Consider the following 229853-nt stretch of genomic DNA (forward strand, 5'->3'; position numbering starts at 1 on the left):
GCCCGTATAAGGCCTGCACGAATCGAGAAGGGGAGAACAGACATGAGCATCAGCTATCACGACATCCAGGCGTTCCTATACCGCGAAGCGCGCCTGCTCGACGACCGCCAGTGGGACGCTTGGCTCGAGTGCTACCACCAGGACGCCGAGTTCTGGATGCCGGCCTGGGATGATGACGATCAGTTGACCCGGGACCCGCAAGCCGAGATTTCACTAATCTATTACCCGAACCGAGAGGGGCTAGAGGACCGGGTCTATCGGATCAAGACCGAGCGTAGCGGGGCGAGCACTCCCGAGCCCCGCACTACCCATCAAGTCACCAATCTCGAGGTGCTCAAGGAGCATGGCGACACGGTGGAGTTGCGCTTCAACTGGCACACCTTGAGCCACCGCTACAAGAAGACCGACAGCTACTTCGGCAGTGCCTTCTACACCTTGGATGTGTCGGGGGAGGCGCCGCTGATCACCCGAAAAGTCGTGCAACTCAACAACGACTACATCCATCAGGTCATCGACGTTTATCACGTCTGAACGGGTCACGCAGACCCGGTGTGGGAGGAGATTCGACCATGAGCTACACCATTGCACTCAACTTCGAAGACGGCGTCACCCGCTTCATCGGCTGCAAGGCAGGGGAGACGGTCCTCGATGCGGCTTATCGCCAGAAGGTCAACCTGCCTATGGACTGCTCCGACGGCGTATGTGGCACCTGCAAGGGCCACTGCGAGCAGGGCGAGTTCGACATGGGGGACGAGTACCTCGATGACGCGCTCTCTGACGAGGAGGCCGCCGAAGGCCAGGTGCTGACCTGCCAAATGGTGCCATCTTCGGACTGCGTCATACAGGTGCCGGTGGCCTCCAGTCTATGCAAGACCCAGGTTGGCAAGATCGACGGGACTCTGGCCGTGGTCGAGCAACTCTCCGAGGACAGCATTGAGCTGGCTGTGGACCTAGACGAAGGGGCCGAGCTGGCCTTCCTACCCGGCCAGTACATCCACATCGACGTGCCGGGCAGCGATCAGCACCGCTCCTATTCCTTCAGTTCTAAGCCAGGAGAACAGCGCGCCACCTTCCTGATCCGCAACATCCCCAATGGCCTGATGAGCGGCTACCTGACCCAGCTGGCCAAGGTCGGCGATCGCCTCTCTCTCACCGGGCCGCTGGGCAGCTTTTACCTTCGCGAGATCACCCGCCCGGTGCTGATGCTGGCGGGCGGAACGGGCCTCGCGCCCTTCCTCTCCATGCTTGAGCAGCTGGCTCAGAAACAGGAAGAAGAGCAGGGCAGCGGCCAGCCGATGCACCTGATCTACGGCGTCAACAAGGATCATCACTTGGTCAAGGTCGATGCCCTGGACGTCTTCGCCGAGAGGCTGCCGACCTTCACCTACTCCACCGTGGTAGTGGATGAGGCCAGCAAGCATCCGCGCAAGGGCTATGTCACCCATCACATGGACGACGAGGTGCTGCAAGGCGGTGATATCGACGTCTACCTGTGTGGGCCGCCCCCGATGGTCGATGCTGTACTCAAGCACTTCGACAAGGAGGGCATCGTGCCGCAGAGCTTCCACTACGAGAAGTTCACTCCCAATCAGGCACCGGGAGAGATGTCATGAGCGCGCAACGCTTCGACGGCTTACGTTTTCAGGGCTCACGTTTCCAGGACAAGGTCATGGTGATCACCGGCGCCGCCCAGGGGATCGGGCGGCGGGTGGCCGAGCGGGCCGGCGCGGAAGGTGCACGTCTGGCTTTGGTGGACCGTTCAGAGCTGGTTGAAGAGGTCGTGGATGGCCTGCGTGCTCAGGGCGTGGAGGCTATCAGTGTGTTGGCCGACCTGGAGACCTGGAGCGGGGCCTCTGACGTCATGGCCAAGACAGCCGAGCATTTCGGCCGTATCGATATCCTGATCAACAACGTAGGCGGGGCCATCAACTTCAAGCCATTCACCGAGTTCAGCGAAAGCGAGATAGCCGCCGAAGTCCAGCGCTCGCTGATGCCGACGCTGTGGTGCTGTCGAGCAGTGTTGCCGATCCTGGTTGAGCAGGGTGGTGGCGTGATCGTCAATGTCTCTTCAGTGGCGGCCCGAGGCATCCATCGAATTCCCTATTCGGCGGCGAAGGGAGGCGTCAATGCGCTGACCGAGTCTCTGGCCTTCGAGTACGCCGAGCACGGTATTCGCGTGGCAGCCGCCGGCATCGGCGGGACCGAGGCGCCGCCGCGCAAGATTTCCCGCGGCACCCCGGAGCCTAGTAACGCGAAGGAACGGGCCTGGTTTCAGGCGCATATCGACCAGACCAAGCAGAGCTGCCTGATGAAGCGCTACGGCACGCTCGACGAGATGGCCGCACCGATTCTGTTCTTGGCCTCGGACGAGGCGAGCTACATCACCGGCAGCGTACTGCCGGTCGGCGGTGGCGATCAGGGCTGAGCCCTAGACCTCTGACCATCCGAGGCCTGCCGCAGCCACCAAAAAACGACAACGACAAGAATCCCCTGGAGCACATCATGAAACATCTCGAGAGAGGCGTCGGCCTAGCGTCGGCGCCGCGGGACTTCCTGCGCGACCTGAATGCCGACAACCTGAGCGCCGGCTTGGTCGCCGGTATTTTCGGTCTCAGCGCGGGCATCATTCATATCAGTGCCGGCACGGCAGCCGGGCTACCCAAGGATTTCACCCTGCTATGGGTGATTAGCTACCTCTTCATCAACGGTCTGTTCGGGCTGCTGCTTCCGGCCTACTATCGGCTGCCCCTGCCGATGGCCAACTCCATTCCCGGGGCCCTGCTGTTCGCTGCCATCATTCCCGTGGTGGGGCTCAATGAGGCCCTGGGGGCAACACTGATGGCGGGGGCCATTTCGGTGGTGGTTGCCTTGGCCGGCTGGATGAGCCTGGTGATGCGGCTCATCCCTATGCCCATTGTCATGGGGATGGTGGCCGGGGTGCTGCTCAAGTTCGGCACCAACATGGTGATGCCACTGCAGAGTGCGTTGATACCAGCGCTGGTGATGATTCTGGCCTTTTTCTTCTCGGCGCGCTTCCTGCGTCGAGTTCCTCCTCTGGTGGTGACGCTGGCGGTGGGCGTTATCTATATGGCCTTCTCCGGTGCCGATTTCTCGAGTGTGGAGTTTTCGTTCCGCATGCCCGAGTTCATCGCGCCGGCATTCTCCATGGACGCTTTTTTGGCCTACGGCCTGCCGCTGGCATTGATCCTAGTGGGCATGGAGACGCCCGCCGGCGTGGGGTTGGTCAAGGGCATGGGCTTTAAGGAGGTGCCGGCCAACGCCATCACCTTCGTCGGAGGCATTGGCACCATGGTGTCTGCCTTTTTCAATCTCCACAGCACCTGCATCGCCGCGCCGATGACCGGAATCTGCTCATCCCCTGAGGCAGGAAACCACGACAAGCGCTGGGTGGCGGCGGTGATCGTCGGCATCATCTTCGTGATTGCCGCACCCTTCTATGGCTTCGTGTTCAGCCTGATCGAAGCGATGCCGAGCTATTTCATCGCCATCATTGCCGGCTTGGCCCTGCTGAGGGTGATCAGCTCGGCGATGCACATCACCTTCTCCGGCAAGCATGAGGTAGGGGCGATGTTCTCCTTCCTGATCGCCGTGTCGGGCCTGCAGATCTTTGGCATCGGCGCTTCGTTCTGGGCGCTAATCCTGGGTGCGCTGATCTCGATGCTGGTGGAGTTCCAGGACTTCGACTTCTCTCAGGAACGCGAGGCCCTTCGCAAGCGCTTCCCAGCTAAGAGAGTGGGCTGACCGATAGTGCCGGCGTCTGGACGTCGGCGCTTTTGCATGGCGCTTCTTCCTTGGCCCGCGGTTGCTTGGCAGCGCGGGCATTTTTGCTGTGCGTTGCGCGAAGGGCGCATCGCTACTCGTTGCGAGGATTCTTGTGATGTTCAAGGACTGGTCGATACCCGCCGTCACCGCCGGTTTTGTGGCGGTGCTGGTGTCTTACTCCGGGCCACTGGTGATCTTCTTTCAGGCCGCCCAGAGCGCCGAGATCTCGAGTGCCATGATGACTTCCTGGGTCTGGGCGATCTCGCTTGGCGCTGCCGTCTCGGGCATTCTGCTTAGCTTGTGGTTCAAGGTCCCGGTGGTCACCGCCTGGTCGGCGCCTGGCACGGCGTTGCTGGTCACGCTGTTTCCCGACCTGTCGTTAGGCGAGGCGGTGGGCGCCTACCTGGTGGCGGCAGCGGCGATCTTCGTGATCGGCGTGACCGGCTCCTTCGATCGCATCATTCGGTTGATCCCGCCAGGCATCGCCAGCGCCATGATGGCGGGCATCCTGTTCCAGTTCGGCGTCGGGGTCTTCGTGTCGTTGGAGTCGGTACCGGCCCTGACCATCGGCATGATTCTCGCCTACCTGGTCTTCAAGCGGTTAAGTCCGCGCTACAGCCTCGTGCTGCTGCTGGTGGTTGGCGTTATCCTGGCGGTGATGCTTGAAGATGCCAGCCTCAGGGGCGTGACGCTGCGCCTAGCCGACCCGCAGTTCATTCACCCAGAGTGGAGCTGGAATGCCACCCTTAGCCTGGCCATCCCGCTGGTGCTGGTCAGCCTGACCGGGCAGTTCCTGCCGGGCATGGCGATCATGCGAAGCTCCGGCTATAACATCTCGGCCAAGCCGATCGTCACGGTGACCAGCTTGACCTCCTTCGGCACCGCCTTCTTTGGCGGTATTACCACCGTGATCGCGGCCATCACCGCGGCCATTTGCACCAGCAAGGAGGCCCACGAGGACCCAGACAAGCGCTATGTGGCCGGGGTCGCCAATGGGATCTTCTACTTGATCGGTGGCACCTTTGCCGGGACCATCGTGGCGCTGTTCACCTCGCTGCCGGGCGAGTTCGTCGCGGTGCTGGCGGGGTTGGCGCTGATCGGGGCCATCACCAGCAACATCAGTGCCTTCGCCGCCCATAAGGATCACCTGGAGGCCTCGGTGATCACCTTCATTTCCACGGCGTCCGGCATGAGCTTCCTGGGGTTGGGGTCGGCCTTCTGGGGGGTGGTAGTGGGCGCCCTGGCCTACAACGTCCTGCACCGGCGCTTCGCTCGGTGCGAGTCGACGCAAGTTTCCGACAGCGTGAGATAAGCGTCCCGACCGAGCCGGAGGCTCGCCTGGGCCTCACGGCTTGGCGAAAATCTGGCGGATCAGCTCGCGCAGCCAATGGTTGCCGGTATCCTGGTGGCAGCGCCGTTGTCAGAAGAAATTGATCAATGCCTCGTGGAGGTCGACCGGGTAAGGATGTTAGACGAGAGTGAATTTGTCCCGGTTGGCCTCGGCCAGCTTGTTGGTGACGTGACCACCAGGTCGGTGGCACCGACGATGAGGGGGCGGCGACGAAGTGTGGCACCTCGAACCGTACCGGTCTGGCGACCCCGCTTTGGGCGAGCAGCTCCTCGGCCCTGACATGCCCGTTGCCTCTGACAATCGCTATGGCAGGCTGGGCGGCCTCATCTCGCTGCTCTTCGAGACCAAGGACTTTGAGTTCATCTGCCGAGCCGCCTGGGGCGGGCCTCTTCTTGATCATGTGACCTGAAACCTTGTGGTGCTTCATGGCCCGCGACTGCTAGGCAGCGCGGGCTATTTTCATCTGGCGGCGTGCGGGCTGATGCCCAGGCATGTGGCATGGGGCCTTAACGTGATGCGTTGCCGCTGCACGGGGATGCCAGCAGAGCGATCGGCTTCCTTGCTTCGGATGTTCAGTATGATCAGGTTGGGATTCGTCACCAGCGGCATGCCGGCGATCATGATTGGAAGCGTTGGTTAAAGTTGTTGAAATTTTCTAGTTCTTTTTTATCACCGAAGGCGACGGTCATCTTTGATCAGAGATGATACTTTTCGAGCATATACCATGGTCTACGTATGGATTCGTTGTCTTAAGCATGCCTGTCAATATAGTTCATTGTTATCAATGGTTTATATTTTATTTCCGGGCTGGTGATAAAAAAGTCCAGATTGGATATTTCTTCACGTTGGTCACGTTGCCCGTATGCAAAATTGACAGCTAAGATGTTGTGGACAGTTGGGTCGCCAGCCCGGGTTTTAATTATTAAGACAACAAGAAAGGTTATTGTCATGTTTAAAAAGAAAGTTCTCAGCGTAGTGGTAGCTGTAATCTTTTCAGGAGCTGTATATGCGGAAGATACAGTAAGAATTGGTATTACACAGAATAACGTCGGTGTGGACAGTTATCAGACCACCTATGAAAAGGCATTCGAAGAAGCGGCCGCGGCAAATGATAGCGTCGATGTTGTCGTCCTTGATGCCGGCGGCGATGTGGCGCGACAGATCGGCCAGGTTCGCAATCTGATCCAGCAGCAAGTCGATGCCATCATCATTTGGCCAACTAATGGCCAGGCGGTGATCCCTGCCATTCGACAAGCTCACAAGGCGGGCATTCCGGTGGTGGTTACCAACTCCAAGATCGCCGAGGCCGGCCTCGAGTACATTGCCGCCTTCTCGGGACCCGATAACGTCCAACAGGGAGCCTCCTCCGCTGAGATGATGTGTGAAGCCTTGGGTGGCAAGGGACAGATCGTTCAGATTGCCGGGCAGCCCGGCTACACCACTGCAATGGAGCGGTCTCAAGGTTTTGAGGACCGGTTGGCAGAGGCCTGTCCCGACGTAGAAATCGTGGAGACCCAGCCCGCGGACTGGAACCGCGAAAAAGCCCAGCGGGTCATGGAGAATTTCCTCACCAAGTATGACGTCATTGATGGTGTCTATGCCGGCGACGATAACATGGGGGTTGGTGCTCTGAACGCAGCCAAGAGTGCCGGCAGAGCAGGGGATATCGCCTTCATCGGTGCCACCAACTTCGCTGTGGGTTACGAGGCCATCGAGCGAGGCGAGTACTACGGCTCCATTTACCAGTCTCCGGTTGATGATGCCGAAGCGGCTCTTCAGACGGCACTCGATGTATTGGCCGGTAAAGAGGTTCCGAAGATGAACTTCTTCGAGACTCCCAAAATCACGGCCGACAATCTGGCCGAGTTCGACAAGCCGGTGTTCTAAAGGCTCCCGCCGAGGTGCATGGGGTCTGAGGACCTCATGCACCGTAGCGCTTCGCCAAAGAAAGTCCGTTGGTCATGAAGGATGGCTCTGCAGTGCTCTGCTCTTTCTCCGCTATAGAAGCAGTACTTGGAAAGCCAACCCACTGAACGGACAACCGGTGACCTTAGGAACAAGGTTGCGCCCATATAGGTGAGTGACATGGCTTCTGCAGAACACACCAAGCAAGGCTTCATGCTCAGCAAGAAACACAAAGCAGGTCTCCTGAACTTCCTATCCGCTCAGGGAATTCTAGTGTTCTTCTTGATTTGCATGTTTGCATTCTCATTGACTTCCGAACAGTTTCTTTCTCAGTCAAACATCATGACCGTGGTCCGGCAGGCGTCGATCATCGGTATCATCGCGGTTGGTGTCACTGTGGTGATTATCGGCGGCAACCTCGACCTATCGGTGGGGTCGATGCTCTCGTTCTCCACCGTCCTGGTGGTGGATCTTCATGACAAGATCGGTCCGATCGGCGCCATTCTGGTGATGTTCGCGATGACCCTGATGCTCGGGGCCTTGAATGGTTTCCTGGTGGGGTTCATGCGGCTCAATTCGCTCATCGTGACGCTGGCGATGCTATCGGCGATTCAGGGCCTGGTGCTGATCTACAGCGGTGGTCAGAACGTCGACATCGCCAATCAGAGCGAGACATGGTTCGGCGTGTTTGGGCAGGGGTACCTGCTGGGTATTGCCGTACCGATCATTATCTTTTCCGTGCTGGCCATCATCGTCCAAGTCGTTATGTCCTTCACCGGCTACGGCCGGCGTATCTTCGCCATTGGTGGCAATCCCATGGCAGCCGTCTATTCCGGTATTCGCAAAAACTGGTGTGTGTTCAGCACCTACCTGATCTCGGCCTTTTGTGTTGCCTGCGCCGCCCTGGTGCTCGGGTCGCGTGTAATGGGCTCCCAGAACAACGTGGGGCAGGGCTACGAGTTGCTCGTGCTGGCCGGGATTATCCTCGGCGGCACCAGCCTGCTGGGTGGTGCCGGCAGTATCTGGAAGACGGTAATCGGGGTGCTGATACTTGGCTTCATCCAGAACGGCCTGCTGCTGATGGGCTACCCCTACTACACCCAGTGGCTCGTGACCTGGGTCATCATCATCCTCGCGGTATGGCTGGACCTTGCCAATAAGCGCAAGCGTCTGCTGACCCGCCACTCCTGACAGGGTGAATACCATGATTGATATGAAGCGTTTCATGAGCGGCAGCTCGTTCATCCAGCCGATTTGGGTCTTCGTCGTCGCCATCACCATCTTTTTCAGCGTCATGTCCGACTATTTCCTGTCGGTGGGCAACCTGGCAAACATCCTCGTCCAGACCTCCACCATCGGGCTGATCGCTCTGGGCATGACCTACGTGATGATCAACGGCAACATTGATCTCTCCGTGGGGGCCACCCTGGGGTTGGCGGCGTCACTTTCGGTGGGGCTGCAGGACTACGGCCTGACCGTGGCGGTGCTGGCCGCCATTGCTACAGGCGTGGCGTTGGGGGCCCTCAATGGTCTGCTCGTCTGGAAGACGGGGGTCAACGCCTTCATCGTCACCCTCGGCGCGATGATTGGGGTGCGAGGGCTGATCTTTGTCTATACCGAAGAGCAGTCTTTCTACGCCAGCAACTTCGCCTTTTCTGACTTCGGTGCCAGCACCATCGGCCCCATCCCCGTGCTGGCCATCATCTTCCTGCTTTGCACCCTGGTGATGCACCTGGTGCTCAGGAAAACTGGCCATGGCCGTAACACCTTCGCCGTGGGGGGCAACCCCGAGGCGGCCCTGGATGCCGGCATCCGGATCGGCCGAAACATGATGATCAACTTCATGATTGTCGGCTTCTTCGCGGCCCTGGCCGGTGTCCTGCTGGCCACTCAGATGGGGGCCTCGACGCCTAACCTTGGCCGGGACTACGAGCTCTGGACCATCACAGCTGTTGTGCTCGGCGGCACCAAGCTTACCGGCGGCTACGGCAGCATTACGGGCACCCTGGGGGGCGTGCTGGCTATCGGAGTCCTGCGCAACGGTATGAACATGATGCAGGTGCCGGCCTTCTACGTGCTGGTCATCCTCGGGGTGATCCTGATCTCCGTGCTGATCATCGATCAGCAGATCAACCTCAAGTCTTCCAAGGGGGTGCAGGCATGAGCACTGCAACTGTGACACATACCTCAGGGGCGCCTGGGCGGGGAGATACCCCCATCCTCTCGCTGGTGGACATCACCAAGAAGTTTCCAGGGGTGATCGCGCTCAACAAGGTCAGCTTCGATGTTCGGGCCGGTGAGGTCCATGCATTGCTTGGTGAAAACGGTGCGGGAAAGTCCACGCTGATGAAAGTGCTGGCCGGCAAGCACAAACCCAATGGTGGCCAGATCCTGCTCGAGGGGGAAGAGAAGGTCTTCGATAATCCCAAGCGCGCCAAGAAGAGCGGCATCGTGCTGATTCATCAGGAGCAGTCGCTGGTGCCGGAGATGTCGGTGGCCGAAAACATCTTCCTGGGCAGCCTGCCCAAGAAGTGGGGCAACTTGGTCGATTGGAAGACCCTGCACCGGGAGAGCACGGAAATCCTCAACCGTCTGAAGTGCTCCTTCAGCTCGAAGGACATGGTAAGCGATCTCTCTATCGCCAAGAAGCAGATGGTCGAAATCGCACGAGCCCTTGTGTTCACACCAAAAGTGGTGGTCTTCGATGAGCCGACGGCGTCGCTTACCGACCACGAAAAGCCCGTGCTATACGACATCATCAATACCCTGCGTGAGCAGGGAGTCGGCATCGTCTACATCTCCCACCGTATGGACGAGATATTCCATCTTTCGCAGCGGATCTCGGTGCTTCGGGATGGTGAGTACAACGGCACAGTGAACACTGCTGATACCAATGAGGATGAGGTCACCAAGTTGATGATCGGCCGCAGCCTCGAACTGGACCATGACAGCAAGCCGAAGGATTTCGGCAAGAACATGCTCGAGTTGCGCGGCCTTACGGTCGACGGGGTGTTCAAGGATGTCAGCTTCAATGTCCGCAAGGGCGAGATCGTTGGTATGTACGGCCTGGTCGGGGCCGGGCGCTCGGAGGTGGCGGAAACCATCTTTGGCCTGCGCAAGCCCTCGGGTGGCGAGATCCTGCTCGATGGCCAGGTCGCACAACTGCGGTCTTCCCACGATGCAGTCGCCCAGGGGATCGCGCTGGTCCCGGAGGATCGCAAAGACCAGGGATTGATCCTCGGGATGAACTGTCGCGACAACATGACCCTTGCAGGCCTGGAGAGCGTTTCCACGAGAGGGTTCATGAAGGCCGCTGCAGAGAAGCAGGTCTACGACAAGTATCAGCAGGCGATGAAGATCAAGACGCCCAGCTGGCGACAGAAGGTCGGCAACCTCAGCGGCGGCAACCAGCAGAAGATCGTCATCGGCAAGTGGCTGCATACCCACCCCAAACTGCTGATTCTCGACGAGCCGACCCGTGGCATCGATGTCGGTTCCAAGGCGGAGATCCATGCCCTTATCAAGGAACTGGCCAGAACTGGGTATGCGGTGCTGGTGATCTCCTCGGAGATGCCCGAAGTCCTGGGCGTCAGTAATCGCATCATCGCCATGTACGACGGGCAGGTGACCGCCGAATTCGATGGCGATGCTGTGTCAGAGGATGCGCTGGTGCAGGCCATCACCGGGCAGTACGTGACAAGTGCCGGCACGTCGGTCGATCAGCCAGCCGCCTGATGCCCGCTCCGTGGCTCATCCAATCAACAAGGACAACATCATGATGCCGTTTATCTACAATGGCCTGCCTTCTCGGGTCATCTTCGGCCAGGGCACCCTGGCCCGGGTGGCGGAGGAGGTCCAGGCGCTGGGCTGCCATCGGGTGCTGGTGCTTTCCACGCCCGAGCAGGAAGGTCAGGCACGCCAGGTGCTGGAACAGCTCGGTGAGCTGGGAGCAGGTGTCTTCGCCGGGGCCCGCATGCATACCCCGGTAGAGACAACCGAGGAAGCCATGCACGATCTGGCCTCGCTTGGCGCCGATGGTGTCGTGGCTATCGGGGGCGGTTCCACCATCGGGCTTGGCAAGGCGATTGCCCTGCGCACCGATCTACCCCAGGTCGTCATTCCCACCACTTATGCCGGTTCCGAGATGACGCCGATCCTCGGTGAGACGAAGGACGGCCTCAAGACCACCCAACGGACCTTGAAGGTACTGCCCGAGACGGTCATCTACGACGTCGACCTGACGCTCGGGCTACCCGTGGGTATGTCGGGCACCAGCGGTATCAATGCCATCGCCCATGCCGTGGAAGCCCTCTATGCCAAGGATCGCAACCCGATCGTCTCGATGATGGCGGAGGAGGGCATAGCGGCCTTGGCACGCAGCCTGCCGACGATTGCCGGCACCCCCGGCGACGCCGGGGCACGCTCTGATGCCCTCTATGGCGCCTGGCTGTGCGGCGCCTGTCTCGGCTCGGTGGGCATGTCACTGCATCACAAGCTCTGCCACACCCTGGGCGGCTCCTTTAATCTCCCGCATGCCGAGACCCACACCATTGTGCTGCCCCATGCCGTGGCCTACAACGCCGCAGCCGCCCCGGAAGCGATGGTGCGCATCGCCCGGGCGCTGGGCACAGCGGATGCCGCTGCGGGGCTCTACGACTTGGCGCGATCCGTGGGGGCCCCCCTCGCCCTGCGGGACATTGGCCTGGAGGGGGGCGACATCGAACGTGCCACGCAGATTGCCACCGCTAACCCCTACTGGAATCCCCGTGAGATCGAGGCCAATGGCATCCATCGGCTGCTGGATGATGCCTATGCCGGTCGTCGCCCCGAAACCCTGGAGGCTACCGACGCATGAAGATATTGCTGACCAATGCCACCGTACTGACCCTTGATCCGGCCATCGGCGATCTGACCCAGGGCCAGGTCCTGGTGGAAAACGACCGCATTTTAGCCGTGGGGCACGATTTGTCCGCCGAGGATGCCGAGGTCGTCGACTGTCGCGGCGGCATCCTGATTCCGGGGCTGGTCAATGCCCATATGCATACCTGGCAGACGGCCCTGCGCGGTGTCGCCGCCAACTGGACGCTGCTGGAATACTTCGGCCATGTGCACCGTGGCCTGGCGACACTGTTCACCCCAGAGGACATCCATGTCGCAACGCGGTTGGGTGCGCTGAATCAGCTCAACTGCGGAGCCACCACCCTAGGAGACTGGTGTCACAACAACCCCACGCCTGAGCATACCGATGCCGCCGTCAGGGGGCTGCAGGAGTCGGGTATCCGCGCCGTCTTCTTTCACGGCTCGCCCAAGCCGGATCCCAAGCCCGGCCAGCCCCATTTCAGCGAGATTCCTCATCCCCGCAGTGAGGTGGAGCGGCTGCTGGCTGGGCCGCTGGGGGATCCGCAGGGGCGGGTGACCCTGGGCCTCGCGATCCTGGGGCCGCACTATTCGACCCTGGATGTCTCGCTGCACGACTTCGAACTCGCCAAGGAGTTCGGGCTGGTGGCCTCCATGCATCAGGGCGGCGGTGAGGCCGTGAGCCCCGGTGGCTGGGATGTTATCGAGGAGCGTGGACTGCTGGGGCCGGACATCAACATCGTGCACGGCCAGAGCCTGGATGATGGCCAACTGGCCCGCTTCTGCGAGCAGGGTGTGACCTTCTCCATTGCCCCTGAGAACGAGATGACCCAGGGACACGGCTTCCCGATCACTGGCCATGTTCGCCGCCATGGCGGCGTCGTGTCGCTGGGGGTGGATCTCGAATCGGTGATCTCTGGCGACATGTTCGCCGTGGCGCGTGCAGCACTGGGGATGCAGCGCTCGCTGGACAACGACGCCTCGCGCCGGGAACAGGGCAGCATCCCCGCCACTTCTACCGTGCGCACCCGCGAGGCATTGGAGTGGATCACTCTCCACGGCGCGCGGGCTCTGGGCCTCGATGACCGCATCGGCAGTCTCACCCCCGGCAAGCAAGCCGACATCGTGCTGCTGGACAGCAACCTGCTCAACATGCAGCCGGTTAGCGACCCGGTGTCCAGCGTCGTCATGCAGGCGAGTCTCGCCAATGTCGACAGCGTCATGGTCGCGGGGGAATTTCACAAGCGACACGGCCGGTTGGTGGCCGATGTCGAGGACGGTCTGCGTGAACTTGAGGCGTCCGGCCATCGCATCTACGCCGAACTGCAGGCACGGCAACAACACGAGGAGACAGCCCAATGACAACCACACACAAGGTGGCCTGGGTGGGCCTGGGCAAGCTCGGTCTGCCCATGGCGGCCCGTATCGCTGCCGCAGGACATGAGGTTCATGGCTTCGACCTCAGCACCGAACGCATGGCGCTGGCCGAGCAGGCCGGCATCACACCTCATCCTGACCTGGCCAGCGCCATCGACGGCTGTTCCCTGGTGCTGGTCTCGATTCCCGATGACCGGGCTTTGCTGGGGCTTTGCCTCGAGGCTGGGGATCTGATCGGCAAGATGGCTCCGGGGGCCACGCTGATCGAGACCAGTACCGTGAGTATCGAGGCCTCCGCTAAGGTGGCGCGCGCTGCAGAAGCCCGCGGTATCGCCTATCTGCGCAGCCCAGTGTCGGGCAATCCGGTGGCGGCCGAAGCCGGCACCCTGTCGGCCATGGTCTCCGGTCCCCGCGAGGCGCTGGATGAGGCCGTTGTGGTGATGCAGAGCTTCACCAAGGCCCAGTACTGGCTGGGTGAGGAGGAGCAGGGTCGCTATGCCAAGTTGGCGATCAATCTCATGATCGCGGTCAGCGCCGGGATGCTGGGTGAGTCCTTGACCCTGGCCCGCAAGGGCAATATCGGCTGGGACGATATGCTCGAGCTGGTCGCCGATAGCGCCGTGGGCTCGCCGATGGTGCAGTACAAGGTGCCGCCTCTGAGTCAGCGAGACTTCACCTCTACCTTTTCGGCCGCCCAGATGGCCAAGGATCTCGACCTGATTCTCGGCTGTGCTCATAGCGCCGGCGTGCCGGTGCCTCTCGCTGCCCAGATGCGCGAGGCTTATACCTCCTTGATCGGCACGGGGTATGGCGAAGACGACTATATCGCCACGGTGCATCATACCGAGCGCCTCGCCGGACTGCCGGCCATCGAGCCCGCCGCTGACACAAGGAGAGGGTAATGCCATGCGCAACCTGAACGCAGATAACATCACAGAGGCGGTGATCGAGGAGTTCTCCGGCTGTCAGGATGAGCGATTGAAGACGATCCTGAATAGCCTGGTAACGCACCTGCACGCCTTTCTGCGTGAGGTGGAGCCCACGGAGAAGGAGTGGACCCAGGCCATCGACTTCCTGACCCGGACCGGCCAGATGTGCGACGACAAGCGCCAGGAGTTCATTCTGCTCTCCGATACCCTTGGAGTGACGATGCTGGTCGATGCCATCAACCACCAGACCTCGGACCCGATGGTCTCGGAAAGCACCGTGCTGGGGCCTTTCTATGTCGCTGACCCGCCCGAGGTCGCCCGAGGCGAATCCATCGACTGGAACGTCGCAGGCGAGCCCTTTTTCGTTGAGGGGCGGGTTCATGATGAGCGCGGCGAGCCACTGGCCAATGTTGTCATCGACGTTTGGCAGTCGGACAGCGAAGGCTTCTATGACGTCCAGAAAGAGCTCGAGAGTGCGTCACTGCGGGCCCGGTTTACCACCGACGATCAGGGGCAATATGCCTTCTGGACGGTAACGCCTTCTCCTTATCCCATCCCTACGGATGGCCCCGTCGGCAAGATGCTGGAGGTCACCGGTCGACATCCCTATCGGCCCGCCCATGTGCACTTCATGCTGATGGCAGAGGGGTTCGAGACCCTGGTCACTCAGGTGTTCGCCGAGAACGACCCCTACCTCAATTCTGATGCCGTTTTCGGCGTCAAGGATTCTCTGGTTACGGAGTATGAGCTGTTTCCGCCAGGCAAGGCACCGGATGGACGCTCGATGGACGTTCCCTTCCGCCATCTGAAATATGATTTCGGCTTGAAGGCAAGCTGAGAGTGCGACACACAATAACCCACTGTTCTACCAGAGGTATGTCATATGACCGCCATTGACCAGAATGCTATCGAGACGCTGTTTACCGCTGCCCGGACACATAACGTCTGGCTGGATAAGGACGTGAGCGACGATAAGCTTCGCGAGCTCTATGAAGTGATGCACTTCGGCCCGACCTCGATGAATTGCCAGCCTCTTCGGATACTGTTCCTGAGAAGCCAGGAAGCCAAGGAAAGGCTCAAGCCAGCACTGCTTCCCGGCAACCAGGATAAGACCATGAAGGCGCCAGTGGTGGCCTTGCTGGGCTACGACACGAAATTCTATGAGCATCTGCCGCGAATGTTTTCTCACAACAAGGATGCCAAGTCGCTGTTCGAGGGCAAGACCGACTTCATCAACACCACGGCCTTTCGCAACAGCTCCATCCAGGGCGGCTACTTTATCCTGGCCGCTCGCGCGTTGGGACTGAGTGCCGGGCCGATGTCCGGCTTCAACAATGCGGCCGTGGATGAAGAGTTCTTCCCCGATGGCCAGGTGAAGAGCAACTTCCTCTGCAATCTGGGATACGGCGATGCCTCGGCGCTCTTCCCGCGCCAGGATCGGTTTGAGTTCGATGAGGTCTGCCAGGTCCTCTGACAGGGCGGACAGGCTGCCACCTCCGCCTGGGTGGACTTGAAGTGGCAGCCGAGCACAGCAAGTTCTTCCGATGTGGGCCGTGTTTGCACGGCCCTTTTTTCATTCCGTTCCGGAAAGCATGAGGCGTCAAATGGTGTATGACTGGCAGTTCATTATCCTGATGATCGTGGCGGTGTTGATCACCGGCATCTCGAAGTCGGGATTCGCCGGAGGCGTCGGGGTGGTGGCCGTGCCCCTGATCTCGCTGAAGGCGAGTCCGGCCTATGCCGTGGCTGTCATGCTGCCGCTGTTGATCGTCATGGATGCTTTCAGCCTGCGTGCCTGGTGGCGATATCGTGTCGGCTCGCTACTGTGGCTGATGTTCCCTCCGGCTGTGCTGGGCGTCGCGATCGGCTATCTGACGTACGGGCTCTTCGATGATGACCTGCTCAAGGTGCTGCTGGGGGTCTTCTCGATCCTGTTCGGCCTGTGGGGGGTGTTCAAGCCCTTCCGTGGTCGCGTGATGCCATCCTGGATAGGCGGGCTCTGTGGGGGGATCGCCGGTTTCACCAGCTTCATCGCCCATGCTGGTGGTCCGCCGCTGAACTTCTACCTGCTTCAGTCCAGGCTATCCAAGGAAGCGTTTCTGGGCACGGCCGTGGTCTTTCTGGCCGCTGCCAATCTCGTCAAGCTGGTGCCATACAGCTTGCTCGGTTTTCTCAACGTCGAGAATCTGACGCTGGCCCTGCTGATGATCCCCGTCGCCTGGCTCGGGGTACGACTGGGGCTTGTCATTCAGAAGCGTCTGAGTGGGGAGCTATTCTTCCGGATCATTCTCACGCTGCTTATCCTGCTGGGCATTCGGCTGATCGTCGATGGTGCAGGATGATGATTGCCGGCAGGGGAGGTGAGAGGTACTTTCGATACAGAGTCCATTGATATGCTTGAGGTGAGAATGATCGATGAATCGGTCGCGGGGCATCCGGAGGGGCCCTACGACACACTGCCCCAGATACCCATGTCGAAGCTCTCGAATACGGAGCTTGCGAGGTTCATCGACTTCATCGAACAGCTCGAGGAGGAAACCGAGCAGTCACTCTCCATCAACCATGGCTACCGGGAGATGCGCATGATGACCCATATCATGCGCAACCACCTGGTGGGGCGGCTCACGACGCCCACTTCTCTGGCCGATGCCTCTGGTCTGTCCTACGGCACTGCCAAACGAGGTATCGAGAGTATACTCAAGCGCGGCCTGATCGTGTCGCGTCCCCGGATGAAGTCGGGCAAGACGGTGTCACTCCATCCGTCTGCGGCACTGATCGACGAATGGGAAGCCTATGCGATTCGGATCAAATCCTTACTGGGAACAACCTTTGGTGTGGATGCTGGCTCTGGCCAGGACAGACGTATCTTGCTGGGAAAGGCCGACGAGACCTCCGCCGTCATACCGCCGCCCGCCGTTCTCTCTCAGCGCCTCGAGCTGAAAGGAGGGCTGCGTGTATTGGTTCATGCCGACCCGACGTTCATGGCCATGCACAACCTCAAGCGGCAACTGGAGGCGGTGTTTGGGGTGGATATCAAGAACAAGGCGAAGTCGATCGATGGTCTACGGTCGGAAATCCTTTCCAACGCGCGCCTGGCAAAGTCCCGGTACGATGTCATCGCCTGTGACCTCCCCTGGTTCGGTGAGTTGGCGTCTCAGGATATGCTGCTGCCCCTAGACCCCTTGCTGGCGCGGGATGGCCATGACCTGTCCGACTTCCACCCCATGGCCATTCAGAGTTCGCAGTATGCCGGCAAGCAGTACGGTATTCCGGTCCAGACGACGCCAGAGCTTCTGTGTTATCGAAAGGATATCTTCGAGCGAGAACATCTGGATCCCCCGACCACCACCGAAGAACTGATCAAGGTCGCCAGGCGCTTGCACGATCCCGGTAAGGGGCGCTACGGCATTGCCTGGAACGCTGCGCGGGGTACGCCGCTGGGCCATACGTTTGCCTTCCTGATGGCGAAATATGGCCAGCCGATCATCAACCTTCGAAGCACCCGGGACGGTTATGACTTCCAGCACGTGTCCGGCGAAGAGTATCGGCCGATGTTCCAGTCGGATGAGGCCTTTCGCGCCTGTGAATACATGCTGGATATCCTGAAATATTCGCCACCGAACATCCTCAACATGACCTGGTACGAGCGTGCCAAGTCCTATGCGTCGGGCGAGTCCTGCATGGCCTACAATTACACGTTGCTTGCTCCCCTTTTCGAGCTCAATCAGGCGTCTCCTGCTTGGGGGAATACCGGATATCTTCCCCACCCGGTCGGTAACCATGGCGCTCCTATCACCCCGATCGGCGGCTATGCACTGGCCATTCCGTCCAACCTGTCCGAGGAGCGCGTGGAAGCGGCCTGGAGCGCCCTGAAAACGTTGACTTCTGCCGGCCTGTCGAAGCTCTACATCATGAACGGTAGCCTTGTCACACCGCGCTTCAGTGTCAGTCGCGACCCTGAGGTTTCATCATTGTCACCGCTCATCGATGTGGTAGATGGGATGGCACGAAAGGACATTCTCCAGGCCTGGCCGCGTCCCCCGGTGCCAGGAATAACCGATCTGATCGGCATTGCCGGGCATGAACTATTCGAAATGCTCGACGGGCGCCGCTCCATCAAGAAGGCCCTGTCCATGGCACAGGACAGGGCCGATCGATTGATGCGCGACAGGGGGTACTACTGAGCCACCCGCCGGGTTGCCGGTGGCATCACTGCATGATCATGCCACCGTCGATCATCAGCAGTTGGCCGGTCATGTAGTCCGACTCCGGGCTAGCCAGGAAGGAAGCGGTGCCCACTACATCTTCCGGGTAGGAGTAGCGTTTCATCAGAATCATCTTCTCGGCAAGCTCGTCCATGGACTGGCCCTGCTTGTCGAACTTGCCGATGCTGACCAGATCCTTGTCCAGCTGCTCCCACAGTTCAGTACGCACGACCCCGGGGCCATAGCCATTCACGGTGATATTGTGATCCACCAGCGCTTTGGCGCCGCCGTTGATCATCGCCAGCACGGCATGCTTGCTGCAAGCATACGGCACCACATCGTCGAACGCTTGACGGGAGAGAATGGAGCCGACATTGATGATCTTGTAGGGGCCGTTCTCCTTGCCCTGCTCGATCATCTGCTTGCCGGCCTCCTGCATGCCGATCAGGCAACCCAGGGCATTGACGTCCATGATCTGATGCCAGTTTTCTTCTGTGATGTCCAAGAACATCAGCGGCTTGTTGATGCCGGCATTGTTGACCATGACGTTGAGGCTGCCAAAGGCATCGACGGTGGCCTTGACGGCGGCCTGCATCTGGTCACGCTCGGTCACGTTAAGCTTCACGGCGATGGCTTTGCCACCCTTCTCCTTGATGCGTGCCACGACCTCGTTGCATCCGTCGATGTTGAGGTCTGCCACGCACACATTGGCGCCCTGTTCAGCATAATGTTCAGCAACGGCGGCCCCCATGCCACGCGCAGCACCTGTGATCAGGCAATTTTTTCCTTCAAGTCGAGTCTTGTCCATGGTGTCACCTCGGAAGTCTTGTTGTGGGTCTCTCCATATCACCGGTGGCCCTTTTCTCGTGGCGCATGGAGCCTTTGTCTACAAGGAGTTCTGATAACGCGAGCTGTAGCGTGAGCGATACGTTTTGTTTCCTTGCTGACTCGTATTGTCAGCAGGCCAGCCTGGCAATGACAGCTGCCCCCACGGCCAATTTGACCAGATTGGATTTTTCTGAAGGCGACACGAGGTGTGCGGTCGATCTTGTGAACAGAAAGGTGCTGACTTGCAGTGAGAAACGGCCAATGACGGCCAGTAAGCCGCCTTATCACCAAGCAAGCCGTGGTGGCGTCGCCTGGGTTAAATGGCTTACCGAGCAAAAGTCCTGCTAGATACTGATTGATGCGTTGATGGCAGCAAGCGTCAACTGACGCTGGCGCTTATCTGTCGGGCCTTTTCCTGCAGCAGTGGCAGGTACTGGCGGATCAGAGTGTCATAGTCGATGCGGGCTGCATTGGTACTGATGTTGATTGCGCCCAGCAGTCTGTCGTTGGCATCGAAGGCCGGCACGGCCACCGAGCGCAACCCGGAGTCGAGTTCCTGGTCGGCGATCGCGTAACCCTGCTTGCGCACGTCGAGGATGCGGCGCTTGAGTTCGGCCTTATCGGTGATCGACTTGTCGGTGTGCGGTTCGAGAGCCACCTGCATCAGAAAGGCGTCAAGATCGGCATCCGGCAACTGGGCCAGTAGCACCCGTCCCATGGAGGTATGGGCCGCGGGCAGGCGCGTGCCCACCGAGAGCGTGATGGCCATGAGCCGGTGCCTTGACGAGGAGCGGGCCACATAGGTGACATCTTCGCCGTCCAGCACGCCCAGCGATGAGGATTCGCCGCACTCGGTGGTGATGTCCTCGAGAATCTGCTGGATCACGCTGCGATAGTTGTTGGCGGAAAGAAACGCATAGCCGAGGTTCAGTACCTTGGGGGCTAGCTCGAAGTGGCGCTGCTGCTTGCGGACATAGCCCAATGCATGGAGCGTTAAAAGAAAGCGCCGGGCCCGAGCCCGGTTCATTCCCGTCTTGCTGGCCACCTCGCTCAGGGTCATGCGAGGGGTGGTGTCATCGAAGGCCAGGATCACCTCCATTCCGCTAGCCAGTGCCGTGACGAAGTCGCGGTCATCCGGACTTATCATGTCTTCCTGCATTCAGTTTCCCTCTGCCTGATGGTGGTGTCTGCGGATACTGACCTTCGCTCGAATCTAGCACATATGTTCGCCTGGCGAACATTTTTGGCCCCTTCCTTGTCAGGCCGTTCTTCCCGTCGAGCCTATACTTTGGTCGCGTTTCGACAGATCTGTTCAGAGTAAAAAACATTCTGCTGGCAGTGGGTTATCACACGCTATCCCGTCATAAGGGGGATGGGCGATGTCTCCCTGCGTTTGACGCTTGCCGGCGTTGGCGCTAGATTCGTTCGCAAAGCAAACATATGTACGTATAGCGAACTTTAGTTGACTGCTTCTTAGGAACGGTCTTCGAGTCCACCACCAGAGAGGTGCATCCCCATGGCCGAGTTTCTCAGCCTGCATGACGCGGTCGCGCAATACGTCGAGGACGGCGCTACCGTGGCCATGGAAGGCTTTACCCATCTGATTCCCTTTGCCGCGGGTCACGAGGTGATCCGTCAGAAGAAACGTGACCTGATCCTGATACGGATGACTCCTGACCTGATCTACGATCAGTTGATCGGCGCGGGGTGCGCGCGGAAGGTGATCTTCTCCTGGGGGGGCAATCCCGGCGTGGGTTCACTGCACCGCCTGCGTGATGCAGTGGAGAACGGCTGGCCTCACCGGATAGAGATCCTCGAGCACAGCCATGCGGCCATGGCCTGTGCCTTCGAGGCCGGCGCCGCTGGCCTGCCGCTGGCGGTGCTGCGCGGCTATGTGGGCAGCGAGCTGCCCAACGTCAACGATCAGATCAAGTTCATCGACTGTCCGTTTACCGGCGAGCGCCTGGCGGCGGTGCCGGCGGTGCGTCCGGATGTCTCCATCGTCCACGCTCAGAAGGCCGACCGGAAGGGCAACGTGCTGGTGGAGGGCATCGTCGGTGTGCAGAAGGAGGCCGTGCTGGCAGCGAAGAAGAGCATCGTCACCGTCGAGGAGATCGTCGAGGACCTGACCGCTGAATCGGGCTACCACCCCAACACCTGCATCATCCCGGGCTGGGCCATCGATGCCATTGCCGTAGCCGAGAAGGGCGCGCTGCCTTCCTATGCCCACGGCTACTACCCGCGCCACAACCGCTTCTACAAGGAGTGGGACGCCATCGCCCGCGACCGCGACACCTTCACGAAGTGGCTCGACGAGAACGTCTTCAACGCAGCAGGGGTATCCGCATGAGCATCGAATACACCTCGGCCGAGATGATGAGCGTCACCGCCGCCCGGGCACTCGAAAACGGCATGACCTGCTTCGTCGGCATCGGCCTGCCCTCCGAGGCCGCCAACCTGGCCCGCCTGACCCATGCCCCCGACGTGGTGCTGATCTACGAGTCCGGCACCCTGCAAACCAAGCCCGACGTGCTGCCGCTCTCGATCGGTGACGGCGAACTGTGCGAGTCGGCCCTGACCACCGTCGCGGTGCCGGAGATGTTCCGCTACTGGTTGCAGGGCGGCAAGGTCGACGTGGGCTTCCTGGGTACCGCGCAGATCGACCGCTTCGCCAACCTTAATACCACCCTGATCGGCGACTACCAGGCACCCAAGGTGCGCCTGCCGGGCGGCGGCGGGGCGCCGGAGATCGCCACCAACGCGGGCGAGGTCTTCATCACCCTGAAGCACTCCAAGCGAGCCTTCGTGAAGGACGTGGACTTCGTCACCACCCTGGGCTTCGGTCGCGACGGCAAGGGCCGCGACGGCGTGCCGAACATCGGCAAGGGGCCCACTCGCCTCATTACCGATCTCTGCGTGATGAAACCCGATCCTGAGACCAAGGAGCTCACGGTGGTGTCGCTGCATCCAGGCGTGAGCCGCGAGGATGTGATTGAGGCCACCGGCTGGGAGATCCGCTTCAGCGGCGAGCTTGAGAGCACCCCAGAGCCCTCCGAGCTTGAGCTTAAGATCCTGCGCGAGCTGAAGGACAGAACCGAACGCCAGCACGCCGGCGAGTAAATTCACGCTATAACGGCCATCGCTCGCCGCGTTCTATCGGCGAATTCCAGGAGCCTAAATCATGAGCGACGTATTCCTTTGTCATCCGCGGCGCAGCGCCGTGGGCCGCTTCGGTGGCACGCTGGCAAGCGTACGCCCCGACGATCTTGCCGCCAGCATCTTCAAGGCGGTACTGGCCGAGGCCCCCGGTCTCGATCCAGCGGCCATCGATGATGTCTTCATGGGCTGCGCCAACCAGGCCGGCGAGGACAATCGCAGCGTGGCGCGTATGTCGCTGTTGCTGGCTGGCCTGCCAACTTCCGTGCCCGGCACCACCCTGAACCGCCTGTGCGGCTCCGGCATGGATGCGGTGGGCACCGCCTTCCGTGCCATCAAGGCCGGCGAGATGGAGCTGGCGCTGGCCGGCGGCGTGGAGTCGATGTCCCGGGCGCCCTACGTAATGGGCAAGGCCGACGGCGCCTTCTCACGCGGCCAGCAGATCGAGGACACCACCATCGGTTGGCGCTTCATCAACCCGCTGATGAAGCAGGCCTATGGCGTTGACTCGATGCCCGTGACCGCCGAGAACGTGGCCGAGCAGTTCGCCATTGCACGCGCGGACCAGGACGCCTTCGCCCTGCGCTCCCAGCAGAAGGCCGCCGCTGCCCAGCAGGCGGGGCGCTTTGCCGAGGAGATTACCGCCATCGAGATCCCGCGCCGCAAGCAGACGCCGCTGATCTTCGACCAGGACGAGCACCTGCGCGAAACCAGCCTCGAGAAGCTGGCGAGCCTGTCCACACCGTTTCGCGACGGCGGCAGCGTGACCGCCGGCAATGCCTCCGGCGTCAATGACGGCGCCGCCGCCATGCTGGTGGCAAGCGCCGCTGCGGTGGAGCAGCACGGCCTCACGCCGATGGCGAAGATCCTTGGCATGGCCACCGCCGGCGTCGAGCCGCGGATCATGGGCTATGGCCCGGTGCCCGCGGTGAAAAAGCTGCTCGAGCGTACCGGCGTGTCGCTCGACGAGATCGACGTGATCGAGTTGAACGAGGCGTTCGCCGCCCAAGCGCTCGCCTGCATGCGCGACCTGGGGCTCAAGGACGACGACCCGCGGGTCAACCCCAACGGCGGCGCCATTGCGCTTGGCCATCCGCTGGGCATGTCCGGTGCGCGCCTGATGCTGACCGCCGCCCATGAGCTGCAGAAGACCGGCAAGCGCTATGCCCTGTGCACTATGTGCGTGGGCGTGGGGCAGGGTATCGCTACGCTGATCGAGCGGGCCTAAGAGAGCCCGAAGGGCGATACGGAAGCCGACATCAGGATTTGTCGGTTAGTCCCGTGGCAACGAACGGAGAGATTGATATGGCATTTCTAAACATCCACGGCCGCAGCGTGGCTTATCGGCTGTTAGGTTCTGAGGCCAATCCCCTAGTGATGTTGGCCCATCCTCTGGGCATGAGCCAGGCGGTGTGGGACGACATCCTACCGGTGTTGCTGCCACGCTACCGGGTGCTGACCTGGGACTTGCCTGGCCATGGCGCCAGTCAGGCTTGGGGCGAGGGGCCGATTACTCCGGGCGACCTGGCGGGCGAGGCATTGGCACTGGCTGAGCATGCCGGTGCCGATCGCTTCCACTTCGCCGGGACTTCCATCGGTGGTGTGGTGGGCCAGTCCCTAATCGAGTACCACGCCCAGCGCTTGCTTTCGGCGACGTTGACCAATACCGGTGCGGTGATTGGTAACGCCGAGCTGTGGAATACCCGTGCCAGTCGCGTGCGTCAGGAAGGCTTAGCGGTAATGTCCGAGGAAATCGTACCGCGTTGGTTCGCCCCGGCCTGCTTCGAGTCCGAGCCGGCACTCAAGGACGGCTGGTGCACCCAGATGGGCCGCGGCGACGACGATTCCTACGCCAAGCTTTGCGAGATGCTGGGCCGCGACGTCTTCACCGGCAAGCTATCTGGGAAGGGTGTGAAGGTTCAGCTATTCGGCGGCAGCGAGGACATGGCGACCCCGCCGGCGACCCTCAAGGCCCTGGCCGTCGAGCTCGACGGCGCGCTGTTGGAAATCCTCGAGGGAGTGGGCCATGTGCCTTCCGTAGAGGTGCCGGCGCAGTTTGCCGAAAGGCTGATTGCTGTGATCCAGGCGGCGTAGGTGCTCTGCCGACGCTATATTTCTCTAACCATCACATCATTATCTCGCACCTTAAATGCGTTGCGGGGTAAGTGAGGTCACATGTCCAATCCCTGTATCATCTGCGTTGCCATCACCGGCAGCCTGCCGCGCAAGGAAAACAATCCTGCCGTTCCTGTCACCATCGAGGAGCAGATCGAGAGCACCCAGGCGGCCTTCGAGGCTGGGGCCAGCATCGTCCATTGCCATGTGCGCAATGACGACCAATCGCCGACCTCAGCCCCCGAGAAGTTCGCCAGATTGATGGAAGGCCTCAAGAAGCACTGCCCGGGGATGATCATCCAGCTCTCCACCGGCGGGCGCTCTGGGGCTGGCGAGGAGCGTGGCGCCATGCTGCCACTGAAGCCTGACATGGCAAGCCTCGCAGTGGGTTCCAATAATTTCCCCACCCGGGTCTACGAGAATTCCCCGCAGTTGGTGGAGTGGCTTGCCGGCGAGATGCTGAAGTACGACATCAAACCCGAGATCGAGGCATTCGACCTGTCGCATATCCATCAGGCGGTGAGCCTCTCCAAGCAGGGCAAGCTCAAGGCCCCGCTCTATGTCCAGTTTGTGATGGGGGTCAAGAACGCCATGCCAGTGGACAAGCCGACCTTTGATTTCTATGTGGAAACGTTGCACCGGCTCGCTCCGGACGCTCACTGGTGTGGTGCCGGCATCGGCGCCAACCAGCTGCTGCTCAACGAGTGGTCGATCGCTGCGGGCGGGCACACTCGCACGGGTCTCGAGGACAACATGCGTCTCGATCGTGACTCCCTGGCACCCTCCAATGCAGCGCTGGTCGAGCGTACTGTGGCACTTTGCGAGCAATATGAGCGTCCTGTGGCCACCTGGCAGCAGGCCCGAGAGATCCTCGGTCTTAGAATGGCCTGATGGGGCAAACGTCCGGTGACAGCTAAACGATCCTGACTAGGGGCTGGCATCCATTAGGTGCCGGCCTCTTTCTTTCCGCGGGGCGTCGGTACCCGGCTGACACTAGTTCAAGTAGGCGAGCGCCACGGCCGCTTCGGTGTTGATGGCAAGGTGTCATCCAGATGTGAACGGCAGTTCGGCTCATTCAAGGATAATGCCACGAGCCATCCCCCGCGTTTGGTCCGCTGATGATTATGGGGTATACCGGACAGATGAGCCGCACAGGCTGCAATCTCGAGTAGAAAAAGCCAAAGACCTAATCATGGTATGCCGAGCTCGAATTAGGTAGCCGCGGAATGGGTTGCATTAGTAACTCTGGCTTTCCAACTCAAATCGTAGGTAACGTTTTATCTCATGTTGAATCAGCGCGCATTGGCGTATCTATGTGAAGTAGTGCGTAGAGGGTCATTTCGACGAGCAGCAGATCATCTGAATATAGATGTGTCTGTGGTCAGTCGTCAGGTAAAAGCACTTGAAGAATCTCTGGACGTGGCCTTGCTTCATCGCCACTCATCTGGTGTCCAGGTGACAGAATCAGGTCAGTTTCTGGTTGATCATTTTCAAGGCCAAGTGTCTGCCGAGAAGGTAGTGCTATCGAAACTTCAGGAGCTACAGGGTTTAGTCAGTGGGCAGGTCAGCATCGCGGTGGGAGAAGGCTTCATCGCTGACCTGGTTTCCGAGCCGTTGGAGTCCTTCATGACGGCTTATCCAGGTATTGAACTCGACGTCACCATGGCGGGAATGGATGAGGCCATAGACCTGGTCATCCAGGGGCATGTGGATTTTGCCTTGCTTTACGCCCCGCCCGTTGACGCACAACTGATATGCCACGTTGAAACCAGGCATCCCCTTGACCTGATCGTTCCCGCTGGCCATCCGCTGATGGCATTGAAACGGCAAGTATTACTGCAAGACATTGAAAGATATCCGCTGGGGCTGATGAACAACCCGTTTGGTATGCGTCATCTTGTCAATGCGGTTGCTCATCAAGAGCGCATTCCCTTACAGGCGCGGCTTCACACCAATTCGGTGGCGGTACTCAGGAATTTTGTGGTGTCAGGGATCGGTGTCACCTTCATGCCGCAGCTTACCGTCATTGACGCACTCGATAATGCAGAGATCGGCATTCTGGAAATGGCGCACCCGGCTCTTAATGGTGCTACGGCTCAGATTGTCAGCCGCCAGGGCCGCGAGCTAACGGTATCGGCGGAAGCATGTCTTCAGCATTTGCAGCGAGGTATGCGCTTTTTTAACAGCGATGCACCGCGGCTGTTGTCGTAATCGCAACACCTAGTGTATTGCAAAGGCAACAGAGGTGCTCATAGCCTGACATGCAAGGCCACATGGGTGAGCCGATGACATAACTATACAAGATCCTTCACAGAGGAGTCCGACATGGACCTGTCTCGGAAATTTGCGCTTACCACTCTTGCCTCAGCCTGTGTCATGGCATCCCTAGCCACGAGTGCCCAAGCCGCAACCACGGTAAATCTGAGCTATAACGGTGCTCCTGACGCTGATAAGAATGCCGTCCATGCTTTCGCCACCAATCTCAAACAGCTGGTCGCCGAGAAAACCGACGGCGAAATCGAGCTAAAGCTGTACCCCAATAGCATGCTGGGTGAAGAGCAGGAGCGCATGGAGCAGGTGATGAACTCGCCTAGCCTCAACATCGCCTCTTTTGCGGGCATGTCGCCGGTAGTGCCGGAGATTTTCGTCAGCGCCATTCCCTTCTTGTTCGATGACTTTGCCTCAGCGCGTACCTTCTTTGACGAAGGCCAGTATTGGAACAATGTTGAGGCGGCGCTGCGCGAGCGCACTGGTGCAGAGTTATTGGCCGTGGTCGAAGAGGGCGGTTTCCTGGCATTCACCAACGATGAGAAGCCTATCTCTTCGCCCGCTGACTTCGATGGCCTGCGTTTCCGTGCGATGGACCCAAGCCAGGTCGCGCTGTATGAAGCCTTTGGGGCGTCCGGTACCCCGATCCCCTGGACCGAAGTCTACATGGCCCTCAAAACCGGTGTCGCAGACGGTCAGATGAATCCGCCGATGTATATCATCCTCGGCAGCCTGTACGAAGTGCAGGATTACTTGACCCTGGCGAACATCCAATATTCCGACCAGTTTTTGGTAGGCAATGGCGCCATGATCGACGGTTGGGATTAGGAAATGCGAGCGAACTTCATGGAGGCCGTGGCCGAAGCCAACACCATGGCGCGTGAGCAAAATGAAGCTAAAGTCGATGGTCGTATCGCTTATCTCGAAGAGCAGGGAATGGAGGTGATCCGCCCGACAGAGGAAGAACTCAATGCCTTCCGAGAACAGGGTCAGCCAGCGTACCTAGAGTGGCTCTCCGAGCAGGGTATCGAACAGAAGTGGATCGATATGGCGCTTGAAGATGCCGGCATGAACGCCCTCGGCAAGTAAGCAGTGTTGCGCCGCTCCTTGGGCGGTGCAGTTTGGCATAGCACTCGCGGGCAGAGAGAGGAATTCTCTGCCCGTTGCAGTTGGGACTCTTACTTCTATGTTATCTCTACGCTCTCGGAGCCTTCTGGTGAGCCAGAAGGCCACTCTGTGGCTTGCCAGTAGCTTGTTGCTCATCGACTTGCTGGCCATTCTCTACGGCGTCTTCATGCGCTACATCGCGGGCGGCGCACCGATATGGACTGATGAGCTTGCACGGTATCTCATTATCGCCAGTGTGTTGCTGGCAGCGGGTGCTGTCTGGGTCGAAGGCGGGCACATGCGTGTGGCGCTTATAGAGCGACTTCTTCCATCAGGCCTATGCCGGATGCTGAACGTTTACCAATGGCTTCTGACACTCAGTTTGGCCATTGGTGGTGCAGTGGTGAGCTACCGCTACGCGATGTCAGTGTCGATGTTTACCAGCTCTGGGCTGGGGATCAGCCGCACCATTCCGATGCTGTCTGTTCCAGTTGGCTTTGCCCTGCTTGCCTGGCAGGCATTGCTCTATGGCCCCGCACCGCTCAAGACACTCGCGGAGGAAGTCGAATGACACTCACCATGTTGGGGGTCTTCCTGGCCCATGTTTTGCTGGGGCTGCCTCTTTTCATTGCCTTGCTGACGACTGCTTTGGTCGGCTTCCTATTCGTTGATTTCAGCATGGTACCTCGCATGATGCCGCAGCAATTCTTTAGCGGTATCAACGTGTTCTCCCTGATGGCGATTCCGTTATTCATCCTTGCGGGTAACCTGATGAATGCCAGTCGCCTGACCGATCGGCTGATGGGGCTGGCGCGGCTACTGGTTGGCCATTTCCGCGGGGGGATGGGGCACGTCAATGTCGTATCGAGTGTGTTTTTCGCCGGTGTGAACGGCTCTGCCGTCGCCGATACCTCTGCACTCGGTTCGTTGCTTGTGCCCGCGATGCGCAAGGACGGCTATTCGACTGCGTTCGCGGCCGGTTTGACGGCCGGTAGCTCGCTGATCGGGCCAATAATTCCGCCCAGTATCTTCATGATTCTCTACGCCTCCCTCACCAACACGTCTGTGGGTGACCTGTTTCTGGCGGGGGTGATACCCGGACTGATTCTGGGCGTTGCCTTCATGGGGATGAACGCCTGGTATGCCTGGCGACACGGGATGCCCAAGCAAGGCGGTTTGCCATCAGTACGAGAGCTTGGGGTGGCTGCACTGGGCGCTCTGCCGGCGTTGGTCGCGCCCTTCATCATCGTGGCGGGTATCGTCATGGGGTTTGTCACGCCGACGGAGTCTGGCGCACTCACTGCACTCTATGTGGCGCTCTGCGGCATGGTGCTGGGTAATCTGACGCTGCGCGATTTCTGGCAGGCGATTGTCGAAACCACGCGCCTCACCTCGGCGATATTTTTGATCATGGCGGCATCGGCGACGATAAGCTGGCTGCTGTCATACGCTCAGGTGCCGACCCAGTTTGTCGAGTTGCTCACGCCCTACATCGCAGACCCTATCGTTATTCTGCTGATGCTCAGTGGCATCACCTTCGTGACCGGTATGTTCATGGAAGAGGTGTCGGCCTTGATGCTTTTGACGCCGATCTTCTCCCCGGTCGCCATGATGGCAGGTATCGACCCGGTGCACCTGGGCATCATCATCACGCTCAACATCACCATCGCGTTGATTACTCCGCCGATGGGGGCGTGTGTGTACGTTGCCGCCGCCGTGAGCCGGCTTGAAATCGTGTCGCTGTTTCGGACGATCTGGCCGTTTGTGCTCATGGCTATTGGGGTTCTTCTGATTTTAATTGTGTTCCCGTCGCTGACGCTCTGGTTGCCGACGGTCTTAGGGTAAAGAACGATGCCAACATTGAAAGAAAGGGCAAATAAGTCCTTTGCGACACCTATTCCCCACATGGGCGAGCCTGACTGGTCCAAAGTGAGCCAGATTCCGATCAATGAGAGTGATGAGCCATTGGTGCCTCTCGGTCTGGCACCTCTGCCCATCAAGGTGTTTCCGGTATATGCCAAGCAAGGGGTGCCCGGCGCTGTCGATGAGTGCTACGTCAGGGAGACCACCTATCGCCGTCTTCTCCAGGTGGCACGTTCACTTCCCGACGGCATGGGGCTGGTGGTACTGGATGGCTGGCGCCCCTGGCGGGTGCAGCAATACTTATTCGATACTCTCTACGAGTCATTGCGAGCACATCACAGCGATTTGAGCGAGGCAGAACTGACGGTACGTACTCGCGAGTTTGTGTCGGTACCTAGCCGCAGCCAGCAAGCCCCCAGCCCTCACCTGACCGGTGGGGCGGTGGATGTCACGCTATGTGATGCTGATGGGATCACGCTCGACATGGGGACGTTGTTTGATGAGGCGGTGAGCGAATCACATACCGTGTCGCTGGAAGAGGTCGAGGCCCCGACCGAGCGACAGCGTGTCGCCAGAGACAATCGACGCTTGTTGTATAACGCGATGGCAGCCCAAGGCTTCACCAACCTCCCAAGCGAATGGTGGCATTACGATTGCGGTGACCAGCTCTGGGCCTATCATAGTGACCAACCTGCTGCTCGTTACGGACCGGCTGAGCTAGAGACCGTCGAGGACCGTTGGCGGAAACAGCTATAGGGTGAAAGTTGCCAGCGCTTTTTCCGTCAATGAAAAAGGGCGCGAGGCCAGAATGTGGCGCCCGCGCCCTGTGCCGGGTTTCAGGTTCCAATGTCGGAAGATTAAAGATCCTGGCTGGTAGGCCGGAAGAGAATCTCGTTGATGTCCACGTCTTCAGGCTGGCTCATGGCGAACTCTACCGCGCGTGCGAAGGAGTCGGCAGGAATTGCGTGCTGCTTGTAGAAGTCGTGGACCGTATCGGACACATCCTGCTCCGAGATGCTGTCGGGAAGCTCGGTCGCGACGGCGCCGGGGGAGAGAATGGTCGAGCGGATGTTGTAAGGCTTGACCTCCTGGCGAAGCCCCTCCGAGATGATGCGAACGGCATGCTTGGTCGCTGAGTACACAGTGCTGCCCGGTCTTACCTTATGCCCGGCTACCGAGGAGACGTTGATGATCTGCCCGCTCTTCTGAGTCTGCATATGCGGTAGCACTGCGGCGACGCCGTAGAGTACGCCTTTCATGTTTACGTCGATCATCCGTTCCCACTCATCTACCTTGAGGCGATCAAGGGGCGAGTGGGGCATCACGCCGGCGTTATTGAGCATGACGTCGACTCGGCCGTGCAGCTCGATGGCACGGTTGACCAGCGCCTCTACCTGCTCGCGGTCGGTTACGTCGGTGCGCACGATAGCGTCATCGCCCAGCGAGAGCTCGTCGGCGATGGCCTGCAGCCGCTCCATGCGGCGCGCACCCAGCACCAGCTTGGCGCCTCCCTGAGCCAACCGGCGTGCCGTGGCCTCTCCCAGACCGCTGCTCGCGCCAGTGATGACGACGACCTTATCCTGAATACCTTGCATGCTATGTATCCTCTGGCTGGTATGGATGAATAGTGTCGATCAGCGATTTGCTCGCTGTTGCAGATGCTTTCTTGCAGTTTTCCTCATGAATGGACAGTGTCGGCCGCTACCAAGTTCTCGTCTAAGCACTGCGTTGTCAGGGGGAGAGGTGAGCACCCGAGGTACAAGAGTGACAGGGCGATGAATCAGTAGACGTCCTCACGGTAGCGTCCCTGGGCCTTGAGCGTTGCGACATCCATTCCCAGCGGTGCGATGACCTCGTTCAGCGCCGCCATTACGCTGGCCGCCATCTCCCGGCCGCCGCAGACCAGAAACTGTGCGCCCCTCTGGATCAATTTGCGCAGTTCTGCACCATCAACTGAGATCTTGTCCTGCACATAGGAGCCATCGCTGACGCGGGAGAAGACGGCGTTCAACTCTGTCAGGCGCTTGTCCTTCAGGAAGACTTTTAATTCCGATTCATAGAGGAAGTCGGACGTTGGGCAACGTCCACCCCAATACAGGTGCATGGGGTGGTGCGCCCTGTTGTGGCGAATGAAACCGACCAGTGGTCCGATGCCGGTCCCCGCACCGATCAGCACGATAGGCGCTTTGCCGGCGGCGGGGCGGAAATTCGGATTGGGGTGGATAAAGGCGTTGATGCTGCCCCCTACCGGCAGCGCCAGGAGGAAGTTCGAACATATGCCTCCGGGATGTTGACGCACGCAGATCTCAAGCGAGCTGTCTTTCGAGGTGGAGGCCAGTGAATAGAAGCGCGGCACGTGACTGTCCGGGGGCAGGATGCCGACCAGGTCGCCGGCCTCGAAAGAAGGCAGGCCGTTTCGACCGAATAAGCCCTTCAGTAGGCCTTCCTGGTTGCTACTTTCGGGCGCCCTGAAGCGCAGCACGGCGGTCCGAGCCTGGACTTCGGCGCCATAATCCGCCCGTTCGGCGAGCTCCAGTATGGTGGCGCGGGGATGTTTGGGGGTGTGGGCCAACGTCAGCTCGGTGTTGATCGCCTTGCCTACTGCATGGCCCCAGCGGGTGAACGCCTGGGGCGACTGCCGGTTGATGGTGTCGAACGGCAGCAGCAGTGGCCAGCCCTTGGCGGCGAACGTCGCGTCGACCTCTTTGGCGAACCCGCAGAAGTGAGGGAACTGCCTATCACCGAAGCCCAGTACGGCCACCGGTAGTTCGGGCGTATTGGACATCTTCTGAAGCTTTGCCAGGAACCGGGTGGCGGATGCCGGCGCATCGCCATCTCCGTAGGTCGCGGTGAGAATGAACAGCTGTTTCGCGTCGCGATAGTGGCTGGCCATTTGGTTCATGGGAGCGGTATGCACGCGGTGGCCGGCTTGCACTAGGTTGTCGTGCAGGTTCCTGGCGAATCCCCAGGTCGTGTTGCCTTCGCTACCGACAAGAATCACGCTATCCGCGGCGTTTGGTCCGCTGTTGGCGACGAGTTTGGGTTTTGACTGCTGGCGCTTCCACCAGATGAACGGTCCCGTAATGGCCATCACCGGGACCGTCAGGGCGGCAAGGCCGAGGAGCATGCCCAGCCACCAAAGCCCTTCACCGGTGTGAAGCATATAGATGAATTCATAGAGTTTGTGAGTCGAGTCATGGGCCTGGTAAGAGAGCCACTCACCGCTTGCCTGGTCGATATAGCCGGCGCCTTGTCGGGTTCCCAGGGAGTACATGCCTGTCGGATCGTCTCGGTATGGGTAGACAAGCTCTCGCAGGTCGCTGAGGTCCGTGGCCTTCAGGGCCGCTAAGGTATCGATAGGCGCAGGGGGACCGCCGTTGACCTCCATCGGTATGTCGGGCTCGGCCGCCGTGCCCGCGGGGGCCAGGCTAAAGGTGGTTGCAGACAGGTAGGACCCGGTCAGGCCCGACAGAAACAGGCCGATAACCGCCGCCCGGCCGAGTTCTATATGCAGTCGCTGGCTCAGGGTGCCGCGCACCGGGCGAAGCAATTGGCGCCATCCGCCCAGACGAGTGGCCAATAGCATGGCGCCGGAGATCGCTAGCACGACCATCGCCAGCGCGGTGATGCCCGCCACTGCGCGACCGGGCGTGTCGAGCAACAGGGAGCGATGCAGGTTCTTGACCCAGCGTGTGAAAGACGATGGCTCATAGGCCGCAATGGCCTCTCCTGTGCGTGGGTCCACACGATCGGCCCCCATCTGGCCATCTCGGCTGTAATAAACGATGAGGGTGCCCGAGGGCGTGCGCTCGAGCTGTTCGGCGCCGGGGTAATGCGTTGCAACCTTGCCTGCCAGCTCGGCGACGCTCATCTGCCCCGCGGCGGGCACCACGGCGCCCACCCGATCGAGGACCGGGTTGAGCGACAGAATCGCCCCGGTTATCGAAAGAACGATCACGAACAGGGCGGCGATCAGGCCCGGTAACGAATGAAGCTGGCGTAACATGATGGCGGTGTCTCTTGTTCGGTCAGAAGGTGTAGCCCAACGACTGCACGTAACCGCGGCCAGCCACCGGTTTGCCTGCGCCCTCGGTGGTCAGCGGCATGACAACGTCGGCGCGATTCTCGCGCATGTCCTCGACGGCGGTATCTACCCGTACCTCATACCCCGCGTCGATCAGCTCATCGGCGATGTCGGCCGTGAATTGCAAGGTGTGTCCGCTACTGATGCTGGCCCCGGTCAGGCCGTCGTATTCACTGCTGCTCATGCCGCTGCCTCGAGCCCAGTCACGCAGATGTTTGTAATATCTCGATTTTTGACCGGCAACCCAGAGGGTCTCCTGGTACTGGCCCTTGGCATCGGTGAGGTAGAAGGCCGCATAGGCGCCATCTCCGCGGTAGCTTTTCAGTTCAGCGGTGAAGGTGACTTCGCGGGCCTGGGCGAGGGCAGGCAGCGTGATGGCGGTGAGGGCAAGAGCAAGGGTGAGCGTTTTCATCGTCTGTTCTCTTTGTCATGTTGAGAAGAGGTCGGTCGTAAAGGGCTGTGGTGTATAGGGCTATGAAGCTTGGGGCTAAGATTGAAGGGCTATGGCTCAAGGGCTATGGCTCAAGGGCTATGGCTCAAGGGCTATGGCTCAAGGGCTATGGCTCAAGGGCTATGGCTCAAGGGCTATGGCGAGAAGAAGATGGTGAATACGACCAATCTATCCTCGGTGTCTGAAAGCTGCCTTAAGGCCGGCAGATAAAGTCTTCAGGTCTGCGCCTACCTGATCTTGCGATGCCTTAGCTGAGGCAGGGCCCAGAGGTGCCGGCACGGCGTGGCGAGTCACTCGTTGCGAGGGGATGGGGAGCCGCTGACGATGCCGCTGTTGGGAGCGGTGCGGGCATGAGTGCGCAGACGCCTGTCTTTTCTGTCGTGATCATTGTCGTCGGCGTGCTCGTGATGCTCGTCGTCATCTTCATCGTTATCGTCGTCGTATTCGATTTCCAACTCGCGCAGCCGTAGGGATGCTGGGGAATACTTCGCCTCGACCCTGTTGCCATGTTGATCGAAGCCTCTGACCTCGTAGCAGCCGTCATCGATCCTGATGCGGCGTACCTTCCAGCCTTCCGCCTTGAGGGCCTGTCGAAGCACATCCCGGGGCTGCCACTCGGCGATCGGATCACGACAGTCGTCGTCGGCGAAGCTCGTTCCGGCCGCGAGGCTGGCGGTAAACGCCGCGGCTAGGGTCGTGGTAACCCGCAGTAGCATGTTCATGATCATCTCCGGATATGGCTTGCGGTCACGATAGGCGGACTTCCTGACGGCAACCTGAAGACACAACACTGTTCCTGCCGGGAGCAGACATCCCCGGCAGCTTTCAGCTCATGTAGATATCGTCGCGGACGGAAGGGGAGGGAGAAGTGAACCGTGCGAATACTGCTGATCGAGAGTGAGCGCCATGGGTTGCACCAGTCGCTCACTCGACGGTCAGCAGCATCTTGATGGCCTGTTCCTTTGCCGCTTCGCCAAAGATATCGTAGGCCTTCTCGATCTCGTCGAGCTTGAAGCGATGGGTCACCAGCCCTGCGGGCTCGACGCCGCCGCTCTCGACGACCCGCATTAGCACCGGAATGGTGTCGGTGTTGACCAGGCCCGTGCGCAGGGTGATGTTCTTGATCCACAGGTCCTGCAGCCGGAGGTCGACGCTCTTGCCATGCACGCCGATATTGGCGATATGGCCGCCTGCACGAACGATGCGCTGGCAGATATCAAACGTCTCGGGGATGCCCACCGCTTCCATGGCCACGTCCACGCCTTCGCCGCCGGTAAGCTTTTCAATGGCCTCGATCGGGTCATGGGCAATGGTGTCGGTGGCGCCGAGCTGCTTCGCCATGGCCAGGCGATTCTCATCGGGGTCGATCATGATGATTCGCGCTGGAGAGTAGAATTGCGAGGTCATCAGCGCTGCCAGGCCAATAGGGCCAGCGCCGACGATGGCGACGGTATCGCCGAGCGTGACCTCGCCGTTCAGCGCGCCAATCTCGTGCCCGGTGGGCAGGATGTCGCTGAGCATCACCGCCGCCGCGCGATCCATCTCCTTGGGTAGCGGATAGAGGCTGTTATCCGCGTGCGGGATACGCACGTACTCAGCCTGGGTGCCATCGATCAAGTGTCCGAGGATCCAGCCGCCGTCGCGGCAGTGGGAGTAGACGCCGCGCTTGCAATAGTCGCAGCGCCCGCAGGAGGTGATGCAGGAGATCAGCACCTCGTCGCCAACCTGGATATTGCTCACGCCTTCACCGACTTCTTCGACCACCCCCACGCCTTCGTGACCCAGGATGCGCCCGTCCGTCACCGCAGGGACATCGCCCTTCAGGATATGCAGGTCGGTGCCGCAGATGGTGGTATGGGTGATGCGCACCACAGCGTCCGTAGGCTTGTTGATCGCCGGGCGCGGCTTGTCTTCCCAGCGGCGTTTGCCGGGACCATGGAATACCAATGCCTTCATGACGCTTCCTCCTTGGATGAAAAGCAACCGGTGCAGCGGTTGCCAACGACCACCCACTTAGCATGGTACGAGGCGTCCATGGCCGCCTTGATACACATCAAGGCAAGCCCCTGAGTAAAGTGACTCTGCAAACGTGCACCCATGCATGCTCGCCGCCGTCCAGTCTCTCTGAGCTCGTATCTCGTTGACCGCGTTGCATGGGGTGGCAACGGGCCCTTGGCAGTGGGTCCTTGATGACGAGTAGCCCTCTCGCTTGAGCCAGTGCCAGCGCCCATCGAGCCTTGGCGGTAACCTGCCTGGTGCGCACTTTTGTCCCAGCGCGGGAACCCGCAATAGGCTGTATCATCACTGCATGATATTGCCGGCTCGATGGGGGCCCTGTGTTCAAGCGATTCATTCCCTTGCTGATCCTGGTCTTGGGTGGATTGGTATTCTTCTACCTCAAGATGACGGCGCCGGCTCCGGCTGAGGTGAGCGCACAGGAGCGGAGCTGGCGCGTGACGTCGATGCCTGTCGAATTGGCGTCGCATCGGCCGGTGGTGCCGCTGTATGGCAGCGTGGTGGCGCCGGACCTGATCACCGTGACCGCGCCTCTGGCGGCGCGAGTGGCGATGCGGCCGGTACATGATGGCCAGCGTGTGGCCGAGGGCGAGCTGTTGGTGGCGCTTGACGAAGCCGATGTACAGCCGCCGCTGACCCAGGCGCGTGCTGAGGTCGCTGATCTCGACGCGCAGATAGAGAGCGAACAGATCGGCTATGCCAATGATCAGCAGGCACTGCGTCGGGAGCAGGCGATTCTCGATAATGCGCTGCGCCGTCTTGAGCGGGCTCAATCACTGGCCTCGCGCAATCTCCTTTCCCAGTCTGAGCTCGATGACGCCCGTGACGGCGAAGACCAGGCGAAGCTGACCGTGGCCAATCGTCAGCGCCTGCTCGACGAGCATCCGACCCGCCTCAGACGACTTCAGGCCCAGCTCGAGCGTGCCCGTGCAGGCCTTGAAATCGCCGAGCGAGATGCCGCGCGCAGTCACGTCATGGCACCCTTCGATGGCGTGGTTACGCGTATTGAAGCCGCTCCCGGCGATCGTGTCGCCAGCGGTGCGGCCTTGCTGAGCATCTATCCGGTGACAGGGCTTGAGTTGCGGGCTCGGGTGCCCAACCGCTATCAGGACGACATTCTTACCGCGCTGCGCGAGGGTCTGCCGCTTCGGGCCAGGGTCTCCGAGCGAGACATCGAGTTGCGCCTGGAGCGGCTGGCCGGGGAGGGCGATCCTGCCGGCACCGAGGCGATACTGTCAGTCGCAACCTCTCTCAAAAACCCTCTCACGACTTCTCTCGCGACCACCGTCGAACGCGGCTTGCTGCGCCCCGGTAGCATGCTCTCCGTGCTGCTCGAACTGCCCCCGGTGGCCAACACCCTGGCCGTGCCCTACAGCACCCTCTACGGCAATGACACCCTCTATCTGGTGAATGATGACGACCGCCTCGAGCGGCTGAGCGTGACCGTGCTGGGGGAGACGGTCCCGGGGGCGGCTGAGCAGGATGACGCTGAAAAGGATGAAACTGTAACAGATGACACAACGATGTCCTCTGGAGAGCGCTGGCTGCTAGTGGCAAGCGGAGCGCTTGCCTCTGGGCAGCGTGTGGTGACGACTCACCTGCCCAACGCTGTGGACGGTCTGCTGGTCGATGACGGCAACTCGACGGCGGCGAGCAGCGGCGAGGAGTCGACGCCTTGAGTCGGCGCCGCGGCATCATCGGTTTCTTCGTCCACCATAAGGTGGCCGCCAACCTGATCATGCTGATGATGCTGCTGGGCGGGACCCTGGCGTTATTGCGCATGAACATCCAGTTCTTCCCGACATTCGCGCTGGATGTGGTCAGCGTGCAGGTGGTCTGGAGCGGTGCCTCGGCGGAAGACGTCGAGGAAGGTATTACCGTGCCCCTTGAGCAGCGCCTTAAGAGCGTGGAGGGACTCAAGCGCATGAGCTCTACCTCCGCCCAGGGCGTGTCGAGTCTGACGCTGGAGTTCAACGAGGGCACCGATCCGGTCATTGCGCTGGATGACGTTCGCCAGCAGGTCGATGAGTTCACCAATCTACCCGCCGATGCCGAGCGACCTCAGGTGATTCGGGTCGCCCGCTATGATCCGATCGCCAGGCTGTTGATACATGGCGACCTGGCCCCCGCAGAACTGCGCCGGCTGGCGCACCGCTTCGAGAATGAACTGTTGCAGGCCGGTATCGACCGGGTGGAGATCAGTGGCCTGCCGGAGCAGCAGATCAGCATCGAGGTGCCTGCCGAGCGGCTGATGGCGCTTGAACTCAGCCTCGATCAGATCGCTGAACGGGTGCAGGGCATGTCCCGGGATCTGCCGGCGGGGCTGATGGGACAGCAAGACAGCACCCGCGAGCTACGCTCGGTAGAGCAGCGTCGCGATCCCCAGGCCTTCGCCGAGCTGCCTGTTATTGCCGATCAACGGGCACAGCTGCGCCTGGGCGATATTGCCACCCTGCGCCAGGAGCCTCAGGACGGCCAGACCACTCTGTCTCGCTCCGGGGTCCCGGCGGTTGAGCTGCTGCTGCAGCGTGCCGAGGACGGCAACTCCCTCGATGCAGCCTGGGTGCTTGAGCAGTGGCTGGCCGATACCCGTCCGACCTTGCCGCCGTCGGTGACCATCGAAGCCTATGACGAGAGCTGGCAGCTGATTGATGATCGTATTTCACTGCTGGTCGGCAATGGCCTGGGAGGGCTGTTGCTGGTCATGGTGCTGTTGTATCTGTTCCTGCCAGGAAGGGTAGCCTTCTGGGTGGCGGTGGGGATTCCCACTGCCTTTTTGGCGGCGTTGGCGGTGCTGTGGGGCATCGGCGGGTCAATCAACATGATCTCGCTGTTTGCGCTGATCATGGCGCTGGGGGTCATCGTCGATGATGCCATCGTGGTCGGTGAGGATGCCGATGCCCACTACCGCCTCGGCGAAGCGTCGCATCTCGCTTCGGAAGGCGCGGCCAAGCGCATGGTATGGCCGGTACTGGCCTCGTCCTTGACCACCGTGGCGGCCTTCATGCCGCTGCTGGTGGTCGGCGGAGTGATCGGCAACATTCTCGTCGATATCCCCTTGGTGATGATCTGTGTGCTTGCAGCGTCTTTGCTCGAATGCTTCATCGTGCTGCCGGCGCACCTGCGTCATGCCTTTCAACCGGCACCGGTGGGCAGCCGCCCACACTTGATCACGCGGCTGCGCGAGCGCTTTGATAAGGGCTTCGAGCGCTTTCGAGAGGGGCCTTTTCGGGCCTTTTCTGTGTTCACGCTGCGCCATCGCGCCGGGACCATTGCCTCCGGCTTGGCTGTGATGCTTGTCACCATTGGGCTCTTGGCCGGTGGGCGGATCAGCTTCGAGTTCTTCCCGACGCCTGAATCAAGCATCCTCTACGCCAATGCCAGCTTCGTCTCCGGCACCGACCGTGAACGGGTGGATCGTTTCCTTGGCCATCTGGAAGACACCTTGGCTGAGACCGAGCAGGCCTTCGATGTGCCGCTGGTGGTGCACGCCGTGACACTGCACGGCAGCAGCCTCGATGATGGCGGAGGCAGTCGAAGCGGCGACCAGGTCGGCGCGATGCGGCTGGAGCTGGTCTCTCCGGATGCCCGCGAGGTGCGCAATGCCGAGTTCATTGCCGCCTGGCGTAAGCGAATTCGCCTCCCGGCGGGACTTGATAATCTGAGCATCAGCGAGCGTCGCGCGGGGCCCCCGGGAGAGGACGTCAATATCCGCCTGAGCGGTGGTGACCCGGCGGTTCTCAAGCAGGCAGCGACGTCGCTAGCCGCCTCGCTGTCCAACCTGCCCGGGGTGCTGAATACCAATGACGACATGCCCTGGGGGCGAGAGCAGCTCATCTATTCCTTGAGCCCCCGGGGCGAGGCGCTGGGTCTGACCACGGAATCGCTAGGCAGGCAACTGCGTTCGGCCTTCGACGGGCGTTTGGTTCAGAAGTATCAGAATGGCGCCGATGAGATCGAGGTGAAAGTCCTGCTGCCTCGAGAACAGCGTGAGCGGCTGAGTACCCTGTCGCGTCTGCCGATTCGCCTCGAGGATGGACGCTTCGTGCCGCTCGATCAGGTGATGGATATCTCCTATCGCCAGGGTTTCGAGGCGCTGCGGCATGCCGACGGCCAGCTCGCTGTCGAAGTGACTGCTGTCCTCAATCAGGCCGTTACCTCCGCTGACCAGGTGCTGGCCAGCCTGGAGGCCCAGGTACTGCCGCAGCTGGCTCAGGAGCACCGCCTGCGCTACAGCTTCGAGGGCCGCTCGGCGGATCAGCGCGACACGCTGGGCGATATGCGCACCGGCCTGATCATGGGGCTGGCGCTGATGTTCGTGGTGCTGGCCTGGGTCTTTGCCTCTTGGAGCCTGCCGCTGATCGTGATGGCGATCATTCCGTTTGCGCTGGTGGGAGCGCTGCTGGGCCACTGGGCGTTGGGCATCAACCTGACGATTCTCTCGCTGTTCGGGCTGTTTGGGCTCTCTGGCATCGTGGTCAATAACGCCATCATCCTGGTGAGCTTCTACCGCCAGCAGCGGGATAAGGGCCTCGACATTGATACGGCGCTGGTGGAAGCCGCGGTACAGCGGGTAAGGGCCGTGCTGCTGACCTCGCTGACCACCATTGGCGGCCTTATGCCGCTGCTGTTCGAGACTTCGCTTCAGGCGCAGTTCCTGATTCCGATGGCGGTCTCCATCGCCTTCGGCCTGGGCTTTTCGACGCTGCTGGTGCTGGCAGTGATCCCGGCGCTGCTCTCGTATCTGGAACAGTGGCGGGCCTCGCGGGCTCCCTCAACGCCGCAGTCATCCACCTTGCCTCAGTCAACGTCCAGCGAATAAGGCGTCGCCTCCCACCTTGGTCGGGGGTGTCTTGTCGTGGGCTAGACGACTGGTCTAAATTATTTCCCATGACTGACATCACCACCATTCGCCGCCGTGGCAGGCCGCCCAGAGTGCCGCGAGGCAATCCGAATACCCGTGAGGCGTTGATTCGCAGCGGGTTGGAAGTGCTTACCGAGCAGGGCTTCCGGGCAGCCGGCATCGACGGCATCCTCAAGCGCGTCGGTGTGCCCAAGGGCTCCTTCTATCACTACTTCCCCAGCAAGGAAGTATTCGGGCGTGCCGTGCTTGAGCAGTATGCGACCTTTTTTGCGCGCAAACTCGACCGTCACTTGCGTGATGAGTCCTTGCCGCCGCTGTCACGCATCAATGCTTTTGTCGAAGATGCCAAGAAGGGCATGGCCCGACATGGTTTTCGTCGCGGTTGCCTGGTGGGCAACCTGGGACAGGAAGTCGGCCTGTTGCCGGACAGCTACCGTGCCGCGCTCGAGCAGGTCCTCGGCGACTGGCAGCAGCGCCTGGCGGAGTGCCTTGACGAGGCACGCAAGATTGGTGCGCTGGCGCCCGATGCGGATTGCGATGCCCTGGCGGACTACTTCTGGATCGGCTGGGAAGGAGCCGTCATGCGTGCAAAGCTGAAGGAATCGCCGGACCCGCTGGACACCTTCGTGACCGCCTATATGGCGGGATTACCTCGCCGACGTGACTGACGCCGGTACTCGATCGACGGGTCGAGTTTTTTTTACCCAAGATTAGACGATCAGTCTAAAAGGAGGAGTGATGTTCAAGGCCATCCTGATCGAGAAGGACGATGCCGGCTATCGCGCCGGACTGACGGAGTTGGATGACGCTCAGCTACCCGAGGGCGAGGTGACCGTGCGGGTGGAGTACAGCACGCTTAACTATAAGGATGCCCTAGCCATTACCGGCAAGGGGCCGGTGGTGCGTCGCTTTCCCATGGTGCCGGGGATCGATCTGGCGGGGACCGTCGAGGCAAGCGACTCAGCAAGCTTCAAGCCGGGTGATCGTGTGCTGCTCAATGGCTGGGGCGTCGGTGAGGGCCACTGGGGCGGGCTTGCCCAGAAGGCGCGCCTCAAGGCCGACTGGCTGATCCCGTTGCCCGAGGCCTTTTCGACCCAGCAGGCCATGGCGATTGGTACGGCGGGCTATACCGCCATGCTCTCGGTGATGGCACTCGAGCGCCACGGGCTGACCCCCGCTTCAGGGCCGGTGCTGGTCACTGGGGCCAATGGCGGGGTGGGCAGCTTCTCGATCGCCTTGTTGGCAGCGCTTGGCTATGAGGTCATGGCCTCGACCGGGCGACCGGAGGAGGCGGACTATCTCAAGCGCCTGGGGGCCACGGATGTCATCGATCGGGCTGATCTCGCTGAGGCAGGCAAGCCACTGGCCAAGGAGCGCTGGGCTGGCGCCATCGATTCGGCGGGCAGCCACACCTTGGCCAACGTCTGTGCCGGCACTCGCTATGGCGGAGTAGTGGCGGCCTGTGGGTTGGCTCAGGGCATGGACTTTCCGTCGACCGTGGCGCCGTTCATCCTGCGTGGCGTGACCCTTGCTGGCATCGATAGCGTAATGCGCACCCGCGAGGATCGTCTGGCCGCCTGGAACCGGTTGGGGGAGACCCTGGATACTGCGATTCTTGATGAAATAGCCCACGAGATCGATCTTGGGGAAGCCATCGAAACGGCGGCTCAACTGATCGAGGGTAAGGTACGTGGGCGCATCGTGGTGGATGTGAACCGCTAAGGCGAGTTCGCGAACCTGAAACCGAAGCCCTTTAGACGAGGCCTCCAGGCTATCCCTTCAAGACAGCCCGTTAAAAAACAGCGCGCGGCAGATGCCGCGCGTGTTGCGTGCCTTTCGAAAAGGCAAAGCATAAAGGGCACGCTGAATGCATCGCCTTGAGAGGTGCGCCTGCTCATTCACTCCGAATTGAGCCTGGCCGCCTGGTGTTCGGCTTCTTCCTGAGTCTCGAAGCGATCCACGACCAGTCGAGCGGCATGCTGGCTCGGTGCCCGATTGTCGACGACCCACCATTCGGCCGGCGTGTCGGGAGGATCGGATACGCTGATGGCCTTGAAGACCTTGTAGTTCGGCATCTCGGTAGCTCCTGCATCATCGATAAGGGTTCGCTGCGCAGCGCTTGAAGTATAGGCCCGCCCGGTAGCGACATGGCCGGCTTGGCGTGCTCTGGGTCAAGCTTTATGCAAATTGAGCAACGCAGGCTCGCGAGACAGTGGCAACAGGTGTGGGCCGAGCTAAGCCCCGAGAATGGCAGGTGTCGCATGAGTGCCGCTTGCGCCGAGAGGGGGCTGGCAACCTTATTGCCAGACATCGTCGCCCCCCCCCGGCATTATCGCTTGAGGGTGACCGAGACCGTCTGGCCGCTTCGTACGCTGACCTGGTGAATGATCGGGCGGCCGTTCAGGGCGCCGACCCGGCCGGCGACGTAGTAGTCACCCGCCGGCAGGCCGTTGACCACGAAATTGCCGTCGGCATCGGTGCGCGCATAGTGCGTGTATTCCCGGGCGCGCGGGTCGGCCGGGGCGATAGCGCGCCCGGAGAGTACGACCTCGGCAGCTTCTGCCGAGTAGGTGGTGATGGGCGCGATGGAGACCGTTTCGCCGGCCCCGGGGACCAGGTTTCCTCGAGAATCGTGTTGATAGAGCCGGCCGCGAATGCTGGCATTGCCGGTTTTCTCGAGGGCGGCATATTCACCCTCGGGAAAACGTACTTGCCGGGGGATGCGGCCATCCTGTGGAGGTTCTTCGGGCGCTGGCAGTTCCTCGATACTGGGCTCACCACTGGGCGTCGTAGGCCATTGCGGGGCGATCTGGCAGCCCGCAAGCATCAGGGCAAGCATTACCACCAAGCTCCATCGCATCATGTCCCTTCCTCCTGAGTGTCTGAAACCGCAGTATATCCATCGCTGCCGGGTGTCACGAGGTGTCGTTGAATGGCGTCAGTGGCCGGCTGCTAGGGTGTTTGACGCCTGCACGCCTGTTGTTCGAACATCGAAGACGCTTGAAAAATAACCGCTTGGCGATCAGCCAGTGGCGTTGAATCCTGATGCGCGAATCAACCTTATGTTCTTGCGTCGCGAACTCTGACGCGGCATCCTTGGTCGAATGTATGATTATCAACAAAGGGAGCATCGACAGATGGCCTATCAAGACACTCATGTAACACAACGCCAGGAGAGTGCCGTCAGCGCCAACAAGGTGCTGCGTAACACTTACGCGCTGTTGGCCATGACGCTGCTGTTCTCTGCTCTGACCGCCGGCGCTGCCGTGGCCATGGGCGTTCAGCAGATGAATATCCTGGTCTTCTTCATCGGCGCCTACGGGCTGATGTTCCTGGTGCACAAGACCGCCAATTCGGCCATGGGCCTGCTGGCGACCTTCGCCTTCACCGGCTTCATGGGCTTTACCCTGGGGCCGATCCTTAGCGCCTACCTGACGCTGCCCAATGGCGCGGCCCTGATCATGAATGCGCTTGCCATGACGGGCGCGACCTTCGTTGGCCTGTCAGCAGTGGCGCTGATTACTAAGAAAGATTTCGGCTTCCTGGCCAACTTCCTGACGGCCGGTGCCATCGTGCTGATTCTGGCCATGGTGGCGGGTATCTTCTTCCAGATTCCGGCGCTGTCACTGGCGGTGTCTGCAGGCTTCGTGCTGTTTTCGTCAGCCGCCATCCTGTTCCAGACCAGCGAGATCGTGCATCGCGGTGGCGAAACCAACTACATCCTCGCGACCATTACTCTGTACGTCTCTATCTACAACTTGTTCATCAGCCTGCTGTCGATTCTCGGCATCATGAGCAACGACTGAGTTCGGCAGGTGATTCGTTCTTGGCCCCGCCGATTCGGCGGGGCCAAGTCGTTTCTGGATGCGTCGTTTTAGTTGAGTGGTTCCCGGCCAAGCCTCTGGCATGGTGGGTACCAGAGCATGTCGTTTTCGGGAGGGCATTCCTGAGCGTCTGCTCAGCAAAACAGATCCTTTAGAGCCTATTATACGTTGGCCTTTTCAAGCGCCATTTGCTGCGAGGAAACCATGCGCTATGCATTGCTGGTTCAGGGGGCGCCCTACAGTTCACAGGCATCCCATTCGGCCCTGCGGTTTGCCCGGGCAGTGGTCGAGCGTGGCCACAGCCTGGATACGGTGTTCTTCTATCACGACGGTGTCTACAATGCGGCTCGCCTGGCGGCGCCGCCACAGGATGAGCCCCACCTGGGTGATGCCTGGCGCGCGCTGCATGACGAGTACGGTACCGAATTGCTGGTATGCATCGCCGCCGCTCTTCGCCGTGGCCTGCTCGACGAACGAGAAGCGGCACGACACGGCAAGTCCGGGCATAGCCTTGAGCCTCCCTTCGAGTTGACCGGGCTTGGCCAGTTGGTGGAAGCGGGATTTAGCCATGATCGCTTGGTCACTTTTTCACCGTGAATATAGCCGAGCGATGAATGGGTCTGAGATAACGGCTGACGGAACAGATGCAGCGCTCAAGGGGGGGGCATGAACGAGACAGAGAGCTCGATAGACGAGAGCGTAGTTGAAGGCGTAGCCGAGGGCGACCTGCTGGTCATTCTGCGCCATTCGCCACACGGCTCCAGTTGGCTACGGGAAGGCCTCGATACTGCGCTGGTGGCCGCCGCCTTCGGGCAGCGGGTGTCGCTGCTGTTTTCAGGTGATGGCGTGTTGGCGCTGTTGACCGGCCAGCAGGCGGGAGCGCTTGGCCAGAAGGGCACCCATGGCGTGATCGATATGCTGGCCATGTATGATATCGAGACGCTGCTGGTCGATGCTCGTGCCCTGACAAGCCGAGGCCTGGGCACTGACGACCTGATGTTGCCGGTATCAGTGGTGGAGGGCGATGCCTTGCCAACGCTGCTCGGTCGCCACCGCTTGGTGCTGAATTTCTGAGCGCGTCGCCATGCCTGCATGGCGGTTTCTTTCGGTTATTTGAATCCAGCCACTGTCTCCCGGTTACGAAAAAACTGCCACTGGGTACCGGCTACAAGGAGAGCCTTTCGCATGATCCTGCACCTTCTCAATCGCTCGCCTGCGACCGGTGGAACCGTCGATGACGCCCTGGCGGCGATGGGCCCCGATGATCGGCTGCTGCTAATCGAAGATGGCGTATTGGGCGCTCTGCCTGCCCAGGCGTCGCTTTTCACGGGCCTTGCAGGGCGGCTCTTTGCCCTGCGGGAGGATCTTTCTGCCCGCGGCTTGCTAGACCGCTGCGCTGATCAGGTGAATATCGTTGACGTTGGGGGCTTCGTGACCCTGACCGAAGAAGCCGACAAGACAGTGAGCTGGTACTGATGGCCTCTAGTGAAATATACCGTTATCTTCCGGTGCTTGATAAGGAAGTTGCCCTGGATCCTGAAGGGTTTCTGGTCGACATGGGGGACTGGTCGCCGGCGGTAGCCGAGGCGCTGGCGGCAGAGGAGGAGCGCACCCTCACTGCTGAGCACTGGGAGGTAATAGAGGTGCTGCGCGATTTCTATGCGCGCTACGAAATGGCGCCGGCCATGCGCCCGCTGGTCAAGGCCGTGGGGCTGGCGCTGGGCGCCGAAAAGGGCAAGTCGCTACACCTGATGCGATTGTTCCCGGATAGCCCGGCCAAGGTCGGGGCACGGCTTGCCGGGCTGCCCAAGCCAGCCAACTGCCTGTGAAGGTTTCCGAGACACGTCGCTGGCGAGCAGGTGCCAATGAGGGGGCGGAAGCAGACGTCAGCGTCAAGGAGTCAGCGCCATGAACTTTCTCGCCCACGCTTGGCTGTCTCACCACGGCAGCGATGACTTTCTGTATGGCAACCTGATCGCCGACGGCGTCAAGGGCAGTGACCTGAGCGCTTGGCCAGCGTCGGTGGCCGATGGAATTCGCCATCATCGCCGTGCCGATGCCCTCGTTGATCGCCATCCTTGCACGAGAGCCGCGCGGGGCAGGGCACCCGAGGGTCGTAGCCGATACGCGGGTATCGCCCTCGATCTGGTCTGGGATCACTTCCTGTCGCGCCTGCTGGCCGACGACCCTGCCCAGCAGGCGCTGATTCTGCGCTGCTATCGGCTGCTCGATGCCCAGCAGGCGCCTGATCGACTGGCGTCGATGGTGCCGGTGCTGGTCGAGCAGGACTGGTTGACCCGCTACGCGGACTTTACCTTCACCTGTCGCGCCATCGCGGGCATTGGTCAACGTCTGAGCGGTCCCAATCGCTTGGCCGAATTGCGCCCCTGGCTGGAAGCCGACTACTCGCAGCTGGAGGCCGACTTCCGCTCGCTTTGGCCGGACATGGAGCACGCGTTGAGGGCGCCTGGTGTCAGGCTTCCGTGAGCCACAGGCAGTCGATGAGATCGCCCGGAGTCACGCTTGAATGGGCAGGTATCACGGCCAATGCGTTCGCTGTCACACAGGAAGACAGCACTGCCGAATTCTGATCGGCAAAGGCGCTGGCAACGATTCCCTCGGGTAAGAAGCGCAGGTCGACGCGCATGTAATGTCGCCGTGCCTTGGTGTGAGTCGTGAAGTCGGCGCTGACCCTGAGCCTTGGCAGCTTGGATAAGGCCGGACAGCCCAGCAGGGCGCCGAGCAGCGGACGCAGGTAGATCCAGGCGCCGACGAAGCTCGATACCGGGTTGCCGGGCAGGCCAACCAGCCGGGCCTCGCCGTTGGCATTCGGCAGTCGCCCAAGCGCCAACGGTTTCCCTGGCCGCATGGCCAGCCGCCACAGATCCAGCTGTCCCAACTTCTCCAGGGCCGCTTTGACGTGGTCTTCTTCCCCGACGCTGACGCCACCGGTGGTGATCACCACATCGGCCTGCTCGGCGGCTTCGCTAAGCAGTTGGCAGGTGGTATCGAAATCATCGGCGACGCGCTTGGCCATGACCACCTCGCCGCCAAAGCGCTCGATCAGCCGTCTCAACATGGGGCGGTTGGAGTTGTAGATCTGCCCTGGGGCTAGAGGCTCGCCCGGGTCGATGATCTCGTCGCCGGTCGACAGCAGGGCGATTCTCGGCCGGCGGCGCACTTTGATCTCGGTAATGCCTTGACCTGCCAACTGGCCAAGGGCCGCGGCCTCGAGTCGTGTACCGGCGGCAAGCAGCTTGGCGCCAGTGCTGACATCGCGTCCGCGACGGCGAACGTTATCGCCAGTGGGAATGTCATCGGGCATCCTGGCCCGGTCGCCGTCGCGTTCGACGCGCTCCTGCATCACCACACAGTCTGCGCCCGCTGGCAGCTCGCTGCCGGTGAAGATGCGCGCGCAGGTGCCCACTTCCAGCGGTGCGGCCTGAGAGCCCGCGGCAATCCGTTGGCTGACCTTCAGCCACTGGCCGGCGTCGGCGGCTCGCAGAGCGTAGCCATCCATGGCGCTATTGTCGAAGGCCGGCACGTCCAGGCGCGCAGCGACTTCATCCGCCAACACGCGTCCGGCTGCTGCCGTGCAGGCCAGTGGCTCACTGGCCACTGGCACCACGCCCTCGAGCAGTGCGGACAGCGCGTCTTCGACGCTCTGTAGCTCGCTTGTCGGGTCAGCCATGAGTGCCTCGCTCTGGGAGCACGAGATTGGCCTGGGGTGATAGATCGCTGCACGGCTTATGTTGGATACGTGCTTTAACCATGGGTGCCTCGCTCCGGAATCACGAGATTGGCCTGGGGTGATAGATCGCTGCACGGCTTATGTTGGATACATGCTTTAACCATGAGTGCCTCGCTCCGGGATCACGAGATTGGCCTGGGTTGATAGATCGCTGCACGGCTTATGTTGGATACATGCTTTAACCATGAGTGCCTCGCTCTGGGATCACGAGATTGGCGTAATTGCACGGCTTATGGCTGCCATCCAACTGCTCCTTGAGAATGCCGTCCCAGGCGGTACGGCAGGCGCCAGTGGAACCGGGCAGGCAGAACACCACGGTGGCATTGGCGAGCCCGCCGAGACAGCGGCTCTGGATGGTCGAGCTGCCAATTTCCTGCCAGGACAGGTGGCGGAAGAGCTCACCGAACCCTTCGATGCGTTTATCCAGCAGCACGTCGACCGCTTCTGGAGTTGAGTCGCGGCCGGTGAAGCCCGTGCCTCCGGTGGTCAACACCACCTGTACGTCGGGCGCGGCAATCCAGGCGGCGACCTGGGCGCGGATCACGTAGACGTCGTCTGGTAGAATGCGCTTTTCGACCAGCTCATGGCCGGCCGCTGTCAGGCGCTCGACCAGTGCCTGGCCGCTGCGGTCAGTGTCTTCGCTACGGGTATCGGAAACGGTGAGTACCGCGATGCGCAGGGGTTCGAAGCCGGGGCGACGCTCGCTCATGCCTTATCCTTCTTGTCCTGATTGCGGGCTTCCAGAGCGGCCAGCTGCTCGGGGCTTGCCGGCGCCTGATGGTGCGCTTTCCATTCGCGGTAGGGCATGCCGTAGACATACTCACGGGCTGCTTCGTAGTCGAGTTCGGCGCCGTGTTCGTTGGCGGCGGTCACTAGCCATTTGGACAGGCAGTTGCGGCAGAAATCGGCAAGAATCATCAGGTCGATGTTCTGCACGTCCTTGTTGTCATCTAGGTGCTTGAGCAGGCGGCGAAAGGCGGCCGCTTCGAGTTCGGTGCGGGTCGCGTCGTCGAGATGTTGCATGGTCATGACTCCTGCTGGGGGCGCCGCTGGGCGCTAGATCGGTGATATCTCAAGCATAACAAAAGACACCGCCGGTGGGCGGTGTCTGTTGGTGGCGGTAAGGGTCGCTGCCGGGGTTTCTAGCTGGGGGTGCCGGGCGGCTGAGTGGCTTGACCGTTCTGGTTAGCTTCTGTCGAAGGGTCAGGGGTGACGGCTTGATCCTTGACCTCTTCGTACCACAGGTTGTGGTGCTCCTTGGCCCAGGTTTCGTCGACGTAGCCGGTGGTCATGCCTTCCAGAGCGCCTTCGGTACCGATGGTGCCGATATAGATATGCCCAAGGGAAACTGCCGTCAGCGCCAGGGCGCCCAGGGAGTGGATGACGTTGGCCCACTGCATGGTGTCCCGGCCTTGCCCATAGTTCGGGAAGTCCATTACCAGGCCACTGGCGATCACCAGAACGCCCGCTGTGGCCAGCAACCAGAACCAGGCTTTCTCACCGCCGTTAGCGAATTGGGCGTCGACGTGCTCCTTGCCGATCATGCCACCGCCCTTCTTGAACCACTCCCAGTCAGTCTTGTTGGGAATGTTCATTTTCAGGAACTTGGCCAGGATGACGATCAGCAGGAAGCCGAATATCGGTCCCAGGTAGTTATGCAGCAGCTTGGTACCCGACATCATGGCGGCCCAGATGGCGTCGCCAAACAGAGGGTTGAACACGAATTTGCCATACAGCAGGTTGAGCCCGGTCAGCGCCAGGACGACGAACAGCGTCGCGACTGTCCAGTGCAAGGCGCGCGACAGTGTTGACCAGCGCAGCAGCTTGCGCCCGCTGCGCGGTTCCTGGAGGTCCTTGCGACCGACGATCAGGTAGAACACCAGGATCAGAGCGGCCATTCCGCCGACGGCGATCAGGCCGAAGGGCGAGACCCAACGGTTGCGAATCTGCCGCCAGGTCTCGCCGCTCGGGTTGACCAGGCTGTAGGTGGAATCGTGGCGCGTGTCGATGAAGTTTTCGCCGCTCTTCACCTGTCGCCAGATCTCGGCATCGACCGGTGGCACGGCGGTGGCCAGTTCGCCCTCGGTATCGGCGCCCTGAGCCAACGCCTGGCCGGCAAGCAACAGGCTTGTCACCAGCAGCAGGAGCAGGGTCAGCCGCCGGCCAAGGGCCAGGCATGCGTTGTGGGTGTGCATAGGGCCTCCTTACTCCTGACGGGTCGCGTCAACGGCGAGGTTATCCATCGAGGTTTGCGGGCCGACTCGCTGGGTTGATGACCATGCGCCATCTTCGTGTCCGCGCTGAACCACCCGCTGACGGAAGATGTCCGCTACTGTCTGAGCATCACCGGCGATCAGTGCCTTGGTGGAGCACATCTCGGCGCACAGTGGCAGTTTGCCTTCATCAATGCGGTTGGCACCGTACTTCTCGTACTCCTCTTCCTTGGAGTCAGCTGGTCCACCGGCGCAGAAGGTGCACTTGTCCATCTTGCCGCGCTCGCCGAAGGCTTCGGTGCCCGGGAACTGCGGGGCGCCGAAGGGGCAGGCGTAGAGGCAGTAGCCGCAGCCAATGCACAGGTCCTTGTCATGCAGCACGATGCCATCGTCGCGTTTGAAGAGGGTCTCGGTCGGGCACACCGCGATGCAGGGAGCGTCGTCGCAGTGCATGCAGGCCACCGAGATCGAGACTTCGGTGGGCTCGCCGTCGTTCAGCGTCACCACGCGCCGGCGCTGGATACCCCATTCCACTTCGTTGGCGTTCTTGCAGGCGGTCACGCAGCCGTTGCATTCGATGCAGCGTTCTGCGTCACACATGAATTTCATCGTCGCCATGGTTATCTCCTCACCCCCGGGTCCGGTCATGCCCGGGGGGATGTCTTATAGGTATTCGGGACTCAGCTGGCCCGCTCAATGCGGCACAGGGTGCACTTGGTTTCCTGCATCTGCGTCACGCTGTCGTAGCCATAGGTGGTCGCGGTATTGGCGGCCTCGCCCAGTACATAGGGCGCCGAGCCCTCGGGATAGCGGTCATGCAGGTTCTCGCCCTGGAACATGCCGCCGAAGTGGAAGGGCATGAACACCACTTCTCGAGCGACGCGCGGGGTGATCATGGCCTTGACCTTGACGCGTCCGCCTTCGGCACCCTCGACCCAGACCATCTCGCCGTCCTTGATCGCGAGATCATTGGCCAAGGCCGGATTGATCTCGACGAACATCTCCTGCTGCAGCTCGGCCAGCCAGGACATCGAGCGAGTCTCCTCGCCACCGCCTTCGTACTCCACCAGGCGACCCGAGGTCAGAATGATCGGATAGCGGCCGGTGACATCTTTCTGCTGAATACTCTTGTAGAGCGTCGGCAGTCGGTAGTGAGAGGCGACGTCGTCCCAGGTCGGGTAGTCGGTAACCAGATCGCGCCGGCTGGTATAGAGCGGCTCGCGATGCTTGGGAATGGGATCCGGGAAGGTCCAGACGTTGCAGCGTGCCTTGGCATTGCCGAAGGGCGCGCATTCATGGGCAATAGCCACGCGCTGGATGCCACCAGACAGGTCGGTTTTCCAGTTCCGGCCCTCGGCAGCTTGCTTTTCGGCAGGCGTCAGATCATCCCACCAGCCCAGGTCCTTGAGCATGTCGGCGGTAAATTCCGGGTAGCCATCATCGAGCTCTGAGCTTTGGCTGAAGGAGTTGTCTGCCAGCAGCGAGACCCCGTCGCGCTCTATGCCGAAACGGGCGCGGAACGTCAAGCCGCCCTTCGAGACCGGTTTTGAGGTGTCATAGAGGATCGGCGTGCCGGGATGGCGCATCTCGGCGGTGCCCCAGCAAGGCCACGGCATGCCGTAGTAATCGCCATCGGCAGGGCCACCCTCGGCCTTCAGGTCGTTGAAGCTGAAAGTGTGCCAGTTCTGCTGATGCTGCTTGATGCGCTCCGGGCTCTGGCCGGTATAACCGACTGTCCACATGCCGCGGTTGAACTCGCGGGTGATGTCTTCGATCAGCGGTTCCGTGCCGTTGACTTCGATGTTCTTGAACAGCTCGTCGGCAAAGCCCAGCTTGCGAGCCATCAGGTACATGATCTCGTGGTCAGGCTTGGATTCGAAGCTCGGCTCGATGACCCGGTCGCGCCATTGGATGGAGCGATTGGTGGCGGTCACGCTACCGTAGGTCTCGAACTGTGTGCTGGCCGGCAGCAGGTAGACACCGTCGGTGCGCCCGTTCATGACCGCGGCCACGGTCGGGTAGGGGTCGACGATGACCATCATCTCGAGCTGCTGCATAGCCTTCTGCATTTCCGGTCCGCGAGTCTGCGAGTTGACCGCGTGGCCCCAGTAGAACATCGCTTTGAGCTTGGAGCGCTGGGAGATCTGGTCTTCTTTCTCGAGTACGCCGTCGATCCAACGAGAGACGGTGATGCCGCTTGAGTACATCGGCTTGCCGTCGGTGTAGTCGGATTGATCGAAGCGGCTCTTGAGCCACTCGTAGTCCAGGCCCCACACATCGGCCCAATGCTTCCAGGCACCTTCCGCGAGGCCGTAGTAGCCCGGCAGCGAGTGTGACATCAGACCGAGGTCCGTGGCGCCCTGAACGTTGTCGTGGCCACGGAAGATGTTGGCCCCGCCGCCAGACTTGCCAATGTTGCCAAGCGCCAGTTCGAGGATGCAGTAGGCACGCGTATTGTTGTTGCCGGTGGTGTGCTGGGTGCCACCCATGCACCAGACCACGCAGCCGGGGCGGTTATCGGCGATGGTTTTGGCGGTGTCATACATGGCCGCCTCGGGGACACCGGTGATGTTTTCGACGACTTCAGGTGAATAGGCCGCGACTTCGGCGCGTACCTCGTCCATGGCATAGACGCGCTGATTGATGTATTCGCTATCTTCCCAGCCGTTCTCGAAGATGTGCCACAGAAGGCCCCAGATGAAGGCGACGTCAGAACCCGGGCGCAGACGCACATACTTGTTTGCCTTGGCGGCGGTGCGAGTGAAGCGCGGATCAACGACGATGATTTGCGCCTTGCTGCGCTCCTTGGCCAGCAGGATGTGCTGCATGGCGACCGGGTGGGCTTCGCTGGGGTTGGAGCCGATGAACAGGATCGACTTGCTGTTCTGGAGGTCATTGAGCGAGTTGGTCATCGCTCCATAGCCCCAGGTGTTGGCGACCCCGGCAACGGTGGTCGAGTGACAGATGCGCGCCTGGTGGTCGGTGTTGTTGGTACCGGCCAGGGCGGCGAACTTGCGCATCAAGTAGGCTTGTTCGTTGTTGAATTTGGCCGAACCCAGCCAATAGATGCTGTCTGGGCTGTAGGTCTCGCTGAGCTCGAGGACCTTGTTGCCGATTTCTTCGATGGCGTCGTCCCAGGAAAGCCGCTGCCATTCGCCGTCGACCAGTTTCATCGGATACTTGAGGCGACGGGTGGAGTGACCATGCTCGCGCAGCGAGGCACCCTTGGCGCAGTGGGCGCCGCGGTTGATGGGGTGGTCGAAGGCCGGTTCCTGGTGCGTCCAGATGCCTTCCTGAACCTCGGCATAGACGCCACAGCCGACAGAGCAGTGCGAGCAGATGGTGCGTTTGGTTTCCACCGGCGAATCAAGGACTGGCGTCTTGTCGGCGGCATCCGCCGAGCGGACCATCGAATGGCCCATGAAGCCAGCGCTGGCGATGCCACCCGTGGCGAGGGCGCTGCGCTGCATGAACTGCCGGCGTGAAATGCCCAGGCCATGACTGGCCTTGGCGGTGTTGGAAGTACGCGTCAATCGCATGGTGTCGATCCTCTTGGCCGAAAGGGCGGTCCGGGTTAGTCGCACAAGGTGGCGTAATAACGGCGGATGTGGTCGGTCTCTCGATAGCCGCGAGGCGCGTCAGGAGCAGTCGACGGTGTGGCCTTTGCCTGAACCAGGGGGGCTTGGCCGATCGCAAGGATGGTGCCCGCTGCTACGGTGCCCGTGCCGATCGTTCTCAGGAAGAGGCGACGCTGTGGGTTGTGATGTTGTGCCATGGTTCACTCCTCTGCGATCCGGATCGGTTTGCCCGGTATCGTTATAGTCAGTTTCGCTAGCTCAATTATCGGTCATGTCAGGTGTAGGTTGAGCGGAATTTGCATCGGGCGTGACGATGCGAACGGGCTGGCGAGCCGCCTCATCTGCCTGATGACGATGCTCCTCGCTCATGAAGTCACTGCCTAGCGCTCCCAGGTGCGCGTAGAACGGGGTATCGACCGCCGCCAGATCATCGAAGCAACGCGTCGCCCAAGGAGCGAGGTGTGCCATGAAGAAAGGGGCGGCTTCGTCTTGTTGGCCGTCGTCCAGCAGCATGGCCATGGTCTCGCAAACGGCGGCGAGATGGTCCTCGGGGTCATGGCACTCTTCCGCTCGGCTGATGCCGAGACGACGAAGGTCTCGGCGCAGTGACAGCAGCGCCTCATCCATCAGGTTGCCTTGCCGGTACCAGGAGGCGTAGGGGGTGATTTCTCCCTGTACCACGCCTACCAGATGGCGAAAGTGCGCCGTCGAGAGCGTCTTGGCGAGCGCTTCCTGAGACATTCCTTGTGCGCTTGCGGACTGGATCAACGCGGTCCAGCGCTTCGCCAGCGTACTGCCATCGGCGTCGGCGTCGAGCTCTGAAAGCCACGTCAGAAGCGCCGCCGAAGGTGGTTCACGCACCAGCCTCGCCAATAGCCGATAGATGTCGGCGCGCAGGGCGTCGGTGTCTTCTTGAGAGCCTTCATGAGAGCCTTCATGCGAGCCGTCCTGCGCATCAGGCTGGGTCGTCGCTGAGGTATCGGTCATGGCGGTTACCTTGTCATCAACATCGTCGTCCAGAGCGTTACTGAGACTGTCATCTTCACAGATGGTGTCCCGTCGCGCTTCAACTAGATCTTCAACTGTGATTCGGGATCATTGGCCAGGCCCTGCCAGACATCCTTGACCCGACAGTCTTCACACATTTCCAGGCGCGCCATGGCGTCACCGGCAAAGTAGGGGTGATCGGCGAGCTTGGACTTGATGCTGGCGATAGCACTGGCGCTGGCGAAAGGCTTGCCGCAACGAATGCAGGGGAATGCGTCTTCCTGCTTGCGAATCTGGCGCTCTTCGCGTTTTGGCGCTGCCAGGAAGCCCGGCATCAGGCGGATCGCATCTTCCGGGCAGGTCTCTTCGCAGAGGCCGCACTGTACGCAGTCTGCCTCTCGGAAACTCAGCTCGGGTGAGGTGCGCCCTCCGGCGAGCGCCGGTGTTGGGCATACCGCGACACAGCCCAAGCAGAGTGTGCAGGCATCGTTGTCTACGATCACATCACCGAAGGGCGCGCCCGATGGCATGGCATGACGCTCTCCACTGGGCTGCCCCGTGGTGGCGAGGTGGGTGAGCGTGGCATTGAGACGATCTCGCTTACCGGGCTCTCGCTTAACGGACTCTGGCTTACCGGACTCTCTGGCTCCAAGCTCGCTGGCCATATCGAAGCTGGGCGAGTCCGCGCTGTCCGGAACGGCAAGCGCCGCCAGCGACGGCAGGGCGTCTCGGCTCTCGCTGTCGCCTGGTGCGACCAGGTTTAGCCGGCGAGTGTCATGGCCTAGCGCCTCGAGCAGGGTGGCGGCCTGGCGATACTGGTCGTCGATCAGTGTTTTCAGGCTTGGCGGCAGGGTCTCGGTCAGCTGAATGCGGACCTCGGCAGCCCCGGCGGCGAGGGCTGCCAGCCAGTGATCCTGTCCCGCTGCGCCGAGTTCCTCGAGGGGAACATCCAGTACATGACCGGCCGGTGCCGGCGACTCAGTCGAGAGGAAGCTGGCCTCGGCGAACCGCACCACCGGTGCCTGTCCACCGGCAGCGCGATACGCGTCCAGCAGGCGCTCGACATAGGCTTGCTGGTCGACAGGGGGCGGCAGCCGATACTGGATGGCCCCGGTCGGGCAGGCGCTGGTGCAACTGCCGGCGCCATGACAGCGCATCGGATCGATTTCGATCCAGGATTCGATTCGTCCCGACTGGCGTGACAGGGCGTCTGCGGGGCAGACCTCAAGGCAACGGGTACAGCCTGTTTTGCCGCGGCCATCATGAGCGCAGATGTCATGATCGATGTGAAAATAACGCGGCTTGGCAAATTCGCCGACCTGCTCAGGGAGGTCGTTGATGATCTGCCGACACTCTTCGGTGCCCCAGTGAGCGGCGCTGTAACCCGGTGGTGGCAGCTCCAGGGTGAGGGTTGGCGGCGTGCCCAGATCAAGCACCAGATCGAAGTGAGCGCGGCCAAGGCTCGCCTTGGCAAGATCGATCTCTCCATCATCGTGGGGCAGGGTGAGGGTGAATTTGCCGAGATAGCCGGCGAGGTGCCAGCTGTGGGCCTGATGCATCGACAAGAATGCGGTGTCTTCTAGCAGTGTCTCGATGTTGACGCTGTCTTCGGCGACCTCTCCGCGACTTTCTCCCTCTTCGAGATTTTCTTCGTGGCCTACGGCGTTGGCGTCGGCCGAATGTGCGGTTACCAGTAGTGTGATCGAGGCGAGGCCACGATCCTTCAGTTCACGGGCAGCACGCCGGCCTGTTAGTTCGTCGGCAATGATCAATAAATGACCATCGCTTGAATAGGTAACGCTCTCAGGCGTGAGATTGGCGGGCCATGAAATACGGGAATGCGCGGTATCTCGGGCTGCCAGGTTCTGATCGGCATCCAGCAGGGTCAGGTCGATGCGCTGATTCATGTAGCCTCAACGGTCAGGGGCAAATTTTTACTTAATTTTCGTCGGTCAACTCAGTCAGCGCCAATCCTCATTGGTCTAAACTTAGCGCTAATATAACTATCGAATTGATAGCATTCACCTATTCTTTTGGGTTTGGTCTTTTTCTTTAAACGTCCGGTTCTCCTCGGCCCCTTGGCTGCTCTCGGGCTGGGTATCTAGCTGGGCGTCTCGTTTGGGTTGGTCGGAGTCAATCTCGTTTTTCACCCTATCGGCTTGAGTCTGGTCGTCTGAGAATGAAGCATCATCGGCCTCAGAAGTGTCCTCGAGCTTGGCTTCCGCCGCATCTGCCGATTCCTTGATGTCGCGTTCTGCTTGCTCCGGCTGCCGCTGGATGTCTTCCCCCTGATCATCAGGCTGACGCGTCCATTCTCGCAGACGGTCGGCAACTTCCTGCGAGAGGTTCTTGAGCTGACGATAATCGTCATCGTAGTCGTTGAGCCCGTCTCGATGGTGATAGTGGTCTGCAGCAAACATGCGCTTTAGCGCACGGCGGCGGACCTCACGACTGACACCATTGGCCAGATAAGCGGTAAGGTCGCTGCCCGGGGGCAGGGTAGCCGGGTCGGGTAACTCCTCGACGGCCTCTTGAGATGGCGTTGCTTCGCTGTCCGCTGTCGGCCCACTGTCGGTGACGCTGTCATCTTGGATAGCGCCATCGTTGACAGAGCCTTCCTCGCCTGGTGTGAGAGCGCGTTCTGACGTCTGCTCGTCGGTTGGCTCAAGGCCACGCTTGCGCTGTGACCAGCGAGAAAATCGCGTCATGTCTGGTTCTCCTGAGCACGTCCGGCGCCCTTGCGCTTTTTCTTGCGGCCTTCGACAGGTGCTTCGCCATGATGCGCGAGATAGGCTTCCAGCCACAGCTGGATGGCGACCGGCATGGCCACCTCGAGCACCTGCTGCTCGCCATCCATCCAGCCGGCCGCCACCTCCTGACTGGCCGTCAGGGCGGTGGGTTCAGGGGTTTGCCCCGAGAACCCGGCACGAACGAACAGTCGCGGGCTAGGCGAGCCCAGGTTGAATCGGTAGGCCGCGCGTTCGGTCATGTAGAGTTGCAGCGCCAGAACATGAGGGCCGGTATCGCCCGGTGCGAGGTCATGGATATGCCACTGGGTCGCGGTGAACCCTTTGATGCGCTTTTGTTCGGGAACAAGGCTGAAGCTTAGGTGCTTGCGACTGATGGGGCCGGTCGTGTCAGGGGAGCTCATGGCGTGGCGACTCACTTCAGGACTTCTTGGAAACGTATGTGGGAAATTATCAAGGCGCAGTGCCTATGCAGGGGCGCCTTATCTCAGGTCGCCAAAGGCGGCGGTCAGATAAAGACAGTAGGCGCCTCGAATGCAATGATGGTCAATATGGTGCAGTTAACGCTGGATTGAATCGTTATTCGCGCGGTGTTGCTCGACCGGTTTGCCGCGCTTGTCGCCAAGGAGCGATGCATGTGTTCGTTACGTCTTAGTCACGCCCGCCTGCCGGCGACACTAGAAATAGACATCCATGACGAGTTTGGTGACGTGCGTCGGCAGGCCATCTCTGCCGAGCGCGCGCTGACTGTCTATCTGAACAAGCGGGAAATCGTCACCCTGATGACGCTGGGCGCCGACCCAGAGGCCCTGGTAGTGGGCTATCTTCGCAATCAGGGGTTGGTGCCGGCGCGCGACGATCTGGAAGCGGTTCATGTCGATTGGGACGTCGAGGCAGCGGTAGTGGTCAGTCGTCGGGCGCCTGACGACCTGGAAGAACGCCTCGGCCAGCGCACCGTGACGACCGGCTGCGGCCAGGGCACCGTCTTCGGCCGCCTGCTCGATGCCGTCGGCATTGAGCCTGTACCAAGCACTTCTCTAGCACAGTCCACGCTCTATGCATTGCTCGAGAATCTCGGCGCTTACAACGAAACCTACAAGAGTGCCGGCGCGGTGCACGGCTGTGCGCTTTGCCGTCAGGACGAGGTACTGGATTTCGTCGAGGACGTGGGGCGTCACAATGCCGTTGATACCTTGGCCGGTCGGCAATGGCTCGACGAGGACAGCGCGGCCATGTCCGCCGACATCTTCTATACCACGGGTCGACTGACCTCTGAGATGGTTCTCAAGGTTGCGCAGATGCGTATCGGCATTCTGGTCTCGCGCTCTGGTGTGACCCAGAAGGGCGTTGAGCTGGCTGAGCGTTTCGGGGTGATGTTGATCGCGCGTGCCAAAGGCCGGCATTTCCAGGCCGTCCACTCGGAGCAGCGTCTGGTCTACGATGCGATTCCGGCACGACGTGCGGGAGACCGTGGTCTCTAACTTCTCTTTCTGATTGTCCTTGCTTAATGAGCGTTCAATATAACTGACGCCTGCATTGCGCCTCCGGTTGGGTCTTGGTGCGCAGACTCCATACTCAGCACGCCATTTCATGGACCTTTGGGCCGCCATTTTCCTGCTTGCGTTCGCGAAGGTCGACTTGCGGCCGGCGAAAACGTCAATTACCTTGCACATGCAGAGGGTTTGTTGTCGATAAAAATATAAAGCATCGACATTAATATCCTGAGCCAATCGCAAATAACAAGGCACAAGCAGCGAGGTATCGTGATGACGGCAAGTACACTGGGTGGAGAAGGCTTCAGCCGCGTGCTGGCACGCAAGGACGTGCTGGCACTCGCCTTCGGGGCCATGATTGGTTGGGGTTGGGTTGTCTTGACCGGCAACTGGATTCAGTCCGCTGGAAGCCTGGGAGCGATCACAGCCTTCATCTTTGGCGGTTTCGCTATCGTGCTTGTGGGGTTGACCTATGCGGAGCTGGCCTCGGCGATGCCGCAGGTCGGTGGCGAGCACGTCTATAGCTATCGTGCTCTGGGGCATTTCGCCTCTTTTCTGTGTACCTGGGCCATTACGCTCGGCTATGTCAGCGTGGTTGCCTTCGAGGCGGTGGCGTTGCCCACAGTCGTCGAGCAGCTCTTCCCTGGCTATGCCGTGGGCGACCTATGGACGATTGCCGGCTGGGACGTCAAGGCGACCTGGGTAGTCGTTGGCGTTGCCGGTTCGGTAGTGATGATGGCCGTCAACTACTTTGGCGTGCGCACCGCAGCTCTGGTGCAGAAAGTGGTCACGGTGCTGATTCTGGCCGTAGGTGTAATGTTCATTACCGGAGCCCTTTTCGAGGGCAATACTGCCACCATGGACCCGCTGTTCAGTGTCGAAGAGGGGGTGATGGGCGGCATCATGATGGTGTTGATCATGGTGCCCTTCATGTTCGTGGGCTTCGATGTCATCCCCCAGGCGGCTGAAGAAATCAACCTGCCGTTTCGTGAAATAGGTCGCGTGCTGATGATCTCGGTCATTCTAGCCGTGTTCTGGTACGCCCTGATTATTCTTGGCACTTCCTTGATGCTGGATGGCGAAGCGCTCGGTAGCAGTTCACTGGCGGTACCCGATGCCATGCAGGCTGTCTTTCAGGCGCCTTGGGCGGGCAACCTGATGGTCTTGGCCGGTATCGCCGGTATCATTACCAGCTGGAACGCCTTCTATGTCGGTGGCTCCCGCGCGATTTATGCACTGGCACATTCCGGCATGCTGCCAGCTTTCCTCGCTAAGCTGCATCCGCGCTACAAGACGCCGACCAACGCCATCTTGCTGATGGGCCTCTTGTCCTGCCTGGCACCGTTCCTGGGTCGCCAGGCACTTGTGTGGCTGGTCGTCGCGGGTGGTTTGGGTATCGTCATCGCCTACCTCTTTGTGGCGCTGTCTTTCCTGGTGCTGCGCCAGCGCGAGCCGGAGATGGAGCGTCCGTTCAAGGTCAAGCATGGCAAGCTGGTGGGCATCGTGGCCGTGGTGCTTTCGCTGGGCATGACCGCCCTGTACATGCCGGGCAGCCCCTCGGCACTGTCAGCCCTCGAATGGGCGCTGTTTGCGGGATGGATGCTGATCGGGCTGGCGCTCTACGTCTGGTCTCGCCTCAAGTACGGTACGGCGTATAGCGACAAGATGATGCAACGCGAGCTGTCCGGCGGGGATCCCTACCCGGGACATTGAACGTTCCTGGCACTCTGAGCACAGTAAAACGCCCCGGCGCATGATGCGCCGGGGCGTTTTGTTTGTGCAGGTGTCGTGACTTGTACCGTATGGCGCTCGATGTGAACCGGAAGTGTACCGGAAGAGCGATGGCTCAGCTGGTTTGGCCGCGGGTACACACAGACAAGACAACCGCGTCCTCGTCGCTGATGGACACCAGGGCATGTCCCATGTCGCTGTCGAAATAGATGCTGTCACCGCGCTCCAGGCGTAGCGGCTCGTAGAACTCGGTGTAGAGCAGGATCGCGCCTTCCAGCACGATCAGAAACTCTTCGCCGTCATGGCGCACCCATTCGCTGAACTCACTGAAGCTCCGGGCCCGCACGATGGTCTTGAAGGGCGTCATGTGCTTCTGGGCCAGCTGCCAGGACAGTAGCTCGTGCTCGTAGGTGGGGGTCGGATGTTGTTGCCCCTCACCGGCGCGTGTCAGGTCGCGACGTCCCATGGTGCGGCTCTGTGGCTTGGGCTGCTTGAGCAGCTGGGGCAGGTCGATGTCGAGCCCATTGATCAGCTTCTGCACGGCGGTGAAGGTCGGTGAGATGTGATCGTTTTCAATCTTGGACAGGGTCGAGCGAGCCAGGCCGGTCCGCTTGCTGACGTCTTCCAGGGTCCAGTGGTTGGACAGCCGGATCTCCTTGAGGCGCTCCCCGAGCTGTAGCGGCTCGACGAACGCCTTGCGGCCAGCGGCAATCTGGAGGGCGGCGGTTTGATCGTTGTTGGCGCTCATCGGCTTTTCACTATCGGAAACTTAGTTTCCGCTAGGCTATCACATCGTGCGGTATTCAGGATGGGGGAATGGAAGGGGGCTATCTCACTGGATAGGCCTCGGATGCGCCATGCTTCAAGGCCACTATCGCGAATCGCGGAGGCGTGGGCTGAGTTCGATATTTCCTGAGGGAAGGAAACGAGCACCGTCCATGTACCTTAAGAAGCTGGACCGCCCTCGTGTTGGCTCAGGCCTTGAAGGGTAGGCCCAGCAGCGCGCTGACGTGAGCCTCGGCACAGTGGCCCAGGGCATCGATGTCATAGCCGCCTTCGAGAACGGAAACCAGGCGGTTGTCGGCATAGAGGGCGGCGATCTCCATGGCCAGGTGCGTCACCCAATGGAAATCGGCTGCCTCGAGACACAGATCGGCCATGGGGTCGCTTCGGTGCGCATCAAAACCGGCGGATACCAGCACCATATCCGGCTTGAAGGCATGCAGGGCGGGCAGCCAATCGTCTTCCACTGCGCGCCTGAAAGCCGGGCCGTCTGTGCCTGGCGGCAGCGGTGTGTCGATGATGTTGTGCCACTGACTGCGCAGATAGCGCCACGGATAGAAGGGATACTGAAAGCTCGAGCAGACCAGCACGTTAGGGTGGTCCTTGAAGATGTCCACGGTGCCGTTGCACTGGTGCACGTCGAAGTCGAGGATGGCGACCCGCTCGGCCCCATACCTGGCGATGGCATGGGCGGCGCCCACCGCGATGTTGTTGATAAAGCAGAATCCCATCGCATCGGTGGCTTCAGCGTGGTGGCCAGGTGGGCGCACGGCGCAGAAGACATTGTCGGCCTGGCTCCGGTAGACCTGGTCCACCCCGCGCACTACGGCTCCGGCAGCCACACGGGCGGCGTCCATGCTCGCCGGATTCATCAGGGTATCGCCATCGAGCAGGGTGATGCCCTCTTCGGGTACACAGCGCTCGAGCGATGACAGATGGCGCTGAGGATGTACACGCTCGAGCTGTTCGGCGGTGGCGGGTTTCGCTTCTGACTGCATGGTCTGTTGCAGCACACCGCTCAAGGCAAGCCGGGCGCGAATGGCATCGAGGCGCAGCGGGCTCTCGGGATGATCGGGCCCCATAAAGTGATCATGGCAACGGGGATGGGTGATATATGAGGTGATCATCGACGGCTCCGCGGTTATTGATGCGACCTTAATCGCCTTGCTTCCTTGCATGACAGTGTCAATAAGTCGTACACAAGGAGGCTACACCCACGCGGGAGGACAGGTCTTGGGTACGCGATTTCTTCGTCACTTCTTCGAGCCGCATAGTCTGGTGGTCATTGGCGCCTCGGAAAAGCCTTATTCGATGGGCGGACTGGTGATCCAGAATCTCCAGGAGGGCGGCTTTCCCGGCAAGCTGTGGTCAGTCAATACCAAGGGCTACGAGAGCGTTCATGGCGTCCCCTGTTTCAGTCACGTTGCCGATCTGCCCGAGGTGCCCGAACTGGCGGTGATCTGCGCGCCGGTGGATACGGTGCCCAACTTGATCGCCGAGCTCGGCGCAACCGGTGTTCGCGCCGCGATGGTGCTGTCCGGCGGCTCCTACCTGGACGATCGCAGTCATGACGGCGGGTCCATCCGCGAACAGATGCTGCGCGCCGCCAGGCCTTCGGGAATCCGCGTGCTGGGCCCGGAGTGCATGGGCATCCTGGTGCCCGGGCGGCGGCTCAATGCCTCCTATTCCGGCCAGCCGGTCAAGGCCGGGCGCGTCGCTTATCTGGGCCAATCGGGCATGCTTGGCAATGCCATCATCGATTGGGCGGCAGGGCGCGGTATTGGTCTTTCGCACCTGGTGACCTTGGGCGACAGTGTCGACGTGCTATTGCCCGACCTGCTCGACTATATCAATCAACATACGGCAGCCCAGTCCATTCTGCTGCATCTGGAACGCACCCAGGATGCACAGCACCTGATGACGGCCCTGCGTGAGTCATCCCGGCACAGGCTGGTGCTGGCGATCAAGAGTGGTCGCACGCCTGAGTCATCGCTGTCGAACTTGCCGCCGACGCCGGGGATCGCCAATCGTGACGTGATCTTCGATGCCGCTCTGGCGCGGGCAGGCGTGGTGCGCGTCGACAATTCCGATGACCTCTTCGATGCCTTGGAGACGCTGTCGCGCATGCGGCCATTGCGAGGTGACCGACTGGCGATCGTCTCCAATGGGTTGGGGCCGGCGATGCTGGCGATCGATCGCCTGATCAGCCAGGGCGGACGCCTGGCCGATTTTAGCGAGACCACCCGCGAGGCGCTGGCAAGAGACGACGTGGACATGACACTGCCGGGACGCAACCCGGTGGACCTGGGTGGGGGCGCCACGCCGGATCAGATCGTCGAGGCGCTGGAGATCGTGGCCGCCGACCCTGGCGTGGATGCGGTGCTGCTAGTGCATGCGCCAACCCGTCTGGCGCCTTCGAAGGTCACGGCGGAGGCGGTGGTCGCCAACCGGCGGCGTTTCAAGCGCAACCTGCTGACCAGTTGGATGGGGCTCGAGCAGGCGCTATCGGCTCGACACGAGAGCAACCTGGCTGGTATTCCGACCTACATGTCGCCAGAGAAGGCCGTCGGTGCCTTCATGCATATGGTCAACTATCGGCGCGTGCAGGCCCTGCTCCAGGAAACGCCACCCTCGCTGCCCTTTGCGACCAGTGCGGCCATTCGCAAGCACTGTCACGAACTGATCGACCAGGCTCTCGAGCAACAGCGACACTGCCTGACCCATGCAGAGACGGCTCAGGTGCTGGCGGCCTATGGCATTCAGACCCCCAAGAGCCGTTATATCGTCACACCGGAGGAGGGCGCCGCCGTCGCCCGTGATCTGCTTGAGGCCGAGCAGGACTCAGGAGACACCCTGGCGTTGAAAATCGTGCACGATAACAACATCGTGCCGTATCGCTATCGCAGCCATCCACACAAGCTCTCGGCGGGCCTGCTGCAGGACCTTGCAAGTCCTGAACAGGTAAGTAACGGCATGATGCGGCTCGAGCAGAAGGTCCACGAGAAGTTCCCAGACTCGGTCATCCATGAGTACTGTTTGCAGCCAATGCAGCGGGGCAAGCATTCCCTGCAGCTGTGTGCGGGCATTACACGAGACCCCGAGTTCGGACCGTTGGTGGTCTTTGGTGTCGGTGGCTACAAGGTCAATGTGCTGGCCGATCGCCATGTGGCCTTTCCGCCCCTGAACATGACCCTCGCCGCCGATCTGGTGAGCCGCACCCACGCCGCCAAGCTGATCGAAGAGCATTCCCGCCAGCCTCAGCAGGATGTCGAGATGATCTGTGAGCTGCTGGTTAAGTTGTCCCAGATGGCGTCTGACCTGCCGCGCCTGAGGGGAATGGAAATCAATCCGCTGCTGCTCAACCGTGATGGTCTGCTTGCCGTGGATTTTGCGTTGGATCTGGGAACACCCGCCCGGCATGCCATCATGCCGTATCCTGAAGAACTTCGAGAACGGGTCGAGCTGGATGGAATGGACGTGGAAGTGCGCCCGATCCGCGCTGAAGATGCTCCTTTGATCACCGGTTTCCACAAGCATCTGTCCGAGGAGAGCATCCGGTTTCGCTACTTCCATCACAAGGCGGACCTGACCAAGCGAGACCTGGCGACGCTTGCCGATATCAATTATGACCGTCAGATGGCGTTTATTGCGGTGCGGCTGGATGCAGAAGGGCAGTCGGAAATGCTGGGTGTGGTACGGGTATGGAATGACCCGGACAACATCCGCACGGAGTTCTCGGTGATCATTCGCGATGACTTGCATGGCCATGGGCTCGGGCGCCTGCTGATGACCAAGATGATCCGCTATTGCCAGGGGCTGGGGACCCTCGAGATGTTCGGCAAGATCATGATCGACAACCAGCCCATGCGTTCGCTGATGAAACAACTGGGCTTTCGCCTGCGCTACAACATGGAAGAGCAGGTGGTCGATGCGCTGCTCAGGCTGAACGAACCCGAATCCGACTGGCAGCGCCACAGACTGGCGTCGCCTCCGGATTGAGTCCTGATCAACAAATGCGCTAAGAAGGACGGCAAGAAGGGCGCGAGCCCGCCCGCTGACAGCGATCTGAAAATAAGCTGTGCCATGTCATCGTTGATTAATCATCAGCTGTTCTGATTTGAGGGGTTATTTATAAGTATGTATGATCCTGCGAGTTCAATCACGACAGTCATCGACCGTGCATAGCCATAAGGGCCGTTAGAGCGGCCTGCCAGGGCATGCCGGCATGACATAACAACAGGCAGAGCCGATGAGCGAAACACGACCCGTCAAGATACAGGTGCGCGGCCTCAGCAAGGTCTTTGGCAACCAGCCCAAGAAGGCCCTTGAGCTGCGTGACCAAGGGCAGAAGCGCCCGGAAATCCTGGAGAAGACTGGCCAGACGCTGGGCTTGTCCAACATCGATTTCGATGTCTACGAAGGTGAGCTCCTGGTGATCATGGGGCTTTCCGGTTCGGGCAAGTCGACACTGATCCGCTGCCTCAACCGCCTGATCGATACCACCGAAGGCGAGATCATTATCGATGGTGAGAACATTCCGACGCTCAGCACCAAGGAGCTGCTGGAATGTCGTCGTCGTCACTTTTCCATGGTTTTCCAGAATTTCGCACTGTTCCCGCACCGCACGGTGCAACAGAACGCCGAATACGGTCTGGAAATCCGCGGCGTCGACAAGGCCGAGCGCACCGAAACCGCCCGTAACTCATTGAAGCAGGTTGGGTTGGACGGCTGGGAAGATGCGCTGCCCAGCCAACTGTCCGGCGGCATGCAGCAGCGTGTCGGCCTGGCACGTGCACTGGCCAACGATTCAAGCGTGCTGCTCATGGATGAGGCGTTTTCCGCGCTCGATCCGCTGATCCGCAAGGACATGCAGCAGGAACTGCTCGAGCTTCAGCACCGCATGAAGAAGACCACGGTCTTCATTACCCACGACCTCGATGAGGCCCTCAACATCGGTGATCGCATCATCCTGCTCAAGGACGGTGAGATCGTGCAGATCGGCACGCCGGAAGAGATTCTGACTGCGCCGGCCGATGAATACGTAGAGCGCTTCATCGAGGGCGTGGACATGTCGCGTATCCTCACCGCTCATCATGCGATGCGTCCGGTACGTGCTACCGCCCGTGAGGATGACGGTCCGCGTACCGCTCTGCGCAAGATGAGTGAGAACGGACTGGACTCGATCTACGTCACCAGTCGTGATCGCAAACTTGTGGGTCTCATCGATGCCGATAGTGCCGATAAGGCCGTCAAAGATGGCCTGCAGACCATCGAAAGCCTGATTCAGCAGGACTTCCGTAGCGTAGCCCCAGACGAGCCGCTGAATAACCTCTTTGCCATGTTCAGCGACAAGAGCTTCCCCATCGCGGTGATCGACGGTGAGCGTCGCCTGCTCGGTGTGGTGGTCAAGGGTGCGGTACTGGCTGAACTGGCAGAAGCAGGAGACAACTGAGATGGCGATTGAGATTCCCCGTATCGAACTGGGTGACTGGATCGAATCCGGTCTGAATTATCTGACAAGTAACTATTCTGGCATTACCCGCGGCATCTCCGCGGTGACGCAGAGCGGTATCAACGGTCTCAACGACCTGTTGATGTGGATACCCGAGTGGGGCCTGATGGGCATGATTGCGCTGCTTTGCTGGCGCATGGCGGGCATCCGTCTAGGCATTGGCGCTGTCTTGGGCCTTGCCCTGATCTGGAACCTGGATCTGTGGGATCCGATGATCGAGTCGCTGACCCTGGTGGTCATTGCCACTCTGGTGGCAGTAGTGATCGCGCTACCCGTCGGTATTGCCGCCGCTCTTTCTGAGCGTCTCTACCGCGTGATCATGCCGGTGCTTGATTTCATGCAGACCATGCCGGCCTTCGTGTATCTGATTCCAGCGATTCCGTTCTTCGGCATCGGTTCTGTGTCGGCGATCTTTGCCACGGTGATTTTCTCCATGCCGCCGGCGATCCGCTTCACCACCTTGGGTATCCGTCAGGTTCCCAAGGATCTGATCGAAGCGGCTGACGCCTTCGGCTCCACGCCGTCGCAGAAGCTCTTCAAGGTTCAGCTGCCGCTGTCCCTGCCGACTGTGATGGCCGGCATCAACCAGACCATCATGCTGGCGCTGTCGATGGTTGTGATCGCGGCAATGATCGGTGCCGATGGTTTGGGTAACGAGGTATGGCGTGCCATCCAGCGCTTGCGTCCGGGCGATGGCTTTGAAGCTGGTATTGCGGTCGTGATCCTGGCCATGCTGCTGGATCGTCTGACCCAGTCTTTCCGTAAGACACGCAAGTCCTGACGTATTGCGTGACCCATCACACCTGTCGGTATCGAGGTGTGATGGGCTGCATGATGTGAAGCATATGCATCATGCGGACGTTCAGGCGCAGCTCAGGTCTTTCTTGACTGTCGGGTTGTGATCCTGGGGTCCTGCTCAACACCAATAAGCAATAGAGAGGTGAAGGATGTTCGATATCAAGACTCTGTCACGCGGTGTGCGCCTTGGCGCCATGATGATGGCGGCTGGCACGGCCGTCGCAGCTGGTCAGGTGCAGGCCCAAGAGAAGGGTACCGTAACCCTCGCCTACGTCGAGTGGGCTTCTGAAGTCGCTTCCACCAACGTGGTGCGTGCCGTGTTGGAAGACCAAGGCTATGACGTTGAAATGTCATCGCTCTCAGCGGCTGCCATGTGGCAGGCCCTGTCCTATGGTGACGCGGATGCGATCGTTGCGGCTTGGCTGCCCACGACCCACGCAGACTATTTCGATCGCGTCAAAGACAGCGTCGAAGATCTGGGTACCAACCTGGATGGCACCAAGCTTGGCCTAGTGGTACCGGCCTATAGCGACATGGATACGATCACTGACATCGATAAGAACTCTGACGCCATTGATGGCCAGATTATCGGTATCGATCCGGGTGCCGGCCTGATGAGCCTGACCGAAGACGTGATTGACGAGTATGATCTCGATGCCGATCTGCGCAGCGGTAGTGGTGCGACCATGACGGCAGCGCTGGCTAGCGCCATCCAGAACAAGGAAGAGATCGTCGTCACCAGCTGGACGCCACATTGGATGTTCGCTCGCTGGGACCTCAAGTATCTCGAGGATCCGAAGGACGTCTACGGCGGTGCCGAGCAGATTCACACCATTGCTCGTAACGGCCTGAAAGAAGATATGCCGGGTGCCTATGCCATTCTCGATAACTTCGAGTGGACACCGGAGCAGATGGGCGAAGTCATGCTCATGAACCAGGAAGAAGACAGCGATCCCTACGAGAGTGCCAAGAAGTGGGTCGCCGACAACCAAGACGTGGTTCAGCAGTGGCTGCCGGACGCCGAGTAATCTTGGCGAGTTAGCAGCACTGAAAGCACAGCGCCCGGCCAATTTGGCCGGGCGCTGTCATTTCTGGTCGATGTTTACTCTGCGGGTGCTAAGCCGGAAGGAAATCTGCGCCGAAGGTGTCAGGGGGCCAGGCGCACCTTGAACCATTCTCCTTCGCGCGCCTGGTAGCGGATGCGGTCATGCAGCCGGCTGGGCTGGCCCTGCCAGAATTCGATCATCTCCGGCACAAGTCGGTAACCGCCCCAGTGCGCGGGACGGTGGATATCCTGGCCGTCATAAGCCTGTTCGAAGCGCGCCTGGCGCTCCTCGATCCACTGGCGATCGGGGATTTCCACGCTTTGAGTGGCCACCCAAGCGCCGAGCTGGCTCTCACGCGGCCGGCTGGAGAAGTACTGATCCGATTCAGACTCTGAGACCTGTTCTACCCGGCCTTCGATACGGATCTGCCGGCTGAGCGACGGCCACCAAAAAACCAGCGCCGCATGGGGAACGGTGGCAAGTTCGCTGCCTTTGTGGCTCTGGTAATTGGTATAGAAGACCATGCCACGCTCGTCATAGCCCTTGAGCAGCACGATGCGCGCATGGGGGCGTCCCAGGCTATCGACAGTGGCAAGCGACATGGCGTTGCCGTCGTCTCCCTCGCTATCGAGTGCCAGGGTCAGCCACTCATCGAAGAGTGATTCGGGTGTTTCAGGCGTATTCTCTTCATTGAGACTGCCGCCTTCGTAGTCGCGCCGGATATCGGCAATGTTCCTTGTCATGGCAATCTTTCCCTCTGCATTTTCTTTATCTTCGCCGTTGCGAGGCGAAGGCTCAACCGTTGTTTGTGCACGCCTCGCCAACGCATGACCGTCAGCCGATCCACTGAACCAGGCCCATGTAGGTGCCGGTGCCGGTAAGAATCGATAGCAGGGCATTTCGACGCCAAAGCTGGATGCCAGCCACGATCAGCCCGGCCAGTATCATCGGCCAGCCATTGGCGGAGAGGTTGGCGGCTCCCTCGGACAGGGGGCGCCAGTCACGCATCGCGTAGATAACCAGAATCAGCATGACCGCTGGCGGCAGGTAACGGCCCAGATGGATGACCAGCGGATGTTCTGCCTGGCGAGAGAAGGCGATGAAGGGCAGGGCCCGGGTCAAGAATGTCGCCAGGGCACATACAGCGATGAAACCGAGCAATGGCAAAGGATCCAGATTCACGATGCCTCCCGCTGCTGTTGTTCTGCAATGCGTTGTTTTTCACGGTGTCGTTTTGCCGAGTCGAGCCGGTACTGGATTAACAGGATAAGGCTGGCCGCGCCGATGGCTCCCAGCAGCATATGGCGCTCAGGCAGCAATGCCAGGGCGCCCAGGGCCGTAAAGATGGCGACGATGAAAGGTAGCCACTGGCGCAGTCGCCGCGCTTGTTCGATGGTCAGTACGATGAACAAGGCGGTCAGTACGAACTCGATTCCTGTGGTATTGAAGGCAAGCTGGCTGCCAATCAAAACCCCAGCGAGGCTGCCCAGCACCCACCATAGCTGATTCAGCGCGCTGAGCCTGAAGGCCTGGGCGTGATCCTGCCCGGCATGGCCTTCATGCGAGGTCAGCAGCGAATAGGTTTCGTCGGTGAGCGAGAAAATCAGGTAGGGTTTGCGCCATCCGGCGCCGGCGAAGGCGCGCAACAGCGACAGGCCATAGAAGAGATGGCGAGAGTTGAGCATTAGGGTGGCGACCGCCACTTCCATCAGGCCAGCCTGATTGGCGAGCAGCGCCACGGCCAGAAATTGGCCGGCGCCGGCATAGATCAGGATCGACATGGCGATCGCTGCCCACCAGGGTATGCCGACATCGACTGCCAGGATGCCGAAGGCCGCCCCAAGCGGGAGATAGCCGAACATGACCGGCAGCGTTGTTACTGCTGCCGAGTGCCAGTTAGCGAGGTGGCCAGTGGTGGTGCCGGCCTGGGGTAATGGGGTCATTTCTGGTGGCTAGATGACTGATGGCGCAGTTGGCGGCTACGAAAGCGTGCATAGCCCAGGCTGCCGACGAAAAGTGCCAGCGATGCCACCGCGACCAGCAGGCCAAACAGCGTCTGGCCGGGCAGGGTGGCGAACATCACGCCCTGCATGAAGTAAAGAAGGCTGACGAAGCACAGCCAGGCATGGCCGCGGGCTCGCTTGACCAGGATCGACGGCAGGAACAGCAGCAGCGGTACCACCCTCACCAGCCAGGGTCCCCAGCCATCGGTTTGCACGTCATGCATGACCAGGCCGCCATAGCTGAGCAGAACTAGCAGGGCCAGATAGCTGGTGATCACCAGTCGACGGCTCTTGTCGACCATTGTGTCGAGTCCTTGCTGATCTTCCATCCGTTCCATCTGCTGTCTCATCAGGTGCTCTCACGCATGGGGGCAAGTGCCAGGGCCAGGCGGGCGAGACGCTTCCCCTGTGCCATGCAAAGGCTTCGCTCCTGCTCATCGAGAGAGCGATTGCTGCGCTGCCCGGCCAGATGGCTGGCCCCGTAGGGGGTGCCGCCAGTGGTGGTGGTGAAGAGCTCGGTCTCGCTGTAGGGCAAGCCCGAGAGCACCATGCCGTGATGCAGCAGCGGGACCAGCATGGTCATGAGCGTGGTTTCCTGGCCACCGTGCAGGCTGGCGGTGGAGGTAAAAGCGCTGGCTGGCTTGTCAATCAGGGCGCCATTCATCCATAGCTCGCTGCTGCCATCCAGGAAGTACTTGAGCGGAGCCGCCATGTTGCCGAAGCGGGTCGGGCTACCGATGGCCAGGCCTGCGCAGTGTCTGAGGTCATCGAGGCTGGCATAGACGGCGCCTTCGGCAGGAATGTCCGGGTCCACCGCCTCGCAGGTCGCAGAAACCGGCGGCACAGTGCGCAGCCTAGCGGCGATGCCGGACTCAGACTCGACGCCGGCGGCCATGGCCTCTGCCATGGCTCGGGTTGCGCCTTGGCGGGAATAGAACAGAATCAGCACATAAGGCGTGGTGGTGCTCATCAAGGCTCCAGGGATCAATAATTGAGAGGGCGGATCAGGCGGCGTCGATCAGCGACAGTACCGCTTCCGGCGGCCGCCCGATGATTGCGTGGTCGCCGCGGTCGGCAATCGGGCGCTGCATCAGCTTCGGGGTGGCCACGATGGCGGCAATGACGGCATGACGGTCATTGATATCGATATCCTGAGCCTTCCACTCGGCTTCGTTGGTCCTCACCAGGTCCTTCAGGCTACCCTCGAGGCGATCGAGCAGCGCATTGAGCTGTTCGGCATCCAGCGGCTCCTGCAGGTAGCGATGCACGCTCAGGTCGATACCGGCTTCTTCGAGCAGAGCCAGCGCCTGACGTGATTTGGAGCAGCGCGGATTATGGTAGAGGGTAATCACGTCGCGAGGGTCCTTATGCGGTGGTACTCAAGTAATGGCAGATATTGTAGGCGGCCCCCAAGGCCCCCACAACCATGCAGCTGGCGTCAAATTCCACTCTTAAAATTATACCGTTATCTTTCCATTTCTTAAACGCATCGGTAGCGGCGGGCGAGGCGAACACGTTAGAGACGTCGATACACCCATGCCTGGGCGCCATTATCGAGTTGAACGCGAACTCGCTCATAGCGATGGCCCAGGCGTTCATAGCGGTCCAGGTCTGCCAACTCCTCAGCATCTACACGGAGCACCATGCCATCGACACGCTGATTTCGGTCCTCGACCAGATCCAGCTCTCGCTTGCGAAATCCCGGCAGACTGGCCGCTTCGGGGCTGCCGGTGCGTCCATAGACCAGCCAACGAACGGGTGCGTGGGTCAAGGTGCCATAGACGAACACCTGATATTCGCCGCTCGGTATCGGGGGCAGCTCAGCGGGGCGATCATAGCCGAAGGGGCTCAGCAGCACCCACCACAGGTAGCCGGCGGCGATCAACATGGTACCGATCGTGGAACCGAGAGCGTATCTCAGGACGCGCATAAAAGTGGCCTTGATCGTTGATTTTAAGGTCATCAGGGGTTCGCGCGCTCATCCTGTCATGGCATGCTTCTTGAACGCTAGTCAGAACATCGCCGCGTCGGGAGGCTATCACCATGAATATGATGGATCGCGAATTTCGCCGTCAGATGGGAGATGTGCTCCCCCTTGCCAAGGGCAAGGACCGGGCCGATGTCAGTCAGAGGCCCAAGGGGCCCAACGAGGCACAACAGGCGCGACGCCTAGCGGCACAGCAGGCAGGTGACGAGGGCAACTTCCTGTCGGATGATTTTGTCGAGGTACTCGGCTCCCATGATCCCCTCGAGTATCGGCGTGACGGCATCCAGCTTGGGGTAGTCGAACGCCTGCGTCATGGAGGCTATCCGCCCGAAGCCCACCTGCACCTGCAACGCCGGCCGCTAGCCGAGTGTCGACGAGAGCTGTTCGGCTTTATTCGCGAGGCCCATGCCCAGGGGCTGCGCTCGCTGATGGTGGTGCATGGGCGAGGGCGGGAGGACGACAGTCCCGCCAACGTGCTGCGCTCTTATCTGGCCAAGTGGTTGGCTCAGTTTGAGGAGGTCCAGGCCTATGCCTCCGCCCCGGCTTCGCAGGGTGGGCTAGGCGCAACCCTGATCATGCTGAAAAAGTCTGAACGCGCGCGGGCCAACAATCGCGAGCGTCAGCAAAAGCGTCGCGGCTGAGGATGACTCAGCCACATGACATCATGTCCCTGAAACGCCAAGGGCCCGGCGATAGCCGGGCCCTTGATGATGCAAGTCGTCGGTGATGGCGTGGCTCAGGAGTGATTGCCTTCCCGCAGGCGACGCTCGAAAAGCGCCTCGTGGGTATCGACGCCAGGCTGGTAGCTGACGCTGAAGGCGCCCAGTGCCCGCTGTGCATCCTCAAGAAGCTGGTCATCGCGCAGCGCCAGGGCATCGAAGCCACAGCGGCTCATGTAATAGAGCTGGTCGACCAGTACATCGCCAATGGCACGAATCTCACCCTGATAGCCGAAGCGTTCGCGCAGCATCCGAGCGAGGGTGTACCCGCGCCCGTCGGTAAACGCTGGGAAATCGATGGCAATTCGCGGCGCGGACGCAAGCTTCTCGGCGAGTTCGCCATCGAGCGCCGTGTCGCTGGGAAGCCAGGGCGCCAGGGCGCTGTCTGCTTCGGCCTCGAGCCACAGCGCCAATGGCACGATGGCCGGCCGTGCCTCGGGCAGCGCTTCGGTGTCCCGGGAAAGCGCCCAGGTGTCGGTTTCCGGTTGGCCCTTTTTGAGTAGCGTACGGGCCACTGTCGGCTGTTGATCAGGCATAGACCCGCTCCTTGAAAGGTTTGATCCCGATGCGGCGGTAGGTATCGAGGAAGCGCTCGTCGTCGTGGCGCGACTCGACGTAGACCTTGAGTAACTTGTCGATCACATCAGGGACATCCTCGCGGTAGAACGACGGACCGAGGATCTTGCCAAGGGAGGCGTCGTCGGTCGAGTTGCCACCCAGCGAGATCTGATAGTACTCCTCGCCTTTCTTGTCGACGCCCAGAATGCCGATGTGGCCCACATGGTGGTGGCCGCAGGCGTTCATGCACCCGGAGATGTTGAGATCCAGCGGCCCCAGGTCATAGAGGAAGTCCAGGTCCTCGAAACGCTCCTGAAGGGCCTGAGCGATGGGGATCGACACGGCATTGGCCAGCCCGCAGAAGTCGCCGCCCGGGCAGCAGATGATATCGTTGAGGGTGCCCACGGTAGGGTTAGCCATGCCCAGCTTGTCGAGGGCTTGCCAGAGGGCTTCCAGCTGATCCACGGGGACGTCGGATAGCACCAGGTTCTGCTCGTGGGTCACGCGAACCTCGCCGAAGCTGAAACGCTCCGCGAGGTCGGCCACGGCCTCCATCTGGTCCGAGGTGACATCGCCCGGGGCCAGCTCGCGACGCTTGAGTGACAGGGTGACGGCCTTGTAGCCGGCCACCTTGTGATCGGTCACGTTATTGGTCACGAAGCGGGCAAGGGCACGGTCTTCCTGACGCTTTTGCTCGTAGGCGGCGATGGCATCTTCGCTGACCGGACGGCGCTCGGGTTCCGGGAAGTGGGTTTTGGCGGCTTCCACGGCAGCAGGCGTCAAAGTCTGGGCGCCATCCTTGAGATGCTCCCACTCGGCGTCGACGCGACGACGGAATTCCTCGATGCCCAGGGCCTTGACCAGAATCTTGATGCGGGCCTTGAACTTGTTGTCGCGGCGGCCGAACTGGTTGTAAACGCGCACGCAGGCTTCGAGATACGTCAGCAGGTGCTTCCAGGGCAGGTCGTCACGAACCACATCGCCAATCATCGGCGTACGGCCCAGGCCGCCACCGGCCAGCACCCGAACGCGCACTTCGCCTTCGGCATCGCGCCACAGGCGCAGGCCGATGTCGTGGACCTGAATGGCGGCGCGGTCGGCGCTGGCCCCGGTGACCGCGATCTTGAATTTACGCGGCAGGAAGGCGAATTCAGGATGCAGCGTCGACCACTGGCGAATCAGCTCGCACCAGGGACGCGGATCCTCTACTTCATCGGCGGCGATGCCGGCGAACTGATCGCTGGTGGTGTTGCGAATGCAATTGCCGCTGGTCTGGATGGCATGCATCTGTACCTCGGCCAACTCGCCGAGAATGTCCGGTACCGTCTCGATGGCCGGCCAGTTGAGCTGCAGGTTCTGACGGGTACTGAAGTGACCGTATCCCCGGTCGTAACGCCGGGCAATCGAGGCCAGGCGACGCAGCTGATCGCTCGACAGCATGCCGTAGGGGATCGCAATACGCAGCATCGGCGCGTATTTCTGGATATAGAGACCGTTCTGCAGGCGCAGCGGGCGGAATTCTTCTTCGCCCAGGCGGCCATCAAGGTAGCGGTTCATCTGGTCACGGAACTGGGTGACCCGCTCATCGACGAGGGTCTGGTCGTAGTTGTCGTACCGATACATTCAGTCGTGTCCTGCTGGTCAGGGCGTGATGAAGGAGTGATGCCGTTTATGGGCGACGATACTCCTAACCTTATATTCTATGAAAGAATAAATGTTCATAGATTTTAATTAAAGAGTTATTAGAGCCGATCCATCTCGACGTCAGACGGTCGAGTGTGATCGGACTGACGCTAGATGGCCAGCCGTTGCCAGTGGCCTCGCTGCCAAATGACGGCAAAGCCCAGCGAATTCAAGCAACGATAGCCGAGCTGAACCCACCAGATGCCCAGCAGGCCATGCCCCAGCGCTACACCGACCCACCAGGCCAGAGGCAGGAAAATCAGCCATTGGGTTGCAAGCGTCATCGTCATCACGGTGCGATTGGCGCCCGCACCGAGCAGGGCCTGGCCCAGTACCAGCGCGCACACATCCAGTACCATCATCAGCGCGGTCAGCTGAAGAGGCAGGTGCCCGAGGGCCACCAGGGCTGGGTCATGCAGGAAGATGCCGAGCACTACATCGGGGAATATCAGCATCGGCAGGGCGAGCAGGGCCAGGCAAATCCAGGCGATGCGTACCACGTCCCAGCCCCAGCGGTGGGCTTCCTGGTTCGATTGCTGCCCCATCGCTTGTCCCACCAGGCTCATCGCTGCCACCCCTAGGCCGACACCTGGCAGGATCAGCAGCAATGACAGATTCACCAGTACATGACCCACCGCGACGCTTGCGGTGTTCAACTGGCCAAGGATCCAGAACAGCACGGCGTACCCGCCGGCGAACCATAGCTGCTGAAAAGAGTGCGGTGCGGCCAGTTTCAGGGTAGTCAGCAGGGTAGTGATATTGAACCTGCCACCGATGGGGCCAGCGTGTCGAGAGGTATATACGGCCCACAGGATCAACCCGAGCAGCAAGGACAGGCTGGTCCCCGCACCGGCGCCGGCGGCACCTAGTGTTGGCAGGCCCGCATAGCCAAAAATGAGCCCGATGCTCGTCAGCACATTCACGACATGCATGATCAGGATGATGCGCAGATAGATGCCGGTCTGCTGAACGCCATTCCAGTAGCCTCTGAAACAGAAGATCATCGCGACCGGTACCAGTGAGGCCACGCGCCAGCGGAAGTACTCGACGGCCTGGGCATGAACCCCGGTGTCCGGGTTTATCAAGCCAATCAACGCCGGTGCCTGCCACAGACAAAGCACCGTTAACGGCAGGGCCAGCGTCAGGGCAATGGCCAGGCCGGCATGCAGGGCATCGGTGCGTTTATGCCAGTCCTGCTCACCGTGGCGCCTAGCGGTCTGTGCCTGGACCCCAGAGGACAACCCGAACACCAGGGCGGTGATCATGAACATCGCATAGCCACCGATGCCGACACCTGCCAGCGCCGTTTCCCCCAGCGAACCAACCAGGGCAGCATCGATCAGGTTGAGCAGGCTTTGCGACAGCATGCCGGCAATGATCGGCAGCGCCAGCTTGAGGATGGTATTTCGTCGTGAGGATTCGGGCAGCATGCCGCCTTCCAGTCAAGTGATGGAGCCCACCCTGAGGGCGGGCTCCGACGTGCAGCGCAGAAGTATCGATAGCGGCTGAATCGTGGCTAGCTGAATCGTAGCTAGCTGAATAATAGCTAACGAAGTGCCCTGCGGTTCAGGGCAGCTTGAATGCCGATGTCAGCTCGGGTCGTAGGAGAGCACCGGTGACAGCCAGCGCTCCATCTCGCCAAGCGGCATGTCCTTGCGGCTGGCCAGCGATTCGACCTGGTCGCGGGTGATCTTGCCGGTGGAGAAATACTTCGACTGCGGATGGGCGAAGTACCAGCCGGAGACCGCTGCCGCCGGCCACATGGCAAAGTTCTCGGTTAGCGCCAGGCCGCTGTTTTTCTCGGCGTCGAGCAACCGGAACAGGGTGGCCTTCTCGGTGTGATCGGGGCAGGCCGGATAGCCTGGGGCTGGGCGAATGCCCTGATACTTCTCGGCAATCAGCGACTCGTTATCGAGCGCTTCCTCGGGCACATAGCCCCAGAACTCCTTGCGGACCCGCTCGTGCATGCGCTCGGCGAAGGCCTCGGCGAGACGGTCGGTAAGGGCCTGGACCATGATGGCGTTGTAGTCGTCGCCGGCCGCCTCATAGCGCTTGCTCAGCTCGTCAACGCCATGACCGGTGGTGACTGCGAAACCGCCGATCCAGTCGGGTATGCCGCTTTCCTCACCCTTGGTGTCATAGCGAGGTGCGATGAAGTCAGCAAGGCTGTAGCAGATGCCATCGCGATTCTTGGTGGTCTGCTGGCGGATGTGGTGCAGGCGTTCGATGACCTCGCTTCGCGACTCGTCGGCGTAGACCTCGATCACGTCATCCTCGACGCTGTTGGCCGGCCAGATGCCGATCACGCCGCGGGCGGTGATGTGGCCCTCGTCGAGCAGCTTGGCAAGCATCTCCTGGGCATCCTTGAAGAGGCTGCGGGCGGCCTCGCCGACCACCTTGTCATCGAGGATCTTCGGGTACTTGCCGGCCAGCTGCCAGCTCATGAAGAAGGGTGTCCAGTCGATGCGCTCGACCAGCTCTTCGAGGTCGTAGTCGTCGAAGACCTTGAGCCCGGTGAAGCTCGGCGCCGCCGGCGGGTGGGCGGCCCAGTCGGTCTTGAAGCGGCGCTTGCGGGCCTGGGCATAGTCGAGGTCGGCGGCCTTGGGGCGGCGCTTGGCGTTTCGCTCTCGCACGGTCTCGTACTCGTCACGTAAATCGGCGGTGTAGGCCGGCTTGAGTTCCGGCGAGAGCAGCCGTGAGGCCACGCCGACGGCTCGCGAGGCATCGGTGACGTAGACCACCGGATGCTCGTACTGGGGTTCGATCTTGACCGCGGTGTGGGCCTTGGACGTGGTGGCGCCGCCGATCAGCAGCGGGATGTCGAAGTTCTGGCGCTGCATTTCCTTGGCCACGTGAACCATTTCGTCAAGCGAAGGCGTGATCAGGCCTGACAGGCCAATGATGTCGGCGTTTACCTCGCGGGCGGTCTGCAGGATCTTCTCGGCCGGCACCATCACGCCCAGATCGATGACCTCGTAGTTGTTGCACTGCAGGACCACGCCGACGATGTTCTTGCCGATGTCGTGGACGTCACCCTTGACCGTGGCCATGACGATCTTGCCCTTGGCCTGGGTCTCGCCGCTCTTCTCGGCCTCGATGTAGGGAATCAGGTAGGCCACTGCCTGCTTCATCACCCGCGCCGACTTGACCACCTGGGGCAGGAACATCTTACCGGCGCCGAACAGGTCGCCGACCACGTTCATGCCGTCCATCAATGGGCCTTCGATGACCTCGATGGGCCGGGTCGCGCGCTGGCGTGCCAGCTCGGTGTCATCCTCGATGTAGGCGGTAATGCCCTTGACCAGCGCGTGCTCGATGCGCTTCTCGACTTCCCAGGAGCGCCACTCGAGGTCTTCCTTCTTGGCGGCACCGCTGCCGTCACCCTTGAACTTGTCGGCGATATCGAGAAGACGCTCGGTGGAATCGTCACGCCGGTTGTTGACCACGTCCTCGACCGCTTCGCGCAGCTCTTCCGGCAGGTCATCGTAGACTGCCAGCTGTCCGGCGTTGACGATGCCCATGCTCAGGCCGGCGCGAATGGCGTGGTAGAGGAACACCGAGTGGATGGCTTCGCGCACCGGGTTATTGCCGCGAAACGAGAAGGAGACGTTAGACACGCCGCCTGAGACCAGCGCATGGGGCAGGTGCTCGCGGATCCACTGGGTGGCCTGGATGAAGTCCACGCCGTAGTTGTTGTGCTCTTCGATCCCGGTGGCGATGGCGAAGATGTTGGGGTCGAAGATGATATCTTCCGGCGGGAAGCCGATCTCATCGACCAGCAGGCGATAGGCGCGTTCGCAGATCTCGGTCTTGCGGGCGAAGGTGTCGGCCTGGCCCTGCTCGTCGAAGGCCATGACCACCACGGCGGCGCCGTAGCGCATGCACCTGGTCGCCTGTTCGCGGAAGGCATCCTCGCCTTCCTTCATGGAGATGGAGTTGACCACCGCCTTGCCCTGCACGCACTTCAGGCCGGCCTCGATGATCTCCCATTTCGATGAGTCGATCATGATCGGTACGCGCGAGATGTCGGGTTCGCCAGCGATCAGGTTGAGGAAGCGCACCATGGCTTCCTCAGACTCGAGCATGCCCTCGTCCATGTTGATGTCGATGATCTGGGCGCCGTTGTCGACCTGCTCCAGCGCGACCTCAAGAGCGGTGGTGTAGTCGTCTTCCTTGATCAGACGCTTGAAGCGCGCCGAGCCGGTGACGTTGGTCCGCTCGCCGACGTTCACGAACAGCGAGTCGGCGCTGATGTTGAAGGGCTCGAGGCCAGATAGCCGGCAGGCGATCGGCCGTTCCGGCACCTGGCGGGGCGCCATGCCTTGAACGGCCTCGGCGATGGCCTTGATGTGCTCGGGGGTGCTGCCGCAGCAGCCGCCAATGACGTTGACCAAACCGCTGCTCGCGAACTCGGCGACGATGGCCGCCATCTCCTCGGGGGTCTGGTCGTACTCGCCGAATTCATTGGGCAGGCCGGCGTTGGGGTGCGCCGAGACGAAGGTGTCGGCCTTGTTCGAGAGCTCTTCCAGATAAGGGCGCAGCTCCTCGGCCCCCAGCGCACAGTTGAGGCCCACGGAGAAGGGGTTGGCATGACGCACCGAGTTCCAGAAGGCTTCGGTGGTCTGGCCGGACAGGGTACGGCCTGAGGCATCGGTAATAGTGCCGGAAATCATCACCGGCAGGCGTTTGCCCAGCGCGTCGAACAGCTCCTCTAGGGCATAGATCGCCGCCTTGGCATTCAGGGTGTCAAAGATGGTCTCGATCAGAATCAGATCAGCGCCGCCCTCGATCAGCGACTCGGCGGACTCATAGTAGTTGTCGCGCAGCTCATCGAAGGTGACATTGCGCTTGGCCGGGTCGTTGACGTCCGGTGACAGCGAGGCGGTGCGGGAGGTCGGACCGAGTACACCGGCCACATAGCGCGGAATGCCGGTCTCGGCGCCTACCGCATCACAGACCTCGCGGGCGAGGCGTGCCGACTCGCGGTTGAGCTCGGGGACCAGCTCTTCCATGCCGTAGTCGGCCTGAGAAAGGCGAGTGCTGTTAAAAGTGTTGGACTCGATGATCTCGGCGCCCGCTTCCAGGTAGTCGCGGTGAATGCGCGTCACCAGATCCGGGCAGGTCAGCGCCAGCAGGTCGTTGTTGCCTTTCAGATCCGACGGCCAGTCGGCGAACCGCTCGCCGCGAAAGTCGGCTTCATCCAGTCCGGCATTCTGCAGCATGGTGCCCATGCCGCCATCGAGGATCAGAATGCGGGAGGCCAGGCGTTCGGCGAGGGTGGCAGTGACGGGGGTCGGGGTAGCGGCCATGATTCGGGGCGGTCTCCAGCGTGAGTCGCGTCTTCTACTGTGTCGAGCGGATCTAGTGTCGGGGCTCGGTTTTGCGCGATAGCTTATCAGAAAGGGGGTGGCGACGGGCAGCGCCAAGCGGGGTGGGCATTATAAGCCTGAGTATTTCACTCGGGATTGTTTCGCCGCGCACTTTTGCTTAACATGATAAGCAAATTCGACCTCTCGAATCAGGACCATCTCCCCATGAGCCAGAGCATCCAGATTACCGACAGTGCCCAAGACTATCTCGCCGAGCTGCTCGAGAAGCAGAATGTCGAAGGCATCGCAGTGCGTATCTTTATCACCCAGCCGGGTACGCCCTACGCTGAGACGTGCCTGGCCTACTGCCGTCCGGGCGAGGAAGAGCCTACAGACGAGAAGCTCGCTCTCGATAAGATTACCGTCTTCCTGGACAAGAATAGCCTGCCGTTCCTCGACGAGGCGGTAGTCGATTTCAATGCCGACCGGATGGGCGGTCAGTTGACCATCAAGGCGCCCAACGCCAAGATGCCCAAGGTCAACGCCGACAGCCCCCTCGAGGATCGCGTCAACTACGTGCTCTACAGCGAGATCAATCCGGGGCTTGCCGCCCACGGCGGTGAAATCAAGCTGATGCAGATGACCGAGGACAGCGTGGCCGTGCTGGCCTTCGGCGGCGGCTGTCAGGGCTGCTCGGCCGTGGACCTGACGCTCAAAGATGGCGTCGAGAAAACGCTGCTTGAGCGCATCCCGGAGCTTGCCGGTATCCGCGATATCACCGACCACACTGATACCAGCCAGGCCTACTATCGCTGATCGGCCAAAGCGGATGGCAAGGCGGTGCTTGAACGCCGCTGAGTGATAGCTGTTGAGTTAACGTACCTCTTCAGCCCCAAGACAGGACGGGCGCCCCAGGGCGTCCGTCCTGCGTTAGGGTTTTCCCTATCTACCTACCCACCTACCGATCTACCTGTCTAGCTACCCATCTACCTATCTCGTGCGACTTACCGTTAACGCCTCAGTAGACGAACGGCGGCAGAGGCGTATTGGCCAGGCGCGCTTCGGTTTCCAGCAGGCGCTTCTTTAGCGCTGCGATTTCCGCATCTTTTTCTTCCAGGCGATGCTCGAGACGCTCCTGTTGCCGCTTTCTGTCTCGGTCTTGTTCCTTGCGCTGCTCAAGCTCCCAGTGCGCCTCGCGATGCTGCTGTTGAGACTCGGCTAGCTGTGTGCGCTGCTCCTGCAGCTGCTTGTCGAGATTTTCATTGCGTGACTCCAGCTGCGCCTGGCGAACGCCATGCTGCTTGTCGGCGGCATGGCGTTCCTGGCGTGCGTCGTCCAGCAGGCTCATCAGTCGCGCTTCGGCGGCTTCGTTGCGCTGTTCTTCCTGATGCAGGCGGGCCTGATGTTCGGCGTCGCGTGCCGTCAACTCTTCATGGTGCTGAGCGGCCAGCGCTTCATTGCGCTCCTGGAGTCGTGTGAGCTCCTTTTCGAGTTGCTGAACCCGCTGCAGGGCTTTCGCCTCACGCTCGGAAAGGTTGTCGCGTTGGGCCTGGCAGCTCGCCAGGGTGGCGCTCTGCTCCTCAAGCCGTGTCTGGGCGTTGGCCAAGTGATCGGCAACCGCCGACTCCCGCTGTCCGGCATCCTCTGCCCGCCGCTCGCTTTCACGAGCGACTTCCAGGGCATCGGTGACGCGCTGATCGGCTTCCTGGCGATAGAGCACCAGGCCCTCGCTGGCGGTGTCCTGAGCCTGACGCCACAGCTCTTGGGTCAATGTCTGCAAGGCCTCGGGCAATTCCTGGGCAGGTGGCTGGTCCCGATTCTCTTCACGTTCGATCCGCCACTGACGCAGGTGCTCGCTGATAGTGGTGAAGCTGCCTGTTCCCAGCACCTCACGGATTCGCTGCACGCTAGGCGCGTCTCCGCGGCTCAGTAGGGTATGAATCGCCCGCTGCACATCCTCGTACTGCACGCCGCTTCGCGCCATGACGCCTTTCTCCTTCTTAACATCGATTTATCGCCGGGTTGGCCTGACGTCGGGTATCCATTGCTCTGTCAGAGATGGCTGGCCGAGGCCTTTTTATCTTAGCCATATTATCGGCAATCAGGGGCTGAATAAAGCATATTACGTAAAACGTGTTACGTAATTTTATTTATCTTTAAGGCCATAAATTCATGATTACGCGTATTATCTTGATTATATGAGCCCGTAACGGCGACAATGGTTACCGAGGCGCCCGAGCCAGGTCTGAAGGGGCTGATACGACGGTATGTTCGTGGAATCTCCGGTTCATCCGGCGACATAACGGGCGTATAGGGACCATCAAAGGGAGCGCTAGGTGACAGAGAGTCGATGGCCGCAGCAGACGGGAGAGGTGGCACAACGGCAGGAGGTGCCGGTTTCTGTGCAGGGCAGGGCGGCGGTGCTCGCCGATGCGACAAGGATCAGCGCCACCAGCGACGTGGAAGCCGTTGCTGCCTGGCTGGAGGAGTACCGGGATAGCGCTCAGACCTTCCGGGCCTATCGCAAGGAGGCCGAGCGCCTGTTGCTATGGTTGGACAGCCAGGGCCTGACGCTTTCGTCGCTTCGCCGGGACGGACTGGACGCCTTCGAAGCTTTCCTCGCCGACCCTCGGCCCGCCGCGCGCTGGATCGGGCCACCCAGGCCACGCCATGCAGAGGACTGGCGGCCCTTTCGGCGCCCGCTCTCGGCGGCGAGTCGACGCCAGAGCCTGGTGATCCTGCAGGGGCTTTACAGCTGGCTGGTGGAAGCGGGGTGGGTGGACCATAACCCCTTTCGCCTGATGCGGGGCAAGCGTCGGCGTCTCGACAATCGGCAAGAGGGCATCGAGCGCTACCTGGAGCGCCCTTTGTGGAATTGGTTATGGGGCTGGCTCAACCAGTCACTGCCCCAGGCAGCGACCCAACGTCAGCGCTTTGAATGGCAGCGCCGGCGGCTGATCTTCGGCTTTGCCTACCTGCTGGCACCTCGCATCAGCGAGTTGGCTGCGGCCCGGATGGGGGATTTTCAGCGGCGGGAAGGGCGTTGGTGGTGGCGAGTGATCGGCAAGGGCAACAAGTTGGCGACGATTCCGGTACCACCGGACATGATGACGATGCTCGGCGACTGGCGTGAGCAGTTGGGCCTGGCCAGACTCCCGGCGCCCGATGACGATTCGCCGGTACTACGCGGGCTGGACGGAAAACGCGGCCTGGGGGATAACCAGCTCTATCGGCTGATCAAGAAGGCGTTCGAGAGCGCGGCATTCGCGCTGGAAGCCGCCGGCGAAAGAAGAGAGGGCGTGGCAGGTCAGAAAGGCGAGGCAGGCGTGGGGAATGACGCCCTGGCCCGCACCTTGCGCGCCGCCACCCCGCACTGGCTCCGCCACACCGCCATCACGCATCAGGCCCAGGGTGGCGTCGAGCTTCGCTACCTGGCCCGCAGTGCCCGTCACTCGCGACTGGACACCACCGCCCGCTACCTGCACGCCGAAGCCGAGGAATGGCAGCAGCAGATGAGTCGCCATGGGCTCGATTGATGTCTGGAATTGGGCACGGGATCAGCGCGACGCAGCGGCTTCATGACGGATGGGGTGGTTCAATAGGAGGCGGCGAGGGGACGACGCCCCGGGTGGCGAGCCGTTATACTGGCGGCCAAGATTCGCGGGTTGAGGCGTTAGCCGGGCCCGCAGCCACTCATGTTCTGGAGAGACCATGTCCGACACCGCTCAGGAAAGCCAGACCGAACTGATCGAAGAGTTCGAGATGTTCGATAACTGGATGGATCGCTATCAATACATCATCGACATGGGCAAGCAGCTGCCGGCCTTTCCCGACGAGTGGAAGACCGATGAGCTCAAGATCCAGGGCTGTCAGTCCAATGTCTGGATGCGTTCACAGCGAGATGGCGATCGGCTGCACTTCGATGCCACCTCCGATGCGGCCATCGTTTCTGGCCTGATCGCCGTGCTGATGCGCATCTTCAACGACCGTCCACCTGCCGAGATTGTCGCCACGCCGCCGAGCTTTCTCGAAGAGCTGGGATTGGACAAGCATCTGTCACCGACCCGCAGCAACGGGCTGCATGCGATGCTCGAGCGCATCTATCAGGTGGCCAAGGCAGAAGCCTGACCGCTGGCAACGCTCTGGCAAGAGCTCCGCTGAACCGGAAGGCTCCCGGGATCAACTGAAGACCAGGCTTTCATAATCGTTTTTTTAGGATAAGGTGGCATTCTAATCGTTTATTCGGTCGGGTAATCATTTTGTCGACGCCAACGCACAATGAAATCGGTTATAGCTGGCTCGCGGCACGCTATGGTGTATTGGCAACCCAGCCACTGGCCGTGGAAAGCTGCATCGGACGCAAACGCCATACGTATGAAGCCAATGGCGTACGCCAGGAAACCTACCTCGAAGCCATGCGCCCTGAGGACACTCTCGCGGCGCACCTGACCTTTGCCCTGAAACATGAAGGCGTCCACCTGGAGCTTCTGGCGCGTCTGTTCCAAAGCATTGAGGCTGACCATCTAGCGGCCTGGGTTCGCCAAGAGCCGACAGGCCAATATGCACGACGTGCCGGTTTTCTGTTCGAATGGCTGACTGGGGATACCCTCAATATCCCCGATACCGGCGGCAACTATCGTAACGCCCTTGATCCCCGCCACTATGTGACTGCCGAGACGCCTCGTCGGAATCGACGCTGGCGAATCAATGACAACCTGCCCGGAACGCCGGATTATTGCCCTTTGGTGCGCCGGACGCCGGACGTAGAATCGGCCCAAGCCTATGATATCGCTAGGCGCCTAGAAGACATGGAAGGCGAGTTTGGTGCCGACATTCTCCGCCGTAGCGCCGTTTGGCTGACAATCCACGAGAGCCGTGCCAGTTTTGCCATCGAGCATGAGAGCGGGCATCAGGATCGGATACAGCGCTTTGCCGTGGCCATGGAGCAATACTGCGGCCGACTGCCAGACCCCTTGGATCCTCACGCTCTTAGTCAGCTTCAAAGCGCCATCCTCGGGGTCTCGACGATTCGTCCTGGCTTGCGAGAATCTCCGGTGTTCGTCGGGAGTCGCTCAGTAGGCTATGGCTCGGTAATCCACTATGTGTGTCCGCATTGGGAATGGCTGCCCGGGATGCTTGAAGGCCTGCGTCGCTTCCTCGCCAGCACCGGCTCGTCCCAGTCCCTGGCCCGCGCCGCGGTCGCGAGCTTCGGGTTTGTCTTTATCCACCCACTGGCTGACGGCAACGGCCGTGTATCACGCTTCCTGGTCAACGACCTCCTGCGGCGTGATGGTCTGGTACCTGCCCCCTTTATCCTGCCGGTATCGGCCGCGATTACTTCATCAGCGATCAGGCGCGTTGAGTACGATCGTGTGCTTGAGCAATACTCGCGCCCCTTTATGGCGAGGTACCGAGAGAGTGTTGAGTTCCGGCAAGAGCGGCAACACTACGCCGACGGAATCGAGTCGGACTTCGACTTTTCCGCTTACACGCTGGCAGCTCCGAGTTGGCGCTATCCGGACCTGACGGATCAGGTCGAATATCTTGGCGGTGTGATCCGCTACACCCTCGAACACGAGATGCATCATCAGGCCGCCTTGCAGCGGGCTTGGTACGAAACGCGTGCAGCGATCAAGGATTGGGTGGAAGGGCCTGATGACCATATAGATCGCATCATCCGTGCCATTCGTCAGAACGGCAGGGTAAGCGGAAACCTCTGCAAGGAATTCCCTGTGCTGGAGGATTCGCGTCTGGCACGAAAGCTGGAGAAACTGGTAGCGGAGGGGTTCGAGGGCCTCAACGAACAGGCCTGAGGGTCAGCGACTCGACGACCGGTTCTGATCATCCTGACGGGTGCAAAAGTGCTCGTCAAGGCTGTCATCCTCTCGGCACAGCGCTTCGCTGGGTCCGCCGGGAACGGGATCGATGCCGCCTGGGTGCCAAGGGTTGCACTTGACCAGCCGCTTGAGTGCCAACCAGCCACCGCGAGCTGGACCATGCTCGCGTAACGCCTCCAGCGCATAGTGTGAGCAACTCGGCCAGAAACGGCAGCGAGGGCCTAGCAGCGGGCTGATGCCGTACTGATAGACCTTGATCAGGGCAATCAGTGGCAGGCTGGTCAGCTGAGCAAGCGTAGAGTGCTTTGGAGTCTTGTCGACCCTGTTGGGCTGATCAGAGCAGCGTGAGCGACTGGCCATGACCATCAGGAACGGGCGTAGAGCTGGTCGGGATCGATCAGGGTATCGCCGTCGACCTGTGCACCATCATCATCGAGGGCAACGTAGAAGCAGCTGCGCCGGCCGGTGTGGCAGGCCGGGCCTGTCTGGTCGACGGAGAGCAACAAGGTGTCGCCATCGCAGTCCAGATGCGCGGCCTTGAGCATCTGCATCTGGCCCGAGGATTCCCCCTTGCGCCACAGCTTGCCGCGGGAACGCGACCAGTAGCAGACCCGGCCGGTGGCAAGGGTCTCTTGCAGTGACTCGCGGTTCATCCACGCCATCATCAGCACGTCGCCGCTGTCATGCTGCTGAGCAATGGCCGGGATCAGACCGGCGTCGTTCCAGCCGACGTTGTCCAGGATGGTGGCCAGCGATTCGCGGGTGCCGGTGGGAACGCGCTCGAGGCGCTTGAAAACTTCGCTCATGAGGTGCTCGACTCAAGATTGGGCGTGAAGGGTCGGCTCGCGGCGGGCGGCCAGGCAATCGTGGCAGCTACCAAGCAGCTCGATGGTCTGGCGCTCGACGCGAAATCCCTGATCGCGGGCGCGCCGTGCCAGCTGGTCATTGACGTCATCCAGGTGTAGCTCTTCAACGCGACCGCAGTGTCGGCAGATCAGCAACTGAAAGCCGTGGGCGTGCTCGGGGCAGGGGCAGGCAACATAGGCATTCAGGGACTCGATGCGGTGAATCAGTCCCTGTTCGATCAGGAATTCCAGCGCCCGATATACCGTGGGCGGTCGCGCGGCGGCGTGCTCCTGAGTGAGTCGGTCGAGCAGCTCGTAGGCCTTGAGTCCGCCACTGGTGGTGGCGATCATCTCCAGCACCCGACGGCGAATCGGCGTGAAGCGTGCACCCTGCGACTCGCAGTGGCGTTCGGCTTGTTGAATCAGTGAATGCGTTTCGGGCATGGCGCGCCTGGCGGTGTGACGAAAGCCACTATTCTACGCGCCACATGAGTCCCCAGCCAGTCAGGGCGCCATGCCCTCTGGGCCCGGGTTCGACTGGCGGCTAAGGTCGCCTGATCATCTACCGTCAGGCCGGCGCCGCATCCGCTGATGAGATGAGCTCGGCACGGCGGGCGAAGTGCCTTCGTGCGAATGCGACCCTGGAGGCCGCATCGACCCCCTCGGGCTGTTGCTCGATAAGATCCAGGCGAGGGCGCAGGCCCTCACCGTTGGCCATCTGAATGGCGAGCCCGGGGCGGGCATTCAGTTCGAGCAGCATCGGGCCATGATCGCGATCCAGCACCATGTCGGTACCCAGATAGCCAAGCCCCGTCATCTCATAGCAGCTCGCCGCCAGCTCCAGCAGGGTGTTCCAGCCGGGAATGCGCAGACTGGCGAGCTCATGGCCAGTGTCCGGGTGGTCATGTCGGGGACGGTCGAACTGCACACCGCGCAGAGCCGTGCCGGTGGCGATATCCAGCCCGACCCCGACCGCGCCCTGGTGGAGATTGGCCTTGCCATCGGAGGCAGCAGTGGACAGACGCATCATCGCCATCACCGGATAGCCCTGAAACACGATGACGCGGATGTCAGGCACTCCCTCATAGGTGTACTGGGTCAGCGTGTCATCGAAGTTGATGAGTGATTCGATGACCGCCACGTCCGGTGACCCGCCCAGGGAATAGAGCCCGGAGAGGATGTTGGAAACATGGCGTTCGATATCCTCGCGGCCCAGATGGGCGCCACTGGGCTTGATGTAGGCACTGCCATCGACGTGCTCGATGACCAGGATGCCCTTGCCGCCGGACCCCTTGGCCGGTTTGATCACAAAACCGGGATGCCCCTGCAAGATTCGGGTGACGTGCTTGACCTCGAACTGTGTGCTCACGGTACCGATCAAAGCCGGTGTGGTGATGCCGTACTCATGCGCCAGCAGCTTGGTCTTGAGCTTGTCATCGACCAGCGGATAGAGCTTGCGGCTGTTGTAACGGCCTATATAGCGGATGTTGCGCCGATTCATGCCGATGATGCCTTTGTCTCTCAACTTACCGGGAGTCGTCCACATGGGCTCAATCCTCCGTCACCGGCTTGAAGCGCTTGAGCTCCAGAAGCCGATAACCGGTGTAATTGCCGAGCAGCAGGATTAACGCCATCAGGATCAGCTGCACGCCCAGGAAGTTGAAGGTGATATGGCGCACCCAGGGGTTGTTCATCGCCAGATACGCCAGCACCGCCGTCAGCAGGCTGCCACCGCCCTGGATCAGCACTTCCTTGGGGCCTTCCTCCTCCCAGAGAATCGACATCCGCTCAATAGTCCAGGCCAGGATGATCATCGGGAAGAAGGTGATGGTCAGGCCGGCATTGAGGCCGAAGCGATAAGACATCACCGAGAAAACCGAAATGATGGCGATGACCGTGATGATCACCGCCGACACTCGCGCCACCAGCAGCAAGTTGAGGTGAGAGAGATAACTTCGGATCACCAGCCCCACGGTCACCACCAACAGAAAGCCGATCAGGCCAGTGAGTAGGGTGGTCTGAATGAGGGCCAGGGCGATCAGCACGGGCATGAAGGTGCCCGAGGTCTTGAGGCCCACCAGCACCCGCAGGAAAACTACCACCAGGGCACCGATCGGGATCAGCAGAATGGTCTGGAAGAGCGCCTGTTCCTCGAGCGGCAGGCTATGAATCGAGAAGTTGATCAGGGTGTCTTCGGCCAGCTGGTTGCGCACCGCGGTGGAGGCCGGCTGATTATGCTGAATCATCGAGAAACTGACGCGGGAGTTGGTACCGCCCTGTACCTCGAGTACGGCCCCGCCTCGGTCTTCCCAAAGCAACAGATTGTCGGGCTTGCCCTGTTCGCCGGTCACCGGGTTGAAGAGCACCGCGCTGCCGTCATCGCTGTACACCTGCAGCCAGCTTTGCAAAGATTGGCGGCGCCGGCCGTCGTCGAGAGCAAGGCCGCTGACCTCGCGGGCTTGCACGCCGGCCTCATTGAGCAGGCGCACCAGCAGTGGAGTGCGCTCGAACTGGGTCAGCAGCAGGCGAGAATTCTCGCCCTGACGGTCGCCGGTGAAATCCCGAATCAGCTCGCGGGCAAAGGTGACGGCATCCGCGGAGCGCTGCTGGGCACGCTCGATGACCTGACTAGCCGCGGTATCGAAGGGACGCTCCCAGGCTATCTCGCGGGGCAGGGGCGGTGGCTTGGCCTCACGATTAACCGCCTGGGGGGCTACCAGCAGCTGTACCGAGTAGTAAAGCTGCTGTGGGCCAATGGCGTCGCGAATCGACCATTGGGCCTGACGGCTTCCCTGGTCTTCGAGGAAGGCAAGACCATAGCCGGATGAGGCCGTGTTCTCGGTCAGCACCCGGTAACCCTGCTGAGTGGATGGCAGCGCTAGATTAACCATAACGGGATCACCCAGCGCAGAGAAGTTGACCTGAGCCTCGACCTCCCAGACCTGGCGCTGTTCGCCTGGCGTCCAGGGTACCTCGAAGGCAACGTGACGATGCACGCTGAGCGCAATGCCGGCGATCAGCAGAAAGCCGACGAGTAGATAGAAGGGCAGACGTGACATACGCAGTCCTCAAATAAGACATCACCCACCGGCATGGCGGCGGGTGATGATGACAGGCGAAAGGGAAGGGGTCAGCCCTGGTCAGGCGTCTCGGCGCTATCGATGTCGCGAGCTTCGTCGGCGGACGCTTCGCTAGCGGGCGCACCTTCCGGAAACTCCGGCCGTGGGTGCAGATAACGTTCGGCCACGTCGATGACGGCGATATCCATCATGAAGCGCCGCCCCAGAAGCACTGGATAGCTGAGCTGGCGACGATCACTCAGGGTAAACTCGACCTGTTCGCGAATCGGGCCCAGCGTCATCAGCAAGCTGATCACCGGGCGCGAGGCCTCGCCGTTGGACTGCAGCACCCGCACGCGGCGCTCAATGGGCGCTTCGATCCATTTGTCGCGAACGGCATCGACCACGGTATCGTCGGCCTCCAGGGCAAGCTTGAACTTGACCCAGTTATCGCCATCGCGTTCGAAGGGCGTGATCTCGCGGGCCGAGAGTGACGAGGTGTCGGCACCTGAGTCGATCCGCGCCTGGAGGTAGGTGGCGATGCTTGGCAGACCTATCCATTCGGAGCGACCCAGCAGCTCTTTGTTGCCGATATCCGAATCGACAGCGCAGTCCTTTATCACTGTCTCGGGTTCGCGTTTGGCTTGCGCCAGATCAGCGCGCAGCCCTCGCAGCAGACTTCCCACCTCGCGGATGTCGGCATCCACTCCGTCGAGACGCTGCTGCTGTTGGGCGTAGCGTTCCTGTTGGCCACCGCACTGTCCGTCAACCGCTGCTTCCAGCTGCGTAAAATGCGCATCCAGCTGGGCCGTGGTGGCCAGCTTGGCATGCGCCTCTTCCTGGGCCTGTGGCGACCAGGCACAACCCGCAAGAAGCGAGAGTCCCACTAATGCCGCCAGGCATGAATAGCGATTGCCCATCTTTCTCCTGCACCTTTCACCGGTCGTTGGTATCCGACCCTAGCCACCGCCGGAATGTTAAGACTTCTCTCAGCGAGCTTCGAGAAGAGTCCAGCGATGATAAGGAGTGATGACGAGACTGTCCATGTAGGCACTCGCCATGTGGGCACCGGGAGGACCCCGGTGCCTGCACGTTCACGACGTTGTCGTTGCCTCGGCGCCGGCATCCTTGGCCGCATTGTGATCGCGGGCCAGCAGCAGGTAGAACGCCGGCAGCACGAACAAGGTGAACAGAGTGCCGATGCCAAGCCCGGAAGCGATGGTCAAGCCGATATCGAAACGGCTGACCGCCCCAGCACCAGTGGCTATCAGCAACGGTACCATGGCAACGATCAGCGCTACCGACGTCATCACGATCGGGCGCAGGCGAATCGCCGAGGCTTCGATGACCGCGTCACGCTTGTTGAGCCCCTCCTCATGCTGCAACTGGTTGGCAAATTCGACGATCAGGATGCCATTCTTGGCCACGACCCCGATCAGGGTGATCAGGCCCACCTGGGTGTATATATTCAGGCTCGAGACCCCGAGGGTGATGAACGTCATGGCGCCGGCTACCGACATCGGTACCGAGACCAGGATGATCAGAGGATCACGCCAGCTCTCGAACTGTGCGGCCAGCACCAGGTAGATGACGATCAGCGACAGGAAGAAGGTCAATATCAGGGCGCTGCCCTGATTCATCAGCTGCCGTGATTCCCCCTTGTAGTCGACCGAGTAAGCCGGAGGCAGGCTCTCGGCGGCTGTCTGGTTGAGCCAGCCAAGAGCATCGCCGAGCGTCACACCGGGGCGCGGTACGCCCTCGAGGATGACCGAGTTCAACTGCTGGAACTGGCTGCGTTTAGAGGGTTCCACGCTGTCCTCGAAGCGCACCAGATTACCAAGCGGCACCTGCTCCCCGGAATCGGCTTCGATGTAGTAGTTGTCGATCATCGAGGCGTCGAGACGGTATTGCTGCTCGACCTGAGGAATGACCTTGTAGCTGCGTCCGTCCATGCTGAACCGGTTGGTGAAGCCTTCACCGAGCAGCGTCGACAGCGCCTGGCCGACATCGGCCATGGTCAGGCCGATATCCGCCACCCGATCACGATCGACAAGGATACGGGTGTTGGGGCGGTTGAAGTCGATCGACTTGCGCAGGAAGGCAAAGTTGCCGCTGCCCATGGCCTGTCCGAGCAGATCATCGGCGATGGCGTTGAGTTCTTCATAGCTGTTGCCGGTCGTCAGCACGAACTGAACCGGCAAGCCGCCACTGGAGCCGGGCAGGGAAGGACGCGCGAAGGCGGCAGTCTGCAAGCCGGTCACCTGGGAAAGGGCGCCTTGCAGCTGGGGCATGACCTCCATCTGCGAGACATCCCGTTCGCTCCAGGGCGCCATCTTGAAACCACCAAACACAGTGTCGGCGCTGGTGCCGCCGAGGATCATGAACGACTCTTTGTAGCCGTCGATGCCTTCCACTCGGGCCTGGATGTCATTGGCATAGCGCTCCAGGTACTCGAGGGTGCCCGTCTGCGGTGCGGTGCCCTGGAAGAAGATAATGCCCTGATCTTCCGTCGGAGCCAGTTCGTTCTGGCTGGTGATGAACATGAAGTAGATCGAGGCCAGAACCACCGTGGCGAACACCACCGGCACCGACACGGTTTCGAGGGTGCGTGTCAGAAGCCCTCGATAGCCGTTGGACAAGCCATCGAAGGTAGACTCGACGCCTTTTTCGAAGCGCGATGATTTTCCGTGAGACTTCAGCACCTTGCCAGACAGCATCGGTGATAACGTCAGGGCGACGATGCCCGAAATGACCACGGCACCTGCCAGGGTAAACGCAAATTCCGTGAACAGTGAGCCGACCAGGCCGCCCATGAAACCAATCGGGGCGTAGACCGCCACCAGAGTGGTAGTCATGGCGATGATTGGCACCGCCATCTCCCGTGCGCCGTTGATGGCCGCATCGAAACGGGATTCGCCGGCCTCGATATGTCGGTGTACGTTTTCGACCACGATGATGGCGTCATCCACCACCAAGCCGATGGCCAGTACCATCGAGAGAAGCGTGAGCAGGTTGAGCGAAAAGCCCAGCACCAGCATCACGAATGCCGAACCGATCAACGACAGCGGCACCGCTACCGCAGGAACCAAAGCCGCGCGGAACGAACCGAGCGACAGGAAGATCACCACCAATACGATCAGAAGGGCTTCGAGCAGGGTTTTGACCACTTCATTGATGGAATCATCGATGAACTCCGAGGCATCGTAGGGCAGCACGACCTTGAGGCCCGCCGGCAGCTGGCGGCGGATTTCCGGGAGGGTGTCGCGAACGGCCGTGGCGACATCCAGCGGGTTGGCACCGGGCGCCTGCTCGATGGCCATGAAGGTAGAGGGCGTCCCGCTGTACCAGGCGGTACTGTTATAGTTTTCGGCACCCAGTTCGGTACGCGCCACGTCTCTCAGGCGCACCAGGTCGCCGCCATCGTTACGCACCACCAGGTCCTCAAACTGACTGGGATCGGTGATGTCGGTATCGGTGGTCAAATTGATGACCACGAACTCGCTGCGGGTCTTGCCGACCCCGGCCTGGTAGTTATTGTTTTGCAGGACATCGATGACTTGGCTGGGGCTGACGTTCAAGGCCGCCATGCGCTGCGGGTCGAGCCAGATGCGCATGGCCATGCTCTGGCCGAAGCTGCGTGCCTTGGCGACCCCAGGCAGCGCCTGAAGCTTGGGCTGCACCACGCGCGTCAGGTAATCGGTAATACGCGGCACTTCCATGCGCTCTGAATAGAACGCCAGATACATCAGCGCGGTGCTGTCACCGGTCGATGACTCGATGACCGGGCTTTCAGCGGAGCTTGGCAGTACGCTGCGTTGGCTGGCCACTTTGGCCTGTACTTCGGCCAGAGCAGCATTGGCATCGTAGTTGAGCTCCATGTTGACTTCGATGGTCGAGGAACCCTGAATACTGGTCGATTCGATGAAGTCGATGCCATTGGCTTCGGCAACGGCCTGTTGCAAGGGCGTGGTCACGAAGCCTTGCACCAGTTCAGAGCTGGCCCCCGGATAGGACGTCGTCACCGTGATCACGGTGCTTTCAAGCTCCGGATACTGGCGAACCTCCATATCCATGGCAGCCCTCACGCCAACCAGCAGGATCAGCAGGCTGATCACGGTGGCGAGCACCGGTCGCCGGATGAAGATATCGGTGAATTTCATCAGCCCTGCGCCTCCTCATCAGCATTCGTCGCCTGCGGCTCGGGCGCATCCTGCTTGGCCACCTTGACCGGCTGGCCATCGCGCAGGCGCAGAAGGCCAGTAGCCACGACCTGATCGCCTTCAGAGAGGCCGTCGGTAATCTCGACGACATCGCCCCGGGTGCTGCCCGTCGTCACTTGCTGTCGGGACGCGACGGTCTGGCCCTGATCATTCTCGACGATCCGAAACACGAAGTCGCCGTAAGTATTGAAGGACAGCGCCGTACGGGGGAGGGTGAGGACATCACGGGTATCGGCCGACAGCGTACTGACCTCGGCGAACATGCCCGGGTGCAGCGCGCCGTCGGCGTTCTCGAGCTGGGCACGGACATTGAGCGTACGGCTCGATTCATTGATCGAGGGCGCGATGGCCAGAATCTCGCCCTCGAAGACGCGCTCAGGATACGCAGCGACCGTCAGCTCGATGCCGCGGCCTGCAGCCACTTGGTCCAGTGCGCGTTCCGGCACGCTGTAGTCGACGTGGATCGGGTCGAGCATGTTCAGGTCGACAATCGGTGTGCCGACGGCAATATATTCGCCCAGGTCGACCTGGCGCAGGCCAACAACGCCGTCGAAGGGGGCGCGGATGGTTTTCTTGTTGAGCTGAGCGCGCTGCTGTTCGGCATCGGCACGGGCAGCCTGATAGTTGGCTCGGGCTTCGTCGAACTGAGACTGGGACACTGCGTTACGCGGCAGCAGGTTGGAATACCGCTGGTAGGTCTCGTTGGCGAGCTGCGCCTGTGCTTCCAGCGCGGCAAGCGCGGCTTGGTCGACGCTGTCTTCGAGGCGAATCAGCACATCGCCTTTGCTGACGCTTTGACCCGACTCGAAGGCCACCTCACTGACGACGCCGGCCACTTCGTTGGCCACTTCGACACCGTTGATGGCGCGCAGGGAGCCGACAGAGCTCAACCCCGGGCGCCAGGATTGAGATTCAATGGTGACCGCTTCGACGGGCGACGGTGGTTGGGCTTGTGAGTTCTTTGCTCCCATTTCCTGCATTTTCAGGTACTTCCACCCGAAAATGCTGCCCAGAGCCACCGTCAGTACGATGACGACAATGACGAGACGTATTGTGGTTTTCATAGCTTGTTCCCGAGAAGCGTCGACAAGAACCATGCCCGCTACGCCATAAGGCATCGAGGCGGCACAGGGAAGATGTTATAAGAGTCCAATGATGTAAGTATGACGACCAAATGGCCAGCCACCTACAGCAAAAAGGGAACAATAGTTTCGAGTTTCCTTGAATCCGCATATTCAATTTAACATAATATATATTATGCGAAGTGTTCGGTTGGGTGGCTGTGGCGCCAAGTCATGAGTGACAGGCTTGCCGACCGCCTAAGCTATAGATCGGCGACCACTGTAACCTTGGTGGCTGACTGGATACGGGCTTCTCGTCTGCTTTGAGGCCTCGCTTGCCAGTCAAATCGACACTCGTGGCAGCAAGTGCTACCGTTCGCGGCTTTCATAACAGGAGACTAACGATGAGCGCTGAATATTCCCTGCATGACCTGGCCAAGGCCAAGGAAGCGCTGGAGCTCGCCGAAAAGGCATGGGAAGAAGATGACGGCAACAACCGTCAGGCCCATATCAAGAAGATATCCGCTGCACGGGCCGACTTTGCCATGATCGAGGGTCAGCTCAAGCGTGACGGCATAATCGCCGAGGAAGACGCGGCATTTTAAGCGGGTTTCAGGCCAGATATGCCGTGCGCGGCCATGTTTCATCAGGTTTGCCCAGCAATTAAGCTAGGCCGGTCGTTATAGCATTTCTGGTATAACACCCGTAGGTTGATTTCCGGCGGCTATCAGCGGCTGGGAGCGTCGGTGTCCGGTTTCATACTCCAGGAGTCACGTATGTCACAGAAGATCTATTGCATCGCCAGTTTCAAGCCCAAGCCCGGCCGCGAAGATGCCGCATTCAAGGCGCTACAGGGCCTTGAACCCAATGCGCACCGTGAAGATGCCTGTCTGCGCTACACGGTGACGCGTCAGATCGAGAGCCCCTTTGCTCAGGGGGAAAGTTATCCGATCGTGTTCCATGAAGTCTGGGCCAATCGTGAAGCCTTTGAAGCACACTGCCAGCGCCATGAAATCCAGGCGTTTTTCCAGTCGCAGGTGGAATCTCCGGATGGCGACATCGAAGACGCCAACGTATGCGTCTATACCGATGAACCCGCCGGTTTCGACGCACCGCAGTTCTAATCAGGTCATCGGGTCCCCAGCGTTGAGTAAAGCGAGGGCCGCAGCGCTTCCGGTCTCGATATCCGATGTTGCGCCGTCCTGAGTCAGTAGCGCAACCGCCCTTCTTTTACGTTTGCCACTGAACTCGCCGCCATGGCACGACTCTCAACGCCATGACCTTTTATATCAGGAGGAATGCATGCGTCATCTTGCCAAGCGATACCACCTTTGGGCGTTTGCGTTTCTCGGCCTTGCCCTGACGGGCTGTGCCGGCGTGGACGTCGAGGATTATGCGGGTAGCGAGCCGAGGCTGGATATTGCCAAGTATTTCGAAGGCGATACCCGTGCCTGGGGCATGGTTCAGGACTACTCAGGCGAAGTGCAGCGGCGTTTTACCGTAGACATCATCGGCACCGTCGAGGGAGATACGCTGACCCTTGATGAACGCTTCCAGTATGCCAATGGCGAAACCGACCGCCGCGTCTGGACCTTCGAGCGCGTCGACGAGCATCGCTGGGTTGGCCAGGCCAGCGACGTCGAGGGCGACGTGGAGGCAACGCAGTATGGCCATGTTTTCCACATGAACTATCCGCTGGAAGTTGTTGTGGGCGGCCGGAACCTGACCTTCACTATGGACGACTGGATGTATCTGCAGCCGGATGGCCGCCTGATCAACCGGACCAACATGTCGAAGTTCGGCGTGACCCTTGGCGAAGTGACTCTGTCTTTCGATAAGGCGCCCTGAGCTTTCCCTCAATCGCAGATGGATCAAGCGCGGACCGACCTAACCCGGCCCGGTCGACTCGATGGCTAGAAACCAAAAAGCCCCGATGATTCACTCATCGGGGCTTTTTTCATGCATGCCGTATAGGCACGTCTAGTACACGGGCTAACAGCTGATCAGCTGTTGTCGTCCGGCGCAGCGTAAGAGCCATCTTCGCGATGCACTTCATTGCCGGTCAGGCCCGGCGTGAAGACACAGGCGAGATGCATGGTCTTGCTGGCACGCAGCAGATGATCGTCATGCTGGTCGAGGATGTAGATATCGCCTGGCTTGATCGGCCAGATCTTGCCATCGGCCAGGGTCTCAACTTCACCTTCCCCTTCGATGCAGTAAACGGCTTCGAAGTGGTTCTTGTAGTGGATGTGGGTCTCGGTGCCTTCGAAAATGCGGGTAATGTGGAAGGAGCATTTGCCGCCGTCGTCGGCCAGCGAGAGACGAGTGCTATCCCAGTTACCGTTTTCGGCTTTCACCAGACGATCTGTCTTGCGCGCTTCTTCGAGATTGCGAACGATCATTGCGAACTTCCTCTGTTGGAATACTGATCAGGAACCCGGTATCGCCGGGTTCCCGTGGCGCTGCCATCATGCTATCGGGTGGCCGGCGTCGACTTACCCAAATACATGCTTGATGCTGGCTTCGACGATGTCCAGCCCTTCCAGCAAATCTTCGTCGCTGATGGTCAGCGGGCACAGGCACTTGATGGCCTGGCCGTCATGGCCACTGGTCTCGATGATCAGGCCGCGCTTGAAGGCTTCTTCAGTGATCTTGTCGGCGATGTCACCGGTACCCACGTCCAGGGCACGCATCAGGCCACGGCCGCGCTCGGAGGCCGGGATGCCCTTCTCGGTCAGCCACGCTGCCAGCTCCTGGAAGCGCTGTTCGACGATGCGGCCCTTGCGGGTCACGTCACGCTCAAGCTTGTCGTCGCTCCAGAATTCACGCATTGCAGCGGTGGCGGTAGCGAAAGCCAGGTTGAAGCCACGGAAGGTGCCGTTGTACTGGCCGGGTTTCCACTTATCGAGCTCGGGGCGCATCAGCACATGGGCGAACGGCAGGCCGAAACCGGACAGTGACTTGGAGTTGCAGACGATGTCCGGCTTGAGGCCAGCGTGCTCGAAGCTGAAGAACTTGCCGGTACGGCCACAGCCAGCCTGGATGTCGTCGACGATCAGCAGGATGTGATGGTCACGGCAGATCTGTTCGAGGCGCTTGAGCCACTCGATGCCCGCGGGGTTGATACCCCCCTCCCCCTGCACGGTCTCGATGATGACGGCGGCAGGAATATCCAGGCCGCTGGAGTTGTCACCCAGCATTTTCTCGAAGTAATCGAGGGTGTCGACGCCTTCACCGAGGTATCCGTCGAAGGGCAGGAAGGCGGCGCCCTGTGTCGGAATGCCGCCGGTCGCTTCACGGAACTTGCGGTTACCGGTGGTAGCCAGCGCGCCCATGGTGACGCCGTGGAAACCGTTGGTGAAGGTTACGATGTTGTGGCGGCCGGTGGCCACGCGTGCCAGGCGAATCGCCGCCTCGACGGCGTTGGTGCCGGTCGGCCCCGGCAGGTGAATCTTATAGTCGAGACCGCGCGGCTTGAGGATAAGCTCATCGAGGGTTTCGAGGTACTCACGCTTGGCCTTGGTCCACATGTCCAGACCGTGAACGATGCCGTCATCGGCCAGGTATTCCAGCATGGCTTTCTTGAGCTTCGGGTGGTTGTGCCCATAGTTAAGTGTGCCGGCACCGGCCAGGAAGTCGATATACACCTTGCCGTCTTCATCCGTCAGGCGTGCGCCCTGCGCCTTGGTCAGCACGACCGGGAAAGAGCGCGAATACGTGCGAACTTCTGATTCCATCTGTTCGAAAATCTGGGTCTGCATGTTGACCTCCTTGTGATAAATACCGAGTAAATAGTGAGGAAAGAAAAAATCTGGACGCGAAAGCAATCAGCCCGCTGCCAATGATCCCAGCAGGCTGTTACCGAAATGTGCGCGGAAACTTAGATACGATCGGGCTGGAAGGGGCCGATACGTACGAGGTTTTCGGGATCGTGTTCGCCACCGAGCTGGTCAGTGGAGAAATATTCCCGGCTGTTGAGCGGTGCCTGCCAGCGATCTGCCAAGCGGGTAAAGAGGCCCCAGGACGCGGCATTGTCCGGGGTGATGGTCGTCTCGAGGTGGCGCACATCGACAAGCTCAGGACGGCTCATCACGGCTTCCACCAGGCGACGGGCAAGGCCCGTGCCGCGCGCCTTCTCACCCACGGCGACCTGCCACAGAAAGTAGGTATCCGACGCATTGCTCTTCACGTAGCCGGACACGAAGCCAACGATCTCGCCCTCTTCGTTGGTCGCAACGGCACAGCTGTCGCGGAACTGGGTGGCCAGCAGCAGGTAGGCATAGGCGGAATTGACGTCTAGCGGCGGGCAGGCCTTGACGAGCTCGTAGATGCCCCAGCCGTCATCGGGGTTCGGCTTGCGGATGAACAGCGATGTCTTGGCATTGCCCACCACGGCATCGGCAACGCTTGGGCGTGCCAGTTCGGCGGAGGTCGTGAAAGGCTGCGTCGATACGTTCATAGATATGCTTCGCTATTGGCGAATTTGCGCATAATCATAACAAAGGGTTATGACCAGATCAAAGGGGCCTTTATCACGATGCGCAAAATCCATAATTTAAGATTATGACCGCGCGGCAAGCCCTGCATGGCGCGGCCTGCCAGCATGTAGACATACTGATCCAGTTTAGCCCAGCTCAGCAGAGACAGGTTCAACGTCGACATACAAAAAGGCCATCCCGCGTTCGGGATGGCCCAGGTCATGGCGCACCCATCAGTGATGGTGCGCGCGGATCATATGAGCGTCATGGATCAGGTGCGTGTCACGCTGCGCATGGTGACGAATTCCTCGGCGCCAGTGGGGTGAATGCCCACGGTGGCGTCGAAATCAGCCTTGGTCAGGCCTGCACGCACGGCGATGGCGATGCCCTGAATCAGCTCGCCTGCCTCTTCGCCCACCATATGAGCACCGAGCACACGGTCGCTTGCATCATCAACGATCAGCTTCATCAGGCAACGCTCGTCGCTTCCGGACAGGGTATGCTTCATCGGCTTGAAGTCGGCGGCATAGACGCGAATCGCCGCATACTCGGCACGTGCTTCCTCTTCGGAGAGCCCGACGGTGCCGATGTTGGGATGACAGAACACCGCCGTTGCGATGCTTGGGTAATCCAGGGGCTTGGGCGTGCTGTCGCCGAAGTGATGCTGAACGAGCTGCATGGCTTCTTCCAGCGCGACCGGTGTGAGCTCCGGACCGCTGATGACGTCGCCCAGCGCCAGGATCGATGGCGTCGAGGTCTCGAAGCGTTCATTGACAGCGATCTTGCCGTCCCGGTCGAGTGCGATGTCGAGCTTATCGAGCCCCAGGCCTTCGAGGTGAGGCTTGCGCCCGGTGGCCGACAGCACGGCGTCGACTTCGAGCGTCTCGCCATTGGTCAGAGTCACCAGGTAGGCGTCCCCTTGAGCATCGATACGTTCGATATTGGTCTCGAAGTGCAGGTTAACGCCCTTCTTGGCCATCTCATCGCGGGTGAACTCGCGAACCTCATGATCGAAGCCGCGCAGGAAGAGCCCGCTGCGATAGACCAGATGGGACTCGCTGCCCAGGCCGTTGAAGATGCTGGCGAACTCAACCGCGATATAGCCGCCGCCGAGGACCAGGAAACGCTCGGGAAAACGATCGAGATCGAAGACCTGATTGGAATTGAGCACATGCTCGTTGCCCGGGAAATCCGGTACCCATGGCCAGCCACCGGTGGCGACGAGGATCTTCTCGCTGCTGAAGGTCTCGCCGTTAACTTCCACGTGGTTGGCATCGGTCACCGTGGCGCGGCCATTGATCAGGCGTACGTCGGCATTATCGAGCAGGCGACCATAGATACCGTTAAGGCGCTTGATCTCCTCGATCTTGTTGTCGCGCAGGGTCGCCCAGTCGAAGCGCGGAGCTTGTGGCAGCTGCCAGCCGAAGCCGGCACTATCGTGAAAGGCTTCCTGGAAGTGCGCCGCGTAGGAGTAAAGCTTCTTGGGTACGCAGCCCACATTGACGCAGGTACCGCCGAGATAGCGGTCTTCCGCGATAGCAACACGGGCACCGGCAGCCGCGGCCGTACGAGCGGCGCGAACGCCGCCAGACCCTGCGCCAATGACGAAGAGGTCGTAATCGAACTGGGACACGATGTTCTCCTGAATACTGGAAGCATAAAAGCGATGCAGGGATGATAACAGTGATGAACAGGTGCCGGGAGGTCCTGCGTTGACCGCCATGGCATCACAGGGTAAAAGACGCGCCCTATACAGCAGCCGCATCGATGAGGGTTCGACGATGATGAATGAGATGAAGAAACTACTGGAGCGCAATCGCGAATGGGCCGAGAGCGTTCAGAAAGAGGACCCCGAGTTCTTTGCGCGGCTCTCCGACCAACAGAACCCCGACTATCTTTGGATCGGCTGCTCGGATTCCCGCGTACCGGCCAACCAAATCATCGATCTGCCACCGGGCGAAGTCTTCGTTCACCGCAATGTCGCCAACCTGTTGCATCACAACGATATGAACGCCCTATCCGTGGTGCAGTTCGCGGTCGATGTGCTCAAGGTCAAGCACATCATGATCGTGGGTCATTACGGCTGCGGGGGCATCAAGGCTGCTATGACCGGTGGTGAATGCGGCATCGTCGATTATTGGCTGCACAGTGTACGGGAGCTATACAGCCGTCACCGTAAAACCCTGGAGGCGCTTCCCCTCGAGGAGCAGGTCGACCGCATGTGCGAGCTCAACGTCAAGGCGCAGGTCGACAACCTCTGTCGCACCAAGATCATCCAGCGCGCCTGGCAGCGTGGGCAACCGTTGGCCGTCCACGGCTGGGTCTACGGCTTGAGTGATGGTCGCGTGACCGACCTCGAGTGCACCGTCGAGGGCCTCGATCAGGTACCGCAGCTGTATCGTGTCGACCGCCTGGTGCCTGCCGATCAGGCTGATTGAAGCCCCTGTCCTGCTTCCTCTCAATCGCTGGCTGATTCAGCCAGCGAATGACGCCTGTCATAATTTCGATTGTCTGGCCCTCAAACGACTGTCTAAGGTGTTTAGAGTCCTCGCTCCCCGCGAGGCTGCATAACAACGGCATAACACAGTCGATAACAACCACAATTGGGGACCTACATGATCTTTCGAAAAACTCTGCTGGCCACCGTAATCGGGGCCACCGCCGTGGGTGCTGCCCTGCTGCCCGCGACTGCCAGTGCGGAAAACACCCTGCGCATGGCCTATGACGCCGACCCGGTGTCGTTGGACATCCACGAGCAGCTCTCCGGCGGTATCCTGCAGTTGTCGCACATGACCTTCGACCCTCTGGTGCGCTGGACCAAGGATCTTGAGTTCGAGCCCCGTCTTGCCACTTCGTGGGAGCAGGTCGACGACACCACCATGCGCATGACGCTGCGTGAGGGCGTGACCTTCCACAGCGGCAACAGCTTTACCGCCGATGACGTGGTCTTCACTGTCGAGCGCCTGAAACAGAGTCCCGACTTCAAGGCGATCTTCGAGCCGGTCGAGAGCGTGACGGCGATCGATGACACCACCATCGAGTTCACCACCACCGAGCCCTACCCGCTGCTGCTGAACCTCGCGACCTACATCTTCCCGCTGGACAGCCAGTTCTACAGCGGCACGGACGAAGACGGCGACCCCAAGGACGAAATCGTCAAGAACGGCAACTCCTACGCCTCTCGCCATCTCTCCGGCACCGGTCCCTTCGAGGTCTCCAATCGCCAGCAGGGCGTGCGCATCGACTTCGAGCGTAACGATGACTATTGGGACGAATCCTCCCCGGGCAACGTCGACAACGTCGTGCTGACCCCGATTGGCGAAAACGCCACGCGTGTCGCCGCCCTGCTCTCCGGCGACGTCGACTTCATCGCCCCGGTACCGCCTAACGACCTGGACCGCATCCGCGACGACGAAGACGTCCAGTTGGTAACCATGTCCGGCACCCGGATCATCATCTTCCACATGGACGAGAATCGCGTCGAGGCGTTCAAGGACCCCCGCGTGCGTCAGGCATTTGCTTATGCTATCAACCAGAAAGGCATCGCCGACCGCCTGATGAAAGGCTTCGCCACCCCGGCGGCTCAGCTTTCACCGGCTGGCTATGCCGGCCATAACGATGAGCTGAGCCCACGCTATGACGTGGAGAAGGCCAAGGAGCTGATGGCCGAGGCAGGCTATGAGGACGGCTTCAGCATCACCATGATGGCGCCCAACAACCGCTACGTGAACGATGCCAAGATCGCCCAGGCCGTGGCTGCCATGCTGGCTCGCATCAACGTGACCGTCGATCTGAAGACCCTGCCCAAGGCTCAGTACTGGGGCGAGTTCGACGACCGCGCCGCCGACATGATGATGATCGGCTGGCACGCAGACACCGAGGACTCTGCGAACTTCTACCAGTATCTCACCGAGTGCCCGGATGCCGAGACCGGTGCTGGCCAGTACAACGCCAGCAACTACTGCAATCCGGAGCTCGATGCCCTGGTATCCGAGGCCAACGTCGAGGTCGACCTAGAGAAGCGTGCCGAGATGCTCCAGGCCGTGGAGAAGGCGCTATACGACGATGCCGCCTTCATTCCGCTGCACTGGCAAGATCTGGCCTGGGCCTCGGCGAAAAACGTCGATATCGAGCCGATCCTCAACGTCATGAACTTCCCCTATATCGGGGACCTGGTGATCGAGGAATAACCCTCGCCTCCCGTGCCGGCCCGCGTCGGGCCGGCGTTTGCCGATCCCGTTGTCATCGTACGGCCCTTGTGGCCGTGCGCTAACGACCGCATGCCTACAGGACGCAATCCATGATTGCCTTTCTGATCAAGCGACTGTTCCACGCCTTCCTGGTGATGTTTGTCATCAGCGTGATCAGCTTCGCCATCCAGGACAACCTGGGCGACCCGATCCAGCAGATGGTCGGACAGTCCGTGCCCGAAAGCGAGCGCGCGGAGCTGCGTGAGGAGTTAGGGCTCAACGACCCCTTCTTCGTCCAGTATCTGCGTTTCGCCAAGAACGCCGCCCAATTCGACTTCGGCTATTCGTACATCTTCAACGAGCCGACCACTCAGGTGATCATGCGCCACCTCCCCGCCACCCTGGAGCTGGTAGCGGCGACCACCTTCCTGATCGTGCTGCTGTCAGTGCCGGTCGGCGTGTACAGCGCCATCAAGCCCCGAGCCTGGCTGTCGCGGGCCTTCATGGGCGTGTCGATTGTCGGTATCTCAATCCCGGTGTTTCTGACCGCCATCGTGCTGATCCAGCTGTTTGCCATCGGCGTCGAGTTCACGCCCTTCCCCGTCGACACGGCCTGGGGCGCCTGGCTCAACGATCTGCTGTCAACAGACGGGGGCATGCCCGCCTATGGCCGCGGCAACCCGGTGCATGTGTTTGGTACCTGGGACACCAACTTCAGCTCTCTTGAAGGCCTGACCTACCTGGTGCTTCCGGCCATCTCGCTGGCCTCGATCATGCTGCCCCTGTTCATTCGTCTGATTCGGGCCGAAATGCTCGAGGTATTGCAGTCCGAATACGTGAAGTTCGCGCGTGCCAAAGGCATCTCACTGCGCCGCGTCTACTTCGTGCATGCGCTGAAGAACACCATGCTGCCGGTGATTACCGTGGGTGGGGTGCAGATCGGCACTCTAGTGGCCTACACCATCCTCACCGAGACGGTCTTCCAGTGGCCGGGTATGGGGCTGATGTTCCTCGATGCCATCGAGCGCTCGGATATTCCGCTGATCGTCACCTATCTAATGATCGTCGGCCTGATCTTCGTGATCACCAACACCCTGGTCGACCTGATTTACGGCCTGGTCAACCCCACCGTCAAGCTCACCGGCAAGCCCGCCTGAGCCCGACTGCCATGAGAGAGAACGCCATGAGTGACACAATCGTTCCCGGCAGGTGGGCACGCTTTCGCGATTCCTACCTGCTCTATAGCTTCAAGCGCGACCTGGTGGCCCAGCTGAGTCTGGTGCTCTTCGCGGTGCTGATCATCGCCGCCGTGTTCGCCCCCTGGCTGGCGCCGGCCAACCCCTATGATCTCGCCCAGATCGATATCCTGGCCTCGGAGCTTCCTCCCTTCTGGATCGACGGCGCCGATCCCCAGTACCTGATGGGCACCGATGCTCAGGGGCGTGACCTGCTGTCGACCATTCTCTATGGTGCGCGGGTCTCGCTGATCATCGGCTTTGGCGCGGTACTGATGCAGGCCGCCATCGGCGTCAGCTTCGGCCTGATGGCCGGTTACCTGGGCGGCCGCGTGGATGCCTTTCTGATGCGCCTGGCCGATATCCAGCTGTCCTTCTCGACCCTGATGGTGGCGATCATCGTGGGCGCTCTGGTCAAGGCGATCTTCGGCGGTGCCACCTTCAGCGAGTACGCGGTACCGCTGCTGGTGCTGATCATTGGCCTGGCCGAATGGCCGCAGTACGCCCGCACCGTGCGCGCCTCGGTGCTGGCCGAGCGCAGCAAGGAATACGTCGATGCCGCTCGGGTCATGGGCCTGAAGAGTCGGCGGATCATGTTCCGCCACATCCTGCCCAACACCCTGTCGCCGATCTTCGTTATCTCTACCGTCCAGGTCGCCAACGCCATCATCTCCGAGGCCGCGCTGTCCTTCCTCGGGCTCGGCATGCCGGAGACGCACCCCTCGCTTGGCTCGTTGATCAAGTCCGGCTTCGACTACATCCAGTCGGGCTCCTGGTGGATCACCCTGATCCCGGGCGCGGTGCTGGTCATTCTCGTGCTGGTCATCAACCTGCTGGGCGACTGGCTGCGCGATGTCCTCAATCCACGTCTCTACAAGGGCTGAGGAGTCACCCATGGCACTCTTGGAAGTGAATAACCTCGACGTCCGCTTCGCCTTGCGTGGCGGCGACGTGCGCGCCCTGCGCGACGTCTGCTTTACCCTCGATCGCGGCGAGCGACTGGGCATCGTCGGCGAGTCCGGTGCAGGCAAGTCGGTCGCGGCCTTCAGCCTGCTGAACCTGATCGCCAAGCCTGGCTATATCGCTGGCGGCAGCATCACCTTCGACGGCGAAGAGTTGTCGGGCATGAAGGATCGCGGCCTGCGTCGCATCCGCGGCAACCGCATCTCGATGATCTTTCAGGATCCGATGATGACCCTGAACCCGGTGCTCTCGATCGGTGAACAGATGGTCGAATGCCTCAAGGCCCATCGCCGTATCTCGACCCGAGAGGCCCGGGCGATTTCCCTGCACAAGTTGAATCAGGTCCAGATCCCGTCGCCGGAGACGCGCCTCGATCAGTATCCCCACGAGCTTTCCGGTGGCATGCGCCAACGGGTGATCATCGCCATCGCCCTGCTGCTAGACCCGGATATCATCGTCGCCGACGAGCCGACCACCGCACTGGACGTGACCATCCAGGCCGAGATCATGGACTTGCTGCTTGACCTGTGCGAGAAGCACAACGTGGGTCTGGTGCTGATCACCCATGATCTGGGCGTGGTCAGCCAGGTCACCCAGCGCATGCTGGTGATGTATGCCGGCCGGGTGATCGAGCAGGGGCCAACCCGCGAGATCATCAACGACCCGCAGCATCCCTATACCCAGGGACTGATCAACGCCTTGCCGCAGATGGCCACCCCGGGATCGAGACTCAATCAGATTCCCGGCAGCATGCCGTCGCTCTCGAATCTGCCCAGCGGCTGCGCCTTCCATCCGCGCTGTAGCTTCGTCAACGATGCCAGCGGCCAGCCTCGCAAGGCCTGTCTGGACAAGGTCCCGGGCTTTGTCGATTCGGGCAACTGCCGGGTGGCCTGCCACATGGTCGCCGAGCTAGTCAATCAACAACAACGCGACTCGCGGGAGGAGACCCTATGACCGCCGCCGTGTCCCAGCACGATTCCAAGGCTCCTGCGGCGGCCGCCGGTAACCGGGAAAACGATACCGCTGCACCGCTGATGGAGATTCGCAATCTCTACAAGCGTTTCTCGCTGTCTGGCGATTTCCTCGAGCAGCTCAAGTTCAGGGGCGGCAAGCTGGTCCGTGAGCAGGAACACGTGCATGCCATCAATGGCATTGATATCGACATCCGCCGCGGTGAAGCGCTGTGCGTGGTGGGTGAATCTGGCTGCGGCAAGTCCACAGTGGCGCGAACCGTGATGGGGCTTCTGTCGCCGAGTAAAGGCGAGATCCACTATGACGGACAGCGCATCGATCACCTGTCCGCCAAGGAACTGTTGCCCTACCGCCGGCGCATGCAGATGATCTTCCAGAACCCCTACGCCTCGCTCAATCCGCGCATGACTATCCAGCAGACGCTGGAAGAGCCGATTCGCCTGCACCACCCGGACTGGTCAAAGGAGCGCGTGCGTGACCAGGTGCGCGACGTCATGGATTCGGTGGGCATCGATCCTGATTGGGGGTCGCGCTTCGGTCATGAGTTCTCGGGCGGTCAGCGGCAGCGCATCGCCATTGCCCGAGCGCTGGCCGTGGATCCTGAGTTCATCGTTGCCGATGAGCCGATCTCGGCGCTGGATGTGTCGATTCAGGCCCAGGTGCTGAATCTGATGATGGAAGCGCAGCAGCAACGCAACCTGACCTACCTGTTCATCACTCACGATCTCGCTGTGGTCGAGCACTTCGGCACTCGGGTGGCGGTCATGTATCTGGGCATGGTGTGTGAAATTGCGCCCACCGGCACCCTCTTTGCGAAACCGCGACATCCTTATACCCAGGCCTTGCTGTCGGCGATCCCGCGACTGGAAGATGACCGCCCTCAGCATATCCGACTGCAGGGTGAGGTGCCGACCCCGGTGAACCTGCCAACGGGGTGTGTCTTCCACGGCCGCTGTCCACATGCCAACGAGCGCTGCCGCCAGGAAGTGCCGGCACTGATAGACGTCGAGGACGGTGCCCGGGTTGCCTGCCATGGTGTCGAGGAAGGCCGTCTGTGAGTCATGAGGCGGCTTCTGCCGCCTCGCTTTGCTGCGCGGATAGACACGATACGGCATCTCACACGACAGGAACGCTATGGAATTACGATGGCTGGAAGACTTCATTGCCCTGGCCCGCACGCGACATTTCTCGCGGGCTGCGGATGAGCAGAACGTCACCCAGCCAACCTTCTCGCGCCGCATCAAGCTGCTCGAGGAGGAAATGGGAACGACGCTGATCAACCGCCAGACTCTGCCGCTGTCGCTGACGCGGGCAGGCGAGGAATTTCTTGCGCTGTGCGAGCAGACCACCGAGCGGATACGCATTACCCGTGATCGTATAACGCGCCTGGATGAGGCGCAGTCACGTCGCTTATTGCTGGCAGCACCCCAGAGCCTGCTATCGCACTTCTTGAGCGGCTGGTTGGATGAGATGGGGCAGCCTCCCCTACAACCTTACCTGCGTGCCACCGGTTGGCTGGCCGCCGACTACTTCCAGGCACTGGAGCGCGGTGAGTGCGATCTGGCGGCCTGCTACTGGCCGAAGGGGCGCACGCCTCTGGAACTCGACATGACGGCCTTCGAGCATCGAGTCATCGGTGCCGAGCGGCTGGTGCCCGTCACCATCCCGGACGGTTTCGGGAAACCCCGGTTCACGTTGCCAGGAGAGAGACGCGCTCCCCAACCGCTGATTGCCTATCATGCTCGGGGGCTGATGCAGGCAGCGATCGAGGATCATCTGGTTCGCCAGCCTCAGGCCTGCCACTTCAACGTGCTGACCGAGAGTATTCAAAGCAGCAACGTCAAGGAACTGGTATGCCTGGGCCATGGGCTTGGCTGGTTACCCGAGCGAGTCGCGCGTGACGTCCTGGCAACGGGGCAACTGATGCGCGCCGGCGCGTCTCACTGGGATATCTCTCTGGAAGTTAGGCTTTATCGTCATCGTGAGGCTCGCCAAAGCGGTCTCGAGAACTTCTGGTCGACCCTTGATGCGGCGGCGGTCTGATTCGCCCCCTACATGGACACCCAATATGAGTGACATCATGAAAGAGACGCTTGAACACAAGCAACTTGCCCACCTCGAGACACTCCAGACCGCCTACGACCGCTTGCTGACGGCACAGGGTTTCGATGGCGTATTGCTCTATAGCGGCCATCCGCAGCGTCATTTCGCCGACGATCAACACGCGAGCTTTGCCACCTACGGCCATTTTATGCACTGGGTACCCCTGCAGGGTCTGGATCACAGCTGGTTGTTGGTGCGTCCAGGACAGACCCCGAGTCTTCAGCTGCATGCGCCTACGGATTTCTGGCACCTGGGCACCGAGCTGCCAGAAGAAGCCTGGGTTGAAGCCTTTGCCGTAGAGCGCGTGGCCACGCCAACGCCGCCACGCCTGCCTGCCGGTCGTTTTGCCGTGCTTGGCGACGTCGATGCCGAGACCGCCCGAACCCTGGGCGCCGAGCTCAACCCGCCGGCATTAACTCAAGCCCTGGACGAGGGTCGCGTGCGCAAGAGCGCTTACGAGATCGACTGCCTGTGCGAGGCAAACCGGCGTGCCGGGCTTGGTCACCGTGCCGCTCGTGACGCCTTCTTCGACGGCGGTGCCGAGCTCGATATCCAGCTCGCCTACCTCGGCGCCAGTCGTCAGCGCGAATCAGATCTACCCTATCAAAGCATCGTTGGCGTCAATCAGCATGCCGCTGTGTTGCACTACCAGCACTATGAGCTCGCCGCTGCCACTGATCATCACAGTCTGCTCATCGATGCCGGGCATCGCCACCGTGGCTACTCGGCCGATATCACCCGCACCTGGGCCGGCGGCGATGCCAGCGACGCCTTCGCTGGCCTGATCGAGGGCGTCACCACGATCCAGCAGGACCTGATCCGGGCCATGGGACCCGGTGTCGACTATCCGACGCTGCATGCTCAAATGCATCAAGGACTGGGGGCGTTGCTCGGTGACCTGGGGATGATTAAATGCAGTGCCACCGCGGCTGTCGAACAAGGCATTACTCGGGCTTTCTGCCCCCATGGACTGGGGCATCTGCTGGGCCTTCAGGTTCATGATGTGGCCGGCCGGCAGGCCTCAGACGGAACGGCGTTGCCGCCGCCTGCCGAGCACCCGGCGCTGCGGCTAACGCGAACGCTGGAAGCCGGCATGGTGGTGACCATGGAGCCGGGCTGCTATGTGATTCCGATGCTGTTGGATCCGCTTCGTGAAACACCCGCCGGAAGCGATATCGATTGGGCCGCGGTGGAGGCACTGGCCCCCCATGGCGGGGTACGTATCGAGGACAACGTGCTGGTGACCGACCAGGGGGCCGAGAACCTGACACCGGTCATCTGACCAGCGAGAAGTGTTGCAGCATCCCTCAAGCACGATAAGCTTGGGGGTATTCCCAACTCGCGAGGCAGGCATGTCACGCACCATCGTTCCCGCCGACTTTCGCCCTGCCAGAGGGCTTGCCAACCGCCACCTGCAGACGCTGCTGCCGCGAATGTTGCCGGCACCGCGTTTGGCCTTCGAAACGGAGATCGTCAATCTACCGGACGGCGATTTCGTGGAATTGGCCTGGGGCCGACCCGCCCCCGAGGCAGCTGACGCCCCGCTGTTCATCCTCTTTCATGGCCTGGAAGGATCAGTCCAGTCCCCCTACGCCAAAGGGCTGATGGCCACCGCTGCGCGGCTTGGCTGGCGCAGCGTGCTGATGCACTTTCGTGGCTGCGGCAAGGCCCCCAATCGCCTGCCCAGGGCGTACCACAGCGGCGATACCGCCGATGCCTACTGGGTCCTTGGCCTGCTGGCGAAGCGCTATCCCCACGCCCTGAAGGTAGCCGCCGGCGTTTCGCTGGGGGGCAACATGCTGACCAAGCTGGTGGCTGAGCAGGGAGGCGATGGCCTCGACCTGGCTGGCGCAATCGTCATCAGCGCTCCACTGGACCTGGCCGCCAGTGCCGACGCTCTGAATCGTGGCTTTGCCAAGGTCTATCAGCGCCACCTGCTAAAGGATCTGAAGCGCAAGATTGCGGCAAAAATGCGTTTGGGGCCCTTGCCGATCGCCCTTACACCGCATCAGCTCAAGGAGCTCGACACCTTCTGGGCCTACGATAACGAGGTCACGGCACCGCTGCATGGCTTCAGCTCAGCTAGCGATTACTATGCCCGCGCATCAGCGGGTCGGCTGCTCGGCACTATCGAGCTGCCGATGCTGATGCTGCATGCCGCCGACGATCCGTTCATGCCCGGCGATCTGTTCGAGCGCCTTCCCACCCCCGCGGATTCCGTGAGAGTCGAGATTGCCCGGCATGGCGGGCACGTCGGTTTCATCGAGTCCCGCCATGGTCGACCGAGTTCCTGGCTGTTGCGCCGCGTGGCCAGGCAGCTTGACGACTGGGCCTCGGCAGGCCCTGCGACTCACTGGCCCACCTTCGTGGCTAGCCGATCGGACAACTGACGCCGGTTCCCTTCAGGCCGCAATAACCATTGGGATTTTTCGCCAGATACTGCTGGTGGTACTCCTCGGCGTAATAGAAGGCCTCCAGGGGCGCGACCTCGGTAGTGATCTCTCCCCCGCCGGCTTCCTTCAAGGCATGCTGATACTGCTCACGGCTCTGCTCGGCCGCCTGGCGTTGAGCAGCGCTGGTCGCGTAGATCGCCGACCGGTACTGGGTGCCGATATCATTGCCCTGGCGCATGCCCTGAGTGGGGTCGTGGGCTTCCCAGAAGACGCGCAGCAGACGCTCCAGTGAGATAATGGCCGGGTCGTAGATCACCCGCACCACCTCTGTATGGCCCGTCCAGCCGCTGCAGGTCTCTTCGTAGGTCGGGTTGGGCGTGTAGCCGCCGGCATAGCCGGCTGCCGTGACCAGGACACCGGGCAGCTCCCAGAACAGTCGCTCGGCGCCCCAGAAGCAGCCGAGCCCAAGAACGATGTCCTCGCTGCCTTCCGGAAACGGCGGGCACATGGCGGCGCCGTTGACATGATGGATACCGCTAATGCTCAGCGGTGTGTCACGTCCCGGTAGAGCACGTTCCGGGCTGACGGGTTGCTGCTTGTCGGCATGGCGCATGTTGAGCTCCTTGAGATGACGAAAGACCTTATGAAAGACCTTGTGAAATAGTGAGGAAAACCGGCTCATTGCCTGGAGGCCGCCTTGCCGAGGCTGAAGCTATACACCAGGTCAACGGCCTGGGCGGCGCCAGACACGGCCTCGAGGTATAGATTGCGCCAGAGTGTGTAGCGCAGGGTCAGTTCGGCAATCGGTTCGAATACCCCGACACCATAGCTGACACGCAGATCGTCGCTGAGTTGCCCGCTGACCACGACCTCGGACTCATTGCCGCTGCCGGCCGTATCGAGGGCCAGGTCGCCAATGCCGAAGACCTCGCCAATCTGGCCCACGGCACCGCCGGTGCGAGACAGCGACAGCCCGATCAATGCCGAGGTCAGGGCACTGTTGTCGGATTCGGTATCATTGGGTGCGCGCCCCCGCAGCAGATAGGACAAGGCCCGAGATTCTTCCATGGCGGGCTCGGAGAACACCGACAGGCTGGGCGCCGTTGCCGAACCGGTGACTCGTAGGCCGGCAATCACCCCGTCCTGGGTCTTGTCTTCGTTGCGAATCGCCTCGAACTGCAACAGCGGCTGATCGGCGGGCCCGCTAAACAGGAGCTGGCCCTGACGGATTCTCAAGTCCTGGCCGTAGGCGCGGAAGCGGCCGCCTATGAGGCTGACTTCGCCGAACAGCTGAACGGGGCCGCTGCTCTGGCGAACCTGCAGGCGGCCGTCCAGGCCGGTTTCCAGGCCGTAGGCCTTGAGGTCCATGTCAGGGCCCAGCAGAAGCTCGACCTGGATGCTGGTCGCCATACCCGCCGAGGCCAGTGCGTCGGCGGTATTCTCGCCGGTGCCGGCCTGCTCGGCTCGCGTCGCCTCGCGGCGAGCTCGGCGTTCGTCACGGCGGGTGATGATGACCTCGTCAGGGCTAGGACTGGTGGCCGACGGCGGAATCTGGCCGATCTCCAGGCGCGCCCAGGGCACCTTGACCTGGCCGCGCACGCTTAGCAGCTCAGGCCGCACGTTGATGCTGATATCCGGGGCGATACGCAGTCGGCCTATATCGGGGATGTCCAGTTGCAATGGCTCTTCCTGACCATTGAGCGACATCGCCAGCTCCCATTTATCAGGACTTGGCCAGCGTGCGTCACCCTGGATGTCCAAACGCCCCTGGTCGCTGCGGATCACCCCTTCGATCTGCCCGCTGTCGCCACGCAAGCGAACCGCCAATTCACCATCGCGTACCGCTATCGGAATACCGCTGCCCTTCGCTTGCAGCGAATCGAGCGTCAGGTCGCCGGTCAGTCTGGGCAAGGCCAGGGTGCCGCCCACCGCGATATTGCCGTTCAGGCTACCCTCAAGGGTTTCCATATCGCCGGCCAGCGGTCGATAAGGTGCGAGCTGCAGGCTCTTGAGCTGCAGACGTCCCTCCAGTGTCCCTTGCCCTTGGGGGTCATCGATCCGCAGCGTCAGGTTGGCGCTGCCGCCTTGCTCAAGCCCCAGGTTGAGCTCGACATTCGCGGCCGCAGGGGTGGCGTTGGCGCTAAGCGTCAGCTGGGTCGTAGGCAGCGTGACGGGCTGGCCAAAGGCATCCTGGGCCTCGATGGCCAGGCGGCTGTCGAGGTTGGCATCAAGTGACCAGCTGCTGCCCTGGTCCTGCCAGGCGACCACTACGTCGGCGTTGTTGTCACCGCTTGCCTTCCAGCCAACGGGCAGATATGGCTCCAGTAACGACATGGGCAGCTCAGTAAGCTGCAGTGTGGCACGCCCTTGCTGCGCCGATGCATCGATGGGCTGAGTGCTACACAGGCGCCCTCCCTCCTCGCGGCGCAGGCAGAACGGCGAGAGATTGGCGGCAGCCTTGGCCATGTCGACATCGAAGGTCAGGGCTTCGTCCAGGCGCAGGGTGCCGGCATCAGCATCGACTTCCAGCGGCATCAGCTGTCCCTGATAGCGATCGCGGTCGGCGTTGAGTCCGCCCTCGAGCGTCAGGCCGGCCCGGGACAGCGGCATGCCTCGCCCGGCCGTTGCCTCGATGGTCAGCCGATGCGCGGACAGTCGCCCGTCGAGGCCGACCGTCAGACGCGATAACCGCTGCCCACCGGCCTCCAGGCGCTCCGCATCCAGTGTGAGGTCGAGTTGAGGATCCTCGAGCCCCTGAGTGCGGGCACGCAGCGTCAGGGCGCCGAGGCGGTTTTCGGCAAAGACCAGGCGCTCACCGCTCAGATCCAGCGCCAGAGCGGGTGTGTCCAGGCTACCGCTAAGCTGGAAGTCGCCCTGCAGGGTGCCGCCAAGATCCGGTGACAGGGCGTTGAGTCCCGGCGCCTGAAGCGAGCCTGACAGGTCCATCTGTTCGCCAATCTGGCCCTGGGCGGTTAGGCGGTTCTCGCCCTGGCGAAGATCCAGGCGCTCGATGTTCCAGCGCATGTCGCTGTTGCCGCTGAGGCTGCCCGACAGAGAGACCGGCAGGTCATTGAGCGTGCCGTCGATGGCAAGCTCCGGAACGCCAAGCCGCCAGCCGTCATTTGCCTGCACGAAGCTCAGGGTGGCATCGCCGTCCAGGCGGCCGGCCACGGCAGTGGTGTAGGCGCCGGGATCGAGTCCGTCCAAGTTGACGGTAGCATCGAGTGTCAACCCATCGGCCCAGTTGACGTTACCCCTGCTGATCAGAGCGCCGTCACCGCTCTTCAGTGATAGCGGCAGCCAGGCAAAGTGCTCGGCATCGCCGGTACCGGTCGCTGCCAGCCGGGTGGGCGCAACCTGTGGACCCGAGGCCTCGGCCGACAGGGCCAGGCGATAGTCGAGCAAACTCCCCTCCAGACGCGCCTTGAGGTCAGTCAACCGGTAAGGCTCCACCTTCGTTCCCGCGCCGGTGGGGGTGTCAGCGGCGGGCGTGGCACCGGACAAGGGCCATTGCAGAGCGTCGGACTCGAGCTTGAGCTCAAACGGCAAGGTGGGGGCCAGGGCGTCGAGGCTGGCATCGAGCTGGGCGGTCGCCGGCCCCTTGGCAGCCAGCGATACCTTCAGAGCGGCCAGGCTGCCGTCAAGGCGCAGGTCGAGCCGTTCACCGGCAAGCGCCGGCATGGCGGCCAACTGCTTGACCTGGCCATTGAGACTTGCCTCGAGCGGATAGTCATCGCGCAGCGTGACCTTGGCCTCGAGGCGGGCATCGGCCTCGGGCATGGCAAGGGTCAGGGGCGATATCTCGATATCGCTGCCCTGCCCTGACAGGCTCATCGCCAGACGATCAATGCGATAAGTGCTCGGCCCGGTGAGTGCAGCATCCTCGATGATCAGGCTCGGCACCTCTATGGCAAGCGGCAGTGTGATCTCCGGCAAAGAGAGGCGTTCGCGCTGGGCCAGCGGGACAGCAGGTTCACTGGATGCGGTTGCATCGCTTGTCACCGGTGGCGTTTGTCGGGCTACCTTCCCTGCGCTGTCGATCGCGCCGGCGCTCAGCGGCGAAGACGCACTGGCCGTTTGTTCAAGGGCCAGGGCCTGCCCCTCGCTGGTGGGCAAAGCCAGTCGCATGCCGGACAGCGTGGTAGGCGACAGGGTCAGGGTGCCAGCGTCCAACGAAGCGCCAGTCTGGAAATGCGACCACGTCAGGTGCGTGCCGTCGGCAAGACGCACATCGACATCGTCGAGGAGGATGTCGCGCAACTCGATCGGGAACGGGACATAGATGCTTGGTGCAGCCCCGCTCTCGGTGGGGGATTGCTCGGGCGCACTCGGTTCGCTGGCGGCAAGGCGAATTCGCGCCCCTTCTACAGCCAGACGGTCGAGGCACAACTTGCTATCGAGCAGGCAGTCGTCGGCCCAGTCGAGCTCGAGGCGCTCAACGTCGATGCTGGCCGGCCCTGCCTCAAGAGAGAGCCCCTCTATTACCAGGTGATCAAGCGGTGCTCCCGAGGCGTCACGATAGGTAAAGAAGCCTCTCGACTGCCCCTGCTCAAGCAGCAGTCCGGTGCCCCAGGGAGATAGGGCCAGCCCCATCACGAGTAGGACCAGGCCGATAAGCCAGATAGGCAACCACAGCAGTAATCGCAACAGCGCCCGGCTCCATGCCTTGAGTATGTTCATTCCGGTCTTGTCCCTTCCGGTTTAGAGCTCCGGGCCAATGGAGAAGTGAATGCGATAGGCGTTGTCAGGGTCATCCAGGGGATGCGCTACATCGAAACGAATCGGGCCCACCGGGGAAATCCAGCGCACGCCGAGGCCGGCCCCTGTCTTCAGTTCAGGGGCGCCCCAGGCGCTGAAAGCGTTACCGGTATCGACAAAGGCCGCGCCCCACCAGTCGCCCGTGACCCGGCGCTGGGCCTCCAGGCTGGCGGTAAACAGCTGCTGGCCGCCGGTGAGTTCGCCATCCGCGTTTTCAGGCGACAGGCTTTCATAGCCGTAGCCACGTACGCTGCTATCACCACCCGCGAAGAAACGCAGCGACGGGGGAATCTTGTCGAAGTCATTGGATTCGATGACCCCCATGCCCACACGGCCCACGAAGCGATTGTCGTCGCCGAGCATGCGAATCCACTGGGTATCGAGAGTGGCCCGCAGGAAGGTGGCGTCTGACCCCCAGGTGGTGTCTGAGTAGGACAGCGACAGGCGCTGGCGATCCCCCCAGGTCGGGAAGATGGGGTTGCGGCTGCGGGTGCGTGACCAGCTGATGCCCGGGTAATACAGCAGCACCTGGTCGTCTTCACTGGCCTGTGTGAAGTCCTCGTAGGTGGTGCGCACGAACACATCCTGGGTCCAGCCGTCGTCGAACTTCCAGCGCCGAGACACTTCCGTCGAGATCTCCAGGCTCTGGGTGTCCTCGTTGTCGACCTGCTGAAACCCGTAGTCGATACGATAGCTGTCGCGCAGTGGGTTCTCGAGCGGGATCAGGTATTCACCGGAGAATTCCTGTTCGGGTGCCGAGAGGAAAAGCTCATTGGTCAGGCTGTGGCCTGCGCTGTTCAACCAGGGTTGCGTCCAGGACAGCCGGGTGCGGGGCCCCACGTCGGTGGCATAGCCGACACCCACCTCGAAGCGATGCCGATCGGCAGGCACCACGGTGACATCGACCGGCACTTCATGGCGCTGGTCCGGGTTAAGGCGGCCGGCAGCGATCAGCGCGGGTTGGTTGATGCGCCTGGCCTCGGCCGACTCGGTTGCGGCGACAGCACCTTCGAGACCGGCCTCCTGCCACCAGGGCGAGAGAGACCGCCCCGAGGGCGGCTCCAGTGCCAGATCAGAAGCGGTATCCAGCCGAGGGCGCACGCTAATCGAGGAAAACCAGTTGCTCTGCGACAAGCGCTGGTTGTACTGAGCCAATTGGCCTGCCAGGTACGGGTCGCCAGACGCGAAGGGCAGCATCCTGCGCATGCGGTCTTCATCGATCTGACTGCCCTTGATGACGATGTCACCAAAGCGGTAGCGAGGGCCGCTATCAAGCGTCAGGTAAATTCGCGCACTCTGCTCCCAGGGGCGCACCTCCATGCGTCGATCCGGAAAATCCGCATCGAAGTAGCCCCTCTGCAGAGACAGTGACGACAGCTTGCTGCGCAGGCTGTCATAGGGGGCATGCAGCAGCGGTTCGCCAACGGCCAGCCCGGGGTTCGCCAGGACGCTATCGAACGCTTCGTCCTGCTCGGCATCACCGGTCACGGCCAGTTCCAGCACGGTAATCTTGACCCGTTCACCCGGCGTGATGGAAAGCTCGGCTCCATCGATGGGATCGCCCGTGAAGCGGATCTCGACACTGGGCTCGTAGTAGCCATACACACGCATGGCTTCAAGCGTCTGATTGCGCACCTTGGCCATCAGACGCTCTTCGCGGTACTGGGAAGGCTCGATCGCGTCGAGATAGAGCACCACATTATCCGCAGCCGGGCCGTCGAGTCCGTCAATCTCCACATCCAGCGCCTGCGCAATAGGTGCAGCTGTGAGGCCAAGGCTCAAGATGCATAGTCGCCATCCAGGGCTCCAGCGCATCTTAGCGACTCTCCAGCGATTCCAGCTGGGCACTGATGGCCAGCTGCGACTGTCGCAGTTCGGTCAGTTGGGCACGATGCTCATCGAGACGCTTCAACAAGGCCTCTCTTGACGTGGCGGCCTCGTCTCGGCCAGTTGCCAGCTCATCGACCCGCGCAGCCAGAGCGTCCTGGTCGGTCTCGAGCGAGCGGGTCGAGCTCATCAGCGAAGCGGAAACCACTTCTTGGGCAGACTGGCGCTGTTCGGTTTGCGAAAGCTTTGCTGCGACCTCGTCCAGGCGATCATTAAGCGCCGTCGTGTCGCTCTTGATCACGTCCAGGCGTGCCGCCAAGGCCGCCCGGGCGTCATCGCCGTTGCTCTCGAGGGCGTCCAGCGAGGTGCGGGTGGCGTCAAGCACGGCCTGCAGATTGTCCTGGCGGTCGGCTTGAGCGTTGAGCCGCGCGACAAGCGCGTCACTATCATCGTTGCCGGAGAGCGTGTCGCGGAAGTCCGCCAGTTGGGTTTCCTGTTCGTTGAGACGCTGCACCAACTGGCCCTGCTCCTCGCCGAGGACATCCAGGGCATTTTCGAAGCGCTCGAGGTTGCCACCTCGGTTGGCATCGAAACCATCGAAGCGGGCGTGAACGTTGGATAGCTGACCCTGCAACTGGCGGAGATCCGCCTTGAGGTTGAGACGCTCCTGCCACGCCAGGTAGCCAAATCCGCCCAGGGCCCCCGCCAGCAGCAGAATCAGGCACCAGAGTGGCCATAGCCTTGGCGCTGGCGGCGCGTAGCGAGCCTGGCCGCCTAGGCTGGCATTCACATCCGGGACGATGTGGGTCAGGCGCTCTTCCTCAGGGCGCTCGGCCATAGGTGACTCCTTGCCAGGTAGAAAATGTAAGAAGATAGTAAGACCGGAGTGGCCACAATTGAGGCATAAACCTCGATCATTGGCGAGCATACCCCAGAGTGCTATGATGAGGCGATACTACATAGGCGCAGATGCTTGGTATCGTAAGGTTTTTTGGCCTTTAAAGCATCTTCTTGGCATGCCTTTGGCATCTCATTAAAGGTTCGGGATCCGCCCTGACAAATTGGACTCCCGCCCCTTGAATTATGTTCTTGAGGGCTCCAGAACTTGAGTGGATGCACCTTCCCTTGACCGACGAGGAGTAAGTAAATCATGGCATTCGAACTACCCGCCCTGCCGTACGAAATGAACGCGCTTGAACCGCACATTTCTGCCGAGACGCTCGAATATCACTATGGCAAGCATCATCAGACCTATGTGACCAAGCTCAACCAGATGACCGACGGCACCGACGATGCTAACAAGTCACTGGAAGAGATCATCAAGTCTGCCTCCGGCGGCCTGTTCAACCAGGCAGCGCAGGTCTGGAACCACACCTTCTACTGGCACTGCCTGTCCCCGAACGGTGGCGGTGCGCCGACCGGTGCGCTGGCCGATGCCATCAACGCCAAGTTCGGCTCCTTCGAGGAATTCAAGGAAGCCTTCAACGCCAAGGCTGCTGGTAACTTCGGTTCCGGCTGGACCTGGCTGATCAAGACCGATGACGGCGGCGTGGATATCGTCAATACCGACGATGCAGACACCCCGGTCGCTCACGGCCAAACCCCGCTGCTGACCATCGATGTGTGGGAACACGCCTACTACATCGACTATCGCAATGCGCGTCCGAAATATCTCGAAAACGTGTGGAAGATCCTTAACTGGGATTTCGTCGCGCAGAACTTCGCGTAACTCGCGTTTCGGACAAGCACATCTTCCGAGATGTGCCCCGCGTCAAAACCCTCGCCATCGGCGAGGGTTTTTTTGGTTCTTAGCAGCGATTCATGCAGATAACGGACGGGCTCATGAGCGACATGATGAAAGCGGTAGTGACTACCGGTACCGGCTAATATGACAAGCTTGAGTATCGAGAGGTTCCCATTCCGACGACCGGTCCGGGCAAAGTATTGATCAAGGTGCTGACGGCAGGCACCAACAATACCGACATCAACACCCGCCTGGGCTGGAGCAGGATTGAGGCTTAAAGTGCCCGCTCCCGATTGGAACCAGTGCCAGCAGCCGGCAATCAGGGATTGGCACGCCGCCCGATGCCCCGATAGACCAAGCCGCGACCTGCCACGAAGTCAGGATCGAAGATATTGCGTCCGTCGAGGATCAAACGTTCGCCCAAGAGGCTGCCGAGCAGGCGCCAGTCCGGGTTCCAGTAGCATTTCCACTCGGTAACCAGCATCAGCGCGTCGGCCCCCTGGCAGGCCGCATAAGGGTCACCTTCACACAGCGTGAGCAGCGGATGCTCGCCGACACGGTCTCGCAGAGCATGAAGAGCGGCCGGGTCGTGTAAGCGTACCTTGACGCCCTGGGCCCACAGCGCCTCGAGCAAGGGCAACACCGGTGCATGGTCGATGCGTGCCGTGCCTGGCTTGAAGGCTGCCCCCCAGATGGCCACGGTGCGACCCTCAAGTTGGCCCTGGAAGTAGGCCCACAGTTTGCGGAAGAGGGTCTCCTTCTTGTGCTCGTTGATATCGAGCACCTGGCTTAGCAGCGCGGAGCCCCGGCCGCTGGCCGACTGCACGTCTGCCAGACGCATCAGGTCCCGTGAGAAGTTTGGGCCACCGAAGCCGCAGCCCGGATAGAGATACTCATAGCCGATGCGGGTATCCGCGCCCATACCCTGACGGACATGCTCGACATCGACCCCCAGGGTGTCGGCCAGACCGGCAATATCGTTCATGTAGCTGATGCGGGTGGCCAGCATGCCGTTGATGGCTAGTTTGGTCAGCTCGGCGGCACGTCGCGGCATGCACTGGAAGACTTCGCTGCGGCGGTTGAAGGCCCGCAGCAGTTCACGCACCTGATCCGTGGCGCGCGTATCCTCGCTGCCCAGCAGCCAGCGCACCGGGCGGGTAAAGACCTGCCAGGCACGTCCCTCCTCGAGCATGTCCGGCAACGCCACGGCGACCTGGCCGGCATGGCCCATCAGCGCTTCGAGCCGTTCGGTCTCGCCGACCGGGAAAGTCGAGTTGTTGATCACGACAAGCGGCGCCGACTGGCGGGCGGCGAGCTGCTCGACGGCTGCCTGCGCCGCATAGCGCTGATCCGGGGCCAGGGCCAGCCAAAGTATATCGATCTCGGTGAGCTCAGCTGCCGACTCGGCCTTGGTGTCGCCGATCGTGAGGGCCCCGTCGCGACAGGCCGCCTCCAACTGGGCGATCAGCTCCGGCTCACGAGTCAGCCAATCGGCCTGTTCCAGCTCGACCCAGGGCTGGCCGGCGTGAGGTTGCCAGGTGACGCGATGACCCACGCTTGCCAATGCCGCCGCAGCCGTCGCGGCGGCAAGTTCACTTCCCTGTACGACAACGCGCATGGCTTATTCCTCGGCGACGTAGCGTTGCATCAGTTCCTGGAAACCGGCGCCGAACTTGGGATGACGCTTGGCAAAGGCCAGGATGGCCTCGAGATAGCCAAGCTGATGACCGCAGTCGTAGGTGGCTCCCTGCATGCGGAACGCCTGAACGCCCTCACGTGCAATCAGGGTATCGATGGCATCCGTCAGTTGGATTTCGCCACCGGCGCCGGGCTTGGTCTCGGCCAGCAGCGCGAAGATGGAGCCCGGCAGCAGATAGCGGCCGATCACGGCAAGGCTCGACGGCGCATCTTCAACGGCGGGCTTTTCGACCACGCTTGCCATCGGCGCGGAATGACCAGCCTCCGGGGTATCGCCTTCGAGGGCCACGATGCCGTACTTGTAGGTCAGCTCCTTGGGCACGTTCTCGACCATGATCTGTGACTGGCCGCTATGCTCGAAACCCTGGATCATGCCGGCCAGATCGTTCTGATCAAGGCCCTGGCTGTCGACCAGCACATCGGGCAGCAAGACGGCAAAGGGCTCGTCATCGCCGATCACCGGACGAGCGCAGAGCACCGCGTGGCCTAGACCCAGCGGCTCGGGCTGGCGCACGCTGATGATCTTGACGTCATCGGGGATGATGTGACGCAGCTCATCGAGCAACTCGAGCTTGCCCTTGGCCTCAAGGGTCGTCTCCAGCTCGAAATGCTTGTCGAAATGGTTCTCGATGGCGCCCTTGCTCGAGTGGGTCACCAGCACAATTTCCTTGATGCCAGCGGCCACAGCCTCTTCGACCACGTACTGAATCACCGGTTTGTCGACGATGGTGATCATTTCCTTGGGAATGGCTTTGGAGGCCGGCAAGCAGCGAGTACCTAGACCAGCGACGGGCAACACAGCCTTGCGAATCATGGCAGTCCTTTTAGATATCAACTTTAAATATTAGCTTTTGCTGTAACCATCTGTTCGATGAGCGAATCCCTGCATTATGGCATAGCCAACTGTCAGGCGGAGCCTCCTCGGGAGGCCTCTCCCAACCAGGCCGCCAGGCTGGCCCGATTAGGCGATTCGATGACGCCCTTTTCGCTGACGATGGCATCGATCAGCCCGGCCGGGGTGACATCAAACACCGGATTGTAAATATCGATACCGTCGGGTGCCACGGCACGCTCGCCCTGGTGGGTCAGCTCGCGGGCGTCGCGGGTCTCGATGGGAATGTCTGCGCCGCTTTCCAGGCTCGCATCGAAGGTGCCGGTCGGTGCGACCACCATCACCTTGACGCCGAAATGGCGCGCCTGTACCGCCAGCGCCAAGGTGCCGATCTTGTTGGCCACATCGCCGTTGGCCGTTACCCGATCGGCGCCGACGATCAGCCAGCCAATGTCCCCGCGAGCCATCAGCAGCGAGGCTGCCGAATCCACGGCCAGGGTCACGGGGATGCGTTCCTCGGCAAGCTCCCAGGCTGTCAGGCGAGCGCCCTGCAGCCAGGGGCGCGTCTCATTGGCATGCACGTGGGTAATCAGCCCCCGGGCCCAGCCGCTGCGGATCACGCCGAGCGCCGTGCCATGGCCGCCGGTGGCCAGTGCCCCGGTATTGCAGTGGGTCATGACCGCCTTCGGCGCCTCGCGGGCGAGCAGGTCGGCACCGTATTCCCCCATCGCCAGGCAGTCGGCAAGATCCTGGCGTTGGATATCCCGGGCCGTCTCAAGCAGCGTCTCGACCGGCGGCGCGACAGCATGGCGGTGTGCCGTGACCACCGCCCGCATGCGCTCCAGCGCCCAGAACAGGTTGATCGCCGTGGGACGCGATGCCGCAAGCCTTGCCATTGCGGCGTCCAGCGTCGCCGGCCAGTCGGGTCCCGACGCCTGCCGCGCAGCCAGCACGACGCCATAGGCCGCGGTAATGCCGATCGCCGGCGCACCGCGCACCACCATGGCGGTGATCGCTTCGGCGGCCGCCTCGGCACTGTCGATTCGCAGCGTCTCGCGACGGCTTGGCAGCCAGCGCTGATCGAGCAGTTCGAGGCTGTCGTCATTGCACCAGCGAATCGGCGTCAGGTGGGCAGTCATGGTCTCTCCGGGGCAGGCAAGCATCAGCAGGAGCGGGTAGAATGGGCTCATCATACCGAAGGAGTGATGCGATGCCATCTAACGCACCGCGTGACGTAGAGCTCGTGATCGAGGCGCGCTGGATTCTGCCGATGAGTGATGGCCTGCCGACCCTCGAGGACCATGCCATTGCCATCGATGCCGGTCGCCTGCTCGGCCCTTGGCCGATCGGCGAGGTCGCGCAGTGCGTCCGTCCGGCGCGAACCCTGCGCCTCACGCATCATGCCCTGCTGCCGGGGCTGATCAACGCCCACAATCACGCCGGCATGAGCCTGATGCGCGGCTTCGCCGACGACCTGCCGCTGATGACCTGGCTCAACGAGCACATCTGGCCGGCAGAGGCCGCTCATGTAAATCCCGAGTTCGTGGCGGCGGGCACGCGGCTGGCCTGCGCCGAGATGCTCACCTCAGGCACCACGACCTTCGCCGACATGTACCTGGCGCCGGAGGCCGTTGTACCGGTGGTCGAAGAAGCAGGCATGCGCGCGCAGCTCTGCACGCCGCTGATTGACTTTCCCACGCCCTGGTCAAAAGACTTTGAGAGCGGCGTGCGCCAGACCGAGGCGCTGAAGGCCAGCCTGAGCGACCACTCCCTGATTTCACTGGCCTTCGGCCCCCATGCGCCCTACACGGTCGGCGATGCTAGCCTTGGCAGACTGTGCGAGGCTCGCAAGCAGCTCGGCCTGCCGATCCAGATGCACGTGCATGAGACGCGCGATGAAGTCGAACAGGGACTCGCCAAAGACGGCAAACGCCCGCTGCGCCGGCTGTTCGATTCAGGCCTGCTCGGCCCGCATTTTCAGGCCGTGCACATGACCCAGGTCGACGATGAAGACCTGGCGCTGCTGCGTGAGACCGACACCGCCGTCATCCACTGCCCCCAGTCTAACCTCAAGCTCGCTAGCGGCTTTTGCCCGGTGGCCAGGCTCCAGAAGGTCGGCATCACCGTCGGGCTCGGCACCGACGGCGCCGCCAGCAACAATGACCTGGACATGTTCGATGAGATGAAGACGGCAGCCCTGCTGGCCAAGGGCGTCAGCGGTGACGCCGCTGCCCTGCCGGCGATGGCGGCGCTGGCCATGGCCACCCGCGACAGCGCCAGGGCTCTTGGTATGGAAAAACGCCGGGGGCAGCTCCTCGAAGGCTTCGATGCCGACCTGATCGCCGTAGATCTTGAAGCCCTGAACAGCGTCCCCGTACACCACCCGGCTTCGGCGGCGGTCTATGCCGTACAAAGCCGTCAGGTCAGCCATGTCTGGGTCGCAGGCAGCGCTCGCCTGGATGCTGGGGAACTCGTGGGACTCGACCGAAAGGCACTGCTCCATGAGGCCCGTCAGTATGAGCGGACCATGCGTCCTGTTTAAGCCAGGACCTGAATGAGCCTTTGCCTAGCGTTGACTAACCTTTTTTTGCTGCGGCTAAACCCGGCACCGTCGAGGGAGCCACAGCCATGACACCGACTCTAGCCCACGCTATTGCACAGCGTGGCCAGCGATCATTTTGCGGGAGAAGCATCAGATGAGCAGTGAATCCCAGGCGTCACATCACGCCCCACAGCAAGGTTTAGGTCGAACCCCAGATCAAACCCCAGAGGAAACCTCACAGAAAGACCAAAGCGCCCGCCCCGGCACCGACTATCGAGATAATGTCGATGCCGCCGAAGTGGCCAAGTTCGAGGCCCTGGCCAGCCGCTGGTGGGACAAGGAAAGCGAGTTCAAGCCGCTGCATGAGATCAATCCGTTGCGCCTTGATTTCATCGACGCCCGGTCGGGCCTGGCGGGCAAGCGCGTCATCGACGTCGGCTGTGGCGGCGGGATCCTAGCCGAAGCCATGGCGCACCGTGGCGCTCGGGTAACCGGCATCGACATGGGTGAAGCGCCGCTGGCGGTGGCCCGGCTGCATCGCGAGGAGAGCGGCGTGGAGGTCGACTATCGCCAGGCCAGCGCCGAAGAAATGGCCGCCGAACAGCCTGAGGCCTATGACATTGTCACCTGCCTTGAGATGCTCGAGCACGTCCCGGACCCTGCGGCCGTGGTTCGCGCCTGTGCCACCCTGGTCAAGCCGGGGGGACAGGTGTTCTTTTCGACCATCAACCGCAACCCCAAGGCCTACGCCTTTGCGATCCTCGGCGCCGAGTACGTGCTGCGGCTCCTGCCCCGAGGCACCCATGACTACAAGAAGTTCATTCGTCCTGCCGAGCTCGCTGGCTGGGCGCGTGCCGCAGGTCTGCACCTCGGCGAGCAGACCGGACTGACCTACAACCCGCTGACCCGTCGCTATCGCCTGGATGCCTACGATGTCTCGGTGAACTACATGATCCAGACCCGGCGAGAGACGACATGAGCCTAGCGACGCCCCCTCGTGCCCTGCTCTTTGATCTGGATGGCACCCTGGTGGACACCGCTCCCGACCTGGCGCGGGCCACCAATGCCCTGCGCGCCTACCATGACCTGCCTGCCCTGCCCTACGAAACGATCCGGGCTCAGGTGTCCAATGGCGGCAGCGCGCTGGTCACTCTGGCACTGGGACTCGAGCGCGACCACGCCCAGCATGATGCAGCCCGAAGCTTTCTGCTCGACGCTTACGGACAGGATGTGGCCGCCGAGAGCCGACTATTCGAGGGGCTCGCACCGCTGATCACGGCCTGGGCCGTATCGCCACGGGCCTGGGGCATTGTCACCAACAAGCCCCGCGCCTATGCCGCTCCCCTGATCGAGGCCCTGGCTCTTACCCCGGGAGCTTTCCTCTGCGCCGATGATCTTCCGGTCAAGAAGCCCGATCCAGCGCCGCTGTGGGAAGCCGCGCGCCGGCTGGGCGTCACGGCCGAGGAATGCTGGTATATCGGTGATCATCGCCGAGATATCGAGGCCGCCCGCGCCGCCGGCATGACCGCCGTCGCTGTGGGCTATGGCTATCTGGACGAAGTTGAGGACATCCATGCCTGGTCGGCGGATCATGTCTTCGACACGCCCGCGGCACTGGCCAGAGCCCTCGGATACTGATCGAGGCCGGAAACAGGTGACACGACCCCAAACGACGATGGGCCTGGCTCGTGGAGCCAGGCCCATCGTCGTTTTGCCTTGGGATTGTGCCTTGGGGTTGTGCCTTGAGATGTTGCCTTGAAGAACCTCAGAGGAACCCGAGAAGAGCCCCTCTAAGCCTTACCGCTGAGCGCGTATTTCAACGCGATGGTCACTGATCAGTGTCCTGATATCAGGCCTTCGGCGGTTGAGCGTCGAAGCGCTCGCCGCTATGCCCCTGACTATCAGGGCCGATCAGCCACAGATAGGTCGGCATGATCTCGTCAGGAGTACGCAGCCGCTTAGGGTCCTCGGCGGGATAGGCCGTCTTGCGCATCTGCGTGCGTGTGGCACCCGGATTCAGGGTGTTGACGCGAATGTTGGAGACATTCTCCAGCTCATCGGCCAACAATTCGCTGAAATTCTCGGTCGCCGCCTTGGAAACCGCATAGGCGCCCCAGAACGCCCGCCCCTTGCGTCCCACGCTCGAGGAGGTGAAGACCACCGAGGCATCGTCAGAGGTTTTTAGCAGCGGCAAGAGCGCCTGTGTCATCCAGATCGGACCGTTGATATTGACCTGCATGACCTGCTCCCACAGCGCGGGGTTGTACTGCTCGAAGGGCGTCAACCGCCCCAGCAGACTCGCGTTGTGAAGGATACCGTCGAGGCGGCCGAACTCCTTGTCGAGCGTCTCGGCCATGTCGTGGTAGTCCTTGAGCGTGGCGCCTTCGAAATTCAGCGGAAAAATAGCCGGCTGAGGGCCACCCGCCGCCTCGATGGCATCATAGGTGGCCTCCAGCTTGGCGATCGTCCGACCGAGCAAAATCACCGTAGCGCCATGGCGAGCATAGCTCAGCGCGGCGGCATGGCCGATGCCGTCGCCGGCCCCGGTGACCAGGATCACCCGCCCCGCCAGTAGATCAGGACGCGCCTGATAATCGATCTTGCAGCTCATCGATGCTCCTTGAGGGGCCAATCGCGTCAGCCCGCAGACCGGTTGAGGAAATCGTTGGCCAGCCCCGCCGCACTGCTGTCAGGAAATTCCTTACGTACCCGCTCTAGCAAGGCACGGCTTTCCTCAGGCTTGCCTTGACGCGCTCTCAACAGCCCCTGCTTGTAGAGGGCATCCGGCATCTTGCTGCTCTGCGGGAAGTTCTGAATCACTCGCTCGAAGGCCGCCGATGCCTTGTCGAGTTCCGTCTGAGCCGAGTACAGCTCACCCAGCCAGTAGTGACCGTTGGCGGTCAGCCCGGTGTTGGGGTAATCGGCGACGAAACCTTCGAAGGCAGTGATGGCGGCAGGAAAGTCCCGCGCCTGCACCTTGGCAAAGGCGGCCTGATAGGCGGCTCGCGCTTCATTGCTGGTGGTTGGCTCGCTGCCGGCCGAAGACTCACTCGTCGCCGTCTTGGCGCCCTCTTCTTCACCGGTTGCCGCTGCCTGTTCAGCGGCCGCGGCTCGCTCGCCGGACTGAATGCGCTTCTCGAGCTCCAGATAGCGCTGCTGCGCCATCTGACGCTGCTGATCTAGCTGATAGCGCAGCTCTTCGATCTGGCCACGCAGCCGCTTGATTTCATCCTGGTTCTCCTGCACCTGGTTAAACAACACCAGGCTGCCTCCGGACTCCTCGCGCACTTCGGCGCGCTGATAGAAGCTACCGGAGCCTTGCGAGAGATCCTCGACCACCGGCGCGGCGCTCACCAGCGGCGGCAGCGCCAGGCAGAGCCCGGCGCCAAGGGTCGTCAACGTGAATCTCGACAGACCATCTTTCATGTATCACTCCATCGGCTGCAGGCGATCCGTAGCGACTCAGTAGTCGAAGACCACACGGCGGTTCTGGGCATAGCTGTCTTCGCTGCTGCCCCGCACGGCCGGGCGTTCTTCACCATAGCTGACCACCTCGAGCTGTGACGGAGACACGCCCTGTACCATCAGGAAGCGCTGGACAGCGTTGGCACGACGCTCGCCGAGGGCCAGGTTGTACTCGCGGGTGCCGCGCTCGTCAGTATGCCCCTGCAACACCACAGAGGCGTTGGGGTGAGTGCGCAGATACTCGGCATGAGCAGCCATGACCGACTCGAACTCACTGCGGATGGTGTCACGGTCATAATCGAAATAGATCGTGCGGACCTGAGGAATGCCGTCCTGCTGGCCATCCCGCATGCCCATGCTGCTGGACCCGACCTGCCCAGAGTTCATGCCCTGGCTGGAAGCGCCGCCGCTGGTGGCGCCTTCGCTGCCCGCCATGGACCCGTCCTGAGTGCCGCCGGTGCTGGAGCAACCGGCCATGACGACCAGCGAAAGGGCTGCGGCGAGATGCTTGGCATAGGGGGTAACGTGCATATTCGACTCCTTGAAAGATGCCAGTGACTGGCAGGGTATAAACGAAATGATCGTTTAATTCAGAAACGGTGACCAGGCGGGTTCGCGAACATCACCCTGAGCTGCGGGAAGCCGGAAAGACGCCTTGCCATCCGCCGAGACCGCCGAGAGCACCCCTTTTCCGCCCTGCTGGGTGGCGAAGATTACCATGGTGCCGTTGGGGGCAACACTGGGTGATTCATCGGCACGCGAGTCGGTCAAGGTGATCAAGCGGCCAGTCTCCATGTCCTGTTTAGCCACCTGGAAGCCCTGGCTGCCGCGATGGATCATGAACAGGGTCTCGCCATCAGGTGCAAAGCGCCCACGAGAATTATAGTTGCCGGTGAAGGTCAGGCGCTTGGCTTCGCCGCTGGCCATATCATAGCGATATAGCTGCGGGCCGCCGCTTCGGTCGGATGTGAACACCAGGCTTTGGCCGTCTGGCGCCCAACTAGGCTCGGTATCAATGGCGTCGCTGCGTGTCAGGCGCTGAAAGCTGCCGGCGCCGATGTCCATCACATAGATTTCCGGCTGGCCATCCTTGGAGAGCGACATGGCCAACTTGCGGCCGTCCGGGGACCAGGCCGGTGCCCCGTTGATGCCCTCGAAAGAGCTGGCTCGTACCCGCTGACTGGATGCCAGGTTCTGGATATAGATGGCCGGACGTCCAGTTTCAAACGACACATAGGCGAGCTTCTGACCATCCGGCGACCAGTCCGGTGACAGAATCGGCTCGTCAGAGGACAGGATCTGCTGGCTGTTGTAGCCGTCAGCGTCGGCCACTTGCAGGCCATACTGGATATTCTCGCCCACCCCTTGTGCGGTGACATAGGCGATCTGGGTCGAGAAGGCACCACGAATCCCGGTGATGGCCTCGAATATCTCGTCGCTTATACGGTGCGCCGCTGCTCGCGACTGATCGGGGCCGGCGAGATTGATGACCTTGCCGAGCATGCGCTCCTGGCCGTAGACGTCCATCAGTTCGTACTGAATGCTGCCATCGGTGCCGACCTTGCCCACCACCAGGTAATCGGCATCCACCGCCCGCCAGTCGCGATAGTTGACCTCGCTGCTGGCACTCGGCGTGGCGATAAGATTGTCTCGGGACAGGGGCTTGAACTGACCACTGCGCTCAAGATCGTTGGCGATCACGCTGGCAATATCCGTGGGCAGCTGAGCGCCCTGCTCGGCGAAAGGCACCACGGCAATCGGCGTGGCCCGATCACTGCCCTGGGTAATTTCGATGGTCAGATCAGCATGGGCAAGGCTGGCAATCATCATCAGCAGCATGCCGCACCACAGGCTCGAATAACGTTTCATCAGCGCACATCTCCCGGTTTGAATCTCAGGTTAAAGTCTCGAAAGCGGCGCTGGGCCGCAGGGGGCAGATCTTGCATCTCGCGGAAGGGCGCAGCGCGCTCTACTGCCTGAAGGACCGAGCGATCGAAGGCCGCATCGCCACTGCTCTGGACGAGCTGCGTATTGACCAGCTCGCCGGTAGGCAGCAGCGTCAGGCGCACCAGCGCTTGGACACCTGAACTCAGATTAGGCGGAACAATCCAGGCTTGCTCGACGGCGCTGCGCACCAGGTTCTGGAAGCTATTACTGGCCTGCTCCGCCTGACGAGCATTGGCGATGTCCTCTTCCTCGCCGGCAATGGCGCTGTCCAGGCTATTGCTGGCCGCTTCGGCCGCACGCTTGGCGGCTTCTTCCCGACGCTTGCGCTCAGCTTCGGCTTCGGCCTGCTGGCGAGCCTCTTCCTGGCGTTTGCGTTCGGCCTCGGCTTCAGCCTGCTTTCGCGCCTCTTGCTGACGCTTTGCTTCGGCTTCAGCTTCGGCCTGCTGGCGGGCTTCTTCCTGGCGCTTGGCCTCAGCCTGAGCCTGTGCCTTCTGACGGGCTTCCTCCTGGCGCTTGGCTTCTGCGTCGGCCTCCGCCTGGCGGCGGGCTTCCTCTTGACGCTGTTGCTCGGCTTCGGCCTGTGCCTGACGCTGTGCCTCAGCCTCCTGGCGCGCCTGCTCCTCTTGCTGTCGGCGGGCTTCGGCGGCGGCGGCTTCTTCGGCACGACGCTGGGCATCGGCCTCGGCCTCACTGCGTGCTTGTTCGGCGGCCTTGCGTGCCGCTGCCTGTTCGGCCGCTTGCTGAGCTTGCTGCTCGGCCGCTGCCTGTTCGGCTTCCTGCTGGCGTTGGCGCTCAGCAGCGGCGGCCTCTTCCTCTGCCTGACGCTTAGCGGCACGGGCTCTGGCGGCCTCGGCACGCTGCGCCTGGTCGGTTGCGGTTTCGGTGCTGACCAGCGTCGCCTTGACCACTGACGCCGAGCTCGGCTCCTCTTCAGAGGTCGGAAATTCCAGCACATTGATCACGACGACCCCGACGTGCAGGGCAAGCGCCAGGGCCACCGGCAGGCCGTAGCCCACGCGGGAGTCATGTCTGGCCATGCGTGCTCCTTAATTGTCGGCAGGCGGCGGTTCGGAAATCAGGCCGACATCGCTGACGCCGGCCACTTGCAGTGTGCTCATCAGGGTAATCACCTGACCATAGGGCACATTGCGATCCCCGCGAACCAGTACCGGCGTATTGGGGCGCCGATCAAGAATGGCAATCACCTTGTCGGAGATGGCCTCGAGGCTGGTGGCCGATTTGTCGTCGCCGACTGAGATGAAATAGCTGCCCTCGCGGTCAACGGAGACGATCACCGGCTCCTGATCCTGGATATCGGCAATCGGCTTGGAGGCGGTCTTGGGCAGTTCGACCTGGACGCCCTGCGTCATCATCGGCGCGGTGATCATGAAGATCACCAGCAGCACCAGCATCACGTCGATGAAGGGCACCACGTTGATCTCACCCATCGGCTTGCTGCGGCCACCACGGTGAAACGGACCATGCATCATGGCATTGCTCCCTCAGGCCGCATCCTGATCACCGCGCCCCTGGAGGTTGCGGTGCAGGATGGAATGAAACTCTTCGGCAAAGTCTTCGTACTTACCGAGCAGCTTGCTGGACGAGGCAGACAGGCGGTTATAGAAGATAACCGCCGGAATCGCCGCGAACAGCCCCATGGCGGTGGCGATCAGGGCCTCGGCGATCCAGGGAGCGACGGTGGCAAGCGTGGCCTGCTGCGTCATCGACAGGCTCTGGAAAGAGCCCATGATGCCCCAAACGGTGCCGAACAGACCGATATACGGGCTGGCGGAGGCGACGGTGGCGAGGAAGATCAGGTGCAGATTCAGGCGCTCTTCTTCGCGCGACCAGGCGACCCGCATCGAGCGCTGAACGCCCTCGAGTATCGCCTGGGGGTTACGCGTCTTGGGCAGCAGACGGTTGAACTCGCGAAAGCCGGAGCGGAAGACGTGTTCGGCACCCTGGGTTTCCTGTTCCGCGGGTGTCTCTCGGTACAACTCGTTGAGATCAATGCCTGACCAGAAGCGGTCCTCGAAGGCCTTGTGGGCCCGCTTGGCGCGACGCAGTACGAAGCTGCGCTGAAAGATCACCACCCAGGACAGCACCGAGGCGATGATCAGCAGCAGCATCACGAACTGCACCACGCCACTGGCGTTCAGGATCAGATGTGGTATGGACATGGAGTCGTTCACGGGAGTCCTCTTTTATCAAACGCGTTCGTCATACGAAAACCTCGAGCCGAACCTGCGACGTTAGCGCCCCAGGCCGGCGACTCATTTCTTCAGGCTGACAGCGCCTTGCCCAGGCTGGCTGGCCAGCGCCTGGGCCTCAGGCTGGTCGCATCCAGGCAGGCGATGTCGACCGTGGCATGGCACAGGGGTTCCCCGCGGTGCTGCACGACCTGATGAAAACTCAGCCGACAGGCACTGTGGGCCTTGACCTCGGCGCTGACGCTGAGTTCATCGTCAAGCCTGGCAGGCTTGGCATAGCGGCACTCCAGCCGATGCACCACCAGTTGGATGCCGTCCTCGAGCAGTGCGCGCTGGGTAATGCCCAGCTGCTTCAGCCACTCGCTGCGGGCCCGTTCCATATACTTGAGATAATTGACGTAGTAAACGATGCCACCCGCATCGGTATCTTCGATATAGACGGTGACCGGGTGCTGGAATTCGCTCATGCCCCGCCCTCTTGCGTATGCGTTGAGTCACTCGGTGGCAAGCCTTCATCCCGGCTGAGGCCGAAATGCAGATAGGCCTGACGCGTGACCACGCGGCCGCGAGCCGTGCGCATCATGAAACCTTGCTGAATCAGGTAGGGCTCGATGACATCTTCGATGGTGTCGCGCTCTTCGCTGATCGCCGCCGCCAGGCTATCGACGCCCACTGGTCCGCCTTCGAACTTCTCGATCATCGCCAGGAGTAGGCGTCGGTCCATGTGATCGAGGCCGTGGGAGTCGACGTTCAACAAGTTAAGCGCCTGGTCGGCGATATCGGCCTCCAGCGCACCGCTACCGCGTACCTCGCTGAAGTCCCGCACCCGTCGCAGCAGGCGGTTAGCGATACGCGGCGTGCCACGCGCTCGGCGAGCGATCTCGGCAGCACCTGCCTGGTCTGCCTCGACCCCAAGCAGCCTTGCGGAACGGGAAACGATCTCGGTGAGTTCGGAGAGGCTGTAGAATTCGAGCCGCTGAACGATACCGAAGCGATCACGCAGCGGCGATGTCAAAAGCCCCGCACGGGTGGTGGCACCGACCAGTGTGAAACGTGGCAGATCAAGCTTGATGGAGCGTGCCGCAGGCCCTTCACCGATCACGATATCGAGCTGGAAGTCTTCCATGGCCGGGTATAGGACTTCTTCTACCGCCGGGGACAGGCGGTGAATCTCGTCGATGAACAGCACATCGCCCGGCTGCAGGTTGGTCAGCATGGCGGCCAGATCCCCCGCCCGCTCAAGCACCGGCCCCGACGTGGACTTGATATCGACGTCCATCTCATGGGCGATGATGTTGGCCAGGGTAGTCTTGCCAAGCCCGGGGGGGCCGAAGACCAGCGTATGGTCGAGGCTCTCACCGCGACCACGGGCGGCGCTGATGAAGATATCGAGCTGCTCGCGCACCGCCGGCTGGCCGATATAGTCGGCCAGCCGCTGGGGACGAATGGCATGATCGATCGGCGCTTCCCCTTCGCGGGGCTGAGCGGCGATCAGCCGATCACTGTCGATCATAGGCCCTCCGTTGCCTGGAGGTGCTGTGCGGGAACTGCCTTGAGGCGCATGCGCTCACTTTTGCCATGGGTCATGAATCATCAACCCGCCAACTTGCGGGCCAGAGCGCCCTTGATCAGGGCCTCGGTCGACAGGCCCTCATCTTGAGCGGCGATCATCTTGGCGGCTTCGGTGGGCTTGTAGCCCAGCGCCACCAGCGCGGCTTCGGCATCGGCGCGGGAATCGCTTGCCGAGGCGCCTGTGCCGGCTGCCTGTTCGAGCCCGGCAAGAGCACCCTCGGTTGCCTGGGTCCAATGCGGGAATCGGTCGCGCATTTCGATCACCAGCCGCTCGGCGGTCTTCTTGCCGACGCCCGGTAGTCGGGTCAGGGCCTTGACGTCGTCATCCATTACACAACGAATGAACTGATCCTCGTCCATACCGGAGAGGATGGCCAGGGCCAGCTTAGGGCCTACCCCGTTGACCTTGATCAGGGCCCTGAACAGGGCACGTTCCTTTTCTCGGGCGAAGCCAAACAGCAGGTGCGCATCCTCGCGCACGGTCAGATGAGTGTGCAACTGTATCGTTTCACCGACACCGGGCAGGGCCAGCAGAGTCGTCATGGAGGCTTCGAGCTCATAGCCTACCCCGCCTACATCCACGACCAGCCAGGGCGGCTGCTTTTCCAGCAGAGTGCCACGCAGGCGTCCAATCATGCCGTCACGATCCTTGAGATATTTTTCGAGATAGCTCTTGAGATAGTTCTTGAGAGAGCTCTTGAGAGAGCGCGTGAGAGAGTGCTGAATCACTATACTGGTCGCCCCATGGGCTGACCAGTATATACAAACAGCGTTTGATAATATAAAAGCGCCGGTGCCTGGCCAAGGATAAGATGCTCGACGCTGCATACTCCTGAAGGTGGGGCATTATCGTGGCCGGAACGTCACTCAGGACGATAGTCCCGCCAGCCCTTGCCCCGACCCTGGCGACCGGTACGTCCGCCAAAGGCGCCCTTTTGCACCAGGCCGAGACGCGCATGGGCATGGGTCAGAGCGATGGCCAGGGCGTCGGCGGCATCCGCCTGGGGCGTTGCCGAAAGCCCCAATACGGCCGTCACCATATGCTGCACCTGACTCTTGTCGGCGGCCCCGGTGCCGGTGACCGCCTGCTTGATCTGGCGTGGTCCATATTCGCTGACCGGCAGCCCGTGATTAGCGGCACATACGATGGCGGCCCCACGTGCCTGGCCGAGTTTCAGCGCCGAGGCAGCGTTGTTGGACATGAACACCTGTTCGATGGCGAATTCTGACGGTCGATGCACAGCGATCAGTTCGCTGATGCCGGCGTAGCACTGGGCCAGGCGCTGGGCGAGATCATCGTCCTTAAGGCGAATACAGCCGCTGGCGACGTATACCGGCCGCGGCTGGCTGACATCGAGCACGCCATAGCCGGTGATGCGGGACCCCGGATCGATACCCAGTATCAGCATGGACAAGCCTCGTCGCCTGGTACCACGTTATTCGAGCTGATCAAGAACGGCCTCGTCGAAATCGGCATTGGAATAGACGTTCTGCACATCATCGAGATCCTCGAGCATGTCCACCAGCTTGATGACCTTCTGTGCCACCTCGACGTCGTCGACAAGCGAGTAGTTGTCGGGATACTTGCCAATCTCGCTGTGCGATGGCGTCAGCCCGGCTTATTCATGAGGCAGGCCTGAAAACGAAGATAGCGGATGGTATTCTCTTGAGAAATCAGAACGTTCCGGCAAGAACCTGATTCCAGAGGACCATCCGCTATGGGTGAAAGCGTATCTCCCTGGATTCCGTCCTGCAACGGGTCCATCCGCGTTGAGCTCGACGGCCAGCGCTCCACCAGCGACAGCGGCGCCTTGCTGCTGCGTGAAGCCCTCGATAACAGCGGCGTGATCGAGGCGCTCGAAGACAATCTGGTCGATCGGCGCCACCCGCTGCGAATCCGTCATTCTCTGGCCAGCCAGCTGCGCACCCTGGTGCTGCAGCGCGCGATGGGCTGGATCGACCTCAGTGATACCGACACGCTGCGTCGTGACCCGCTCTGGCAGTTGGCCTGCAGCGATGCTCGCGGAATGACGCCACTGGCCCAAGATCGACCATCTCAAGCCACGCTGTCGCGGCTGCTGACGTGTCTCGGGCGCAACGACAACATTGATGCCGTGCACGAAGGCCTGCTGCGGCTGGTGGTCTGGCGTCTGACCTCGCTGAAGAATGGCGAACGCCCCGAGCAGCTGACGCTGGACATCGACGGCCTGCCGATCGAGGTCCACGGTCACCAGGGCGGCTCGGCGTTTCATGGTCTTTACGGCGCACGAATCTACTCGCCGCTGGTGGCCTCGCTGGCCGAGACCGGCGACATGGTGGGCGGCCTGCTGCGGGAAGGCAACGCCGGCCCGGCCGAGAACGCCGACACCTGGATCCCGCACTTGGTCAGGCGACTCAACGAGAGCACCGGGGCCCAGATTCGAGTGCGCATCGATGCGGGGTTCACCGACAACGCCACACTGAAGGCCCTGGAAGATCGCGACATCGAGTACCTGGGCCGGCTGCGCAGCCACACGGGCCTGCAGGCGCTGGCGGCGCCACATCTGAAGCGGCCACGAGGCCGGCCACCCGAACAGCCTCGTGAATGGTGCCATGACCTGGAGTACCAAGCCGGTTCCTGGGCGGCGCCACGGCGCGTGGTGTTGGTGGTGCAGGAACGCCCCGATGATCTGTTGCTACATGCCTTCTTCCTGGTCACCAACCTCGGCAAGTTCGACTGGCCGCCGGAGAAGGTCCTGGCGCTCTACCGCAAGCGCGGCAGCGCTGAGGCGCACATGGGCGAGGTGAAGTCGGCACTCGACGTGCACCTCTCGTCGACCGATCGCGGCGCCTCCACCGTTCAGGACGTGATGGCCCGCAACGAGGTGAGTCTGCTGCTGAGCCTCTACGCCTATCAGGTCCTGCATGGCCTGCGCTGCCTCCTGGAGCGGCAAACCCGCCAAGGCTGGAGCCTGAGCAGGATGCGCGAACAGGTGCTCAAGATCGCCGCGACATTGTCACTGCACGCAAGGCGCATCACCGTTCACCTCGGTGATGCTGCCGACAAATGGTGGCCCACCTTGCTGAAAGGGTTACCGAAGCTGACCGCACTGAGCTGACGCCCGGCGACACGACGACTGACTCACGAGCAAGGCGGCCACCATGGTGGCTGGCGATTACGGCTGCCCTGATGGCCGAAATCAATTCCTGAAGACTATATAAGCGCGAAGAAAATGCTCTTCCTGAGCATATGACGGCAGGTTCTCACGCCGCCAATGCTGCTCCGGATGGGTAGTGCCGGCAGCACCGATCTTCACGATTCTCGATCAGCGCCCTCATGAATGAGGCGGGGTCAGGTCTGCCTCGAGCAGTGCGTCCTTGACCGTCCAGAAATCCCCCGGCTGGGTGACGACTTCGATGCTGCCATCGTCATGGCTGACCACGTCTTCGGCGCCGGCCTCCAGAGTGGCCTCCATCAGCGCTTCCTCGCTGGTGCCATCGGTAAACTGCAGCCGCCCCTGGTGATGGAACATGAAGGACACAGAACCGGTGGTGCCAAGGTTGCCACCATGCTTGGAGAAAGCATGGCGCACTTCCGAGACAGTGCGATTGCGGTTGTCGGTCATGCACTCGACCAGCACGGCGACACCATCCGGGCCATACCCCTCGTAGACGGTTTCCTCCATGGCGTCGCCATCTGTGTTACCCGCCCCGCGGTCGACGGCGCGCTGGATGGTGTCCTTGGTCATGTTGCTGCCAAGCGCCTTGTCGATGGCCGCTCGCAGACGCGGGTTGTCGTTTGGCTCACTGCCGCCCAGTCGCGCGGCCACCGTCAGTTCACGAATCAGCTTGGAGAAGATCTTGCCGCGCTTGGCGTCCTGTGCCGCCTTGCGATGCTTGATATTGGCCCATTTGCTATGTCCGGCCATGAAAAAAACCTCCTTTTCATGCTCCGCCGGCGCCCAAGGGCGCCGGCGGATCGGAATTGCGTGTATCAGGTGCTAGGTGTGGCTCAAGCGCCCTGCTCACCCTCGGGCTTGGCTTTCTGGCGCAGGCGGATATTGAGCTCTTTGAGCTGCGTCGGAGATACCACGCCCGGAGCGTCGGTCATCAGGCAAGCGGCGCTCTGGGTTTTCGGGAAGGCGATGACCTCACGGATAGTCTTGGCACCGGTCATCAGCATTACCAGGCGGTCGAGGCCGAAGGCCAGACCGCCATGGGGCGGTGCGCCATACTGCAGGGCGTCGAGCAGGAAGCCGAACTTCTCGTCGGCTTCTTCCTCGCCGATGCCCAGCACATCAAGGACCGCGCGCTGCATGCCATGATCGTGGATACGAATCGAGCCACCGCCCAGTTCGGTCCCGTTGAGCACCATGTCGTAGGCCTTGGACAGCGCCTCGGCCGGGCGGTCGCGCAGGGTGTCGACATCGCAGGACGGGGCGGTGAACGGGTGGTGAAGCGCCTGCATGCGGCCGTTGCCGTCTTCCTCGAACATCGGGAAGTCGACCACCCACAGCGGTGCCCATTCGCGGGTATAGAGCTCGAGGTCTTCACCCAGCTTGACGCGCAACGCGCCGATCGCCTCGTTGACGATGCGTGCGTTATCGGCGCCGAAGAAGATGATATCGCCGTCCTGAGCTTCGACGCGATCAAGCAAATCTTCGATGATGCCGTCCATGAACTTGACGATCGGCGACTGCAGACCTTCGATGCCCTTGGCACGTTCGTTGACCTTGATCCAGGCCAGACCGCGAGCGCCGTAGATGCCGACGAACTTGGTGTACTCGTCGATTTCCTTGCGCGACAGCTTGGCACCGCCCGGCACCTTGAGCGCCGCCACACGGCCATCGTCGGCCTGGGCCGGACCGGAGAAGACCTTGAAGTCGACGTCCTTCATCAGGTCGTCGACATCGGTGAGCTCCAGCGGGATGCGCAGGTCCGGCTTGTCAGAACCAAAGCGGCTCATGGCTTCGGCATACGGCATGCGCGGGAACAGCGGCAGCTCAACGTCGAGCACTTCCTGGAACAGCTGACGGATCATGGTCTCGGTGATGGCCATGACGTCGTCTTCGTCGACGAAGGATGCCTCGAGGTCGATCTGGGTGAATTCCGGCTGACGGTCGGCGCGCAGGTCCTCGTCACGGAAGCACTTGGCGATCTGATAATAGCGATCAACGCCGGACACCATCAGCAGCTGCTTGAAAAGCTGCGGCGACTGCGGGAGCGCGAAGAAACTGCCCGCGTGTGTGCGGCTCGGCACCAGGTAGTCGCGGGCGCCTTCCGGCGTGGCACGGGTCAGGATCGGCGTCTCGATATCGAGGAAGCCCTGCCCCTCGAGAAAGGCACGCACGCTGTGAGAGATGCGCGAGCGCAGGCGCAGCTTGTCGATCATCTCTGGGCGGCGCAGGTCGATATAGCGATGCTTGAGGCGCGTTTCCTCGCCGACCTTGCCATGTTCATCGAGCTGGAACGGTGGGGTGGCGGCGGTGTTGAGCACCTCGACGTCCTTGGCCAGCACCTCGATCATGCCAGTGGGCATGTTGGGGTTCTGGGTACCTTCGGGGCGCAGGCGCACCCGGCCGGTAATGCGCAGCACGAACTCGTTGCGTGCGCGGTCGGCGGTCGAGAAGGCTTCGGCGGTATCGGGATCCACCACCACCTGCGCCAGACCGTCACGGTCGCGCAGGTCGAGGAAGATTACCCCACCATGGTCACGGCGGCGGTGAACCCACCCGCACAAGGTGACCTGCTGGTCCACCAGAGTCTCGTTCAGCTGGCCGCAATAATGGCTGCGCATGTCAAATCCTGTTCTGTTGCGTTATCGAATAATAAAGGAGGACGGGACGCTTAGGCCGCCGTTCCGTCCTTGGCCGTCGTCTTGGTCGGGGCAGTCTTGTCAGCCCCACCCTCGCCGGCAAGATTCTTCTTGCTGCCGGACTTGAAATCGGTCTCGTACCAGCCGTTGCCGGCCAGCCGGAAGCCCGCTGCACTGATCAGCCGCTGGAGCTCTTCCTTGGCGCAGGCCGGGCATTCGGTCAGCGGGTCGGCGCTGATTTTCTGCAGCTTTTCCAGGCGATGGCCACAGGCCTTGCACTCATATTCATAGATGGGCATCGTTCAACTCTCCTGAGCACGACTACATAAGCACAATTGTTTACGTACCACTGCTAAGCATGCCACTAGGCACGCGTCGCTAGAGACCTAAGTCAGACACGAGAAACCTGGCGTAGCGTCCGCTATTGGCACACCGCATCGCAAAACAGCGGGGCCTGTGGCCACCTTGGCGCTCAAGCCTTGTACCAATGTCGGGGCGGCCGGCGCGCTTTCCAAGCCTGCTGCGAAAGCGCGACATTATAGCGTGTTGCGCCCCCTGACGGGCAAGGCGAGCAAGCGCGCATTATCATCATGCGTTGCAGCCAACCCTATACGATACCCCACAATACGATCAGGACGCTCCCATGAAAGCCGTGATCCTTGATGCCGCCAGCCTTGGCGACGATATCGACCTGAACCCGCTTCGCGCCGAAGTCGATACCCTGAAGGTCCATGACACCACTGCCCCGGAGGAATGCCTGGAGCGCCTGGACGGCACCAGTGTGGCCATCGTCAACAAGGTGCTATTGAATTCAGAGACCCTCGAGGCGCTGCCCAGCCTGAAGCTGATCTGCGTATTGGCGACCGGCACCAATAATATCGACATGCAGGCTGCCAAGCGGCTGGGCATAGAGGTGCGCAACGTTACCGCCTATGGCACGGCCAGCGTCGCCCAGCACACCCTGATGCTGATGCTGACCCTGGCCAATCGGCTTCCGCTCTACCAGCGCGAGGTTGCCGACGGTGCCTGGCAGCAGAGCGCCTTTTTCTGCCTGTTAAATCACCGCACCCTGCAGCTTTCGGGAAAGCACCTGGTGATCGTCGGCCAGGGTGAGCTTGGCTCGCGGGTGGCGGCGCTGGCGGAGGCGTTCGAGATGCGCGTCAGCTTCGCCGCCCGCCCCGGCAAGGCCGACGACCAACGCCCTAGCCTGCATGAACTGGCGCCCCAGGCGGACGTTGTGAGCCTGCACTGCCCTTTGACCGAGCAGACCCGCCATCTGGTCGATGCCGCCCTGCTGGAGCGCTTCAAGGAAGATGCGCTGCTGATCAATTGCGCACGAGGCGGTATCATAGACGAACAGGCGGCCCTAGAGGCGCTGCGTGAGGGGCGCTTGGGCGGTCTCGGGGTCGATTCGCTGCCGGCGGAACCCCCGCGGAACGGTCACGCCCTGATCGAGGCTCTCGACGAGCCACTTAACCTGATCGTCACCCCGCACAATGCCTGGATCACACCCGAGGCACGCGCCAATGTGGTCCGGCTGACCGTGGACAATATCCGCGCCTGGCAAGGAAACTCGGATGCCTGATACCCCTCGCCCACTTTACAACCTGGGCTCCATCAACATCGATCACGTCTATCGCGTACCCCACTTGGTTCGCCCCGGCGAGACGCTGGCCAGTACCGGCTATCAGCAGGTACTCGGCGGCAAGGGCGCCAATCAGTCGCTCGCCATGGCCCTGGCCGGTGGCCGCGTCGAACACTGGGGGCGCCTCGGCCTCAGCGACGACTGGGCACTCAGGCAACTCACCGACGCCGGTGTCGGCGCCGAGGCAGTGGACCTCGTCGATGAACCCAGCGGTCATGCCCTGATCCAGGTCGATGACCAGGCCGAGAATGCCATCATTCTCTACCCGGGGGCCAACCACGGCTTTGAACATGCCGACATCGACACGCGCATTGACAATGCCGAGCCCAACGGCTGGCTGCTGCTGCAGAACGAAACCAACGGCCTGGCTCGCGCCATGGAGCAGGCCCATGCCAGAGGGTTGTCAATCGCCTTCAATCCAGCGCCGATGCACGCCGCCGTGAACGAGCTGCCGCTGTCGGCCTGCCAGCTGCTGTTCGTCAATCGCGGCGAGGCGGCCGCGCTGGTCAACTTGTCAGAAGACAGCGATGCCGATGCCCTGCTCATGGCACTCGGTGAACGCTTGCCTGGCGTTGAGCTGGTGCTGACCCTGGGAGGTGACGGTGTCTGCTATCAGCACGGCGACACCCGGCTCGTACTGCCCGCTTACCGGGTAGAGGCCAGGGACACCACCGCTGCCGGCGACACCTTCATCGGCCACTTCATGGCCGCCAGGCTTGCTGGGAGTGACGTCGAGACCTGCCTGCGTCGGGCAAGTGCTGCCTCGGCGATTTGCGTGCAGCGCGAAGGCGCCGCACCGAGTATCCCCGATGCCCATGCCGTCGATAAAGCACTTGCAGAATGGCCGGCGCTGTCGCTCACGCGTCACTGACCTTTCTGGCAAGCCACCTAACGAGCCACCTCTAACGAGGCGGCCCGGCATAGACAGTCTCTACACTGATGCGCGGGCCGCCGCCCGCGTCGACAAGGAAGCCCCATGAGCCAACCGATCATCTTTGACACCGACCCGGGCGTTGACGATGCCCAGGCCATCGCCATTGCCCTCGCCCACCCTGAGATCGAGCTACTGGGCATGACCACCACCTATGGCAACGTCGATATCGACACCGCCACCCATAACGCCCTGCTGCTTGCCGAGCTGGCGGGGCAGAAAATCCCAGTCGCCCAAGGCGCCGCCGCACCGCTGGTCAAGCCCAAGCATCCGGCGCCTGCGCATATCCATGGTGCCAACGGCCTTGGCAACATCGACCTGCCCGATATAGAAGGCAAGGCGCTTTCAGTCAGCGCCCCCCAGTTTATCGTCGACACCATCAACGCTCGCCCAGGCGAGGTAAGCCTGGTGGCCGTTGGGCCGCTTGGCAACCTGGCGGCCGCGCTGCAGCTCGACCCGAGCATTACCGAGAAGGTCAAGCAGGTCATCGTAATGGGAGGGTCAATCAAGGAAGGCGGCAATGTCACCCCGGTAGCAGAAGCCAATATCTTCAATGATCCGCATGCCGCTGCCCGGGTACTGACCGCAGGCTGGCCGCTGACGCTGGTGGGACTGGATGCCACCCACCGCTGCGTCCTGGCCCCCAAGGACATGGACACCATCGCCGCCGGCCAGGGCAAGCTTGGCCAGGTGCTGGCCGAGAGCTATGCCTTCTACCGGGCCTTCTATCAGCAGGCGCTTGGCATTGACGGTTGCTGCCCCCACGACAGCTGCGCGCTGGCCTATCTCATCCAGCCCGAGCTTTTCACAACCGCCAAGGGCCATCTTAACGTGGTCACCGAAGGCGTCGCCGAAGGGCAGACAGTGTTTGCTCCTGATGGCCGCGTGTTCCTGGCACCGCGCTGGTCTCAGACGCCGATGATCACCGCCTGCCTAAGCGCAGACGGTCCCGCGGTGATTGACTGGATTGTCGATACGCTGAAGTAGCTTTCGACCGGCAAGAGCCTTGGCGCTATACACCCAGGCTTGGAAATAACGGCCTAAAGCGTGATGAAGGCGTCGTGATCCTGCCAATCGACGCCTTCGATGGCGACATGAGTGACCCGGGCGTTCGGTGGTCCTTCCCACAGCCACCGGGCGACCGCATCCACGTTGCTCGACTCACCGCATAGCAATACCTCGACACGTCCATCCGCCAAGTTACGGGCGTGTCCTGCTACCCCTGCCTTTAACGCCTGCTCCTGAGTCGCTTTGCGATACCAGACGCCCTGCACCTTTCCAGTGACCAGCGCCTTCAGGCAGCACTTGCTCATTCATGGCCTCCTTGATGTCCAAAACAGCCAGGGCATGTTGCCTCAGCCTGGAGTTGTACATGTGGCATACTGATATAACTTCTATGTACAATTAGTGTGGATCGGGCTACATTCAAGTTACAATCACAAGCCACAAGACGGATGTTTTCATGTTTGCTCTGACATTTCTGCTGCTGGCTGCCACGTGCCTATCACTTGCCGCTCTGGGGTTCGCTATCAAAGCGGCGACGGTAGAGATGCAATTCGGGCTGGTTCGACTGCCCGACACGTCAACCCAAATCGAGAGTGGTCGACATCGGCTGACAAGCAAACCGGCAACTCGGTATTGATCATCTCAGTCGGTTTGCACCTCATGCTTGACCAGCACCGCTGAATTTCGCGGCACGATATGTTTACCCCGGGCCAGCAGGTGGCACTTGGTAAACGCCGCCCCGAACAACAGGATCAACGACGAGTAATAGACCCAAAGCAGAATCAACACCACAGAACCGGCGGCGCCATAGGTTGATGCCGTGGCCGTATAGGTCAGATAAATGGCGATGCCGTATCGACCAATCGAAAACAGTACCGCCGTCACGCACGCCCCTACCATCACGTCCTTCCAGCGCAACACCACATCCGGCAATACCTTGAAGATCGTAGCGAACAGCAAGGCGATCATGGCCAGGGAAATCAGGAACTCCAGCCCGCCGACCATGAAACCGATGCCGGGCCAGAGGTCATTGGCCGCATGCAACACCGCGCGCACGACCACTCCGAGAATCAGTGACACCAATAACAGAAAGCCAATGGACAGCACCACTGCCAGCGACAGCACTCGACTCTTGATGAATTTCAACATGCTGTTGCTACTGGGGTGAGGCATCACGCCCCAGATGGTGTTAAGCGAAAACTGCATCTGCGCGAATACCGTTGTGGCACCGATCAGCAAGGCACCAAAGCCAAGCATACTAGGCAGCAGGCCAGACTCCTGGATGCGCGACTGGGCGACGGCATTCTGGATGGCCTCAGCGGCCCCCAGGCCCATGGTGCCCTGTAACTGAGAGACGATTTGCCCCTGTGCAGCCTCCTCGCCAAGCACCAAACCAATGACCATGACCGCAATAATGATGGTCGGTGCCAGCGAGAACAGCGTATAGAAGGCCAGTGAGCCGGCGTAGCTGAAGGCATTGCGTTCCAGCCACAGCTTCACTGCATGGCGGACCACATCCCACCAGAAAATAATCCAGGTTCGTAACATGCAAGCTCCCTGCAACAGTGTCATCGACTGCACCCAGCATACCCGAGCCCTTGGCTCTATGCTTCGCCAGCCGCCAACGCCAGATTGCAGGCGAGACGGCGAGCGTCGATAATGCGCCCCCTAGCGCACCCCGGTCATCAGCCACGGAGCCCGCATGGCGCATACCCAGCTAACCAACGATTGCCATAAGGATTTCGACTGTCTGGTCTTCATTGGCCGTTTTCAGCCTCCACATCTGGGGCATAGAGCGGTCATCCACGAGGCATTGAAACGTGCCCATCAGGTAATCGTACTTGTCGGCTCGGCCTGGCAGGCTCGCTCGCTGCGCAACCCCTGGCGCTTCGAGGAGCGCCACGACATGCTGAGAAGCTGTTTCGACGAGACCGACAATGCCCGGCTGGAAATCGAGCCCTTGCTTGATGCTCTCTACAATGATGACGTCTGGGTTCGCGACGTTCAGCGAAAGGTGCGCGACATCGCCTCGCCAAGCCAGGGGCGCCTGCCCCGTATCGGGCTGATTGGGGCCAGCCGTGGCCAATCGAGCTACTACCTCACCCTGTTCCCGCAGTGGGAATCGGTTAGCGTGCCGCTGGTCGAGGGCATCTCCGCCAGCGGGATTCGCGAACGGCTTTTCCGCTCGCCGGCTGCCGCCAGTGATTACGCCTCTACCGGCGCCGCCCACGACCTGCCCCCCGGCGTACTCGACACGCTCAAGGCCTTCACTCGCAGCCAGCACTATCAGCATCTGTTAGAGGAGCAGCAGCTGCTTCAGCAGTATCGACGCGCCTGGGCAGATGCGCCCTACCCGCCCATTTTCGTGACGGTCAATGCGGTGGTGGTGCAATCGGGGCACGTGTTGATGGTCAAGCGCAGCGCGGCGCCCGGCAAGGGCCTGCTGGCGCTGCCAGGAGGGTTCATCAACCCCCACGAGCGGCTGCTGGATGCCTGCCTTAGGGAGCTACGGGAGCGGGTGCGCTTGAAGGTGCCGACACCGGTACTCAAGGGCTCGCTGCGCGGGCAACGCCTGTTCGACGAACCGCATCGCAGCTGGCGCGGTCGGACTCTGGCCGAGGCCTTCTATTTCGCGCTGCGCCCGGAGCAGCAGCTACCCCAACTCAAGCCCGCCAAGGGCGGCGAGCGGGCTCGCTGGGTGGCGCTTGCGGATCTGGAGCCGGAGGAACTGTTCGAAGATCACTTTTTCATCATTCAGACCTTCCTGGGCCTGCCCGCCAGCTTCGGCACCCCTTAGCGGGCGCCATTCCCAGAACGCTGCTGAGAAAACCGGGGCTTACGAATCGGATCAGGCTTCCAGAAAGTCCCTGGGCAGCTTCATCATCTGGCGCCAGAGCTTCTCGACGCCCGGCTTGTGGACCAGCGAGCAGCGATACAGGCGAATCTCCAGCGGCACGTCCCAGCCCTCGCCTCCGGCGCGGACCAGACGCCCGCTGGAGAGCTCCTCGCGGATGCAGAAGTCAGGTATCCAGGCCATGCCAACTCCTTGCATCACCATGCCCTTGAGGCCCTCTGCCATGGCCGTCTCGTAGACGGTTCGCAGCCGCAGGCGCAGCGGATCATTCTTGAGCAGCATACGCACGCTGCGACCCAGAAAGGCACCCTGGGTGTAGGAGAGGAAGGGAATCTGCCCTTCGCCGGACAGCGGAAAGCGCGGCGCGCCGTCGGCATCGGGCAAGCAGACGGGGATCATCTTGACCTGGCCGACCGAGAAGGACGGAAAGACTTCGGCATCGAGCTGCATGCTGGCGTAGGGATCGTAATAGCCGAGCATCAGGTCACAGTTGCCCTCACGCAGCACATGAATGGCCTCACCAACGTTCATCGCCACCAGGCGTGTCGGCAGCTCCCCCAATCCCTGCTGCAGCCGTGAGATCCACTGCGGATAAAAGGCCAGAGCCAGCGAGTGCGCGGCGACGATATCCAGCGCCTCGGTATCCATGGCCACGCCGCGCAGATGACCCAGGCACTCATTCAACTGCTCTACCAGGTTACGCGCCGTGACCAGGAACAGCTGGCCTTCGGGTGTCAGCCCGACAGGAGTGGTCGAGCGATCTACCAGGGTCACTCCCACCGCCTGTTCAAGCGATCGAATACGACGACTGAAGGCCGGCTGGGTGACATGGCGCTGTCGCGCCGAGGCCGAAAAACTGCGGGTATTGGACAGGGCGACGAAGTCTTCCAGCCACTTGGTCTCGAGGTTCACCGCGACTCCGATGGAATGTCATAACTGGGCGGGGGTCCGAACTGCCCGAACCCGCGAAGCCTGCTACTCTAGCCGCTCACCCGCTGACTGCCAATCGGCAGGGTCGGCCTGATGCAAGTTGTTGTCTCTTCTAGGGGGAAAACCAGGCCTGTCACTGGATGGGCGATAACAGATACGCCGCCCGGGAGACCAGCTTGCGCCACAGGGGGCGCTGCTGAAGCTCTTCATAGTTGACCTGGCGGCAATTGGCGAAATCCGCCTCCAGCATGGTCTCGACCTCCGCGGCAAAACGCGTGTCCGGCACGAAGGCCGTGATCTCGAAGTTGAGCCGGAAAGAGCGGTTATCGAGATTAACGGTGCCCACGCTGGCGGCGCTGTCGTCGATCAATATGACCTTCTGATGCATGAAGCCAGGCTGGTAGCGATACACCTTGATGCCGGCACGCAGCATGTCCGGGAGGAACGCAAAGGCCGACAGGAACACCAGCAGGTGGTCGGGACGCTCGGGAATCATGATGCGCACATCAACGCCACGCATCGCCGCCAGACGCAGTGCATCCAGTACGCTGTGGTCAGGCACGAAATAGGGGCTGGTGACCCACAGGCGACGCTCGGCGCTATGAATGGCGTGCTGGACCAGCAGGCTCGCCGTTTCCTGGCGATCTGCCGGTCCCGAGGGTACCACCACCACGTTCTGGCCATTGTCACAGGCCCCCTGGGGCTCCCAGGAAATGCTTAACACCTCGCCTGTAGCCCAGTGCCAGTCTTCCCAGAAAGCTTCCTGAAGACCCAGCACGCTGGGCCCCGTCAGCTTAAGATGGGTATCGCGCCAGTGCCCATGTCGTGGATCCTGCCCCAGATACTCGACGCCAACATTGAAGCCCCCGAGCCAGCCTTCCCGACCGTCTACCACCAGTATCTTGCGGTGGTTGCGGAAGTTGAGCTGGAAGCGATGCCGCCAGCCCCGGGAGGAATGGAAGGCGCTGACTTCGACGCCGGCCTCGCAAAGGTCGCGAATGTAGCCTTCTTTTAGCTTGCGGCTGCCGATCTCGTCATACAGAAAATACACGCGCACACCGCGTTCAGCGGCCTTTTGCAGGTGATGCTTAAGGCGAACGCCGAGGGCGTCATGGCGCACGATGAAGAATTGGATGAGCACGTAGTCTTCGGCTGCATCAATGCCGGCGAAGATACTCTCGAAGGTAGTTTCTCCATCGATCAGCAACTGGGCGCGGTTGCCGCGGGTCATCGGCATCAGTGCCAGCTGTTCAACGGCGCGCAGATCTCCCTGACTGTTGCCAACAAGGAAGGGATCGACCTGGGGGCGATAGCGTTCGAGCACGCGGCGCAGCACCGTATCGCGCTCGCCCCGTGCCGATACATACCCATAGAAACGTGGCCGACCGAAGATCCAGAAGGCTGGCAGTGCAAGATAGGGAAGCGACACCAGCGAAATGATCCAGGCGATCGCCCCCTGCGATGTCCGGCTGGACATCAGGGCAATCACGGCTGATAACAGGCCTGATAAATGAATCAGGAAGATGGCCGTTCCCAGCAGCCAGGAGGTCATGGTCGCATCCTTTCGACAATCATCATCCAGTACCGGCCCCCACGACACGGTTGCGGGGGCCGCTCCCCGGTTACGCTGGCATGACAGGGATTCACGCGCGCTGGGCGATGATTTCCTTCCACTTGGCCGGACCGCTCTGGTGAACCGACTCACCCTGGCTGTCGACCGCCACCGTCACGGGCATGTCTTCGACCTCGAACTCGTAGATGGCCTCCATGCCGAGATCTTCAAAGCCGACCACGCGTGACTTCTTGATGGCCTGAGCCACCAGATAGGCGGCGCCGCCCACGGCCATCAGGTAAGTCGCCTGGTTGTCACGAATCGCTTCGATGGCCATCGGGCCACGTTCGGCCTTGCCGACCATGCCCAGCAGGCCGGTTTCCTCGAGCATCGTACGAGTAAACTTGTCCATTCGGGTCGCGGTGGTCGGGCCTGCCGGGCCCACGACTTCGTCGCGAACAGGGTCGACTGGGCCCACGTAATAGATGAAGCGCCCTTTCATGTCGACCGGCAGCGGTTCGCCCTTGGCCAGCATCTCGGTCATGCGCTTGTGAGCAGCGTCACGACCGGTCAACAGCTTGCCGTTGAGCAGCAGAGTGTCGCCCGGCTGCCAGCTCTTCACCTCTTCCGGCGTCACGGTATCGAGATTGACGCGTTTGACGTTTTCGCCGATTTCACGGGTGATTTCCGGCCAGTCCTCGAGCTTCGGCGCCGGCAGTTCGGCGGCACCGCTGCCGTCGAGGCTGAAGTGCACATGACGAGTCGCCGCACAGTTGGGAATGATCGCCACCGGCTTGTTGGCGGCGTGGGTCGGGTAATCCTTGACCTTGATATCGAGCACCGTGGTCAAGCCACCCAGCCCCTGAGCGCCGATGCCGCTCTGGTTAACTTTGTCGTAGAGCTCCAGACGCAGTTCCTCGGCGCGATTGCTTGCACCACGGGCCTGCAGCTCCTGAATGTCGATGGGATCGAGCAATGATTCCTTGGCGATCTCCATGGCCTTTTCGGCGGTACCGCCAATGCCGATGCCCAGCATGCCCGGCGGACACCAGCCAGCGCCCATCTTGGGAAGCTGCTCCAGCACCCAGTCGACTACCGAGTCGGACGGGTTCAACATCGCGAACTTGGACTTGGCTTCGCTGCCGCCGCCCTTTGCTGCCACATGCACCTCGACCTTATCGCCGGGCACAAGCTTGTGATGAATGATCGCCGGGGTATTGTCCTTGGTGTTCTGTCGCTTGCCGTCCGGATCGGCGAGCACTGAAGCGCGCAGGACGTTGTCAGGCAGTTTGTAGGCGCGGCGCACACCTTCATTGACCATGTCATCAAGGCTCATTTCGGCGTCCCACTGTACGTTCATACCGACGTGGACGAAGACAGTGACGATGCCGGTGTCCTGACAGATCGGGCGATGACCCAGGGCACACATGCGAGAATTGATCAGGATCTGGGCGATGGCATCCTTGGCAGCGGGGTTTTCTTCCCGCTCGTAGGCGCCGTGCATGGCGTCGATGAAATCCTTGGGATGATAGTAGGAGATGTATTGCAGCGCGTCGGCGACACTATGGATCAGATCATCCTGGTGGATCACGGTCATATCGAAACGACTCCCTAGCGTTGTCATCGGGTCCACCGCGGTCAGGTCACGGTGAACGAAATGCGGGCATTGTACCGCATCGCCCCCGGCCGCTGAATCGCTTAGGCCACTTCAAGTGATCCTGGTACTCAGGGCATTGAAGATAACGGTATAAATTTCACTAAAGAAAGAAAGTATCAACCCGACTGGCAGCTCGGGCAATAATACAGCCGCCTAGACGTCACCATGCGCCGTGATACCTGGTCGCCGCAGGCATGGCAGGCCAGCCCGTCACGATCAAAAACGGCAAAGCGCCACCGCCCACGAGTTGCCCCTGCGCGCTTTTCGCGCTCGATCCAGGCCGGGTGATTCGTGACGCCGGCCTCACGATAGGCTTGTTGGATCACGTAACGCATCACGCTCGCAAGCCTCGAGCGCTGAGTGGGTCCAAGATCCATCGGGCGTCGCTGTGGCGCCAAGCCCGCAAAGAACAGCATTTCCGAGCGTAGATAGTTACCAATTCCTGCATAAAAGCCCTGGTCGAGCAGCAAGCCACCCAGCGCACGTTGCCGGAATCTGGGCGCAGTGAGCCGCTCTTCGATATCGTCGGCCGAGACGCCATGACTCAGCAGGTCCGGACCAAGACGCGACAGAAAAGGATGCTGCCCTATTTGTTCCGGCGGCCATAGCGAGACATCCGAAGCGCTGTAGAGGCTGGCCGCATGGCCACTGGCCTGAAGACGTACCCTGAGTGATCGGCGCGTCGAGGGTGTTTGGCCGGCACGATGGAGTTTCCATACCCCGTAGAGCTGATTGTGGGAATACATCACCCGGTCATCATCGAAATAGGTCAACAGTGCCTTGCCCCAGCTCTCTACGGCCATCACACGGCGGCCTTCAAGGTTGGCACCCTCACCCTTGAGCTCCGGAAAAGCGAACCACACAGACTCCAGCGGCTTGTCGACCAGCTGACGGCCTAGGCGATCGGCCACGCGGCGGATTTCAGGACCTTCCGGCATCGGCTATCCCAGAGCCAACTGGCGTTCCTTAAGAGTGTGCAGCCGATCACGAAGGCGGGCCGCTTCCTCGAACTCGAGGTTCTGAGCCGCCTCGTGCATGGCATCTTCAAGCTTCGACACCTGGCGCCGCACTTCATCGGGGGAAAGCGTTGCCAACTGCTCGGTGCTGTACTCGCCCACCGGCTCGGCTACCTTGCGTTCTCCCCGCTGGCGACTGCGCTTGCTGCCCGGCGCCTGAGCGCCTTCCATGATGTCTTGTACCGACTTGGTAATCGTCACCGGCGAAATACTGTGTGTCTCGTTGAAGGCCAGCTGTTTTTCCCTGCGCCGGTCGGTCTCGTCCATCGACTTGCGCATCGAGTCGGTCACCCGATCGCCATAGAGGATCGCCTTGCCATGGGCGTTGCGCGCGGCCCGGCCTATGGTCTGAATCAAGGAGCGCTCGTTGCGCAGGAACCCTTCCTTGTCGGCGTCGAGAATCGCCACTAGCGATACCTCGGGGATATCCAGGCCTTCCCGCAGCAGGTTGATCCCTACCAGCACATCGAACTTGCCCAAGCGCAGATCGCGAATGATCTCGACGCGCTCCACGGTATCGATGTCGGAATGCAGGTAACGCACCCGTACGTCGTGCTCGTCGAGGTACTCGGTCAGATCCTCGGCCATGCGCTTGGTCAGGGTGGTCACCAGTACCCGCTCGCCAACGTCGGTACGCAGCTTGATTTCGGACAGCAGGTCATCGACCTGAGTGGAGGCCGGCCGCACTTCGATTTCCGGGTCCACCAGGCCGGTGGGACGCACCACCTGTTCGACCACCTGACCCGCATGTTCCGCTTCATAGGGTCCGGGCGTTGCCGAGACGAAGATCGTCTGAGGGCTGATTCGCTCCCATTCCTCGAACTTCATCGGGCGGTTATCCAGCGCCGATGGTAGACGGAAGCCGTACTCGACCAGGGTCTCCTTGCGCGACCGGTCCCCTTTGTACATGCCACCGACCTGGGGCACGCTGACGTGAGACTCGTCGATCACCAGCAGCGCATCGGCGGGCAGATAATCGAAGAAGGTGGGCGGCGGCTCGCCCGGAGCGCGGCCGGAGAGATAACGGGAGTAGTTCTCGATGCCGTTGCAGTAGCCAAGCTCATGCATCATCTCGATGTCATAGAGAGTGCGCTGTTCAAGACGCTGCGCCTCGACCAGCTTGTCGTGCTTGCGCAGGAAGTCCAGGCGCTCGGTCATCTCGCCCTTGATGCGCTCGGCCGCCTCGAGGATGGTGTCCCGCGGTGTGACGTAGTGACTCTTCGGATAGATGGTCATGCGCGGGACCTTGCCGCGAATCTCGCCGGTCAGCGGATCAAACAGACTGATGCCGTCGATCTCGTCATCGAACAGTTCGACCCGCACGGCCTCGTCTTCCGCATCGGCGGGGAATATATCGATGACGTCGCCACGCACCCGATAGGTACCGCGACGGAAGTCCATGTCGTTGCGCGTGTATTGCAGCTCCGCCAAACGCCGCAGCATCTTGCGCTGGTCGATCTGCTCACCCCGAGTGAAGTGCAGGCGCATCTTCAGGTACTGATCGGGGTCACCCAGGCCATAGATTGCCGACACCGACACCACGATCAGCGCATCGCGACGTTCAAGCAACGCCTTGGTCGCCGACAGGCGCATCTGCTCGATATGATCGTTCACCGAGGCGTCTTTCTCGATGAAGGTATCCGAGGACGGTACATAGGCCTCCGGCTGATAGTAGTCGTAATAGGAGACGAAGTACTCGACGGCATTGTCGGGAAAGAAGGCCTTGAACTCGCCGTAGAGCTGCGCCGCCAGGGTCTTGTTGGGCGCCATGACGATTGTCGGTCGCTGTACCCGCTCGACCACATTGGCCATGGTGAAGGTCTTGCCCGAGCCGGTCACTCCCAGCAACGTTTGATGGGCCAGGCCCGAATCCAGGCCCTTTATCAAGCTATCAATAGCCGCCGGCTGGTCCCCTGCGGGCTTGAATTTGGACTGCAGACGAAAGGCTTTGCTCATGTTGCTTCCCGACAATGAATGATGGCTAACCTGATAAGAAAGATAACGGTATAAGTCAATCTTGATCAGGGGAAGCCTGACGAGTGGTAATGTCCACCGTCGATGTGGTCATCAAACGATGGATGGGGCATCGATCGGAAATCTCCGTCAGCCTGTCAAGCTGCTTGGCATCATCGATACCTTCGAAGCGCAGGCTTACGTCCAGCCGGTAGACCCCATGCCGCTCATCGCGTTCATCGCGCACGACCCACACCGTGACGCCGGTGAGCGGCCAGCCCTTGCGGTAGGCGTACATCTGCGCGGTAATCGCCTTACAGGCGGCCAGCGAAAGATCGAAATAGTCATGGGGATCGGGGGCGCTGTCATCACCGCCGGCCACGCTCGGGGCGTCGACATACAGGTCTTCGAAGCCTTCCAGCTCGACTTTCTGGCGCAGCCCGCCCTCGCCTTGACTGATCACGGTAATGGTCATGTCAGTGTACCTTTACGCCGAGTTTCTCGACCGCCTTGATCAGGGCATCGCGGCGCACGCGCCCTTCTACCTCGGCGCCATGGCGTCCCACTTCCGCGCTCTCGACGCCATCGAGCATCATCAAGGCGGTGGTGATGCGATTGACCAGTTCGGTACTTTCGACCCCTTTGAAGGCCAGTGAAATGCTCGCCATGGATCCTCTCCTGCAAGGGACGTGATTGAACGATGAGTTTAGCATGCCCTCGGCAGCGGCCGGCCAGCCTTGAATCGGCGCCGATTGCCCCCATAGCCAACCCACAGACCATGGAAACGCATCCACCAAATGCCGATTCCAACAGGGAGATTTGTATGACCGACTGGAGTGAGCGCATCGGCGCCACCACCGACGGCGAGGCCCGTGTCACCTTTGATACGCCGGCCCCGGCGCGCCAGGCATTGGATGGCACCGTCGTCACGCCACTGGTGCACCTGGGCATTCTCGAAGTGGCAGGCAGTGATGCCGAGCGCTTCCTGCAGGGACAGACCAGCGCGCAGATGTCTCTGGCCGATGGCGATTTTGCGCCGCTGACCTGCTTCTGCGCCACCAAGGGCCGCATGCTGGCCAATGCTCAAGTCCTCCGGGTAGCCCCGGAGTGTTATTGGCTGCTGATGGAACAGTCGCTGCTTGAGCCGCTTAAGGCCCACCTTGAGAAGTTCGCCGTTTTCTACAAGACCGAGATGCGCCTGCGCGACGACCTGGCAGCGATTGGCCTGATTGGCCATGATGCCCCCGCCTTGCTCGAGGCGCGCCTCGACGTAGAACCGCCGCATATCTGGCATCAGCACCAGCATGGTGATCAGCTGGTGGTTCGTCACCCCGGGCCACGTCCGCGCCTGATCGCCCTTCTGCCGATCGCCGACCTCGAGGATAGCTGGCAGGCACTGACGCAACAGGCAACACCAGTCGGCAATGCCGTATGGTGCCTTCAGGACATCCAGGCCGGCCTCGGCTGGCTGAGCGCCAGCCAGCAGGACAGCTACCTGCCGCAAATGATTAACTGGGAGGCGCTTGGCGGTATCAGCTTCAAGAAAGGCTGTTATACCGGCCAGGAAGTTGTGGCCCGGGCTCACTTCCGCGGGCAGGTCAAGAAACGCCTGGTGAGACTGACCCTCGAGGGAAATGACGTGCCCACGGTCGGCAGCGAGCTATTGGACGCCGAGGGCAAACGGCAGGGGGAAGTCTTCGCCGCCGAACGCGACGCCTACGATCAGGTCGAGCTGCTGGCGGTCCTGACCACCAAGGAAGTCGCCGAGCCGCTGACCGTGGAGGGCGTGCGCTGCCAGCGCCAGCGTCTTCCCTACCCGCTTGAGCGCCTGGACCCGGAAGAACTGGCCACTCACAAGGGCTGATCACAAGGGCTCCTCACAAGGGCTGGCCCGGCGGAATCATATGGCATCTCTACCATCTGCCAGCCAGACCAACAGGATGCCAATCCCCCGCTAGCCGGCCAGCCTGAAGACTCGCGCCGCGTTGGCCGTAGTGGCCTTTTCCAGCGTGGCGCGAGAGATATGACGCAGCGCGGCGACGTCAGCGGCGATTCGCGCAAGCCTTGCCGGCTCGTTACGCTCGCCCTTGAAGCCCGCCGGCGGCATGTCGGGGCTGTCGGTTTCCAGCACAAAGCCATCTTCTGGCAAAGCCGCCACGCAGCGCCTCAGGCGCTGTGCCCGCTCGTGGGTCATCGCCCCGCCAAGCCCCAGCACGAAACCCAGTGCCAGAAATCGCTGTGCCTGCTGCAGACTGCCGGCAAAGGCGTGGATCAGTCCGCCCGCCGGCAGACCGATTTCCTTGAGGCACTTGGCTACCTGGTCGTTGGCATGCACGCAGTGGACCACCACCGGCAAATGGCGTGCCTTGGCGATGCGAAGCTGCGCCTTGAATAGCACCCACTGGGCGCCCAAGGTGTCCTCAAAGCGGGCATCGATGCCACACTCCCCCACCGCCACGACCTCAGGATGTGCGTCGAGCGCCGCCTCCAGGGCGACCAGGTCGTCGTCTCCATCGAGCTGGCTGGTACCCGAGCGTTGGGTATCGAAGCGGCTAGCATTCACGCAGTGGTCGTCGAGAAAATAGGGATGCAGCCCCAAACAGACACTCGTATCAACCCGCTTCCCCAGCGCCAGCACTGACGGCCAACGAGCCCGCGTCGTGCCCGGCACCACGAAATGCTCGACGCCCACTGCCCTGGCCCGCGCGAACATCGCCTCGCGGTCGACGTCGAAATCGGGGAAATCCAGGTGACAGTGGGCGTCGATGAGCATATTGAGGGCCGGCTTAGTGCTTAGGAATTAGGGCTTAGGCATTAGTGCTCGCGTGTCGCGCTGAAGCGGATATCCGGCCAGCGTTCCTGGGTCATCTGCAGGTTGACGCGCGTCGGCGCGATATAGGTCAAACAGCCGCCGCCATCATAGGCCAGGTTGGTGCTCGCCTTGCGTTTGAACTCGTCGAGCTTCTTGGGATCATCGCAATAGATCCAGCGAGCCGTCTGGACGTTGACCCCCTCATAGAGGCAGTCGACCTTGTACTCTTCCTTGAGTCGGTGGGCGACCACGTCGAACTGCAGCGTACCCACAGCGCCGAGGATCAGGTCGTTGTTGTCCAGGGGCATGAAAACCTGAGTGGCACCTTCCTCGGAGAGCTGCTGAAGGCCCTTCTGCAGCGCCTTCATCTTCAGCGGGTCCTTGAGGCGTACGCGCTTGAACAGCTCCGGCGCAAAGTGCGGAATACCGGTGAAACGCATGTCCTCGCCGACCGTGAAGGTATCGCCGATCTGGATGGTGCCGTGGTTATGCAGGCCGATGATATCGCCGGGCCAGGCCTCTTCCACATGCGCACGATCCGAAGCCATGAAGGTCAAGGCGTCGGGCACTTTGACATCCTTGCCGATGCGCACGTGACGCATCTTCATGTTGCGGTCGTACTTGCCGGAACAGACTCGCAGGAAGGCCACCCGGTCGCGGTGCTTGGGATCCATATTGGCCTGAATCTTGAACACGAAGCCGGTGAAACGCTCGTCGTTGGCATCCACCTCACGCGAATCGGTCTCACGGGGCTGTGGCGTCGGTGCATACTCGACGAAGCCATCCAGCATCTCACGGACGCCGAAATTGCCCATGGCGGTGCCGAAGTAGACGGGCGTCAGTTCGCCGCGACGATAGGCGTCAAGATCGAACTCATGGGAGGCGCCACGAACCAGCTCGACCTCCATCCGCAGTTCCTCGGCCTGGGACTCACCCAGGACCTCATCGACCTCGGCACTATCGAGTCCCTCGATGCGTACATCCTCGGGAATGCGGCTGCCCTGCCCCTGCTTGTAGAGGTGGATGACGTCGTTGTAGAGGTGATACACCCCACGGAAATGACGCCCCATGCCGATCGGCCAGGTCATGGGCGCACACTGGATATTGAGCACCGTCTCGACTTCATCCATCACTTCGATGGGGTCGCGAGTATCGCGGTCCATCTTGTTGATGAAGGTGAGGATCGGCGTGGTACGCAGGCGACAGACATCCATCAGCTTGATGGTACGGTCCTCGACGCCCTTGGCACCGTCGATGACCATCAGCGCCGAGTCCACTGCGGTCAGCGTGCGGTAGGTATCCTCGGAGAAGTCCTCGTGGCCCGGGGTATCGAGTAGATTGACGATACGTCCCTTGTAGGGGAACTGCATCACCGAGGTAGTCACCGAGATGCCGCGCTCCTGCTCCATCTTCATCCAGTCGGAAGTGGCATGGCGGTCATTGCGCTTGCTCTTCACGGAACCCGCCATCTGGATGGCGTTCCCGAACAGCAGCATTTTCTCGGTGATGGTGGTCTTGCCCGCGTCGGGGTGGGAGATGATCGCGAAGGTGCGTCGCAGATCGACTTGAGTCTCAAGCTCGCTCATGAAATCCGTCACTGCTAGAGGTGGCTGGCCACAGGGCCAAAAGATGGCGCTATCTTAACACTCCCAGCGCAACGGCCCAATTGGCCCATCCAGGGACGTTATTATCCTGGCCTTTTTTAATCCCACCCTACTCGACACCTTGCTCATGTACCTCGCTCATCCTGACGTTCGAACAAGGACTTCCTGCAGATCACCAGCCCATTCCCGAGCAGCGGTCGCAAGCGAGTAACCGGCTGTTCGGCGGCGTACTACTTCGAGGTCTATCCATTTAGCAGGCTGGCCAACAGACTAGTGAAGAGTAGGATTACAGCTAGGGTCGAATACGCCGATAGACATAGCGATGTACCCAAATTCATCCGCAACAGAAGGAACATCTTATGGATGCATCTATCAATGCCACGGTCGGTATGGCCACGGCGCTGCAGCAATTCAACAGCAGCCAACAGGCTCAGGCCGAACTGTTCAAGGAAAACCTTGATACTCAGGCATCACAGGTCAACCAGCTGATGGAATCGGTTAATCCGCCTGGCCAAGCGGTTGCTCCGGAAGGACAGTTGGCCACCTCAGGCACTACAGGTACACAGATCAATACCTACGCCTGATCGCAAAAGCAGATTCGGTAGCCATTCTCGGCACCCATAATCAGCAATGCCGCAACCTTCATGGTTGCGGCTTTTTTATGCAAAACTGGTCGCCTCCTTCCCCCTCGCTGATGCAGCTATCAAGGTTTGCGGTATCATGCAGCCATTCACGGAACGGAGCCATCATGCAAGCCGCCCTGCCGCTACCCCTGTCGACCCCCAACCGTAACCTGGTGCGCCTGACGATTGTGCGCGGCATCACCTGGACCGGCTTCCTGGGCGCCATCATCTTTGGCATTGAAGTCCTGGGCTTTCAGCTGCGAGTGCTGCCGATCATTACCGTGATTGTCGCCATGGGACTGATGAACGTTGCCACCTGGTGGCGGCTGGGCAGGCCACGGGCCGTTACCGACACTGAATACCTGCTGCACCTGATGGTCGACGTGACCGGCCTCACCCTGCTTTTCTACTTTACTGGCGGCTCCACCAACCCCTTCATCAGTTACTACCTGGTACCGGTGACCATTGCCGCCGCGACCCTGCCCTGGATATACGCCTGGATCATCGCTAGCGGCGCCATGGCGGGTTACACCTTCCTGATGCTGTTTTTCGATCAGGTCCCCCAGCTCAGCAACGGCGTGATCGCCAGCAACATCAGCCTCCATGTGCTGGGAATGTGGATCAACTTCGGGCTGTCGGCAGGCCTGGTGACCTTCTTTATTTTCAAGATGGCGCATGCCCTCAGGCGCCGCGAGAAGACCCTGTCTCACACACGCGAGGCTGCGCTGCGCAACGAACAGGTACTGGCGGTGGCCACCCAGGCCGCCGGCACTGCCCATGAGCTGGGCTCACCGTTATCCACCATGGCGGTGCTACTCAAGGAGATGCGCCAAGATGCCGGCGACCGTCCTCAGTTGATCGAGGATATCGATCTGCTGAGAACGCAGGTCGACACCTGCAAGACACGGCTTCAGCAACTGGTCGCCAATGCCGATCGGCGGCGTCTAGGCGAGCCCGAGAGTCGCGTGGCCGAGGAATGGCTTTCAAGCGTGGTACAGCGCTGGCTGGTAGTGCGTCCCGACGTCAGTCATAAGCTGGAAATAGCAGGGCGCCGCGGCAAACCGGAGCTCGCAGTCGATGCGACCCTGGAGCAGGCGCTGATGAACCTGCTCAACAACGCCGCAGACGCTAACCCCGAGAACATCGTCATCAGCCTGAACTGGGATGCCAACGAGGTGATCTTCGACATTCGTGACCATGGCCCCGGGGTCAGCCTGTCGATTGCCGACCAGCTCGGTGAAACCTTCATATCGACCAAGTCCAAGGGCATGGGAATCGGCCTGGTACTCACCCATGCCACGATCAACCGGTTTGGTGGCAATGTCAGCCTGTACAATCATGAGGAAGGTGGCACCCTGACGGAGGTCAAGCTGCCCAGACGGGATACGGGCCAGGCCTGAAAAAAAGTTTGTGAACAGGGGTTTGTGAACAAGGGGCTTGGACAGAGGGCTGAAAACGAGGCTGGGCACACACCCGCCTCGCCGTGAAGATGTCACCACACCGACCATGCCAAGCACGACCCGGCACGCAGTAAGACCAGAGAGACGAGGACAACATGTCAGAGACGCCACAACGCCTGCTGATCATCGACGACGACGAGATGTTCTGCCATGTCATGCAGCGGGCCATGAGCCGTCGCGGTTTCGATGTCATGGTGGCCCACGATGCCGAACAGGCCCTGACACATGCCCGGCAGTCACCGCCCGAGATCGCCACCCTGGACCTGAAGCTCGAACAGAGCTCAGGGCTGAAGCTTCTGCCGGAGCTGCTCGAGCTGGCTCCGGCCTGCCGAGTGGTGGTGCTGACCGGCTATTCGAGCATCGCCACCGCCGTGGAGGCGATCAAACTCGGCGCGGCAAACTATCTGTGCAAGCCTGCCGACGCCGACGAGATCCTGGCGGCCCTGGAGCATCAGGATGGCAACCCGGATGCCGAGGTTGCCGACAACCCCCCTTCGATCAACCGCGTGACCTGGGAGCACATCCAGAAGGTGCTTCAGGAACATGACGGCAACATCTCGGCGACGGCTCGGGCGCTGGGCATGCACCGTCGCACCCTGCAGCGCAAGCTGCAGAAACACCCGGTAAGACGCTAGACCTGGCACGGCATCTTACCGAAAAGCCAGGCCGCCACCGTTATTGGGCGGTCCAGCCCAGGTCGATGTTCCAGCTCGCCCCGGTGACAGCGCCAGCAAGATCCGAGGCCAGATAGGCGACCAGTGATGCCACCTCGCCCGGCTCGATCAAGCGCTTGACCGCGGCATTCTTGAGCATGATCTGTTCGATGACCTGCTGCTCATCCATGTCATGGAGCTTGGCCTGGTCGGCAATCTGATTATCGACCAGCGGCGTCTTCACATAGGCCGGGCAGATAGCGTTGGCAGTGATGCCCTGACTGCCCCCCTCCAGCGCCGCGGTCTTGGTCAGGCCAATCATGCCGTGTTTGGCACTGATGTAGGCGGCTTTGCCGGGTGAAGCGACTTGAGCGTGCACCGAAGCGATGTTGATGATGCGCCCCCATCCCCCCTCGCGCATCGACGGCCAGGCCGCCTGCGTCAGCAGGAAGGGCGCGGTCAGCATCAGGTCGATGATCTGGCGCCACTTGGCCTCAGGAAACTCTTCAATGCTGGACACATGCTGGATACCGGCATTGTTGACCAGGATATCCAGGCGCCCGAAGCGACGCAGCGTCTCAGCCACCGCCGCACGGCACGCATCCCCATCGGTCAGATCCGCCTGAAAGAAGACCGCGCCAGCCGCTTCAGCCACTGCTTGACCATCAGGATTGAAATCCACCGCCAGTACCTGATGGCCTTGGCGGCAGAATTCCTCGACCACTGCTGCCCCGATACCGCTGGTGGTCCCGGTGACCAAGGCAACGCGCGGAGATGCCTCCTGTGACGTGGTACTCATCGCTAACTCCTGTAAAAGGCATGACACTCCGCAAGGCGGAGATCCTAAGTCAGCATACGATGAGGCTTGCGGAAAACACCAGTGCGGCGCTGCAACATATACGGGTGTTCAGACGAAAGACCTAGGCCGTGCGGGCGAGCACTGCAGTGAATAACGCGTGGGCTAAAACAGGGCAAGCTACGTTAATAGCGATATAGAGATGGACAGGGATATGCGGCAAGCGGAGACGCCATAAGAGCCACGTAATGCTAGAATGCGAACTTCCGACAATACGAATTTTCCCTCACCGCTGCGGAGCCGCCATGCAGACTGCCCAACGCCTCGAGATCGCCATCGACATCGCCAGACAGGCCGGCCAGGCCATCATCGACGCCCGTCAGTCACAGGACTTCTCCCAGCGCTACAAAGCCGGGAACGAGCTGGTGACGGATACCGATGTCGCCGTCGACACCCTGATCGGGCGCGCCCTCGAAGAGCACTTTCCCGGCGAAGCGCGACTGACCGAAGAGCTGTCGCCGGATCGCGGTGCCATTGAGCAGTCGGGCGCACTCTGGGTGGTGGACCCCATTGATGGCACCGTCAATTTCGCGCATGGCCTTGCCCACGTAGCGGTGTCCATCGCCTGGGTCAAGGATGGCCATACCGAGATCGGCGTCGTCCATGCCCCCTTTCTCGGCGAAACCTTTACCGCAGTGCGCGGCCAGGGCGCATGGCGCAATGACGAGCGGATTCGCGTCAGCCGCGCTTCGCAGCTGACTAACAGCCTGGTGGCCACTGGCTTTCCCTATCGTCGCGACAGTCGACCGCCGCTGATCCGTCGCCTGGCCGCCGTACTCGAGTACTGTCAGGATGTGCGCCGTAACGGCGCCGCCGCCCTCGACCTGTGCAATGTGGCTTGCGGCCGCCTCGATGCCTACTACGAGAGCGTCTCTCCCTGGGACTTTGCCGCCGGCGTCCTGATTGCTCGCGAGGCTGGCGCTCGCACCGGCCACCTGTATGCATGCCCGTCGAGCATCCCGGAAGACCTCTACGGAGAAAACCTGCTGGTCAGTGCCCCGGATATCCACGGCGACTTGGCCAAGCTGCTGGTGCGCGCCGATGAAGACCGACACGAGACCGGCTAAGCCGGGAGCCTGTCGGCTCCGCTATAGCAGCCTGTAATAGTTGGCGTAGCCAGACTCTATTGGCATCCCCCGGCGCATTGGTGAACAATGTGCCAATATTCAAATCGAACCAGTCATTTATCACGCTTATTCAAGGAGCCCTACATGTTTGTTGTTATCTTCGGTCGCCCCGGTTGCCCCTTCTGCGTTCGCGCCAAAGAACTCGCCGAAAAGCTTAGCGATGCCAGCGCCATCAGCGGCTATCGCTATATCGACATCCATGAAGAAGGCATCAGCAAGGCCGATATGGAAAAGACCATCGGCAAGCCGGTCGAAACCGTACCGCAGATTTTCGTTGATCAGACCCACGTGGGTGGCTTCACCGAGTTCAACCAATACGTTAGCGACAACGCCTTGATGCCGGAAAGCGCTGAGCAGTAAGAGGCTAGCCCCTTCAGACGAACTCCTGAGAAAGAACACGTACTTACTACATAGGTACTGACAGCATAGATACTGACTTCATGGGTACTGACGGCATAGGTACCTTCTTCACAGAGAGTTCGCTGAGAGTTCGCAAATAGCTTGGCAAGCGGTCAATCATACAGATGGCCGACAGCCTGCCAGACAGCCGCCCCCGGGCGGCTGTCTTCGTTTAAGGCCAAAGGACACTAGCCCCACCCGGTCGGTTACATCTCGCTCGCGTTGAAAGCCTAGAGGCCCGCTGCACCTATACTCAGTGGAATACCCTAAGGCTCGACGTCAGGGAGAGAGCGTCCGATGCAACGCCAAGAATTTCTCCAGCAGTTGTGGCTGGACTACATCCATCTGCACCCGGAGATCGGTGGCCTTCGGCTGTGGCCGGTGGGCAGCGAACCCGAGTTCCTCGCCTTGCTGACCCTGAATCATGGGCCCTTTGCCGCCGCCAAGCTGCTGCCCACACTCAACCAGTTCGGCTATCGCGCGACAGAGCGACATGCCATGGCAGATCGAGGCCTGCTGGTATCACTCTATGCGCCCCCCGATGATGGCCCCTGGCTGGTACTCGGTGAACTTCAGCTGGGCACCCTGACGCGAGAGCCCCGAGAGATTCTTCAGGCACTGGTCGCCCAGGCACTTCAGGAAGACACGCGAGGCCAGAACCTACTGGCAAGAGGTCGCCCCTGGCCAATGCCTGACTGGGACACCTTCTGCCTGTTACAGCGCGCTCATCCGCTGGCGGCCTGGCTTGCCGTGATGGGGCCACGGCTTCATCACGCCGGCTTCGACTGCGAGCGCCTGGGCAGTGACATCAACACTCTGGATGCCGAGTTGGAACAGGCGGGCATGGACAGTAGCAGCGACCGCCATCACGGCGTCTTTCCGGTATCGGCACTGCTCAACTACCGCTTCTATCCGACCTGTTCACAGCGGCTCGCCTTCGCCGGCGGTGACGAGCACCGCATTACCCTCGGTGGCCTGGCGCTGATCCAGCCTTGCCTGCCGGGCAAGCATGATCGCTCAGCCGAACTGCTGCTCCCCCAGCACACTCGCTGTGAGATCGCCTGATCCCTCCAGGACGGTTTCATGGAGCTCCTCAAGGCTGTCTTCCGGGTCACAGTCTCATCTGCGGCGGCAGGGCTACGGTTACCACTGCCACATGGACATGACGAACGCATGTAAAAATGAGCTTGCGAACTAAATTCCCGAGGCGCTAAGGTGGGTGCACTGGCGCCGGACGACGTTTGTGCAAACACCCGGCATTCATTACGCGATGCTAAAGGAGAGAGATACATGGCCAACCTGGCAGCGGTTACCGACAGCAACTACACGCAGGATGTGATCGAGAGTAAAACACCGGTACTAGTGAAGTTCTGGGCGCCCTGGTGCGGCCCCTGCAAGATGCTCGACCCTGTCGTCGAGTCCATCGCCGAGGAGCGAGGCGACGCCCTCAAGGTCGTCACCATCAACGTCGATGATGCGCCCGATCTTGCCGCCAAGAACGGCGTGCGAGGCCTTCCGACCATCGCCTTGTTCAAGGACGGTGGCAAGGTAGAAGCGCTGACCGGCGTACAGCCGAAAGAAAGCTTCGATGAAATGATTGCTCGCCACGCCTGAGCGCGGCCACTTATCGTCATGCAACGCCCAGGTCCGCTCTGACGGACTTGGGCGTTTTACTGAGTCCTTCTCACGCCGCCGTGGTGGTGGGCTCTAGCTCTGGGTCTTCTTCCTCTCGCGTATAGCGGTTTTCGTCCGACAGCGATTCGCCCTGCAGGTCCAGCTCGAACTGCACGGGTTCGCGACGCGGATCGAGTTCATTCAGGTAATGCTGGGTCTCCAGCACCGGCATAGCCACAAAAGGCTCCTGCTCCACATCTTCCCTCGCAATGCCACGACGGATCAGCAGCCGCAGACTAATGAAGCCGGCAAGCGTCAGCGCTACTGCGCCAAGAAAGAACCACAAGCCATCAGGACCAATCACCTGCATTACCAGGGAGGCGCCGAAGGGACCGACGATCGAGCCGACGCCATAGGTCATCATCAGCTTGCCGTTGGCCGCCACGATCTCTTCAGGCTCAAGCCAATCATTGGTATGCGCAAGGCTCAAGGAGTAGAGCGTATGCAGCATGGCGGTATGGAAGCTCGCCACCAGCAGCAGCATCAGGTAGTCGACCCTTGCGGCTACCGAGATAAAGGCCCCGGAGACCGCCATGATCGCCGCCATGGCAAGGATCACCTTGCGCCGGTCGATACGGTCGGACAGCCGCCCCAGTCCCCACTGAGCAAACAACGCCACCAAGGTGGTAATCGCCATGAACTGGGCAGTCTGACCGGTCGACAGACCAATTTCCTGACCGTAATAGGGGGTCATGGCAAAGAAGGCCTGCACCATCAGGCCTGCCGTGAAGGCACCCACCAGTCCCACCGGTGCACGCCGGAACAGTTCACGGAGCTTGATCTTCTGAGGCTTGAGCTCCTGGGCCGCCCGCGGGCCATGAATACGGTGGATCGACAGCGGTACCAGCGACATGGCGAACAGCATGCCCGCGACCGAAAACAGCACCATCGTAGCGGGATCGGCGCTGTTCAATAGCCATTGACCACCCGCCAGCGACAGCGTCGAGATGACCAGATACCAGCCCAGCACCTTGCCGCGGTTATCGTTGCTGGACTCACCGGAAACCCACGACTCCATCACCATCAGCAGGCCCGCCGTGGCACCGCCGCCGAAGACCCGCCAGACCAACCAAGCCCAGGGGTTGACCCAGAGTCCGTGCAGCATGGCGGTGACCGCGAGTGTCGCCGCACAGGCGGCGAAGACGCGGATGTGTCCCACGGCGCGGATGCGCTTTTCGAGCCAGTAGCTACCGATCACGAAGCCAAACGAAAAGCTCGACATCAGAAGGCCCGCCATCTGCGAGGGGAACCCCTCCAACGACATACGCACGCCAAGCAGGGTCATGATCAAGCCATGGCCGAGCAGGAAGCTGATTTCACAGACGAACAGGATCGGCAGGGTTGCCGGCAGACTACGCACCAAACGCTCTCCCCAACGGTAACGAAAGTGGTCATGCATCAGGACGATGGCAATGACGATAACGATCAAACGTGACGATCTATAGCCGAGCCTCAAGGATCGACACAATAGCTAATAGCCAACCTGCATACGGGCTCGGAAGGTCTGAGTCAGGGAGGCTAGGTAGGACGGGGCGCATTCTACCCGCTTCACGAGGACTTTCCAGCCCAGTCGGAACTTATGCACAGATTCTGTGGATAACGCTGTGAAAATTCATGGGAGAGCGGCTATCGCGACGGGACACTGCCCCGCCATTCTTATCATGATCAGATTTTCACCAGCCCAGGTCCCAGTCCACAGAGCCTTTTCAAAGAGCCATTTCTAAGGTCTATTCCTAAGAACTATTCCCAAGGGCTATTTCACAGCGCTGGCCCACGGCCGCCATTTGCAAGGTGGCGCTCTTACGTCTCCAGTCCATGGTCTACTGACGGGGCAGTGTCACTAACCCAATGGCTTGCACAATGACTTGCCAATAAAAAGCCCGGGACCGCTTTACGGTTCCCGGGCTCATTTCGGCGTCTTACCAATAGCCGGATCGCGGCTCTGTTCAGGCGTCGAAGGTCATCTCCGGCACATGGTCGGGCACGACCAGTTTGCCGGCCGTCTTCTCGACGATTTCCTCGACGCTAACGCCAGGGGCGCGCTCCACCAGGTGGAAAGCACCGTCCTTGATCTCAAGATATGCCAGGTCGGTCAGCACGCGATTGATGCAGCCCGCGCCGGTCAGCGGCAGGTTGCACTGCTCGAGCAGCTTGGACTCGCCGTGCTTGGAGGCGTGGGTCATGGTGCAAATGATATTTTCGGCGCCAGCCACCAGATCCATGGCGCCGCCCATGCCCTTGATCAGCTTGCCGGGAATCATCCAGGACGCGATGTTGCCATTCTGATCGACCTCGAAGGCGCCCAACACCGTCAGGTCGACATGGCCGCCTCGAATCATCGCGAAAGATTCCGCCGAGGAGAAGATGGCCGCGCCATCACGAGCCGTCACGGTCTGCTTGCCGGCGTTGATCATGTCCGGATCGACTTCCGCCTCGGTGGGGAAGCGTCCCATGCCCAGCAGGCCGTTCTCGGACTGCAGCATTACATCGATGCCCTCAGGCACATAGTTGGCCACCAGGGTCGGAATGCCGATTCCCAGGTTGACGTAGAAACCGTCTTCGAGTTCGCGCGCCACACGCTGCGCCATCTGTTCACGAGTCAATGCCATGATGTTGCCTCTTTTCTTTCTTGTCTGGGGTGGAGAAGCGCCGGTCACACACCGGCGGAGCTGAAAAGGCGTTGCTCAACCTTCACGCACGGTGCGCTTCTCGATGCGCTTCTCGAAGCTGCCCTTGATGACGCGATCCACATAGATACCCGGGGTATGGATCTGGTCGGGCTTGAGCTCACCCGGCTCGACGATTTCCTCAACCTCGACCACGGTGATCTTGCCCGCGGTCGCCGCCAGCGGATTGAAGTTCTGTGCCGTGTCGCGATAGACGACGTTGCCATAACGGTCGGCCTTCCAGCCTTTGACGATGGCGAAGTCGCCGACCACCGATTCCTCGAGGATGTAGTGGCGGCCGTTGAACTCGCGAACTTCCTTGCCGTCGCCGATCGGGGTGCCATAGCCAGTAGCGGTATAGAACGCCGGGATGCCCGCGCCGCCTGCGCGCATCTTCTCTGCCAGCGTGCCCTGCGGTGTCAGCACGACCTCGATTTCATCATTCAGCATCTGCTGCTCGAAGAGCGCGTTCTCACCCACGTAGGATGCATAGATGCGGCTGATCTGACGGTCCTCCAGCAACAGCCCGAGGCCGAAGCCATCGACACCGCAGTTGTTGGAATAGATGGTCAGATCCTTAACGCCGCGGCGCTTGATCTCACCGATCAGGTTCTCGGGAATCCCGCAAAGCCCGAAGCCGCCCGCGATCACGGTCATGCCGCTCTCGAGCCCGTCCATCGCTTCCTCATAAGAGCCCACACGCTTGTCGAATCCGGCCATATCGCTGCCTCGATGGTTGAAGTGTGATTGTTGTCGAGTCATTGCCAGTGTCGTGGCAAGACGATCTATTTGTTAAGTTTGTTTTATTTATTGATTAATATCATTCGCCAATAAGTCCAACATGCCCTTTCGCGGATGACCTCATGACCGTCAAGCAACTGCGTGCCTTTCTTGCCGTGGCCCAGACCCTGAGCTTCACCCGGGCCTGTGATCGCCTGCATCTCTCCCAGCCGGCCCTCAGTCTCACCATCAAGGGGTTGGAGGATAGCCTGGGTGGACCGCTGCTGATTCGCAGCACCCGTCGCGTCAGCCTCACGCCCGAAGGCGAAGCCCTGGTGCCGCTGGCCAAACGCCTGATTGCCGACTGGGACAATACCGAGGAGCGCCTGCGCCAGCATTTCACGTTGGAACTGGGCCGTGTCGCCATCGCCGCGATGCCATCCTTTGCCTGCAACCTACTACCCGATGCGCTGATGGCTTTTCGCCACCGCTTCCCACGTATCAATGTAACCGTTCACGACGTCATTAACGAAGAGGTCATTGAAATGGTACGTCGAGAACGGGTTGAACTGGGCATCGCCTTCGCGCCTGAAGCGACGGACGACCTGGCCTTCACGCCGCTGTTCACCGACCGCTTCGTCGCCGTGGTGCCCTCCGCCTCTGCGCTTGCCAGTGAAACGTCCCTTTCCTGGCAAGCACTGCTTGGCGAGGACCTGATCGCCCTGCAGCGCCCATCCATGGTGCGCCGTCTGCTGGAGCAGGCGTTGGCCTCCCGGGGCATTGCCCTGACGGTGGCCTTCGAGAGTCACCAGTTGGCGACGGTCGGACGCATGGTCGCCAGCGGCCTCGGCGTCAGTGCCGTCCCCTCGCTGTGCACGCCTCAGATGCAGGCCCTGGGAGCACGCTGCCTGCCGCTCCATGATCCCGTGATCGTCCATGACGTCGGGCTACTGTCGCATCAGGATCGCAAGCTATCGGTAGCCGCCCAAGCACTGGCCGAGGTACTCCAGACCACAGTCGCGGCACCGGTGTCAGGCGCCTAGCGCCCTGTCCATCAGATACTTTTCGGGGGGAAGCTTCTGCCACCAGCAGCAGGGTTGCTGCCCGGGCGTTGATCGTGCCGCTGGGCAGCCCCCGGGACTTGCAGTAGCATTGGCCCCCTGCGCCAAGTCGTTGAAGGAGAACGCATGTCGACCCTAAAGGGGCTCGTCAGTCTGCTGCTGCTGGTGATCAACACCTTGATCTGGTCAATACCGCTGCTCACCCTGATCCTGCTCAAAGTCGTGACGCCCGGACGCCCGCTGCGCCGCGAGCTGCTCAAAGCACTGAACGCCATCGCCCTGCAGTGGATCGGCTTCAACCTGTGGTGGATACGTCACTGGCTCAGGCCCGAGCTGCATATCGACACCCCAGAGGGGCTGAGCCCCGACCGCTGGTGGCTGGTGGTGGCCAATCACCAGAGCTGGACCGACATCTTCATGCTGCAGATGGCGCTTCATCGGCGTATCCCGATCCCGCGCTTCTTCATCAAACGCGAGCTGATCTGGATTCCGGTCATCGGGCTCGCCTGGTGGGCACTGGAGTTTCCCTTCATGCGCCGCTACTCCCGCGAGGCACTCGAGAAGAACCCCAAACTGGCCCGTCGTGATCGCGAGGCCACCAAGCAGATGTGCGAACGCGCCCAGGACATGCCGACCGCGATCTACAACTTCGTCGAAGGCACCCGGTTCACGCCCGCCAAGCAGGCGGCCCAGCAAAGCCCCTATCGCCACCTCCTGCGGCCCAAGGCCGGCGGCACCGCCCAGGTGGTCGGCTTGCTGGGGCACCGGCTCAGCGGCATTCTCGACGTCACAATCGTCTATGCACGCCCTAAGCCGACGTTCTGGCGCTTCCTCTGCGGACGCGAGGGCGCCATTCGGGTCAGCGTGCAACGACTCGATGTCCCGCCCTGGATGCCGGGCGGCGACTACCATCAGGACCCGGATTACAAGGAACGCTTCCAGACATGGATCAACGAGCTGTGGCAGGACAAGGATCGTACCCTCGACGCCAGCGTCTGAACCTCGCCGTTCTGCTTCTGATCGCCCTGCTGATGGCTGGCTGTGCGAGTCATGGCGGCTGGAACCAGTCGGTCACACCCGGCAACTGGATCAGCGTGAAGCGCGGCGATACCCTGGGCGAATTGGCCAATCAGGCCGGTGTGCCCCTTAAGCGTCTGCAGCGTTTCAACCCAGGCGTCCGGGCCCGCTCCCTGGCCATCGGCCAGCGCCTGCTCATACCCACCCATCAGGAACGCGCTCCCTACGGCGGCCCTTACCGTTACCAGGTGCGCCCCGGCGATACCTACACGGCCATTGCCCGGCATTTTGGCACCCGCGCCAGCCGCTTGAGCGCCGGCAACCCCGGCACGTCCGCCTCATCGCTGCGGGTCGGCCAACTGATCAAGGTGCCGCTCAGTGGCAGCGGCGCATCATCGAGCGTCGCCTCCCGGTCATCGGGCTCGTCCTCATCGTCCTCAACGAGTCGTCCATCACCCAGTGGCTCTCTGCCCTCCTCGGCCGGCAGTTGGCCCTGGCCGCTTCAGAAACACCGGGTCGCACGGGAGTATGGCAAGGACTCACGCGGCACCCTGCAGCCCATGCTGCTGACCAGCGCCAGCTCCGATAAAGCACTCGCTGTGGCCGACGGCGAAGTCCGCTTCGCCGGCAGCATGCGCCAGCTGGGCCGCGTGGTGATCGTGCACCACGCCGATAACCTGCAGAGTGTCTATGCGCTCTGCCAGTCACTGTCGGTCGACGTTGGCGAGCACGTGAGCCGCGGCGATGCTGTGTGCCGAACAAGCTCTGGCGACCGTGGCAATGAATTGCTATTCGACATGCGTCGTGGCGGCAAGCCCATCGATCCCCGGCGGGTACTTCGCTAGGTCTGGACGCAGAGACAAGTGCGCTCGGTAAGCAAGGACCAACGCCTTATGCGACAACATCTGGCACCGAGTGTCATTCAGACTTCACCAATTCGTCCCTGTCCTGTCATGCGCCACCGTGATTCTGAGATCACGACTCATGAAAGGGACACACGAGCCTTATGCGCATCTGCTTCGTCAGCGAAACCTGGTCGCCGGATATCAACGGTGTGGCCCATACCCTGGGACACCTGAGCCGCGAACTCGATGCACGAAACATCACCCTGCAGCTGGTGCGCCCGAGGCCTGACAACGGTCGCCGTGCAGAAGGGATCGAGGACGAACTACAGGTAAGCGGGTTTCACCTTCCCGGCTATAAGGCCGTCAAGCTGGGCCTTCCCGCCGGACGAGCCTTGGCGAGGTTATGGCGTGATCGTCGCCCCGATGCGGTCTATATCGCCACCGAAGGCCCACTGGGCTGGTCGGCGCTGCGACAGGCCCGGCGCCTGGGGCTGCCAGTGGCCAGCGGCTTTCATACCAACTTCGATCACTACGCCGGCGACTATGGCTTCGCCTGGCTGAAAAGGCCGGTAGCGGCGGTGCTGCGTCACTTTCACAACCGTACCGGGGCAACCCTGGTGCCAACCGCCACACAGGTGCGGGCGCTCAGCGCCCAGGGCTTTGATAACGTCCAGGTCATGAGCCGCGGCATCGATGCCCAACACTTCTCGCCAGAAAAACGCGACCCGCAGCTACGCCAGACCTGGGGCGTCGGTGAGAATCAACCGGTCGCCCTGCACGTGGGGCGGCTGGCCAGCGAGAAAAACCTGGACCTGCTGGTGGAGAGCGTGCAGGCAATGCAAGAGGTTCAGCCAGACCTGGTCACGGTCATGGTCGGTGATGGCCCCCTGCGAGAAAGCCTGCAGCAGCGCCTGCCCGACGCCATTTTTACCGGTTTCATCAACCGTGAATCGCTCGCCAGGCATTACGCCAGCGCCGACATCTTCATCTTCCCCTCCTGCTCGGAAACCTATGGCAACGTCGTCGCCGAAGCCATGGCCAGCAGCCTTGGGGTGGTGGCCTTCGACCATGCTGCCGCCAGCGAGCTGATCACGTCCGGCCAGCAAGGCCTGACGGCACAGGTGGGGGATAAACAGGGCTTCATCGACCATGCAATCACGCTGTGCCAGCACCCGGCCAGTTACGGCCAGCTGGGGCGCCAGGCCAGACAGCGCGTGGCATCCAACGGCTGGGACCGGATCGCCGACGACTTCCTGCGCATCCTGCTTTCATTACAGGAGACTCCAGATGACGCCTCGCACGCCTACCGTCTTTGAACGCCTCGACTTGCTCGAGTGGCGGCTATGCCATCGCTTCGCCCTGGCCAGCAATACCCGACTGCTGCCGCTGGCGACGCTGCGAATCGCCAGCAAAATCGGCGACTGGCCCGCCTGGGTCGTTCTGATATTGGCGCAACCCTTGCTCGACCCCAGCCTGGGTTGGCAGCGTCTGCTGCAGTTCAGCCTGACCGCCATCGCCGCGCTGCTGGTGTATCGGCTTCTGAAGACGCGTCTGTGTCGCGAACGCCCTTCCATCACCTTCGAGTGCATTCCCTGCACAGAGCCACCCAGGGATCGCTACAGCTTTCCCAGCGGCCACACCATGCATGCGGTGATGTTCACGGTACTGACGGCTACCTCCACGCCCTGGCTGCTGGTGATCGTTGCCCCCCTTGCCGTCGTGATCGCGGTGTCCCGAGTCGGCCTGGGGCTGCACTACATCAGCGATGTAATCGGCGGCGGACTCATCGGTGTGATGTTTGCTCTGGCAAGCCTTGAGCTCTTGCCGCTGGCGACCTGACCCCGCGACAGACGCTGCCGGGGCTGGCAAGCTAGGCCCATGAATGACGTAACCCTCGGGCCGCCGCACTGGCAGGCCCTTCTCGACTCGCCGCCGTTGTCGCTGGGACTTGGCCTGTTTGGCCTCACGCGTGCTAACGAGCTGCTGCTGCAACTGGATCAGCAACTGCACTGGCAGCGGCCCACCCTCACCCTTTACGGCCGCCAACACCTCATCCCCCGCCGCCAGATCTGGATGGGCGATCCGGACGCCGCCTATCGCTATTCCGGCGAGGCGTTTACTCCCACGCCCTGGCACCCGGCGGTTGAGGAGATCAGGCTCGCCGTTGAACGGGCCCTGGAAGCCACCGGACAGCCCGCAAGCTTCAACAGTGTGCTACTCAATCGCTACGCCGATGGCGAGGATCGCATGGGCTGGCACAGCGATGACGAGACGGAACTCGGCAATGACCCCTTGATCGCCGCGGTGAGCCTCGGTACCGAACGACCGCTGCGTTTTCGCTGGCAGAACCGCCACGCGGCTGCCTTCAATGTCTGGCTACCCCATGACAGCCTGCTGGTGATGGGACCGGGCACCCAGCGCCAGCTGCAACATGCCCTGCTGCCACGAAAGCTGCCCGGCATGCGTATCAGCCTGACCTTCCGTCGCGTCTATCCGCGCTAGCGCCAAGAAGCTGCAGTCTAGCGCACCGCCGCCAGGGTCGCCTTGAACCGCACCAGCGCGAACGTCAGGAAGGCCATGCCGATTGCCGCCGTCGCCAGCAGCTGCGGCCACACGATGCCAATCCCCGCACCGCGATACAGCACTGCCTGGGCAAACTGAATGAAATGCGTCGAAGGCAGCACCTGCACCGCCTTCTGCAGCGCTGGCGGCATGCTCTCCAGCGGGGTGATGCCCCCTGACAGCAGGTTCATTACCACGAACACCGGAATCGACAGCAAACCGAACTGCGGCATGGTCGTCGCCACAGTGGAGAGCGTTATGCCCATCGCGGTCACGGCAAACAGGTAGACGGCAGCCCCCAGCGCAAAGAGGATCACCGACCCGCTAATGGGAATGCCAAGCAGGCCCTGCACCACGATCTGCAGCGAGAGAACCGCTGCAATAACGATCACCAGGCCGTTGGCCCAGATCTTGGCGAGCATGATCTCGCTGACGGTTACCGGCATCACCAGCAGATGCTCGAGGGTGCCATGCTCACGCTCGCGAATCACCGCAGCCCCACCCAGCACGATCGCCAGGATGGTCAGATTGTTGATGATCTGCATCACCGCCATGAACCAGGTCGAATCGAGATTAGGATTGAATTTCGCGCGCACCCGCAGATCGACCGGCAGCTCAGCGTCTCCGCTTGAGCGACTGACGTACTTGAGAAGCTCGGTGTTGAGGATGCTGGCGATGTAGTGGGTGCCATTGCCAGCGATCGCCATCGCCGTGGCATCGACATTGAGCTGGATCGCGGGATATCGCCCTGCCAGCACGTCCGCCTCGAATCGTGGCGGAATATCCAGCACGAAGGTGTAGCGCCCAGTGTCCATCCCCGGATCGACCTCGGACAGTTCGATGACCTCCGGCGCTTTGAAATACGGCGGCAAAAAGGCGGCGGTGAGCTGTGAGGAGAGGACCGAGCGATCCTCATCCACGATGGCGATCGAGGCATTATTGAGCTCGGTCTTCACCCCGTTGGCGACGGTATAGATGGCTAAGGTGAAGGTATAGAGGATCAGCCCCATCAGCACGGGATCACGCAGGAGGCTATAGATTTCCTTGATGCCCAGCCGGTAGATGTTGGTGATCCAGCGCATGTCAGAGCTCCTGCTTGCGCAGCAAGGCGCTGGCCACGATCCAGAACAGCGCGCAGAAGCCACCAAGGACCAGGTGATTGGGATACAGCACCCTGAGGTCGAGCCCCTTGTTGAAGACGCCGGCACTGATCTGCTGAAAATACAGCGCCGGGAAGGCCTTGCCGAGGAGGGCCGCACCGCCCTCAAGAGTCGACACCGGATACATCATCCCGGAGAAATTGACCGTCGGAATCATGACGATGATCGCCGTGGCGAAAATCGCCGCGATCTGTGAACTCACGAAGGTCGAGACGACCAGGCCGAAGGCAGTGGCGGCAGTGGTAAACAGCAGCGCACCGCTCACCAGCGCCGGAAGGCTACCCGGCATGCCAAGCCCGAACAGCGTCATAATCAGCACCACGAGGCTTACGAAGCTGACCATGGCGACGCCGATATACGGCAGCTGCTTGCCGAGCAGGAACTCGATCTTGTGCACCGGAGCGGCATAGAGATTGAGGATCGAGCCCATCTCCTTCTCGCGCACCACGCTGAGGGCGGTGAGCATGGCGGGAATCATGATCAGCAGCATCATCAGCACACCGGGCGGGATCGCATGCTGGGACAGAAAGGCCTGGTTGTAGCGCAGCCGCGGCTCGACGCTCGCCGGGTATATATCCACGACGTCCCGGCCCTCGCGCAGCGCGAGATCGGCAAGGTGCGTAGCTAGCACGCCTTGCACATAGCCACGCCCGGTCTCCGCGCGAGTGGTGTTCGAGCCGTCGAGCCAGGCACCGATCTGCGGGACTCGTCCCGACAGCAGATCACGGCCATAGTCGGGCGGAATCACCACGGCAAGGGAGATATCCCCGGCCTTCATGCGTCGATCCAGCTCGTCGAAATCGGCAAGCGCTGGCTGCTCGTCGAAATAGCGTGAACTCGTCATGGCCTCGAGAAACATCCGGCTTTCCCGCGACTGATCCTGATCGAGTGCCGCATAGGACAGGTTCTCGACATCGAAGGTGATGCCGTAGCCCATCGCCACCATCAGCACGATCGGGCCGAACAGCGCAAAGACCAGACGGATTGGGTCGCGCAGGATCTCCATCGCCTCGCGCCTGGCAAAAGCCCAGGTTCGCGAGGGAGAAAACCAGCCCATACGATGCTCAGCTCGATTTCTGCCCGTCCCGACATCAGACGACACCGGTGCTGCCGCATCTTCCGCGCCGGCCTCCTGTAGATAGCTGATGAAGGCGTCTTCGAGGGTTTCCGCATCCCGCTGACGACGCAGTTCGTCGGGCTCGCCCTGGGCCAGGACCTTGCCCGCGTGCATCAACGAGATGCGGTCGCAGCGCTCGGCTTCGTTCATGAAGTGGGTGGAGATGAAGATCGTCACCCCGTCCTTGCGTGACAGCTCGATCAGCAGCGCCCAGAAGGCGTCGCGCGCGATCGGATCGACGCCAGAGGTCGGCTCATCGAGGATCAGCAGCTCGGGAGCATGCAGTACCGCCACCGCGAGCTGGAGGCGCTGGCGCACCCCCAGCGCCAGGCTCTCAGGCGTCGATTCCGCGACGGCACCCAGATCGAAGCGCTCGATCAGCTCCACGACCCGTGGCCCGCGACGCGCCTTGGGCAGATGGAACAGATCGGCATGCAGCGCAAGGTTGCGCCGTACCGAGAGTTCGGAATAAAGCGAGAAGGACTGCGACATGTAGCCTACGCGGCGCCGCGTGGCCATGGCATCGGTCCCCAGAGGCTTACCCATCAACCGAGCACTGCCTTCGCTGGCGGTCAGCAGCCCGGTGAGCATCTTCATGGTGGTGGTCTTGCCACAGCCGTTCGAGCCGAGAAAACCGAAGATCTCCCCGGACTCGATGCAAAAGCTGACATGATCGACAGCCGTGAAGTCACCGAATCTCATGGTCAGTCCTTCCGCCTCGATGGCCGGCGGCCCCGCCTGAACCACACGCGGCGGCAGCGAAACGGGCTGATGGCCCTGCCGATCCTTTTCCGGTAGTAGCGCGATGAAGGCCGCTTCCAGGGTCTCGGTAGCGGTTTGGGACTTCAAGGCCTCGGGTGTCCCCTCCGCCAGGACACCCCCGGCATTCATGGCGACCAGCTGATCGAAACGCTCAGCCTCAGACATGTAGGCGGTAGCGGTGATGACGCTCATCGTGGGGCGGCGTTCACGGATGTGTTCGATCAACTGCCAGAACTGCTGGCGGGACAGGGGATCAACGCCGGTGGTTGGCTCGTCGAGGATCAAGAGGTCCGGATCATGTATTAGCGCACAGCACAGGCCAAGCTTCTGCTTCATGCCACCGGAGAGCTTGCCCGCCGGCCGGTCGGCAAAGGCCTCGAGACCGGTACTCTTCAACAGCACATCGATGCGCGTCGAGCGCTCGGTCATCGACTGGCCATAGAGACGACCGAAGAAATCGATATTCTCACGCACCGACAGCGTCTGATAGAGATTGCGTCCCAGACCCTGGGGCATGTACGCGATGCGAGCATAACTAGCGGCGCGATGCTTTGCGTCATCCATCGCGCCTCCCAGGGCCGTGACCTGGCCGACCTGCAAGCGGCGCACTCCTGCAATCAGGCCCAGCAAGGTGGACTTGCCCACCCCGTCCGGCCCGATCACCCCCACCATGCGGGCAGAAGGAATCGTCAGTGAGACGTTGTCGAGCGCGATAATCGACTTATAGCGATGACTGACACCGTCTAGCGTTGCGACCACATCATTGAGGTCCGTCATCAGGGCAGCTTCACCGCAAGGGCCGCGGGCCACTGGGCTTCAGGTGCCACACGGACATAGGCCACGCCCGGCACCCCGGTTTTCACGACCTCCTGATAGCGGCTCAGGATATCGGCAGGAATCTGCAGCTTGACGCGAAACATGAGCTTTTCGCGCTCACTCTTGGTTTCCACGTATTTGGGGGTGAACTGCGCTTCCGAGGCCACGAAATCGACGGCCGCCGGAATCACATACTGCGGAGCGGCATCGAGAACCAGCCGCGCCTCACTGCCATAGCGCAGGCGCCCCGCCTCGTCGGTGGGCAGATAGACGTCCATGTAGACATCCGTCAGGTTGAGCAATGAGACGACCTTGCCGCCCGCTGCCAGGATCTCGCCGGGCTCGGCCAAACGGTACTGCACGCGACCGGCGCGCGGCGCGACCAGGGTATAATCAGCGAGATTGGCATTAAGCGCCGCGACATGCGCCTGGGCCGCCTCGATCGACGCCTCGGCGGCGGCCACCTGGGCACGTGCGGTATTAAGCGCCGCCTCGGCGGTGGTTTGCAGCGAACGTCGCTGATCCAGCAGCTCCTGTGAGGCATAACCCCGCCCGGCAAGCGTCTGGGTACGCCCTAACTCTGAACCGGCAAGTGCCAATTCACTTGTGCGCTGGATCACCAGGGCCTTGGCCTGGGCCAATTCCTGCTCTGCCTGCCGGATACCGGCCTCAGCGGCGCGTATCTGCGCCTCAAGCTCGGTAGCATCAATTCGCGCGATCACCTCTCCTGCCTCTACCCGCTGCCCTTCCGTGACGACCACCTCAGCGATCCGGCCACTGAATTTCAGCGCCACATCGATGCGTGTCGCCTCAAGCCGTCCGTTGGCCCGGGCAAAGCCTTCTGCCAGACCGCCCTGCTGTTGCTGCCACCAGTAATACCCGCCTCCGGCGGCAGCAGCGACACAGACAAGAACGATGAGTGCCGTTTGCAGTCGCTTCATGACAGGTTCCTCGGCCAGGTAGTTCGATCCACGTTCATCCATGAATAGATTAGTTCAGTCGCAACTGGCCCACGATAGCCTATCCCGTCAGCACCTTGCTGACCCTAGAGCGAAACGACCGGTATTTCTGGCGTCGCCTTGATATTGATCATGTTGACACAACGAAAAAAGCCGCCTCCCGAGGGAAGCGGCTCATGATGTTCAAAAAAAGATAACGGTATATTTAGTATTGGTTATAGGCGTCGATCCCGGATCGATCAGCCGCGGTAGTATCCTGGCGTCACGAACGGCATCTTGGTCACGGTCATCGGCAGGCGTTTGCCGCGTACATCGGCGAAGACCTGAGTATCGATGGCCGCCTGATCAATGCTGACATAGCCCATGGCGACGGGCTTGCCGACGCTGGGCCCGAAGCCACCAGACGTGACTACGCCAATCTTGCGGTCTTCCCCGTCGTAGAGATCAGCGCCCTCACGGACCGGGGCACGCCCCTCGCCCAGCAGGCCGACCCGCTTGCGCTGATGGTCCTTGACCTCGACCTGGTGCAGCACCATGTCGGCGCCGGGAAAGCCACCGGCCCGCTCACCACCGCGACGACGCGGCTTGCTCACGGCCCAGATCAGTCCCCCTTCCACCGGGGTGGTAGTGGTGTCGATATCGTGACCATAGAGGCACAGGCCCGCTTCCAAACGCAGCGAGTCGCGCGCGCCCAGGCCGATAGCCTCGACTTCGTCTTCGGCCAGCAGCAGGCGGGCAAGCGCCTCGCTCTGCTCGGCAGGCACCGAAATCTCGAAGCCATCCTCGCCGGTATAGCCCGCCCGGCTGATCCACACCGGAATGCCGTCGATCTCGAAGCGACCGTGCTGCATGAAGACCATCTCGCAGGCCGCCGGGCACAGCCGCTGCATCACGCTGGCGGCCTTGGGGCCCTGCAGGGCCAGCAGGCCACGGTCCAGCACCTCGACCTGATGATCGCCACCCAGGCCGGTGCGCAGGTGCGCAATATCCTGCTCCTTGCAGGCAGCATTGACGACCAGATACAGATGGTCGCCCGCATTCACCACCATCAGGTCATCGAGAATACCGCCTTCGCCGTTGGTGAACAGCGTATAACGCTGCATGCCTTCGGGAAGGCCGAGGAGGTCCGCCGGCACCAGGGTTTCCAGTGCCTTGGCCGGTTCGCTACCAGTTACCAGCACCTGCCCCATGTGGGAGACATCAAAGAGACCACAGGCGGCGCGGGTATGCTCGTGCTCCTTCTTGACCCCTAGCGGAAACTGCACCGGCATCGAATAGCCCGCGAAGGGCACCATCTTGCCACCGAGTTCCACGTGCAGGTCATGAAGCGGTGTCTTGTGTAGTTCGTTCATCGGCTAGGTTCATCCCGTACATTGCTGATAGCAGACGCCGCGACCGACCAGGCGGCCGCGGCATTGCCTCATTTGTTGAGTTCTTCGCCAGGCAGTACCGGCTTGCCATCGAAGTAATCCTTGGTCAACTTGAAGACCACCGGCGACAGCAGGGCCAGGGCGATCAGGTTGGGGAAGGCCATCATGGCGTTGAAGACGCTGGCCATCAGCCACACGAAGTCCAGCGGCGCCACGGCACCGGCCAGGATCGCCAGGATATACACCACGCGGTAGGGCTTGATGGCGCGCACACCGAACAGGAACTCGATGCACTTTTCGCCGTAGAAGGCCCAGCCCAGAATGGTGGTAAAGGCGAACACCGCCAGCGCGAAGGACACGATGTACTGACCAATGCCCGGCAGGGATTCGTCGAAGGCCAGGGACGTCAAGGCTGCCCCGGTCTCACCGCTGGTCCACTGGGTAGACGTCAGGATGGCCAGCGCAGTGATCGAGCACACTACGATGGTGTCCAGGAAGGTACCCAGCATGGCGATGAGACCCTGACGGACCGGATTCTTGGTCTGTGCCGCCGCGTGTGCGATCGGTGCACTCCCCAGGCCGGCTTCGTTGGAGAAGACGCCACGGGCCACACCGAACTGGATGGCCTTGGCCACTGCCGCCCCGGCGAAGCCACCTGCCGCCGATACCGGCGAGAAGGCGTAACCGAAGATCATGCCCAGCGCATTGCCGATGGCATCAGCATTGATGATCAGTACCACAATGCCTGCCACAACATAGGCAATGGCCATGATCGGCACCAGCTTGCCGGCCACCTTGGCGATGCGGCGAATACCGCCGAGAATCACGGCACCCGCCAGCACCATGATCACGACACCCGTGATCCAGGCAGGCAGCCCCAGTGACTCGTTGAGACCCGCCGCCACCGAGTTGGACTGCACGGTGTTGCCGATCCCGAAAGCCGCCACGGCCCCGAAGAAGGCGAAGGCACCGCCCAGCCAAGCCCACTTCTTGCCCAGGCCGTTGCGGATGTAATACATGGGACCGCCAACGTGATCGCCCGCTTCATCCACCTCGCGATAACGCACGGCCAGCACGGCCTCGGAAAACTTGGTGGCCATGCCAACGAGGGCAGTGATCCACATCCAGAAGACAGCGCCCGGCCCACCCAAGAAGATGGCGGTGGCCACGCCCGCGATGTTGCCGGTACCGATAGTGGCGGACAGCGAGGTCATCAGGGCGTTAAACGGCGAGACTTCGCCCTCGCCCTCATCACCCTTGCCGGTTTCACGCCCCTTCCAGAGCAGCGAGAACCCTGTTCCCAGTCGACGAATCGGTACCAGCTTGAGGCCCGCCTGCAGATAAAGGCCGACCCCAAGCAGCAGGACCAGCATCAGCGGCCCCCAAACCACACCTTCTACAGCTGAAAAAAAGCTTGTGATTGCTTCCACGGTTATTCTCCCGTCGTTAATTGTTGTTATGCACCGAGGTGCATTGCCTCAGGCCTCATGAAGGGCCGTTTGAGCGATGGTTTACCAGCCAATGGACGAACCAACGACACCATAGCGGAACCCACCATCATTGCTCCAGCCTCCCATGCGAAAATTTTGCAATACGTACCAATAGCAGCAAAAAGCCTTAGCCATTGGTCTTAGTAGGCATGGAAACAGCCATTCCAATACTCGGCTGAGAGATACGCCAAGGGGACGACTGCCCTTCAATGGCTCGGGGAAATTATTTCCTATCAGAAACAAAATAACCTTATAGCGGCGATTGCCGTTGGGCAAGTCGACTGCCAACGCCGTCTGCAACAGGTCAAATGGAGCGTTCGGGCGAGCCTGCCATTCCTCCCTCACAGCGGGCACTCTGCTTCAGCCCTGGATAAGCGTAGCGTGCAGCCCCTCATTATGCCTCTGGCAGCGGCAGCTGGCCGGACACTGCCGCCGGCAGGGGTGATCCCCACCGGGAATCCGCCTAAGATGAGACCGAAGCAGCACCGGCTGCTGGCAAGAATCGACGTCAGCGGGACTCGCCAAACGCGGCCGAGGGCGTTACGATTCTCTCCTAGGTAAACCTTTTTCTTATAGGAAAACGTGATGAGCACTATCCCTGCCAACCTTCGCTACACCGAAAGCCACGAATGGATCCTGGATAACGGCGACGGAACCGTCACCATCGGCATCACCGACCACGCTCAGGAATCCTTGGGTGATGTGGTTTTCGTTGATCTTCCGGAAGTCGGTCAGGAGCTTGCGGCCGGCGAGGAGTTCGGGGTCATCGAATCGGTCAAGGCCGCCTCCGACCTGTACGCGCCGCTCGCGGGTGAAGTGGTGGAGGTCAACGACTCTCTGGAAGACGCACCGGAGACCGTCAACGAAGCGCCCTACGAGGGCGGCTGGATCGCCAAGCTCAAGCTTGCCGATGAAAGCGCGCTTGGCAAGCTGCTCGATGCCGAGGCCTACACCAAGGTCGCCGAAGCCGACCAGGACTGACCCACTCCACTGCGCGGGCACCCTCTCGCCCGCGCCCTCTTTTGCAACGGCCCGCTTGCTTCACGGCCCGCTTGGCCATATCGCTCGATCAACCGCATAGGTGTTTCATGGCACTTGATACTCGCCGTCTGGCCGACCTGGCCAGCCACGATGCTTTCATCCAACGACACAATGGCCCCAGCCAGGCCGACGTTGCCGGCATGCTCGATCAACTGGGCACCGACAGCATCGCGACGCTGATCGAGCAGACCGTGCCGAGCGCCATTCGCCTGGGCCGTGAGCTCGACCTGGACCCGCCGCGCAGCGAAGCCGAGGCGCTCGATTACCTGAAGCGCCTGGCCCGTCAGAACCGGGTCTTCAAGACCTACATCGGCCAGGGCTATCACAACACCCACCTGCCGGCGGTCATTCAGCGCAACGTGCTGGAAAACCCGGGCTGGTACACCGCCTACACGCCCTACCAGCCGGAAATCGCCCAGGGCCGTCTGGAAGGCCTGCTCAATTTCCAGCAGGTGGTGATGGACCTGACCGGCATGGAGCTGGCCAATGCCTCGCTGCTGGACGAAGCCACCGCCGCCGCCGAGGCCATGGCGCTATGCAAGCGCGCCAACAAGAAAGCCAAGACCCAGGCCTTCTTCGTCGCTGACGACGTGCTGCCGCAGACCCTGGACGTTGTGCGCACCCGCGCTCACTACTTCGGCTTCGAGCTGATCACCGGCCCGGCCGAGGATCTTGCCTCTCACGACGTCTTCGGCGCCCTGCTGCAGTATCCAGGGCAGAGCGGTGAAGTCCGTGACCTGGCACCGCTGCTGGAAAGCGCCAGCGAGCGCGGCATCATGACTTGTGTGGCCGCCGACATCATGAGCTTGGTCCTGCTCAAGGAGCCCGGAAGCCTCGGCGCCGACATCGTCATCGGCTCGAGCCAGCGCTTCGGCGTGCCGATGGGCTTCGGCGGCCCGCACGCCGCCTTCTTCGCCACCACCGACAAGCTCAAGCGCTCGATCCCCGGTCGCATCATCGGCGTCTCCAAGGACAGCCGTGGCCATCAGGCCCTGCGCATGGCGATGCAGACGCGTGAGCAGCATATCCGCCGCGAGAAGGCGACCTCCAACATCTGTACCGCCCAGGCACTGTTGGCGAATATTGCCGGCTTCTATGCCGTTTATCATGGCGCCGAGGGCCTGCGCACCATCGCCGGACGCATCCACCGCCTGACGACCATTCTCGCCGAGGGCCTTAGCCGCAAGGGTGTTCAACTGGCGCATGACAGCTGGTTCGACACCCTGCGTCTGACCGGCGTCGATGCCGGCAAGATCCACGGCCGGGCGATGACCCACGAGATCAACCTGCGCTACTTCGAGGGCGGCGACATCGGCGTCAGCCTCGACGAGACCACCACCGCCGCCGATCTTGGCGTGCTCTTCGACATGCTGCTCGGCGAGGAACATGACCTCTCGGTGCCGGCGCTCGACGACGAGGTACTGGCCCGGGGCAAGAGCGGCATCCCCGCCGCCAGCCAGCGCGACAGCGATTTCCTGACACACCCGACCTTCAACCGCTATCGCAGCGAAACCGAAATGCTGCGCTATCTCAAGCGGCTCGAGAACAAGGACCTGTCGCTGACCCATGCGATGATTCCGCTCGGCTCCTGCACCATGAAGCTGAATGCGACCAGCGAGATGATTCCCATCACCTGGCCGGAATTCGCCGATATCCATCCCTTCGCACCTCACGATCAGGTGGTGGGCTACCACCAGATGATCGACGAGCTGGCGGCCTTCCTAGTGGAGATCACCGGCTACGACCACATCTCGATGCAGCCCAATTCTGGCGCCCAGGGCGAATACGCAGGCCTGGTAGCCATTCGCCGCTACCAGGACGCCCAGGGCCAAGGCGCACGCAACATCTGCCTGATCCCGAGCTCGGCTCACGGCACCAACCCAGCCTCGGCTGCCATGGCGCAGATGAAGGTCGTGGTCGTGGAGTGTGACGCGGACGGCAACATCGACCTGGCGGACCTTCGCGAGAAAGCCGAAAAGCACAGCGATGCCCTGTCGGCGATCATGCTCACCTACCCCTCGACCCATGGCGTGTTCGAGGAAGGCGTGCGCGAGGCCTGCCAGGTCGTTCACGACCACGGCGGCCAGGTATACATCGACGGTGCCAACATGAACGCCCAGGTAGGCATCACCCGCCCCGGCGACTTCGGCGGCGATGTCTCGCACCTCAACCTGCACAAGACCTTCTGCATCCCCCACGGTGGCGGCGGCCCGGGCATGGGGCCGATCGGCGTCAAGTCACACCTCGCCCCCTATGTGTCGAACCATGTGGTCACGCCCATTCCCGGCGTGGAGAAGGACTGTGGTGCCGTCTCGGCAGCAGCCTTCGGCAGCGCGGCGATCCTGCCGATCTCCTGGGCCTACATCAAGATGATGGGCGCCCGCGGACTGCGTGAAGCCACCGAGCTTGCCATCCTCAACGCCAACTACATCGCCTCACGTCTGGGCGAGGACTATCCGATCCTCTACAAGGGTCGTCATGACACCGTGGCCCACGAGTGCATCCTCGACCTGCGCCCGCTCAAGGCGGCGTCCGGCATCAGCGAGGAAGATATCGCCAAGCGCTTGATGGACTATGGCTTCCACGCACCGACCATGTCCTTCCCGGTGCCCGGCACGCTGATGGTCGAACCCACCGAGTCGGAATCACGCTACGAGATCGACCGCTTCTGCGACGCCATGATCAGCATTCGCAAGGAAATCGCACGAGTCGAAAACGGTGAATGGCCGGCAGCGGATAACCCGCTGGTACACGCGCCCCACACCATGGCCGACCTGATGGATGCCGACTGGGAGCGGCCCTACAGCCGCGAAATCGGCGCCTTCCCGTCCCCGTCCGTCAAGGCGGCCAAGGTCTGGCCGTCGGTCAATCGCGTCGATAACGTGGCCGGCGATCGTCAACTGATCTGCACTTGCCCGAGCATCGACGAGTATCGCGACTGAGGCGAGTACCATAGGTAAGGCGCCCCACTCCCGAGGGCGCCTGATGAGCCAAAGCGCTTAAAGTAAAAGCGCTTAAAGCAAAAAGTCCCGGCAATGGTGATTGCCGGGACTTTTTTTATGGCAGAACGCATGACGAGCAAAAGTCATGGAGGCATCGGGATCAGGGAAGAGTTGAGGGCAGGCGAATGAAGCGGCTATGTCGCTTTCCAAAGCCCGCTTTTCTCGTCAGCTATTCCGCTATCAGCTATGGCTATCGAAATGGGGCTCTTCCGGGAAGCCATAGAGTGCGTGGCGGCGCTGTTCGAGGAACTCATCGAGCAGTCGCGTATAGCGACGCGGTGTCTCGACGCCCGCCGGGGTCAGCAGGTGGAACGACTCATAGACCGGCTGCGGCATGGGCAACTCCTTGACCTGACGCCGCCACGGCGAAGTCTCGAGCACCGGACGCGACACCACGCTGAACCCCAGGCCTCGCGCCACCGCATCCATGACCATCGACACCTCGTTGGTGTAGCCCTGACGCGGGAAACGGCTCATCGAACGGAATTCACCGGGGAAGTTGGCACGCAGTAGCTGGGTGGCATGGTGGACGCCATCGGCATAGTTCATGAACCCCAGTGCCGCCAGATCGGTCAGGGTGGTGCCGGCGAAGTCTGCCGGCACCACCAGGCACAGCGGCTCCTGATGCCAGGGCGCGTAATGCAGCTCGGCATGCCGACTGACTTCCGTCACGATCCCCACATCGTAGCGGCCCGCCTTCACGTCCTCGGTGATCGCACTGTTGAAGCCAAAGCTGTAGCTCACCGTCAGCCCCGGGTGCATCTGCTGATAACCAAGAATGAAGGGATATAGCATCATGCCCACACTGGCGGGTGAGGCGATGCGGCAGTCGCCGCTATCCAGCGACTCATTGTCCAGGGAATGACGAAAATGCTCGTGCTCGGCGAACAGCTTGATCGCGTAATCATAGGCCCGTCGTCCGCTCTCGGTAAGCGTAAAGCGACGCCCTTGGCGAATCAGCAATGACTTCTGCAGGTACTGCTCCAGCTTGCGGATATGCTGGCTTACGCCTGGCTGGGTCATGTCCAGCCGATGGGCGGTCTGCGTGAAGCTGCCGGTCTCGACAAGCGTAATGAAGGTGCGGAAATACTGGGCATTGAACATGAAGCAGCGACGCACTCTATTACGGATCAGAAAGAGGTTGTAGCACGTGATGTTACCAGATCAGCGCACGCCGCGCAGCGCTGCGGGTGGCCTGGTGACGTGTTAGCATCGCAAGGCAAAGCCAACGGAGAATACAGCCTCATGTCCGACCCTCTCGCCCGGCGTGCCGACGCCATTCATCACGCCCTGCTGGCCATGGAACGCCAGGCCAGCGACGAACAGCTTTTTCCGCTGGGCTACCTGATTCCGCAGATTCCCCTGGTCATGGAAATGGTGGAATATGACCCCGAGGAGGTGCTGGCCGAGGACTTCGATGCCATTTTCCAAGAGTGGCTGGAAGGCACCTTTGGCCAGGATGCCATGAGCGCCAATGACCAGGATGAGATTCGTCGCCTGCTGGCACAGGCCTGTGCCCAGGCCGACGCGGCATAATAAGGAAACCGCCCATGCCCCAGACCATTTCCACGACGCTGTCTCCCGAAGGCAGCCTCGAGGTGCTGTCACAGCACGAGGTGAACCGCCTGCGCGACACCTCGACAACAGGCCTTCACGATTTACTGCGCCGCTGCGCGCTGGCCATTCTCAACAGCGATAACATGACCGACGACGGACTCGCGGTCATGGAGGCCTATCGCGACTTCGACATCGAAGTGCTTCAGGAAGATCGTGGCCTTCGCCTAAAGATCAGCAATGCCCCCATCGAAGCCTTCGTCGACGGCAAGATGATCCGCGGCATCCGCGAACTGCTGTCGTCGGTGGTGCGTGACGTCGTCTATGTCTACAACGAGATCCAGACGCATCCGCGCTTCGATCTGAGCACCGGCGAAGGCACCACCAACGCGGTTTTCCATATTCTGCGCAAGGCTGGCGCTCTCAAGCCCTCGCTGGATCCGAGTCTGGTGGTGTGCTGGGGTGGTCACTCGATTTCTCGCGAGGAGTACGATTACACCAAACGGGTCGGTTATCACCTGGGCCTGCGCGAGCTGGATATCTGCACCGGGTGCGGGCCAGGCGCCATGAAGGGGCCGATGAAGGGCGCCAACGTTGCCCACGTCAAACAGCGCCGCTCACATGGTCGCTACCTGGGGATCTCCGAGCCGGGCATCATCGCCGCCGAATCACCCAACCCGATCGTCAATGAGCTGGTCATCATGCCGGACATCGAGAAGCGCCTCGAGGCCTTCGTGCGGGTCGGCCATGGCATCGTGGTATTCCCAGGGGGTGTCGGCACGGCCGAGGAGATCCTCTACCTACTGGGGATACTCCTGCACCCAGACAACAAGGACATCCCCTTCCCGGTCATCTTTACGGGCCCTGCCAGCAGCGCTGACTACTTCAAGCGCATCGACGAGTTCCTGGCCTACACGCTTGGCGATACTGCGCGTGAACGCTACCGCATCATCATTGACGACCCGACCAGCGTCGCCAAGGCCATGCGACTGGGCATCGATAAGGTTGCCGAGTTCCGGCGCACCCACCAGGACGCTTTCTACTACAACTGGCGCCTGAATATCGATCGCAATTTCCAAGAGCCCTTCACGGCCGATCACGCAGGCATGGCCGGCCTGGCACTCCACCGTGACCAGCCGACTCATGAGCTTGCGGCCAACCTGCGCCGCGCCTTCTCGGGGATCGTCGCCGGCAACGTCAAGGAGCCTGGCATTCGCGCGATCGAAGCCCATGGCCCCTTCCGTCTGCACGCCGAACCGGACCTGATGTCACGCCTGGATGAGCTGCTGACGTCCTTCGTCGAGCAGGGACGCATGAAGCTGCCTGGCAGCCATTACGAACCCTGCTACACACTCGGTTGAGCCTCGGCTCGTTCGCAGGATCAGGAACACCTTCGTAAGATAAAGGACATAACGACGACAAAGGGGGGCTCGAATATCGAGCCCCCCTTTCGTGTGATCCGTTCGTGTGATCCGTTCGTGTGATCAGTGATCAGCCAACCGCCATCAATCCACCGCGGGACGTCGCCATAGCAGGGACACCACATGGATCAGCAGCCCAAGTGCCGCCCCATGTGAAAGCAGCAAGATCGCATCGACGCCCCCAAGGCTGATGCCCTGCCAGACAGCGATGGCCAGCACGCCACCCAGCAGACAGGCCAGTAGCCGCTTGATAAGCCCCGGCAGCTGCCGGCGTGCACTGATCTCGATCATGCGCCAGTGAAAGCCGGCCGCGATCGTCACGACCGCAGCGGCCATCAGCAGCAGCGTCAGGCGCGTCTCATGCCCTTCGAGCACATAGCGCGGCACGCTGGCGAGCATCACCAGCACCAGGCCGGTCATCACGCTGAATCGTTCAGGGGTCGCAGAAGCGGCCATTCAGGACACCGCCAGCTGCTGGGACTCGATCCATTCCTCGGCCCAGGGGATGGCGGCATCATCGGCCATGAAGGTTTCCATGGCGTCGACTTCAAGACGCTCACCGAGGCGCTGAGCGCCATATTCGGCGAGCAGGGCATCCAGCGATCGTCCTGCCCCACAGAAGCTATCGACATAGGAGCTGTCGCCCAGCGCGATCAGACCATAGCGCAGCGCCGACAGGTCGGCCCCCTGCTCCTGCAGCGACCGGGCAAAGGCCACGAAGTTACCCGGATAATCTCCAGAGCCCGTGGTCGATACGCAGAAAAGCGCCAGATCGGTAGGCGAACCGGTCAAATCCTCGAGGGTCGGCTGGTCATAAATCGCGACGTCGTAACCGGCCTGCTCGAACAGTGGTTTGACTTGCTCGGCGACGTCGAGGGCGCCGCCATACATGGTGCCAACGAAAATCTTCAGCATGGACATGGATCTGCTTTGCTTGAGAAATTTACTCGGATATTACCATAGTCCTTGCGGGAGCCGAATCCCTGGCGCCGCGCAACGCTCAGCGAACGCTGTCGACAAGGGATTGGGGCGGTTATACTCGCGCTTTTGGCGCAGCGAGAGACGAGATGCAAGAGACCTTCGAGACGTGGATCACTCCCATCATGATCGGCGGTCTGATCCTGTTCATGTGCTTCATTATCTGGGAACTGGCTCGCAAGTCGAAGGCCGGGAAGTTCGGCACCCTCATGCTGTTCATCGTGCTGGGCGCGGGAATGCTGGGCTATGTCATCAAGGTGATCATCACCTATGTCATGGAAAACGGCGCAATCTAGCAGATTGAGGTGGATTCCCGTCCAGCAACGCTTTCCAGGTCAATATACAAAAAGGCGCCACCCCTGAGGGTGGCGCCTTTTATTCTGCCAAATGGCTGCCTTGCACTTATAAATGCCACTACTGCGTATATGCCACTACTACGCATACGCCACTAATACGTGCACGCTATTAATACGTCAGCGGACCTTGAAAATCCTCGACCTGGGCCTTGAGCTTCTGGCCGGGTCGAAAGGTCACCACCCGCCGGGCAGAGATCGGAATCTCTTCTCCCGTCTTGGGATTCCGTCCCGGCCGTTCGCGCTTGTCACGCAGATCGAAGTTGCCGAAACCTGACAGTTTCACCTGCTCGTTCTCGCGCAGACAACCGCGGATTTCCTCGAAGAAGGCCTCCACCATTGACTTGGCCTCACGCTTGGACAAACCCAACTCGGTGTGCAAGTGTTCGGCCAGTTCCGCCTTGGTCAACGCACCCATGGTCATTCCCTCGTGCAGGATGGCAGCATCGCCGTCTTCCGGCTCAAGGCTTGGCAGCCAATGGATCAGCTTCTCAGCCGAGCGCCGAAGCGCTGTCCGGATTCGGTGACGATTGCATCGACTAACTGATTGATTTCCTCATCATTCAGCGTGCGCGATGGATGCTGCCAGGTCAAGCCCAGAGCCACACTCTTGTGACCATCCTCTACCCCTTTGCCCTGATACACGTCAAAGAGGTTGATTTCGGTCAGCCATTCACCGGCCTGCTCGCGCAGACAGTCGAGCAGTGACTGCACCGGCAGCGACTCATCGACCAGCATGGCCAGGTCGCGACGAACCTCCGGGTAACGCGATAGCGGCGTGAAGGCCGGCAGCTGGCCCTGGCTCAGAGCGTCCAGACGCACTTCGAAGAGCACGGCTTCGACCTTGAGCCCCAGCTCGGCACGAACCGCCGGATGCAGGGTGCCAATCCAGCCAGCTTCTTCGCCACGATACAGCACCCGCGCCGCCTGACCGGGATGCAGCGCCGAATGCTCGCCGGGCTCGAAGCGCCAGGCGTCGGGCTCACCGCCCATGGCCAGCAGGCTTTCCAGATCGCCCTTGAGGTCGTAGAAGTCGACCTTGTCGCCACGCGCCGCCCAGCCTTCCGGATCACGGTTGCCGCATACCAGGGCCCCCATCATCGGAATCTGGGACAGGTCGTCGAGCTCACCGCGGAACACCAGGCCGGTTTCAAACAGACGAACTCGGCTCTGCTGGCGGTTGAGGTTGTGCTCAAGGGCCTTGATCAGCCCCGGGAACAGGCTGGCACGCATGACCGACATGTCACTGGAAATCGGGTTGGCCAGGGTCGGCGCCACGGCCTGCGGCATCAGCGCTGTCTGCAGCTCAGGCGCCACAAAGCTATAGCTGATGGCTTCCTGATAGCCCCGGGCGACCATCTGACGCCGCAGGCGCGACAGCGGCTGATGCGTCTCGCCGTCGGGGCGCAGCCCGAGGCGAGCCTGAGGGCGACGCACCGGCAAGCGGTTATAGCCGTGAATGCGCGCCACTTCCTCGATCAGGTCTTCCTCGATGGCGACATCAAACCGCCAACTAGGTACCGCCACACGCCAACTGACATCATCTGCCTCGACCGGCATGCCCAGCCGTTCGAGGATATCGGTGACGTCCTCGACCGGCAGTGAAAGCCCCAGAGCCTGTTCGAGACGGGCACGGCGCAGGATGATCTGGCGCGGCGCGGGTAGATGCTCGTCACTAACCGTTTCGATGAGCGGGCCGGGCTCGCCGCCGGTGATCTCGAGCAGCAAGGCGGTGGCCCGCTCGACGGCGTCATGCGCGAGCTTCGGGTCCACGCCACGCTCGAAGCGGTGCGAGGCATCGGTGTGTAGGCCATAGCTGCGGGCCTGACCGGCCACGGCGAGCTGAGTGAAGAAGGCCGATTCCAGGAAGATATCGCGAGTCTCGGCATTCACACCGGAATGCTCGCCGCCCATGACACCGGCAATCGCCAAGGCACCACGGCTGTCGGCGATCACCAGCGTGTCGTCACGCAGGGCGATCTCCTGGCCGTCGAGCAGCGTCAGCTGTTCACCGGCGCGCGCCAGACGCACCTCGACACGCTCATGGAGATTGGCGCGATCGAAGGCATGCAGCGGCTGACCGATTTCGAGCATCACATAGTTGGTGATATCGACGATCGGATCGATGGAGCGCACGCCACTGCGGCGCAGACGTTCGACCATCCACAGCGGTGTGTCGGCAGTAACGTCGACACCCTTGATCAGGCGGCCGATATAGCGCGGGCAGCGTTCGCCGTCACGCACTTCCACCGGGAAGGTCTCGTCGTGGGTCGGTGTCACCGGCGCCATCGCCGGGCCTTCGACGGCCAGGCGGTTAAGCACGCCAACCTCACGGGCCATACCCTTGAGGCTCAGGCAATCACCGCGGTTGGGCGTCAGGTCGACTTCGATGGTGCTGTCGTTAAGCCCCATCCAGGCGCGGAAGTCTTCACCGGCCGGTGCATCGAGCGGCAGCTCCATGATGCCGGGCGAGGTCTCTTCCTCGAGCCCCAGCTCGGATGCCGAGCAGATCATGCCGCGGGATTCGACCCCACGCAGCTTGGCTTTCTTGATCTTGAAATCGCCAGGCAGCACGGCGCCTACTTGGGCGAAGGCCACCTTCTGGCCCACCGCCACATTGGGCGCACCGCAGACCACCTGAACCGTCTCGCCGCTGCCGTCGGCGACCTGGCAGACATTCAGCTTGTCGGCATCGGGATGCTGCGCCTTGTCGACGACCTCGGCCACCACCACGCCCTGAAAGGCTGCCGCGACCGGCTCAACGGCATCGACTTCCAGGCCCGCCATGGTGATCTGGTCGGCCAGTGCCTGGGTCGCCAACTGAGGCGACACCCATTCACGCAGCCACTGTTCGGAAAATTTCATGACATATCCTGTGTTCTGCAGTCAGGGGTTCAAGCGAACTGGCGCAGGAAGCGCAGGTCGTTCTCGAAGAACAGGCGCAGGTCGTTGACGCCGTAACGCAGCATGGCCAGCCGCTCGGCACCCATGCCGAAGGCAAAGCCCTGGTAGCGTTCGGTATCGATGCCCGCATGATGGAACACCTCGGGGTGCACCATGCCGCAGCCCATCACCTCGAGCCAGCCACTGTGGGAGCAGACGCGACAGCCATCACCGCCACACATCACGCACTGGATATCGACCTCGGCGGACGGCTCGGTGAAGGGGAAGTAGGAGGGCCGGAAGCGCACCGACAGGTCATCACGCTCGAAGAATGCCTGCAGGAAGTCTTCGATGGTGCCCTTCAGGTCGGCAAAGCTGACATCCTCATCGACCAGCAGCCCCTCGACCTGATGGAACATCGGGGTGTGGGTCAGATCCGAATCACTGCGATAGACCCGACCCGGGCAGACGATGCGAATCGGTGGCTCTTCGTTCTTCATGGTCCGCACCTGCACCGGCGAGGTATGGGTGCGAAGCAGCCGCGTGGCGTCGAAGTAGAAGGTATCCGCCATGCCCCGTGCCGGGTGATGCGCCGGGATATTGAGGGCCTCGAAGTTGTGGTAGTCGTCCTCGATCTCAGGGCCGACCGCCACATCGAAACCGATGCGCGTAAAGAGGCCTTCTATACGCTCGAGGGTGCGCGTCACCGGGTGCAGGCCGCCACCCGGCTGCCCTCTTCCGGGCAGCGTCACATCCAGGCGCTCGGCCGCCAGACGGGCATCGAGGGCGGCCTTCTCAAGCAATTGGCGACGACGGTCCAGCTCGGAGCCGAGTTCCTGCTTGGCCTGGTTGATGCGCTCGCCAGCGGCCGGACGCTCCTCGGGCGGCAGCTTGCCGAGGCCCTTCAGCAAGGCCGTGATTTCACCCTTCTTGCCGAGGTATCGCACCCGCACTTCATCGAGCGCGGGGATGTCCTGGGCGGCATCGATGGCGCCACGCGCCTCGGCAACCAGGTTGGGAAGGTGGTCCATCCGTTGAGCTCCGAATGCGCTGCTGCGATGTCGATGAGCCACACCGCAACAGGGTCATATAAAAAAACAGGGGAAGAGCGGCTGCTCTTCCCCTGCGACCTTTACGCGTGCGATGCAAACGATGAGGCATCGTTTTGCAGCGGCACGTCGAAACGATCAGTTCACTCAGTGAGCAGCCTTGGCCTTCTCGACGATAGCGGCAAAGGCGGCCTTTTCGTGAACGGCGAGATCGGCAAGCACCTTGCGGTCGATCTCGATACCGGCCTGCTTGAGACCAGCGATAAAGCGGCTGTAGGACAGGCCGTTGGTGCGGGCAGCAGCGTTGATACGCGCAATCCACAGCGCACGGAACTGACGCTTACGGACGCGACGGTCACGGTAGGCGTACTGGCCGGCTTTGATAACGGCCTGCTTGGCTACGCGGAAGACGCGCGAACGCGCACCGTAGTAGCCTTTGGCCTGCTTCATGATCTTCTTGTGACGGCGACGTGCAACGACGCCACGCTTGACACGTGTCATAGCTTTCTCCTGACGTTAAAAAGGGGTCTACCAGCGTCGCTTACAGATTCGGCAGCATGCGCTGAATCAGCGGCACATCGGATGCGTGGATCTGCTTCATCCCACGCAGCTGACGCTTACGCTTGGTGGTCTTTTTGGTCAGGATGTGGCTACGGAACGACTGCTTGTGCTTGAAGCCGTTGGCCGTCTTCTTGAAGCGCTTCGCAGCGCCACTGTTGCTCTTGATTTTCGGCATGAGGGAAAACTCCGCTCGAGGTTCTTCAGAAAACCCAAGGCCGGTGCCGGTCGAGATCAGGTCCCGACCGACACCCGTTCAACTGCCTTTGGATCACTTCTTCTTGGGGGCAAGGATCATGATCATCTGGCGGCCTTCCATCTTCGGGAAAGACTCTACGTTAGCCAGTTCATCAAGATCTTTGGCAACCCGTTCCATCAGCTTGCGGCCGATGTCTTGGTGAGCCATCTCACGGCCGCGAAAACGCAGCGTGACCTTGCCCTTGTCGCCACTTTCGAGGAAACGGATCAGGTTTTTCAGCTTGACCTGATAGTCACCCTCGTCAGTGCCAGGCCGGAATTTAACTTCCTTAACCTGGATCTGCTTGGTCTTCTTCTTCTGAGCAGCTTTCTGCTTCTTCTGCTCGAAGACGAATTTGCCGTAGTCCATGATCTTACAGACGATCGGATCGGCATTGGAGATCTGCACGAGGTCCATACCAGCCGCTTCCGCCTGTTCCAAGGCATCACTGGTGGACACAATCCCAAGCTGCTCACCTTCGATACCGATGAGGCGGACTTGGTCTTCGCTGATACGCTCGTTCATTGGAGGGCGCTTGTCCTGAGGACGGCCGCGCTGAGTATTTCTCTTGATCGTTACATCTCCGTGTTGGTTGACGTCGTAGTGATCACCGCTCGTCGTTGAGCTTGGCGATCAGGTCATCGACCTTCAATGAGCCGAGGTCTTCACCTGTGCGAGTCCGTACAGCAACCGCATCAGCCTCGACTTCCTTATCCCCTACTACGAGGAGATACGGAACCTTCTGCAACGTATGTTCACGGATTTTAAAGCCGATCTTCTCGTTCCTCAAGTCCGCCTTGGCACGAAGACCGACTTTCTGCAGGCGATTGACCACATCCTGTGCGAAATCACGCTGCGAATCCGTGATCGTCATGACCACTACCTGCTCCGGTGCCAGCCATAGCGGCATGGCCCCAGCGTAGTGCTCGATAAGGATACCAAGGAAACGCTCGAAGGACCCAAGAATCGCTCGATGCAGCATGACAGGGGTCTTGCGCGCGCCATCTTCATCGACGAACTGTGCACCAAGACGACCCGGCAGGTTGAAGTCGAGCTGGAGCGTGCCGCATTGCCATACACGATTCAAGCAATCGCGCAGGGCAAATTCGATCTTGGGCCCGTAGAAGGCGCCCTCGCCTGGCTGAAGCTCCCAGTCGAGGCCGGTGGCATTCAGAGCTGCCTCCAGGCCGGCCTCGGCACGATCCCAGAGATCCGGCTCGCCCATGAAGCCTTCGGGGCGAGTCGACAGCTTGAGCTCGACGTCCTCGAAGCCCAGTTCCTTGTAAACCTTGAGCGTCAGGGCGATGAAGTCTTCCGCCTCCGACTGGATCTGCTTTTCGGTGCAGAAAATGTGCGCATCGTCCTGGGTGAACCCACGCACACGCATCAGGCCGTGCAGGGAACCCGACGGCTCGTTGCGGTGGCAGCTGCCGAACTCTGCCAGACGCAGCGGCAGGTCACGGTAGCTCTTCAGCCCCTGGTTGAAGACCTGAACGTGGCACGGGCAGTTCATCGGCTTAACGGCATACTCACGCTTTTCCGATTCAGTCGTGAACATCAGGTCGGAATAGTGCCCCCAGTGGCCGGAAGCCTTCCACAGCGACAGATCAACGACCTGAGGTGTCTTGATCTCCTGGTAGCCGTGCTCGATCTGCACCCGGCGCATGTATTGCTCGAGTGCCTGATAGATGGTCCAGCCGTTGGGGTGCCAAAACACCATGCCCGGCGCCTCTTCCTGGATATGGAAGAGATCCATCTTGCGCGCCAGCTTGCGATGGTCACGCTTCTCGGCTTCCTCAAGGCGCTTGAGGTACGCCTTGAGCTGCTTCTTGTCACCCCAGGCGGTGCCGTAGATGCGTGTCAGCATCGGATTTTCGGCACTGCCCCGCCAGTAGGCGCCAGCAAGCTTGGTCAGCTTGAAGGCCTTGAGATGCGAGGTATTCGGCACATGCGGCCCGCGGCACATGTCGATATATTCCTGGTGATGATAGAGGCGAATGGTTTCGCCCTCGGGAATCCCACGCACCAGTTCCTGCTTGAAGGGCTCTTCACGGTGAAGGAAGGTCAGCATCGCCTTGTCACGATCGACGTACTCGCGAACGACGTCATAGCCTTCCTCGATGAGCACCTTCATGCGTGCCTCGATGGCCTCGAGGTCTTCCGGCGTGGCGGAACGGCCGAAATCGATGTCGTAATAAAAACCGTCATCGATCACCGGGCCGATCGCCATCTTGGCCTCGGGGTAGAGCTGCTTGACGGCATGACCGATCAGGTGGGCGCAGGAGTGACGAATCACCTCGAGGCCTTCCTCGTCGCGCGCGGTCAAAATAGCGACCTTGGCGTCATGGTCGATGATGTCGGCGGCATCCACCGGCACATCATCGATCTTGCCGGCCACGCAGGCCTTGGCAAGCCCAGGACCGATGGACTCGGCCAGCTGCATCACCGAAAGCGGCGCGTCGAAGGTTCTCTGACTGCCGTCAGGCAGGGTAACGATTGGCATTGCGGGCATCCTCGAGCGCAGTGGTCATCCATACCAGGGACGACATGCGACAGGCTGAAATGAATGAATACGGTCTGGCAGTGTGTGGACACCGCCTCTAGAGAGGCTCAGAGGCGCTATCTAGCAGCAGCGCACATTAGCAGGGCCATGCTAGGGGCGTCCAGCCGCGGCAGGCGCAGTGGCCGGGGCTGGCGGCATAACACCGCTAGGACAGAACGAAGACAATACGCAGACAAAACGAAACGAGGGGTGCCGAATGGCACCCCTCGTCAGACAAGCCTGAATCAATACATCAGGCGATCATTCCCACTCACCGAGCTCCACGCGACGGTTCATGGCACGACCGGCATCAGTATCGTTAGAGGCGATCGGCTGCTCTTCACCGTAACCGATGGCCGTCATGCGATTGGCGTCAACGCCTTCGCTGGCCAGGAAGGCCTTGACGGAGTCAGCACGGCGCTGAGACAGCTGCTTGTTGTAGCTAGCAGAACCCACGGAGTCGGTATGCCCTTCGAGGCGCACGCGCGCTTCCGGGTTAGCCGACAGCTTAGCAGCCACGTCCGCCAGGATATCCTGAGCGCCCATGGTCAGCTTGGCAGAGTCGAACTCGAAGTTGACGTCTTCCAGCACCAGGTCATCTTCACAGCCCAGGGCATTGACCTTGGCACCCGCCGGGGTATCCGGGCACTGATCCATGTAATCCGGCACGCCATCAGCGTCGGAGTCCAGCGGACAGCCGTTGGCGTCTACCTGAACGCCGGCCGGTGTACCCGGGCACTGGTCGCGGTAGTCATAGACACCGTCACCGTCAGAGTCGAGCGGACAGCCTTTGGAATCGGTAGCCACACCCGCCGGCACGGTGCCGCCGAATGTCGGACACTGCGGCTTGGCCGGTTTGGGATTGGCACACAGCATGCCGCCGATGGTGGCGCCCGCAGTGCTACCAATGGCTGCACCTTGATCCTCATCGGACTCGCTGCTTGAGGCGTAGCCGATACCGCCACCAATCAGACCGCCCGCGACAGCACAAACGAATGGACTCTGGTACCAAGCATCGTTCGCCATGCTACCCGAGGATTGTGAGGCCGAGCTCGCGCAGCCGGATAGACCGATCACCAGCGCTGAACCAAGCAGCAAACCTGTTATTGACTTCTTCATGCAAGACTCCTTCTTATTTGCATCACGGCGATGCCCGCCAACGGCGTTACGAAACACTGGTACTTAACGGCAAGCTGCAGAAAAGCCCATCCTTTCGCATCCTTACCAAAGATAAGCACATCACGGGATATTCAGCTAGGCATCAGATATAATCAAGTGTCTCCTAATGGAGACAAATTAAATCCTGGCCGCCATTCAACGCCAAACTCACGCAAATGCCTGCCGCGGAAGAGGCTCAAGGGTAAGGCAGACACCTGAACTAGTTGCCGCTTTCTGGCCAGCGTTCCTTGAAGGAGAGCACGCCCCGAGCCGCCTCGATGAGCGGAGTCTCGAACTCATCCTCAACGGCCATGCGCTGCCGATCTTCGTCGAGACGCTCCTTGAGACTCAGCGCATTGCGCGCGGAATGGGTATGCAGGTGCTCAGTACGTTCATGCACATCAGCGAACACGCGGAAACCATCGCGCTGCAACAGTGCCGGATCAATGATCTCGAGCAACACCTTGCAGCGCAGCGAGCCCTCGACCAGATCAACCTGGCGGCTGATCATCGAGCGTGCGATCGCATCCAGGCTAGACAGGCACTGCTGATTGGCTCGTTCGGCCTCATCGCGCTTGAAGGCTTCGCGCCGCTGCACCTCTTTCCAGAGTGTGAATGCATAGGCGCCAAGACCTGCCAGGATCACTACCGCGAGGCCCGCCACTATCCAAGCCATCGTCTCACTCATGTCGTCGCCTCTCGCTGTTTATCGGAAAAGAGGTGCATTGTACGTGGCTGACTGCCAGCAACCCAGCGCTGCCAAGACCCCAGGGCAAATGCCAGACCCAGGTTGTGGCTGAAACGCACGCCTGTTTATCATCGTCGTCTTATCATCCACCTGATGCGACCCTCCTTAAGGTATCTACGTTCATTTCGTTATCGAGTGACTGACCTAGACAGCCTTAGCGACGGGCGCCGTTCTCCTGTCGCTGATTAATTCAACCTGCGCAACGGAACCAACACCATGTCGACACCAAGCCCCTCCGGCTCAGAGGGCACTGTGACGCCCTCGCTGACAGCCACTATCGGCCTGTGGCTCGGCCCCGCCTGGCTACTCATGACGCTGCTGCTACCCGCTCCTGGGGGCATGCCGGGAAGCGCCTGGCTGTGTCTGGGCGTTGCGCTGTTGATGGCGACCTGGTGGGCGACAGAAGCTCTGCCGATCCCCGCCACCTCCTTGCTGCCGCTGGTGCTGATTCCGGTTCTGGGCATTAATGACATGTCCAGCGTGGCCTCGAGCTACGCCAACCCGATCATCTACCTGTTCCTGGGCGGCTTCTTGCTGGGCATCGCCATGCAGCGCTGGGAGCTTCATCGGCGAATCGCCCTCAAGGTCCTGCAAGTCGTCGGCCATCAACCTAGCCAGCAGATCGCCGGTTTCATGATCGCCACGGGCTTCTTGAGCATGTGGGTGTCGAATACCGCCACCGCCATCATGATGCTGCCCATTGGCCTGTCAGTGGTCAGCCTGCTCGAAGGCAGTGATCCGAAAGAGGTATCCCGCTACGCCACCGCCCTACTGCTGGCCATTGCCTATTCGGCCAGCATCGGCGGTGTCGCGACCCTGATCGGCACACCACCCAATGCGTTGCTTGCCGCCTACCTGTCTGAAGATCGCGGCATCGACGTCGGCTTCGCCCAGTGGATGATGGTTGGCCTGCCGATCAGCATCGTGATGATGACCACCGCCTGGTGGTGGCTGACCCGCAAGAGCTTCAACCTGGCGGTGGGCAGCAACGGCGGCGACATGGTCAAGCAGGAACTGGCCAAGCTTGGCCAGATGAGCAAGGCAGAGCGCCGCGTCGGCATCCTGTTTCTGCTTGCCGCCATTGCCTGGGTTTCCCGCCCCTTTCTCAACGACCTGGGGCTTGTCTGGCTCAATGACACCGGCATTGCCATCACCGCCGGCATCCTGCTGTTCCTGCTGCCAAGCGGCCGGCAGCGCGGCGAGCGATTGATGGTGTGGGAAGACGCTCAACACCTTCCCTGGGGCATTTTGCTGCTGTTCGGCGGCGGCCTGGCACTTGCCGGCGCCATCAAGGCCTCAGGCCTTGCTACCTGGATTGCCGATCAGCTGTCCATGTTCGGCGCCCTGCCGCTATTGATGCTGATCGGTATCGTCGTGCTGGTGATCATTTTCCTCACCGAGGTGACCTCCAATACCGCAACGGCCGCCGCCTTCCTGCCGCTGCTGGGAGCCCTGGCGCTTTCTCTGGATATTTCGCCGCTGATGGTCACCGTGCCGGCGGCCATCGCCGCCAGCTGCGCCTTCATGATGCCGGTGGCCACGCCGCCCAATGCCATCGTGTTTGCTACCGGGCACATGAAGATCCAGTCGATGATCCGCGCCGGTTTCGCCCTCAACCTGATCAGCACCCCGGTCGTCACCCTGATGGCCTACCTGCTTATCCTTGCGTTCTGGTAAAGACACCCTGCCAGCTGCCCGCCGGGGCTTGCATGGCAACCATCTCTAACGATCGAATAACATCGCCCGGCCACATGGCCGGGCGATGTCGTTATGGGAAATGACCCTAAAAAAGCGAGATGCAGGCTTTGCGTCAGGCGAGTGATGACTGGGCAAGCAAAAGCATGCCGTAATGATCCGCCAGCAGCGCGGCGAAGACACCGAGAATGTAGCGGATCGAGAACCAGAAGGCGGCCAATGGCGCCTGGCTGTCGCGGCCGCGCCAGACCCTGAAATTCCAGACCATGAAGCGGGCGTTGAGCCCCATGACGGCGATCAGGTACAGAACACCGCTCATGCCGATCACGAAGGGCAACAGCGTCACCGCCACGGTCAACCAGCCATAGAGCCAGACCTGCAATCTAGTGAAGGCGTCGCCATGGGTGACCGGCAGCATGGGCACCCCGGCCTTGGCGTATTCCTCATGTTTATGAATGGCCAGCGCCCAGAAGTGCGGTGGCGTCCAGGCGAACACGATCAACATCAATAACAGCGGTTCTGGCCCGAGCTCTCCCGTGATAGCGGTCCAGCCAAGCAAGGGAGGCGCCGCCCCGGCGACTCCACCGATTACGATATTCTGCGGCGTAGCGCGCTTCAGGAAGGCAGTGTAGACCAGCGCATAGCCAAGCAATGATGCCAACGTCAGCCAGGCAGTCAGTGCATTGACCCGCCAGGCCAGCAGCCCCACCCCTGCCACGGACAGCAGTGATGCCCAAGCCAACGCATAAGACGTGGGCAGCCGACGTGAGGCCAGCGGGCGACCCGCCGTGCGCAGCATCAGGGCGTCCAGCCGTCGATCGAGCACATGATTGAAGGCGGCCGCCCCCGAGGCCGTCAGACCAATGCCCACCAGACCATGGATCACCAGGTGCACGGGCGGCAGTGACGGCGAAGCCAATCCCATGCCCACGACAACGCAGACCAACATGACCATCACCACACGGGGCTTGCCGAGTGTGATCAGGTCACGCCACCCCCAAGCCCGCTCGAGCGATGACGACGAGGCGATCATGAAGTTATCGCGCATTCACCCGCTCCCTGCTCTTGAGCCTGCGCCTTCGGCAGACCGACCGGAAGCGCCCCCACCTTGGCCTGCCAGGCAGCCAGCGCCATGGTCAGCGCCAGCAGTACCGCACCGGCCGTATGCGCCAGGGCCAGCCCCAAAGGCAGCCACCAGACCACATTGGCAATCCCAAGTCCTACCTGGAGCCCATAGGCTGCCAACATGGCCCCCATCCATGGACGCAGGCGCGGCTCACGCCAGTGACGGGCCGCCAGCAGCGTGAGGCTCAACCCCAACGCCAGGGCACCGAGTCGATGCGCCAGATGAATCGTGGTTCGCGCATCGGCATGCAACTGGCCGTAAAGATAGTCAGGCCCCACTCGCTGAGTCAGATGAAAGCCCTCGCTCCAGTCCATTGTCGGCCACCACTGGCCATTGCAGGTCGGGAAGCCTTGGCAGGCAATGCCCGCGTAATTGCTCGACGTCCAGCCACCAAGCGCCAGCTGCGCCGCCAGCAGCAAAGCCGCGATAGCCCACCAGTGTGAGAGCTTGGGAAGAGCTCGATTCGCTGGATTAGCGCTGACCGCCGTGACGCGTAATCTAAGGTGCAGCCAGAGGAACAGCAGCATCACCACCAGGCCGCCCAGCAGGTGCAGGGTGACCACCTGCGGCCATAGCCGCAGCGTGACGGTAAAGGCACCGAAGGCCCCCTGCAGCAGAATCACAGCCAGCAGGCCAAGCGTAATATGCCAGGGGTAACCCGGACGCTTTCGCCGCGACCAACCCAACGCCAGCATCATCAGCACCAGCCCACCCAGCATCGTGGCCAGGTAGCGATGGACCATCTCGAGCCAGGCCTTGAGAGGTTCCAACGGCACTGCAGAAGGATGAGTTTCGGCCACGCCCGGCTCAGGTACGACCCACTGGCCATAACAGCCGGGCCAGTCGGGACAACCTAACCCTGCATCCATAAGCCTCGTGAAGGCCCCCATCAGAATAACCGCCACCGTGAAGGCAATGCCTAGCTGGCTTAACCGAATTAGCAGGCCCAGCCTGAGATCATGCTGCGACATGGCCACCTCCTGTCCTGGAGCAATCTCATCCCTCTCTACATCCCTCTCTACATCCCTCTCTCATACCTCTGCTGCGTCAAGCTAGCCCGGCTAACCGTTCACCTTCACGATGGGCTCAGGGTTCATGCGCAACAGCTGCTTTAGATCATCGAGCACGTCATAGGGATCGACGCCGGCACGGTAGCCCAGAACCGCCTGCCCCTGCGGGCTAACGATCCAGACCTGGCCAGGGGCTTGCCAATCAGGCTCTCGAGTCCAGCGAAGTCGGGTTTCACCCGGAAGAGCATCGGCGCTGCCCTGCGCGGCGGCATCGATACGCAGCCGGCGTACTCGGGTCGCTTCCTTACCGAGTGCACGATGCAACCGCCACCACTGGTCGGCCATCTGGTCGCAATCCAGCGTGCAGTCGAAGGCCAACAGCCAGCCATCGGCCGACGCCGGTGGCCTCGTCCCTTCCAGCGGCCAAGCGCCTAGGGATGGCACCTCGGGCTTGAGTTCGCCATGCGCCGTGCGCGCATCGGGAATGCCCACACGCCACTCCACCATCACCCAGGCCACCAACAGCGGCAGAGCAAAGACGGCTATCAGTGTCAGCAGTTTCAGGCGCTGGCGGTTAACGTACGTCATGGCTAAGACTCCTGCTGACGGGAAGCATCGGCATTCTCGGACACACTCTCGGACACACTCTCGGACACATTCCCTGACACATGTTCGGCTACATGCGCAGACTGGCGGGCTCGCCGTAGACGCCGGCCTCCCAGCAGCATCACCACCAGAGCGGCAGCCGCCAGCCCCCACCATTGCACGGCATAGCCCAGGTGGCGGCTGGGCGGCAGCACGCTGGGCTCCCACCAAGGACTCAACAGGCCGGGCCCCTCCTCAAGGTGCAGCCAACCCGGCTGGGCAAAGCCACCCAATTCATCCCAGGCATCGAGCTGGATCCGCTGCAACCTCAGGCCCTCCTGATTGGCACCAAACAGCGGCGCGCGTTTGCCATCCTGCTGCCACTGCCCTTTGAGGGTGACGACTCCTTCGGGGGTGGCCACCGTCGGTGCCTCACGGCTGACACCGGTAGGCATAAAACCGCGCTCGATCAACCACAGCCGACCATCGGCACCCCGCAATGGCGTCAAGGCCGCCACGCCCAGCTCACCTTCATGCGTCCGATTGTCCAGAAAGCGGGTCTCATCGGCCTGATAGCGCCCCTCGAGAATCAGCGTTGCGCCTTCCGGTGGCGCTTGTTGCGGCGAGACCAGCGTAGGCGCCGCGGCAAGCGCTGCCAGATAGGCTTCCTTCTCTGCGGCGCGCTGCCACTGCCATTGCCCCAGCGCCAGCCCCAACACCACCAGCAGCCCCCAGAAGACCCACCAGAGCAGGACGACCTTGACAGTCGGCGCGCGCTTGCTTGAACTGAAATGGTTCTGACTCACGGAGCCCCTCATGTTGAAAGCCCTGATCACTCTGGTGTTTGTCTGCATGGTCGCGAGCCTGGCGGCCGGCGCCGGGTTCCTGCTGCGTGATCAGGGACGCTCACGCCGTCTGCTGATATCCCTCAAGCTGCGCGTCAGTCTTGCTGTGCTGCTGTTCGCCCTGCTGGCCTACGGCTTCTATTTCGGCGACCTGGCGAGTCCCTGAATCAGCGACTCCTCAGGCACGGGTCTCAGAAGACGTACACGAAGATGAACAGACCGATCCAGACCACATCGACGAAGTGCCAGTACCAGGCGGCCGCTTCGAAACCAAAGTGATCCTCACGATTGAAGTGCCCCTGCATCACCCGCATCAGCATCACGCTCAAGGTAATGGCACCGATGGTGACGTGTGCGCCGTGAAAGCCGGTCAGCAGGAAAAAGGTCGAACCGTAGATACCCGCTTGCAGCGTGATGCCGTAGTGGTGATAGGCCTCGTAGTACTCGATGCCCTGAACGACCAGGAAACACACCCCCAGCAGAATGGTGCCGATCAACCAGTTGCGGGTCGTCTTCCGGTACCCTTCCTTCAATGCCTCATGGGCGATCGTCAGAGTGACGCTGGAACTGACCAGAAAAATCGTATTTACCAGCGGTAGCTGCCAGGGGCTCACCACCTCACGGGGCCCGCTGATGGCGGCACTCGGCGGATTCATCAGCGGCCAGCTGGCGGTAAAGTCAGGCCACAAAAGCGCCGCCACCCCCTTGGCGCCTTCGCCATCCAGCCAGGGCACGGCGAACACCCGCACATAGAAGAGCGCGCCGAAGAAGGCTGCGAAGAACATCACTTCCGAGAAGATGAACCAGCCCATCCCCCAGCGAAAAGAGCGATCCATCTGTGCGTCATATAGCCCCTGGCGAGACTCACGGACCACATCACGAAACCACAACCACATCACCGTCAGCACTGCCGCCATGCCCAGCGTCATGACCAGCCCACCGGTGCCGTGAACCAACTGCATGCCGAGACTCGCCATCATGACCCCGACGGCCAGAGAGCCCAGCGCCGGCCATTTGCTCTGCGGGGGAACGTAGTAGCTGCCACTCATGCTTCACCTCCAGGAACGACAACGACCGGGTTCTTATTGGCCAGCGCCTTATCGTCTACCGGGTACAGGGTGTAGACCAGCGTCACCGTCTTGATGTCATCGGGCAGGTCGCGGGTCAATTGGAAGACCAGCGGCGCCTCATAGCGCTCACCGGCGTCGAGTCGCTGCTCCTGAAAACAGAAGCAGGTCACCTTGCGCATATACAGCGACGCCTCGGAGGGCGACACGCTGGGTACCGCCCGGCCCCAGCCCGCCTGTTTGCCATGATTAGTGAAAGCGAAATGAACCTCGGTCGCCGCGCCGGGGTGCACGCGCACCTGGCGGTCGAGCACCTCGAGTTTCCAGGGGAGCCCGGCACTGCCTCGGGTGATGAACTGCACGGTAATCACACGAGACTCATCGATGCTGTCACGGATCAGTGCCTGGGCGGTGTTCTCGACCTTGCCGTTGATGCCGGTCACTCGACAGAAGGCGTCATACAGGGGCACCAGGGCAAAGGCGAAGACAAACATCGCCAGCAGGACCACCAATGTCCGCGTTACCGTGCGCTGCACTCCCGTCATGAGCCTTCCTCCCTCAGCAGCCCAGATGCCCCTCACAACCCCGACACCCTTTCCCGACGCCCGTCCCCAGCCCAGACACCATTCACCAGCCCCGATGCTCGTCGCTAACGTCTTTGCACGTTCTAATGCTCTTAGTGTTAGTGCTCGTGATGCTAGCGCTCTTGATGCTGGAACCGCGGTGGCGTTTCGAAGGTGTGCAACGGCGCGGGACTCGGCACCGTCCATTCAAGGTCCACGGCACCGTCCCAGGCCTTGGCCGGCGCCTTCTCGCCCCCTCTCACGCACTTGATGATCATCAACACGAACAGCAGCTGCGAGGTGCCGAACAGCAAGGCACCGATGCTCGAGGCCATGTTGAAGTCAGCAAACTGCAGCGCGTAGTCAGGTATGCGACGCGGCATGCCGGCCAGGCCAGAGAAATGCATCGGGAAGAAGGTCAGGTTCACCCCCACGACCGAGGTCCAGAAATGCCAGCGGCCGAGTCGTTCATTGGGGTAATGGCCGGTCCACTTGGGCAGCCAGTAGTAAACGGCGGCCATGATGGCGAAGACCGCCCCCGGCACCAGCACATAGTGGAAATGCGCGACCACGAAGTAGGTGTCGTGATATTGGAAGTCGGCCGGGGCAATGGCCAGCATCAGGCCGGAGAAGCCGCCGATACTGAACAGCACCACGAAAGCCAGCGCGAACAGCATCGGCGTCTCGAAGGAAATCGAGCCCTGAAACAGCGTGGCGATCCAGTTGAACACCTTCACCCCGGTAGGCACCGCAATCAGCATGGTGGTGTACATGAAGAACAGCTCGGCCACCAATGGCAGGCCGACAGCGAACATATGATGCGCCCAGACCAGAAACGACAGGATGGCAATCGAGGACGTGGCATAGACCATCGAGGCGTAGCCGAACAGCCGCTTGCGAGCGAAGGTCGGGATGATGGCCGAGACGATACCGAACGCCGGCAGAATCATGATGTAGACCTCGGGATGGCCGAAGAACCAGAAGATATGCTGGAACATCACCGGATCGCCGCCGCCCGCGGCATTGAAGAAGCTGGTGCCGAAGTTGATATCCAGCAGCATCATGGTGATGACACCGGCCAGTACCGGCATCACCGCGATCAGCAGGAAGGCCGTGATCAGCCAGGTCCAGACGAACAGCGGCATATCCATCATCCGCATGCCCGGGGCACGCAGGTTGAGGATGGTGGCGATGATATTGATGGCACCCAAGATCGAACTGATGCCCGCCATGTGCAGCGAGAGAATGAAGAAAGTCGTGGAAGGCGGCGAGTAGGTGGTCGACAGCGGCGCATAGAAGGTCCAGCCGAAGTTGGGCCCGCCCCCCGGCATCAGCAGCGTCGACAGCAGCAGCGTGAAAGCGACCGGCAACAGCCAGAAGCTGAAATTGTTGAGTCGGGGCAGCGCCATGTCTGGCGCCCCGATCTGCAAGGGAATCATCCAGTTGGCAAGGCCTACAAACCCCGGCATGACCGCACCGAACACCATGATCAGCCCATGCATGGTGGTCATCTGATTGAAGAACTCGGGCTGCACGAGCTGCAAGCCGGGCTGGAAGAGCTCGGCGCGCACCACCAGAGCGAAAATCCCGCCAATGAAAAACATGGTCAGCGAGAAGATCAGGTAGAGCGTACCGATCTCCTTGTGATTGGTGGTCAATAGCCAGCGCAGCAGGCCTCTGGGGCCGTGGTGGTAGCCGGCGTCGGCATGACCCGCCGTTCCAGAGGCTTCACCGGTCTGCTCGAGGGGGTGCTGTGGTGGTAACTGTGGAGGTAGCTTGGGCGCCATCGGTATCTCCTGTCATTCGGGTGATCGCGACTCGGGCGTCGCGAACAAGAGCCGTCAGGCCGGCTATTCGAGCCTTGCCTGAATCTCCGACGGCTGCACGCTATCCCCGGTATCGTTGCCCCAGGCATTGCGCTCATAGGTAATCACGGCGGCAATCTCCACCGGGCTCAGGCTGCTGCTGAAGGCCGGCATCGGCTTGCCTGCCACACCATTGATGACGGTAGTGATGTGCCGATCCCGCTCGGCCATCAGGGCCGGGTTGTTGGCCAATGCTGGGAAGACCGGCGGATTCCCCAAGCCATCGACCTGATGACAGGCAGCACAGATCGACTCATAGACCTGCTGGCCACGAGACATCAATTCGTCCATGGCCCACTCACGATCAACACCGCTGGCTTCCCTGGCCGCGGCCTGCTTGCGCTCGGCGAGCCAGGTATCAAAGGCCTCGGGTTCCATGGCTTCGACCACCACGGGCATGAAGCCATGGTTACGTCCGCACAGTTCGGTGCACTGGCCGCGATAGGTGCCGGGCGTTTCGATACGCACCCAGTTTTCGTTGACGAACCCGGGAATAGCATCCTGTTTGACGGCGAGGTCAGGCACCCACCAGGAATGAACCACGTCATCGGAGGTCAGCAGGAAACGCACCTTCCGCCCGACCGGCAGCACCAGCGGCTCGTCAACTTCTAGCAGGTAATTCTCGCCCTTGGCGGCGAGGCCATCGATCTGATCGCGAGGAGTGGTGAGATTGGAGGTAAAGGCAACGTCTTCGCCCAGGTATTCATAGTGCCAGCGCCACTGCTGGCCCGTGACCATCACGTCCAGATCGGCGTCCTTGGCGTCATACATCTGCTTGAGGGTGGCGGTCGCCGGCAATGCCATGCCGACCAGAATCAGCAAGGGAACCGCCGTCCAGATCACTTCAACGGTCGTGTTTTCGTGGAAATGAGAGGCCTTGGCGCCCCGGGAGCGACGGTAGCGGAAGAGGGAGTAGAACATCACGCCGAACACGACGACGCCGATCACCACGCAGATCCAGAAGATCGTCATGTGCAAGCCGTGAATATCACGGCTGAGGGCTGTCACGCCGAGCGGCATGTTCCAGCCATGGACCAGAGCCGAACGAGTCAGCCAGACGCTACCGCCAACGGCTGCCACCACACCAGGCAAATTGCGCATCGGCTCCTCCTTGTCTATCTGGTCACGGTCATTGTGAGCACGCCGCCCGCACTTCTGACGTCCCTAACTTTCCTGACTTTCCTGACTTCCCTGCCATCTTTGGCCTACTGCTGAAGCCACGATCTGCCATGGCTCAGGTAAGCAACGGCTAAGATGAGTATAGAAAGGTTGACGAGAAATCCTTATTCAGGGTATGCGCAATCACTAAACGCAGCCATCAACGTTCGTAGGGTCACTCACCCGGACGCCATCCAGGTTCCGACACCAACCCGGCCTTCCCTAATCTGCCGCGCTCATGGCCAGCATGAAGACGCCCACCACCAGCACCAGCGCCATCAGCAGGCCGACAATGATAAAAGTGACCGGCTTGCCCTCTTCGAAGTCCTTCTTGCGCTGCTGCTCTTTCTGCACCCCGAAGAAGGCCGCCAGCACCGACTTGATCACCTGCCACATCATCGCCTCCTGCGTTCGCTCATCACCCAGTCACTTTGCGCAAAAAAGCCGACTTCCATCAGAGAATGGGTGAAAAACGCCATTTCCGCACGGCACGGCGACCTGGCGCTTCTATACTCAAGAGTGGCGAAAGACCTGCATCGGTGGAGCAAATAATTACCTGATAATTATTAGTCAGCTATTACCAAACCAGGATGCAACGCCAAGCAAGAACCTGAAGATGGCTTATAAAAAACATGATGATTAAAGATCGCTATACAAGACAACGACGGTAGAGAAAGGAGGAGTGATGACAAAGCAAGCCGATAATATCACCCAGCTGCCTTTAGCAGTTCGAGAGGCCAGCGACCCGGTCATCAACTGGTGGCTGAATCACTGGATGGGGACGGCGAGCCCGTTTGCCCGCATGCAGGTTGCATGGATGGAAACGCTCTTTGATGCCATGCAGATGGAAGCCGAGCTGCTGACCGCCTGCGCCACCAGCCAGCAGCAGATCATCAAGTGCCTGTCCGATCAGCAGACACTCAAGGACCCGGCTGTCGTGGGCAGCTGTTATCAGGATGTCATGCAGGACTTCATCAATGCTCACCTGCACCGGATGGATAAGGTCAGCGAGATGGCCGAAGAATTTCGCCAGCGGGTGTGGGAAGAGATATAAGCAATCGTGGGCCGAGTAGCTCAGGCAAGCGGGTTTCACCCAGACGGGTCGTACTCAGCCGCGTCTCCCTCATGCCCAGTTCACCCGAGCCCAGTTCACTTGAGCCCAGCTCACTCGAGCACGAATGACGTAGTCAGCAACCTCGCAGCCATTCTGTGACCTCAGATACCAAACAGCGCCACGATCAGCGGCAGCAGGAAGGCCGTCACCAACCCTGTCAGGCCCATGGCGAGACCCGCAAAGGCGCCAGCCAGCGCACCGATAGAGCTGAAACTTTGCGCCGTGCCGAAGCCATGAGCCGCCAGCCCCAGGGTAAAACCTTGAACGGTCGGGTCCTTGATGCGTAGCAGTCTGAATATCCAGGGGCCCAGGGCACAGCCGATCGACCCGGTCAGCAAGACCAGTCCCGCTGCCAGCGATGGAATCCCGCCCAGTTGCTCGGCGATACCCATCGCGATCGGCGAAGTCACCGACTTGGGCGCAAGTGTCAGCAGTGTCTCCCGGCTCGCTCCCATCAGCATGGCGATGCCAAGTGTCGAGCCAACGGCAGTCACGATGCCGGTGACACAGGCGACCATGATCGGCCATATCAGCCGCTGAACTCGCTCCCGGTGGTCATAGAGCGGTATCGCCAGCGCTACCGTGGCCGGGCCGAGCAGGAAGTGAATGAACTGGGCGCCTTCGAAGTAGGTGCTGTATTCAATGCCGCTGAGCAACAGGAAACTGATCAGCAGTACGATCGAAATCACCACCGGGTGCAGCAAGGGCGTGCGGCCAAGCAGGATGTTGATTCGCGTGGCCAGATAGAAGGCGGCCAGCGTCACCAGCAGCGAGAGCAGGGGGTTACCAGACAGGTAGACCCAGACTTGGTCCAATGCGACGAAGTTCATTTGGTTTTTTCTGCCCCGCCGACTCGCTGGTTCATCCACATCATGACCTTGGCCGTGACGGCAAGGGTCACCGCCGTGGACACGAACAGCGTGACGACGATCGTCCAGAAATCAGCCTGAATCAGTTGGAAGTGCACCATCATCCCGACACCGGCCGGCACAAACAGCAGGGTCAGATAGTTCAACAGCCCCTGACCAGTCTTGCGAAGGCCATCCGGCACTCGCCCATTGATGAGCAAGGCGACCAGCAGAATCACCATGCCCATCACCGGCCCCGGAACGGGAATACTGAACCCTCGAACGATCAGCTCACCCAGGAACTGACATCCCAGCAAGATGATAAACCCAACGATCAATGACATGCCTGCCCTCCTCCATTCTTAGCTGAGGACAGTTTACCCCTTTCGTCTAGGTGCAGCCCAACCATCCAGCCAAGCTTTTGAAAAAAAAGCGCTTAAGGGGCTTCCCATTGCCGGCATCTCGCGCTAGTATACGCCTCGTTCTCGGGACACAGGAGCCGAAAGGCACTGCCAAGAACCAGAGTCGGAGCGTGGCGCAGCTTGGTAGCGCGCTGCAATGGGGTTGCAGAGGTCGCTGGTTCGAATCCAGTCGCTCCGACCAGAAATATCAAGAAAAACGGCCACTTAGCTCCTAGAGCGGTGGCCGTTTTTTTATGCCCTCCATTTTAGGTAGCAAATAGGTAGCAGTCGGTGGAAACAACCAGCAACACCGCACTGAATTCGAAATCCACATTGGCCAATGTCTGCCCTCCTCCTTTCAAGTATCCTAAAAGGCACCGACAGCCTACTGACAGAACTGACCAAACCCTGGTTAGCTTCAAGCCGTCCAGATCAGGCCTGGCCCTGCGCTGGCTGCAGCTCATCCCTTGAAGCTCTCAGGCTGGATAGCCTTTTTAGCAGATGAAGATGTATATCCGTGCCATCTCAACTACCGAACCTGTCCATGCAGCCGCGCCCTGCTACTCAGTTGGAGCGATCCCAAAGCCTCCTGACGTGGCATATCACTGAATGGACATTCCACGTTCCCATATAACATGCACCAAAAAAGCGTTGTATTAAGGACAGCGTTGCAATGTAGCCCATCCCCACCCTGCCTGACATGTTGATTGCCATAACTGGTCTAGCGCAGAAATATCTGAACGAATTCACCGGTCCTTTTCTGCCCATCGCATAGCCTTCCCCGCTCAAGTTTGATGAGATAGACGCATATCATCACGGTTGCATGAAGTGGCCACCCCATCGAACACAGGAAATCGCAGTACATGATCCTCACCCTCAACCAGCTGGAACGGCATCTGTTCAAGGCGGCCGACATCCTGCGTGGTCGCATGGACGCCTCGGAGTTCAAGGAATACATCTTCGGCATGCTGTTCCTGAAGCGCTGCTCGGATGTCTTCGAGGAGCGTCAGGAGGAAGTCCGCGAGCAACTGCGCCAGGCCGGCAAGAGCGAGGTAGACATCGCTCACGTCATCGAGATGACGAGCTGGTACAAGTCCACCTTCTACGTACCCGAGCAGGCACGCTGGGGGTACCTGCTCAAGGAAGCCCACCAGGGCGTCGGCAATGCGCTGAACAAGGCGCTGGCGGGTCTGGAAGAGCACAACCCAAGCCTCGCCGGGGTACTGGAGCACATCGACTTCACCCGCAAGGTGGGCTCCACCACCCTGCCGGACAAGAAGCTACGCGACCTGATCGTCCACTTCAGCGAGTACCGGCTGCGCAACGAGGACTTCGAGTTCCCCGACCTGCTGGGTGCCGCCTACGAGTACCTGATCCGCGACTTCGCCGACTCGGCCGGCAAGAAGGGCGGCGAGTTCTACACCCCGCGCCCGGTGGTCCGCATGATGGTGCGGCTGATGGCGCCCGATGAAGGCCACAGCGTCTACGATCCCTGCATGGGCTCGGGCGGTATGCTGATCCACGCCAAGGAATACCTGGAAGAGCAAGGCGGCGACCCGCGTCGGCTCTCGGTGTTCGGCCAGGAGGCCTCGGGCTCGGTGTGGGCCATCGCCAAGATGAACATGCTTCTTCACGGCATCAGCAGTGCCGACCTGCGCAACGACGACACCCTAACCGATCCACAGCATGTCGAAGGCGGCGAGCTGATGCGCTTCGACCGCATCCTCACCAACCCACCCTTTTCCATTGGCTTCACTCCCAGCCAGCAGTTTCCGGAGCGCTTCCACTACGGCCAGGTACCGGAAGGCGCCAAGAAGGCCGACCTGATGTTCCTGCAGCACATGGTCGCGAGCCTCAAAGCCGATGGCATGCTGGCCACCGTCATGCCCCACGGCGTGCTGTTCCGCGGCGGCGACGAGAAGCGCATCCGCGCCGGCCTGCTGGAAGACGACCTGGTGGAGGCGGTGATCGGCCTGGCCCCCAACCTCTTCTACGGTACCGGCATCCCGGCCAGCATCCTGGTGCTGCGCGGTAAGGGCGCCAAGCCCGCCGAGCGCCAGGGCAAGGTGCTGTTCATCAACGCCGACCGTGAATACTACGAGGGGCGCGCCCAGAACTACCTGCTGCCGGAGCATATCGAGAAGATCGCCAGCACCTTCGAGTCCTTCTCGGAGGTGCCCGGCTTCGCCCGTGCCGTGCCGCTTTCGGAGCTACGCGAGAACAACTACAACCTCAACATCCGCCGCTACGCCGACAACACCCCGCCGCCGGAACCTCAGGACGTACGCGCCCACCTCAAGGGCGGCGTACCGGTGGCCGAGATCGACGCCAGGCGCCCACTATTCAACGCCCAGGGCCTCGACCCCATGGCGCTGTTCATGCCTCGGGCGAACGACGCCGACTATGTGGACTTCGCCGAGCGGCTTGAAGAGAAACGCGACCTCAAGCCCGCCATCGAGAGCGACGCCGGCCTGAGCGATAAGGAAGCCCGCGCAATGGCCGCCTTCGAGGCCTGGTGGGCCGAGCACGGCGCCAGCATCACCACCCTTTCCGGCAACGACGGCCGCCTGACTCAACTGCGCGACGAGCTGCTGGGCAGCTTCACCGCGGCCCTCGAACCCCTGGCCATGCTCGACCGCTTCGCAGTGCGCGGCATCATTGCCGGCTTCTGGTTCGACAACAAGAACGAGTTCCGCACACTGCAGGCCCGTGGTTGCCTGGGCGTGGTGGACGCCTGGCGCACCTCGATCAATAGCCTGTTGGAGGATGAGCAGAGCAAGGCCAATCCGCTGGATCACCGCTTGGTGCACTTCCTGCTCGAGGACTATGTGGCCGAGCTGGAGGAACTCGCCGCCCGCAAGGCGGAGCTGGACGCCCGGATCAAGGCCGCCGAGGCCAAACCGGAGAGCGACGACAGCGACGACGCGGAAGCCCAGAGCGACGAGGACGACGACGCCCCCACCGAGGTTGAGGTCAAGGCCTGGAAGAAGGAACGCACCCAGGTGCGCAAAGCGCACAAGGCCAAGGTAGCGAACTTCGAGACGCGCCTGAACCAGGCCGTGGACACCCTAGACGAACCCGCCGCCGCCGAACTGGTGGGTGACATTCTGCACAACGATCTTAAGGGCATTCTCGAGCGTTATATCCGCCAGCAGCGCCAGCAGGTGATCGCCGCCTTCGAGGCCTGGTGGGACAAGTACCGGGTGACGCTGGCCAACATCGAAGACGAGCGCGACGCCGCCGCCCGAGAGCTGCAGCAGTATCTGGAGGGGCTGGGGTATGTCTGAGTGGAAATCACTCCAACTTGGCGATCACACCGAGGTCCTTTCTGGCTTCCCCTTTCCATCAGAAGGCTTTTCACAGGAAGACGGCGTGCCCCTCATCAGAATCAGGGACCTCCTTGCCGGCGAACTTGAAACATACTTTATCGGACCTTATCCCGATGATTTTGTCATTCATGATGGTGACATCCTTATCGGGATGGATGGCGACTTCAACATCGTTCGCTGGGCCAAGGGGAAAGCACTACTAAACCAGCGGGTATGCAAGGTTTTTACGTCCACTGCCGAATTGGATGACGGGTACCTCTTCTGGCTCCTCGAGCCCGAGCTTCAGGATATTCACCAGAAAACTCCTCAGACGACCGTCAAACACTTATCAGTCAGGGATCTGGCCCAGCTTCGAATTGAAGCCCCTCCGGTCAATGAGCAGCGGCTCATCGCCCGCATCCTCGACACCATCGACGTCCAGATCCAGAAGACCGAAGCGCTGATCGCCAAGCTGGAGAAGGTCAAGGAGGGGCTGCTCCACGACCTGCTGACCCGCGGCATCGACGAGAACGGCCAGCTCCGCCCCAGCCCCGAGCAAGCGCCGGAGATCTACAAGGAGTCGCCGCTGGGGTTGATTCCGAGGGAGTGGAGCGTTAGCTCGGCTGAAGAAGAGTTTGAGATCACAAGCGGGATAACGCTCGGCGCCCACCGTCGTCCCAATAAGAGCCCAACTCCGTACCTGCGTGTAGCGAATGTCCATCGTGACCAGCTATTGCTCGATGAAATTGCATTACTTGAGATGACCCCAGCAGAGCTGGATGCCAGATCATTACTCTTAGGTGATCTCCTAATAGTAGAAGGTCATGCCAACCCCAATGAGATTGGCCGGTGTGCAAAAGTAACTTCAGAAGCTGCCGGGCTGACCTTCCAGAACCATCTATTTAGGCTCAGAGCCAATGATCTGTTGCCGGGCTTTACATCTCTATGGATGAACTCGAATTTCGTCAGAAGCTACTGGAGAGCAACTTGCTCCACCAGCTCAGGACTCTACACCATAAATCGCACCCAGCTTAGCCGTGTCCCAGTAGCAAAGCCGTCAAGGTTTGAGCAAGAGTTCATTTGTTCGGAATACGACAAAATTCAAATATGGCTAAAAACTGAGGCTGGCCAGCTCGCGAAACTGCAGCTTCAAAAACAGGGGCTAATGGACGACCTCCTCACGGGCCGCGTACGCGTCACCCCGCTTCTCGGAAAAGACCAGGCCACTACCCCGGCATAGACCGGGGCTCGCACAACGACACAACACCAAGATTACATCGCAAAGGGAATTGCCATGACCACCTTCGATAGCACCAAGCGCTCGCTGCCCGAGCTGCTCAAGGACATCACCAACGGCAAGATTCAGCTGCCCGACTTCCAGCGCGGCTGGGTGTGGGACGACGATCACGTGAAGAGCCTGCTGGTCAGCATCGCTCGCTCCTTCCCGGTGGGCGCGGTGATGCTGATGGAAACCGGCGGCGAGGTGCGCTTCCAGACCCGCCCGGTGGAGGGCATCGATCCGAACAGCGTCACCAACGACCCGGACCATTTGATCCTCGACGGCCAGCAGCGCCTCACCAGCCTGACCCAGGCAGTCGGCCTGACCTCTCCGGTGAATACCCGCACCGCCAAGGGCAAGAAGATCCGGCGCCACTACTACTTCGACATTCGCACGGCGCTGGAAGGCGAGGATCGCCTGGAGGAAGCCGTGGTGGCGGTGGACGTCAACCGCCAGACCCACAAGAACTTCGGCCGCGAGGTGGACCGGGACCTCTCCACCCGACAGCTGGAGTGCGAGCAGCTGCTCTTCCCCTGCGACAAGATCCTCGATCCCTCCGATTGGCTGCAGGATCTATTCCGTTATAACCAGGAGGCCATGGGGGATTTCCTGGAGTTCCAGAAGAAGATCCTCGGCGCCTTCTCCGCCTACCAGCTGCCGGTGATCGAGCTGAAGAAGGAGACCTCCAAGGAGGCGGTCTGCCTGGTGTTCGAGAAGGTGAATACCGGCGGCGTGCAGCTCTCGGTGTTCGAGCTGATCACTGCAAGCTATGCCGCCGAGGGCTACAACCTGCGCGACGACTGGTTCGGCTCCGACATCCGCAAGGTGCCCTCGCGCAAGGCCCGCCTCGAGAATCACGAGCTGCTGGCAGATGTCGAGAGCACCGACTTGCTCCAGGCCATCACCCTGCTGCATACCCATGAGCGCAAGCATCAGGACCTACTGGACGGTAAGACTGGCAAGCAGGTGCGCCCGGTCAGCGCCAAGCGTGCCTCGGTTCTCGACTTGCCGCTAGAGGCCTACCAGCGCTGGGCCGATGCCGTGGAGAAGGGTTTCATCGAGGCCGCCTACTTCCTGAAGGGTGAGTGTTTCTACAGCCGCCGCGAGATGCCCTACGCCACCCAGCTGGTGCCTCTGGCGGCGGTGATGACCCTGCTGGGCGATCGCTGGCGCGAACCTCGCATCCACGCCAAGCTCACGCGCTGGTTCTGGAGCGGCGTGCTGGGTGAGCTCTACGGCGGCGCCGTCGAGACCCGCATCGCCCTGGACCTGGAAGAGCTAATGGTGTGGTTCAAGAACGACAGCGAGCTGCCGCGCACCGTGATCGACGCCTCCTTCGATCCCTCCCGCCTCGAGACCCTGCGCAGCCGAAACAGCGCCGCCTACAAGGGCATCAACGTGTTGATCCTGCGTGAAGGGGCCAACGACTTCTTCTGGAAGGGCGATATTCAGGAACTGGATAAACAGGACGTAGCGCTGGATATTCACCACATCTTCCCGCGTGCCTGGTGCGAGGATCAGGGGCTGTCCTACCGCGTCTACGACGCCATCATCAACAAGACGCCGATCTCCGCCCGCACCAACCGCATGATCGGGGGTGACGCGCCCTCGGCGTACCTGGCCCGCCTGCAGGACCATAAGCAGGTCCAGCTCGATGACGCGGCGATGGATGCCATCCTCGAAGGCCACCGCATCCCCACCGAGGCCCTGCGCGCCGATGACTTCAACGCCTTCTACCAGCAGCGCAAGCAGCGCCTGCTCGAGATCATCGAGAAGGCCATGGGCAAGAAACCATTGGCAGGGGCGGATGAAGAAGCACCAGTCGCTGCGGATAGTGAGGCACAGACGATCTGAGCGCTGCCCGCGCTCATCACCCCTTGGGCAGCAGGATCAGTGCGATCTCATGGAAGGAAGTGCTGCCCTTGAACGGCTAGAGGGAATCAAGGATGAGTGAATATATGGTCATCGGGATCGGTGGCGCCGGCCTTCAGCTGGCCTGGCAAGCGCACAGGCTAATGGGCGGTGGCTTCCTGGCCATCAATACCGATGAGGAACCCCTCGCGTCATTACCGCAGGATCAGCAGCTGGTCATAGGCCCGCAATGCTGCGGCGGCAAAGATGCATCGTCACCGGCGCGGGGCCGCCTAGCCGCGGAGGAGTCGCTAGCAGACATCAGGGCGCTTCTTCCCCACAGCGGGAAGGTGGTGCTGATGGCCGGGTTGGGTGGTGGCGCTGGTACAGGCGCTCTGACCATCGTGGCCAATGAAGTCATCCAGCGAGGGCTTGAGCCGCTCATCTCCGTGACTCTGCCCTTTCGGCTCGAAACTGAACGGCGAGAAGAGGCCTTGGCCGCCTTGAAGGAACTGAAGGCAACCGGGGCCGACATCATTACTCACGATCACGCACAGCAACACTTGAACTCGATGGCTCTCGAGTCAGTCTTGCAGACCAGTGCAACGGAGCTTGCAAGGCGTTCACACGCCTGGATAAAGGGAGAAACAGATGATTGATGAGACGCTGATCAGCGATGACCTCATGGAAATGGTCGGCCAGGCCCGTGAACGAGCGAACCAGAGGGGAGAGCGCTTCAACATCTTCTCGATTCTCAAGGTCCACCGTGACGAGGCCGAAACCCACTCACGCTTTCTGCATGAGCTACTGAACCCGCAGGGTCGTCACGGCGAAGGCAGTGCCTTTCTGGACCTGTTCCTCGATGGTGTGCTGGGTATCCCAAGCCACGGGGGGCAACACTTTCGGGTGCGCCGTGAACTGCCCACTGCGGAAAAGCGTCGAGTCGATATGGTCATCGAGTCACCGACCGACATTATCGGGGTCGAGTTGAAGATCGATGCGGCAGACCAGAATGCCCAGCTGCATGACTACTATCACGAGCTGCAACGTCGTGCGGAGGGAAGAAAGACCGTCACCCTGGCGTATCTGACCCTAGGGGGAAAGCGGCCATCGACCATGAGCCTCAAGGAGTTGAGCGAGGACGATGTGGTCTGCCTGTCGTTCGCGCATCACATCGCAGGCTGGTTGCAGAAATGCATCGATCGCAGCCATCACAAGCCGGAGTTAGCGCATGCCATCCAGCAGTATCTTCAATTGATTCGTAACCTGACAGGGAAGGGAGGAACGATGAACGATCTGGTAGCCGGTGAGCTGAAGGGGGATATGGAACGATTCCAGGAGGCCCTGGAAGTCGAGAAATCCCTTCCCAAGGCCAAGGCCTCTATCCAGGAGGTGTTCTGGAAAGAACTGAGCGATGCCCTGACGGATGAATTTGGCGTCACGCCGACCGTCTACGGTGGCAAGAATATCAGGGCCATTTCCTCGGACTACTACTCGAAGAACAAAAACAACAAGCATATCGGGTTCAAGTTGCCGATCGGCGAGGTGGGTAGCAAGGCTGTGTGCCTGTATACCAACCTCTACCATGCCGTTCATTATGGCCTCAGGGTGGAAGATGAGGCTGGCACTGTTGTCGCAGCCGGGAGCCTGCGAGACGCCTTCCGAGAGCAATGGGGTAAAGGCAATGCTGTGGCAGACAACCATGCTGACTGGCTGGTCTGTTACTACTTCAACCCGGAGGCAGGCGATGACGAAAAGATCATCAATTTTGACTCATTCAATACTGCTGCCGTAGGCCTGCTGGACGACGAGATACGCCGCACACTGATTGCCGATATTGTGGCGCACCAAGTGGAGCTGGCTGAAAAAGCCAAAAAGTTGTGTAGCCAGTAATAGACGCGGAAGAACCGATGCCAACCTACGGAAATATCCTTCTCAGACAGGACGAGAGCGGCGGCTTCGAGACGGCTCGCAAGGTGCAGCTGGGCTTTACCGACGGCCGCAACGAAGCCTGGCTGCGCGACCTGCTGGCCGAGCACCCCGACCTGCTGCCGATCGAAGAAGTCGATCCCTCTTTCGCGCCCCTGGTGCCTCTCTGCACCGAGCTACAGACCGAAGCCGGGCCGGTGGATGCGGCCTTCATCAGCCCATCGGGCCGGCTCACGCTGGTGGAGTGCAAGCTCTGGCGCAACCCTGAGGCTCGTCGCAAGGTCATCGCGCAGATCCTCGACTACGCCCGCGCGGTTTCGCGCTGGAGCTACGCGGACCTCCAGCGGCAAGTGGCCGCGGCAACTGGTCGGAAAGGAAACGCCCCCTTCGAGGCCGCCCGTGAGCTGCAGCCGGACCTGGATGAGGCCGCCTTCGTGGACGCCGCAGCGCGTGCCCTGCGTGAGGGCCGGTTCCTGCTATTGATCGCTGGTGACGGCATTCGCGAGGGCACCAGCGGCATGGCCGAGCTGATCACCCGCAACGCCGCCATGGGGTTCAGCTTCGGGCTGGTGGAAGTCGCCCTCTACGAGTTCGGTGACCAGGGCCTGGTGGTCCAGCCGAGGGTAGTCGCCAAGACAGAGACCATAGAACGCACTTTCGTTCATGTTCAATCAGGTGACAGCGGCTCGCTGCACGACATCAGCGACGAAGGCGAAGCTGAGAGTGGCGGCGAGTCCGTCGCGGTAGCCAACGAGCGTGCCTGGTGGGAACCCCTCACCCGCCTCAGCTTCGATGACCCGGAGCAGGAATCACCGCTCTACCGGCCCCGCAACCACGTCAGGGTGCAACTGCCCTACCCCGGCATCTGGATCACCGCCTACCGCTCCATGGGAGAGGGTATCTGCGGCGTGTTTCTGACCGGCAAGAAGTCGGAGATCCCGCAGGTACTCGATGTCCTCAATGAAGAGCGGGAGCACATTCTCGGGGAGTTGCCACATGGCACAAGCGAGCGCCAGCAAAGCGCCCCCGACAGATCAGGGTTCGCGAGCTACGCTCGACTCAATGAGTTCGCAACAGATGACGAATGCCGGAACTGGCTGGCACAGCAGCTCAATCACTTCGTCAACGCTTTCAGGCCGCGGCTGAAGGCGATGGCCAAGTGAGAAGAATGGCTGCAGACGATTGCCACACAAGCTGCAAGCCGCTGTTCAAGGGCACCAACACCAGCAGAATTAACCGCTCAAACTTGATGATCGGAGCGGTCCAGGCGAGGGGTATAGACATGCCAATGAGTCACGCAGGAGCAGATTTGGCATGAACCGATATCGTGCCACGGGATTGCAGGGTAGCGCTGAGCCTGGTTCACACGGCCGTGTGATGGCCAACAAGATCGGGCTTACCGATCAAGAGAGCCTGGACGAAGCCGAGGCCGAGCTTTTGTTCAAGCTCTATGCGGAGGTGTTCGAGTCATTGGAAGAGGACCAGCCTCTCGATGTTGCCTTACTGAAGCAGTGGCACCGCCGTTGGCTTGGTAGTCTCTATGACTGGGCCGGTGAAGAGCGACAGGTCAATCTGGAGAAGGATGGCTTCCCTTTCGCGGCGGCTGCACAGCTCCCCCCTTTGCTGCGGGATTTGGATAAGAAATGGCTGAGCCAACTGACACCTTGCAATGACATGAGCCAGGAGGAAACGATACGCGCTATTGCCCAAGTGCATGTCGAACTGATCTTGGTGCACCCATTCCGGGAGGGCAACGGCCGCATCGCCCGCCTTCTGGCAGACGCCATGGCCTTCCAGTCTGGACTAGGACTACTGGATTATGACGACTGGAGTAAGAACAAGGCGTCCTATATCGGCGCAATCCACACCGGGCTGGCAGGCGACTACGAACCGATGGTGGAGCGGGTCAGGCGAGCGGTAGGGACTTAAAGCGGGACTTGCCAGAACGCAGTTTCACCTCAATGGCATGACTGGGCTTACCTGTTTCCACGGCTGTGGATGTGGAAACGGCCTTCAGCAAGGCCTTGCGGCCCACTGTGCGACGTTTCTTGAGCGCTGTCGAAGCTGTCATGGGTGCCCTCCTCATCAGATAAGTATCATTTTACGCGCTTTCCCAAGAACCTGCATTCAGGTTACTACGATAAAGGGCATTCGCTACCATCGAAGAACTTACATCAACCTTTGGAGCCATGGCATGGCAGGACCCGAGTACACGGACGTAGAGAAGCCTTTCATCGATCAGCTAGTCGGTCAGGGTTGGAAATACATCGCCGGTTCGCTGGATGACCCGGCAGTGACTCATCGAGAGAGCTTCGCTAAGGTCGTGATGGAGCCGATCCTGCGCCAGCGGCTCCGCGCCATCAACCTGCACCATGGAGAGCATTGGCTGGACGAAAGGCGGCTGGATCAGGCGGTATCGGCCATCACGCGCCTGCCGGCCAGCAAGGTCATGGAGGCCAACAAGCTGGCCACCGAGCTTTTGGTCGGTGGCCTGACCGTCGAGGGCCTGGAGGGCTGGGACGGTGGCCGCGGCCAGACACTGCGGTTCATCGATTGGGACACGCCGACCAACAACACCTTCACGGTGGTCAACCAGTTCAAGGTGAAGTGTCCGCCGGGCCACGACTCGGCCAAGGGCCATGTGATCCCTGACCTGGTGTTGTTCGTCAACGGCATCCCGCTGGTGGTGGTGGAGTGCAAGAGCCGCACCGTGCCGGAGGGCATACCCGAGGCGGTGGATCAGCTGCGTCGCTACCATGACCAGCGCCATCTGGATTTCGAGGTGGAAGAGCATGAGGGCGCCCCGGCTCTATTCGCGACCAGTCAGTTCCTGGTGGCCAGCAACTTCGATGAGGCCCGAGTCGGCACCATCGGCGCAGGCTTCTCCCACTACCTGAGCTGGAAAACGGTCGCCCCGAGACGGGAAGCCGAGGTGGCCATCGATCTGGGCGTGGCGGATCTCTCGGCGCAGCAGCGCCTGGTGGCCGGCATGCTCACCCAGACCCACCTGCTCGACATCGTGCGTCACTACACCCTGTTCATGAACCCAGGTGGCCAGGACATCAAGCTGGTGTGCCGCTACCCGCAGTTTCGCGGCGTGACACGCGCCATCGAACGGCTGAAGACCGGCAAGACGCGCCACGAGGACGGCGAGGCCGATCGACGCGGCGGCATCGTCTGGCACACGCAAGGCAGTGGCAAAAGCCTCTCCATGGTGTTCCTGGTGCGCAAGCTGCGTACCGATCCCGAACTGCGTCGCTTCAAGGTAGTGGTCATCACCGACCGCAAGGACCTCCAGGCCCAGCTGTCGGCCACCGCAGAATTGACCGGCGAAAGCGTCGAGAAGGCGAGCCACACCGCAAGCCTGAAGAAGCTGCTGGCGCGGGAAGGCCCTGGCCTGGTCTTTGGCACTATTCAGAAATACCGCGACCCAGATACCGACGAACCCGCCGGCAAGCGCGAAGAGTCAACGACAGACGAGTATCACGGCAAGGAGCATGAACTGGACAGCGGCCGGCGCGATGCAGCAGAGCCTAGCCGCCTGGACAAGACGCCGAAGAAGCCGAGCCTGAGAGCACCCTTCGAGGTGCTCAACACCAGTGAGGACATCCTGATCCTGGTGGACGAGGCGCATCGCACCCAGGCTGGCGACCTGCACGCCAATATGCTGCGCGCCCTACCCAACGCCGCCCGCATCGGTTTCACCGGCACGCCCATCATAATGGGTGACAAGAAACGCACCCACGACATTTTCGGCGAGTACATCGACCGCTACACCATCAAGGAAGCGGAACAGGATGGTGCCACGGTGCCGATCCTCTATGAAGGCCGCACCGCCAAGGGAGCCATCAAGGAGGGCGCCAGCCTCGATGGCCTCTTCGAGGACCTGTTCCGCGAGCACACCAAGGACGAGCTGGAGGCCATCAGGAAGAAGTACGCCACCAAGGGGCAGATATTCGAAGCCCCTCAGCTCATCCAGGAGAAGGCCCAGGACATCCTTCGCCACTACGTCACCCACATCCTACCCAATGGTTACAAGGCGCAGCTGGTAGCCTATAGCCGCCGGGCGGCCATGCGTTACTTCGAGGCCCTCGAGTCGGCCAAGGCAGCGCTGCTCGCGGAAGCCGAGGCGCTTTCTCCGCAAGACAAGGCGCTCGATGACACTCAGCTGCTCACGCGGCCACCGCGGATCAAGGCCGCCATTCAGGCCTGGCGCTATCGCGATGTGCTGCAGCAGCTGGAGTTCGCCGTGGTGTTCAGCAGCGGCAATAATGATGATTCTGCCTGGGCCAAGTGGAGTGATCGCGGCGCCGTCGAGAGCCATATCAAGCGCTTCAAGAAGCCGCTTACCCATGAAGACCCGCAGAAGGCCGATCCGCTGGCCTTTCTCATTGTCAAGTCGATGCTGCTCACCGGCTTCGATGCGCCCATCGAGGGCGTGATGTACCTGGATCGCTCCATCCGCGAGGCAGAGCTGCTGCAGGCCATCGCGCGCGTGAATCGCACCGGTCACGGCAAGACGCACGGCATGGTGGTGGACTACTTCGGCGTGGCCAACCACCTCAAGGAGGCGCTGGCCGCTTACAGCGAGGAGGACATCGACGGCGCCCTGCGCAGCCTCAAGGATGAGATACCCCTGCTGCGTGACCGCCATTTGCGGGTCATCGACGTGCTGCGTAGCCAGGGGATAGATAGCCTGACTGACAGCGAAGAGGCAGTGAAGGTGCTGGCCGACGAGCGCCTGCGGGCCGAGTTCGTGGTCAAGCTCAAGGAGTTCAACCAGACCCTAGATGACGTATTGCCCCGCCCGGAGGGACTGGAGTTCGTCAACGATGCCAAGCAGCTCGCCTACATACACGCCCTGGCCCGCAACCGCTACAAGGATTCCCTCAACCTAGGCAAGGACACCGGCAGCAAGGTGCGCAAACTCATCGACGACTATGTGATTTCGCTGGGGATCGACCCGCGCATCCCGCCTATACAGCTCACCGATGCAGACTTCGATGAGTACATGGACCGCCAGGTGGGCGAACGGGCCAAGGCCTCCGAGATGGAGCATGCCATCCGCTCCCATGTGCGAAAGCACCTGGACGAAGACCCGGTGAAGTACAGTCGTCTTAGTGAGCGCCTGGAAGAACTGCTCCAGCAACTCGACGGCCAGTGGGATGAACAGGTCGAAGCGCTCAGGGGACTAATCCAGCAACTGCGAGACGGCGCCAACGTGGGGGGCGAGGCGATCCCCGACATGCCGGCCCACGCTGAGCCCTTCTGGCGCGAGCTGGTGGCCAGCAGCGGCCTGGAGGCCGATCAAGTGGATGCCGATACCGCCAAAAAGCTACTGGAAGCAACCGAGGAGGTGGTTGGCCTAATCCAGCAGGAGATCGCCATTCCCGACTTCTGGAAGCCCTCGCATGTTGCCGACCAGGAGGCACTGAAGGGACGGCTGTTTGAAGAGCTGTTCACCAAGAACCTGGTGCCGATCACCGAGGTGGAAGCTCTCGCGCATCGTCTCTTCGACCTGGCCCGCAGCAACCATGAGAGACTGGTGAACGCATGAGCCGGCTAGTAGTGGGCGACTTGGCTTTCGAAGTCCGCGAGAGCGCCCGGCGCAAGACGCTGGAGATTACCGTGGACCGTGACGGCGAACTGATCATCGCCACCCCCAAGGGCACCGATGCGCAGCTACTGCACGATTTTGTGGCCGAGAAACGCTACTGGATCTACCAGAAGCTGGCGCAGAAGGCCGAGAGCCAACGCCGGCTGCCGCGGAAGGAGTTCGTCAACGGCGAAGGCTTCCTCTATCTAGGTCGCAGCTACCGACTCAAGCGGATCGCGTCAGACGATCAGGAGGCCCCACTCAAGCTGGTCGCCGGCCGCTTCCAGCTGCGCGAAGATGCACTCACCGATGCCAGAGCGCACTTCATCCGCTGGTACAGCGATCGCGCCAGCGCCTGGCTCACGGCCTGGGTGAAGGAGCACGCCCAGCGTATGGGGGTGGAACCCACCGGCGTGAAGGTGCAGGACCTCGGCTACCGCTGGGGCTCCTGTGGCAAGGGCAACCGAGTCTATTTTCACTGGAAGACCATCCTGCTGCCACGCCATATCGCCGAGTATGTGGTCGTCCACGAGCTGGTCCACCTAATGGAGCCCCACCACACACCCGCCTTTTGGCGCCTTATGGAGCGGGCCATGTCGGACTATGAGCAGCGCAAGGCCTGGCTGGCCCGGCATGGCATCGAGGTGGAGGGAGTTTGAAGATCATTCACGTGCCGTGATCGGAGTCTGTCAACATAGTTGGCACATGAAATGACTTCGGCTCTTTAAAACCCTGCTGCCTGTGGCACCGGGTCCCTCTCGGGGTTCAGGTGCACTACCTCTGGCAGGCTGAGTTTCCGGATGTCACCCGACCAGCGCTTCGGGTGACGTTGCTTCGCCGCCTCGAAGACCTCTCGGCGCTGCGCCAAGATGCCTTTGGCCTCGCCGTTATGGCGCTGGCTCGGCGTGACGTAGCGAAGGGCGCTGTGACGGTGCTCGTGGTTGTACCACTCGGTAAATTGCTGAACCCAGTCCTGGGCCTCGGCTAGGGTGGCGAAACCGTCGGCGGGGAAGCCCGGCCGGTACTTCAGCGTCTTGAAGGCCGACTCGGCGAAGGCGTTGTCATTGCTGACCCTCGGCCGGTTGTACGACGGGGTGATGCCCAAGTCGTAGAGCTTCTCCAGGAATGTTGCCGCCTTCATCGGACTGCCGTTATCTGAGTGCAGAATCAAGGGCTTGTGAAGATCGGTGAGGTGCTCTCGCCAGCAGGCCTTCTGGATCAGCTCAGCGGCCAGCTCACCGGTCTCCGTCTCGTAGACTTCGTGCCCAACGATCTTGCGGCTGAAGACATCCATGATCAGGTACAGGTACCACCAGGTGCCACGCGCGGGGCCGGGAAGCCACGAAATGTCCCAGCACCAAAGGCGGTTCGGCGCCGTGGCTTGATGCGTGGTCGGAGGGCGCTTGCGCTGTGGGGCCTGCTGGTGGCCCCGGTGATGTTGCTGGCCAACTTCATGAAGCACTCGGTACATCGTCGACTCAGAGGCCAGGTAGCAGCCCTTATCCGCTTGATCGGCCACGATGAAGGCCGGAGGGCGGCTCCGATACTCGGGGGCATTGCACAGCGCCACGATTGCCTCTCGCTCCTCGGGAGACAGCTTGTTGGCCGGCTCCGGACGGTCGGCATCGGGACGGCGATCAGCCGTCACCTCGCCCTCAGCGACCCAGCGGTAGTAGGTCCTTACGTTGATGCCCATCACCTGACAGGCCTTGGCCAGCCGAGCACCGTCACGCTGGGCATCTTGCACCAGGGTCACGATGCGCTGGCGATCCGGGAGGCTGGTCAGTCGTCCTCGTCGTTGGTCGTGCCCCAGATCGCCTCTGCCTTTTTTGACAAGGCCAGCAGCGCCGCCGTCTCGGCCAGTGCCTTGTCCTTGCGGCGCAGTTCTCGCTCCAGCTTGCGGAGCCGCTTCTGCTCCTCCTTGCGGGCCTGGCGCTGTTGCTTGGCCTGCGCTGGGGCATCGCCATTGGCGTTCATGCAGGCATCCCGCCAGGCCTCCACCTGCTCGGGGTAGAGCCCGCGCTCACGGCAATAGGCGCTGAGTTCGGCCTCGTTCATCGGGGCCGTTTCCAGGACGATCTGGAACTTCTCTTGGCTGGTCCACTGGTCGGGCTGGGTCGAACGTGATGGCAAAACCTGTCCTCTTGTTCTGGCCTGTTTTCGCCAATTGTAGAGGGTTGTCGCGGTGATGCCTTCCTGCTCGGCCAGTTCCGGGACGGTCATGCTCATGGGCGGCGCCATCTTCTTGAGGATGGCTTCCTTACGTTCTGCGGGGTAACGCATGTTGATCACCTCTCAATCCGTTTAGGTGACAACTACGTTGACGTATAGGGTGATGGAAACGCCGATGCGGATTTCATTGTGGCCGCAGACGATGATGAAGAGCCCCGATAGGATCTGAAAAGTTACTGGCGAAACAAATGGAAACCAAAAAATTGCATCCACGTGGTCATTGACACCCCCTCTGCAACAGACAAAATAACTAGACATTAGATAAAAATAATATTTATAAAGCTTCGCCTCGTTAATCGAAATCGAAGCAAAAGAACAGACAACCCTATAAAAATTAATAACTTCAAGGACTTAACACTAGGATTTCATATAGCTACGATAGACATTAACCATACTATGCTGTGGTACTAAGCCATACCAAAAAAATCACGAGGCAATCATGACCAGCAGGGATGACACCATTGAACGCACCATGACACGGATGGAGGAACTGCGCCCCAAAATCCTAGACACCACGCTGCGCAATAGCCTGCTCAACACACAGTTTCGGGAAAAGACCCAAAGTCACATCCGTGTCGTCGATGAGCTGCCTGCGGTCTTACACGAGAAACTCTCAAGCGGCGCAAAGATGCTGCTTGATCCCCTGCCAGCACTGGAAGAAGAGCCCTTAGACGAGCAAACAGATGACTTTCGCCAGGGCTTGGCAGAGTTTGAGAATACTGACAGCGACTATCAGGAGACGCTAGCTAAGATAGAAGGCATGGAGCTAGCGGAGACAGACAAGGAAGTCCGCATTCAGGAAGCGTATCGCGATCTCAAAGATCGAGTACGTGCCCATCTCCATATGCCACGGCGTCATACCGACCATCGAACCGTCAAGCTCGATGAGCATGCCCGTATTCATGGCATCAATCCCGACTATGACATGCCGCAC

Annotated in this window: 211 protein-coding genes, 1 tRNA gene and 2 pseudogenes (2 of these 214 cut by a window edge); 102 read left to right on the forward strand and 112 right to left on the reverse strand. The window is 61.1% G+C overall.

Annotated elements, in window-relative coordinates; translation table 11 throughout:
- The 17 genes from Q2K57_RS15435 to Q2K57_RS15515 form a co-directional block, all read left to right on the forward strand.
- A protein-coding gene (locus Q2K57_RS15435) for a Rieske 2Fe-2S domain-containing protein (RefSeq protein ID WP_112055398.1) crosses the window boundary here: on the forward strand, positions 1-10 show its 3' portion. Its footprint begins 1370 nt before the window's first position; 10 of the gene's 1380 nt are visible here — the last part of the coding sequence; the start codon falls outside the window, past its left edge; its stop codon occupies positions 8-10.
- Between the two features lie 32 nt (positions 11-42).
- Positions 43-531: a benzoate 1,2-dioxygenase small subunit gene (gene benB / locus Q2K57_RS15440; RefSeq protein WP_112055397.1), complete on the forward strand. Its 489-nt coding sequence runs from the start codon at positions 43-45 to the stop codon at positions 529-531.
- Positions 532-569: 38 nt separating this feature from the next.
- Positions 570-1613 carry a benzoate 1,2-dioxygenase electron transfer component BenC gene (gene benC / locus Q2K57_RS15445; RefSeq protein ID WP_304525599.1) on the forward strand — a complete coding sequence of 348 codons (1044 nt, stop codon included), beginning with the start codon at positions 570-572 and terminating at the stop codon, positions 1611-1613.
- Positions 1610-2425 carry a benzoate diol dehydrogenase BenD gene (gene benD / locus Q2K57_RS15450; protein ID WP_304525600.1) on the forward strand — a complete coding sequence of 272 codons (816 nt, stop codon included), beginning with the start codon at positions 1610-1612 and terminating at the stop codon, positions 2423-2425. Before benC ends, benD begins: the two co-directional genes overlap by 4 nt.
- Before the next feature lie 77 nt (positions 2426-2502).
- Positions 2503-3762, forward strand: coding sequence for a benzoate/H(+) symporter BenE family transporter (locus tag Q2K57_RS15455; RefSeq protein WP_304525601.1), 1260 nt, complete (start codon positions 2503-2505; stop codon positions 3760-3762).
- A gap of 136 nt (positions 3763-3898) precedes the next feature.
- Positions 3899-5095, forward strand: coding sequence for a benzoate/H(+) symporter BenE family transporter (locus Q2K57_RS15460; protein WP_304525602.1), 1197 nt, complete (start codon positions 3899-3901; stop codon positions 5093-5095).
- A 987-nt stretch (positions 5096-6082) separates the two neighbouring features.
- Complete coding sequence (locus Q2K57_RS15465; protein WP_304525603.1) at positions 6083-7021, forward strand: sugar ABC transporter substrate-binding protein; 939 nt, start codon at positions 6083-6085, stop codon at positions 7019-7021.
- Positions 7022-7219: 198 nt separating this feature from the next.
- Complete coding sequence (locus Q2K57_RS15470) at positions 7220-8230, forward strand: ABC transporter permease (RefSeq protein WP_304525604.1); 1011 nt, start codon at positions 7220-7222, stop codon at positions 8228-8230.
- 13 nt (positions 8231-8243) lie between these two features.
- Entirely contained in the window at positions 8244-9203 is a 960-nt protein-coding gene (locus tag Q2K57_RS15475; RefSeq protein ID WP_304525605.1) for an ABC transporter permease, read from the forward strand.
- Positions 9200-10774, forward strand: a complete 1575-nt coding sequence (locus tag Q2K57_RS15480; RefSeq protein ID WP_304525606.1) for a sugar ABC transporter ATP-binding protein — start codon at positions 9200-9202, stop codon at positions 10772-10774. Before Q2K57_RS15475 ends, Q2K57_RS15480 begins: the two co-directional genes overlap by 4 nt.
- 43 nt (positions 10775-10817) lie before the next feature.
- Positions 10818-11894: a maleylacetate reductase gene (locus Q2K57_RS15485; protein WP_304526715.1), complete on the forward strand. Its 1077-nt coding sequence runs from the start codon at positions 10818-10820 to the stop codon at positions 11892-11894.
- The gene (locus tag Q2K57_RS15490) at positions 11891-13258 is read left to right on the forward strand and encodes an amidohydrolase family protein (RefSeq protein ID WP_304525607.1); all 1368 of its coding nucleotides are present in this window, start codon (positions 11891-11893) and stop codon (positions 13256-13258) included. Before Q2K57_RS15485 ends, Q2K57_RS15490 begins: the two co-directional genes overlap by 4 nt.
- A complete protein-coding gene (locus Q2K57_RS15495) occupies positions 13255-14175 on the forward strand; it encodes an NAD(P)-dependent oxidoreductase (protein ID WP_112055386.1) in 921 nt (306 codons plus the stop codon). Before Q2K57_RS15490 ends, Q2K57_RS15495 begins: the two co-directional genes overlap by 4 nt.
- A gap of 4 nt (positions 14176-14179) precedes the next feature.
- The gene (locus tag Q2K57_RS15500) at positions 14180-15040 is read left to right on the forward strand and encodes an intradiol ring-cleavage dioxygenase (protein WP_304525608.1); all 861 of its coding nucleotides are present in this window, start codon (positions 14180-14182) and stop codon (positions 15038-15040) included.
- 45 nt (positions 15041-15085) lie between these two features.
- Positions 15086-15676, forward strand: coding sequence for a malonic semialdehyde reductase (locus tag Q2K57_RS15505; RefSeq protein WP_304525609.1), 591 nt, complete (start codon positions 15086-15088; stop codon positions 15674-15676).
- A 130-nt stretch (positions 15677-15806) separates the two neighbouring features.
- Positions 15807-16544 (forward strand): sulfite exporter TauE/SafE family protein, encoded by a 738-nt coding sequence (locus tag Q2K57_RS15510; protein WP_304525610.1) that lies wholly within the window; start codon positions 15807-15809, stop codon positions 16542-16544.
- Positions 16545-16547: 3 nt separating this feature from the next.
- Positions 16548-18386 (forward strand): ABC transporter substrate-binding protein, encoded by a 1839-nt coding sequence (locus Q2K57_RS15515; protein WP_304525611.1) that lies wholly within the window; start codon positions 16548-16550, stop codon positions 18384-18386.
- 25 nt (positions 18387-18411) lie between these two features.
- Here the strand turns inward: Q2K57_RS15515 and Q2K57_RS15520 are convergent, their stop codons facing one another.
- On the reverse strand, positions 18412-19215 hold the full coding sequence (locus Q2K57_RS15520; RefSeq protein ID WP_092523832.1) for an SDR family NAD(P)-dependent oxidoreductase: 804 nt from the start codon (positions 19213-19215) through the stop codon (positions 18412-18414).
- A 399-nt stretch (positions 19216-19614) separates the two neighbouring features.
- Positions 19615-20394 (reverse strand): IclR family transcriptional regulator C-terminal domain-containing protein, encoded by a 780-nt coding sequence (locus Q2K57_RS15525; protein WP_112055381.1) that lies wholly within the window; start codon positions 20392-20394, stop codon positions 19615-19617.
- Positions 20395-20751: 357 nt separating this feature from the next.
- Here Q2K57_RS15525 and Q2K57_RS15530 point away from each other — a divergent pair, with 357 nt between their 5' ends.
- From Q2K57_RS15530 to Q2K57_RS15575, 10 genes and pseudogenes are all read left to right on the forward strand, one after another.
- The gene (locus Q2K57_RS15530) at positions 20752-21585 is read left to right on the forward strand and encodes a CoA transferase subunit A (RefSeq protein WP_304525612.1); all 834 of its coding nucleotides are present in this window, start codon (positions 20752-20754) and stop codon (positions 21583-21585) included.
- A gap of 2 nt (positions 21586-21587) precedes the next feature.
- The gene (locus Q2K57_RS15535) at positions 21588-22355 is read left to right on the forward strand and encodes a CoA-transferase subunit beta (RefSeq protein ID WP_304526716.1); all 768 of its coding nucleotides are present in this window, start codon (positions 21588-21590) and stop codon (positions 22353-22355) included.
- A gap of 61 nt (positions 22356-22416) precedes the next feature.
- Positions 22417-23619 (forward strand): 3-oxoadipyl-CoA thiolase, encoded by a 1203-nt coding sequence (gene pcaF / locus Q2K57_RS15540; RefSeq protein ID WP_304525613.1) that lies wholly within the window; start codon positions 22417-22419, stop codon positions 23617-23619.
- A gap of 77 nt (positions 23620-23696) precedes the next feature.
- The gene (locus tag Q2K57_RS15545; protein WP_304525614.1) at positions 23697-24485 is read left to right on the forward strand and encodes an alpha/beta fold hydrolase; all 789 of its coding nucleotides are present in this window, start codon (positions 23697-23699) and stop codon (positions 24483-24485) included.
- An 81-nt stretch (positions 24486-24566) separates the two neighbouring features.
- Positions 24567-25397, forward strand: a complete 831-nt coding sequence (locus Q2K57_RS15550; RefSeq protein WP_112055376.1) for a 3-keto-5-aminohexanoate cleavage protein — start codon at positions 24567-24569, stop codon at positions 25395-25397.
- Between the two features lie 393 nt (positions 25398-25790).
- Entirely contained in the window at positions 25791-26717 is a 927-nt protein-coding gene (locus tag Q2K57_RS15555) for a LysR family transcriptional regulator (RefSeq protein ID WP_112055375.1), read from the forward strand.
- Between the two features lie 114 nt (positions 26718-26831).
- Positions 26832-27863: pseudogene (dctP, locus tag Q2K57_RS15560) on the forward strand (TRAP transporter substrate-binding protein DctP).
- Between the two features lie 127 nt (positions 27864-27990).
- Positions 27991-28452 (forward strand): TRAP transporter small permease, encoded by a 462-nt coding sequence (locus Q2K57_RS15565; RefSeq protein ID WP_304525615.1) that lies wholly within the window; start codon positions 27991-27993, stop codon positions 28450-28452.
- Positions 28449-29726, forward strand: a complete 1278-nt coding sequence (locus tag Q2K57_RS15570; protein ID WP_112055372.1) for a TRAP transporter large permease — start codon at positions 28449-28451, stop codon at positions 29724-29726. Before Q2K57_RS15565 ends, Q2K57_RS15570 begins: the two co-directional genes overlap by 4 nt.
- A 6-nt stretch (positions 29727-29732) precedes the next feature.
- The gene (locus Q2K57_RS15575; RefSeq protein WP_304525616.1) at positions 29733-30500 is read left to right on the forward strand and encodes a M15 family metallopeptidase; all 768 of its coding nucleotides are present in this window, start codon (positions 29733-29735) and stop codon (positions 30498-30500) included.
- Between the two features lie 101 nt (positions 30501-30601).
- Here Q2K57_RS15575 and Q2K57_RS15580 read toward each other — a convergent pair whose 3' ends face one another.
- The 5 genes from Q2K57_RS15580 to Q2K57_RS15600 all read right to left on the reverse strand — a co-directional run bounded on the left by Q2K57_RS15580 (position 30602) and on the right by Q2K57_RS15600 (position 36235).
- The gene (locus Q2K57_RS15580; RefSeq protein WP_112055371.1) at positions 30602-31339 is read right to left on the reverse strand and encodes an SDR family oxidoreductase; all 738 of its coding nucleotides are present in this window, start codon (positions 31337-31339) and stop codon (positions 30602-30604) included.
- Between the two features lie 185 nt (positions 31340-31524).
- Positions 31525-33750, reverse strand: coding sequence for a PepSY domain-containing protein (locus Q2K57_RS15585; RefSeq protein WP_304525617.1), 2226 nt, complete (start codon positions 33748-33750; stop codon positions 31525-31527).
- A 22-nt stretch (positions 33751-33772) separates the two neighbouring features.
- The gene (locus Q2K57_RS15590) at positions 33773-34240 is read right to left on the reverse strand and encodes a DUF2271 domain-containing protein (RefSeq protein ID WP_304525618.1); all 468 of its coding nucleotides are present in this window, start codon (positions 34238-34240) and stop codon (positions 33773-33775) included.
- Between the two features lie 329 nt (positions 34241-34569).
- Positions 34570-35001, reverse strand: coding sequence for a PepSY domain-containing protein (locus tag Q2K57_RS15595; protein ID WP_304525619.1), 432 nt, complete (start codon positions 34999-35001; stop codon positions 34570-34572).
- 202 nt (positions 35002-35203) lie between these two features.
- Positions 35204-36235 carry a zinc-dependent alcohol dehydrogenase family protein gene (locus tag Q2K57_RS15600; protein WP_112055368.1) on the reverse strand — a complete coding sequence of 344 codons (1032 nt, stop codon included), beginning with the start codon at positions 36233-36235 and terminating at the stop codon, positions 35204-35206.
- A 506-nt stretch (positions 36236-36741) separates the two neighbouring features.
- Here Q2K57_RS15600 and Q2K57_RS15605 point away from each other — a divergent pair.
- From Q2K57_RS15605 to Q2K57_RS15620, 4 genes are all read left to right on the forward strand, one after another.
- Positions 36742-37974 carry an efflux RND transporter periplasmic adaptor subunit gene (locus Q2K57_RS15605; RefSeq protein WP_304526717.1) on the forward strand — a complete coding sequence of 411 codons (1233 nt, stop codon included), beginning with the start codon at positions 36742-36744 and terminating at the stop codon, positions 37972-37974.
- Entirely contained in the window at positions 37971-41117 is a 3147-nt protein-coding gene (locus Q2K57_RS15610) for an efflux RND transporter permease subunit (protein WP_304525620.1), read from the forward strand. Before Q2K57_RS15605 ends, Q2K57_RS15610 begins: the two co-directional genes overlap by 4 nt.
- Positions 41118-41185: 68 nt before the next feature.
- The gene (locus tag Q2K57_RS15615; RefSeq protein WP_304525621.1) at positions 41186-41827 is read left to right on the forward strand and encodes a TetR/AcrR family transcriptional regulator; all 642 of its coding nucleotides are present in this window, start codon (positions 41186-41188) and stop codon (positions 41825-41827) included.
- Between the two features lie 70 nt (positions 41828-41897).
- The gene (locus Q2K57_RS15620) at positions 41898-42881 is read left to right on the forward strand and encodes an MDR family oxidoreductase (RefSeq protein WP_304525622.1); all 984 of its coding nucleotides are present in this window, start codon (positions 41898-41900) and stop codon (positions 42879-42881) included.
- A gap of 176 nt (positions 42882-43057) precedes the next feature.
- On the opposite strand, the gene Q2K57_RS15625 is transcribed toward Q2K57_RS15620, so the two are convergent.
- Positions 43058-43234, reverse strand: a complete 177-nt coding sequence (locus Q2K57_RS15625; RefSeq protein WP_181463084.1) for a hypothetical protein — start codon at positions 43232-43234, stop codon at positions 43058-43060.
- A 254-nt stretch (positions 43235-43488) separates the two neighbouring features.
- Entirely contained in the window at positions 43489-44022 is a 534-nt protein-coding gene (locus Q2K57_RS15630) for a carboxypeptidase-like regulatory domain-containing protein (RefSeq protein ID WP_304525623.1), read from the reverse strand.
- Positions 44023-44296: 274 nt separating this feature from the next.
- Here Q2K57_RS15630 and Q2K57_RS15635 point away from each other — a divergent pair, with 274 nt between their 5' ends.
- The 6 genes from Q2K57_RS15635 (at position 44297) to Q2K57_RS15660 (ending at position 47470) form a co-directional block, all read left to right on the forward strand.
- Entirely contained in the window at positions 44297-44965 is a 669-nt protein-coding gene (locus Q2K57_RS15635; RefSeq protein ID WP_112055362.1) for a Bax inhibitor-1/YccA family protein, read from the forward strand.
- Positions 44966-45187: 222 nt separating this feature from the next.
- Positions 45188-45580 (forward strand): sulfurtransferase complex subunit TusD, encoded by a 393-nt coding sequence (gene tusD / locus Q2K57_RS15640; RefSeq protein ID WP_112055361.1) that lies wholly within the window; start codon positions 45188-45190, stop codon positions 45578-45580.
- Between the two features lie 69 nt (positions 45581-45649).
- A complete protein-coding gene (tusC, locus tag Q2K57_RS15645) occupies positions 45650-46057 on the forward strand; it encodes a sulfurtransferase complex subunit TusC (RefSeq protein ID WP_304525624.1) in 408 nt (135 codons plus the stop codon).
- Between the two features lie 111 nt (positions 46058-46168).
- On the forward strand, positions 46169-46459 hold the full coding sequence (gene tusB, locus Q2K57_RS15650; RefSeq protein ID WP_112055359.1) for a sulfurtransferase complex subunit TusB: 291 nt from the start codon (positions 46169-46171) through the stop codon (positions 46457-46459).
- Complete coding sequence (locus tag Q2K57_RS15655) at positions 46459-46812, forward strand: TusE/DsrC/DsvC family sulfur relay protein (protein WP_304525625.1); 354 nt, start codon at positions 46459-46461, stop codon at positions 46810-46812. Before tusB ends, Q2K57_RS15655 begins: the two co-directional genes overlap by 1 nt.
- Positions 46813-46891: 79 nt before the next feature.
- A complete protein-coding gene (locus Q2K57_RS15660) occupies positions 46892-47470 on the forward strand; it encodes an ACP phosphodiesterase (protein ID WP_304525626.1) in 579 nt (192 codons plus the stop codon).
- On the opposite strand, the gene glp is transcribed toward Q2K57_RS15660, so the two are convergent.
- From glp to Q2K57_RS15715, 11 genes are all read right to left on the reverse strand, one after another.
- Positions 47457-48674: a gephyrin-like molybdotransferase Glp gene (gene glp, locus Q2K57_RS15665; RefSeq protein ID WP_304525627.1), complete on the reverse strand. Its 1218-nt coding sequence runs from the start codon at positions 48672-48674 to the stop codon at positions 47457-47459. The genes Q2K57_RS15660 and glp overlap by 14 nt on opposite strands.
- Positions 48675-48912: 238 nt before the next feature.
- On the reverse strand, positions 48913-49443 hold the full coding sequence (gene moaB, locus Q2K57_RS15670) for a molybdenum cofactor biosynthesis protein B (protein ID WP_304525628.1): 531 nt from the start codon (positions 49441-49443) through the stop codon (positions 48913-48915).
- Entirely contained in the window at positions 49440-49757 is a 318-nt protein-coding gene (locus Q2K57_RS15675) for a DUF1244 domain-containing protein (RefSeq protein ID WP_304525629.1), read from the reverse strand. The genes moaB and Q2K57_RS15675 overlap by 4 nt, the downstream gene beginning before the upstream one ends.
- A 119-nt stretch (positions 49758-49876) precedes the next feature.
- Complete coding sequence (locus tag Q2K57_RS15680) at positions 49877-50929, reverse strand: formate dehydrogenase subunit gamma (protein ID WP_304525630.1); 1053 nt, start codon at positions 50927-50929, stop codon at positions 49877-49879.
- Positions 50930-50938: 9 nt separating this feature from the next.
- Positions 50939-51565, reverse strand: coding sequence for a formate dehydrogenase FDH3 subunit beta (fdh3B, locus tag Q2K57_RS15685; protein ID WP_112055352.1), 627 nt, complete (start codon positions 51563-51565; stop codon positions 50939-50941).
- A gap of 62 nt (positions 51566-51627) precedes the next feature.
- Positions 51628-54486, reverse strand: a complete 2859-nt coding sequence (locus Q2K57_RS15690) for a formate dehydrogenase subunit alpha (RefSeq protein WP_304525631.1) — start codon at positions 54484-54486, stop codon at positions 51628-51630.
- A 35-nt stretch (positions 54487-54521) separates the two neighbouring features.
- Positions 54522-54722: a twin-arginine translocation pathway signal gene (locus Q2K57_RS15695; protein ID WP_304525632.1), complete on the reverse strand. Its 201-nt coding sequence runs from the start codon at positions 54720-54722 to the stop codon at positions 54522-54524.
- A gap of 61 nt (positions 54723-54783) precedes the next feature.
- Positions 54784-55512, reverse strand: a complete 729-nt coding sequence (locus Q2K57_RS15700) for a molecular chaperone (RefSeq protein ID WP_304525633.1) — start codon at positions 55510-55512, stop codon at positions 54784-54786.
- A gap of 83 nt (positions 55513-55595) precedes the next feature.
- Positions 55596-57419: a 4Fe-4S binding protein gene (locus Q2K57_RS15705; RefSeq protein ID WP_304525634.1), complete on the reverse strand. Its 1824-nt coding sequence runs from the start codon at positions 57417-57419 to the stop codon at positions 55596-55598.
- 114 nt (positions 57420-57533) lie between these two features.
- Positions 57534-58220 (reverse strand): DUF3306 domain-containing protein, encoded by a 687-nt coding sequence (locus tag Q2K57_RS15710; RefSeq protein WP_304525635.1) that lies wholly within the window; start codon positions 58218-58220, stop codon positions 57534-57536.
- Positions 58217-58663 (reverse strand): DUF3305 domain-containing protein, encoded by a 447-nt coding sequence (locus Q2K57_RS15715; protein WP_112055346.1) that lies wholly within the window; start codon positions 58661-58663, stop codon positions 58217-58219. The genes Q2K57_RS15710 and Q2K57_RS15715 overlap by 4 nt, the downstream gene beginning before the upstream one ends.
- Positions 58664-58894: 231 nt before the next feature.
- Between Q2K57_RS15715 and Q2K57_RS15720 the strand changes: the two genes are divergently transcribed.
- Complete coding sequence (locus Q2K57_RS15720) at positions 58895-59740, forward strand: formate dehydrogenase accessory sulfurtransferase FdhD (RefSeq protein ID WP_112055345.1); 846 nt, start codon at positions 58895-58897, stop codon at positions 59738-59740.
- A 285-nt stretch (positions 59741-60025) separates the two neighbouring features.
- Positions 60026-61465 (forward strand): APC family permease, encoded by a 1440-nt coding sequence (locus tag Q2K57_RS15725; RefSeq protein ID WP_304525636.1) that lies wholly within the window; start codon positions 60026-60028, stop codon positions 61463-61465.
- 133 nt (positions 61466-61598) lie between these two features.
- Here the strand turns inward: Q2K57_RS15725 and Q2K57_RS15730 are convergent, their stop codons facing one another.
- Together Q2K57_RS15730 and Q2K57_RS15735 are read right to left on the reverse strand one after the other, a co-directional pair.
- Positions 61599-62231, reverse strand: a complete 633-nt coding sequence (locus Q2K57_RS15730; RefSeq protein WP_304525637.1) for a helix-turn-helix domain-containing protein — start codon at positions 62229-62231, stop codon at positions 61599-61601.
- 226 nt (positions 62232-62457) lie between these two features.
- Complete coding sequence (locus Q2K57_RS15735; RefSeq protein ID WP_112055342.1) at positions 62458-63393, reverse strand: histone deacetylase family protein; 936 nt, start codon at positions 63391-63393, stop codon at positions 62458-62460.
- 106 nt (positions 63394-63499) lie between these two features.
- On the opposite strand from Q2K57_RS15735, the gene Q2K57_RS15740 reads away from it, so the two are divergent.
- From Q2K57_RS15740 to Q2K57_RS15755, 4 genes are all read left to right on the forward strand, one after another.
- Positions 63500-66265 (forward strand): bifunctional acetate--CoA ligase family protein/GNAT family N-acetyltransferase, encoded by a 2766-nt coding sequence (locus Q2K57_RS15740; RefSeq protein WP_304525638.1) that lies wholly within the window; start codon positions 63500-63502, stop codon positions 66263-66265.
- A gap of 250 nt (positions 66266-66515) precedes the next feature.
- On the forward strand, positions 66516-67718 hold the full coding sequence (locus Q2K57_RS15745; protein ID WP_112055340.1) for a glycine betaine/L-proline ABC transporter ATP-binding protein: 1203 nt from the start codon (positions 66516-66518) through the stop codon (positions 67716-67718).
- Between the two features lies 1 nt (position 67719).
- On the forward strand, positions 67720-68559 hold the full coding sequence (locus tag Q2K57_RS15750) for a proline/glycine betaine ABC transporter permease (RefSeq protein WP_112055339.1): 840 nt from the start codon (positions 67720-67722) through the stop codon (positions 68557-68559).
- Positions 68560-68725: 166 nt separating this feature from the next.
- On the forward strand, positions 68726-69604 hold the full coding sequence (locus tag Q2K57_RS15755) for a glycine betaine ABC transporter substrate-binding protein (RefSeq protein ID WP_112055338.1): 879 nt from the start codon (positions 68726-68728) through the stop codon (positions 69602-69604).
- 119 nt (positions 69605-69723) lie between these two features.
- Here Q2K57_RS15755 and pdxH read toward each other — a convergent pair whose 3' ends face one another.
- From pdxH to Q2K57_RS15790, 7 genes are all read right to left on the reverse strand, one after another.
- A complete protein-coding gene (pdxH, locus tag Q2K57_RS15760; RefSeq protein WP_304525639.1) occupies positions 69724-70365 on the reverse strand; it encodes a pyridoxamine 5'-phosphate oxidase in 642 nt (213 codons plus the stop codon).
- A gap of 91 nt (positions 70366-70456) precedes the next feature.
- The gene (locus Q2K57_RS15765; protein WP_304525640.1) at positions 70457-70804 is read right to left on the reverse strand and encodes a branched-chain amino acid transporter permease; all 348 of its coding nucleotides are present in this window, start codon (positions 70802-70804) and stop codon (positions 70457-70459) included.
- Positions 70801-71565: an AzlC family ABC transporter permease gene (locus tag Q2K57_RS15770; protein WP_304525641.1), complete on the reverse strand. Its 765-nt coding sequence runs from the start codon at positions 71563-71565 to the stop codon at positions 70801-70803. Before Q2K57_RS15770 ends, Q2K57_RS15765 begins: the two co-directional genes overlap by 4 nt.
- A complete protein-coding gene (locus Q2K57_RS15775; RefSeq protein ID WP_309251228.1) occupies positions 71562-71963 on the reverse strand; it encodes a DUF2069 domain-containing protein in 402 nt (133 codons plus the stop codon). The genes Q2K57_RS15770 and Q2K57_RS15775 overlap by 4 nt, the downstream gene beginning before the upstream one ends.
- An 11-nt stretch (positions 71964-71974) precedes the next feature.
- Positions 71975-72595 (reverse strand): NAD(P)H:quinone oxidoreductase, encoded by a 621-nt coding sequence (gene wrbA / locus Q2K57_RS15780; RefSeq protein ID WP_304525642.1) that lies wholly within the window; start codon positions 72593-72595, stop codon positions 71975-71977.
- A gap of 34 nt (positions 72596-72629) precedes the next feature.
- A complete protein-coding gene (arsC, locus tag Q2K57_RS15785; RefSeq protein ID WP_304525643.1) occupies positions 72630-72977 on the reverse strand; it encodes an arsenate reductase (glutaredoxin) in 348 nt (115 codons plus the stop codon).
- A 164-nt stretch (positions 72978-73141) separates the two neighbouring features.
- Positions 73142-73513, reverse strand: coding sequence for a gamma-glutamylcyclotransferase family protein (locus Q2K57_RS15790; RefSeq protein WP_258396389.1), 372 nt, complete (start codon positions 73511-73513; stop codon positions 73142-73144).
- Positions 73514-73668: 155 nt separating this feature from the next.
- On the opposite strand from Q2K57_RS15790, the gene smrA reads away from it, so the two are divergent.
- On the forward strand, positions 73669-74253 hold the full coding sequence (gene smrA, locus Q2K57_RS15795; RefSeq protein ID WP_304525644.1) for a DNA endonuclease SmrA: 585 nt from the start codon (positions 73669-73671) through the stop codon (positions 74251-74253).
- A 95-nt stretch (positions 74254-74348) separates the two neighbouring features.
- Here the strand turns inward: smrA and Q2K57_RS15800 are convergent, their stop codons facing one another.
- From Q2K57_RS15800 to metH, 4 genes are all read right to left on the reverse strand, one after another.
- Positions 74349-74867, reverse strand: a complete 519-nt coding sequence (locus tag Q2K57_RS15800) for a DUF934 domain-containing protein (protein ID WP_304525645.1) — start codon at positions 74865-74867, stop codon at positions 74349-74351.
- On the reverse strand, positions 74860-76512 hold the full coding sequence (locus tag Q2K57_RS15805; protein WP_304525646.1) for a nitrite/sulfite reductase: 1653 nt from the start codon (positions 76510-76512) through the stop codon (positions 74860-74862). Before Q2K57_RS15805 ends, Q2K57_RS15800 begins: the two co-directional genes overlap by 8 nt.
- A gap of 170 nt (positions 76513-76682) precedes the next feature.
- Positions 76683-78002, reverse strand: coding sequence for an MATE family efflux transporter (locus Q2K57_RS15810; RefSeq protein ID WP_304525647.1), 1320 nt, complete (start codon positions 78000-78002; stop codon positions 76683-76685).
- A 159-nt stretch (positions 78003-78161) separates the two neighbouring features.
- A complete protein-coding gene (gene metH, locus Q2K57_RS15815) occupies positions 78162-81881 on the reverse strand; it encodes a methionine synthase (RefSeq protein WP_304525648.1) in 3720 nt (1239 codons plus the stop codon).
- 225 nt (positions 81882-82106) lie between these two features.
- Between metH and nfuA the strand changes: the two genes are divergently transcribed.
- Positions 82107-82697 (forward strand): Fe-S biogenesis protein NfuA, encoded by a 591-nt coding sequence (nfuA, locus tag Q2K57_RS15820; protein WP_112055325.1) that lies wholly within the window; start codon positions 82107-82109, stop codon positions 82695-82697.
- Positions 82698-82899: 202 nt separating this feature from the next.
- Here nfuA and Q2K57_RS15825 read toward each other — a convergent pair whose 3' ends face one another.
- Positions 82900-83865 carry a DNA-binding protein gene (locus tag Q2K57_RS15825; RefSeq protein WP_304525649.1) on the reverse strand — a complete coding sequence of 322 codons (966 nt, stop codon included), beginning with the start codon at positions 83863-83865 and terminating at the stop codon, positions 82900-82902.
- 406 nt (positions 83866-84271) lie between these two features.
- On the opposite strand from Q2K57_RS15825, the gene Q2K57_RS15830 reads away from it, so the two are divergent.
- The 3 genes from Q2K57_RS15830 (at position 84272) to Q2K57_RS15840 (ending at position 87694) form a co-directional block, all read left to right on the forward strand.
- The gene (locus tag Q2K57_RS15830) at positions 84272-85417 is read left to right on the forward strand and encodes a site-specific integrase (protein WP_258396426.1); all 1146 of its coding nucleotides are present in this window, start codon (positions 84272-84274) and stop codon (positions 85415-85417) included.
- Between the two features lie 175 nt (positions 85418-85592).
- Positions 85593-86009: a SufE family protein gene (locus tag Q2K57_RS15835; RefSeq protein ID WP_112055323.1), complete on the forward strand. Its 417-nt coding sequence runs from the start codon at positions 85593-85595 to the stop codon at positions 86007-86009.
- A 131-nt stretch (positions 86010-86140) separates the two neighbouring features.
- Entirely contained in the window at positions 86141-87694 is a 1554-nt protein-coding gene (locus Q2K57_RS15840; RefSeq protein ID WP_304525650.1) for a Fic family protein, read from the forward strand.
- A gap of 3 nt (positions 87695-87697) precedes the next feature.
- Here Q2K57_RS15840 and yidD read toward each other — a convergent pair whose 3' ends face one another.
- The 8 genes from yidD to Q2K57_RS15880 all read right to left on the reverse strand — a co-directional run bounded on the left by yidD (position 87698) and on the right by Q2K57_RS15880 (position 96906).
- Positions 87698-88078 carry a membrane protein insertion efficiency factor YidD gene (yidD, locus tag Q2K57_RS15845; RefSeq protein ID WP_112055415.1) on the reverse strand — a complete coding sequence of 127 codons (381 nt, stop codon included), beginning with the start codon at positions 88076-88078 and terminating at the stop codon, positions 87698-87700.
- Positions 88079-88083: 5 nt separating this feature from the next.
- Positions 88084-88524: a phosphoribosyl-AMP cyclohydrolase gene (gene hisI, locus Q2K57_RS15850; protein WP_112055321.1), complete on the reverse strand. Its 441-nt coding sequence runs from the start codon at positions 88522-88524 to the stop codon at positions 88084-88086.
- Positions 88525-88536: 12 nt separating this feature from the next.
- Positions 88537-89007, reverse strand: coding sequence for a Fur family transcriptional regulator (locus tag Q2K57_RS15855; protein ID WP_112055320.1), 471 nt, complete (start codon positions 89005-89007; stop codon positions 88537-88539).
- A gap of 124 nt (positions 89008-89131) precedes the next feature.
- The gene (locus tag Q2K57_RS15860) at positions 89132-90109 is read right to left on the reverse strand and encodes an alpha-L-glutamate ligase-like protein (protein ID WP_112055319.1); all 978 of its coding nucleotides are present in this window, start codon (positions 90107-90109) and stop codon (positions 89132-89134) included.
- A 4-nt stretch (positions 90110-90113) separates the two neighbouring features.
- The gene (locus Q2K57_RS15865) at positions 90114-91622 is read right to left on the reverse strand and encodes an inactive transglutaminase family protein (RefSeq protein WP_112055318.1); all 1509 of its coding nucleotides are present in this window, start codon (positions 91620-91622) and stop codon (positions 90114-90116) included.
- 71 nt (positions 91623-91693) lie between these two features.
- Positions 91694-92542 carry an ATP-dependent zinc protease gene (locus Q2K57_RS15870; RefSeq protein ID WP_112055317.1) on the reverse strand — a complete coding sequence of 283 codons (849 nt, stop codon included), beginning with the start codon at positions 92540-92542 and terminating at the stop codon, positions 91694-91696.
- A gap of 174 nt (positions 92543-92716) precedes the next feature.
- On the reverse strand, positions 92717-95782 hold the full coding sequence (locus tag Q2K57_RS15875) for an efflux RND transporter permease subunit (RefSeq protein WP_112055316.1): 3066 nt from the start codon (positions 95780-95782) through the stop codon (positions 92717-92719).
- The gene (locus tag Q2K57_RS15880; protein ID WP_112055315.1) at positions 95782-96906 is read right to left on the reverse strand and encodes an efflux RND transporter periplasmic adaptor subunit; all 1125 of its coding nucleotides are present in this window, start codon (positions 96904-96906) and stop codon (positions 95782-95784) included. The genes Q2K57_RS15875 and Q2K57_RS15880 overlap by 1 nt, the downstream gene beginning before the upstream one ends.
- 401 nt (positions 96907-97307) lie before the next feature.
- On the opposite strand from Q2K57_RS15880, the gene Q2K57_RS15885 reads away from it, so the two are divergent.
- The 3 genes from Q2K57_RS15885 (at position 97308) to Q2K57_RS15895 (ending at position 98751) form a co-directional block, all read left to right on the forward strand.
- Positions 97308-97508: a hypothetical protein gene (locus Q2K57_RS15885; RefSeq protein WP_112055314.1), complete on the forward strand. Its 201-nt coding sequence runs from the start codon at positions 97308-97310 to the stop codon at positions 97506-97508.
- A 171-nt stretch (positions 97509-97679) separates the two neighbouring features.
- Positions 97680-98027: a putative quinol monooxygenase gene (locus tag Q2K57_RS15890; protein WP_304525651.1), complete on the forward strand. Its 348-nt coding sequence runs from the start codon at positions 97680-97682 to the stop codon at positions 98025-98027.
- Positions 98028-98205: 178 nt separating this feature from the next.
- Entirely contained in the window at positions 98206-98751 is a 546-nt protein-coding gene (locus tag Q2K57_RS15895; protein WP_304525652.1) for a DUF3833 domain-containing protein, read from the forward strand.
- Positions 98752-98906: 155 nt separating this feature from the next.
- Here the strand turns inward: Q2K57_RS15895 and Q2K57_RS15900 are convergent, their stop codons facing one another.
- The 4 genes from Q2K57_RS15900 to gorA form a co-directional block, all read right to left on the reverse strand.
- Positions 98907-99305: an ectoine synthase gene (locus Q2K57_RS15900; RefSeq protein ID WP_112055311.1), complete on the reverse strand. Its 399-nt coding sequence runs from the start codon at positions 99303-99305 to the stop codon at positions 98907-98909.
- Between the two features lie 93 nt (positions 99306-99398).
- Positions 99399-100664, reverse strand: a complete 1266-nt coding sequence (ectB, locus tag Q2K57_RS15905) for a diaminobutyrate--2-oxoglutarate transaminase (protein ID WP_112055310.1) — start codon at positions 100662-100664, stop codon at positions 99399-99401.
- A gap of 119 nt (positions 100665-100783) precedes the next feature.
- On the reverse strand, positions 100784-101362 hold the full coding sequence (ectA, locus tag Q2K57_RS15910) for a diaminobutyrate acetyltransferase (protein ID WP_112055309.1): 579 nt from the start codon (positions 101360-101362) through the stop codon (positions 100784-100786).
- Between the two features lie 290 nt (positions 101363-101652).
- Positions 101653-103014 carry a glutathione-disulfide reductase gene (gene gorA, locus Q2K57_RS15915; protein WP_304525653.1) on the reverse strand — a complete coding sequence of 454 codons (1362 nt, stop codon included), beginning with the start codon at positions 103012-103014 and terminating at the stop codon, positions 101653-101655.
- A gap of 160 nt (positions 103015-103174) precedes the next feature.
- Here gorA and can point away from each other — a divergent pair, with 160 nt between their 5' ends.
- The 9 genes from can (at position 103175) to Q2K57_RS15960 (ending at position 113234) form a co-directional block, all read left to right on the forward strand.
- Positions 103175-103819 carry a carbonate dehydratase gene (gene can / locus Q2K57_RS15920; protein WP_369700274.1) on the forward strand — a complete coding sequence of 215 codons (645 nt, stop codon included), beginning with the start codon at positions 103175-103177 and terminating at the stop codon, positions 103817-103819.
- A gap of 177 nt (positions 103820-103996) precedes the next feature.
- On the forward strand, positions 103997-105571 hold the full coding sequence (locus Q2K57_RS15925; protein ID WP_304525654.1) for an ABC transporter substrate-binding protein: 1575 nt from the start codon (positions 103997-103999) through the stop codon (positions 105569-105571).
- Between the two features lie 110 nt (positions 105572-105681).
- Positions 105682-106728: an ABC transporter permease gene (locus tag Q2K57_RS15930; protein WP_304525655.1), complete on the forward strand. Its 1047-nt coding sequence runs from the start codon at positions 105682-105684 to the stop codon at positions 106726-106728.
- Positions 106729-106754: 26 nt separating this feature from the next.
- Positions 106755-107690 carry an ABC transporter permease gene (locus Q2K57_RS15935; protein WP_112055303.1) on the forward strand — a complete coding sequence of 312 codons (936 nt, stop codon included), beginning with the start codon at positions 106755-106757 and terminating at the stop codon, positions 107688-107690.
- Between the two features lie 10 nt (positions 107691-107700).
- Positions 107701-108723: an ABC transporter ATP-binding protein gene (locus tag Q2K57_RS15940; RefSeq protein WP_112055302.1), complete on the forward strand. Its 1023-nt coding sequence runs from the start codon at positions 107701-107703 to the stop codon at positions 108721-108723.
- 80 nt (positions 108724-108803) lie between these two features.
- Positions 108804-109799, forward strand: coding sequence for an ABC transporter ATP-binding protein (locus tag Q2K57_RS15945; RefSeq protein WP_258396425.1), 996 nt, complete (start codon positions 108804-108806; stop codon positions 109797-109799).
- Positions 109800-109875: 76 nt separating this feature from the next.
- Positions 109876-110784: a LysR family transcriptional regulator gene (locus tag Q2K57_RS15950; protein WP_304525656.1), complete on the forward strand. Its 909-nt coding sequence runs from the start codon at positions 109876-109878 to the stop codon at positions 110782-110784.
- Positions 110785-110821: 37 nt separating this feature from the next.
- Positions 110822-112126: a Xaa-Pro dipeptidase gene (gene pepQ, locus Q2K57_RS15955; RefSeq protein WP_304525657.1), complete on the forward strand. Its 1305-nt coding sequence runs from the start codon at positions 110822-110824 to the stop codon at positions 112124-112126.
- A 70-nt stretch (positions 112127-112196) separates the two neighbouring features.
- Positions 112197-113234 (forward strand): hydrolase, encoded by a 1038-nt coding sequence (locus tag Q2K57_RS15960; protein ID WP_112055299.1) that lies wholly within the window; start codon positions 112197-112199, stop codon positions 113232-113234.
- On the opposite strand, the gene msrA is transcribed toward Q2K57_RS15960, so the two are convergent.
- The 4 genes from msrA to Q2K57_RS15980 all read right to left on the reverse strand — a co-directional run bounded on the left by msrA (position 113215) and on the right by Q2K57_RS15980 (position 120660).
- Positions 113215-113850 carry a peptide-methionine (S)-S-oxide reductase MsrA gene (gene msrA / locus Q2K57_RS15965; RefSeq protein WP_112055413.1) on the reverse strand — a complete coding sequence of 212 codons (636 nt, stop codon included), beginning with the start codon at positions 113848-113850 and terminating at the stop codon, positions 113215-113217. The genes Q2K57_RS15960 and msrA overlap by 20 nt on opposite strands.
- Before the next feature lie 65 nt (positions 113851-113915).
- On the reverse strand, positions 113916-117917 hold the full coding sequence (locus Q2K57_RS15970) for a translocation/assembly module TamB domain-containing protein (RefSeq protein ID WP_112055298.1): 4002 nt from the start codon (positions 117915-117917) through the stop codon (positions 113916-113918).
- Between the two features lie 21 nt (positions 117918-117938).
- A complete protein-coding gene (locus Q2K57_RS15975) occupies positions 117939-119732 on the reverse strand; it encodes an autotransporter assembly complex family protein (protein ID WP_304525658.1) in 1794 nt (597 codons plus the stop codon).
- A 79-nt stretch (positions 119733-119811) separates the two neighbouring features.
- Positions 119812-120660: a hypothetical protein gene (locus tag Q2K57_RS15980; protein WP_112055296.1), complete on the reverse strand. Its 849-nt coding sequence runs from the start codon at positions 120658-120660 to the stop codon at positions 119812-119814.
- A 312-nt stretch (positions 120661-120972) separates the two neighbouring features.
- Between Q2K57_RS15980 and Q2K57_RS15985 the strand changes: the two genes are divergently transcribed.
- A complete protein-coding gene (locus Q2K57_RS15985; protein ID WP_112055295.1) occupies positions 120973-121551 on the forward strand; it encodes a superoxide dismutase in 579 nt (192 codons plus the stop codon).
- 334 nt (positions 121552-121885) lie between these two features.
- Here Q2K57_RS15985 and Q2K57_RS15990 read toward each other — a convergent pair whose 3' ends face one another.
- From Q2K57_RS15990 to mtnA, 3 genes are all read right to left on the reverse strand, one after another.
- Positions 121886-123184: a nucleotide sugar dehydrogenase gene (locus Q2K57_RS15990; protein ID WP_304525659.1), complete on the reverse strand. Its 1299-nt coding sequence runs from the start codon at positions 123182-123184 to the stop codon at positions 121886-121888.
- A 3-nt stretch (positions 123185-123187) separates the two neighbouring features.
- The gene (galU, locus tag Q2K57_RS15995; protein WP_304525660.1) at positions 123188-124078 is read right to left on the reverse strand and encodes a UTP--glucose-1-phosphate uridylyltransferase GalU; all 891 of its coding nucleotides are present in this window, start codon (positions 124076-124078) and stop codon (positions 123188-123190) included.
- A 92-nt stretch (positions 124079-124170) separates the two neighbouring features.
- Positions 124171-125235 (reverse strand): S-methyl-5-thioribose-1-phosphate isomerase, encoded by a 1065-nt coding sequence (gene mtnA / locus Q2K57_RS16000; protein WP_181463083.1) that lies wholly within the window; start codon positions 125233-125235, stop codon positions 124171-124173.
- A 71-nt stretch (positions 125236-125306) separates the two neighbouring features.
- On the opposite strand from mtnA, the gene Q2K57_RS16005 reads away from it, so the two are divergent.
- The 3 genes from Q2K57_RS16005 to Q2K57_RS16015 all read left to right on the forward strand — a co-directional run bounded on the left by Q2K57_RS16005 (position 125307) and on the right by Q2K57_RS16015 (position 128276).
- Positions 125307-126638: a TRZ/ATZ family hydrolase gene (locus tag Q2K57_RS16005; protein WP_112055292.1), complete on the forward strand. Its 1332-nt coding sequence runs from the start codon at positions 125307-125309 to the stop codon at positions 126636-126638.
- Positions 126639-126792: 154 nt separating this feature from the next.
- On the forward strand, positions 126793-127617 hold the full coding sequence (gene ubiG / locus Q2K57_RS16010) for a bifunctional 2-polyprenyl-6-hydroxyphenol methylase/3-demethylubiquinol 3-O-methyltransferase UbiG (protein WP_112055291.1): 825 nt from the start codon (positions 126793-126795) through the stop codon (positions 127615-127617).
- A complete protein-coding gene (locus Q2K57_RS16015; protein WP_112055290.1) occupies positions 127614-128276 on the forward strand; it encodes an HAD-IA family hydrolase in 663 nt (220 codons plus the stop codon). The genes ubiG and Q2K57_RS16015 overlap by 4 nt, the downstream gene beginning before the upstream one ends.
- 211 nt (positions 128277-128487) lie before the next feature.
- Here the strand turns inward: Q2K57_RS16015 and Q2K57_RS16020 are convergent, their stop codons facing one another.
- From Q2K57_RS16020 to Q2K57_RS16075, 12 genes are all read right to left on the reverse strand, one after another.
- On the reverse strand, positions 128488-129249 hold the full coding sequence (locus tag Q2K57_RS16020; RefSeq protein WP_112055289.1) for a YciK family oxidoreductase: 762 nt from the start codon (positions 129247-129249) through the stop codon (positions 128488-128490).
- Between the two features lie 26 nt (positions 129250-129275).
- Positions 129276-130064, reverse strand: coding sequence for a tol-pal system protein YbgF (gene ybgF / locus Q2K57_RS16025; protein WP_112055288.1), 789 nt, complete (start codon positions 130062-130064; stop codon positions 129276-129278).
- A 36-nt stretch (positions 130065-130100) separates the two neighbouring features.
- Positions 130101-130634 (reverse strand): peptidoglycan-associated lipoprotein Pal, encoded by a 534-nt coding sequence (gene pal / locus Q2K57_RS16030; RefSeq protein WP_112055287.1) that lies wholly within the window; start codon positions 130632-130634, stop codon positions 130101-130103.
- Positions 130635-130688: 54 nt separating this feature from the next.
- Positions 130689-131972 carry a Tol-Pal system beta propeller repeat protein TolB gene (gene tolB / locus Q2K57_RS16035; RefSeq protein WP_112055286.1) on the reverse strand — a complete coding sequence of 428 codons (1284 nt, stop codon included), beginning with the start codon at positions 131970-131972 and terminating at the stop codon, positions 130689-130691.
- Positions 131972-133087, reverse strand: coding sequence for a cell envelope integrity protein TolA (gene tolA / locus Q2K57_RS16040; protein ID WP_112055285.1), 1116 nt, complete (start codon positions 133085-133087; stop codon positions 131972-131974). Before tolA ends, tolB begins: the two co-directional genes overlap by 1 nt.
- Before the next feature lie 9 nt (positions 133088-133096).
- Positions 133097-133537 carry a protein TolR gene (gene tolR, locus Q2K57_RS16045; RefSeq protein ID WP_112055411.1) on the reverse strand — a complete coding sequence of 147 codons (441 nt, stop codon included), beginning with the start codon at positions 133535-133537 and terminating at the stop codon, positions 133097-133099.
- Positions 133538-133552: 15 nt separating this feature from the next.
- Positions 133553-134230: a protein TolQ gene (tolQ, locus tag Q2K57_RS16050; protein WP_181463082.1), complete on the reverse strand. Its 678-nt coding sequence runs from the start codon at positions 134228-134230 to the stop codon at positions 133553-133555.
- Between the two features lie 101 nt (positions 134231-134331).
- Positions 134332-134727, reverse strand: a complete 396-nt coding sequence (gene ybgC, locus Q2K57_RS16055) for a tol-pal system-associated acyl-CoA thioesterase (RefSeq protein WP_112055283.1) — start codon at positions 134725-134727, stop codon at positions 134332-134334.
- Positions 134724-135773, reverse strand: a complete 1050-nt coding sequence (gene ruvB, locus Q2K57_RS16060; protein WP_112055282.1) for a Holliday junction branch migration DNA helicase RuvB — start codon at positions 135771-135773, stop codon at positions 134724-134726. The genes ybgC and ruvB overlap by 4 nt, the downstream gene beginning before the upstream one ends.
- Before the next feature lie 80 nt (positions 135774-135853).
- Positions 135854-136468 (reverse strand): Holliday junction branch migration protein RuvA, encoded by a 615-nt coding sequence (gene ruvA / locus Q2K57_RS16065; RefSeq protein WP_112055281.1) that lies wholly within the window; start codon positions 136466-136468, stop codon positions 135854-135856.
- A 227-nt stretch (positions 136469-136695) separates the two neighbouring features.
- The gene (ruvC, locus tag Q2K57_RS16070) at positions 136696-137241 is read right to left on the reverse strand and encodes a crossover junction endodeoxyribonuclease RuvC (RefSeq protein ID WP_112055280.1); all 546 of its coding nucleotides are present in this window, start codon (positions 137239-137241) and stop codon (positions 136696-136698) included.
- Between the two features lie 27 nt (positions 137242-137268).
- Positions 137269-137445 carry a YebC/PmpR family DNA-binding transcriptional regulator gene (locus tag Q2K57_RS16075; RefSeq protein WP_369700314.1) on the reverse strand — a complete coding sequence of 59 codons (177 nt, stop codon included), beginning with the start codon at positions 137443-137445 and terminating at the stop codon, positions 137269-137271.
- Positions 137446-137550: 105 nt separating this feature from the next.
- Between Q2K57_RS16075 and Q2K57_RS16080 the strand changes: the two genes are divergently transcribed.
- Positions 137551-138930, forward strand: a complete 1380-nt coding sequence (locus Q2K57_RS16080) for an IS1380 family transposase (protein WP_304525661.1) — start codon at positions 137551-137553, stop codon at positions 138928-138930.
- A gap of 228 nt (positions 138931-139158) precedes the next feature.
- On the opposite strand, the pseudogene Q2K57_RS16085 reads toward Q2K57_RS16080, so the two are convergent.
- From Q2K57_RS16085 to Q2K57_RS16095, 3 genes and pseudogenes are all read right to left on the reverse strand, one after another.
- Positions 139159-139740, reverse strand: a pseudogene (locus Q2K57_RS16085) (YebC/PmpR family DNA-binding transcriptional regulator); the annotation flags it as partial.
- 83 nt (positions 139741-139823) lie between these two features.
- Positions 139824-141608 carry an aspartate--tRNA ligase gene (aspS, locus tag Q2K57_RS16090; RefSeq protein WP_112055278.1) on the reverse strand — a complete coding sequence of 595 codons (1785 nt, stop codon included), beginning with the start codon at positions 141606-141608 and terminating at the stop codon, positions 139824-139826.
- Between the two features lie 50 nt (positions 141609-141658).
- On the reverse strand, positions 141659-141925 hold the full coding sequence (locus Q2K57_RS16095; protein ID WP_112055277.1) for an FmdB family zinc ribbon protein: 267 nt from the start codon (positions 141923-141925) through the stop codon (positions 141659-141661).
- 344 nt (positions 141926-142269) lie between these two features.
- Between Q2K57_RS16095 and Q2K57_RS16100 the strand changes: the two genes are divergently transcribed.
- From Q2K57_RS16100 to Q2K57_RS16110, 3 genes are all read left to right on the forward strand, one after another.
- The gene (locus Q2K57_RS16100; protein WP_112055276.1) at positions 142270-143211 is read left to right on the forward strand and encodes a D-2-hydroxyacid dehydrogenase; all 942 of its coding nucleotides are present in this window, start codon (positions 142270-142272) and stop codon (positions 143209-143211) included.
- A complete protein-coding gene (locus Q2K57_RS16105) occupies positions 143204-144142 on the forward strand; it encodes a ribokinase (RefSeq protein WP_304525662.1) in 939 nt (312 codons plus the stop codon). The genes Q2K57_RS16100 and Q2K57_RS16105 overlap by 8 nt, the downstream gene beginning before the upstream one ends.
- Positions 144143-144247: 105 nt before the next feature.
- Positions 144248-145189 (forward strand): nucleoside hydrolase, encoded by a 942-nt coding sequence (locus tag Q2K57_RS16110; protein WP_112055274.1) that lies wholly within the window; start codon positions 144248-144250, stop codon positions 145187-145189.
- 53 nt (positions 145190-145242) lie between these two features.
- Here the strand turns inward: Q2K57_RS16110 and Q2K57_RS16115 are convergent, their stop codons facing one another.
- Positions 145243-145515 (reverse strand): acylphosphatase, encoded by a 273-nt coding sequence (locus Q2K57_RS16115; protein WP_304525663.1) that lies wholly within the window; start codon positions 145513-145515, stop codon positions 145243-145245.
- Between the two features lie 334 nt (positions 145516-145849).
- Complete coding sequence (locus Q2K57_RS16120) at positions 145850-146755, reverse strand: YihY/virulence factor BrkB family protein (protein ID WP_112055272.1); 906 nt, start codon at positions 146753-146755, stop codon at positions 145850-145852.
- Between the two features lie 154 nt (positions 146756-146909).
- Here Q2K57_RS16120 and Q2K57_RS16125 point away from each other — a divergent pair, with 154 nt between their 5' ends.
- Positions 146910-148004, forward strand: a complete 1095-nt coding sequence (locus Q2K57_RS16125; protein ID WP_304525664.1) for a bifunctional nicotinamide-nucleotide adenylyltransferase/Nudix hydroxylase — start codon at positions 146910-146912, stop codon at positions 148002-148004.
- A gap of 51 nt (positions 148005-148055) precedes the next feature.
- Here Q2K57_RS16125 and Q2K57_RS16130 read toward each other — a convergent pair whose 3' ends face one another.
- The 7 genes from Q2K57_RS16130 to Q2K57_RS16160 form a co-directional block, all read right to left on the reverse strand.
- Positions 148056-148973 carry a LysR substrate-binding domain-containing protein gene (locus tag Q2K57_RS16130; protein WP_092524051.1) on the reverse strand — a complete coding sequence of 306 codons (918 nt, stop codon included), beginning with the start codon at positions 148971-148973 and terminating at the stop codon, positions 148056-148058.
- A 151-nt stretch (positions 148974-149124) separates the two neighbouring features.
- Positions 149125-150543 carry a cardiolipin synthase gene (gene cls, locus Q2K57_RS16135; RefSeq protein WP_304525665.1) on the reverse strand — a complete coding sequence of 473 codons (1419 nt, stop codon included), beginning with the start codon at positions 150541-150543 and terminating at the stop codon, positions 149125-149127.
- 91 nt (positions 150544-150634) lie between these two features.
- Entirely contained in the window at positions 150635-152140 is a 1506-nt protein-coding gene (locus tag Q2K57_RS16140; RefSeq protein WP_304525666.1) for a fumarate hydratase, read from the reverse strand.
- A 176-nt stretch (positions 152141-152316) separates the two neighbouring features.
- Entirely contained in the window at positions 152317-153138 is an 822-nt protein-coding gene (gene nei, locus Q2K57_RS16145; protein WP_304525667.1) for an endonuclease VIII, read from the reverse strand.
- Between the two features lie 3 nt (positions 153139-153141).
- On the reverse strand, positions 153142-155172 hold the full coding sequence (uvrB, locus tag Q2K57_RS16150) for an excinuclease ABC subunit UvrB (RefSeq protein WP_304525668.1): 2031 nt from the start codon (positions 155170-155172) through the stop codon (positions 153142-153144).
- Positions 155173-155227: 55 nt separating this feature from the next.
- Positions 155228-155644 carry an OsmC family protein gene (locus tag Q2K57_RS16155; RefSeq protein WP_112055267.1) on the reverse strand — a complete coding sequence of 139 codons (417 nt, stop codon included), beginning with the start codon at positions 155642-155644 and terminating at the stop codon, positions 155228-155230.
- Between the two features lies 1 nt (position 155645).
- Positions 155646-155837 carry a hypothetical protein gene (locus Q2K57_RS16160; RefSeq protein ID WP_112055266.1) on the reverse strand — a complete coding sequence of 64 codons (192 nt, stop codon included), beginning with the start codon at positions 155835-155837 and terminating at the stop codon, positions 155646-155648.
- Between the two features lie 155 nt (positions 155838-155992).
- Here Q2K57_RS16160 and Q2K57_RS16165 point away from each other — a divergent pair, with 155 nt between their 5' ends.
- Positions 155993-157033, forward strand: coding sequence for a folate-binding protein YgfZ (locus Q2K57_RS16165; RefSeq protein WP_304525669.1), 1041 nt, complete (start codon positions 155993-155995; stop codon positions 157031-157033).
- A gap of 90 nt (positions 157034-157123) precedes the next feature.
- Here Q2K57_RS16165 and Q2K57_RS16170 read toward each other — a convergent pair whose 3' ends face one another.
- Together Q2K57_RS16170 and Q2K57_RS16175 are read right to left on the reverse strand one after the other, a co-directional pair.
- Positions 157124-157942, reverse strand: a complete 819-nt coding sequence (locus Q2K57_RS16170) for a TatD family hydrolase (protein ID WP_304525670.1) — start codon at positions 157940-157942, stop codon at positions 157124-157126.
- A 41-nt stretch (positions 157943-157983) separates the two neighbouring features.
- Positions 157984-159567 carry a peptide chain release factor 3 gene (locus tag Q2K57_RS16175; RefSeq protein ID WP_181463081.1) on the reverse strand — a complete coding sequence of 528 codons (1584 nt, stop codon included), beginning with the start codon at positions 159565-159567 and terminating at the stop codon, positions 157984-157986.
- 377 nt (positions 159568-159944) lie between these two features.
- On the opposite strand from Q2K57_RS16175, the gene Q2K57_RS16180 reads away from it, so the two are divergent.
- From Q2K57_RS16180 to Q2K57_RS16190, 3 genes are all read left to right on the forward strand, one after another.
- Positions 159945-160169 (forward strand): putative motility protein, encoded by a 225-nt coding sequence (locus tag Q2K57_RS16180; protein WP_304525671.1) that lies wholly within the window; start codon positions 159945-159947, stop codon positions 160167-160169.
- A gap of 164 nt (positions 160170-160333) precedes the next feature.
- On the forward strand, positions 160334-161608 hold the full coding sequence (locus tag Q2K57_RS16185) for an ATP-binding protein (RefSeq protein WP_304525672.1): 1275 nt from the start codon (positions 160334-160336) through the stop codon (positions 161606-161608).
- Positions 161609-161763: 155 nt separating this feature from the next.
- Positions 161764-162303 carry a response regulator transcription factor gene (locus Q2K57_RS16190; RefSeq protein WP_112055261.1) on the forward strand — a complete coding sequence of 180 codons (540 nt, stop codon included), beginning with the start codon at positions 161764-161766 and terminating at the stop codon, positions 162301-162303.
- 40 nt (positions 162304-162343) lie between these two features.
- On the opposite strand, the gene Q2K57_RS16195 is transcribed toward Q2K57_RS16190, so the two are convergent.
- Positions 162344-163120, reverse strand: a complete 777-nt coding sequence (locus Q2K57_RS16195) for a 3-hydroxybutyrate dehydrogenase (protein ID WP_304525673.1) — start codon at positions 163118-163120, stop codon at positions 162344-162346.
- 302 nt (positions 163121-163422) lie between these two features.
- Here Q2K57_RS16195 and Q2K57_RS16200 point away from each other — a divergent pair, with 302 nt between their 5' ends.
- From Q2K57_RS16200 to trxA, 4 genes are all read left to right on the forward strand, one after another.
- On the forward strand, positions 163423-164244 hold the full coding sequence (locus Q2K57_RS16200; RefSeq protein ID WP_304525674.1) for an inositol monophosphatase family protein: 822 nt from the start codon (positions 163423-163425) through the stop codon (positions 164242-164244).
- 144 nt (positions 164245-164388) lie between these two features.
- Complete coding sequence (locus tag Q2K57_RS16205) at positions 164389-164664, forward strand: GrxA family glutaredoxin (protein ID WP_304525675.1); 276 nt, start codon at positions 164389-164391, stop codon at positions 164662-164664.
- A 336-nt stretch (positions 164665-165000) separates the two neighbouring features.
- Positions 165001-165768: a DUF1338 family protein gene (locus Q2K57_RS16210; RefSeq protein WP_112055257.1), complete on the forward strand. Its 768-nt coding sequence runs from the start codon at positions 165001-165003 to the stop codon at positions 165766-165768.
- A 225-nt stretch (positions 165769-165993) separates the two neighbouring features.
- Complete coding sequence (gene trxA, locus Q2K57_RS16215) at positions 165994-166317, forward strand: thioredoxin (RefSeq protein WP_112055256.1); 324 nt, start codon at positions 165994-165996, stop codon at positions 166315-166317.
- A gap of 70 nt (positions 166318-166387) precedes the next feature.
- On the opposite strand, the gene Q2K57_RS16220 is transcribed toward trxA, so the two are convergent.
- The 3 genes from Q2K57_RS16220 to Q2K57_RS16230 form a co-directional block, all read right to left on the reverse strand.
- The gene (locus tag Q2K57_RS16220) at positions 166388-167737 is read right to left on the reverse strand and encodes an MFS transporter (protein WP_112055410.1); all 1350 of its coding nucleotides are present in this window, start codon (positions 167735-167737) and stop codon (positions 166388-166390) included.
- 586 nt (positions 167738-168323) lie between these two features.
- Positions 168324-168986 (reverse strand): CoA transferase subunit B, encoded by a 663-nt coding sequence (locus Q2K57_RS16225; RefSeq protein ID WP_304525676.1) that lies wholly within the window; start codon positions 168984-168986, stop codon positions 168324-168326.
- Positions 168987-169061: 75 nt separating this feature from the next.
- Positions 169062-169763 carry a CoA transferase subunit A gene (locus Q2K57_RS16230; RefSeq protein WP_304526718.1) on the reverse strand — a complete coding sequence of 234 codons (702 nt, stop codon included), beginning with the start codon at positions 169761-169763 and terminating at the stop codon, positions 169062-169064.
- A 143-nt stretch (positions 169764-169906) separates the two neighbouring features.
- On the opposite strand from Q2K57_RS16230, the gene Q2K57_RS16235 reads away from it, so the two are divergent.
- The 6 genes from Q2K57_RS16235 to Q2K57_RS16260 all read left to right on the forward strand — a co-directional run bounded on the left by Q2K57_RS16235 (position 169907) and on the right by Q2K57_RS16260 (position 175188).
- Complete coding sequence (locus Q2K57_RS16235) at positions 169907-170806, forward strand: LysR family transcriptional regulator (protein ID WP_304525677.1); 900 nt, start codon at positions 169907-169909, stop codon at positions 170804-170806.
- 144 nt (positions 170807-170950) lie between these two features.
- Entirely contained in the window at positions 170951-171823 is an 873-nt protein-coding gene (locus tag Q2K57_RS16240; RefSeq protein WP_304525678.1) for an acyltransferase, read from the forward strand.
- Entirely contained in the window at positions 171769-172686 is a 918-nt protein-coding gene (locus tag Q2K57_RS16245) for a M23 family metallopeptidase (RefSeq protein ID WP_304525679.1), read from the forward strand. The genes Q2K57_RS16240 and Q2K57_RS16245 overlap by 55 nt, the downstream gene beginning before the upstream one ends.
- Positions 172687-172847: 161 nt before the next feature.
- The gene (locus Q2K57_RS16250) at positions 172848-174002 is read left to right on the forward strand and encodes a glycosyltransferase family 1 protein (protein WP_304525680.1); all 1155 of its coding nucleotides are present in this window, start codon (positions 172848-172850) and stop codon (positions 174000-174002) included.
- Complete coding sequence (locus Q2K57_RS16255; protein WP_304525681.1) at positions 173974-174525, forward strand: phosphatase PAP2 family protein; 552 nt, start codon at positions 173974-173976, stop codon at positions 174523-174525. Before Q2K57_RS16250 ends, Q2K57_RS16255 begins: the two co-directional genes overlap by 29 nt.
- A 39-nt stretch (positions 174526-174564) precedes the next feature.
- Complete coding sequence (locus Q2K57_RS16260) at positions 174565-175188, forward strand: alpha-ketoglutarate-dependent dioxygenase AlkB (protein WP_304525682.1); 624 nt, start codon at positions 174565-174567, stop codon at positions 175186-175188.
- A gap of 17 nt (positions 175189-175205) precedes the next feature.
- Here the strand turns inward: Q2K57_RS16260 and Q2K57_RS16265 are convergent, their stop codons facing one another.
- From Q2K57_RS16265 to Q2K57_RS16285, 5 genes are all read right to left on the reverse strand, one after another.
- Entirely contained in the window at positions 175206-176330 is a 1125-nt protein-coding gene (locus Q2K57_RS16265; protein ID WP_304525683.1) for an ABC transporter permease, read from the reverse strand.
- Position 176331: 1 nt separating this feature from the next.
- The gene (gene rbbA / locus Q2K57_RS16270; protein WP_304525684.1) at positions 176332-179064 is read right to left on the reverse strand and encodes a ribosome-associated ATPase/putative transporter RbbA; all 2733 of its coding nucleotides are present in this window, start codon (positions 179062-179064) and stop codon (positions 176332-176334) included.
- On the reverse strand, positions 179064-180044 hold the full coding sequence (locus Q2K57_RS16275) for an HlyD family secretion protein (protein WP_304525685.1): 981 nt from the start codon (positions 180042-180044) through the stop codon (positions 179064-179066). Before Q2K57_RS16275 ends, rbbA begins: the two co-directional genes overlap by 1 nt.
- A 257-nt stretch (positions 180045-180301) precedes the next feature.
- A complete protein-coding gene (gcvT, locus tag Q2K57_RS16280; RefSeq protein ID WP_304525686.1) occupies positions 180302-181414 on the reverse strand; it encodes a glycine cleavage system aminomethyltransferase GcvT in 1113 nt (370 codons plus the stop codon).
- Positions 181415-181482: 68 nt separating this feature from the next.
- Positions 181483-182862, reverse strand: coding sequence for a sodium:alanine symporter family protein (locus Q2K57_RS16285; protein ID WP_304525687.1), 1380 nt, complete (start codon positions 182860-182862; stop codon positions 181483-181485).
- 645 nt (positions 182863-183507) lie between these two features.
- On the opposite strand from Q2K57_RS16285, the gene gcvH reads away from it, so the two are divergent.
- Positions 183508-183903: a glycine cleavage system protein GcvH gene (gene gcvH, locus Q2K57_RS16290; protein ID WP_112055238.1), complete on the forward strand. Its 396-nt coding sequence runs from the start codon at positions 183508-183510 to the stop codon at positions 183901-183903.
- Between the two features lie 107 nt (positions 183904-184010).
- Positions 184011-186905 carry an aminomethyl-transferring glycine dehydrogenase gene (gene gcvP, locus Q2K57_RS16295; RefSeq protein WP_304525688.1) on the forward strand — a complete coding sequence of 965 codons (2895 nt, stop codon included), beginning with the start codon at positions 184011-184013 and terminating at the stop codon, positions 186903-186905.
- 240 nt (positions 186906-187145) lie between these two features.
- On the opposite strand, the gene Q2K57_RS16300 is transcribed toward gcvP, so the two are convergent.
- A complete protein-coding gene (locus Q2K57_RS16300) occupies positions 187146-188069 on the reverse strand; it encodes a LysR family transcriptional regulator (protein WP_304525689.1) in 924 nt (307 codons plus the stop codon).
- A gap of 141 nt (positions 188070-188210) precedes the next feature.
- Here Q2K57_RS16300 and Q2K57_RS16305 point away from each other — a divergent pair, with 141 nt between their 5' ends.
- Both Q2K57_RS16305 and ppnN read left to right on the forward strand, forming a co-directional pair.
- Positions 188211-188501 (forward strand): hypothetical protein, encoded by a 291-nt coding sequence (locus Q2K57_RS16305; RefSeq protein WP_304525690.1) that lies wholly within the window; start codon positions 188211-188213, stop codon positions 188499-188501.
- A gap of 14 nt (positions 188502-188515) precedes the next feature.
- Positions 188516-189880: a nucleotide 5'-monophosphate nucleosidase PpnN gene (gene ppnN, locus Q2K57_RS16310; protein WP_304525691.1), complete on the forward strand. Its 1365-nt coding sequence runs from the start codon at positions 188516-188518 to the stop codon at positions 189878-189880.
- A 144-nt stretch (positions 189881-190024) separates the two neighbouring features.
- Here ppnN and Q2K57_RS16315 read toward each other — a convergent pair whose 3' ends face one another.
- Both Q2K57_RS16315 and Q2K57_RS16320 read right to left on the reverse strand, forming a co-directional pair.
- On the reverse strand, positions 190025-190396 hold the full coding sequence (locus tag Q2K57_RS16315; protein ID WP_304525692.1) for a hypothetical protein: 372 nt from the start codon (positions 190394-190396) through the stop codon (positions 190025-190027).
- A complete protein-coding gene (locus Q2K57_RS16320; protein WP_304525693.1) occupies positions 190397-190861 on the reverse strand; it encodes a flavodoxin domain-containing protein in 465 nt (154 codons plus the stop codon).
- 146 nt (positions 190862-191007) lie between these two features.
- On the opposite strand from Q2K57_RS16320, the gene Q2K57_RS16325 reads away from it, so the two are divergent.
- Entirely contained in the window at positions 191008-191214 is a 207-nt protein-coding gene (locus Q2K57_RS16325) for a DUF2788 domain-containing protein (RefSeq protein WP_304525694.1), read from the forward strand.
- A 169-nt stretch (positions 191215-191383) separates the two neighbouring features.
- Here the strand turns inward: Q2K57_RS16325 and ihfA are convergent, their stop codons facing one another.
- The 9 genes from ihfA to Q2K57_RS16370 all read right to left on the reverse strand — a co-directional run bounded on the left by ihfA (position 191384) and on the right by Q2K57_RS16370 (position 200387).
- Positions 191384-191689 carry an integration host factor subunit alpha gene (ihfA, locus tag Q2K57_RS16330; protein WP_304525695.1) on the reverse strand — a complete coding sequence of 102 codons (306 nt, stop codon included), beginning with the start codon at positions 191687-191689 and terminating at the stop codon, positions 191384-191386.
- Between the two features lie 65 nt (positions 191690-191754).
- Positions 191755-194136 (reverse strand): phenylalanine--tRNA ligase subunit beta, encoded by a 2382-nt coding sequence (gene pheT, locus Q2K57_RS16335; protein ID WP_304525696.1) that lies wholly within the window; start codon positions 194134-194136, stop codon positions 191755-191757.
- A 29-nt stretch (positions 194137-194165) separates the two neighbouring features.
- Positions 194166-195185 (reverse strand): phenylalanine--tRNA ligase subunit alpha, encoded by a 1020-nt coding sequence (gene pheS, locus Q2K57_RS16340; RefSeq protein ID WP_304525697.1) that lies wholly within the window; start codon positions 195183-195185, stop codon positions 194166-194168.
- A gap of 165 nt (positions 195186-195350) precedes the next feature.
- Positions 195351-195704, reverse strand: coding sequence for a 50S ribosomal protein L20 (gene rplT, locus Q2K57_RS16345; RefSeq protein ID WP_112055227.1), 354 nt, complete (start codon positions 195702-195704; stop codon positions 195351-195353).
- 40 nt (positions 195705-195744) lie between these two features.
- Positions 195745-195939, reverse strand: coding sequence for a 50S ribosomal protein L35 (rpmI, locus tag Q2K57_RS16350; protein ID WP_092524139.1), 195 nt, complete (start codon positions 195937-195939; stop codon positions 195745-195747).
- A 93-nt stretch (positions 195940-196032) separates the two neighbouring features.
- Positions 196033-196524 (reverse strand): translation initiation factor IF-3, encoded by a 492-nt coding sequence (gene infC, locus Q2K57_RS16355; protein WP_304525698.1) that lies wholly within the window; start codon positions 196522-196524, stop codon positions 196033-196035.
- 82 nt (positions 196525-196606) lie between these two features.
- Positions 196607-198502: a threonine--tRNA ligase gene (gene thrS, locus Q2K57_RS16360; protein ID WP_304525699.1), complete on the reverse strand. Its 1896-nt coding sequence runs from the start codon at positions 198500-198502 to the stop codon at positions 196607-196609.
- A gap of 300 nt (positions 198503-198802) precedes the next feature.
- Entirely contained in the window at positions 198803-199660 is an 858-nt protein-coding gene (locus tag Q2K57_RS16365; protein ID WP_304525700.1) for an OmpA family protein, read from the reverse strand.
- A 259-nt stretch (positions 199661-199919) separates the two neighbouring features.
- On the reverse strand, positions 199920-200387 hold the full coding sequence (locus Q2K57_RS16370) for a DUF2489 domain-containing protein (RefSeq protein ID WP_304525701.1): 468 nt from the start codon (positions 200385-200387) through the stop codon (positions 199920-199922).
- Positions 200388-200663: 276 nt separating this feature from the next.
- On the opposite strand from Q2K57_RS16370, the gene Q2K57_RS16375 reads away from it, so the two are divergent.
- Positions 200664-202124, forward strand: coding sequence for a DASS family sodium-coupled anion symporter (locus Q2K57_RS16375; RefSeq protein ID WP_304525702.1), 1461 nt, complete (start codon positions 200664-200666; stop codon positions 202122-202124).
- A gap of 133 nt (positions 202125-202257) precedes the next feature.
- Here Q2K57_RS16375 and cyoE read toward each other — a convergent pair whose 3' ends face one another.
- From cyoE to Q2K57_RS16395, 4 genes are all read right to left on the reverse strand, one after another.
- Positions 202258-203190, reverse strand: a complete 933-nt coding sequence (gene cyoE, locus Q2K57_RS16380) for a heme o synthase (RefSeq protein WP_304525703.1) — start codon at positions 203188-203190, stop codon at positions 202258-202260.
- Positions 203172-204239, reverse strand: a complete 1068-nt coding sequence (locus Q2K57_RS16385; RefSeq protein ID WP_304525704.1) for a heme A synthase — start codon at positions 204237-204239, stop codon at positions 203172-203174. The genes cyoE and Q2K57_RS16385 overlap by 19 nt, the downstream gene beginning before the upstream one ends.
- 90 nt (positions 204240-204329) lie before the next feature.
- Positions 204330-204866 carry a hypothetical protein gene (locus Q2K57_RS16390; RefSeq protein ID WP_304525705.1) on the reverse strand — a complete coding sequence of 179 codons (537 nt, stop codon included), beginning with the start codon at positions 204864-204866 and terminating at the stop codon, positions 204330-204332.
- Positions 204867-204868: 2 nt separating this feature from the next.
- Complete coding sequence (locus tag Q2K57_RS16395; RefSeq protein WP_304525706.1) at positions 204869-205669, reverse strand: SURF1 family protein; 801 nt, start codon at positions 205667-205669, stop codon at positions 204869-204871.
- Between the two features lie 10 nt (positions 205670-205679).
- On the opposite strand from Q2K57_RS16395, the gene Q2K57_RS16400 reads away from it, so the two are divergent.
- Entirely contained in the window at positions 205680-205874 is a 195-nt protein-coding gene (locus Q2K57_RS16400; protein ID WP_304525707.1) for a DUF2909 domain-containing protein, read from the forward strand.
- 25 nt (positions 205875-205899) lie between these two features.
- On the opposite strand, the gene Q2K57_RS16405 is transcribed toward Q2K57_RS16400, so the two are convergent.
- The 5 genes from Q2K57_RS16405 to Q2K57_RS16425 all read right to left on the reverse strand — a co-directional run bounded on the left by Q2K57_RS16405 (position 205900) and on the right by Q2K57_RS16425 (position 210757).
- Positions 205900-206757 carry a cytochrome c oxidase subunit 3 gene (locus Q2K57_RS16405; protein WP_304525708.1) on the reverse strand — a complete coding sequence of 286 codons (858 nt, stop codon included), beginning with the start codon at positions 206755-206757 and terminating at the stop codon, positions 205900-205902.
- Positions 206754-207320 carry a cytochrome c oxidase assembly protein gene (locus Q2K57_RS16410; protein WP_304525709.1) on the reverse strand — a complete coding sequence of 189 codons (567 nt, stop codon included), beginning with the start codon at positions 207318-207320 and terminating at the stop codon, positions 206754-206756. The genes Q2K57_RS16405 and Q2K57_RS16410 overlap by 4 nt, the downstream gene beginning before the upstream one ends.
- Positions 207321-207472: 152 nt before the next feature.
- Positions 207473-209125 carry a cytochrome c oxidase subunit I gene (gene ctaD, locus Q2K57_RS16415; RefSeq protein WP_304525710.1) on the reverse strand — a complete coding sequence of 551 codons (1653 nt, stop codon included), beginning with the start codon at positions 209123-209125 and terminating at the stop codon, positions 207473-207475.
- Positions 209126-209188: 63 nt separating this feature from the next.
- Positions 209189-210304 (reverse strand): cytochrome c oxidase subunit II, encoded by a 1116-nt coding sequence (gene coxB / locus Q2K57_RS16420; RefSeq protein ID WP_304525711.1) that lies wholly within the window; start codon positions 210302-210304, stop codon positions 209189-209191.
- A gap of 279 nt (positions 210305-210583) precedes the next feature.
- Positions 210584-210757 carry a DUF2970 domain-containing protein gene (locus Q2K57_RS16425; protein ID WP_112055213.1) on the reverse strand — a complete coding sequence of 58 codons (174 nt, stop codon included), beginning with the start codon at positions 210755-210757 and terminating at the stop codon, positions 210584-210586.
- 289 nt (positions 210758-211046) lie between these two features.
- Here Q2K57_RS16425 and Q2K57_RS16430 point away from each other — a divergent pair, with 289 nt between their 5' ends.
- The gene (locus Q2K57_RS16430; protein WP_304525712.1) at positions 211047-211415 is read left to right on the forward strand and encodes a hypothetical protein; all 369 of its coding nucleotides are present in this window, start codon (positions 211047-211049) and stop codon (positions 211413-211415) included.
- A gap of 161 nt (positions 211416-211576) precedes the next feature.
- Here the strand turns inward: Q2K57_RS16430 and Q2K57_RS16435 are convergent, their stop codons facing one another.
- Together Q2K57_RS16435 and Q2K57_RS16440 are read right to left on the reverse strand one after the other, a co-directional pair.
- Positions 211577-212305 carry an LrgB family protein gene (locus tag Q2K57_RS16435; RefSeq protein WP_304525713.1) on the reverse strand — a complete coding sequence of 243 codons (729 nt, stop codon included), beginning with the start codon at positions 212303-212305 and terminating at the stop codon, positions 211577-211579.
- Complete coding sequence (locus Q2K57_RS16440) at positions 212302-212667, reverse strand: CidA/LrgA family protein (protein WP_304525714.1); 366 nt, start codon at positions 212665-212667, stop codon at positions 212302-212304. Before Q2K57_RS16440 ends, Q2K57_RS16435 begins: the two co-directional genes overlap by 4 nt.
- A 182-nt stretch (positions 212668-212849) precedes the next feature.
- Here Q2K57_RS16440 and Q2K57_RS16445 point away from each other — a divergent pair.
- From Q2K57_RS16445 to Q2K57_RS16490, 10 genes are all read left to right on the forward strand, one after another.
- Positions 212850-212926 (forward strand) — tRNA-Pro (locus Q2K57_RS16445).
- Positions 212927-213587: 661 nt separating this feature from the next.
- A complete protein-coding gene (locus tag Q2K57_RS16450) occupies positions 213588-216011 on the forward strand; it encodes an N-6 DNA methylase (RefSeq protein ID WP_304525715.1) in 2424 nt (807 codons plus the stop codon).
- Positions 216004-217272, forward strand: coding sequence for a restriction endonuclease subunit S (locus Q2K57_RS16455; protein WP_304525716.1), 1269 nt, complete (start codon positions 216004-216006; stop codon positions 217270-217272). Before Q2K57_RS16450 ends, Q2K57_RS16455 begins: the two co-directional genes overlap by 8 nt.
- A 54-nt stretch (positions 217273-217326) precedes the next feature.
- Complete coding sequence (locus Q2K57_RS16460; protein WP_304525717.1) at positions 217327-219165, forward strand: DUF262 domain-containing protein; 1839 nt, start codon at positions 217327-217329, stop codon at positions 219163-219165.
- A 104-nt stretch (positions 219166-219269) separates the two neighbouring features.
- A complete protein-coding gene (locus tag Q2K57_RS16465; protein WP_304525718.1) occupies positions 219270-219821 on the forward strand; it encodes a hypothetical protein in 552 nt (183 codons plus the stop codon).
- Positions 219814-221055 (forward strand): PD-(D/E)XK nuclease family protein, encoded by a 1242-nt coding sequence (locus tag Q2K57_RS16470; RefSeq protein WP_304525719.1) that lies wholly within the window; start codon positions 219814-219816, stop codon positions 221053-221055. Before Q2K57_RS16465 ends, Q2K57_RS16470 begins: the two co-directional genes overlap by 8 nt.
- A 17-nt stretch (positions 221056-221072) precedes the next feature.
- On the forward strand, positions 221073-222254 hold the full coding sequence (locus Q2K57_RS16475) for a hypothetical protein (protein WP_304525720.1): 1182 nt from the start codon (positions 221073-221075) through the stop codon (positions 222252-222254).
- 151 nt (positions 222255-222405) lie between these two features.
- Positions 222406-223020 carry a Fic family protein gene (locus Q2K57_RS16480; RefSeq protein WP_304525721.1) on the forward strand — a complete coding sequence of 205 codons (615 nt, stop codon included), beginning with the start codon at positions 222406-222408 and terminating at the stop codon, positions 223018-223020.
- Between the two features lie 265 nt (positions 223021-223285).
- Entirely contained in the window at positions 223286-226648 is a 3363-nt protein-coding gene (locus tag Q2K57_RS16485; protein ID WP_304525722.1) for a type I restriction endonuclease subunit R, read from the forward strand.
- On the forward strand, positions 226645-227346 hold the full coding sequence (locus Q2K57_RS16490; protein WP_304525723.1) for a M48 family metallopeptidase: 702 nt from the start codon (positions 226645-226647) through the stop codon (positions 227344-227346). The genes Q2K57_RS16485 and Q2K57_RS16490 overlap by 4 nt, the downstream gene beginning before the upstream one ends.
- A 65-nt stretch (positions 227347-227411) precedes the next feature.
- Here the strand turns inward: Q2K57_RS16490 and Q2K57_RS16495 are convergent.
- Positions 227412-228970 (reverse strand): IS3 family transposase gene (locus Q2K57_RS16495; protein ID WP_304525493.1). Its coding sequence is split into 2 segments (ribosomal slippage): positions 227412-228491 and positions 228494-228970, totalling 1557 coding nucleotides; the frame shifts between segments, so codons are not numbered across the junction.
- A gap of 388 nt (positions 228971-229358) precedes the next feature.
- On the opposite strand from Q2K57_RS16495, the gene Q2K57_RS16500 reads away from it, so the two are divergent.
- A protein-coding gene (locus tag Q2K57_RS16500; RefSeq protein ID WP_304525724.1) for a DUF4011 domain-containing protein crosses the window boundary here: on the forward strand, positions 229359-229853 show its start. The gene runs 4728 nt beyond the window's last position; the window shows 495 of its 5223 coding nt (coding positions 1-495); the start codon lies at positions 229359-229361; its stop codon lies off the right edge, out of view.

The organism is Halomonas sp. I5-271120, assembly GCF_030553075.1.
Classification (GTDB): domain Bacteria; phylum Pseudomonadota; class Gammaproteobacteria; order Pseudomonadales; family Halomonadaceae; genus Onishia; species Onishia taeanensis_A.

Bases quoted from the DNA above. Each gene is read 5' to 3' on its own strand.
- benB (WP_112055397.1), top strand. From the start codon at position 43: ATGAGCATCAGCTATCACGACATCCAGGCGTTCCTATACCGCGAAGCG.
- benC (WP_304525599.1), top strand. From the start codon at position 570: ATGAGCTACACCATTGCACTCAACTTCGAAGACGGCGTCACCCGCTTC.
- benD (WP_304525600.1), top strand. From the start codon at position 1,610: ATGAGCGCGCAACGCTTCGACGGCTTACGTTTTCAGGGCTCACGTTTC.
- Q2K57_RS15455 (WP_304525601.1), top strand. From the start codon at position 2,503: ATGAAACATCTCGAGAGAGGCGTCGGCCTAGCGTCGGCGCCGCGGGAC.
- Q2K57_RS15460 (WP_304525602.1), top strand. From the start codon at position 3,899: ATGTTCAAGGACTGGTCGATACCCGCCGTCACCGCCGGTTTTGTGGCG.
- Q2K57_RS15465 (WP_304525603.1), top strand. From the start codon at position 6,083: ATGTTTAAAAAGAAAGTTCTCAGCGTAGTGGTAGCTGTAATCTTTTCA.
- Q2K57_RS15470 (WP_304525604.1), top strand. From the start codon at position 7,220: ATGGCTTCTGCAGAACACACCAAGCAAGGCTTCATGCTCAGCAAGAAA.
- Q2K57_RS15475 (WP_304525605.1), top strand. From the start codon at position 8,244: ATGATTGATATGAAGCGTTTCATGAGCGGCAGCTCGTTCATCCAGCCG.
- Q2K57_RS15480 (WP_304525606.1), top strand. From the start codon at position 9,200: ATGAGCACTGCAACTGTGACACATACCTCAGGGGCGCCTGGGCGGGGA.
- Q2K57_RS15485 (WP_304526715.1), top strand. From the start codon at position 10,818: ATGCCGTTTATCTACAATGGCCTGCCTTCTCGGGTCATCTTCGGCCAG.
- Q2K57_RS15490 (WP_304525607.1), top strand. From the start codon at position 11,891: ATGAAGATATTGCTGACCAATGCCACCGTACTGACCCTTGATCCGGCC.
- Q2K57_RS15495 (WP_112055386.1), top strand. From the start codon at position 13,255: ATGACAACCACACACAAGGTGGCCTGGGTGGGCCTGGGCAAGCTCGGT.
- Q2K57_RS15500 (WP_304525608.1), top strand. From the start codon at position 14,180: ATGCGCAACCTGAACGCAGATAACATCACAGAGGCGGTGATCGAGGAG.
- Q2K57_RS15505 (WP_304525609.1), top strand. From the start codon at position 15,086: ATGACCGCCATTGACCAGAATGCTATCGAGACGCTGTTTACCGCTGCC.
- Q2K57_RS15510 (WP_304525610.1), top strand. From the start codon at position 15,807: ATGGTGTATGACTGGCAGTTCATTATCCTGATGATCGTGGCGGTGTTG.
- Q2K57_RS15520 (WP_092523832.1), bottom strand. From the start codon at position 19,215: ATGGACAAGACTCGACTTGAAGGAAAAAATTGCCTGATCACAGGTGCT.
- Q2K57_RS15525 (WP_112055381.1), bottom strand. From the start codon at position 20,394: ATGCAGGAAGACATGATAAGTCCGGATGACCGCGACTTCGTCACGGCA.
- Q2K57_RS15530 (WP_304525612.1), top strand. From the start codon at position 20,752: ATGGCCGAGTTTCTCAGCCTGCATGACGCGGTCGCGCAATACGTCGAG.
- pcaF (WP_304525613.1), top strand. From the start codon at position 22,417: ATGAGCGACGTATTCCTTTGTCATCCGCGGCGCAGCGCCGTGGGCCGC.
- Q2K57_RS15545 (WP_304525614.1), top strand. From the start codon at position 23,697: ATGGCATTTCTAAACATCCACGGCCGCAGCGTGGCTTATCGGCTGTTA.
- Q2K57_RS15550 (WP_112055376.1), top strand. From the start codon at position 24,567: ATGTCCAATCCCTGTATCATCTGCGTTGCCATCACCGGCAGCCTGCCG.
- Q2K57_RS15555 (WP_112055375.1), top strand. From the start codon at position 25,791: ATGTTGAATCAGCGCGCATTGGCGTATCTATGTGAAGTAGTGCGTAGA.
- Q2K57_RS15570 (WP_112055372.1), top strand. From the start codon at position 28,449: ATGACACTCACCATGTTGGGGGTCTTCCTGGCCCATGTTTTGCTGGGG.
- Q2K57_RS15575 (WP_304525616.1), top strand. From the start codon at position 29,733: ATGCCAACATTGAAAGAAAGGGCAAATAAGTCCTTTGCGACACCTATT.
- Q2K57_RS15580 (WP_112055371.1), bottom strand. From the start codon at position 31,339: ATGCAAGGTATTCAGGATAAGGTCGTCGTCATCACTGGCGCGAGCAGC.
- Q2K57_RS15585 (WP_304525617.1), bottom strand. From the start codon at position 33,750: ATGTTACGCCAGCTTCATTCGTTACCGGGCCTGATCGCCGCCCTGTTC.
- Q2K57_RS15590 (WP_304525618.1), bottom strand. From the start codon at position 34,240: ATGAAAACGCTCACCCTTGCTCTTGCCCTCACCGCCATCACGCTGCCT.
- Q2K57_RS15595 (WP_304525619.1), bottom strand. From the start codon at position 35,001: ATGAACATGCTACTGCGGGTTACCACGACCCTAGCCGCGGCGTTTACC.
- Q2K57_RS15600 (WP_112055368.1), bottom strand. From the start codon at position 36,235: ATGAAGGCATTGGTATTCCATGGTCCCGGCAAACGCCGCTGGGAAGAC.
- Q2K57_RS15605 (WP_304526717.1), top strand. From the start codon at position 36,742: ATGCCTGTCGAATTGGCGTCGCATCGGCCGGTGGTGCCGCTGTATGGC.
- Q2K57_RS15615 (WP_304525621.1), top strand. From the start codon at position 41,186: ATGACTGACATCACCACCATTCGCCGCCGTGGCAGGCCGCCCAGAGTG.
- Q2K57_RS15620 (WP_304525622.1), top strand. From the start codon at position 41,898: ATGTTCAAGGCCATCCTGATCGAGAAGGACGATGCCGGCTATCGCGCC.
- Q2K57_RS15625 (WP_181463084.1), bottom strand. From the start codon at position 43,234: ATGCCGAACTACAAGGTCTTCAAGGCCATCAGCGTATCCGATCCTCCC.
- Q2K57_RS15630 (WP_304525623.1), bottom strand. From the start codon at position 44,022: ATGATGCGATGGAGCTTGGTGGTAATGCTTGCCCTGATGCTTGCGGGC.
- Q2K57_RS15635 (WP_112055362.1), top strand. From the start codon at position 44,297: ATGGCCTATCAAGACACTCATGTAACACAACGCCAGGAGAGTGCCGTC.
- tusD (WP_112055361.1), top strand. From the start codon at position 45,188: ATGCGCTATGCATTGCTGGTTCAGGGGGCGCCCTACAGTTCACAGGCA.
- tusC (WP_304525624.1), top strand. From the start codon at position 45,650: ATGAACGAGACAGAGAGCTCGATAGACGAGAGCGTAGTTGAAGGCGTA.
- tusB (WP_112055359.1), top strand. From the start codon at position 46,169: ATGATCCTGCACCTTCTCAATCGCTCGCCTGCGACCGGTGGAACCGTC.
- Q2K57_RS15655 (WP_304525625.1), top strand. From the start codon at position 46,459: ATGGCCTCTAGTGAAATATACCGTTATCTTCCGGTGCTTGATAAGGAA.
- Q2K57_RS15660 (WP_304525626.1), top strand. From the start codon at position 46,892: ATGAACTTTCTCGCCCACGCTTGGCTGTCTCACCACGGCAGCGATGAC.
- glp (WP_304525627.1), bottom strand. From the start codon at position 48,674: ATGGCTGACCCGACAAGCGAGCTACAGAGCGTCGAAGACGCGCTGTCC.
- moaB (WP_304525628.1), bottom strand. From the start codon at position 49,443: ATGAGCGAGCGTCGCCCCGGCTTCGAACCCCTGCGCATCGCGGTACTC.
- Q2K57_RS15675 (WP_304525629.1), bottom strand. From the start codon at position 49,757: ATGCAACATCTCGACGACGCGACCCGCACCGAACTCGAAGCGGCCGCC.
- Q2K57_RS15680 (WP_304525630.1), bottom strand. From the start codon at position 50,929: ATGCACACCCACAACGCATGCCTGGCCCTTGGCCGGCGGCTGACCCTG.
- fdh3B (WP_112055352.1), bottom strand. From the start codon at position 51,565: ATGGCGACGATGAAATTCATGTGTGACGCAGAACGCTGCATCGAATGC.
- Q2K57_RS15690 (WP_304525631.1), bottom strand. From the start codon at position 54,486: ATGCGATTGACGCGTACTTCCAACACCGCCAAGGCCAGTCATGGCCTG.
- Q2K57_RS15695 (WP_304525632.1), bottom strand. From the start codon at position 54,722: ATGGCACAACATCACAACCCACAGCGTCGCCTCTTCCTGAGAACGATC.
- Q2K57_RS15700 (WP_304525633.1), bottom strand. From the start codon at position 55,512: ATGACCGATACCTCAGCGACGACCCAGCCTGATGCGCAGGACGGCTCG.
- Q2K57_RS15705 (WP_304525634.1), bottom strand. From the start codon at position 57,419: ATGAATCAGCGCATCGACCTGACCCTGCTGGATGCCGATCAGAACCTG.
- Q2K57_RS15710 (WP_304525635.1), bottom strand. From the start codon at position 58,220: ATGACGCGATTTTCTCGCTGGTCACAGCGCAAGCGTGGCCTTGAGCCA.
- Q2K57_RS15715 (WP_112055346.1), bottom strand. From the start codon at position 58,663: ATGAGCTCCCCTGACACGACCGGCCCCATCAGTCGCAAGCACCTAAGC.
- Q2K57_RS15720 (WP_112055345.1), top strand. From the start codon at position 58,895: ATGTGTTCGTTACGTCTTAGTCACGCCCGCCTGCCGGCGACACTAGAA.
- Q2K57_RS15725 (WP_304525636.1), top strand. From the start codon at position 60,026: ATGACGGCAAGTACACTGGGTGGAGAAGGCTTCAGCCGCGTGCTGGCA.
- Q2K57_RS15730 (WP_304525637.1), bottom strand. From the start codon at position 62,231: ATGAGCGCCAACAACGATCAAACCGCCGCCCTCCAGATTGCCGCTGGC.
- Q2K57_RS15735 (WP_112055342.1), bottom strand. From the start codon at position 63,393: ATGATCACCTCATATATCACCCATCCCCGTTGCCATGATCACTTTATG.
- Q2K57_RS15745 (WP_112055340.1), top strand. From the start codon at position 66,516: ATGAGCGAAACACGACCCGTCAAGATACAGGTGCGCGGCCTCAGCAAG.
- Q2K57_RS15750 (WP_112055339.1), top strand. From the start codon at position 67,720: ATGGCGATTGAGATTCCCCGTATCGAACTGGGTGACTGGATCGAATCC.
- Q2K57_RS15755 (WP_112055338.1), top strand. From the start codon at position 68,726: ATGTTCGATATCAAGACTCTGTCACGCGGTGTGCGCCTTGGCGCCATG.
- pdxH (WP_304525639.1), bottom strand. From the start codon at position 70,365: ATGACAAGGAACATTGCCGATATCCGGCGCGACTACGAAGGCGGCAGT.
- Q2K57_RS15770 (WP_304525641.1), bottom strand. From the start codon at position 71,565: ATGACCCCATTACCCCAGGCCGGCACCACCACTGGCCACCTCGCTAAC.
- Q2K57_RS15775 (WP_309251228.1), bottom strand. From the start codon at position 71,963: ATGGAACGGATGGAAGATCAGCAAGGACTCGACACAATGGTCGACAAG.
- wrbA (WP_304525642.1), bottom strand. From the start codon at position 72,595: ATGAGCACCACCACGCCTTATGTGCTGATTCTGTTCTATTCCCGCCAA.
- Q2K57_RS15790 (WP_258396389.1), bottom strand. From the start codon at position 73,513: ATGTTGATCGCCGCCGGCTACCTGTGGTGGGTGCTGCTGAGCCCCTTC.
- smrA (WP_304525644.1), top strand. From the start codon at position 73,669: ATGAATATGATGGATCGCGAATTTCGCCGTCAGATGGGAGATGTGCTC.
- Q2K57_RS15800 (WP_304525645.1), bottom strand. From the start codon at position 74,867: ATGCCTGATCAACAGCCGACAGTGGCCCGTACGCTACTCAAAAAGGGC.
- Q2K57_RS15805 (WP_304525646.1), bottom strand. From the start codon at position 76,512: ATGTATCGGTACGACAACTACGACCAGACCCTCGTCGATGAGCGGGTC.
- Q2K57_RS15810 (WP_304525647.1), bottom strand. From the start codon at position 78,002: ATGCTGCCCGAATCCTCACGACGAAATACCATCCTCAAGCTGGCGCTG.
- metH (WP_304525648.1), bottom strand. From the start codon at position 81,881: ATGGCCGCTACCCCGACCCCCGTCACTGCCACCCTCGCCGAACGCCTG.
- nfuA (WP_112055325.1), top strand. From the start codon at position 82,107: ATGAGCCAGAGCATCCAGATTACCGACAGTGCCCAAGACTATCTCGCC.
- Q2K57_RS15825 (WP_304525649.1), bottom strand. From the start codon at position 83,865: ATGGCGCGAAGCGGCGTGCAGTACGAGGATGTGCAGCGGGCGATTCAT.
- Q2K57_RS15835 (WP_112055323.1), top strand. From the start codon at position 85,593: ATGTCCGACACCGCTCAGGAAAGCCAGACCGAACTGATCGAAGAGTTC.
- yidD (WP_112055415.1), bottom strand. From the start codon at position 88,078: ATGGCCAGTCGCTCACGCTGCTCTGATCAGCCCAACAGGGTCGACAAG.
- hisI (WP_112055321.1), bottom strand. From the start codon at position 88,524: ATGAGCGAAGTTTTCAAGCGCCTCGAGCGCGTTCCCACCGGCACCCGC.
- Q2K57_RS15855 (WP_112055320.1), bottom strand. From the start codon at position 89,007: ATGCCCGAAACGCATTCACTGATTCAACAAGCCGAACGCCACTGCGAG.
- Q2K57_RS15860 (WP_112055319.1), bottom strand. From the start codon at position 90,109: ATGTGGACGACTCCCGGTAAGTTGAGAGACAAAGGCATCATCGGCATG.
- Q2K57_RS15865 (WP_112055318.1), bottom strand. From the start codon at position 91,622: ATGTCACGTCTGCCCTTCTATCTACTCGTCGGCTTTCTGCTGATCGCC.
- Q2K57_RS15870 (WP_112055317.1), bottom strand. From the start codon at position 92,542: ATGGGCAATCGCTATTCATGCCTGGCGGCATTAGTGGGACTCTCGCTT.
- Q2K57_RS15875 (WP_112055316.1), bottom strand. From the start codon at position 95,782: ATGAAATTCACCGATATCTTCATCCGGCGACCGGTGCTCGCCACCGTG.
- Q2K57_RS15880 (WP_112055315.1), bottom strand. From the start codon at position 96,906: ATGAAAACCACAATACGTCTCGTCATTGTCGTCATCGTACTGACGGTG.
- Q2K57_RS15885 (WP_112055314.1), top strand. From the start codon at position 97,308: ATGAGCGCTGAATATTCCCTGCATGACCTGGCCAAGGCCAAGGAAGCG.
- Q2K57_RS15890 (WP_304525651.1), top strand. From the start codon at position 97,680: ATGTCACAGAAGATCTATTGCATCGCCAGTTTCAAGCCCAAGCCCGGC.
- Q2K57_RS15895 (WP_304525652.1), top strand. From the start codon at position 98,206: ATGCGTCATCTTGCCAAGCGATACCACCTTTGGGCGTTTGCGTTTCTC.
- Q2K57_RS15900 (WP_112055311.1), bottom strand. From the start codon at position 99,305: ATGATCGTTCGCAATCTCGAAGAAGCGCGCAAGACAGATCGTCTGGTG.
- ectB (WP_112055310.1), bottom strand. From the start codon at position 100,664: ATGCAGACCCAGATTTTCGAACAGATGGAATCAGAAGTTCGCACGTAT.
- ectA (WP_112055309.1), bottom strand. From the start codon at position 101,362: ATGAACGTATCGACGCAGCCTTTCACGACCTCCGCCGAACTGGCACGC.
- can (WP_369700274.1), top strand. From the start codon at position 103,175: ATGAAGAAACTACTGGAGCGCAATCGCGAATGGGCCGAGAGCGTTCAG.
- Q2K57_RS15925 (WP_304525654.1), top strand. From the start codon at position 103,997: ATGATCTTTCGAAAAACTCTGCTGGCCACCGTAATCGGGGCCACCGCC.
- Q2K57_RS15930 (WP_304525655.1), top strand. From the start codon at position 105,682: ATGATTGCCTTTCTGATCAAGCGACTGTTCCACGCCTTCCTGGTGATG.
- Q2K57_RS15935 (WP_112055303.1), top strand. From the start codon at position 106,755: ATGAGTGACACAATCGTTCCCGGCAGGTGGGCACGCTTTCGCGATTCC.
- Q2K57_RS15940 (WP_112055302.1), top strand. From the start codon at position 107,701: ATGGCACTCTTGGAAGTGAATAACCTCGACGTCCGCTTCGCCTTGCGT.
- Q2K57_RS15945 (WP_258396425.1), top strand. From the start codon at position 108,804: ATGGAGATTCGCAATCTCTACAAGCGTTTCTCGCTGTCTGGCGATTTC.
- Q2K57_RS15950 (WP_304525656.1), top strand. From the start codon at position 109,876: ATGGAATTACGATGGCTGGAAGACTTCATTGCCCTGGCCCGCACGCGA.
- pepQ (WP_304525657.1), top strand. From the start codon at position 110,822: ATGAAAGAGACGCTTGAACACAAGCAACTTGCCCACCTCGAGACACTC.
- Q2K57_RS15960 (WP_112055299.1), top strand. From the start codon at position 112,197: ATGTCACGCACCATCGTTCCCGCCGACTTTCGCCCTGCCAGAGGGCTT.
- msrA (WP_112055413.1), bottom strand. From the start codon at position 113,850: ATGCGCCATGCCGACAAGCAGCAACCCGTCAGCCCGGAACGTGCTCTA.
- Q2K57_RS15970 (WP_112055298.1), bottom strand. From the start codon at position 117,917: ATGAACATACTCAAGGCATGGAGCCGGGCGCTGTTGCGATTACTGCTG.
- Q2K57_RS15980 (WP_112055296.1), bottom strand. From the start codon at position 120,660: ATGGCCGAGCGCCCTGAGGAAGAGCGCCTGACCCACATCGTCCCGGAT.
- Q2K57_RS15985 (WP_112055295.1), top strand. From the start codon at position 120,973: ATGGCATTCGAACTACCCGCCCTGCCGTACGAAATGAACGCGCTTGAA.
- Q2K57_RS15990 (WP_304525659.1), bottom strand. From the start codon at position 123,184: ATGCGCGTTGTCGTACAGGGAAGTGAACTTGCCGCCGCGACGGCTGCG.
- galU (WP_304525660.1), bottom strand. From the start codon at position 124,078: ATGATTCGCAAGGCTGTGTTGCCCGTCGCTGGTCTAGGTACTCGCTGC.
- mtnA (WP_181463083.1), bottom strand. From the start codon at position 125,235: ATGACTGCCCACCTGACGCCGATTCGCTGGTGCAATGACGACAGCCTC.
- Q2K57_RS16005 (WP_112055292.1), top strand. From the start codon at position 125,307: ATGCCATCTAACGCACCGCGTGACGTAGAGCTCGTGATCGAGGCGCGC.
- ubiG (WP_112055291.1), top strand. From the start codon at position 126,793: ATGAGCAGTGAATCCCAGGCGTCACATCACGCCCCACAGCAAGGTTTA.
- Q2K57_RS16015 (WP_112055290.1), top strand. From the start codon at position 127,614: ATGAGCCTAGCGACGCCCCCTCGTGCCCTGCTCTTTGATCTGGATGGC.
- Q2K57_RS16020 (WP_112055289.1), bottom strand. From the start codon at position 129,249: ATGAGCTGCAAGATCGATTATCAGGCGCGTCCTGATCTACTGGCGGGG.
- ybgF (WP_112055288.1), bottom strand. From the start codon at position 130,064: ATGAAAGATGGTCTGTCGAGATTCACGTTGACGACCCTTGGCGCCGGG.
- pal (WP_112055287.1), bottom strand. From the start codon at position 130,634: ATGCACGTTACCCCCTATGCCAAGCATCTCGCCGCAGCCCTTTCGCTG.
- tolB (WP_112055286.1), bottom strand. From the start codon at position 131,972: ATGAAACGTTATTCGAGCCTGTGGTGCGGCATGCTGCTGATGATGATT.
- tolA (WP_112055285.1), bottom strand. From the start codon at position 133,087: ATGGCCAGACATGACTCCCGCGTGGGCTACGGCCTGCCGGTGGCCCTG.
- tolR (WP_112055411.1), bottom strand. From the start codon at position 133,537: ATGCATGGTCCGTTTCACCGTGGTGGCCGCAGCAAGCCGATGGGTGAG.
- tolQ (WP_181463082.1), bottom strand. From the start codon at position 134,230: ATGTCCATACCACATCTGATCCTGAACGCCAGTGGCGTGGTGCAGTTC.
- ybgC (WP_112055283.1), bottom strand. From the start codon at position 134,727: ATGAGCGAATTCCAGCACCCGGTCACCGTCTATATCGAAGATACCGAT.
- ruvB (WP_112055282.1), bottom strand. From the start codon at position 135,773: ATGATCGACAGTGATCGGCTGATCGCCGCTCAGCCCCGCGAAGGGGAA.
- ruvA (WP_112055281.1), bottom strand. From the start codon at position 136,468: ATGATTGGACGCCTGCGTGGCACTCTGCTGGAAAAGCAGCCGCCCTGG.
- ruvC (WP_112055280.1), bottom strand. From the start codon at position 137,241: ATGCTGATACTGGGTATCGATCCGGGGTCCCGCATCACCGGCTATGGC.
- Q2K57_RS16080 (WP_304525661.1), top strand. From the start codon at position 137,551: ATGGGTGAAAGCGTATCTCCCTGGATTCCGTCCTGCAACGGGTCCATC.
- aspS (WP_112055278.1), bottom strand. From the start codon at position 141,608: ATGCGCAGCCATTATTGCGGCCAGCTGAACGAGACTCTGGTGGACCAG.
- Q2K57_RS16095 (WP_112055277.1), bottom strand. From the start codon at position 141,925: ATGCCCATCTATGAATATGAGTGCAAGGCCTGTGGCCATCGCCTGGAA.
- Q2K57_RS16100 (WP_112055276.1), top strand. From the start codon at position 142,270: ATGAAAGCCGTGATCCTTGATGCCGCCAGCCTTGGCGACGATATCGAC.
- Q2K57_RS16105 (WP_304525662.1), top strand. From the start codon at position 143,204: ATGCCTGATACCCCTCGCCCACTTTACAACCTGGGCTCCATCAACATC.
- Q2K57_RS16110 (WP_112055274.1), top strand. From the start codon at position 144,248: ATGAGCCAACCGATCATCTTTGACACCGACCCGGGCGTTGACGATGCC.
- Q2K57_RS16115 (WP_304525663.1), bottom strand. From the start codon at position 145,515: ATGAGCAAGTGCTGCCTGAAGGCGCTGGTCACTGGAAAGGTGCAGGGC.
- Q2K57_RS16120 (WP_112055272.1), bottom strand. From the start codon at position 146,755: ATGTTACGAACCTGGATTATTTTCTGGTGGGATGTGGTCCGCCATGCA.
- Q2K57_RS16125 (WP_304525664.1), top strand. From the start codon at position 146,910: ATGGCGCATACCCAGCTAACCAACGATTGCCATAAGGATTTCGACTGT.
- cls (WP_304525665.1), bottom strand. From the start codon at position 150,543: ATGACCTCCTGGCTGCTGGGAACGGCCATCTTCCTGATTCATTTATCA.
- Q2K57_RS16140 (WP_304525666.1), bottom strand. From the start codon at position 152,140: ATGACCGTGATCCACCAGGATGATCTGATCCATAGTGTCGCCGACGCG.
- nei (WP_304525667.1), bottom strand. From the start codon at position 153,138: ATGCCGGAAGGTCCTGAAATCCGCCGCGTGGCCGATCGCCTAGGCCGT.
- uvrB (WP_304525668.1), bottom strand. From the start codon at position 155,172: ATGAGCAAAGCCTTTCGTCTGCAGTCCAAATTCAAGCCCGCAGGGGAC.
- Q2K57_RS16155 (WP_112055267.1), bottom strand. From the start codon at position 155,644: ATGACCATTACCGTGATCAGTCAAGGCGAGGGCGGGCTGCGCCAGAAA.
- Q2K57_RS16160 (WP_112055266.1), bottom strand. From the start codon at position 155,837: ATGGCGAGCATTTCACTGGCCTTCAAAGGGGTCGAAAGTACCGAACTG.
- Q2K57_RS16165 (WP_304525669.1), top strand. From the start codon at position 155,993: ATGACCGACTGGAGTGAGCGCATCGGCGCCACCACCGACGGCGAGGCC.
- Q2K57_RS16170 (WP_304525670.1), bottom strand. From the start codon at position 157,942: ATGCTCATCGACGCCCACTGTCACCTGGATTTCCCCGATTTCGACGTC.
- Q2K57_RS16175 (WP_181463081.1), bottom strand. From the start codon at position 159,567: ATGAGCGAGCTTGAGACTCAAGTCGATCTGCGACGCACCTTCGCGATC.
- Q2K57_RS16180 (WP_304525671.1), top strand. From the start codon at position 159,945: ATGGATGCATCTATCAATGCCACGGTCGGTATGGCCACGGCGCTGCAG.
- Q2K57_RS16185 (WP_304525672.1), top strand. From the start codon at position 160,334: ATGCAAGCCGCCCTGCCGCTACCCCTGTCGACCCCCAACCGTAACCTG.
- Q2K57_RS16190 (WP_112055261.1), top strand. From the start codon at position 161,764: ATGTCAGAGACGCCACAACGCCTGCTGATCATCGACGACGACGAGATG.
- Q2K57_RS16195 (WP_304525673.1), bottom strand. From the start codon at position 163,120: ATGAGTACCACGTCACAGGAGGCATCTCCGCGCGTTGCCTTGGTCACC.
- Q2K57_RS16200 (WP_304525674.1), top strand. From the start codon at position 163,423: ATGCAGACTGCCCAACGCCTCGAGATCGCCATCGACATCGCCAGACAG.
- Q2K57_RS16205 (WP_304525675.1), top strand. From the start codon at position 164,389: ATGTTTGTTGTTATCTTCGGTCGCCCCGGTTGCCCCTTCTGCGTTCGC.
- Q2K57_RS16210 (WP_112055257.1), top strand. From the start codon at position 165,001: ATGCAACGCCAAGAATTTCTCCAGCAGTTGTGGCTGGACTACATCCAT.
- trxA (WP_112055256.1), top strand. From the start codon at position 165,994: ATGGCCAACCTGGCAGCGGTTACCGACAGCAACTACACGCAGGATGTG.
- Q2K57_RS16225 (WP_304525676.1), bottom strand. From the start codon at position 168,986: ATGGCATTGACTCGTGAACAGATGGCGCAGCGTGTGGCGCGCGAACTC.
- Q2K57_RS16230 (WP_304526718.1), bottom strand. From the start codon at position 169,763: ATGGCCGGATTCGACAAGCGTGTGGGCTCTTATGAGGAAGCGATGGAC.
- Q2K57_RS16235 (WP_304525677.1), top strand. From the start codon at position 169,907: ATGACCGTCAAGCAACTGCGTGCCTTTCTTGCCGTGGCCCAGACCCTG.
- Q2K57_RS16240 (WP_304525678.1), top strand. From the start codon at position 170,951: ATGTCGACCCTAAAGGGGCTCGTCAGTCTGCTGCTGCTGGTGATCAAC.
- Q2K57_RS16245 (WP_304525679.1), top strand. From the start codon at position 171,769: ATGGATCAACGAGCTGTGGCAGGACAAGGATCGTACCCTCGACGCCAG.
- Q2K57_RS16250 (WP_304525680.1), top strand. From the start codon at position 172,848: ATGCGCATCTGCTTCGTCAGCGAAACCTGGTCGCCGGATATCAACGGT.
- Q2K57_RS16255 (WP_304525681.1), top strand. From the start codon at position 173,974: ATGACGCCTCGCACGCCTACCGTCTTTGAACGCCTCGACTTGCTCGAG.
- Q2K57_RS16260 (WP_304525682.1), top strand. From the start codon at position 174,565: ATGAATGACGTAACCCTCGGGCCGCCGCACTGGCAGGCCCTTCTCGAC.
- Q2K57_RS16265 (WP_304525683.1), bottom strand. From the start codon at position 176,330: ATGCGCTGGATCACCAACATCTACCGGCTGGGCATCAAGGAAATCTAT.
- rbbA (WP_304525684.1), bottom strand. From the start codon at position 179,064: ATGACGGACCTCAATGATGTGGTCGCAACGCTAGACGGTGTCAGTCAT.
- Q2K57_RS16275 (WP_304525685.1), bottom strand. From the start codon at position 180,044: ATGAAGCGACTGCAAACGGCACTCATCGTTCTTGTCTGTGTCGCTGCT.
- gcvT (WP_304525686.1), bottom strand. From the start codon at position 181,414: ATGAACGAACTACACAAGACACCGCTTCATGACCTGCACGTGGAACTC.
- gcvH (WP_112055238.1), top strand. From the start codon at position 183,508: ATGAGCACTATCCCTGCCAACCTTCGCTACACCGAAAGCCACGAATGG.
- gcvP (WP_304525688.1), top strand. From the start codon at position 184,011: ATGGCACTTGATACTCGCCGTCTGGCCGACCTGGCCAGCCACGATGCT.
- Q2K57_RS16300 (WP_304525689.1), bottom strand. From the start codon at position 188,069: ATGTTCAATGCCCAGTATTTCCGCACCTTCATTACGCTTGTCGAGACC.
- Q2K57_RS16305 (WP_304525690.1), top strand. From the start codon at position 188,211: ATGTCCGACCCTCTCGCCCGGCGTGCCGACGCCATTCATCACGCCCTG.
- ppnN (WP_304525691.1), top strand. From the start codon at position 188,516: ATGCCCCAGACCATTTCCACGACGCTGTCTCCCGAAGGCAGCCTCGAG.
- Q2K57_RS16315 (WP_304525692.1), bottom strand. From the start codon at position 190,396: ATGGCCGCTTCTGCGACCCCTGAACGATTCAGCGTGATGACCGGCCTG.
- Q2K57_RS16320 (WP_304525693.1), bottom strand. From the start codon at position 190,861: ATGTCCATGCTGAAGATTTTCGTTGGCACCATGTATGGCGGCGCCCTC.
- Q2K57_RS16325 (WP_304525694.1), top strand. From the start codon at position 191,008: ATGCAAGAGACCTTCGAGACGTGGATCACTCCCATCATGATCGGCGGT.
- ihfA (WP_304525695.1), bottom strand. From the start codon at position 191,689: ATGGGTGCGTTGACCAAGGCGGAACTGGCCGAACACTTGCACACCGAG.
- pheT (WP_304525696.1), bottom strand. From the start codon at position 194,136: ATGAAATTTTCCGAACAGTGGCTGCGTGAATGGGTGTCGCCTCAGTTG.
- pheS (WP_304525697.1), bottom strand. From the start codon at position 195,185: ATGGACCACCTTCCCAACCTGGTTGCCGAGGCGCGTGGCGCCATCGAT.
- rplT (WP_112055227.1), bottom strand. From the start codon at position 195,704: ATGACACGTGTCAAGCGTGGCGTCGTTGCACGTCGCCGTCACAAGAAG.
- rpmI (WP_092524139.1), bottom strand. From the start codon at position 195,939: ATGCCGAAAATCAAGAGCAACAGTGGCGCTGCGAAGCGCTTCAAGAAG.
- infC (WP_304525698.1), bottom strand. From the start codon at position 196,524: ATGAACGAGCGTATCAGCGAAGACCAAGTCCGCCTCATCGGTATCGAA.
- thrS (WP_304525699.1), bottom strand. From the start codon at position 198,502: ATGCCAATCGTTACCCTGCCTGACGGCAGTCAGAGAACCTTCGACGCG.
- Q2K57_RS16365 (WP_304525700.1), bottom strand. From the start codon at position 199,660: ATGAAGAAGTCAATAACAGGTTTGCTGCTTGGTTCAGCGCTGGTGATC.
- Q2K57_RS16370 (WP_304525701.1), bottom strand. From the start codon at position 200,387: ATGAGTGAGACGATGGCTTGGATAGTGGCGGGCCTCGCGGTAGTGATC.
- Q2K57_RS16375 (WP_304525702.1), top strand. From the start codon at position 200,664: ATGTCGACACCAAGCCCCTCCGGCTCAGAGGGCACTGTGACGCCCTCG.
- cyoE (WP_304525703.1), bottom strand. From the start codon at position 203,190: ATGCGCGATAACTTCATGATCGCCTCGTCGTCATCGCTCGAGCGGGCT.
- Q2K57_RS16385 (WP_304525704.1), bottom strand. From the start codon at position 204,239: ATGTCGCAGCATGATCTCAGGCTGGGCCTGCTAATTCGGTTAAGCCAG.
- Q2K57_RS16390 (WP_304525705.1), bottom strand. From the start codon at position 204,866: ATGACGTACGTTAACCGCCAGCGCCTGAAACTGCTGACACTGATAGCC.
- Q2K57_RS16400 (WP_304525707.1), top strand. From the start codon at position 205,680: ATGTTGAAAGCCCTGATCACTCTGGTGTTTGTCTGCATGGTCGCGAGC.
- Q2K57_RS16405 (WP_304525708.1), bottom strand. From the start codon at position 206,757: ATGAGTGGCAGCTACTACGTTCCCCCGCAGAGCAAATGGCCGGCGCTG.
- Q2K57_RS16410 (WP_304525709.1), bottom strand. From the start codon at position 207,320: ATGACGGGAGTGCAGCGCACGGTAACGCGGACATTGGTGGTCCTGCTG.
- ctaD (WP_304525710.1), bottom strand. From the start codon at position 209,125: ATGGCGCCCAAGCTACCTCCACAGTTACCACCACAGCACCCCCTCGAG.
- coxB (WP_304525711.1), bottom strand. From the start codon at position 210,304: ATGCGCAATTTGCCTGGTGTGGTGGCAGCCGTTGGCGGTAGCGTCTGG.
- Q2K57_RS16425 (WP_112055213.1), bottom strand. From the start codon at position 210,757: ATGTGGCAGGTGATCAAGTCGGTGCTGGCGGCCTTCTTCGGGGTGCAG.
- Q2K57_RS16430 (WP_304525712.1), top strand. From the start codon at position 211,047: ATGACAAAGCAAGCCGATAATATCACCCAGCTGCCTTTAGCAGTTCGA.
- Q2K57_RS16435 (WP_304525713.1), bottom strand. From the start codon at position 212,305: ATGAACTTCGTCGCATTGGACCAAGTCTGGGTCTACCTGTCTGGTAAC.
- Q2K57_RS16440 (WP_304525714.1), bottom strand. From the start codon at position 212,667: ATGTCATTGATCGTTGGGTTTATCATCTTGCTGGGATGTCAGTTCCTG.
- Q2K57_RS16450 (WP_304525715.1), top strand. From the start codon at position 213,588: ATGATCCTCACCCTCAACCAGCTGGAACGGCATCTGTTCAAGGCGGCC.
- Q2K57_RS16455 (WP_304525716.1), top strand. From the start codon at position 216,004: ATGTCTGAGTGGAAATCACTCCAACTTGGCGATCACACCGAGGTCCTT.
- Q2K57_RS16460 (WP_304525717.1), top strand. From the start codon at position 217,327: ATGACCACCTTCGATAGCACCAAGCGCTCGCTGCCCGAGCTGCTCAAG.
- Q2K57_RS16465 (WP_304525718.1), top strand. From the start codon at position 219,270: ATGGTCATCGGGATCGGTGGCGCCGGCCTTCAGCTGGCCTGGCAAGCG.
- Q2K57_RS16470 (WP_304525719.1), top strand. From the start codon at position 219,814: ATGATTGATGAGACGCTGATCAGCGATGACCTCATGGAAATGGTCGGC.
- Q2K57_RS16475 (WP_304525720.1), top strand. From the start codon at position 221,073: ATGCCAACCTACGGAAATATCCTTCTCAGACAGGACGAGAGCGGCGGC.
- Q2K57_RS16480 (WP_304525721.1), top strand. From the start codon at position 222,406: ATGAACCGATATCGTGCCACGGGATTGCAGGGTAGCGCTGAGCCTGGT.
- Q2K57_RS16485 (WP_304525722.1), top strand. From the start codon at position 223,286: ATGGCAGGACCCGAGTACACGGACGTAGAGAAGCCTTTCATCGATCAG.
- Q2K57_RS16490 (WP_304525723.1), top strand. From the start codon at position 226,645: ATGAGCCGGCTAGTAGTGGGCGACTTGGCTTTCGAAGTCCGCGAGAGC.